The sequence below is a fragment of the Nitrosomonas sp. genome (assembly GCF_024282095.1).
Taxonomy (GTDB): domain Bacteria; phylum Pseudomonadota; class Gammaproteobacteria; order Burkholderiales; family Nitrosomonadaceae; genus Nitrosomonas.
In genome coordinates this window covers 1-186128 of the sequence record NZ_JAMWZS010000001.1, presented here as the reverse complement: position 1 = coordinate 186128, position 186128 = coordinate 1, and the positions used below count along the sequence as shown (strand labels likewise).

Genomic DNA, 186128 nt, shown 5'->3' with positions numbered 1-186128 from the left:
TAATGTTCATAAACCGAATTTCGAGTATACTGCCCCGCTGCAAGAATTATCCAGCGTAAAAATAGAAATTTACCTGGAAGCACAATGTGTTAATCAATAATACAAATTTATATATTTATAGTTAACGAATTGGCATTTGCCAGGGAGAATATATGCACAAACTATTATCCAGTTTTTTATTATTTTTGATACTCGCCATACCGTATAGTGTTTTTGCTCATGCAGGAGAAGATCACGAACACGATGAACCGGCCGCAGCTACGAACGCTTCACCTCAATTGGAAAGCGGCAATGGCTGGCGAGTAGTCCGTGCTATTGAAATGGGTACTTCTGGAAAATTTGTTCATATGGTGCTCATTGATCACAGCGTATACACAGACAAAACGATTTATAGCGCTGCTATCAACAGACTTTGCAGCGCTGATGAAGATTTTTGTAGAATCAGATTTTGGAGCCAGGAGCGTTTTATACCTGAAAAAGCATCTTTAACAATTGAACAAAATAAGCAACTCAAAGCGGAATATGTCGTGAATAAAACGGCCGGTATGCGCCAATTACGTTGGTCTTGCAGTGTTGATCCCGACAAGACTCATTGTTTCTAATTGCCATACTATATCGTACTAATCGATTTAGATATGTAAAGCACGCTTATCCACCCCAAGGGCAGCTTCGTGGAATACTTCCGATAAAGATGGATGAGCATGAACAATGCAGGCAATATCTTGGCTACTGGCCGAGAATTTCATTGCCATAACGGCTTCTGAAATAAGCTCTGAAACATGCGGACCGATCATATGCACACCTAGCACACGATCGGTTTTCTCATCTGCCAGTATTTTAACAAATCCACTCGTTTCCCCCATTGCACGTGCACGACCGTTAGCGATAAAAGGAAACTGTCCTACCTTATAAGCAATACCGGCAGCTCTTAATTCCTGTTCATTTTTCCCCACCCAGGCAATCTCAGGTGCAGTATAAATAACCCAAGGTATGGTATTAAAATCGACCGCCTCATTTTCACTCGCCTGGCCTTTTTCACTATGTGCAATCATTTCAGCGACGACTACTCCTTCTTCGGATGCTTTATGCGCCAGCATCGGGCCGCGCACTACATCGCCTACCGCATAAACATTCGTCAGATTGGTACGACAATATTGGTCGACGACAATAAATCCACGTTCATCCAGTGACAAACCGTTTTCGCTTACACCTAATCCCATGGTATTCGGGATGCGGCCGATAGCGACAATTAATTTATCAACCTCCAAAACCTGCTCCTGATTATTGGAATCGCTATAGTTCACAACTACATCACTGTTGGATACCTTGATCGATTTGATGTTGATACCGGTATTGATTTGCAAACCAGGTTCTTTGGCAAATATGCTTTTTGCTTCTTTGGCAATTTGTTCATCAGCCGCCATGAGAAATCCCGGCATTGCTTCGAGAATAGTGACTTCCGCACCTAATCTACGCCACACACTGCCCATTTCAAGACCGATCACCCCAGCACCGATGACACCCAACCGTTTGGGCACTTCCGTTAAAGCTAAAGCACCGGCATTATCCAGAACCAAGTCATTGTCGATCGGCGTGAAAGGCAATGATCGCGGTACTGAACCGGTTGCCACGATGACATGCTTTGCCTGGATTATTTCCGTATTGCCATTATCATCAACTTTTATCTGCCAAGCATTGGCGGATGGTTCCCGCTGTAATAGTGTTCCTCTGCCATGTATTGATTTAACTTTATTTTTTTTGAATAACGATGTGATGCCGGCAGTAAACGTAGTAACAATCTTATCTTTACGCACAATCATGACAGGAACATCCACAGACACATTTTCTGTGGCGATACCGTGCACTGATACTTTGTGTTTGATTTGAAAATAATTCTCGGAGGATTCCAATAGCGCTTTGGACGGAATGCAACCCACATTCAAACAAGTGCCACCGAGGCTTGCCTTACCCTTTGGGTTCTTCCATTCATCAATACAAACCGTATTCAAGCCAAGTTGTGCACAGCGGATCGCCGCAACATAACCTCCAGGACCTGCTCCAATGACTGCTACATCAAATGTTTCTGACATGATTAAAACCTTATAAGAAATCTTATGAATGAAGTAATTTTAAAGTAAAACAGAATGTACTGGTCGTGATTCTTTTTGATGGGTGGATCGCAGATTTACTGTAATGGTAACTCTTCACTGTCACATCCAATGACACTGATCTCACGTACAGCATGCACATAATCGCCATTCTCACGCAGCTTTGTCATTGAACTAAAGTTATTTCTAGCGTGCATACGCGCCAAGCGGGAAAGGCTGGTCGCAGGCATCTCCCATTGCAATCCCGCTAAAATTTCATCCGCACCTGCGGGATTATTGCAAACCAATATCATGTCGCAGCCTGCGGTAAGTGCAGCTTGTGCACGCAATAACATGGATTCCAGATAATCTCCTGCGCCGCGCATACTCAAATCATCACTGAAAATACATCCCTCGAATTGCAGTTCTGTACGCAGTATTTTTTGCAACCAGACAGTGGAAAAACCGGCAGGCTTGAGATCAATTTCCGGATAGATCACGTGCGCCGGCATTATTCCTGCCAATCCAGAATCGATCATGTGCTGAAATGGAACCAGATCATGCATTTCGATATCAATGTATCGGCGCTGATCAATTGATTCTTCCAAATGAGAATCGGTCTGAATATAGCCGTGTCCGGGAAAATGCTTCCCTATCGCCGGCATACCGCCTTTCTTTAAGCCAAGCATCAGATTATTCGCCAGATCGGAGACGGCATTGGGATCATGATGGAATGCACGATCACCGATGACGCAGCTTTGTCCATGGTCAAGATCCAGCACCGGCGTAAAGCTGAAATCGACACCGCAAGCATTTAATTCTGCAGCCAGTACAAAACCAACCTGCTTGGCAAGATGACGCGCACGGCTGGAGTGTTTATCCCAGATTTTACCCAGCTCACGCATGGCGGGTAATTTTGTAAAATCTTTCTGAAATCGCTGCACACGACCACCTTCATGATCGACTGCAATCAGTAAATGCGGATTGCGTAGCGCATGAATCTGTTGCGTCAATTCAGTCAATTGGCGATGGTTGGAGTAATTCCGCGTAAACAGTATGACGCCGCCTGTGAGCGGGTGCGAAAGCCTTCTTACATCGTCTTCGGTCAATTGTGTGCTGGCGATATCGAGCATCACTGGCCCAAGTGACATGGCTATTTCTCCAATACAACAAAGGCACAAACCATATTTATTTCATCACTGATAGAAAGATGATGCTGCGTGATGCCTTCGTCGCTGAGTAATTGGTTGAGTTCAGGGTGGAATTGAAAAAATGGTTTTCCCAGCTGATCATTCATAATTGTAATATAGGTTAAATTAACCGGATGACGTAAACCGGTACCCATTGCTTTAGACAGCGCTTCTTTGGCCGCAAAGCGACTGGCCAGGAACAGAATCGGCTTACTGCTTGAGCGATACTCCGACCATTCGCTATCGGTTAATATACGCCGCGCAAACCGATCTCCAAAACGCTCCAGCGATTGTTCGATACGCGATGACTGCACGATATCGGTGCCAATGCCATAGATCATCTACGTGCCTCGAGCATGAGTTGTTTCATTTCCTGCACGGCCTGTTTAAAACCGACAAAAATGGCACGGGCAACAATGGCGTGACCGATATTGAGTTCGGAAATTTCAGGCATGGCGGCAATGGGCTGCACATTTTCATAATGCAAGCCATGTCCGGCATTTACTTTTAAACCCAAATCAGTACCCAGCGCAACCGATTCTCGTACCTCATTGAATTGTTTTTCTTGTACTTCAGGTGTGGGTGCGTCGGCATAACTGCCGGTGTGGATCTCAATAACGGGCGCGCCTGCACGGACTGCTGCATTGATTTGCAACGAATCCGCATTGATGAACAATGAAACACGTATTCCGGCTTCTCCCAGCTTCTGGCACACACGCTTGATTTGATCAAAATGTTTCACAACATCAAGCCCGCCTTCGGTCGTTAATTCTTCGCGCCTTTCGGGAACCAGGCAAATATCATGGGGTTTTATTCTGAGTGCGATGGCAATCATTTCATCAGTTACCGCGCTTTCCAGATTCATTCTGGTTGTTAACCGGTCGCGTAAAATCTCCACATCGCGATCCTGAATATGCCGGCGATCCTCGCGCAAATGCAAGGTAATCGCATCAGCACCGGCGGATTCAGCAATCAGTGCTGCTTCGATTGGATCCGGATACCGGGTGCCGCGCGCCTGCCGTAATGTTGCCACATGATCAATATTGACGCCCAATTCAATCATCATTCAAAGTTTCCCGAGAGATCAATCACGAAATAATGACTTGTAAGAAATTATTCATAACCAAGATTTCTTAATACGCTTTCATCATCAGCCCAACCGCTTTTAACTTTTACCCAAACTTCAAGGTACACTTTTCCCCCAAACATCAATTCCATATCTTGGCGTGCCTGGCTGGCTATTTGCTTAAGCTTCTCACCCTTTTTCCCAATAATGATCGCTTTCTGATTCGCTTTCTCAACCAGAATCGTGGCATAAATTTTGTGTAACTGACCTTCCAGCTTAAATTGATCGATCACGACACTGGTTGAATAGGGAATTTCATCGCCGATTAAACGAAATAACTTTTCACGGATAAATTCACTGGCGATGAAACGCTCGCTACGGTCTGTTACCTCATTTTTATCATACAAGGGTTGATTAATGGGTAAATAGGTACGGATTGTATTTAGCAGTTCCGGTAGTTGAATTTTATGCGCGGCACTCACCGGTATCATGGCTGCGAACTGGAATACTTTGGCCATATCGTTTAAGAACGGCAGCAAGCGATTTTTATCGGCCAGCTTATCAATTTTGTTGACCACCAAAATAACCGGAACATTCTGTGGCAAAATTTTGAGTGCGGCAAGGTCACGTTGATCAAAATGCATTGCTTCAATAACAAATAAAACAACATTCACATCTTGAATACTTTGTGTTACCACTCGATTCATTGCGGTATTTAAACGATTGGTATATTGCGTTTGGAAGCCTGGTGTATCAACAAAGATAAATTGTGTTTGTTGGTCGGTTAAAATGCCATTGATGCGGAAGCGAGTTGTTTGTGCTTTCCTGGATGTGATACTGATTTTCTGCTGAAGCAGCTTATTCAGTAATGTCGATTTACCAACATTTGGACGGCCAATAATAGCAATATAGCCAGTGCTAAAATCGGCATCAGCGGTCATGCTGATAAATCGCGAATATTAGAACATTGCCACCAGTCATATTTTTCAATTTTCTATACTTAATGATGCACACAGATTTCGTCATAGGCTAATTTTGCTGCTGCTTGTTCCGCACCGCGACGGCTTGTCCCTTCACCTAACGTCCGAATATTAAACGTCGGCAATACACATTCCACTTTAAATTTCTGTTTGTGCGCTTTCCCAGTTGTTGTCACCACAGTATATTCCGGTAACGCCAACTTCTGACTTTGCAGCAATTCCTGCAGCAAGGTTTTGGGATCTTTACCTTGTTTCTTAGTATCTATACTTTCTATTTTGGGCAAATAGAGTACTGCAATCACAGCTTCTGCCTGAGCATAACCACTATCCAGATAAATTGCACCCAATACGGCTTCGAAAGCATCGGCCAAGATAGATGGGCGATGACAACCACCGCTTTTTAGTTCTCCTTCGCCCAATCGAATGATTTTATCGATTTGCAAGCTAAGCGCTATGTCCGACAAAGCTTGCTGATTAACAAAATTGGCGCGAAGCCGGGACAAATGTCCTTCAGGTAAATCTGGAAAATACTTATAAACCAACCCAGCAATGGCACAATTCAATATGGCGTCACCTAAAAACTCAAGGCGTTCATTATGCGAGGCACTATGACTTCGATGAGTTAACGCTTCCTGCAATAATTCTGGCCGTGTAAAAGAATATTCGAGTTGTCTACAAAAAGTATCAAGTAACACTCTGTAATTGCTTTGATTGTGAATATCTCCATTGGACATGATATTACCGGGTGCTAAAGACTCGTAGATTCAAAATCGATATTCAAGGATATATTGGCGATCAGCGGTATTTTTACGGTATATTTGGCGCTCAAAACAACACGTCCGTTCTCTCGATTGACTTTAATATCCTGCCCACTAATCGATTTGATGTTATCGATCTGTGCACGCTTACTAAACGATAATCTTATTTGATTAAGGTCGCCATCCGGCGATTCAACTTCCTTGGCAATAGCTTTTAAATTCTTTGTGATTGTGGAATGCTCAATATAGACTGGCGCAAGCTTCATTCCAAGTATTGCAATCAACACTAGGACGATTGACCATATTAACAAACTAGACAGACTCAAGCCTTGTTGTTTTCGTATTGTCGTGTAATACATGATTTCCTCAAAGAGAAATTTGAATAGTTATTTAATTGCTAATCCAATACGACCAAAATCTCCAAAATTCCACCAAATCATAAATGCCTTACCCACAATATTTTCTTCCGGAACAAATCCCCAATAGCGACTATCACTGCTACTGTCACGATTGTCACCCAGCGTAAAATAATTACCTGGCGGCACTTCACACGTAAACCCTGTACGATGATATTTACAATTTTCCTTAAATTCGAATTGTCTGACATTCGAAAATTGTATGCCTTTAACATCCTGATTGATAAGAATCGAATGACTCTCTTCGGTTAAATATTCTGAAAAACGATCGGAGTAGATATATCCAAATCCTGATTCGACATATTTGAAGTCGCCTTCATACTCCGTTCTGATTGTTTCACCATTAATAATTAATTGCTTATTATGATAAGTAACCGTGTCACCGGGCAGTCCAACGACACGTTTGATGTAATCAATCGATGGATCTTCCGGATAACGGAATACCAGCACATCGCCGCGCTTTGGTTCATTGATATCGAATACTTTTTTGTTGATCACCGGGAGCCTGATGCCATAGGTATACTTATTTACCAGGATAAAATCACCAACCAGCAACGTGGGTATCATTGAACCCGATGGTATTTTAAACGGTTCAATCACAAACGAGCGCAAACTGAAAACAATCAGAATAATCGGAAAAAAACTTTTAGGGTACTCAATCCACCACGGTTCATTGTCTTCCGGTGCACGCTTATTTTTCCACAGCAGCGTGTCTAATAGCCAAATACTGCCGGTAATTACGAGCAAAACAAACAAGATCAAAGGAAAATTCATGCGATTCCCTTTGCTGACACATCACTAAAACCATTTTGTATTTCGTTATATTCACTCAGATTCAATCTATGGTTAGGTGAATGAATTTTATTTTTACTCATCATTATTTATTGTCAACCTGCAAAATCGCCAGAAATGCTTCTTGCGGAATTTCTACATTACCAACCCGCTTCATTCTCTTTTTACCTGCTTTTTGCTTCTCCAGCAACTTTCGTTTACGTGTTATATCGCCACCGTAACATTTTGCCAACACATTCTTACGTAACGCCTTAACAGTCTCACGCGCAATAATATGCGCACCAATCGCTGCCTGTACGGCAATATCAAACATCTGACGAGGAATCAATTGACGCATTTTCTGCACTAATTCGCGCCCTCGATATTGACTGCTGCTTCTATGGATAATCAATGACAAAGCATCCACTTTATCACTATTAATCAATATATCCAGCTTCACTAAATCAGAAGCACGAAATTCTTTAAATTCATAATCCAATGAAGCATAACCGCGACTGGTCGATTTCAATCGGTCAAAAAAGTCCATGACGACTTCGTTGAGCGGCATCTCATAAGTCAGCATGACTTGCTTACCCAGATATTGCATATTCGTTTGATTACCGCGCTTACTCACGCACAATGTAATCACTGCACCAACATATTCTTCCGGTACCAAGATGGTCGAAGTAATGATAGGCTCACGAATCTCTGCAATTTTAGAAAGATCAGGGATTTTTGATGGATTCTCAATTTCGATGAGTGCGCCGTCGCGCATCAATATCTGATAAACCACTGTCGGTGCAGTCGTGATCAAATCCATATCGTATTCTCGTTCCAGCCGCTCTTGGACAATATCCATATGCAGCAACCCAAGAAAACCGCAGCGGAATCCAAAACCTAGCGCTTGAGACACTTCCGGTTCGAAATGCAGTGACGAATCGTTCAATTTCAATTTTTCCAATGCTGAACGTAATGCGTCATATTGATTGGATTCGACCGGATACAAACCGGCAAATACCTGCGGTTTTATCTCCTTAAAACCCTGCAGTGGCTTTTCTGCTGGATGATTAGCTAATGTGACCGTATCGCCAACTTTCGCTGCATCCAATTCTTTAATGCCGGAAATGATGAATCCTACTTCACCTGCACTGAGAACATCACGATAAGTTGATTTCGGTACAAATACACCCACCTGTTCACACAACTGTACTGCCCTACTGGCCATCAATAAAATCTTATCACCTGGTTTGATGGTACCATCCATGACTCTTACCAATATCACGACGCCCACATAATTATCAAACCAGGAATCAATGATCAGGGCTTTTAACGGCGCATCCGGATTTCCTTTCGGCTCAGGAATTCTTGCAATCAGTGCCTCTAAAACATCTTCAACACCCTCTCCAGTTTTAGCGCTTACTCTGACCGCATCGTGCGCATCGATCCCAATCACTTCTTCAATATTGCTGATAACACGTTCGGGATCAGCAGCCGGCAAATCAATCTTGTTTAAAACCGGAATAACCTCAACGCCTTGCTCAATTGCGGTATAACAATTGGCAACGGTTTGCGCTTCAACGCCTTGCGATGCATCCACTACCAGAAGCGCACCTTCGCATGCAGCCAGCGAACGCGACACCTCATAAGAGAAATCGACATGCCCCGGTGTATCAATTAAATTCAATAAATAAGTTTCACCATTTCTTGCTTTATAGTGCAACGCCGCAGTTTGGGCTTTGATGGTAATGCCTCTTTCACGCTCCAGGTCCATGGAATCCAACACTTGCTCTTCCATTTCACGATCAGATAAGCCGCCGCACAAATGGATAATACGATCTGCCAGCGTCGATTTACCGTGATCAATATGTGCAATGATGGAAAAATTACGAATATGCCGCATCAGGATATGAGAAATAAAATATGTTTCCAGTCATGTGGAAATTAATGTCGCGCTAACGCAGAAATTAAAATAGTGGATGGACAGTTAAAAGAGGCAGCATTCTAACGAAATTTACTCAGATAATCATCTAAAGCTGCTAAATCCAGGAAGTAATGACAAATCTCTTGATTAGTAAGTGGCGACAACAGCACTGGGATTTTTGCTCCATACCGTGCCACCAGTTCAGGATTGGTATCGATATCAATAACTTGGAAATCAAATGATCCTTGCGCTTGCAAATTTTGCAGCGCAAGGATCATATCTTGGCACAGATGGCAATCTTCACGACCATATACAATCAGTGTGATTGCTTGATTCACAGCACATGGATCCGACTCAATTCTTTTTGTCATCATCGGTAAGCTTCATCGTAATAAAAGTAGTCATATCTCCTCTTTTGACCAGTAAGGCGATATTCTTACCACTTTTAACTTGACCAAGCAATTCATTAAACTGCTGAATACTTTTAACATCTTTGCTGTTAAACCCGAGAATGATATCTCCGATACGAATTCCTGAACGACTGGCAATACCGGGTTGCATGTCTTCGACCAATAGCCCGTTGGTAATCTCCAATTGTTTCTTTTGCTCGGCGGTAATTTCACTCAACGCCAATCCAAGGCGATTTGAAGTATCCGGTTTTTTACCCTGCTTGAGTTTGCGATTCTCTGCCACTTCATCGGAAGGTGTTTCCCCAACCTCAACCTTGACAGTTTTTAAAGCGCCGTCCCGCCAGACCTGAATAGTTACTTTTGCATTTGGTTTGGTATTACCGACGATACGTGGCAAATCAGCAGATGTCGTAACGTTTTTCTCATCAAACTTCAAAATGATATCCCGCGGCTTGATTCCTGCCGTATCTGCAGGGCCACCCTTTTCCACTGAAACGACTAACGCACCATTACTGTCCGCCAATCCGAAAGATTCCGCCAGCTCCTTAGTAACTTCCTGAATCATGACACCAATTCTGCCGCGGCTTATTTTGCCGTTGGCTTTTAACTGATCTGCAATTTCAGTTGCCACATTAATCGGTATGGCAAATGACAATCCCATGAACCCGCCAGTCCGGCTGTAAATTTGAGAATTAATGCCAACCACTTCCCCCTTCATATTAAATAAAGGTCCGCCTGAATTACCTGGATTAATTGCTACGTCCGTTTGTATAAATGGCACATAATTTTCTTGTGCCAAGGAACGGCCTTTAGCACTGACTATCCCCGCAGTCACACTATGTTCAAACCCGAAAGGCGATCCAATTGCAATGACCCATTCACCCACCCTGAGATTTTCTGGATTTCCTTGTGTAACTCTGGGTAAATCTGTTGCATTTATTTTGATCAATGCAATATCTGTTTTTCGATCAGTACCAATAATTTCCGCCACAAATTCACGTTTATCGTTAAGCTTCACAGTAACTTCATCAGCTGTCTCAACAACATGCGCATTGGTCAGAATGTAGCCGTCCGAGCTAATGATAAAACCAGATCCTAAAGACTTAGGCTCAGATCTTCTCGGTGCAGGAAATGGCTGCATATGCCTTTTAAAGAAATCATAAAAAGGTGAATTTTCAGGAATACCCGGTATCTCCGGAAGCACCTGACCATTAAGTGCATTTGATGTTTGCACGGCACTAATATTTACCACCGCAGCACCATGCTTTTCTACAAGTCCGGTAAAATCCGGTAACTCATTGGCTTGTGCAAAAGCCGTTGCTGCTGATAAAAACAGTGAGATAACTATGAGCTGAGAGATCATTGTTGTTCTTACCATGAAACCAGTATAACTGAGTAGTATTTTATTCATATTTTTTACCAATCAATCAGGAAATATATTTAATTATTGCAGATAGAATTGAAGAAAAGCAGTGGGCTTAAATTTAATCGACTGTGCAACCTTCTACCGACTGATATTCAATCTTGCCTAAAGACAGAATCGCCTATTAACTTTATCGTTTCCACAGGCACTTCACCAACCGTCGTAATTTTATTATCACCCAGCGTGCGAACGTAAATATTAATTGCACCACGGCTTGTAAAGACACCTGGTACTGGTGCTGGTACATCCTTAATAATAGGCTCTATAAAAATAGAAACCGTTGCAAGCCCATCCGATAACGCAATATGATCCACTAATGTGGGTTTTTCAGTCAAATTACGCTTCATCTCAACCAATTTCTTAAAACCAGTCGGCAAGTTCTTAACTTGCCATTTTAATTCACCTTCTTTTAAAATTGATGTAACCAAATCGGTTACTTTCCATTCTTGTGCAAGAATCGATTGATCAGGCCTTAACGAATCAGAATGAATTTCTCCATCGACTTCCAGCTGTACAAATGCAAATTGCTCAACAGTTTCATTCCCATCCATTACCGCAACTTTTAGCAACAGACCTGATTGGACATCAATCCAGAATTGATGTCCGTACCGTAAAGAATCTCTTGGCGTCAGAGATAAGACCTGGGATTCATGATCAGATATGCGCTCGCGCTTGGTTTCTTTGACGTAATAATTGTCATTTATACTATCAAACGATTGCGGCAGAAGATTGGGAAAGAATTTACGAAACCAACGCTTTTCAGTATAAATTTTCTTACTATCAGGCAGGTAACACTTCATCTCATCATTATTGCGGAAAACAATGCGTGGAATGCCATCTAAAACTTCAATTTTTTCACGTTCTCCAGATTGATCTGTTTTATGGATTATACGTGATGTCTCCATATGCCCATCAGCAAAATAAACAAACGTTCCTGAGTAATTATGCTGACGCGGCGCGTCGGCCATTTTTTTCAACCATCCCAGCGCACTTTCTGATGAATGGGGTAAGTTCTGCGCCAGCGCAGCATGGAAGAAACCAAACGTTAACAAAAAAAACAGCGTGATTATTTTGCGGCTAATCATCGACCATATCTTTCGCTATATTCATTGACGTTATTTACATTAGTAACTTGTCCGCGCATATTTGTCCCTGGCGAAAACTCTCTATGCACAAATAGATATTCGTTAATCTCAACCGGTGGATAATTATTTAGCAAGGTGGGCGATGAAACCATTACAGGCACAGCAGTCAGGTTACTATTGTGACTTGGATTTTCTGCAACCAGCGTTTGCTGAGGCACGTAGGAAGGGTTGTACATGATTGCCCATGCGGAAATCATCGCAACTACCGAAGCTGCCATGGAAAAAGCAAACACTTTGTGTTTTTGTTGCTTGGGTATATTCGATGCTTTTGGAAAGAGTACGGTAGGTTCGGTTTTTAATTTCTGGTTAACGCTGAAGGATACATCCGTTGATAGTCGCGACGATTGTCGTAGTGTATCACCAATTAGGTGATAAGCTTTCCATTCTTCCCGTAAATCATCATCTCCTTGTATTACTCTAATGACATTTGATGCATCTTGTTCACCAAGCTCACCATCCATTAATGCTGATATTTTGCTTTTCACATTACCACCTCTTGTCTTTACTGGTTCCTAATAAAGGGCGCAACTGTTCAGATATCGCTTCACGCGCGCGAAATATACGCGAACGTACAGTACCTATCGGGCAACTCATAATATTTGCAATTTCTTCATAACTTAATCCATCAATCTCTCTTAAAACAATCGCAGTACGTAGTTCCTCAGGTAATGAATTCAATGTCTGGTTAACTGTTTGAGCAATTTGCTTACTCATCAGTTCACTCTCCGGTGTGTTCATTTCCTTTAATATACCGCTATCTTCGAAATTTTCGGCATCCTCGTTATCAAATTCCTGTAGTGTCGGCACCTTACGTCCCTGAGACACCAAGAAATTCTTAGCAGTATTAATGCCAATTCGATATAACCACGTATAAAAGGCACTCTCCCCGCGAAATAAAGGCAGCGCTCTATAAGCTTTAATAAAAGCTTCTTGTGTCACATCTTCAACTTCAGCTGCATCACGTATAAAATGCGATAATAAACGAGCTAGCTTACGTTGATATTTGATGACTAGCAGATCGAATGCGTGCTTATCCCCACCTTGAACTCGTTCTACTAATTGCTGATCGACTTCCCGATCACCCATACTACCTGATCCCTGAGCATTTTTAATGAATTTGTGATTTTATTCTTGTCCTGCTAAATGTAGCATAATTACACAACAGAATAAGTATATCCATTCAAACAAATCTCGGAAACCAGATAATTAAAATATCGCGCTATCGCTCATCGTAGAGACAATTAACCAAGCTAATTAGTTCACACCCCATTCTCTAATACAGTTTTACCTTGTAAATCTGCGAATAAAGACATGAAGCGTATTGAGTCTGCTATTATTGGACGAATACGCAATGCTTCCATTATTGAGAGTTGAATTCAGTTTAATGTCCAACAATTATTTTGATACGCTTATTATCGGTAGTGGGTTAGCTGGATTCGCGCTTGCACTTCACTTAGCGCAACACAAAAAAATCTGCATAGTAACCAAACAAACGGCTGATTCAGGTGCCAGCTCATGGGCACAAGGTGGTATTGCAGCAGCGTTATCAACTGATGATTCACCATCTAAGCATGTTCAAGATACATTGATAGCTGGGGCCGGTTTATGTGATGAGGAAGTTACTCAATATATTGCCGAGAATGCATCCGAGGCAATACACTGGCTGATCAATCAAGGTGTTGTTTTTACCAGCGATAAAGCCAGTGAAACGGGATATCACCTCACTAAAGAAGGTGGTCATAGCATGCGACGGATTATTCATAGCGGTGATGCAACGGGTAAAGCTGTTCAACAAGCGCTCACCGAAAAAATCAGAGCTCACTCGAATATCTGTGTATTGGAACATCACATCGCTATCGATCTGATCACCAGTGATAAATTACCTAACCACGAAAATTCACAGCATAAACGATGCTTTGGCGCCTATATACTCGATAAGCGGAAAGGCAGCGTATATACATTTACAGCACAAAATACCGTGTTGGCAACGGGCGGCGCCAGCAAGGTGTATCTCTACACCACCAATCCGGACACCGCCACGGGTGATGGTATTGCGATGGGCTGGCGAGCGGGTTGCCGTATCGCCAACATGGAATTTATTCAATTCCATCCAACCTGCCTTTATCATCCTCACGCAAAATCATTCTTAATCAGTGAAGCTGTTCGTGGTGAAGGTGGATTATTAAAACTTCCCAATGGCGAGCGCTTCATGCCGTGGCATGATCAACGCGCCGAACTCGCACCCCGTGACATCGTCGCTCGCGCCATCGATTTTGAAATGAAAAAAAGAGGATTGGATTGTGTTTATCTGGACATATCGCATAAACCAGCCAGTTTTCTAAAACAGCACTTTCCCACCATACACGCTCGATGCTTAGAATTAGGCATTGATATTACGAAAGAATCGATTCCCGTCGTACCGGCCGCACATTACACTTGCGGTGGTGTTGTTACCAACAAGAATGGCAAAACTGACTTGGATAATCTCTATGCCATCGGAGAAACCGCACATACCGGATTGCATGGTGCCAATCGATTAGCAAGCAATTCCTTATTGGAATGTTTGGTGCTGGCCCAAGCTGCAGGGAGCGATATTGCCAACCGGCCCGTTAACCCATTACCCAAGCTACCTGATTGGGACGAAAGCCGTGTTACCGATGCCGATGAAGAAATTGTCATTGCGCACAATTGGGATGAATTACGTCGTTTCATGTGGAGTTATGTCGGCATTGTACGCACAACAAAACGGTTACAGCGTGCGCAACGTAGAATTGAACTCTTACGCGAAGAAATCAATGAATACTATACAAACTTTCGGGTTACCAGCGACTTATTAGAATTGCGTAATCTTGTTGATAGCGCTGACTTAATCGTGCGCAGCGCAATGTTACGTCATGAAAGCCGGGGATTACACTACAGCAAGGATTACCCGGATACATTATCAGTTGCTAGAAATACAATATTGCAAAAAGAAACCCAATAAAACACCCCGCAGCAAGCAGCGGGGAATTAAACCCGTAGAGATTCAGAGAATTATCATTCTAAGAATATCCTATAATTTTCTATACGCGATTACACAGAAATTACACAATCAATGTATGCGTCTTAATCCTGTTCGGTTTTCAAGATTTTTCCATAGGTATCCAATTCAAGTTCGAGTTTCTTTCCTGCTGTCTTGATTTCCACCTCGTAACCTGTAACCGTCCCATCAGGGTTCATCACCTTTTCTGCGTCCTCAATAGTCGCTTTCGGGTATGCCTTGGAAATGGCCTGAATTATCGGTTCAGGCAGTGCCTTGACATCAATAGCTTCTTCCTTCTGAAGAATCGCTCCGTCGGAGTCATACAGAATTTCGTATTCTCTGCCATTTTCCTTATATTCCACTTCATACACGGCCTTTCCTTCAATCATTCCCTTCTCGAATTCTACCTCTTGGGCATTGGGATAAGCTTTTTCAAAAGCTTCGAGTATCACTTTGGGCACTTGATGTTTGCTGACTTCTTTTTCACTCGCATTCGCCTGACCGAATGCTATCAAAAAAGTGATCAATATCGTTGTAATCCAAAATTGCGTTTTCATAAAACCTCCTTTGGCTGGAGCCAAATATGTACTGATTAAAGTCCGTTGATCTATTTACATTCTTTGAATGCGATCAAAGAGACCGTAACGAAAAAAATCGTTACCTTCTGTCTACTCTATAGCTAAATAATTGTCAATTAGCACAACTAAGATTGAGATCGCATTAGGACAGACGAATCGGAATCGGATATGCTAGCAGGCTCATGGGGCCTTTCAAAAGAAGCAATGAGACGATATTAAGGTGATCTTATTATGCATATAAAAAATTCTATCGAAACCAAGCTTCAATCACTGCGACCACAGTTCCTGGAAGTAACTAATGAAAGTCACATGCACAATGTACCGAAGGGGTCAGAATCTCATTTCAGAGTGACTATCGTTTCTGAGGAATTTAATGGAAAAATGCTTTTAGCTCGTCATCGAATGGTCAACAATATTCTGGCTGATGAGCTTACTCATTCTATCCATGCCCTCGTTCTGCGCACAATGACTATGGAAGAATGGTTTGAAGAGAACGGGGCATCCAATGATTTTCCACCATGTCTTGGGGGCTCAGTATTGCGATAATCCTGTAACAATAGTTCCTTAACAGGCTGTTGAATCATCAAATTAATCAGGACGCTTGTTGTTGGCTGTAATTTTCTGGGCGGGATAAACTTTTCCTCCCAGATTGCATAGATTAGGGGAGCCGCCCTTGAACTAAGCCAGGCCCGATTTTTTGAACGGGATCTCGATCATTCTTAGTCTACTATTGCGATTATCTTCCGAAGCACGAATTGAGGCTCTTTCTTATTGATATTCAATCCTTGCGTTTTTTTTAATGTGATTAAACTGTGATCTTTCTTGGAGTCATTGATAACTCTTAACTATATTTTTTAACAGAGCTCTCAATAGTCTATTGAAAAATAAAGTGTATAAGTCGCTCATTTACTTTTATCACAACGAAGGAGAAGCATTATGGCTAATTCCACATTCAAAAGTTTGATCCTAATCACTGCGCTTTTTCTGGCGACCACATCGTTGGCTTTAGCCATTTCCCTTACGCCCCAATCGCCAAATCTATTCATTTTGCAGGGTGACAATCTGCGCATAACCTACTCGACAACAAGTTTTGATGGAAAACCCCAACTTAATTATGATGACGGAATTAAGACAAGGTCTTTCAGAGGCGACGAGATCAGAACGATTGGAACGGAAATTGGCACTTTGGTTAGCATAACAACCCGAACAACTGTTAATTCAGGATCGACTATTTTTACGATCCTCATTCCGCGAATTAATCTCGATTCGACGATGGCAGCAAATATCAAGACAGAAGGTATTATCACTAGGCATAAGGGCGTTACCCCTAGCAGCCCGAACTATGGTCAACTAGATTCTTATAAGCGCATCGTGTTAAGTGGTACAGCAAGTTTAGTATATTTTTAACGTGAAATTTGCTTTGTACAAGCTTGCGCGCCATGAGCATAAATTAGACAAACGACGGCCTGTTAACACTATTTGATCGAATATGTCGATGTAAATTCACTACCAGCCAATATCAACAGAGCAAACACGGCATGCCGCGCCAGTGCGGCAATGTCAGTCATTCCAAACTACAAATCCTCAATGCTATTCTGTAAATTACCGAACGGCAGTCCGACAAGTATCGGGAACGATATTCAACCGTTGAGCCTGACGTCCATATTAATCTTGTTGGCTACACAAGCCGTGACCCGTGACCGATCAACCGCATCAGAAAGCATTGAAAGCGATTCTTTTGTAGCTGGCTGTGCAACAAACTGATGATGATTATGCTGCCGTGTTTCAACGTCGCCTTAAAAATAAGTTAGAATAGATGTTTTTAGAATTTTTATCGGGAGTTCCTGAATGTCAATGGCTGACCGTGATGGTGTAATCTGGTATGACGGGAAGATGGTTCCCTGGCGGGATGCCAATACACATGTGTTAACACATACCCTGCACTATGGTTTGGGTGTTTTTGAAGGGCTGCGTGCTTATGAAACCGCGCAAGGGCCCGCAATATTTCGTTTGCAAGAACATACCGATCGCCTATTTAACTCGGCGCATATTTTCATGATGAAAATGCCTTACGACAAGGCCACCTTGATGCAGGCGCAGTGTGATGTCGTCAAGCAAAACAAATTATCATCCGGCTACATCCGCCCTATTGCTTTCTATGGCGCCGAAGCCATGGGACTCTCCGCCAAAACGCTGTCCACACATGTTGCCATCGCCGCTTGGCCATGGGGCACTTATCTGGGCCCTGAGGCCCTTGAGAACGGCATTCGCGTCAAAACTTCATCGTTCACCCGCCATCATGTCAATATCAATATGTGCCGCGCCAAATCGGTCACCACTTACGCCAATTCCATTCTGGCCAATCAAGAAGTTGCATTGAATGGATATGACGAAGCGTTGTTGCTGGATGTGGAAGGTTATGTGGCGGAAGGATCGGGAGAAAATATTTTTATTGTTAAGCAAGGAAAAATCTTCACACCGGATTTAACCTCATGCTTGGAAGGAATTACCCGCGCCTCGGTGATTGAATTGGCGGCAGAAATCAGCATTCCAGTCATCGAGAAACGCATTACTCGCGATGAAATTTATTGTGCCGACGAGGCATTCTTCACCGGCACCGCCGCTGAAGTAACGCCGATCCGCGAACTGGATAATCGCATCATAGGACCCGGTAAACGCGGACCGATTACCACGCAAATTCAAACCATGTTCTTTGATTGTGTGAAAGGTCGGGCGAAAAATCATGCGAATTGGCTTACATTGGTTTAATACGTTATATTGGAGTTAGTTTTTATGAATCAACAAGCAGATAACAAAGCACGTGAAATCGAAGTAACAACTGATGACTTGCCATTGCACTGTCCCATGCCATCCATGCTGCTGTGGAATTTGCATCCGCGGGTTTTTCTTCCGATAGAAGCAACCGGTGAAGCGTTATGTCCTTATTGTGGTACACATTACACCCTCAAAGGCGGCGCTGTCGCAGGGCATCATTGAGATCCCTGGAAAATGCGTATTGCAGCGACAAACTCGATTATTCTTTATTTTTTATCAACGATTCCCTACTTTATAGCGATTAAATTATGCATGCAATCCCTCATGAAATCTTTAAGGCTTATGATATTCGTGGCATTGTTGGTAAAACGGTTACTGCTGAAAATGTTGAAAAAATCGGGCATGCCATTGGCTCCGAGGCACGCGCCCGAAAACTGACATCCATAGCCATCGGCCGTGACGGCAGATTGTCGGGAACCGAACTGTCCCAGGCGTTGGCGCGCGGTATCCGCAAAAGCGGAATTGATGTGGTGGATGTCGGCATGGTAGCGACACCCATGCTCTATTATGCGGCACATGAACTATGTCAGTACTCCGGCGTGATGGTCACCGGCAGTCATAACCCACCTGAATACAACGGCTTCAAAATTGTGTTGGGTGGACAGACCTTGGCGGCGGAGACTATTCAGGCACTGCGTTTGCGCATAGAAAATAACGATCTCGCCGACGGCGCGGGCAATTATTCCGAACATAATATTGTCAGCGCTTATCTGGAGCGCATCACCGGTGACATTAAACTCACCCGCCCGATCAAAATCGTAGTTGATTGCGGCAATGGCGTGGCTGGTGCCTTTGCACCGGCGCTTTATCGTAGTTTGGGCTGTGAAGTGACCGAGTTATTCTGCGATGTGGATGGTACTTTTCCCAACCACCACCCCGATCCATCGGTACCGGATAATTTGCACGATGTCATTCAAGCGCTGCAAACAACCGATGCAGAAATTGGACTCGCTTTTGATGGCGATGGCGATCGGCTCGGCATTGTGACCAAAGGCGGCAACATTATTAACGCTGACCGTCAACTGATGCTGTTTGCAGCTGATGTGCTGTCGCGCAACCCCGGCGGCAAAGTTATCTTTGACGTGAAATGCACGCGTAATCTGGCACCGTGGATCAGTCAGCATGGCGGCACACCGATCATGTGGAAGACCGGTCACTCTTTCATCAAAGCCAAGCTCATCGAGGAGAAAGCCTTGTTAGCCGGCGAAATGAGCGGACACTTGTTTTTCAAGGAACGCTGGTATGGCTTTGATGACGGCTTATATGCCGGTGCGCGGCTATTGGAACTGCTAAGCCGCGAAGCGGATATCAATGCCACGCTCAATAATCTTCCCGACAGTCTCAACACCCCGGAATTACAGGTGCGCACGGCTGAAGGCGAAAATCACACGCTGATTGCACAATTACAACAAAATGCGGTTTTTAACAATGCGCAGCAAGTCGTCACCATCGATGGCTTACGCGTTGAGTACAGCGACGGATTTGGCTTGGCGCGCGCATCGAATACTACACCGGTCATCGTATTACGCTTCGAAGCTGATAATGAATCGGCCTTAAAGCGCATTCAGGAAGATTTCCGCCACAACATCCTGCAGGCCAAACCGGGTGTGCAACTTCCTTTTTAGCTGAAAACACTACCCATACGTTCGACACATCATGCGCATTGCGATTGCTCAGATTAATTGCACCGTGGGTAATATTGCAGGGAACGCTGCAAAGATACTGGACGCTGTCGAGCAAGCGAAACAGGCCGGCGCCCAGTTGCTCATAACCCCGGAACTGGCGCTCTCCGGATATCCCCCGGTTGATTTATTACTGCGCGAAACTTTCTGCCAATCGTGCGATGCTGCGCTGGCAGCGCTGGTAAAAGCGATTGACGGCATCACACTGATCGTGGGTCATCCAAGTTTTCAGGATGGCAAACTTTATAATACCGCATCCGTGATTCGCAACGGTGAAGTCATCCATGCTTACCACAAAAGAGTCCTCAGCAAATCGCCCTTCTTTAATGAAACCTACTATTTCGACAGCGGTTCTGAACCCTGCGTATTTGAACTGGCCGGCGTTCAATTTGGCATTCATATCTGCACTGATTTCTGGCTAGGTCATTTGTGCACTGCAGAGAATTACTCCAATCCGGACATTCTATTAGTGCTGAACGCTTCGGCATATCATATCAATAAGCAGGTCTCTCGTTATCAAGCCACGCACCAATTTATCAAGCGCACCGGCATCTCCGTTATCCACACTAATCTGGTGGGTGGGCAGGATGAATTGGTTTTTGATGGCGCTTCTTTTGCAATGAATCGGCATGGAGAGCTCACGCACCAACTGGATGAATTTGTTGAAACCACTGAATTAGTCGACATTCACGACAAGCAACCCACCAAAGGCAAACTGGCCGCACCGCAAGCTCCGGTTGCCAGCGTCTATCAGGCATTATGTTTGGGCGTTAAAGACTATATCGATAAAAACGGCTTCCCCGGCGCGCTGCTGGGACTTTCCGGTGGTGTTGACTCGGCATTAACGCTGGCAATTGCCGTCGATGCACTCGGAGCGGACAAGGTTAAAACCGTCATGTTGCCGTCGCAATATACCGCCGATATCAGCCTGGAAGACGCCAATGCAATGGCTGAATTATTAGGGGTCAAACATTACGAATGCAGCATCCAACCCTTGTTTGCTCAATTTTTATCAAAAATTGAGCATGATTTCCAAATTCTTCCGGATCCCATGGGAACAAACACCATGCCGGAGAATTTACAAGCGCGTATACGCGGCACATTATTAATGGCGCTTTCCAATCACTCGGGCTCGATTGTACTGACTACCGGCAACAAATCCGAAGTGGCGGTGGGTTATTGCACGTTATATGGCGATATGGCAGGCGGCTTTGCGGTACTGAAAGATGTCAGTAAAACCATGGTGTATCAGCTGTGTGAATACCGCAATCAAATCAGCCGGATCATTCCCGAGCGCATCATCCATCGCCCGCCTTCCGCCGAACTGCGGCACAATCAGACGGACCAGGATACCTTGCCGCCCTACGAAGTTCTGGACGCAATTATCGAAGCGTATGTCGAAAAGGATTTCTCACCGGCTGAAATTATCGCGTTGAATTACAACGCCGCAGATGTCAACAGAATCATTCAATTGATTCATCAGAATGAATATAAACGTCGGCAAGCACCGCCAGGAATTCGCATCACGCATTGCGATTTCGGCACCGCGTGGTTTTATCCCATCACATCCAGCTATCAAACTTGGTCCACCTTTCAAGGATAAAAGGAAGGTAAATAGCGGGAGCTCTGGCTGAGGCCGCAAAATGGTGGATGGCGCTACGCTTATCCACCCTACTCCCCAAAAACCCACAAAACAAAACCCGCAGGGGCTGCGCCCCTGCACCCCGCAAAGGGTCAAAAACCAGAGCACAAAGAACAAAACATCAAAAAGCCCTGGCGATACGAAAACCCAGGACGACGCCGGCCTCATCGGTGATGATCCTGAAACGGAGAGCCGACCGCAGGCCCTGCGGATCGCCGAACCACGAACCGCCCCGAACCACCCGGCTATTACAATCCCCGCCATCGGCTTTTCCCCAAGCTGAGCCATCGTTAGGTTTTGATTCAGGCCGATAATTGTCATGCCAGCAATCCTCAGTCCATTCCCCGGCATTGCCTAATAAATCGAATAAACCGAAATGATTTTCTGCAAAGCTAGCAACCGGTGCGGTATACACATAAGAATCCGAACAATCCGCCAAAACCCAATCAGAACCGGCAATCGATTTTGTTTCCTGTCCCAATCCATTGGCGTAATCGCATTGCTTATCGTCTTGATAAAAACGTGCCGTTTGCGTTCCCGCTCGCGCCACGTATTCCCATTCCGCTTCCGTTGGCAGACGATACTGCGCACCGGTACGTTGTGACAACCATTTCACATACGCTTGCGCATCATCCCAGGAAACACACACCACCGGATGGTGATCGTCTTGCGTAAATCCGGGATTTTTCCAGTTATGATCTGGTAATTGTTCCGCTTGTTTTTTCTCAGCATTCCACACATAACAACCTTTACGGTTTTCTTCAACGGTAGTGCGATGATTGGTTTCTTGAACAAATTGTTTGAATTGCCCCACGGTAATTTCACAGCGGCTGATCGCAAACGGTTTGGGGATTGTGACCCAATGCTGCGGGCCTTCATTCGGCTGGCGATCTTTTTCGTTTTCCGATGATCCCATCAAGAATTGATCTGGACGAATCGCCACCATCGCAGGCGCAAGTTTCGCATTGTCGAAATAACAGGCTTGCGCTAATTGTTTTGTCCTTGCTTTTTCCTCGTCTGATCGCTCGCCTCGTGGCTTAACGATGGATTGATCGCCTAATGGTTGATCCTCAGCCAAAATCCCCGGACAAACCATCAAACCCAGCACCAGCAATAAAAAGCGGCAGCCTGATAACAAGCCGCCGCCTGCCGAATACAGCACACTCTTTGGTTGGCATGATTGCGCAACCGGGAGACGCCGCGTATGGGCACCCGCGGCACACCCGGATAATCCTTGAATGACCCGGCTCAGGCACAATTGCGGGCGTACTGGCGATACGAAAACCCAGGTTGTTGTTGGCTTCATCGGTGTTGTTCCTGTTACGGTTAGCCGACCGCAGGTTCTGTGGATTGTTGTTCCACGAACCGCCCCGAACCACCCGGCGATCGTTTAGCGGTATCCCCCTTACTGAAGTATACCTGCGCCAGAATGGCTTTGCACAAGCCACGGCTATCGGCTTGCCGGGCATGCCCCAACCAGCCGGCGACATGCGGTTTAATGTCATTCAAGGTCATGCGATTCGCATGGTAAGCTTTTGCCAAGTGTTTTAGTTTACGGCGAAATTGATAGCCACTGCCGCGACTCAATCGCGTTTTATCCGGAAAAACCCGGTACCCCAGCACATCCAACCCGGTTGCGACCGGTACCAGCATTTTCTTGCTCGGGTGGATGCCAATCCGTTCCTTGGCCAAAAAACACTCGATCTGTTCGCACCAATTCCACAATGTGGCTTTATCATCCGCCAATAAAATCATATCGTCGACATAACGCAAATAAGCTGGCACCTGCAAGATTTCCTTAATGAAATAATCCAAATCGTTCAAATACACATTGCCTAAAAACTGGCTGGTCAGATTACCCAGTGGCAGTCCAATTGCACGGTGCGCCAAATCCATCAGATCGTCATCGGGGTATTTGACAACGTATGGACTAGCAGGCCACGGGCTGGAATCGATAATCGTATTAAATAACCACAGCACATCCGGATCAGCGATCATGCGCACCAATTTTTGTTTCAGGATTTGATGATCCATGCTGTCAAAATAGCGGCTTATATCAATTTTAAGCGCATACCCATAGCGATTCGCCCAAACGCGATATTGCCGCACCGCTACATGCACCCCTTTCAACTTGCGGCTGGCGTAGCTGTCAGGAATAAATTCCCGGTCCAATACCGGCTCGACCTGATTCATCAGCGCATGCTGCACCACTCGGTCGCGGAAAGGCGCCGCCGAAATCAAGCGGATTTTTCGGTCACACACCTGGAATTGCCGGAAACCGCCCGGTTGATAGGTTTTTTGCAATAATTCCTGGCGAATGCTGCTCAGTTCGTATTCCAGATCAAACCCAAATTGCTGGATTTCCGCCTGATTGCGCTTGCCGCGCCGTGCTTTTCGGTAAGCCAGCAGCAGGTTTTTCCAGTCAAGTATTGAAGGCCAAACATTTTCCAATGGAATCATGCTGCGCTCGCAGGTGTATTGCTTTCTTTTTGCTTACGCCAGCCGCCAATCTGCCGCCCAAGTTCCGTCAAGCGCTCGGCGCCTTGTCCATAACTCTGGTGCGTAATCGATTGCAGCGTATGGCTCAAGCGCCATAAATGACGAACCACGTCCAACTGCAAATTGGCCGTTTGCAAGTAAGTCGTTTGCGATTTTTGATAGGCCGCCTGAATCAAATTCTCCAGCACCAGCAATAAGCCGTTTTCGATGCGCTCACCCAAGGTATAACGCCGGTTGCGCGGAAATTGATCCAATTTCGGGATGATCCAGGCCAATAACTCATGGCAATCTTCCACCGCTTTTGGCATGGTTTGATTGGATTGTTTCATATAGTCTCCTAAAAAATAGGGCGTGCTAAGCACAGCGCACTAAGCAGTGATACAAAAACGCAAAATGACTACAAAACCAAAACCCGCAGGGGCTTCGCCCCTGCACCCCGCAAAGGGTCAAAAGCCAAAGCACAAAGAACAAAACATCAAAAAGCCCTGGCGATACGAAAACCCAGGTCGCTGCCGGCAACACCGGTGCCGCCCCGCCACGGCCAGCCGACCGCAGGAGCTGAGGATCGCCGAACCACGAACCGCCCCGAACCACCCGGCGACCACAATCCCCGCCATTGGCTTCCTTCCACGCCGAGCCATCCGCTGGCGCACCTTGATAATTATCATGCGAGCAGTCCTCAATCCATTCCCACACATTACCTGCCGTGTTATGAAGTCCGAATGTATTGGGGTTAAATGAATCTGCCGGCGCAGTCTGTTTACCATCCCATTCACTACCGCAACCACGACAGTTTGCATTATTTTTACCGATGTCCGGTCCCCACCAGTATGCCGTTTGCGTTCTTGCGCGGGCGGCATATTCCCATTCGGCCTCAGTCGGCAGGCGGTATTTTTTACCGGTTTGTTTAGATAACCATTGCACATAATCTCGCGCATCTTTCCATGAAACATTGATCACCGGTCGTTTGCCGCGCCCCCAACCTTCATCGCTTGGCAATTGCCGCTTGGCATCCTTGGCAAACGCATCGTATTCGTCGAACGTGACTTCATATTTACTGATTTCAAAGGCGTACGCGATGGTGACTTCGTGTTGCGGGCCTTCGTCAGAATATCGCCCAGATTCATTTTCAGGCGATCCCATCAGGAATTTTCCGGGTGGAATGCGCACCATCTCCGGCTCGAACGGAAGTTTCGCCTGAGAAGACTCAGCTTGGTAAAGAAAGCGCAGTTCATCATTAAATCCAGCCGCATGCTGATAAGTTTGACTCAGTTGCACCTGGATGGCATCGGCGGGTAAGGTAGCTGATACGCTCAATTTGACGTCGGCATCATACGTCAGCCAGGCCAGACTGTGCGCAGCCCGTTCAGCCGCGGATTTGCCGCCGGCGGCATACTGAATCGTATTGATCGCTGCAGCAGGCTCGATGGTGTCTGCTTGCAGGGTGACCGGGAATTTGGCGCTCTGCAATGCGTTGCGCAGTGCTTCGGCCAGTGCTTGAGTACCCTGTTGGTAATGCAGATTTACCTGCCATTGGGCATATTCTTGTGTTTTGAGATAGTGCTGAAATTGCGTCAGCGCTTGTTGGCCATAGCTATTCCACATGGCATGCAATCCCCAGCCGCCAATAGCCGCACACAATATCACGATCAATGCCGGGCGCAAGATCAGCGATTGACTGGCGCGCGGCAATAGCCTGGCCATGGCCTGCGGCAGTCTGAAATCGAGCAACCCCAGCTTGCCGCCGAGCAGGATATTGGCAAAAATCGGGTCGTTAAAGCTATCCGCGTTTTTCATCGCGCGCAACTCGGCCAGGCGTATCCTGAGCTGGCGCTTGGATGGCGTGCGAACTTCCAGATTTAACGTGCCCAAACCACTTTTATCAGTCAATTGACCGAACAGGCGCTGCCAGACTGCTGTGATGCGCTGCCTTTCTTCGCGTTCCATGCCCAGCAACAAATATTCGCGCAGCCAGTCCGGTAAATGCACGTGTGTCAGCCACGGTAAACGGCTGATGCGCGCCAGCCGCTGCTCGCGCCGCTGTGGCGGGTCCGCCGTAACATTGGCGGTGTTGAGGTGACCAAACAACAAATAATCCAGCGCCTGCGTCAACGCCCAGTGCGGTTTAGGATACACCGCCACCGCCCGCAGCAAACGCAGGCCATAGCTCCCCAGGAAAAATTCCAACTGCCGTACCAGTTGGGAGAGATCAGCGCCATACGGTGGTTTCTCCCTCAGCCAGGCATCGGGCTCCGCCGCGATCATGTCGGGCAACAACAGAGGATACGCGGGTTGCGGAATAAATTTGGCCGGTTGCTCTGTGGTCAGGTGCTCGACCAGTTGCGGCAGGCTGTCCCGCGCCAGTGGCAGCATCAGGAAATTGCGCTGCGCCAGCAATGTGGCATGCGCCACACCCGCATCGCGCGGATGCAGCCAGACTTTATCTTGCCACGGCGCAAATTCCTTGAGCCAGGAGCGGATTTCCCCGCTGTAGGGATGGAACAGAATATCCGTTTCGCTGATGATCAATAACCGGGCATCGCCATGCCGGGCCAGCAATTGCGGCAAGCGGTAATATTCATTGTTGTTCTCATCCTTGGCATGCCAGCGCACCAGCCAGCGCGGATCATCACGAAAACGGTAAGTCCGCACTTGCAGACCGAGTGTGACAAAGCGTTTTTCCAGTTCTTCCGCCAATGCCGCCTGTTGGTCGTTGCGGTGCAGGCTGCGCACCAGCAGCAAATGCTCGGGTGCGACACGGCGATTGCGATAGATCGGATGGAAATAACCGCCACTCCTGGCGGTAGCCTGGACCGTCGCGGCCACATCCAGACGCTGCGTCAGTTCAAAACGCGCCGCGCGTAGATCGCGCAGGGCGTGTTCGGCCTTGGCGCCGCCAAAAATCGGCGTCAGTACCCGTTCAAACCGCAGCTGACTCAACAGATCATCACCCGATGCAGGCTGACTGTTAAGAATCCAATGCTGGTGATAACGTTTTGCCAGCCACAAAAATGCCAATCCCCAGGGTAACCAGAATAATACCTGCGCGATGCCAGCTAGCAGCATTTTCCAATAGTCTGACAATCTCTGTGGCTCTGGCTGGGATCGCGGCACTACTTGATCAATGATGGGAACCGTGGAAACTTCCTGAATGGGTTGATCGGTATCATTTGCTATTATCTTTTCTGGGTCTTTCGGAGGCTTTGGCCCTTGATCGAATGCCGTAGGATCAGGTTGCATGACCCAAACCATCAGCACAGCAATCAGCGTGATGATGAACGCCAGGATAGCCGCAAGCCACACCTTGCCTGTTTTTTGCACCCGTGAACGCACGGCTGCAAGCGTGGTCTGCTTGGGTGATGTCATCTGATTCACGGCAGCCAGCGTAAACTCATCGCCTTTAACCGCAGCGTGCTCATCTTGCATGGCCAGCCATTGCTCAAATAGCACCGGGAATCGCGCTTGATCTTCAGGATTGCGGCAAAACAACGGCCCCAGCACCGGCGCTAACTGACGAATATCTTTGGGTAGGCGGCTTTGTCGTTTCAGATGATCCAGCAAGCGATAAACCGACAGCCATACATCGGGTCCGCACGACATACCTTCGGCATGCAACAAAGCAGCCAGACTGTCGAGCCGTCGCAGGGAAGCGTGGATATCGTCCACGGATGCTATTAGCCTTTAAGTAGCGGCCGCGCCAGCCAGTCGTCAAGCAACTGCTTAGCGCGATCCTGGTCTTCCTGGTGCTTGAACAAGGTTACGCGCGCACTGGAGCAGAATATCTCCCGCCACGCTGCGTTTTGCAGCGTGTAAGCTTGCGAACCTTGACTACGCTTGTACAGCAGTTGCATCCAGTTCAGCAATTCCGCAGTAGAAGGCTGTTTCTGCAATTGCACCTCGTTGCGAAGATAATCAAACAATGCGATTCCTCCCGCCCACAAGCTTTTTTGCTGATTCGGCTGATCAGTTTCCGGCTGAATGACAATATTCAAGCGCTTTTCTACAATACGTTCGATCGTGACCTCATTGCTTTCAGCGTCATGGACTCTATTGCTCTGTTGCCTGCGAAAAGGCGGCAATTCCAGATGATAGTACACACAGCGGCGCAGAAAGGCTTCCGGCAACTCGCGCTCACGATTGCTGGTGATAATGACTACCGGCCGCAATGATGATGCTGATTCCGCTTTGCCGCTCTGCAAGGACACGATCGTGCGCGCTTTCCCTGTTTGGAATAACTCGGGAATATCAAAGCTCATGCGGTCAATTTCATTGAGTATGTCATTCGGGATTTCCCGCGGCGCTTTATCGATTTCATCGATCAGCACCACGGAGCGCTGCGGTTTTGCAGGCAGTTCTTCCAGACAACCTGCCAGACCCAGTTGACGAATGGCATCCGCACCCAATGCGCGCAGGATGGCGAAGCCCAGCGCTTCAAACCTTAAATAACGATAGCTATTATCAACATTGTCGTGCTCCACCCGCGCGGCACGAAAACGTCCCAATGTATCGTACTGATAAAAAAGATCACGGCTTTGGGTATCCGACTTGACCGTAAAACACAAAGGCTTCGGCCACTCATCGCCAGGATTCAGCGGGAAATCCAGTTCCCAGGCCAGGCTATAGGCAAGCTGTGACTTGCCACAACCCGGCTCACCGGTCAACAGCAGTGGCATACCCAGTTCCAGCGCCACATTAACGGCCGATATCAAGCCCGTTGGCGCCAGATAGCCGCGCGGATGCGTCAGTTCATCGGGGTCGAAACTGGGCAGGCGGCGCCATTTTTGCGCTTCTATTTGCTGCCCTGTGCCCGTGTAGAAATGATCGCCAAGGAATGTGGTCATGTTTGAACTCCGTTAATGATCTGATCAGCCATATTTTTTCAAGGCATCGATCAGTATGTTTTTTAAATCGTCATGGTGAATCTCAATATCATTACCCGACACCTGAATATGATGCAAGGGGCGTTCTATAATTTTATTTTTGCTATTCTTACGCTTGTTGAACTCATTCATGATTTCAGTTTCAACAAACATTTTAATTTCCTGCGTTCTCGAGCTATTGGAGAATTGAATATCAATCCATTCATGGATTAATCGTTTGTTGGGGGACTTGATTTCCGGCAGTAAGTATTTCTTCCGGTTCTGCTCTGGTAAGGATTGGTTGATTCTATCAATCAATGTATCGTCCTTTTTTCGCCAAAAAGACCAGGTCAACTTCGGCTGATCCGTTTGTTCATAGTATAAAACCAGGATATGGCGAGGTGCATTGTGAGCAAGTTCGAGATTTTCCCAAGCCTCTAGCATGCCGCAAACCAGTCTTTGGTTTTGAGATTCCGCGTCGGTAAGCTTCCTATACAGGAGATGGGGCACATTTTTGCTGGATAATACGCGTCCGATCTCTGCACTTGTCGGTGGGCAACCCAACTTTTTAGCCAGCAATTCCCACAGATGATCTTCCGGAAGAGTGTGGCTTCTATAAACCTTGTCATCCAATTTTACTGGTTCAGGTGAAAGAGGTTCTACTGAAGCGTTATTCCTAATACTAAGTTGCTTTTTGATATCATAATAAAGAATAAACAGCAAAGCGGACGGCCATTGCGAATCTGTACCATAAAGCAAAAAAGCCAAGGGAGAAATCTCTTTGTCAGTAAAAAATTTGTCGTCTACCCAATCGAAAATATGCTTGGCTTGCTCATCCTTATCAACCAATCCAGCTTTAAATTCTAGGTCATCTTCGAATTTCTTTTTCGGTGCGGGATGACTCGTTTCAATCTTGCTGCTTTGGATTTCTTGAGGTTGTTGGTAAGCCGTTTCAATTGCTGCTGTAAATAAACGTGGGAGAGGCGGCTCAACGGCTGGTTTGTTCCTTACACCGTCTTCGCTAGCATCAAGTTTGGCTTTTAAGCGATCTATAATCTCATCTTTTGATGTCAAACCGGTCAAATCGATATGAATAATAGGTTTGAAAAGCCCTAACGCAGATTCGTCAATCGACTCGATTTTAATGGGAAGCAGCTTGCCACTGGAAAAGGCAGCAGCCCATTCGGAACTTGCAAATTCGGCGGTGAGATAATTTCTGGATAAAACCGCAATCACTTTTCTGGCATTGCGTAAAGCGTTATGCATTTCAATAGGAAAAGACTGTCCCGGCTTGAAATCCCATACATCTATTTTTACCTTGTGGCCGATCTGCTCAATCTGCCAGGCTATCCACTCTGCCGGTTCTTTATCGACTGTGGTATAGCTAATGAAATAGTCTATGTCTGATTCCATCGCGGCAGCTAAAACAGATTATCGAAGTCGGGTTCAGCTTTTGGTTTCTTCCGGTTATTTCCAATGCTTTCCAACAGCCGCTTTCGTGCCTCATTTTTGTCGGCAATTCCGACTAGGTCAATATACACAATTGTTCTGAGAAGTCCGGTTAGTTCAACTTCCCGCGCCCGAACAGGAATCAAAAGCCGTTTTTCACCTGCCGGATCTTGCGCAAATGCGGCAGCCCATTCAGGTGCCGTAAATTGTGCTTGCAAATAATCCGGCGACAAAACTGCAATCGTTCGCTTAGCCTCGGTAGCGGCTTTTTGCATAGCCAGAACAAAATTTTCACCGGGGCCGAAATCCCAAGCTTGGATGATTGTCGTGTAGCCTGCTTCCTCCAATTGCCAGGCAATCCATTCCGCTTTATCTGTGTCGGCCTTGTTATAACTGATGAAAAAATCTTTCATAAGTTTATCCTGAGTCATAAAACAAACAAGAACACCATAACTACATTGATCACAAAGGAACCATCCATTAGCGTATCATAAAATTTTTCAGATACCGTAATTAGCCTTACTTCATACGTGAACATTCTCATAATCAGCGCAAAAAAACATACAATTTACAATCCACAAGAAACCATCGCGCAATCAGCCAATCCAATCCGGAAATTACCCGTGTTGATAAAAATTCGTTCCCGATACCCGTCATGAAATTGATCTGCCTGATCATTGCGTTATCACTCCTGTTTCCGGCAAGCGGTTTTGCGCATGAGTTACCCGATCTGGGGGACGTGTCGCAAGCGACCATTACACCGCATCAGGAACGGCAAATCGGGTTGCAGATCATGCGTCAGATTCGTGCCGATCCCAGTTATTTGGATGATCCTGAGATAGCCAGTTACTTGAGTAATCTCGGGCATAAGTTGATCGCCAATTCCGATGAAGCCAGTGCCGGTCAGTCATTTGAATTTTTTGCCGTGCAGGATCCGTCCATCAATGCATTCGCTTTGCCGGGCGGATTCATGGGATTCAATAGCGGGCTCATCGTCGCCGCACAAAGTGAATCCGAATTAGCTGCGGTGATGTCGCATGAAATCGCGCATGTGACACAAAAACACCTGGCGCGCATGATTGCTTCGCAAAAATACGACTGGGTTAAATCAATCGCTGCAGTGGCGGTGGCCATCATTGCGTCGCGCGCCAATTCGCAAGCCAGTCAAGCGGTACTCGTTGCTTCCCAGGCCAGTATGATTCAATCAAAACTGGACTTTACCCGCAAACATGAAAGGGAAGCCGACCGTATCGGTTTGAATATCTTGCTGGATGCCGGATTTGATCCGCAAGGCATGTCCGTTTTTTTTGAGCGCTTGCAACGTGCCGGGCGGTTTCATGAAAACGGCGCACCATCCTATCTGCGTACCCACCCGATTACTTATGAACGTATCGCCGACATCCAAAATCGCACCCGCGAAATGCCGTACCGCCAGGTTCCGGATAGCATCGATTTTTTACTGGTACGTGCCAAGTTGCGCACCTTACAAGGAAAACCGCATGACGCAGTCGTGCAGTTCAAAACACGTTTGGATGAGAAACGTTATAGCAATGAGGTGGTTGAACGCTATGGCTATACCCATGCGCTGTTACGTGACAAAAAAACCAAACAGGCCGGTATCGAATTGGCTCATTTATATCAATTGCTACAGGTTAATCCTTCCACACCTGTTCTGACCGACCATGTATTAGGAAAAACCGTGCGTGTCGAGTATAAAAACATCATCGCCGGCGCCATGATTGAGACACTTTCGGCCAGTGTGAAACTGGCAAATGGGCAGATCACTGAAGCGTTCAACACATATAAAAATGCATTAAAGGTCTATCCGCAACACCGTGCGTTGATGCATGGCTATGCCCAGGCTTTAATCCAGAACAAGCAAACTGAAACAGCGCTGGAATTTATCAACAAACAATTGCAACTCATTCAAAATGATGTTCAGTTGTTTAATCTACAGGCCCAATGCTACGCCTTATTAGGTGATAGAATGCTCGAGCACCGCGCACTGGCCGAATCGTACATGCTGAAAGGACACTACGCAGGCGCTATCGATCAGTTGCAAACCGCACTGAAAAGCAGCAATGGGAATTTTTATCAGTTATCGAGCGTTGAAGCACGCTTGAAACAGGTGCAGGCGCTCAAAGCGGAAGAAGAAAAAGAACAAAAATAAAGCACTTTGGAAGAATCCCGCCTGTGATGAATCCGCCATGCTCCGTGAGTATTAGTTTTTTGCTAACTGTTTATCCACAATTGAATCCAATCAAGTACCGCAAATGTTTACTGTCAGCACCAAACAAATCGTCATTGTTTTAATTATGATTGCTGCCACTGCCGCCTACTGGTACAGCGGTGGACAGAAAGAATCTAAAACCAGTCAATATAAAACCCGCAGTATTGAGCGTGGCGACATCATACAAACTATCTCTGCCAACGGCACCCTTACCCCCGTTGTACTGGTCAACGTCGGCACGCAAGTTTCGGGTACCGTAGCTAAATTGCATGCGGATTATAACGATGAGGTGAAAATCGGACAAATATTGGCGGAACTGGATCCGGCTTTACTGCGCGCGCAATTACAGCAATCCAAAGCGAATCTTCTCAATGCGCAGGTCACCTTAAGAATTGCCGAGAGCAAGCTGAAACGCCATCGGCTACTCAAAGAACAAGATTTTGTTTCGCTCGAAGCGTTACAGGCTATTGAACAGGAAACCGAAGCAGCTCGCGCGCAATTGGCTGTCAGCAAGGCCCAAGTGGATCGCGACCAGGCCAATCTGAATTACAGTGTGATCCGCTCGCCGATATCGGGCGTCGTCATTGCACGCGATGTCGATATCGGTCAAACGGTGGCGGCCAATTTCCAAACACCGATACTATTTCAAATTGCCAAGGATCTGCGGCAAATGCAAGTCAACATCAGTGTGGCGGAGGCCGATATCGGCCAGTTACACATCAGCCAGTTGATCAATTTCACGGTCGATGCCTTCCAGCAACGCAAATTTACCGGCACAGTCGGACAGATCCGCCTGAATCCGACCATTCTGGAAAATGTCGTCACGTATAATGTTGTCGCACTGGTTAATAACGATGATGGTGCATTATTACCTGGCATGACGGCGAATATCCATTTTGTGGTCACGCAAAAAAACGATGTCTTGCGTGTGCCTAACGCCGCTTTACGTTTCCAGCCCAAGAACACGGAACCCAGCGAAGGCGGCAAACCCAGCAAACCGACGAATCAATCTGTGCTGTACCTGTTGTCAGAAGATCAACCCGCACCTGTTCATGTCACTGCAGGAATCACCGACGGCAATTTCACCGAAATCATCGACGGTGAAATACAGATAGGCGATAAAGTGATCATCAGCGAAGTGGTCGATAAAAAAGAAGCCGAAAGCAAATTTAAGTTAAGAGTATTCTGATGTCGTCGATTCAGGCCACGCATTCTGCCGATCCACTCATTCACATAGAAAATCTTTGCAAGAGTTACGGTTTGCAAGATGCTGACGGCAAAACCATCACCACCCAGGTTTTATTCGACATCAATTTGACCATCAATCGGGGCGAATTCGTCGCCATTATGGGACATTCCGGCTCGGGAAAATCCACGCTGATGAATATACTGGGTTGTTTGGATACACCGACCAGCGGTTCATATTGGTTATCCGGAAGAAATGTGGCCGCACTTTCCAGTAATGAATTGGCGCACGTTCGCAATCAAAACATCGGTTTCGTATTTCAGGGATTTAATTTGCTCAAGCGCATGACGGCTTTGGATAACGTGGCAACACCACTGCTGTACGCGGGGGTCAACCGTGCCAATAGCCGTAAGCAAGCGTTAGAATTTCTGCGCCGCACCGGCTTGGAAAACTTTGCCATGCACCAGCCCAACCAGCTTTCCGGCGGTCAGCAACAACGTGTCGCCATCAGTCGCGCACTGATCAATCATCCGCAGTTGATTCTGGCCGATGAACCGACAGGCAATCTCGATACACAAACCAGCAGTGAAATTATGCTGTTGTTTGAGCAACTCAATCGTGACCAGGGCATCACCATCGTGCTGGTAACGCATGAAGACGATATCGCGGCGCACGCAAAACGCTTAATTCGCTTAAAGGACGGGCACATCATTGTTGACAAAAACAACACGGTTGCGACAACTTTGCATGAAGTCACATGATTTCAGTTGGTTTAATGATCATTCAGAATTATATTCTGTTCATGACCCGCTCCTGTTGACGCCATGAACTTGTTTGCCATTATCGGTGAAGCATTGCGCGCCCTGCGCCAAAATCGGCTACGCAGCGGATTAACCATGCTGGGCATGATCATTGGCGTAGCCGCTGTGGTGCTCATGTTATCGATTGGTCAAGGCGCGCGAACCAAAATCAATGAAACCATCGCAGCCATGGGTAGCAATCTATTTATCGTAGTCCCGGGCGCCACTTCTTCCGGTGGATTCAGTTTCGGCAGTGGCAGCGTCAGAACCTTGACCATCAATGATGCCTATGCCATTGCAGAATTATCGTCCATCAGCGCCACTGCACCGATTACTAGCGGAACCGTACAGCTCAATTACGCCGCCAAGAATTGGAGCACCATCATCACAGGCACCACACCGAATTATTTTGCAGTCGGTAACTGGAAAATCGAATCGGGCACGGTTTTTACAGAATCCGATCTGCGCTCGGCTGCCCGCCTGGCTGTTTTAGGTTCTGTCACAGCGAAAAATCTGTTCGGTGATGAAGATCCGGTTGGAAAAACCATCCGCATTACCAATCGCCCTTTTATGGTGGCCGGTGTACTGATGGCCAAAGGCCAGAGTTTGACGGGGCGTGATCAGGATGACGCGGTTTTCATACCGATCACAACCAGCGAACGGCAGATTACCGGTAATCAGTTTCCCGGTTCCATCCGATATATGCTGGTACAAGGGAAATCAGCGGATGATATGGATATCGCTGAAATAGAAATCACCCAATTACTACGCCAGCGTCACCGTATCGCAAAAGGCAAGGAAAATGATTTTACGGTGCGCAATCTAACGGCTATTGCGGATGTTGCAACCGATGCGGCAAAAATCATGTCAATTGTATTAGGCGCGATTGCCTCAGTTTCTTTATTGGTGGGCGGAATTGGCATCATGAACATCATGTTGGTTTCTGTCACTGAACGCACGCGTGAAATTGGCATCCGTATGGCCATTGGCGCCAATCAGCGTGCAATTTTGACGCAATTCCTGCTGGAAGCAATGATGATCTGCATCATGGGTGGGTTGATCGGTTTATTATTGGGTATTGGCGGTGCCTGGCTAGTCAGTCAATTCGCTGACATGCTGATTGTCATTACGCTGGGCATGATTGGCTTGGCTTTTTTGTTTTCTTCAGCGGTTGGCATATTCTTTGGCTTTTATCCCGCCAAGAAGGCCGCTTCGCTGAAACCGGTTGATGCATTACGATATGAATAGTCTGTCTACTTGGATTTTATGTATTGAGTCATATTCACGGTAGAAAAAGGAGTAACTCATGACAATCAAAGAGAAAGAACGCCCCACTTCCGATTTTCTGGCCATTGTCGTGGTAGAAAATAAAAAAGAGGCCATGTCGGTCGGTGAAATCAAGAATGCGCTGCATGAACGTGGCTTCGGCATCTTAATGGCGATTGCCGCGCTGCCGATTTGTCTGCCGGTACCTGTTCCGCCAGGCTATACCACACTGTTTTCTATCCCCTTATTCATTTTCTCGATACAAATGGTTCTCGGCATGCGGGCACCGTGGCTGCCCGCCTGGATTGAAAAAAAATGTATTCAACGCGCCCATCTGGAGAAAATAGTAGCCAAGGCAAATCCTTGGCTCAAGAAGCTTGAAAATCGCATGCAACCGCGCATGACTTATATCAGTGTGCATACGTGGGAAAGAATCATCGGTATTTTTTCCTTTGTTTTTGCGCTTTCCATATCGCTGCCGCTGCCTTTGACCAATTTTCCGCCAGGCTGCGGGATATTGATCATGTCGCTGGGGCTTCTCAACAGAGATGGCGTCACGATACTGATCGGCATGATGATTGGAACCATCGGGATAGGTATCACAATGATTGTTCTGATCATGTTGTGGATGGGAATGTCGATGCCGTCGTTTTATTAAGCCCGGATCGTCAATGCCCACTAAAGTCTATTACAACAGCGCTTGCCCGGTTTGCAATGCGGGAATCAAAGATCAGCGCCAGCGTATGGAGAAATGCGGCGTTAATGATATTGAATGGGTGGATGTGCACAGCAACCCGGCAGCGGCTGCAGAAGTAAACAATTCGCTCGAGCAGGTTCGCGAACGCTTACACGTCAAAAATGACAGCAGCGAACTCAATGTCGGTATCGATGCATTCATTGCGCTTTGGCAACGAACACCCGGTCAGCGCTGGTTGGCACAGCTATTTCAACTGCCGATTATCAGGCCGCTTGCACGTATCGCTTATAACGGATTTGCACGCCTGCTCTATCTTTGGAATCGGGCATTGAAGCACTGGTAAATTCACTTACTTGCACTGATTCAAGCGTATTTCCCGACGTCACGCCAACTTCCAAGTCAAACGGGTATTCGCATAAAGTGGTATCAGCTTTTCTCGCGCAAACTCGAAGTGTTCCGGCACAACCCAATGATCTTTTTTCAGCGTAATAACATCTTTATTGCGCGGCAGTTGATAGAAATCCGCACCATGAAAACTGGCGAAAGCTTCCAGCTTTTCCAGCGCACCGGCCTGTTCAAATGCTGTCGCATATAATTCAATCGCTGCATGCGCGGTAAAAATCCCTGCGCAACCACAGGCATTTTCTTTATTGGCTTGCGAATGCGGTGCGCTGTCGGTACCCAGAAAAAATTTGGGGTCGCCACTGGTCGCCGCTGTCAGCAAAGCCTGCCGGTGTATTTCACGCTTCAATACCGGCAGACAAAAATAATGTGGCCGGATGCCGCCTTGAAAGATTGCATTACGATTCAGCAGCAGGTGATGCGCCGTAATCGTGGCTGCTACATGATGGGATGCTTGTTTGACAAACGCCACCGCATCACGGGTAGTGACATGTTCAAATACGATGCGTAAATTTGGGAAACGCTGCGTCAGTGGCGCAAGTATCCGGTCGATGAAAACTTTCTCTTTATCAAATACATCCACATCAGGATCCGTCACTTCACCATGTACCAACAATGGCAGATTAATTTGTTCCATGGCTTCCAAGGTGGCATAACATCGAGTGATATCGGTCACCCCGGCATCTGAGTTGGTCGTCGCACCCGCCGGATATAATTTCACACCGTGCACCACCCCGCTCGCTTTAGCCCGGATGATTTCCGCGGGGGGCGTATTATCCGTCAGATAGAGCGTCATCAATGGCTCAAAGCCGGATTGCAGCGTTGCCGGCAAAGCCGCCAGTATGCGTGCGCAATACGCCAGCGCCATATCAGTTGTCACTACCGGCGGTTTAAGGTTCGGCATGATGATGGCACGCGCAAATTGCTTAGCGCTATGCGGCAACACGGCATGCAGCTGCGCGCCATCGCGCACATGCAGGTGCCAGTCGTCAGGGCGGGTGATGGTTATACTGTCCACGATTAACCCGGAATATGTTGAAATGGCGGCATTATATCTCAGTCAGCATGCTATTTCGGTTGTTTCAATGCCAGCGCAAGTTGGTACAGCGCATTCTTATTTTCACCGGTAATTTCCGTGGTCAGTTTAACTGCCTGCTTTAATGGCAATTCGGCCAGCAGACATTGCAATGTATGTCGGGCCTGCTCACCGATCTCGGCTTTATCCAGGATTTCTGCGCCCGACAACATCAAAACAAATTCACCTTTCTGCTGATTGGCATCTGCCTGTAGCCAGGCATATACCGCTTCCAATGTCCCGTTATGAATGGTCTCGAATAATTTGGTCAATTCCCGGGCAATGGTCATTTGGCGTTGTGGGCCAAAAATATCCACCATATCAGCCACACATTCCAGAATCCGATGCGGCGCTTCGTAAAATATCAACGTACATGGTTGCGATTTTAACGTTGTTAATTCACGTTTGCGCAACCCGGTTCTGTTAGGGAGAAAACCATAAAATAGAAAATGCGGATGCACGATTCCGGCCGCTGACATCGCACAAATAGCTGCGTTGGCGCCAGGAATCGGAATGACGGAAAAGCCTTGTTCCCGCACGCGCTTAACCAGAATCGCACCGGGATCAGAAATACCGGGAGTACCCGCATCCGTCACCAGTGCGACGCTTTTTCCAGCATCCAATAGTGCTAATATTTTGTCCGCGACGGCCGTTTCATTGTGCTGATGCAAGCTGATCAATTTTGCTGTGATGGCATGCATCGCCAACAAATGTTTGGAATTCTGTACATGTTCAGCTGCAACCACATCAACTTTTGCCAATATGTCTAATGCACGCAAGCTAATATCGTTTAAATTTCCTATTGGTGTAGCAACCACATATAATGCGTTTTTTTCCAGCATAATCCTCACTATGCAACGTTTTTTTATAATTGCTCTGGCAGTCATTTCGCTATCTGTCAGCCCAGTGGCAATGGCCACTGATCCAATAGTGCGTTTGCAGTGGGAGAATGTGTCAGAACCCCAACTGGTGCATCATATTGCACTACTTTTACCGCTAGAATCACCCTCATTTGGAGAAGCCGCCAATATCGTCAAAGAAGGGTTTGTTACTGCTACCATGCGCGAACAACCCTTGCCATTCGTCATCCGATTATATGCCACGACAGACGATCCACTGGATATTTTCATTACCTATCAGCAGGCAGTGGCTGCCGGCGCTGTATTCGTCGTCGGACCGCTCACCCGGGATGGTGTTTCGGCCATGGCATCCAGTAAAATTCTGGAGGTACCTACACTGGCATTAAATACCGTTGATAATTCAGTGACTTTACCGTCCAAGCTGTATTTGTTTGGCTTGCAAATGGAAACGGAAGCCAGTCAAATCGCAAAATTGGCCCTAACTAGTGGTAAAAATCGTGCCATTATCATTAGCGATGATGGCGCGTTATCCAAACGCTTACAGGCTGCTTTTACGGAACACTGGCAAAGTGAAAGTGGAAAGACCGTTGAATTATTGCGCTATATGGAAGATCCAGCCAAACTCCAACAGCTTCGTAGCCTGACAACCGGCCAGGATCACTTGATTTTCCTTGCCTTGGATGCCGCAAAATCACGCACACTACGCGCATATCTTGATCCCGATGTTCCCGTGTATGCCACCTCGCAAGTTTTCACAGGTGACGATAACTTTCTGCTGAACAATGATCTGAATGGCATTCAGTTTGTCGATATGCCATGGTTATTACAACCCGATCATCCTGCTGTCATGGCTTATCGCCACACCGACAAAACCCGCAGTACCGACATGAAACGCCTCTATGCTTTGGGCATCGATGCTTTTCGTTTGATGACCCATCTGTTGCAACCTCAGTCTGTCTATGACATCGCTTTTGACGGTGTGACCGGCTACATCCGTTTTGTACCGCCCAATCAATTTATCCGTGAACCTGTCGCTGCCCAGTTCGAACAAGGTAAAGCGCAACTCATCAACCTACAGCAAAATAACACCTCCCATGAAGGGCAGTGATGCCGAGCAAATAGCCGTATCATACCTGCAAAGCCAGCGCCTGATTCTAGTGACAAAAAACTACCGTTGCCGCTTTGGAGAAATTGATCTGATCATGCGTGACGGAGCCACGCTGGTATTCGTTGAAGTGCGCATGCGCGCAAATGAATTTTTTGGCGGTGCCGCCGCCAGTATCACGTCAGCCAAACAGGCTAAACTATTGCACACCGCGCGGCATTATCTATCCGAACTCAACAGCGAACCGCCCTGCCGTTTTGATGCGTTACTGCTGACAGGCGCAGATGGTAAGAAAATTGAATGGATCAAAAATGCATTTGGTGAATAATGAATCAGGATACCGACACATAATCATAGATGGATACTGCGTCCGCCATCCACCGCAATGATCTGTCCGGTGATATAAGGCGCATCGGCAATCAGAAACTGCACGGTTTTAGCGATATCATCCGGTTCGCCGCAACGTTTGAGCAAGGTACTGGCAATAATCTGCTGGCGCGCCGCTTCATCAGCCCATTCCCCATCTTCCGGCCATAAAATAGGCCCCGGCGAAACGCCATTGACACGCACTTCCGGCGCCATTTCCACGGCCAGCGACTTGGTCAGCGATAATAATCCGCCTTTGGCGGCATTGTAGATGACGTAATTTTTTAAGGGTCGTTCGGTATGAATATCGACAATGTTAATAATGCAACCACGTTGATGTTTCAGATAAGGTGCTGCTGCCTGGGATAAAAACAGCGGCGCCTGCAAATTACTGCCAGCCAGATCAGCCCAGTCTTCCAGCGTACATTGATCAAGTGGCGTTGGAAAAAAGCTGGAAGCATTATTGATCAATACATCCAGTTGTCCAAAACGTTTCGCTGCTTTCTCGACCAAATCAGACAGCAATTCCGTATCTAACAAATCCGCTTGCACCAATGCCACTGAATCAGGACGTTTTTGATTCAGTTCATTTTGCAAAGCACTCGCTTCATCCAATGAAGAACGATAATGCACGATCATATTTGCGCCTTGCGCGTGCAACCTGCGACAAATGGCAGCCCCCACTCGCTTTGCCCCGCCAGTAATCAAGATCACTTTCCCCTGCACATACACCTCCTTCAAAACACTGAGTGCTGCTACACTACGGCCTGACTGACAGCAGCCATTTGCAATTTACCATAAACATTCTTATTTTATGTCTTTACCTGTATCCCTACCACCCGCCAGTGAATCTGCGCTGGCACATAGTCATTCCCTACAAACACTGATCCGGGATCGGATTCACGCTGCAGGCGGTTGGATTGCATTCGAGCAGTTCATGAATTTGGCGTTGTATGCGCCAGGAATGGGGTATTACACCAGCGGAGCAACCAAATTGGGCAGTGCAGGCGATTTTGTCACCGCACCGGAAATTTCTCCGTTATTTGCCCGCACGCTGGCACAACAAGTGCTACAGATTTCCCGGCAAATTAACCGAGCGGATATTCTTGAATTTGGCGCCGGATCGGGCAAACTGGCATTAGACCTGCTGCTTGAACTGGAAAAATCAGATGCTTTGCCGAATAAATATTTCATTCTTGAAGTCAGCGCCGAACTACGCCAGCGGCAACACATGCTGTTTGCCAGCAAGGCGCCGCATCTTATATATTTGCTGGAATGGCTAGAGCAATTGCCTAGCCAATTTGATGGCGTCATTCTTGCCAATGAAGTACTCGATGCCATGCCGGTCCATATCGTGACATGGCATAACAATGCGCTGTTTGAGCGCGGCGTCATTTGGCAGAACGACCAATTCGCGTGGCAAGATCGCCCCGTCCACAATGCAGCGCTGCATGATAGCGCCAGCCAATTAATACCGCTGATAAATCCCAATAACGACTTGATTCACCCCTATGTCAGTGAAATCAATCTCGCTGCCACTTACTTCATGCGCAGTCTGGCAAGCATCTTGCGTCAAGGGATTATTTTATTGATCGATTACGGCTTTGGCCGCAGCGAATATTATCACCCGCAGCGCAATCAAGGTACGCTGATGTGCCATTACCGCCATTATGCGCATCATGATCCATTCTACTTGCCTGGCCTGCAGGATATCACCAGTCACGTTGATTTCAGTGCAATGACTCAAACTGCGCAAGATGCCGGATTGCTGTTGGCGGGTTACACTACACAGGCGCATTTCTTGATTAATTGCGGCGTCACTGAAATTCTGGCACAAACATCTGTAGATGACACGAATAACTACCTAATACAAGCCAATCAATTGCAAAAACTGGTCAGCCCGGCTGAAATGGGCGAATTATTTAAAGTAATCACCTTTGGAAAGAATTTTTCGGAATCATTGATCGGATTCAGGAGCGGGGATATAAGCCGCTTACTGTAAATAATTCAATAAAATTGAATCACCGCTCTCAACTTTAAGCCTGTGTTGGGTTAAAATAAACAAGTATGTCTAATTTTCATAATCCAGATCAAATTATCCGCCCGGAAATTCTCGCGCTCTCGGCTTATCATGTACCACCCGCTACGGGTATGATCAAGCTGGATGCCATGGAAAATCCATATCCGCTGCCACCCGTTTTGCGTGATGAAATTGCGCAATTGACGATGCATGCGCCCGTCAATCGGTATCCTGATGCCAGTGCCATTTCACTCAAGGCAACATTGCGTCAGGCGCTGGCTATTTCTGACGATATGGATATTCTGCTTGGCAATGGATCGGATGAGATTATTCAAATCATTGCTATGGCGATTGCCAAACCGAATGCAGTACTGATGAGCGTTGAGCCCGCATTTGTCATGTTCCGGATGATTGCCACATTCGCAAATATCCAATATGTCGGCGTACCGTTAAAAAAAGACTTCACGCTCGATCCGGAAGCCATGTTAGCTGCCATTGTGAAACACAAACCAGCCGTTATTTTCTTGGCTTATCCCAATAATCCGACGGGAAATTTATTTAATGCCGATGCCATTGTGCGCATCATTCAGGCGGCTTCCGGTATAGTCGTTATCGATGAAGCCTATCATGCTTTTGCTGATGCCAGTTTAATGGATAGACTAACGCAATACCCCAATCTGTTATTAATGCGCACACTATCCAAATTAGGATTAGCGGGCTTACGATTGGGTTTATTGGTGGGTCGGCGCGAATGGTTAGTGCAGTTTGAAAAGATGCGTTTACCTTATAATGTTGGCATAATGACGCAATTAATCGCAGAAAAGGTATTGCATCATACGCATGTGTTATTGGAACAAGCAGAAGCTATCAAATCAGAACGTACCAAAATGAGTGCATATCTTGGTACAATCAGCGGCATAGAAGTGTTTCCTTCAGATGCCAATTTTATTCTGTTTCGCATCCATGCGGCCAGCCAAATCTTTCAGGCACTTAAGCAACGGAAAATACTCATAAAAAATCTTGATGGTACGCACCCATTATTAGACAATTGTCTACGTGTAACAGTAGGTACACCGGATGAAAACGCACAGTTTTGCGCAACATTGCACGCCATACTTAGTGAAACAGTTTAAAACTCACTCGAAATCCCCGTATTAATCAAAAACTTTATTCTATGCGCCAAGCACAGGTAACAAGAAATACGCTGGAAACTCAAATCAGCATCAATCTGAATTTAGATGGAACAGGCAAGTCTGCCTTAAATTCAGGGGTTCCTTTTCTGGATCATATGCTCGATCAGATTGCCCGCCATGGCATGATTGATCTTGGCATTACTGCCAAGGGCGATTTGCATATTGACGCACACCACACCGTTGAAGATATCGGCATCACACTGGGGCAAGCTTTTACTCAGGCAGTGGGCGATAAGAAAGGATTACGCCGCTATGGTCATGCCTATGTGCCCCTTGATGAAGCGTTGTCACGCGTCGTCATCGATTTATCCGGGCGCCCGGGCCTGGTATTCAATGTCGACTTTATACGAGCACGCATTGGTGATTTTGATGTCGATCTTATCCATGAATTTTTCCAGGGATTTATCAATCACGCCCTGGTAACCCTGCATATTGACAACCTATCGGGAAAAAATGCACACCATCAGGCTGAAACCATATTCAAAGCATTTGGGCGGGCATTGCGTGTGGCGATTGAACATGATCCTGGCGCAGTCGGTATTATTCCATCCACCAAAGGCACTTTATAAGTAACCTTGTTCATAAACATCATCGTATGACTGATATCGCAATTGTTGATTATGGAATGGGAAATTTGCGTTCCGTACATAAAGCGCTTGAACATGTTGCACCGACCGTCTCGACTGCAGTTACCAGCGACCCGGATATCGTGCGAAAAGCGCAACGGGTCGTAGTACCCGGACAAGGTGCCATGCGTAATTGTATGCATGAGCTTGAGACCCGCGGATTACGTGAAGCCGTCATGGAGGCGGCTGCGAACAAACCATTTCTTGGCATCTGTCTCGGTCTGCAAATGTTGTTCGAAGAAAGTGAAGAAGGAAATGTCAAAGGTTTAAACATTCTGCCTGGCAAGGTTGTACACTTCCCTGCTGCAGCCATGAAAACAGCGGATGGACATAAACTTAAAGTACCCCATATGGGCTGGAATCAAGTTTATCAAGCTATTAAGCACCCTTTATGGGAAGGTATTGCAGCCGATGCACGTTTTTATTTTGTGCATAGCTATTATGTTGAGACAACTGACGCCGTATCCATTGCTGCACATAGCAATTATCCTTTTCCATTTACTTGTGCCGTTGCAAAGGATAATATTTTCGCAGTACAGTTTCATCCCGAGAAAAGCCAATTAGCAGGATTGACACTATTGAGTAATTTTGCCAAATGGACACCACATTTCTAACGCCAAGAAGTAATAAACCAACTCTATTAATCAACTATTAATTCTGATTGAGCCATGCTGATTATTCCTGCAATAGATCTTAAAGATGGACATTGTGTTCGACTCAAACAAGGCGTTATGGAAGATGCCACGGTATTTTCCAAAGCGCCTGCTGAGATGGCGGCACATTGGTTAAGTCAAGGCGCACGTAGACTTCATCTTGTCGATTTAAACGGTGCATTTGCCGGCAAACCAAGAAATGAAGCGGCGATACGTGATATTGTATCGGCCATTGATGATCAAATTCCAATTCAATTAGGTGGGGGCATTCGCGATCTCGATACCATCGAGCGTTATCTGGATGATGGCATAACCTACATCATTATTGGTACCGCAGCCATTAAAATACCTGGTTTCTTGCAAGATGCCTGTAATGCTTTTCCAGGTCAGATCATGGTTGGATTGGATGCGAGAGATGGCAAGGTAGCCGTTGATGGCTGGTCAAAAATCACCGGACATGACGTCGTTGATCTCGCCAGAAAATTTGAAGGCTACGGCGTAGAAGCCATTATCTACACGGATATTGGCAGGGATGGCATGCTCAATGGCGTCAACATCAAGGCGACCGTTGAATTGGCCAGAGAACTCACGATACCGGTCATCGCCAGCGGCGGCATCACCAATATTGATGATGTTCATAAACTGTGTGAAATTGAATCGGAAGGTATCATGGGCGCCATCACCGGACGCGCGATCTATGAAGGTTCTCTGGATTTTAAAGAGGCTCAGATATTGGCCGACAAACTCAGCAAAGAGAGCGGTCTCTCATAATACAGACGCTACGACTGCAAACTCACAATTCATTATCTTTCCTTTATTTTCACAATCGGCTTTAAAATCTGATGAGCCTCGCTAAACGAATCATTCCATGTTTGGACGTCACCAATGGACGTGTTGTTAAAGGCGTTAATTTTGTTGAGCTGCGTGACGCCGGCGATCCGGTGGAAATTTCTCGCCGTTATGATGAGCAAGGCGCGGATGAACTCACTTTCCTGGACATCACAGCCAGTTCTGATAATCGCGATCTCATTCTGCATATCATTGAAGATGTCGCTGCCCAGGTATTTATTCCCTTGACCGTAGGGGGTGGTGTGCGTCAAGTCGACGATGTTCGTCGCTTACTCAATGCCGGTGCTGACAAAGTCAGTATCAACACATCCGCAGTTCTGAATCCGCAACTGGTAGCCGATGCATCGGATCACTATGGTTCTCAATGCATTGTGGTGGCAATTGACACAAAACAGGTGAATTCACCCGATGGCCTACCGCGCTGGGAAGTTTTTACGCATGGTGGACGTAAAGCCACGGGTATTGATGCGATCGAATGGGCAAAAAAAATGCAAGCCTTAGGAGCTGGTGAAATTTTACTCACCAGTATGGACAGGGACGGTACGCGTAATGGTTTTGATATCGCCTTGACACGCGCAGTTTCCGATGCAATTGACATACCGGTTATCGCCAGTGGTGGTGTTGGCAATCTGGATCATCTGGTTGACGGCATCCTACAGGGATACGCGGATGCAGTATTAGCAGCCAGCATCTTTCACTATGGTGAATTTACCGTGCAACAAGCTAAACAGTATATGGCGCAACATGGTATTGAAGTGCGATTATAATGTTAAAATTGTTGGCAAAATTTATCACTTAAACGTTATGAACGCATTACCTAATTATGCCTCCTGATACTTGGCTTAACAAAATCAATTGGTCTGAAGATGGCTTGATACCGGTAATCGCTCAAGAAGCTGATAGTGGCAAAATCCTCATGTTTGCTTGGATGAATCGCGAAGCACTCAAGTTAACTGTGGAAAAACGTGAGGCGGTATACTGGTCGCGCTCCCGCAAAAAATTGTGGCACAAAGGTGAAGAATCCGGTCATATCCAGAAAATAAAAGATATTTACCTTGACTGTGATGAAGATGTGTTACTCCTCATCGTAGAGCAGATAGGCGGTATTGCTTGCCATACCGGCAGACATAATTGTTTTTTTCAGAAACTGGAAGGCAATGAATGGATTGTTGCGGCTCCCGTAATCAAAGACCCGGAAGAAATTTATAATAAATGACCGATTTAAACATTCTCAGCCGCTTGGCAGAAACCATTGAAGCACGTAAACTGGCCGATGCGAATAGTTCGTACGTTGCCAAATTGTTTCATGGCGGACACGACAAGATACTCAAGAAAATTGCAGAAGAATCTGCTGAAACGTTGATGGCGTCTAAAGATGGCAATGTCGAGCAAGTCGTCTACGAAACTGCTGATTTATGGTTTCATTGCTTGGTATTATTGGCCTATCATGGATTGACGCCTGACGATGTATTACAAGAACTGGCAAGGCGTGAAGGTATCTCCGGGATAGAGGAAAAAGCATCGAGAACAACAGGCTAACCTATGGATAACTGTATATTTTGCAAAATAATCAGAAAAGAAATCCCCTGCAATAAAATTTATGAAGATGAAAACATTCTTGCTTTCAACGACATTAATCCCGCCGCACCTGTGCATTTCTTGCTGATTCCCAAGTTGCATATTGATTCACTCACCGATATTCAAGATAATCATCAGAGTTTATTGGGTAAAATGCTATTATTAGCGCCTAACCTAGCAAAAGAGCAAGGCTGTGAAGATGGTTTTCGCACGATTATCAATACCGGGCGTGTAGGTGGGCAGGAAGTACTTCATTTGCACTTCCATATCATCGGTGGCAGGGAACGCCTTCCTGCAATGATTCATCAAGGCTAGGCTAGTACTCTGTTCCATTTAACAGGAGAAAGTAATGGGTACATTCAGTATTTGGCATTGGATAATCGTATTAGTCATTGTCGTTTTAGTATTTGGCACCAAGAAATTACGTAATCTGGGAGGTGACCTGGGAAACGCCATTAAAGGCTTTAAGGATGGGATGAAAGAACCGGAAACTGAAAATACCACATCCCAATCAACCCGCATCAACGACCCGATCATCGAAGTTGAAGCAAGGAAGGAAACTTCGACAAGTGCCTTTAAAGAAAGCAATCGAGAAGAGCACCGCACTCCAGCAAGTTTCTCCACGCCGCCTACGCAAGCGAATAAAACAGCAACCGAAAACAACACAGTGCAATCGACCAGCGTAAATAGTCAAACCATCGACACTGAAGCCAAGGAAAAAACACAAACTAAGATTTAGATATTTCACAGATTCTCTAAAATTAAGATCCGACACATTCGAGCTTAATAAACGTTCCATTAACAAAGTTTAATCACGACATGTTCGATATCAGTTTCATGGAAATACTGGTCATTTCAATCGTTGCGTTGATCGTCATCGGACCGGAGCGATTGCCTACCGTGGCGCGGACATTGGGGCATTTATATGGGCGCTGCCGGGGCTTCGTTTATAGCGTTAAAACTGACATTCATAACGAAATGCGCATGGAGGAACTGAAAAAAATGCAATCCTCTGTACAAGATACCGTTCAGTCGGTTGAGGATTCAATACGGCAAGGCGTCAATCAGTTGGAAACCGCGGTCACTGATGCCAAAAATATTAACGATCCATCGACGAATCCATCCGCATCGCAAGCTGGCACAGAAGCCCGTCCATCTTCGGATCCCGCTGAGTCTCCGCACCACGAAACGTTTAATAAGGAAAAGAAATAACAGCAACTTCCTGGCTGCTATTATCTTAATGACGATTGACGTTTATTCCATATCATTATCGCTATACCGATCGCCATGCTTGAAGGCTCATTCCTATCACACTTGGTAGAACTGCGCACCAGAATAATTCGTGCGTTAGGTGGACTTATGCTCGGTTTTATCCCCTGTGCTTTTTACGCGCGTGAACTCTATACGCTGCTGGCACAACCACTTCTGGAAAAACTGCCGCAAGGTGGGCAAATGATCGCCACCGATGTTGCGACACCTTTTTTTGTACCGATGAAAGTGGCCATGATGATGGCGTTTGTCATTACATTACCGCACACTTTGTATCAAATATGGGCTTTTGTAGCACCCGGACTCTACTCTCATGAAAAGCGCTTAGCGCTACCACTAGTCTTTGGCAGCAGTTTCTTATTTTTCTGTGGCATGGCATTTGCCTACTTTGCGGCACTACCGCTGGTATTTGAGTTTATTACCTATTTTGCACCGGAAGGTGTTGCTGTCATGACCGACATCGGCAAGTATCTAAGCTTTGTCTTGTCCATGTTCATGGCTTTTGGTGTCACTTTTGAAGTGCCGGTATTTGTCATCGTTCTGGTCAGAACAGGCGTCATCACGATTGAGAAGCTCAAGGAAATACGTCCTTACGTCATTGTCGGCGCATTTGTCATTGCAGCCATTTTCACGCCCCCCGATGTCATCTCACAATTCATGCTGGCAGTACCTTTATGCCTTCTATATGAACTTGGCATACTCATCGCCACTTTTATGACCAAAGAACGCGACAAGGAAACTCAATCCGATCCGTCAACACACCTCGAGAAAGATTCCCTCGAACAAAAAGATACCCCAACAAAAACAGATTGATTGCTTTCGTACCGGCAACCAACAGAAGCGCATAGAAATCGCTATAATGAAACCAACCCGTTCCTTCCAAATCTAACTCAGGCAATTCATTGATGAATATCCATGTACGAGGAAATCAGCGATGCCCAATATCCATTCAGTTATTGATCCAGCAAAACCAGTGATCGTAGTCGCTATTATTTTCAGTATAATTGCCGCCCATAGCGCATTCGCGCAATCATCGGATACCACGCAAAGCTATCAACAGCCTTCAGAACCACACAATCTGACTACCCGGCCTTTACCGGAAAATCCATCTGATTTAAGCCGACAACCCAGAAAAATTCATCGTATCGGTACAGCTATTCCCGCTCCCCGCGACAGCATCAGTATAAAAAGCACGGATGCCGGCGCCATGCGCAGGCCGTTGCCTGCACCAGGGTGCCCCAACTGCGGTATTATCGATTTTGTCAATAAACTTGGGCAAGGCCCTGGTTTAAATGCCATAGCAGGCGGTGTCGTGGCCGGGACGGTCGCGCGAGAAGTTATTCGCCAAACGCCGCACGCGCAGGGCATTATTCATCCAAACACGATGGGCGGCATCGCCGGTGGTTATGGCGGCAATGTGGGTCACCCAGGCCACGCGGGTAATCCGTATCAAGTCGGCATCACCATGAGTGATGGTAGTCAGGCAATTATTGCGCTTCCCGATGCATCCAATCTTCAGCAAGGCGACAGAATTCAGTTAATTGATGGCGTGTTGGTGCTGGATCGTCAATAAACACAGAAATTCAGCGCTTAACCTGCCAGCCACGGCAAAGTATTTGCAGATATCGCACTGATTGAGGAACACCCTATGAATACAACATCTCTCAAACACATCGAATTACCGATTGAAGGCATGACATGCGCTGCCTGCGCAATGCGTATCGAAAAGAATCTGAATAAGCTCTCCGGTGTTCAGGCTAACGTCAATTTTGCCAATGAAAAGGCCCATGTCAATTATGATGCCAGCCAGGTTAGAACTGACACGCTGATCAGTACCATCGAAAAAGCCGGTTTTCATATTGCGCCACGATCGGTACAACTGCAATTGCACAAAATGACGTGCGCGGCCTGCGCCGGACATATTGAGAAAGCGCTGAATAAATTGCCCGGTGTTACAGCCACCGTGAATGTGGCAGCCGAAACGGCTAAAGTTAATTTCATACCGGGTTTGACAACAGTCGACCAGCTAATCGAAGCGGTGATCAATGCAGGCTATGGCGCCAGTGAAATCAGCGAATCCAACCATACGGAAGAAAAAGCGCGTCGTTTGGCAGCTTATCAGGCCGAATTACGCTTGTTCTGGATTTCATCCGCCCTCACCTTGCCGCTGGTGTTGCAAATGGGCGCCATGTTCGCCGGTCATGATATGGACATGCTGCCGCGGTGGTTGCAATGGCTATTGGCAACCCCGGTACAATTCTGGATTGGTCGGCGTTTCTATATCGGGGGCTGGCATGCCCTACGTAGTGGCGGAGCGAATATGGACGTACTGGTGGCATTAGGTACCAGCATGGCCTATTTCTTCAGTGCCGTGGTCACCGCATTGGCACTGGATCAGCATGTCTATTTCGAAGCCAGTGCAGCCATTATCACCCTGGTTCTGTTGGGCAAATTGATGGAAGCGCGCGCCAAAGGAAAAACTTCTGAAGCCATTGAAGCGCTGATCAGGCTACAACCCAAAACAGCCCGCATTGAGCGTGACGGAGAAATCATCGAAGTGCCAGCCAGCAGCCTGCAAGTCAACGATATTTTCATCGTGCGCCCGGGCGAGAATCTGCCGGTCGATGGTGTCGTTGTTGAAGGTACATCCAGTGTGAATGAATCGATGTTGACCGGTGAGAGCTTACCAGTTAGCAAGCAAGCCGGCGCAAAAGTGTTCGCCGCCACGCTGAATCAGCAAGGGTTGCTCAAATGCCGCGCAACCAGTGTCGGCGCACATACTCAATTGGCTGCCATTATTCACTTGGTAGAAGAAGCACAAGGCTCCAAGGCACCGATTCAACGCATGGCAGACACTATTTCAGGTATTTTTGTCCCCATCGTTGTAGCGATCAGCGTTCTGACATTGGCAATCACTTGGTGGCTTACGAGTGACTTTGTTGCTGCACTCATCAACGCTGTCGCGGTATTGGTCATTGCCTGCCCTTGCGCATTGGGATTAGCCACACCGACCGCCATCATGGTCGGCACCGGACGCGGCGCACAGGTTGGCGTACTGGTCAAGAATGCAGCAGCACTGGAACATGCCGAGAAAATTCAAACTGTCATTGTCGACAAAACCGGCACGCTCACCGAAGGAAAACCGGAAGTCACCGACATTGTTCCCATTGGATCCATCAGCACACAGGATTTACTACAAATCGCAGCTTCCCTGGAACAAGGATCTGAACACCCGCTGGCCCGAGCAGTTCTGGATAGTGCGCAGAAAATGCAACTGTCACTTCAGCCCATTCATGATTTTTCTGCCATCACCGGCAGTGGCATTACAGCCCGCATGAATGACACGCACTATCTGCTGGGTTCACCCAAATTTTTAACCCAGCAAGGTATCGCGGTGGATGAAAAGCAAATAAGCGCCTTGCAGGCAGAAGGAAAAACCGTTATCGGGATTGGGATTGCCTCCACTGCGGATAATGCTCGCGCAATACTCGGTTATCTGGCGATTGCCGACCGCCTGCGGGATACTTCTCTCAAAGCCATTGAACGTTTGCAATCGATGGGTATTGAAATCGTCATGCTAACCGGTGACAATGCCGTGACTGCCGCAGCGATTGCCAAACAGACCGGCATCACGCAATATCACGCCGAAGTCCTACCGCAAGATAAAGCTGCTGAAGTCATGAAGCTGAAAGCCAGCGGCAAATTTACTGCCATGATTGGCGATGGCATCAACGATGCGCCGGCCCTGGCAGCCGCAGATGTCAGTTTCGCCATTGGCGCCGGTTCGGATATTGCCATTGAAGCGGCTGATATTACGCTGATACGCAATGACTTGATGAGTGTTGCCGATGCCATTTCCCTGTCGCGTGCCACTCTCAGAAAAATCCGCCAGAATCTGTTCTTTGCTTTTGTCTATAATACCTTGGGTATTCCATTGGCGGCCATGGGCATGCTTAGTCCTATCATTGCCGGTGCTGCCATGGCCATGAGCTCGGTATCTGTCGTCAGTAATTCACTATTATTGAAACGCTGGCAGGCAAACCACTAAACAATCATATCAAGGAAACAGCTACGATGCTAACAACAATCATTAAAATCAAAGGTATGACCTGCATGGGTTGTGTCAACAGCGTCAAAAACGTCCTCAAGAACGTGACCGGCGTAACCCAAGTCGATGCTTCTCTCGATCCTCCGCAAGCGACTGTGCAGTACGATCAAGCGAGTACGAGCATTGATCTACTCAAAGAAGCGATCATCGACGCAGGCTTTGAGGTGATTGATGCTTAGACATACGCTGTCTCGTCATAGGGTACGTCCGTAAGAATCCTCGAATCTCACGATATCGTCTTCGCCAAGATACGCGCCCGATTGCACCTCGATTAAATGCAGCGGAATTTTCCCGGGATTCTCGAGACGGTGAGGCTTACCCAATGGAATATAAGTCGATTGATTTTCTGCAAACAGCATTTCCTTATCTTCCACGATCACTTTGGCGGTACCACTGACGACTACCCAATGTTCCGCCCGATGATGATGCATCTGCAGTGACAGCTTTTCTCCCGGCTTTACCATGATACGCTTGACCTGAAAACGCTCTCCTTTGTCGATGCCTTCATACCAACCCCAAGGACGATGGATGCGCAGATGCTCGAGATGCTCCTTGCGGCCATTGGATCCAAGATGCTGTATCGCAGTCTTGAGTTGCTGAGTTTTGCTCTTATGCATCACCAGCACGGCATCGGCTGTTTCTACTACAATGACATCATCGAGACCGATCACGGAAACCAGGCGATTCTCCGCACGAATGTAACTTCTCTGCGTATCCATAACCAGCGTATCTCCGCTGGTAAAATTACCTTGTGCATCCTTGGGCGCAATCTGCCAGAGAGAATCCCACGATCCCACATCACTCCAGCCAAATTGCGCGGGCACGACGACCGCACGGTCAGTCACCTGCATAATGGCATAATCAATGGAATCTGATGGACAAGCCATAAAAGCATCCTTATCGGGGCGAATAAAACCCAAATCTACGGTTCTTTTTAGCCAGGCTTCCTGAACAGCAACAAAAATATTCGGTTTATGTCGCTGCAGTTCTTCCAAATAACGCTTGGCTGTAAAAACGAACATACCGCTATTCCAGGCATAACCGCCTTCCTGCAAATAAGTTTGAGCAGTTTCCAGGCTGGGTTTTTCGTAAAAAGATTGTACTTGATAGGCTGTCAGTGATGTCGCTGTGGTTGCGGCAAATGCGATGGTTTTACCCATTTTAATATAACCATAGCCAGTCTCCGGCGCATCAGGCATCACCCCAAAAGTAACCAGATAGTCTTCGCGAGCAGCAATTGTTGCAGTTTCCACCGCTTGCGAAAAAGCGATCGGATCATCAATGACATGATCAGCCGGCAGCACGAGCATGATGGCGTTTTCATCGGTCTGGGCAAGATGAAATGCCGCGAGTGCAATCGCCGGGGCGGTGTTGCGACCGGCTGATTCAAGATAGATCGCCTCAGGTTTAATGTTGATGGCTTCACATTGTTCTTGGATGAGAAAGCGATGCTCAGAATTGCATACAAGAATGGGAGCCTGCGCATTCAATAAAGTATTTGCCCGAATTAGCGTAGTTTGCAACATCGTTTCTTTACTGACAAGCGGCAGCAACTGTTTTGGGTAATTGGCGCGCGACAGTGGCCATAATCGGGTACCGCTTCCACCAGACAAAATAATGGGATGAATATTCGAATGCATTTTCTGGAATTATTCCTTAGTTTTTTGTAAAGGATCGCTGTAACTTAAAAATCCAATAATTTTTTCTGCACAGCATGTTAAGCCGATTCAAGACAGCTTTCCAGCCACAGTATAAGAAAGCACCTACGATTGTTATTTCATGTCAATTCATTTTGGTCGACTCAATGGCAAACGGCATGCTGGATTTCTACTAGGCCATTAAAAATAACAGCGCATGCTTCCAATACTGACTCGAACTGAATACTAGCAGAATAATCTTTACTTTATGTTTCAGTAAACATTAGTAATCAAGATTTCTCGCTACCACTGATCCACGAAATTCAGATGATAGCAATCAATATTGAACAATTTTTTAACTCTATTCTTGCCAATAAGTATCTAAACCCATAAATAAAAACGGCTACCAGGTTAATACTGGTAGCCGTGCTTAAAAGTGCTTCTAATCTACAACGATTATTGACCGATTGGTTTTTGCTGTGCAGCAGTCAGACCTTCTTTCCAGGCTGCAGGAAGATTTTGTACCCAGCCGTTATACACATTCGGAACAGCCAGAACCCCTTGGCCACCAAATCCCGGCAAACCGATAACGGTATCATCCTTAGCAGTATCTACACCATCGACCAGAGAAACATAGCCGGCGATGGTCGCATCACTTAAATTGCCGTCTCCGTTCGGATCTACATCAACGACAGTGAGCCGGTTACCAAATTTGGTTGTGACGTAGGCATAATACCCGCCACCTTGTTTCGCACCAAAGTTAGCGCCGTGGCAACCTGGGTCGCAATCCAACGATTTGACGATGGTGTCGGTTGCCGTGTCGATAATGACAATCTGCCCCCCGGTTGAGGCAATCACCACTGCTTTACCATCCGGAGAAACAGGTGATTGAATAGGCAGTACGCCGACAGCAAGCTCACCATTGCCGTCGTTATCTATAAGCGATCCATTAATCGGATTATAGTCGGCAATGAGATTGATGGTTTTTATCAGTGCACCGGTATTACCGTTCACGACAGTCAATGTGTGGTGCAGCAGATTGGCAGCGTAAATTTTGCTGGAATCCGGCATCATACCAATCGCAATCGGATGAGCACCAGGCGCATTTTGCCCTGTTGGTGTTCGGGCTTGTATATCGCCATTGGCGGCATAAATTCCGATATCATCGGTATTAATATTTGGCGTTACAATTTTGGAACCGTCTGCACTGACCCAATGACCATGCGGATTAGCGGAGATATGCCCATGCGCCTGCGTGGGCATCATTTTGGTAACCTTCGTTGTGCCTGCCGGAATGACAGAGATACCGTTTTCGCCATTGATCGCGATCGTAATATCATCCGTAGTCGGCAATGTCACCACGTGCGAAGGCGAATACCCCACTTGAATGTTTTTGATTAACTTACCATTCTCACGATTGATCATCGAAAATTTGTTATCAAACCACTGGGTTTGATAAATAACCGATTGATCCCGGCTGGACCACATGTTATGTGGATTATTGTTGTTGATCTGAGGCAACGCAACTTTGCGTTTAACTGTCCAGTTGGTTGCATCAACCACAGTCGTGGTGCCTGGTTTGTATTTACCGGCAGTTTTTTCAAACTGGGTATTAATCCAAACCTCTCCGACACCCGGTGTTGTCGGGGCATTACCTACTGCAAGCGACTGATTTTGGACATTCAGTGCAGATAAGGCCAGTTTATATCCATTGCCATCATCCGCAATATTGCCAAACGGTGCGCCTGAGATTCTCACCGGTAGTGTGGGGAATTTTACATTCCAAAGACCGGATGAATAATCCTGCCAGTTGGTCGGCGAAGTAGCGATAAAAAAGGTTTTCAGCAAACGTACCGCCAGATCACTGCTGGTAGGCAGACCATTGATGCCCGTTACCAGATCAATCGTATAATTGGCCGCCGGATTACCCAGATCAAGCCCGTCCGTATTAGGATCATCAACGATGACTGCACCGAACATGTACGGATGGACTTTACAAGTAAACACATAGAGTCCCGGCGTATCCAACTTCACAATTGCCCCGCCCCGGTAAGCACTGGATTGATCGAAAGGCATATGATGCGCGCCTGTAGGCCATAGCAAGGAACTGATGGTATGCACGCCATTGGTGTCGGACATGATGAAATTGACACTACTGCCCGGAGACATCACTTCCAGCGATCTGGTTTTAATATCGCCGCCTTGAAGTGGAGAACCTTCGGCACTTGGGTCACTCAACGTAACAATGGCATCACCCCGTGCGCTTCTAAACCAGCTGGCCGGTTCATCGCTCACTTCAAAAGTCACAAGTCCCGGTTCATTTTTCGTACCCAATAAAATTCTACCGTAAGGTGAAGCACCCACAACGCTGGCTCCGTCGCCACCGATGGGATCAACTTTGAAGCTGCCATGCATACCGGCTTCCATATGCGCGATCAAATGGCAATGATACTGCCAATCTCCGGCACCAACGCCAGTCCCGGCTTTGACTGTAAACGAATGCGTATCCGAGTCCTCTGCCATCAGTTTGGTATCGATGATCGCATGTGTTCCGGTCTTCAGCCAGCGATGCGCGTGTAAGTGAAACGTATGTCCTGGCCCAATCGACAAAATATGGAAGCGAACAATGTCATCGGTAACAGCGCCGGGATTAGGATTGGCCCACAGCGGTTTTTGTGTACCGTCACTGGAAATTTCAGTTCCCCAGAAAGTGGATCCGACCATGAACAAAACAAATTGTTTATCCACATCAGCTTGAGTAATGGGCACAATACTACCATCCGCATTCACATAGCTGTCGACCGGACCATGCGCTTTGTCAACGATAATAGCGCCAAACAATCCCAGCAATTCCTTGCCATCGCTATTACCATGATAAACATAGGTGCCCGCTTTACTGGCTTTCACATGATAGTTTTTTGTTTTTCCAGGCTCGACCTTAGCAGAGCTTGGCAGTGGCAGGCCAGGGGCCTTGAATCCGACTTTAATGCCGGTGTTATTGGTCAGTGTTACGTTAATAGTGTCGCCTTGTTTTACAAATAAAGCTGGTCCTGGAATTACCGCTTCATGGCCGGCCATCGCGTAGGCCACTTGCCCGTTAGGCAATGTTTCAGCCGTCAGTGAAATATTATGAACCGCGGCCAGAACGAAAGACGAAGTTAACAATGTAATAACAAAAAATATGGCTGTTATTAGCGGTTTTGTTAAGCCAGAAATATGTTGATGACTCATTTTCCTATCCTTATCATTTAAGTGCCTATCTTCTTGCTTAGTGAACATTAAATTGTCCTCTCATGCCCATTAACTGATTTGAGAAATTTTTGTCCACATAAACAGAACTGTGCCGTGCTTTGACTGTAAATACATGTTTCTCCAACGGACCAATCTCGGCCTGATTGATAAGGTTGTCAGTGCCTGGATCGAACCATCGATAGCCATTCAGCTTAAATGTGTGAAGATCGGTACCCAAAGCGATCAGATGAAATCTGACATTGGTGTTTTCCTTCGCGCTCAGTGTCGGATTGGCGCCATGTTTTGATTGTTTTTTATCAGTGCCATTGATTTCCATGCCCCAGAAAGCATCATCACCCATGTACAGCACATACTCTTTGGCATAACTGGGTGCTTCGATCGGGTTTACAATGATTGCCCCAAACAGGCCTTTATGTTCTGCACCGTTATGCGTTTCAAAATTATGATCATGATATGCCCATGTGCCCGCAGTACCTGGCGCGACATTCCATTTATATTCATAGACCACATACGTTTCCTCCAATCCTGCACCCGCTCCCTCATCATGATTCTTATTGATCACTTTGAGCGTGCCGTCACTGAGAATGTCGTAATGAACGCCATGCACATGTATGCTGACTTGCTTGCTGATTCCTGGGGTAGGAATACCATTACCAGGAATTGCATTTAAAATTGATATCTTGACCGTATCACCTTCAGTCAGCACAATCGTTGGCCCTGGAATAGTGGCAACCGCGCTATATCGGTCCGTAATGGGCACGCCATCCACCGTATGACTTTCCATCTTGTAAGCCAGCAATTTATTGCCGAATCCGTCATCCTGGGTTTCTTCCGCGGTCAATTGAATGATATGCTCTGCTGCGAAGCTTTTGTCGATCAACAGACAAGACATTGCCAGCACAAGCAAAAACATCATCAATAACTGCTTTGCGGCATTATGGGGCATCCATTGCGTAGCACGGGAGTTCTCTAGGAACTCTGCGGCACAGCAAGGTCGACTAATTTGAAACGACATTTTTAACATCCCTCCTTTAAATGTAAAAAAAATGCATCTTCTCCGGAGAAGTGTGTAAAAAAACACCTCTGTTGATCAGCAGAGGTGTTTTTTTTTAAGACTCAAAATTCTCCCGAGCTCACGATTCGATAACTAAATCACAGCCATTGACGGCTGCTATCTATCTAATTTAGCGAGGGAATAATTATATCAAAGCTAATTTCTGACAAATAGATGTCATTTATCCTAAAAATATATTCATTTTTCCGAATCTTCCGGGAAAAATATCCCGACCATATAGGAATCTTTAAAATAACCATACAGAGGTGCCTTCAGGCATAGCTCAATCTGTTTTTTTACACCGATCTTTTTATAGATTATTGATAATTGATTACGCACGGTTTTCTCAGTAACAAATAACTGCGAACTGATTTCTTTAGCCGACAGGCCTCTGCATGCAAGATAGGCAATTTGGCGCTCACTATCACTCAGTTTTAATTGATGCGTTGCTTTGGCATCGGGTTGCATTTCCAGGGTTGGATTGCCATCAAACTGTGCTTGCCACAGTAGCTTGGTAATATGACGGTCAAACCAGACTTGACCGGCATGAATCGCATGAATGGCTTTCAATAACAATTCAGAAGAATGGTGCTTGCTGATAATGCCCACCGCTCCGGCACGAAAAGTTTGCAGGTACGTATACTCACTGTTTTGATGGGAGAAAGCCAGCACCTTACTGTCTGGGCAGGCACTCAATAATTTGGCAATATGGCTGGTACAATCACCGTTGTTTAGATGTAAATCCACCAACACCACGTCCGGTTTATGCTGCACAGCCAGATTGAGCAGATCCTCTATACAAGCGGTTTCTGCAACCAAATATATCGAAGTATGACTCTCAAACAATGCGCGCAAACCGATGCGTACAAGTTCAAAACTTTCTGCTACGAGTACACGAATTTTTGTGTCAGAACGCTCAGCCATGCTTGTAAATTTACCTAGGTTTTAAAAAGCCTCAGATGCAGGACTTGAGCCGTTACCTTGAATCCTCACTGGGAGGTTATTCTCATATTTTTATTTTTCTAAGACTCACGATCAGATCATTGGACTGTCGAGATTGATTACTACTATCTATCTAATTTCATGAGGGAATAATTTTATCAAATCTACTTTTTAAGCAATAGATGTCATTTGTCCCCTCGGAACGGCTATTTATTGGAGTTTTTATGACAAAATATCCCGAAGTAGTATATGCAGGATTATTTAAAATAATTATAGTGTGGTGCTTTCAGGCAAAGTTCGATCTGTTTTTTAACACCTATTTTTCTATAAATCACTGATAGCTGATTGCGCACGGTTCTTTCCGTAATAAAAAACTGCACGCTTATTTCTTTAGCTGACAACCCCTTACAGGCAAGATAAGCGATGCGTCGCTCACTATCGCTTAGTTTTGGCTGCTGCGACATAGTAAGCTCAGTTTGTCTTTTTGCAAGCGTATTCCGACCCAGCTGCGCCTGCCGAGTCAACTGAGTAATGTGACGATCAAACCAAACTTGGCCAGCATGAATCGCATATATGGCTTTTAATAGCAATTTACAAGAATGATGCTTGCTGATAACACCTACCACCCCGGAACGATAGGTCTGCAAATAGTTATCCTCGCTATCATGTTGGGAAAAAGCCAGTACTTTACTGTGTGGGCAGATATCCAACAATTTGGCAATATGATCGGCATAGTTACCGTTGCTCAACTGCAAATCCACGAGAATCACATCCGGTTTATGTTGCGCCGTCAAATAAAATAAATCTTCTATACGATTGGTTTCCGCAACCAGACTGATCGCAGCATGATTCTCAAATAACGAACGTAAACCGATGCGAACAAGATCAAAACTTTCTGCCACCAGTACGCGTATTTTAATGTGGGTCATCATCTAAGCATTAATTATTATAATAGAAATGCCTATTGTATAAATCGGCTCCAAACCCTTAAGTAACAAAAAAATATGTTTTATTTGTGTTATTTATCATTGCGGCAATATGCCTCTGAGAAGTCGGGCAAAATATAATAAGTAGTCTCATGAATTATGCTGCGACCGGACGATTGTGAACATTGATAATTATCGCCCGGAACATTTCCTTGTTAAGTGACAATTACCACTCATCAACGAATCATCAAGAGAAATCGATAAGAACTGAGACAACAAGTGAAATATAACTTATCGTTAATTTCACTTATTGATTAAGCGCAAGAATCGGTGTTGAATACTGCAGAATATAAATACGATGTCAATCCGCCAAGCAACCGGCAGTAATTGTTAGACGCAGACTTATTCAGCCAGTTTTTTCTTCAGCATGGCATTCACCTGAGCTGGATTCGCTTTGCCCTGGGTAGCTTTCATGATCTGGCCGATCAGTGAATTGAAGGCTTTTTCCTTGCCGTTGCGATAGTCAGCGACTTGTTGTGCATTGGCAGCCAATACCTGATCGACCAGTTTCTCGATAGCACTATCGTCGGAAATCTGCTTCAGCCCTTTGGCTGCAATGATGGCATCGACATTTTTATCCAATTCGCCGTTCCACATGCTCTCAAACACCGTCTTGGCGGCTTTGCCGGAAATAGTGCCGTCACTGATGCGCGCCAACAGTGCAGCAAGTTGTTCAGGATTGATCGGACAAGCGGCGATTTCAATGCCTTCCTTGTTCAATTGCCCGCTGATCTCGCCCATAATCCAGTTGGCGCACAATTTGGCTTGCGCGGGCAATTGCGTAACCGTTGCTTCAAAATAATCGGCCGTTTCACGCGAGCTGGTGAGTGCGGAAGCATCGTAGGCGGACAGTGCAAACTCGGACACATAACGGTCCCGGCGCACCTGTGGTAATTCCGGCAGGGTGTGCTTGATCCGGTCAATCCAGTGTTGCGGAATTTCCAGCGGCAGCAAATCCGGATCGGGGAAATAGCGGTAATCATTGGCATCTTCCTTAGTGCGCATGGTGCGTGTTTCGTCTTTGTTAGCATCATACAGACGGGTTTCCTGCCGAATTGTGCCGCCGTCTTCAAGAATCTCTATCTGCCTTCGTGCCTCAAAATCGATGGCTTTTTCAAGAAAACGAAATGAATTCAGGTTCTTGATTTCACAACGCGTGCCGAGTTTTTCCATGCCGCGCGGGCGCACCGATACATTGGCATCGCAGCGAAACGAACCTTCCTGCATGTTGCCGTCGCAAATACCGATCCAGCGCACCAGTGCATGCAGTGTTTTCGCATACGCGACGGCTTCCGCGCTGCTGCGCATATCCGGTTCGGAGACGATTTCCAGTAACGGTGTGCCGGCTCGATTCAGATCGATACCGCTCATGCCATGAAAATCCTCGTGCAACGACTTACCGGCATCTTCTTCCAGATGAGCGCGCGTCAGACGAATGTTTTTTTCGACACCATCCACTTGAATCTGGATGCTGCCGCCCTGCACCACCGGTAATTCGTATTGACTGATTTGATAGCCTTTGGGCAAATCGGGATAGAAGTAATTTTTGCGGGCAAAAATGGACGGCGAGTTGATTTTTGCGCCCACTGACAAACCCAGTTTAATCGCCCGCTCAACCGCCCCCTTATTGAGCACCGGCAAAACCCCCGGCAGTGCCAGATCGATCACGCACGCCTGGGTATTCGGCGGTGCACCGTAGGCGGTGGAAGCACCCGAGAAGATTTTGGATCGCGTTGAAAGCTGAGTATGTACTTCAAGACCAATGACAATTTCCCACTGCATGATGTATTTTCCGGCTAAATGGATAGTTTCATGAATAAACGATTCGATTAAACAGGCGATTGCAGATGCCAGTCGGTTATCTGCTGATATTGATGCGCGACGTTCAACATCTGCGCTTCCATAAAATAATTACCAATGATATGCAAACCGACCGGCCGATTCTTATCACCAAAACCGACCGGAATCGACATCGCCGGTAACCCGGTCAGATTGGCCGCACTGGTATAGATATCCGACAAATACATCTGAATCGGATCGCCGCTTTTCTCGCCCAGATTAAAAGCAACCGTGGGTGTCGTAGGGCCCATGATGATATCGCACTGCTGGTAGGCTGCAGTAAAATCCTGCGCAATCAGACGACGCAGTTTTTGTGCCTTAATATAATACGCATCGTAATAGCCATGCGACAAAACATACGTACCGATCAGGATGCGCCGTTTCACTTCCGCACCGAACCCTTGCGCGCGCGTCTTGCGGTACATATCACCGAGATCGCTGTATGATTGGGCGCGATGGCCATAGCGCACGCCGTCAAAACGGGACAGATTACTCGATGCTTCCGCAGGCGCCAATACGTAATACACAGGGATCGACAACGCTGCGTTCGGTAACGAAACCTCAATCATTTCTGCGCCCAGCTTGCGATATTCATCCAGTGCGCGCTCTATGGCACTTTCGACATCCTTGCTCATGCCTTCTGCAAAATATTCCTTGGGCAAACCGATGCGCAAACCCGCCAAGGGTTTTTGCAGATCGCGCGCGTAGTCTTCGACATCCCGTTGCAGGCTGGTTGAATCGCGCGGATCAAACCCGACCATGACATTCAGCAGCAACGCCAGATCTTCTGCCGATTTGGCCATGGGGCCGCCTTGATCCAGGCTGGAGGCAAAGGCAATCATGCCGTAACGCGACACCAATCCATACGTCGGTTTAATCCCGGAAATACCGCACAATGCAGCCGGCTGACGAATGGAACCACCGGTATCGGTGCCGGTCGCCGCAGGCGCCAGTCTTGCCGCCACCGCGCAAGCCGCGCCGCCGGAGCTGCCGCCAGGCACTGCTGCGACATCCCACGGGTTTTTTACCAATCCATAAAATGATGTTTCATTACTCGATCCCATGGCGAATTCATCCATATTGGTCTTGCCAATATTGACAGTACCCGCTTGGTTGAAACGTTCGATAACACCGGCGTCATAAGGTGAAATAAAGTTCGACAGCATTTTTGAACCGCAGGTGGTCAACCAACCTTTGGCGCAGAAAATATCTTTCTGCGCGATGGGAATGCCGGTCAATGGACCTGCCTGTCCGGAAGCGAGCATTTTGTCCGCAGCCTGCGCTTGCGCGAGACTTATGTCTTCATTGACTGTAATAAACGCATTGTATTCCGGGTTGAATTTTTTGATGCGATTGAGGAATTCTGTTGTCAGCTCAGTGCTGGAAATCTTTTTCTCGGCAAGTTGGCTGGAGAGCTGCTTAAGGCTGGCATTAAACATGGGATTTACGGATAAAGGAAATATAAAATGCTACGTATGACAATTTAAGCTATTCAATAACTTGGGGAACCAGATAGAGGCCTGCTTCCACTTGTGGCGCTATCGACTGGCATAATTCGCGTTGATCGGTTTCGGTGACTTCATCTTCACGCAAACGCTGCACCACACTTTGGGCATGAGACATCGGTTCCACTGTCGACGCATCCACCGCTTGCATGGTTTCAATCAGGTTGAAAATACCGGATAACTGAATCAAAGTTTCTTTTGCTTCACTTTCATTAATCTCAATATATGCAAGATCAGCAATGCGTTTCACGTCATTCACAGTGAGAGTCATGTCAATTGGCAACCTTATATTTAAATAAGTATTAGGGTATCATGCCCGGTTTAACCGGCGTATTATTTTTTGATGGTTTTATTTTTTCACTCATTCTCATCATAATAAATCATAAATATTAATAACGGATTTTGCCACTATGTTTAATTTTTTGAACAACAGTATTCTTGGAAGCTATTTCTCAACAGATATGGCAATTGATCTGGGTACAGCAAATACGCTGATTTATGTCCATGGCCAAGGCATCGTACTGGATGAACCCTCTGTCGTCGCAATCCGCGAAGAAAGCGGTGCCAATGGCAAGAAAATGATTCAGCAGGTCGGCCTCGCGGCCAAGCAGATGTTGGGTCGTACTCCCGGCAACATCACCGCCATTCGCCCCATGAAAGATGGCGTTATTGCGGATTTCACTGTCACTGAGCAAATGCTCAAGATGTTCATCAGAAAAGTAAATCCTCCCCGCTTATTTTCAGCTAATCCACGCATTGTCATCTGCGTGCCTTATGGCTCCACACAAGTAGAACGCCGCGCCATTCGTGAAGCGGCCTATGGTGCCGGCGCACGCAAGGTTGAATTAATCGAAGAACCCATGGCAGCGGCATTGGGCGCCGACCTTCCGGTTGAATCACCGACCGGCTCGATGGTCGTGGACATTGGCGGAGGTACCACGGAAGTAGGCGTCATCTCGTTGGGCGGCATTGTTTATTCCAATTCGGTGCGCGTGGGTGGCGACAAATTCGACGAAGCAATCATTAACTACATTCGCCGCAATTATGGTATGTTGATTGGTGAAGTCACCGCGGAGATCATTAAAAAAGAAATCGGCTCAGCGTTTCCAGGTTCTGAAGTACGGGAAATTGAAGTGAAAGGCCGTAACCTCGCCGAAGGAATTCCGCGCAGCTTCACCATCTCCAGCAATGAAATTCTGGAAGCATTAACAGAACCGCTCAATAGTATTGTCAGTGCCGTAAAATCCGCACTCGAACATACTCCCCCGGAATTGGGGGCGGATATTGCTGACAAAGGCATGGTGATGACGGGTGGCGGTGCGTTATTACGCGACATTGATCGTTTATTAATGGAAGAAACCGGCTTATCTGTGATTGTTGCAGATGATCCTCTGACCTGTGTAGTGCGCGGCGCCGGTATCGCTCTGGAAAATATGGATCGTACGATTGGCATTTTTGCCCGTGATTAATCAAACGTGGCGATAAACTTTTTTCACTGACACATTGAATTAGAAATAACACCAGATTTTTAAATACTGGACGTAATGAAAACAGCTCCTCAGTTTTTCAGACATGGACCAGGTCCGCTTGCACGGCTGTTTGTATTTGTATTGCTATCCTGTTTACTCATCGCTGAAGATTTGCGTTTCAAATATTTTCCTGAGCTACGCCAAACGATTGGCGTAGTCATTTTTCCATTGCAAAAAGTCGCTTATATTCCCATCCATATTTATGATCAGATTGAAGAGCTCATCGCCAGCTTCTATCTCGTGGAAGAGAATATAAAACTCAAACAGCAATACATGGAAGATCGGGAGCAACTCTTGAAATTGCATGCATTAGCGGCTGAAAATGAACAATTACGCCAATTGCTCGGTGCTGTCCGTAAAATTGAAGCCGCCACCGAAACCAAGGCTGTTCTCGCCGAGATCCTGTATACCCCACGCGATCCGTTCAATCATAAAATCACTTTGAATAAAGGTAGTTACCATGGCATTACGCTTGGCCAGGCAGTCATCGATGATAAAGGTATCGTTGGGCAAATTACACAGCTTTATCCCTGGTCATCAGAAGTGACGCTACTTACCGACAAAAATCATTCGGTTCCTGTACAAGTTTTGCGTAATAATTTACGCTCTGTCGTCTCAGGGATGGGAAAAAATGACGAATTGGAGCTGCGCTACTTATCGGTCAATATTGATATCCAGCAAGGCGATCTGTTGGTAACTTCGGGAATCGGCGGCGTCTATCCGCCTGGGATTCCTGTCGCCACGGTACTCAGAATTGAACGTGATCCTGCCGATGATTTTGCTCAAATTATCAGTACACCGATTGCCGGCGTAGATAGAAACCGGCAAGTCTTAATTCTATCGCTAGCGCAGTCAGTTCCGGATAATCCTATCGAGATACCTAAAATTGAATCGCAAAAGAACTAGAAATAATCAGTTAGGGATAGATGATTACTTTGGGCAGGATATGTATGTACCGCCCAGCGGTGGATATATTGCCATTAGTTTGGCGATAGCCCTGATGTTCAATTTTTTACCGTTTCATCAGGATATATTGATATTTCGCCCTGATTTTGTAGCGCTCACAATCATCTACTGGAGCATCAATTACCCTCATAAAATGGGCATGAGCATCGCTTTTATCATGGGATTAATGATGGATGTCGGCAACACCGGTATACTGGGACAGCATGCCTTGGCGTATTGTATTGTGGTGTACCTTACATTAGTGCTAGGGCGGCGATTACGTATATTCAATGTCATGCAACAAGCGCCCCAGATCGGTTTCATATTATTTGTAATGCAGATAGTAACCGTTTTAGTTGCAGTATCCGGTGGCTCTGATCTACCGACTTGGTACTACTTCTTTGCCACGATAACAGGCACCTTATTATGGGCACCTATTTCACTGCTGTTAAGTACACCGCTGAAGCAAAAATCAGATCCTAATGCCTTATGAAGCATAAAGTAGAACTACGAAATCATCCGATTGAATTGCATAAATTTCATTTGCGTCTTGCGGTGAGTGCAGGATTTGTGCTGCTATTTTTTATAGTACTCTATGCGCGTTTTTATTATTTACAGGTTTCTCAGCAAGAACACTATCACACATTAGCAGAAGCCAATCGTATCTCCATTTTACCGTTGGTTCCCAATCGCGGCTTGATTTATGACCGCAACGGCAAAGCCTTGGCACAAAATTATTCCGCATATACGCTGGAAATTGTACCCAGTAAAGTTCCGGATATTGATGCCACGCTGGACGAATTGGCCACCATCATTGAAATCACACCCAATGATCGTCAGCGCTTTAAGAAACTCATGAAGGAAAGCAAGCGATTTAAAAGCCTGCCAATCCGCAATCGTCTTACTGATGTGGAAATTGCAAGCTTTGCAACCAATCGTTATCGATTTCCGGGTATTGAAATAAAGGCACGTGTATTTCGTCAATATCCGGAAAAAGAAATGGTATCGCATGTAGTCGGCTACATCAGTCGCATCAATGACCAGGATCTTGAGCAACTTGAACTGAACGGCGAACTGAATAACTATCGTGGCTCTCATCATATTGGAAAAATAGGCATTGAACAAAGCTACGAAAAACAGTTACATGGCATTACGGGTTTTGAGGAAGTGGAAACGGACGCGGCAGGGCGCTCAATCCGGGTTCTGTCGCGCACACCGCCGGTTTCCGGTAACAATTTAATTCTTTCATTGGATCTTGGCTTACAGGAAGCCGCGGAAAAGGCTTTCGGTGACCGCCGTGGCGCATTGGTTGCATTGGATCCGAATAATGGCGAGGTGCTTGCATTTGTCAGCAAGCCCGGCTATGACAACAATCTTTTTATCGGTGGCATCGATCAGGAAAACTGGAATCTGCTCAATAATTCAATTGACAGACCGCTCAACAATCGGGCATTACGCGGGGTTTATCCACCCGGATCGACATTCAAGCCTTTTATGGCGTTAGCGGCGCTGGAACTGGGAAAACGCACGGCTGAATATAGCATGAGCGACCCTGGATATTTTTCATTACCGGGTGTAGATCGCCGCTATCGTGACTGGAAACCGGGTGGTCATGGCAGAGTTAATTTGCATAAATCACTAGTCGTCTCGTGCGATACCTATTACTACAGTCTTGCCAACGATCTGGGAATAGACAATATACATAGCTTTATCAGTCAATTTGGGTTAGGAAGAAAAACCGGCATCGATATCGAAGGTGAAGTTTCCGGGCTTTTGCCTTCGTCGGCCTGGAAAATGAAACAATATAAGCAAAAATGGTATGCAGGCGACACGATCTCTGTCGCAATCGGCCAAGGTTACAATCTCGCGACCCCCTTACAACTTGCTTTTGCCACCATGGTTATTGCTAATAATGGCAAGGCGTATCTGCCACGCCTGATCAAACAAATACAAAACAGTCAAACCGGAGATATCGAAGATATTCCTGCCAAACTACTCTATAGCGTTAACCTAAAACCGCAGAATCTTGAAATCGTTAAAAGCGCATTGGTAGATGTCACGCGCCCCGGCGGAACAGCCGCAAAGGCCGGCATCAATACCGCCTATACCTTTGCCGGCAAAACGGGCACTTCACAAGTGATCGGCATCAAGCAGGGTGAACGTTACAATGAAAAATCCATCAATGAACGTCACCGCGATCACGCCATGTTCATTGCTTATGCACCTGCGGAGAATCCCAAAATTGCTTTGGCGGTACTCGTTGAAAATACCGGAACGGGTGGTTCAACAGCAGCACCGATTGCGAGGCAAGTATTTGATTATTTTCTATTGGGCCAACTCCCTGAAGCAACAATCGCGCAATTTACCGAATCTGTTGAAGACCATGCGCATGAACATCTCTAGCAGGTTGTTTACATATTCTGTCAGCCCATGATTGAACTCAGAAAAATTTGGTACTACTTCACGCGCTACATCGACGGTTTTCTGTTAGTCGGCATCCTCACATTGATGTTGGTGGGATTGATTGTTCTCTATAGCGCCACGGGTGCAAATATCAATAAAGTCAGTCACCAAGTAATCAACATATCGGTAGCTTTGGTGGTGATGTGGCTGGTTGCCAATATCCCATTACAACAAATCAGGCGGCTTGCATTACCAATGTATGTGACAGGACTTGCCTTACTCATTGGTGTTGCATTATTCGGTGAAATCAATAATGGCGCCAGGCGTTGGCTTGATGTCGGGATCACAAAAATTCAGCCGTCCGAGCTCATGAAAATCGCCATTCCGCTCATGATGGCCTGGTATTTCGACAAGCATGAAATCACGTTACGCTTGCGAGATTATGTGGGTGCCACCATACTACTGATGCTGCCGGTCTTTTTGATCCTAAAGCAACCTGATTTGGGCACGGCAATACTCATTGCGGCCAGCGGGTTTTATGTGCTGTTCCTGGCCGGATTGTCGTGGCGTATCATTGCCGGATTAGGAATAGCGGCGGCGAGCAGTTTTCCGCTTGTGTGGGCAACCATGCATGACTATCAGCGCCAACGCATTATGACATTGCTGGATCCCTCACAAGATCCGCTGGGCGCAGGTTATCACACCATTCAGTCATCCATTGCGATAGGCTCCGGTGGCGTTACCGGCAAAGGATGGCAAAACGGTACGCAAACACAATTGGATTTCTTGCCGGAACAAAGTACCGATTTTATCTTTGCAGTTTTCTCTGAAGAATTCGGATTAGTCGGCAACACGCTGTTATTACTGCTATACTTGGTGGTGATCGGACGTTGCATGGTGATTACCGCCAATGCATCCACGCAGTTTACGCGCCTCATTGCAGGTTCAATTACACTGACTTTCTTTACTTATATCTTCGTTAACATGGGAATGGTTAGTGGTATCCTTCCGGTCGTAGGTGTTCCGCTCCCGCTCATCAGTTACGGCGGCACCTCCATGGTGACAATGTTGCTCGGTTTTGGTATTTTGATGAGTATTCAAACACATCCTAAGCTCATAAAGACATGACAAACGTTTATTTAATATTCCCGCAAACCTATAAATATTTTTTGTCTGTAATCGCATCGCCGATTTCCGGATTAGCATTAGCACTGATCTTCACATTGCTGACGGCTTGCAGCAGCACACCGCAATATAGCGGCAAGCTAAAACACCAGCACTCCTCTACTGTTGCAGCAATAGACTCCGGTTCCGGTTCAGTTGCCAGAAAAGGCGGAGGCTATTATTTAGATGATGGTCCGGGTGATAACCCGCCACCTGATTTGCACTTGGTTCCGGATGCCGTTCCCAAGATTGAACCGCTGCGTCAGGCTAATATGCAGCCTTATGTTGCATTGGGTAAATATTTTAAACCGATGACCGAGCTTCGTCCTTATAGAGAACGTGGCGTCGCTTCGTGGTATGGCCGCCGCTATCATGGTAACAATACTGCATCGGGAGAAGTCTATGATATGTATGCGATGACGGCTGCACACCCTACTTTACCGTTACCCAGCTACGCCCGAGTCACCAATCTGGGAAACGGCAAATCGATTATTGTGCGTCTCAATGATCGTGGTCCATTTTTATCTGATCGCTTAATCGATCTTTCTTATACAGCGGCTTATAAATTGGGGATACTGGCAGGCGGCAGTAGCCAGGTTGAGGTAGAAAGTATAGTACTCAATAGTGATTCGACCAGACTGGCGGTCTCTGAATCACCAGTCTCGACACCGCCTATCGCCGATAGCAATGTAGCAATGGCTATGGTTTATCTGCAATTGGGAGCGTTTGGTTCACCGGATAACGCACACAATTTTCTCACACACATCCGCAAGAAAATTCCATCGCTCAACAAAACCGTCAACATCACGAAAAACAATGGCTTGTATAAAATTCACGCAGGCCCCTATCCAGATCAAATGCTTGCAAAACAAGCTGCCAGCACCATTACTCAGCACCTTGCCATTACACCTGTATTAGTCATCGATTAGCAGGGCGTTGAAAAACGTTTTCGAGATAACCGATGCCAAGCGATAAAGCGCAGTTTATGTGTGATAAATGAGTATTTTTAGCCTGTTTTTAACACCGCAGCGGCAACACAGATAGTTTTCCGGCGGCCTGTTAAACAATCAAAAAAAATCCCTATTGCTTGCAATAGGGATTAAAGGGCCTCGTCATAAAATCATTCATCACAATCAAAAGACTCAACGTAAAACATCTTCCTCAGTAAAGCATCACTCCTTTTTACATTGCGCCTTCGTCAGTAGAGGGAGGATTGCGATAATCTGACTTCACTATAATACCTACTGAGTATTTTTGAAGATGCAAACAGAGAGGGAATATATCCCTATATCGCGATTAGGACTGTGACTTTTCTCACACTAATGTCAAAACTGTTATTAATGCAATCATATCCAAACATTATCAATTGCATTCAAAGACTCCAAACAGTACACAGTGGGATTATCTTGTCATGGCTGTGAGAAGATACAGAGAGTCATATAATTATAGTGCTATACTCACAAAGGGCCTCTACCGGAAGGAAGCGAGGGAATGCTAGTTTTATGCTGATATTTTGCAAACGTATCATTAATGCCAAATCCAATAAAATGAGTATCATTATTTTCTCTCTTCATTATTAGAATCTTCAGACCCTAAATATAATCATGCTAACATCTATTGCGATAGCGCCCATTAATCATGTTTTACGTAGCGAGGGATGGCCATGCGAGCGACTACAATCGTTTACTGGCCAAACAGCTTGTATTCAGATACCTCCTTTGGTTAATTTCAGAATACTCATCAATGCGAAAGGTGAAGCGCAGCAAATTGATAGTAATTTTTGTGCAGATACAACACTCACCTTGTCTCCATTCATTCTGCCCAGAATACTTGCCGGAGAGGCCGCTGCATTTGAGCTGATCAAAATTACCGGCGATCAATCTTTTGCTGAAGAATTAATCAATATTGGCAAGCAAATTAATCTCAACATGATTATTGAGCATGACCTGAGTAAAGTCATAGGAGACATCCCTGCACATCGCATCGCCAATACAGGCGAACATCTCGTACAATGGCAAACAGAAAATTTTGACCGTATTTCTCAAGCGTTGGCTGAATATTGGACAGAAGAAAATATTTTCTTAACAAAGCGCGCCACGAGTAATCAATTTATTCAAGAAGTGAAAAATCTACAACATAATATCGAGAAACTAGAACAACGTTTAGATAGATTAACTCAGCAACATGCCTTAACCGACAAATAATTAAACACAACGCATTTATCTCTTCAAACAGCAAAACAGATGAATTTTGATTATGAATAAAAATAAACTCGTAATATGTTAGCTGCTCCTGTTAAATTCCAATGCCAGTCAACAAATCGATATAATCCATGCGCCTATTCCGCCTTCTAAAAATACAATCTGTTGCTTTCCGGTTCGGATTAGACGAATTTGTTCTGAGTCACAGTCGATTGAGATTCTTACAGGTCATTGTAAGAACACTGACTTTCTGGCGGAAGCTGGATAATCCACGCGGGGAAAGATTACGGCTCGCACTGGAAACGTTAGGCCCGATTTTTGTTAAATTCGGCCAAATGCTGTCCACCCGGCGCGATCTGTTACCACAAGATATCGCCGATGAATTAGCCAAGCTGCAGGATCAGGTACCGCCCTTTTCTTTTAAATTTGTCTTATCCACATTAGAAAAAGAATATGGCCAAAAAATCAACGAAGTATTCTTCAAGTTTGATGAAACACCGATAGCCAGCGCATCGGTCGCACAAGTCCATCTTGCCGTATTGCATGATGGCACCGAAGTGGCTGTAAAAATATTACGCCCTAATCTCGCCCCCACTATCGCGCACGATGTCGCCCTGATGGATACGGGTGCCTGGTTGGCGGAAACACTCTGGGCGGATGGCAAACGCCTGAAATTACGCCAAGTCGTTTCAGAATTTGCCCGACATTTGGATGATGAGCTTGACCTGATGCGTGAAGCGGCCAACTGCAGTCAATTGCGCCGCAACTTTCTGGACTCTCCCCTACTGCTGGTACCCGAAGTCCACTGGGATTACTGCCGCAGCAGCGTAATGGTGATGGAACGCGTCAAAGGCATACCGATCAGCCATGTCGATCAATTAAGAGAACAAGGCATTGATATTCCCCAACTGGCACGTGTCGGGGTGGAAATATTTTTTACACAAGTGTTCCGCGATGGCTATTTTCATGCCGACATGCATCCGGGCAATATTTTTGTTGGCGCAAATGGTCAGTACATTGCAGTTGACTTCGGCATTATGGGAACACTCAGCGATGAAGATAAAAATTACCTGGCGCAAAACTTTCTGGCTTTTTTCCGCCGCGATTACGGGCGGGTTGCACAAGCGCACGTTGAAGCCGGCTGGGCGCCCAAAGATACCCGCATAGATGATTTTGAATCGGCCATACGGGCTGTCTGCGAGCCGATTTTTGACAAACCGTTGAAAGAAATTTCATTTGGACGCGTGCTGTTTCAATTATTTCAAGCGTCGCGGCAATTTAATGTCGAAATCCAGCCACAATTGGTTCTACTACAAAAAACATTGCTTAATATTGAAGGTCTTGGCCGTGATCTGGATCCTGACCTGGATCTGTGGAAAACCGCCAAACCCTTTCTGGAACGCTGGATGGCTGAACAGATCGGCTTGCGCGGATTTGCCAGCCGGATACAAAAAGAAATACCTAACTGGGCGATTATCCTGCCGGAATTTCCCCGCCTGATACACCAGGCTTTTGCTGAAAATCGCAATCACGAGTTGGAAAAGAAGATGGCTGATCTGGTCATTGAAGAGAAGCGTCAAAATCGCTTGTTGGCGCTCATTGCGATCTTGCTGACCGGATTGTTGGCTTGGCAGGTATTTCATTAATCCAAATACATAGAGTAGTTGCAAAACTTTTTCTCGGTCGCATTTGGACAAAAATCAAATTGCGCTAAGCTAGCGATATATCAATCTTTTTTCTATGACACTGCGCTATGAGTTATTATCAATATCATGTTTTTTTCTGTACCAATCAGCGTGAAGGCGATGCCAAATGTTGTAACAATTTTTGCGCCCAGGAGCTACGGGATTATGCCAAGCAGCGTATTAAATCGTTAAAGCTGAATGGCAAGAAGAAAATCCGTATCAATAATGCAGGCTGCCTTGACCGCTGCGACGAAGGTCCGATCATCGTTATTTATCCCGAGGAAACTTGGTATACCTATATCGATAAGGAAGACATCGACGAAATCATCGATGAACATTTGGTCAAGGGAAACATTGTTGAGCGTCTGAAAATTTAAAATCGGATCCCACTTGACGAACTTCTCAGGTGATCACGTGAATTCTACTGTCATTCAAAAATTCTTCATTGACGGCCCCGCAGGCAAACTCGAAGTCATTCTGGGAGAACCGGAATCGGCTCCACAGGGTATCGCCATCATTGCTCATCCACACCCCCTGCACGGCGGAACCATGGAGAATAAGGTGGTGCATACACTATTCAACACCTTGCTGGAACTCGAATTTATTACGGTGAAATTTAATTTTCGTGGTGTAGGTCAGAGCGAAGGTGCGTTTGATCATGGTAGCGGCGAGATAGACGATGTGATTACAGTCACTCAGACAATTCGCAGTCAATTCAGCAATCATGTAACCGATGTACCGCTACTTCTGGCAGGATTCTCATTCGGCGGCGCAATTCAATTGCACGTTGCGGAAAAGCTTAACCCCGAATTTCTCATTCTGGTTGCACCATCGGTGGTTAATTTGAACGCACCGGCAGTGCCGAAAACCACACAATGCGCTTTGATCATACAAGGTGATGACGATGATATCGTATTGCCGGATGCAGTCCTTACATGGGCAGCACCCACATCACAACCGATCGTTTTTATACCAGGTGCCGAGCATTTCTTTCATGGCAAATTAGCGATACTCAAGCACGTGATACTCAGAGTATTTGCCAGAAAAACTTAATATTGCCGGTTGGTTACTCGACTAATCGATGCTGAATAGCATAACGAACCAATTGCGCATTATTTTTCATATTCATTTTTTCCAGAATTCGAGACCGATAAGTACTCACCGTTTTGACACTGAGTGATAATTTATTGGCGATGGCTGTCAAAGACTCTCCTGAAACAATCATTTTAAAAACATGGAGTTCTCTATCTGAGAAAGTCGTATGTGTCAATGCTGCCGAATCCAGAACTGGATTAAACAGGAGTTTTTCCGCCAGCTCAGGGTTTACGTATTTACCCCCTTTAGCGAGACGCCGAATCACATTAATCAGTTGATCCGTCGGACTATCTTTAGTTAAATAGCCTGAAGCACCTGAACGGATGGCTCTAATCGCATATTCTTCTTCGGGATACATACTCAGCACCAAAATACGCGCGGCAGTATTTACCGATAAGATTCTTTTTAGAATATCCAAGCCATTGATATCCGGTAGATTAATATCCAGCAAAATAATGTCCCACTCGCATTCTCGGGCTTTTTTTAGAATATCCTTGCCATCAACCGCTTCTGCAACAACTTCAATATCCTCTGTTTCACTAAAAATCCTTCTCAGTCCATCACGAAATAAAGCATGATCATCTGCAATCAGAACTTTAATCATTGATTGATTCCTCAAATAATCCAATAGTCGCCACAGGTATTCTCAGTGTTACCATACTTCCTTCCACAGGTGAGCCGACTATTTCAAGTTTTCCACCTAATTGTTGCATTCTCTCATTCATGCCAATTATTCCAAAAGATCCATGACTCAGCAATTGTGATTCAGTGATGCCTATACCATTATCTTTAATGGTAATCACCAAACCATCTTGATCTTCAAGAAGCTCAATATCTACTTTTGTCGCTTTGGCGTGTCGTGCTATGTTGATAAATGCTTCCTGAATAATTCTAAAAATACTGGTCTCATGATGCTTATTGATACATGATACATTTGGTATGGTTGATTCAAGCGAACATTTAATATTTGTCCGCTGCTCAAATTCACGTATCAACCATTCAATGGCACCATATAACCCTAAGTGATCCAGTACATTGGGACGCAAATTAACCGAAACCCTGCGTGCGGTTTCAATAGCTTCTCCAGTTAATTGATAAAGTGACATAATTCTTTCATGCATAGGCTCAGTATTTATTTTTTTTGAGAGCCAATCCAAATCCATTTTTAAGACGGTCAACGTTCCTCCCAGCACATCATGAATTTCACGGCCTATCCGAGTTCTTTCTTCTTCTCTAATATCTTGCAGGTGTGTTGTTAAATGACGCAGATTCTCGATCATCCTTTTCCGTTCAGTGACATCTTCAATCATACACAAATAACATACTTCCAAGTCTCCAATCATTTCAAATAGTACGATTGACATTTCAATCCAAATAACAGACATATCCGAACGCAAGATTCTTTTTACTATTTTAGAGTCATGCAACTGCTGATTGATGATGTGCGCTATGTCATCCTTGTAAGACGGTAAATCATCCGGATGAACAATATCGGATTGGTTGATACTCAAAAGCTCATTCACACCTCTACCTGCAATGGACGCATACTTTGGATTGACATCGTAATATTTTCCAGTTTGTAAATTGATCAGCGCAATACCCAGCGGTGCTTTCTCAAAAATAGTTTGAAACCGCTTTTGCGCTTTTCTATTACTTTCTTCTATGCGCTTTCTTTCAATCGAATAACGGATAACACGTGCTAAAACACCCTCCGTTAGACTTCCCTTCACCAGATAATCTTGTGCGCCCGCTTTTATTATTTTTATTGCAAGTTTCTCGTCATCCCTAAAAGACAATACTGCGATGGGTATATCCGCAGCACTTTCCCGCAATCGATTAATCGTCGTAATACCGTCGCTGTCGGGCAAAGTAAGATCTGACAAAATTAAATCAAATGAATGTTGTTGAAGTAATTCAAGTGCGGAACTTAATCGCTCTGCATGAACCAAGCTGATTTGATCACCCATGGCCCGCTGTAAGTCACTTTGCACCAGGAATGCATCAGTTTCATTATCTTCAATTAACAGAATATTAATCTTAGATGTCGTCATGGCAAATTATGGCTCATACAATATTGAAGCAGAAAACCAGAAGTCCTTAATTGATTTTGCTATCTTAATACATTCGTCAAAATCCACCGATTTTCTGACATAGCCATTCGCGTAACTATTATAAGCAATCCTGATATCTTCCTTTACCACAGACGAAGTATAGATCAAAGTAGGAATACTTCTAAAATCAGGATCTGCCTTTACTTCGGTCAACACCTCGAATCCATTCTTTCTGGGCATATTCAAATCCAATAAAATGATATCCGGGCGGGGTGCTTCATGATATTGTCCTTGTTGCTTTAGAAATTCTATGGCATGTACCCCATCTTCAGCGACATAAATCTCATAAATTCCCTCACAAAATGCAAAGGCTTCCTTGATCAACAAAACATCTGTCGGATTATCATCAATCATCAGAATCACATTCGGGCGAGTGTTTTTTTTATAACGCATGTGAATGATTAATTAAATTTGGGAATTGTAAAATAAACGGTTGAGCCAACATTCGGTTCCGATTGAATCCATATTCTTCCACCGTGATACTCCACGACTTTTTTACAAATTGCCAAGCCGATACCCGTACCGGCATATTCCCTACGGCTATGTAATCGCTGAAACACCCGAAAAATACGTTCTAGATATGCTCCTCAATACCAATCCCGTTATCAGTTACCGAGAGGATCCATTCGCCATGATCTTCTTCTACGCCGATATGAATTTTAGGTGGCTGCTCTCTTTGGAATTTAAGTGCGTTGTTGATCAAGTTAGTAAGCAATTGAATAAATTGAAAAGGAATGCCTCTAACCACAGGAAGTCGATCATGTGTAATTACCGCATTACATTCACTGACGATGACCGATAAGTCTGTTAATACATTACCTAATAATTTCTCACAATCAACTTCCGTCAAGGTTTGATTTGCATTCACTTGCGCATAGGTTAGTAAATCATCAATCAGCATCTGCATACGACTTGTTCCTGCTACCGCATGTGAGATCAGATCATTAGCACGTTCATCCAATTGGTGATCGCAGTATTTCTTCAGTAGTTGGACGAAACTGTTAATAGCTCGAAGCGGCTCCTGTAAATCATGCGTCACGACATAAGCAAATTGCTCGAGCTCATCATTAGAACGCGCCAATTCTTTGACCTGCCCTTCCATTTTTTCTTCTAATTGCTTATATCCTGTGACATCCGTCCAGAGTGCAACATATTGATAGGGAGATCCCGTACGATCGAGCAGTGGAATAATGGTCGCATCTATCCAATAAAAAGTACCTTCTCTCGTGCGATTCTTAAACCCTCCCTTCCAAATTTTTCCTGCCGTGAGAGTGTCCCATAAAGCACGCATAAATTCCTTAGAATGAAAACCGGAATTAATAATACGATGATCTTGCTCTAACAATTCTTCTGCCGAATATTTAGAGATTGCACAGAATTTTTCATTGACGTATTTTATTTTGCCACTCTTGTCGGTGATCGCTATGCTCACATGCTCATTAATTGCACTTTCAATCAACTGGATTTCATTCAAGAGTACTGCTTGCACATCATAGCGTTGCTTCTGCTCTAACCATAATCCAATATCATTTGCTATATTTTGTAGAAATATAGAATCTTCACTATCTGACCATTTGATAAGATTTGATATCTTCATAGAAAAAGCACACTTGTCCGCACGTCTTGCCATTCACAATAATCGGCGCAGAAAATTTGTGGGTTAAAGCATGCGTAAAGTTATCTGATTTAAAACACTTATCATAAATTTCGATAAAAGGAAAAATATACTCACATTGACGCCATGCCAAGCTCAGATTCTTAACAATTTGCTGACACAACTCATCGATTGATTGCGCTGTGTGTATCGCTCGGGAAATTTCATACAAATGCGCCAACTTAACCAAGTTATCCTGGCTTTCGGCCTTATTCATACTTGTAAGATTATTCTTATCAAGAAATAAATTGGGAATACATTGCGTTTTATGAGCTGTAATTTTAGGTGTTGATTTTTCTTTGAAATCGTCAAATTGATTCATCACTGAATGAAAGATTTGATCCGATAACGGTCGCTTACCATAACCAGATTCTTTACGTAAACTCATTTTGCACTAACCCAGGATCTTGTTTATGCATCTGTTTCTTATCGTTACGCTGATATCAAGGATACATTCCTAATTATCGAGCAGCTAATATAAATAACGTTCCATAGTATCTGGCTGGAAATCCAAAGACCATAGGAACATTCTTACTATTTATTACTTCTTTTGATCAACTGAGATCGGTCATTTCTGACCATGATCGATTAATCATTCAACCTCAAAACCTATTCGATTTGATTCATCAGTATCCGAAAAATATATCAATTTGTATCAAGCGTATATGCAAATAAAACTGCTGGCTCGGAAACAAATTCTTCATCTATCCGTAATCAATGAAAAGCAAGCACACATCTTAGTTTTTAGTTTAAGCAAGATACAAAAGAGCAGCATTAAGTGTTGAGAAGACTACAAATTACCATGTTATGCATTTTATACATCAATTATCAGACACTTCTTATGCTTATAATAAGCAAATACTGAATACAAAACAGGAAATTACCGACATAATATATTTATTCCTATTCCGTTAAACCTTACCTTACTGAAACAAAATCATAAAAGGATAGGATAGGATATGAGAGTAAATCTTCCGGTTACCAATATAGAATATCTCATTGATGAAGATAAGTTATTATTATCGACAACCGACCCCAAGGGAAGATTAACCTATGTTAATCAAGCATTCATAGAGGCCAGCGGATTCTCAGAAGAAGAGTTGATGGGAAAAGCGCATAATATTGTTCGCCACCCCGATATGCCGCCCGAAGCATTCGAGGATTTATGGAATACCTTAAAGCAGGGTTTGCCTTGGACAGGACTCGTCAAGAATCGCCGGAAAAATGGCGATTTCTATTGGGTAAATGCCAATGCGACTCCCTTGTTAGAAAATGGGAAAATAACAGGGTACTTATCGGTTCGGATCAAACCATCTCGTGAAAGCATAGAGCAAGCTGCTCCCATCTATCGAAAATTCTTGGAAGGCCAGGCCAAGAACTTAAAGATTGAAAAAGGCCAGGTCGTGCGCACTGACTTAATTGGCAAAATTGCGACTCTTTTTAATTTGACGATCGGAAAACGTATTGGTCTTTGCATGGGCATCCCCGCATTATTTTTATTGGCTGTGGGTAGTATTGGTTGGTGGGGCCTTACACAAACACAAGCCGCTCCATTGCTCAGCAACATCATCGCTGGAACAACCATAACGGGTATAGCACTGATGTTTTATCTTACTTTTAGTATGGTAAAAAACACACTATCCCCGCTAAAACAAGCGATCACTATTGCCAATACATTAGCTTCCGGTGATCTAACGCAGAAAATTACAATAAACCGCACCGATGAATTTGGTCAATTATTAAAATCAATCAACCAAATGGGTATCAATTTAAGAGCTACCGTACTGGATGTACAGAGAAATGCAACATCAGTGCGTCTCGCATCCGGAGAAATTGCATCAGGTAATCTGGACCTATCGCAACGTACCGAAGAGCAAGCTTCATCGCTAGAAGAAACTGCTTCAAGTATGGAAGAACTCACAACAACTGTGCGTCAAAATACTGATAATTCAATGAGTGCCAACCAGCTCGCCTTGACTGCCAGTGATATTACCGCGAAAGGAGGATCGATGATGCAGGAAGTCATCGCGACGATGTCATCAATCAGTGAAAGTTCCAGCAAGATCTCCGACATTATTAATGTCATTGACGGCATTGCCTTCCAAACCAATATCTTAGCGCTCAATGCCGCCGTTGAAGCAGCGCGTGCCGGTGAGCAAGGTCGGGGATTCGCCGTGGTAGCAACAGAAGTTCGTAATCTTGCTCAACGGAGCGCGACGGCGGCTAAAGAAATTAAAGCACTCATTGACGATTCTGTACAAAAAGTTGATGAAGGTGCCACATTGGTTAATAAAGCAGGTAAAACAATGGACGAGATAGTCAGTTCAATCAAGCATGTGACTGAAATCATGTCCGACATCACTTCAGCATCAAAAGAACAAAGTATGGGTATCGAACAAATCCATCAGGCTGTATCACAAATGGATGAAGTAACGCAACAAAATGCGGCATTAGTAGAGCAGGCGGCTGCCGCAGCGGCATCTCTTGAGCAGCAAGCCAGCGAACTGGTGGGTGCAATTTCCATATTTAATGTTCTACATGGCAATGCAAAGCATGCAACCACTGTGGTTCAGTTAGCTGACAACAAGAGAACTGCAAAGAAAATCAAATTTAATCAAGATCACGTCAATAGTAGTTTAAAAATTGCTGTCGGTGACCATTAACAATTCATCAGAGCAAAATCTGCAATGGAAATCTCTCATTGGAGATTTTGCTCTGAGCCAGTACAGTTGAACGGTTCAGAAGTAAAGCGCTCTCATTTCTTAAACTTTGCTAATTGCTCTTTCAGTGCCTTGATTTCCTCTTCTGCGCGAATGCGTGGCGTAACATCCAATTGAACACCCAGAAAATACAGCAAATTTCCTTTAGAATCAAAAAGCGGCGACATTACAAGATGGTTATAAAACAACTCACCGTTCTTACGATAGTTGCGTAATGTCACTTCAACGGATTCCTTATTCTTGATTGCTTCCCGTAATTGACTGACTGCTGCTTGATCGCGTTCCTTTCCCTGCAAAAAACGACAATTCCTACCCACTGTTTCCGCCAGCGTATAGCCGGTTATGGTTTCAAAAGCTTTGTTAACATAGACCAGTGGCATATCTTCTTGATCAGGATCAGCTAGTGACACTCCATTTACGCATGAATCAAGAATCTTGGACAATACTTGCGGAATTAATCCAGGGTCTTTCTCAACGATAAAATCCATGATTTTCTCTCCAGGTTAATCAATTGCTAGCTAAATAAAAATAAAAAAGGACCGCAGGCGCATATGATTCCATTATTTCGAGTCAACTTGCTCTGCTTCAATTAATTTCTTGATATTTCTTACTGTTCTCTCGGTACCATCCTGCACAGCGATTCGTACCAGCTTCTCAAATGGTCTCACATGTAAATCGAGGCTTAATAATTCAAAAATAAAAGTCAGGCGACTATCCGTAGAATTGATAGGCTCAATCATGTAATCACAGCGGTATGGATTCGAAACACCCTCAAAACAAATGCGCATTCCTGGGTCAAATGTCTTGATCTTAAATGTTGATTCGGACCGATTACCCTGATCGATGCGCACTTGACGACAGATCACTCCTTGTCTTATAGGGCCATCGGTGAGCTTCTCCAGATCCTTGACTTCTGGTGACCATCTCGGATAGTTAACCAGCAGATCAATTCCGATAAAATTGAAAAGCCTATCACTTGGACTTTGAATTATTGTGCTGGCCTTCCCCACTACAGGGCTGTCTTTGAACAAACCAAGCATAATCATGTCTCCTGCGTAGCGTTTGTTAAACCAGGTAAGTATCGATTCCTACCAATAATAAATCATATTGTGCTTCAACGAGTTCTTTAATTGCCAACGCCGGCATACCGGTTATTAAATTGCTTTCGGAACCCAGCCAGCCCACAGCATCCGCAGGCCCCAGGCTCACTACATAACCTAAGTCACGGTGAAGGTATGGCTCAAGCAATCCGGGAAAACCTGAATGTCGCAATATATTACGTGCGACTAATTTACCCTTACGAACAGCAGATTGCGCGGTTAATGTATTAGAACCTAAGGACTGATAATAAGAACAATCACCAGCCACAAAAATATTGGATAAAGGTGACTTATCTTCTATAACTTGCCCAAAAGCGTTAGCAGTAAAAACATTTTGTGTTTTCTTACCCAAAAACAAAATGGATAAACTGGAAGACAATTCAAATTGCTTTTCCGTTTGCTTCTCTGCCAGCAAAACTTTGTTGGATTGTTGTCCACAATAGTAGGTATTCGGATAAAAAGCAATGCCCATATCCTGCATGCGAGATTGCACATAAGTACTAAACCCATGGGGAAATTGCTCCAGCACATGTTCGCCCGAATGGATCAAACGTAACTCGGCGTTGCTTTTGATTCGCTGCAGAAATTGCTTGATCTCAAATAAGAACTGTATGCCTGTCGCCCCCCCGCCCACAACAGAGATCGATTGCTCAGATTGATTATTTTTGTTAAGTAATTTTGTCAATAAATCAGAGCCGGCTGCAATGGTGAAATCCTGCAAACCCAGCACATTGTCGGTAGGATCTGTGGCGCTACTTTCACAACCGGAAACAATTAATAGATAATCAAAACTCAAGACTTCTTTATCCAGGATCAGCTGCTTCTGTTCCTGACATTTCTGGAGTTCGTCCTGATCAAAATGTACTGAAGCTGCTATATACCGGCAACCATAGCGACTCGCTATATCGGTAAAGGGTACCAGCAGATCTGTTAAGGGATAGCGAAATGTTTCGTGCAAGTGCGTAATTTTTATATGCTGTTCCCTCGGATCAATAATGGTGATATCCGTATCAGGTGCATAGCGCAACAGGGTCGTTAATGCGGCAATACCGGCATACCCACCGCCTATTATTACTACTTTCAATCGCTTTTGTTTCGATATATAAAACGGCAAAAAAGCCACATTGACTCCTTACTCACTATGTACGAAGAATATTAGTCTCTTCTCTATAGTAGCCTAACACAACCTCGCATAGATACAGTTTCGTTTTCATCACTATATCACTGGGAATTCCATACATTACTGATGACAATTAGCGCGGAATCTGATCGACTCGCCAGTTTTTTTGGGCCCAGCGCCAGAAGGAAGCAATATCACCTTCTATCATCTCTAATGGTGGCTCCTGACCTAAAAAATGTAGCGCATCCACCAATTGCGTGAGCGCATTGGATACATCGATTGGCGCAGCATTGGTTTGTTTACTAAGCTTCTCACCCAGCGCATTGGTCACAACGGACAAATGCAGATAGCTTGGCGTCGCATAGCCTAGCAACCGCTGCAAAAATATTTGGCGTGGCGTAGAGTCCAGCAAATCCGCACCACGTACTACATGCGTTATTTGTTGCTCAGCATCGTCTACGACCACTGCCAACTGATACGCATACATGCCGTCAGCCCGGCGCAGGACAAAATCACCAATATCATGCCTCAATCGTTGAGAATACAATCCTCTCAGCCTATCATTGAATTCGATGACATCATTGCCGGTTCGCACACGAAGCGCATGTACTTTATTATCAGGAGCGGGATTTCTAAGGCAGGTTCCAGGATACACCGGCCCACTCACACCCATGATGCTGGAATCAGCAATCTCTTTACGCGAACAACTGCAGGGGTAGATGAGTCCTAGTGTATTCAAAGTATCCACTGCATTCCGGTAAACCTCGGAACGCTGGCTCTGATACATCACATCGCCATCCCATTCCATACCCAGTGCTTCAAGCGTATGTAGAATTCCACTGGCGGCACCAGGCATTTCTCGCTGCCAATCAAGATCCTCAATCCTCACCAGCCAATCACCATGGTTGAATCTAGCATCAAGATAACTACCCACTGCAGCCACTAATGAACCGAAATGCAGCGGCCCCGTAGGCGACGGCGCAAACCTGCCTCGATACCTTGGACTCACATGACGCTTATTTTCCACGAAGAATTAATGACCTAGATACAGAGCAATTTACCGGCAACACAATCTTCCAGTCTGTTCAATTACAGAAATCAATAGTGACAATCCATACGGACCCGCCTAATCAATTATAATTCTAAAATAACACCGGTCATATTTGTTATTCGATTAAGAATCCATCCAAATCTATTAGAGTAAATCATGCATATTCACATACTTGGAATTTGTGGCACCTTTATGGGCGGAATTGCAGTCATCGCACGCGAATTCGGACATAAGGTTACCGGTTGCGATCAAAGTGTTTATCCGCCCATGAGTACGCAGCTGGAGTCCCAAGGCATCGAATTGATATCAGGTTATTCAGCAGAGCAAATCCAACTGCAACCGGACATATTTGTCATCGGTAATGTTGTGACGCGCGGCAATCCATTGATGGAGGAAATATTCAATCGAAATTTACCCTATATTTCCGGGCCACAATGGCTATCAGAAAATATTCTGAGAAATCGCTGGGTACTGGCAGTATCCGGCACGCACGGCAAAACGACGACCAGTTCGATGTTGGCCTGGATTCTCGATTATGCCGGGTTAAATCCGGGATTTTTAATCGGCGGTATCCCTGAAAATTTTGGCGTATCAGCAAGAATTGGCAACACATCGTTACCCGCCCGCCATTCCGCAGCAAGCACTGATGGCACTTCGCCCTTTTTTGTCATCGAAGCTGATGAATATGACACTGCCTTCTTTGATAAACGCTCTAAGTTTGTTCATTACCATCCCCGGACAGCCATCTTAAATAATCTTGAATTTGATCATGCCGATATCTTTCCAGATCTGTCAGCGATTGAGCGTCAATTTCACCATTTTGTCCGAATCATCCCTAATCATGGTTTGATCATATCCAATGGAACAGATAAAAATTTAAAACGTGTTTTAAAACAAGGTTGCTGGACTCCCGTCGAGGAGTTTGGAGTAGAAACCGGCTGGCATTCAAAGTTGTCAGCAAACACCGAGATGGGTGTTTATTTTAATGAAATCCATCAAGGTCATTTGCGCTGGGATTTATTGGGCGAGCACAATCGCATGAATGCGTTGGCCGCACTCGGCGCTGCGCGGCATGCCGGTGTACCGATTCAGCTTGGAATTGAAGCATTGACGCAGTTTAAAAATGTCAAACGTCGCATGGAAAAACGTGGCGTAATCAACGGTATTACAGTTTATGATGATTTTGCACATCATCCGACCGCCATTCAAACCACATTAAATGGTTTGCGAACACATGTAGGCAAGGAAAGAATCATCGCGGTATTTGAACCTCGGTCGAATACCATGAAAATGGGCGTATGGAAAAATAGCCTTGCAGACAGCTTACTCGAGGCTGACTACATTTTCTGTTTTACCCACGACGCTCAGTGGGCAAAAACCGCTTTGGATAGCTTGGATAAGAAAGTCAGTTGTTATGATGATCTGGAACAACTCATCGAGAATATCTTGCTTGTCATCGAGGCCGGTGATCATATTGTAATTATGAGCAATGGCAGTTTTGGTGGCATCCATGAGAAAATACTATCGGCCCTGCATAATCATTGATTCACTGCCCCTGACAGGTCGCTAACCACCTTCAAATTCACACAGCGCAAATACTTTGCATCCCAAATTCTCCAAGCGCGCCCTCCCCCCTACATCCGGCAGATCAATCACAAAACAGCATTCCACGACCTCTCCGCCCATATCATGGATGAGCTTCACCGCCGCTTCCGCTGTTCCGCCTGTTGCAATCAAATCATCAATAAGCAGCACACGATCGCCCGGCTGAATGGCATCGACATGTATTTCAATACGATCGGTGCCATATTCCAATTGATAATCCCGGCCAATCGTCTCTGCCGGTAATTTATTCTGTTTGCGAATGGGAACAAAACCTTTGCTTAACTGATACGCTACCGGTGCGCCAATGATAAAACCGCGCGACTCAATCCCGACAACTTTACTGAACTCAGTATGTTGATACCGCTTGGAAATTTCCTGGATTGTCGTACGCAGTCCAATGGGATCCTTCAGTAAGGTCGTAATATCACGAAACATGATCCCATGATGTGGATAATGCGGGATGGTGCGAATATGGGATTTAATTGGCATAAGTTTCAGCGGGATACGTAAGTAAATACCAAAAACAAAAGGCCTCAACCCAACGGTTGAGGCCTTTTAATATCACTTCAATAGTTACACTATATAAATCTTAGTGATCCATTGCAGCTTTTGCATCAAAGCTCTTTGGTGCTTTAACTTGGGTCATGAGATCATCATCCCATTTACCTTCAACATTCATATGCAGCGCAGCGCCCAGCAATACAGCTTCAATCAGGTTATGACTGAGGTATACATACAGTCCTGGTTGTTTGAATTCATACGCTGCAGCAACTGCTGCACCGCCTGGAACCCACCAGGTTTCTTGGCTGGTTAGAGGCACATCGGTGAATGAACCACCTACCCAATACAGGTCAGCATGGCCGCCGATCAAGTGTGGGCGGGAATCACGATTGGCTTGTGAATGAATAAACAGTACTTTTTCGCCTACTTTTGCTTTCAGCGCATTGTCACCTGTAATTGCACCAACAGCACCATTAAATACTACGTGTGTTGGAACGAGTCCTTTGGCAACTTCCAGCATATCTGCCATACCTTCAGCTGGTGAGCCATAGGATTTGAATTTGCCGCTGGCATCTTTAGGCAGATAGAAATCTTGTTCGCCGATATAGAAAGCTTTATCGTATTTATATGGTTTGCCTTTGGAATCTTTCAAACCATCTTTTGGCAATACCATAATCGCGCCATTCATACCAGAAATAACATGGAATGGAATCATGGTTCCACCTGGTGCGCAATGGTAAACGAATACGCCCGGTTTAATTGCTTTCCAGCGCAAAACAACTTCTTCACCAGGTTGTACCAGCGTTAAACCGGCGCCACCCAATGCACCTGTTGCTGCGTGGAAATCCACGTTATGTGCCAGCGTACTGGTTTTTGGGTTAGATAATGTTAATTCAACATAGTCGCCTTCATTCACTACGATGAGCGGACCAGGAATACTACCATTGAAAGTCAATCCCCATACTTTTGCACCAGGAGCAACTTCCACCAGTTTTTCTTGAGTTTCCATGCGTACTTCAACAATCTTAGGTCCTTTGCTTACCTGATCATGCACAGGTACATTCGGTGGAGCCACCAATTCTTGTTTTACACGTGGTAATTTAGAAATGTCTGTAGCGGCCACAACAGCTTGAGTTGCGCCAAAACAAAGCAATCCTAATCCTACAACTGCCTGAACAGCTTTAATCATATCTCCCTCCATAAATGATGAACTTTGCGCTTCTTTTTATGCGCCATTCTATTCTGTTGTATAACCGTTAAGGCTACATCAACACCTGCCCTTTAAGAGCAAAGGGCGGAAGCGCGACTATACACTTTCTGAGAAAAACTGTCCATTCTTAATAGCCTACTATCACAATGAAATCAGGGTTATTAACCTTGTAGCAATTTCATCTCAGCAGCAGCCAAATTTTCTTGTGTACCTTTAAGTACCATCACATCACCTGCTTCCAATCTTGTCTCACTAGTCGGTAGTAAACCGCGAATATTGCGTCTTCTGACCGCAGTCACTTCAACCGCCAGACTTGCCAAATTTATATCTCCCAAAGTTCTATTGATGGCCGCCGCACCTGGAATCAGGGTAATCGTTAATAACCGCGGAAATATCTTTTCACTACCATCGTCTGCCTCATCAGTTACACCATAATAGAAACCGCGCAATAAACTGTAACGCTGCTCACGAATTTCTCTTATGCGCCGCAAAACACGCCCGGTTGATATATCAACAAACATGAGCGCGTGGGATGCCAGCATCAAGCTTCCTTCCATGATTTCTGCGACAACTTCCGTTGCGCCTGCTTCTTTCAACACATCAATATCCGTATCATCGCGCGTCCGAACCACTACGGACAATTCCGGGCGTAATTCCTGGACATGCCTGAGGATTTTTAAGGTAGAAACGGTATCGGCATAGCTCACCACCAACACTTTCGCACGCATCAAGCCTGCGGCAATGAGCACTTCGCGCCGCGCTGCATCACCATAGACAACCGATTCCCCTGCCTTGGTCGCTTCACGTATGCGCTGCGGATCAAGATCCAAAGCGATAAACGGTATGGATTCCTGCTCCAATATCCGTGAGATACTCTGGCCGCTGCGCCCATAACCGCAAATAATCACATGATCCTGCGTTGCCATGGTCTGAGTCGCGATTGATGTGATCTGCATGGCTCGATACATCCATTCAGAGCTGTAAAAGCGTTGCATTATCGGTTCGCTATACTCAATCAGGAAGGGCGCGATAAACATCGACAACACCATGGCCGCAAGCACCGGCTGCAGCACTGCATTTCCAATCAACCCACTTGCACCGGCTTGTGCCAGCAGCACAAATCCAAACTCTCCCGCTTGCGCCAGACTCATCCCGGTTCTAGCCGCCACGCTGAAATCGGTACCGAACAAACGCGACAATCCGGTAATCATGACCACTTTGGCTAGAATGAGCACTACCAGAATAACAAATACCCAGAGAAAATTTTCAACGACTACGTGTATATCCAATAGCATGCCAATCGTCACAAAAAACAAACCCAGTAAAACATCGCGAAACGGTTTGATATCATCTTCCACTTGGTAACGATATTCCGTTTCAGAAATGAGCATACCGGCGAGAAATGCACCCAGAGCCAAAGACAAGCCAGCTAATTGGGTCAGCCATGCCAACCCCAAAGTAATCAATAACACATTCAACACGAATAATTCCGATGATCTCTGACGGGCAACTAGGTGCAGCCAGGGGCGCATGAGTTTCTGCCCCACAAATAAGATGATTGTCAGCACAATCACTACCTTCAGCATAGCAATCAGAAGATCGTTGGTATCACTATCGATTTCGGTTGCTAATGCGGGAAGAATAATGAGTAATGGAATAACCGTCAGATCTTGAAACAACAATACCCCGATGATCTGTCTGCCATGCGCGGAATTAAGCTCTAGCCGTTCTGCCAGCATCTTAATGACGATGGCAGTCGAAGACATCGCCAAAGCGCCTCCCAGCACAAATCCAACGCGCCAATCCAATCCAAGCACCCAAGCGACAGCCATCACTAATAAAATACTGATGACAACTTGTGCAGTGCCAAAGCCAAACACGATACGCTTCATGGCAACAAGCTTAGGCAAACTAAACTCAAGGCCTATGCTGAACATCAGAAATACCACGCCAAATTCCGCCAGATGGCGTGTTTCATCGTTTTCAGCGATCCACCCCAAAGCATGGGGCCCGATGATGACACCTGCAAGCAAATAACCCAGCATGGGCGGCAAGCGCAACAAACGGAAAACAACGACGGCCAATACCGCGGTAGCGAGCAAAATAAGAACAGGTTGCAGCGGATTAAGCATAAATAGTAAGTTAATCTGACCCAATATAAGTAAAGTCATACGATACTTTAGGATCGGACTGACCACAATCTATTCAGCACATAATGCTATAATCGCGCTGGTTTAATACTTCATACGGAAATGCCAGTACCTCATCTTTCTACTGCCCTGCGTGGCCCCATCCTCGATCTTGAAAATCGTATCATCAATGCTATGCCAACCATTGAACACTGGTTAAGAACCAAATGGCGTGAGCATACGGTGCCTTTTTATTGCTCGGTCGATTTACGCAATAGTGGTTTTAAATTGGCGCCCGTTGACACTAACCTGTTTCCCGGCGGCTTCAACAATCTCAACCCGGAATTTATCCCGTTATGCGTGCAGGCGATGATGAACGCCATCGAAAAGATATGTCCGGATACGCACAGCCTGCTATTGATACCGGAAAATCACACCCGCAATACGTTCTACTTGCAAAACATCGCCACGTTGCAAAATATCATACTGCATGCCGGATTAAATGTGCGCATTGGTACTTTGTTACCCGAAATCACCACTGCCACCAAAATTGATTTGCCGGATGGACAAACCATCACCCTCGAACCCATCACACGCAAGAATAATAAGCTCGGTGTCAATAACTTCGATCCCTGCGCGGTACTGCTTAACAATGATCTGTCGACGGGCGTCCCGGAAATTCTGCAAAACCTGAATCAGATCGTTATTCCGCCTTTACATGCAGGATGGGCAACACGCCGAAAATCCAATCACTTTGCCGCGTATGACCGAGTCGCACAGGAATTTGCCGATCTGATCGGCATTGATCCCTGGTTGATCAATCCGCGATTCACTTCGTGTGGTGAAATCAATTTCCGCGAAAAACAGGGAGAAGATTGTGTAGTAAGCGCCGTCGATCGAATTCTCTCGGTTATCAAGAAAAAATATCAACAATACGACGTCAAGGAAGATCCTTTCGTCATCGTCAAGGCCGACTCAGGTACTTACGGTATGGGCATTATGACCGTCAAGGATGGCGCGGATATTTATAAACTCAACCGCAAGCAGCGCAATAAAATGGCCGTGGTGAAGGAAGGATTACAGGTTTCCAATGTATTGGTGCAAGAAGGTGTTTATACATTTGAAAATATCAACCAGGCTGTAGCGGAACCGGTCATCTACATGATTGATCGCTATGTCGTCGGCGGGTTTTACCGGGTACATACCGGGCGCGGCATCGATGAAAACCTGAATGCTCCCGGCATGCATTTTGTTCCGCTGGCATTTGAAACCACTTGTGTAGTACCCAAAAATGCCGCGCAACCCAACTCCATTCCCAATCGGTTTTACGCATACGGTGTGGTTGCACGCCTTGCTTTGCTGGCTGCGGCACTAGAATTAGAACAAGATAATTCTAGAATTCCTGATTGAAGCAAACATGAAGCTCGCTTTTATCATTGATCAACTGGATTCCATCAAAACCAGTAAAGACTCAAGTTTCGCAATGATCTGCGAGGCCATCGCCAGAAATCATCAGATTCACGTACTCTATCAGCATGATCTTGCATTGATGAATAATACTGTCATGGGCTTTTGCCGTGCTCTGACTTTAACGGATACGCCCCATCAGGATGGCCACTGGTATCACACCGGCGACACGTCGGCCATGCCTTTATATGAATTCGATGCGATTCTGATGCGCAAAGATCCGCCCTTTGATATGGAATATGTTTACAGCACCTATTTATTGGAGCTGGCAGAAACACAAGGCACATTGGTCATCAACAGTCCGCGCGGCATCCGCGATCACAATGAAAAATTGGCCATTACACAATTTCCACAGTTTATCGCTCCCACCCTGGTCACCAGTCAAGCGCATTTGATCAGGGAATTTCTCAGCAACCATCAGGATATCATCCTAAAACCGCTGGACGGCATGGGCGGCGCCAGCGTGTTTCGCGTTCACAGTGCCGATCACAATATCAATGTGATTCTCGAAACACTCACCCACTATGGAACACGCACCATCATGGCGCAGCGCTACATTCCCGAAATTGCACAAGGAGACAAACGCATCCTCCTGATTGCCGGCAAAGCGGTGCCTTATGCACTGGCACGCGTTCCAAAACCTGGTGAAACACGCGGCAATCTGGCCGCCGGCGGTACTGGAACAACGCAATTATTATCTGCACGCGACGAGGAAATCGCGGCATCACTCGGACCGGAATTGGCCGAACGTGGCTTAATGCTGGTTGGATTGGATGTGATCGGCGATTACCTGACGGAAATTAATGTCACCAGCCCGACCGGTATGCAGGAAATCACCAAGCAAACGGGGTTCAATGTCGCAGGCATGATGCTGGATGCCATTGAAACAGGTATCAAAAATGCCCGCAGCAATAGCTGATCGTTTATCTTAGGTTAGCAAAGTTACCGACGAAACCCGTATTCCAGAATAAAAAACTGCGGCTTGAATTGCGCCAGCGGTTCATACAGTTTTTTTAATTCTTGTTCAGGTCCATGGATTTCCAAGCGCACAAGCTCAGCAATACTGAGTGCCTTGTTCAGCAGATCACCCACATTATCCAGATGCATCAACAATCCTTCTGCATCCTCGTACCCTTCACGGCAATACGCTTCATCGCCATTAAAACTGAATCCGTAATAAAGGCATTTCTGCTCTTTACTTGCCCTGGCAACAAATTGTTCGCAAAGATTTTTGAAGCTGGCATGCTGACCATCTGCAATCTTGAAATAAGGTGCAATGGAACAACATTTATCGTGCGTTGACATGTGGGTTGAACGGATCGTGCGCGGTGTTATCAATTGGCTCCCATGACAGTTAACGCATGGCGCCGTGAGTGGTTATGTTAATTCGGCAAGTTCAGCACAGACGTAATTGATCGTTCGTGTTGAGCTTGCCGTAAGCTTTACATGCTTAGTGTACTGTCGCTGCTTCTTTTTGTTCGCAGATCAGATTGGCGCAATACGTTTCGTGGATACCATCCAGGAAACCCCACAATGCGTCACACGCTTCTTTGGTAGCAGCCAGCACTTCTGCCTGCTTTTCCGGACTGTCGGCAAAGCGCTCGATGATAGCCCACTCAGCTTGCGAATGATAAACATCGGCTTTTTCATGTACCGAGAAAAATTCATAATCTTCAGGATTTTTCATGCCGTAGAATTTGGCCAAGCCATCAATTTTTACTGCGGCAATGTCAGGCACTTGTGATTCAAACGCATGCAGTGCAGCGAGTCCAGCATAAAACGGACGGTTTAAGCAAATATCCCGGAATGTGGCAACAAGATTCTCTGTCGTCGGCAATGCGGCGGCATTCGCTAAACTTTTATCATTTGCACCCAAGGCAAACGCAAAGTTTTTCCATAATGCCGGATGATTCTTTTCACCATGTTCTTCGTCGATCAGGTTTCTCAATACTTCCTGCCGTACGCTGATATCCCCACTATTCGTTTCTGCATGGATATGCGGTGTATTGAAATGCACCGCACTTAAATAGGTGGGCTCAGCCAGTACATTGTAAAAATATTGCTCGGCGTAATGACGCAGTTGCTCTTTGGTCAGTTTGCCTTCGGTCCAAGCAACATAAAAAGGATGCTTGAGCAGATGCTTCTCACCGATAATGGCATTGATTTTTTGTTTGAGTATGGTATTAGTTGTCATGATTACTCCTGTTAAACCGAGATAGATAAAATACGCTGCATATCATCGCTAAATAACGCTAGCAAGTCAAATCTAGCCAGCCCGCGCAGCGGTTGATAAATACCGGCTGGCAGCAATCATATTGCGCAGCGCCGGCTTCACTTCATCCCAATTGCGTGTTTTCAGCCCGCAGTCCGGATTCACCCACAACCGCTCGGCCGGTATGCGTTGCGCGGCTTTTTCCATCAATTCGATGATTGAATCGATGGAAGGGATATTGGGCGAATGGATATCATACACCCCCGGGCCGATTTCGTTCGGATAATGAAATTGATCAAATGCATCGAGCAGCTCCATATCCGAGCGGGAAGTTTCGATCGTAATCACATCCGCATCCATGCGCGCGATGGCTTCCATGATGTCATTAAATTCAGAGTAACACATATGCGTATGGATCTGCGTTTCGTCGCTGACGCCATTGGCCGTCACGCGAAATGCACGAACCGCCCAGTCCAGGTAATCGTTCCATTGTGATTTTCTTAGCGGCAGGCCCTCCCGCAATGCGGCCTCGTCTATCTGGATAATTCTGATACCCGCTTTTTCCAAAGCGAGCACTTCGTCGCGTATCGCAAGCGCCAATTGCAGGCATGTATCTGCACGGGGCTGATCATCGCGTACAAAGGACCAATTCAGCATCGTCACAGGACCCGTCAGCATGCCTTTCATCGGTTTGCTGGTGAGCGACTGAGCGTATTGAATCCATTCCGTGGTGATGGCTTGTGAATGCAACACATCGCCGTAAATAATCGGTGGCTTCACGCAGCGCGATCCGTAGGATTGTACCCAACCAAACTGGGTAAAGGCATAGCCCGCCAATTGTTCGCCAAAATACTCCACCATGTCGTTACGTTCAGGCTCGCCATGCACCAGGACATCCAACCCCAATGCTTCTTGCTCACGCACGCAAGTTTCAATTTCTTCCCGCATTGCCTGACGATACGCTGACTCTGACAACCTACCCTCGCGGAAATCACGCCGTGTTTGGCGGATTTCCTGGGTCTGCGGGAAAGATCCGATGGTCGTCGTCGGAAAAAGCGGCAACTGAAATTTTTGCCGTTGCACGATGGTACGTTGATGGTACGGCGATTGGCGCGTACCCAGCGCATCATCGATTTCAAGCACACGCGCTTTTACGGCTGCCTGATGCACGCGCTTGGACTGTCTGCGGCTGGTTACCACCGCGCTATTCTCCCACAGTGCTGTCGCAACGCTGTCTCTGCCATGATCAAGCGCGTTTGCCAATAATTCAATTTCACTTAATTTCTGTACAGCAAATGCCAGCCACGACCGAATTTCCGCATCCAACTTCTGCTCGCTATCCAGATTGACCGGCACATGCAGTAATGAACATGAAGGCGCCAGCCAGAGACGATCCTGTAAGCGCGCATGGATAGGTTCCAGCCAATCCAGTGTTTTCGTCAAGTCGGTTTTCCAGATATTGCGTCCGTTGACGACACCCAAAGATAGAATTTTATGACTGGGCAACCAATCAATGACTTTGGCCACTTCGTCGTAAGCTGTGGTGGTATCCAGATGCAATCCACTCACCGGCAATTCACAGGCTAATTGCAGATTGTCCTGCAATTGTCCGAAGTAAGTCGTCAATAACAGATTGGGGGATGTGGCCTGCAACTGATAATACGCTTTTCTTAATGCATGCTTCCATTCCTGAGTCAGCTCCATGACCAATACCGGCTCATCGATCTGCACCCATTGAATGTCCGCATTCTTGAGCGCATGTAACAATTGCGCGTAGACACTCAGCAAATCATCCAGCAGCTCCAGCTTATCTGAGCCATCTTTGGATTTTCCCAACCATAGATAAGTAACCGGGCCGAGAATAACCGGCTTTATCTGATAATTCAGTTGCTTCGCTTGCTGAATTTGTTCCAGCAAATGACCGGCATGTAATGAGAATCGCGTATTCTTATCAAATTCCGGCACAATGTAATGATAGTTGGTATCAAACCACTTCGTCATTTCACCGGCGTTAACACAGGAACAAGCTGCATTGTCACTGACAGAACGCCCCCTTGCCGCACGGAAATAGCTGTCTATTTCATTGCCGGGTAAGGTACCGAAACGCGACGGAATATTACCCAACATAAAACTGGTATCCAGCACATGATCGTATAACGAGAAATCGCCTGCCGGAATCCAATCGAGCGCGGCTTGGTCTTGCCAATGCTGCGCTCGCAGCGCTGCTGCCATTTCTAATAAAGCTTGTTCAGAAAGCGCGCCTTTCCAGTATTTTTCTAAAGCGAATTTTAATTCCCGATTGCTACCGATCCTTGGAAACCCAAGATTATGTGTTGTTACCATGATTCCATCACCACTCAACGATTAATAATAGTCCGGCTATTGTACGAATAATGAGTAATGAATAATAATGATAAGTTTTGACATTCCAATAAGGATTTCTCATAGATGATTGAGCACAGTCACCTTAGAATCATTCAGGCGCTGCATGCCAATGGCACACTGACCGAAGCTGCCAATGCGCTATGCCTAAGCCAACCTGCTTTATCGCATCAAATCAGTTATCTGGAAAAGAAGTTAGGGATAACACTATGGGAACGTGAGGGCCGCAGTTTGCGTCTGACCCAGGCGGGTACATTACTATTGGAAGTAGCCAATCAGGTTCTGCCAGTTTTGTCGCAGGCGGAAAAAACGCTTGCAGCCTATAGCGAAGGCCGGCAAGGGATTTTACGCATTGGCGTTGAATGCTATCCCTGTTTTGAATGGCTCACCGGAATGATCGGACAATTCATGCAGCAACTGCCCGATATCGATATCGACATTGTGCAAAAATTCCAATTCTCAGGCCTGGAAGGATTACTCAATCATCATATCGATGTGTTGATCACGCCCGATCTGGTGAAAAAAGCACATATCGATTATGAAATTCTGGCGGAATACCAGCTGGTATTGCTCGCATCTGCCGACCATCCGCTGGCAGACATTAAACAACTTACACCAGAACATTTGAGTCAGGAAACTTTGTTGACTTTTCCTGTGCCGCTGGAAAGATTGGATATTCTGACGCATTTCTTAACACCAGCGCACTTAGCTCCGGAAAAAATCAAAAAAATTGAATCGCTCGAAATCATGCTACAAATGACCGCACTCAAACGTGGCGTTTGCGTACTACCGGAATGGCTCGCCGATATTAAAAACAAAGACCTGAGACTCAAAAGAATCCGGATTGGCAAAAAAGGATTATTTCAGAAATTGTATCTGGCACTGCGAAAGCCTGACAAAACCGCTCCCTATATCCAGCAATTTATCGTGGTTGGGCAAAAGACTGCTAAAAATTCAGCACCATAAATTCATAATATTTTAGATAATCAACTACTAAGCCGTCTAGCATGTTCCATTAATCGCTGATATCGATGATCTCTCTCCAGTTCAGGCAATGCCTGAGAAATTTCTTTTAAGCATTGCTCCAGCTCTCGTGATATCCATGGTTGACTATCGATTATCGCACCCAGTAGCCGTAGTGCCTCGTCTGGAAACCGACCGCACAAGCCGGATTCATTAAGCCGCTGCAAGATGTAGTGCGGGTGCTCAATGGGACACAACCAGTTCCACACGGCCGTCAAGGCTGAAGGAAATTCCGCTCCTGCAGCAATGCTCAATCGGGACAGGGACTCAGCGATGCCATTGGTCGCAAGATCGCGCGACTTGGGCCAGATCTGGTGCCAGAGCGGTTGAACGCGACTTCCCCAGTAGTTTTCTCGCTGCTCCCCGGCACCCTCAAGCGCTTGCGATAGCGCCTGCGCTGCCTCGTGCAATCCTTTTTGAGGTAATGCACCAATGGCCGTCTGGAAATCCCGTGCCGAATATCCTTCTACCGGATCCAATGCCGCATAGATTAGGAATGTCGCGAATTGACCGCTGTGTTCGCTCAACTCGGCGTAGTGCTGAGCGGTTTCAAGGAATTGGGTCTTGAATGCGATCAATAGTGGACGGTACAGGCGCGGAGACCAAAGGAAGCCTTCCCATGCCGCTCTCGCCTCGGCTGGATGAGTAGTCCAATCGAATAATGGCAACAAGTGTGTCTCCGTCCAGGGCCGGTCAACGCGAAACAATGCAATTAGTCGTGATGCCAGCAGCACCCTGCCGTGGCGGAATTGCTCAACAGTCGGATCGCAAAGATCAGTAAAGAACGGTTCAATGTTCGTCGGCAATTTGTCGTTGTCATTTGGCTCACGCTTGAACCATAGATTCAGCAGCACCTGCGTGACGTTACCAACCGAGTGATTAATGGCCTCTGAAACAGGCTCGTTTATTGGTTCTCCGTCGCGAAGGATTCCAGTGCCATACTTCAACGGCAACTTCAGAACTCTTCGGCACAAATCCAACAAGATTGTTTCGTGCCGATCAATACACTTTGACACCGCTTGCAGCCACCAAGTTAGGCTCTGCACAATTTCCTGAAGCTCTCCCTCAGGCATCTTTTGCATCACTGGTGCGAAACATCGCCAAGTCTTCCTAGCGCGCCCACCTTCCGACCAAGCATAGAGTGCACTACTCCATCGAGCGCGAGGCCATACCCCCTCGTTGGCGAGATCGGCCAGCGCATAACCAGCATTCGCAGGGTGCTTCTGGCAGGTCTCGTGCCACGTATCTTCGTAGTATTCGCGCTCTGACGATGGTTCCTTGAGCCACTGAACGAGATCTTGCCGTTTGCAGGGTGCGATATCGACATCGCGACTAGCTTCGTAGCCTGGATCTCCGGTGCCACTCATCCAGTGCGAAAACTCGTTGCGCTCATTTGTACGCTCGATTCTCCAGTCAGAGCGACCGGGCGGCACTTGCCGAAGCTTCGAACGGGCAATCGGGCTGAGGAACGCATCTTCATGGGTAAGTTTTGCCAAGAGTAGCCACACAGTATGGAGTACATGACGAACCCACCAGTCCGGTTCGGTGTCATCCCTGCACATGGTCTTTGGCGGGCCAGCGAGAATCACCGCTTCCAGTTTGGCTCTAGCTTCCGGCGAGAGATTTGCTGCTTGCAACACCAGTAAACGCATCGTTTCCCGTTGTGTATCCACAGACCACAACCACCAAGCATCATCGGCCACAAGCCATTCGACCCATTGATCGGAAGCAATGCAACCGTCGTGACTGGCGGCGAACAGGGCCAATCGCTTGAAGGTCGGATACGGTAAATTGAACCAATTCAACGCAATCTGCCTGGCGCGCTCCGAATCACTTTCACGTGTTGCCAACCACGAATCGCGCAGCAATTCGATCAATGTCACCCAATCGCGAAAACCTCGATTCTGCCAATGCGGGCTGATCGACGGCAAATCCCAATACGAGCGGTCGCTATGGTCATCAGCACCACCCAACTCGTGCAGCAAATCCAATGCGTCACGCAGCAGTTGTTGGAAATCATCCATTAGTATCGGCAAGGCTGTGCACCAGCGTTCATCAGTAAGATTTTGAAGAAATAAATGCGCGTGGTCAGCGGCTAGCACCAGTTCCCAGTCTACCAACTGTTTGACGCGCTCAGTCGCATCGGTCTCTTCATTGCCCAATCCCCAGCGGAACGGTTTCTTTAACGCAACTTTGGGTGCCAGCAATTCACGCAATTCTAGCCGCAAAGTGGTCGTCAATCCATCACGCTTCAATCTATCTTCCCAGCGATAGAGGTCGAAATCGCGCCGCGGCGATTTCACCCGACCCGTCAGCATTAAACGCCATAGTGTGCGCATCGGTGAACTTGGAATAGCGTTCGGGGCGTTGATGCGAATTTCCTCCAATTCGGTTGCCTTTTCTTCACGCTCCAGGCGTGCGAAGCGGTCCAGCTCATGTTCGATTAGCCATAACCAGCGGTCGTGTAACTGGCCGCCCCGTTGTGCCAACCAAATGATCAATGCCGGGTCATTGAGATGTCGCAACAGCCAACGGGCCAACTGGAACATCACGCCATCCCACTGACTGTTTTCCGTTCCACCGGAACCCAGAACCATCCACGGTGTGCGGCTGTAAGGCGCAGGGCGGCGAACCAGACTGAAACGCAGCTTATCATCCTCACCCGCGCAAGGCGGAACACCGAAACGGCTCAGGTCGCTATACCGATAGCGATCTTCAGAGAAAACCTCGAGCCATTCGAGCGGAGGCACCGGATTAAAATCAGCAAAGCATTTAGCGGGCAATCCAGATTCATGTGACAGCGCCCAGAGCATTCGGCCCACGAAATCATCCTGCCGCGTACTGGCTGAGGGGTGCGCCAAAGCGTAATCCATCACGATGCGCTCTTTTCCGAGAATACCGTCACGGTAAGTTTCAGCCCAGATCTTTAAGGTACCATGCAGTGCTAAATGATCGTAGTTACCCGACGGTACTTCGTAGAGAATGGGTGTAACACCCTTGGCTTTCCACTCGTTGGTCCTACTGCTTTCCTGTCCAGGCTCGTAGTCTCCAAGTGCGTAAGCCTGTGGGGTAACTTCACCCAACATCCGGTCGGCGGCCAGAGCGTCCATCATATAGCGTAACACCGGGTCGTTGATGCTGTAACCTATGAAGCAGACCACATAGTTGCGAAACAGCTCGCTGACGAAGCGTGCCGCCCAGCGTTCGATCAAGTAGGCCAGACCAAAGTCGCCACTGGTGAGTACCAAGCGTTGCAGCGCACTATCGTCTGGCTTTTTGGGCAACAAACCATGTAAATACACCAGTCCGTTCCAGCGGCTGTTCTTCGGAATCGGCAGCATCGGCGCTGCATAGGCAGTGAACGATCTCTTGGTTCGCCTGGCCACCTGCTCGAAAACGCGATCGAAATTTGTTGTCACCAATTGCAGTGCACCCGCACGATTGCGTGCCAGTTGCAGCAATGCAACATGCGTATCGGTTGCCCCTTGGCGACGAAGCTTGGGTTGCAGCGCCTTTGCCAACGCCTTGCGCATTTCCAATCCCTGCCGCTGCCCGGGCAAGCGTTCTTCCAGTAAATTCAGCACAGCGTCAAACTGTTTCTTTTTGTAAGTTTCCTGTTCGATTAAGTTGGGAGTCGTACCGACAAAGCAATAGATTTTGTCCACCAGCCCCCTGAAATCAGGCAATCCAGCCGGATATGAAATCCCTGCACCGCAGAAGAACACTACACGACCTTCCTCGTGTGCTTGCAATAGCGCTTCGGGAATATCCGGGCCGTTGGTTACAAATTGCATGCTAATATCTGCATTATTGAGAACTGTCCTTCCGTTAATAAAGACAATATGATATTGAATTTATATGTATTATTTTTGCATATCCATTTAGTATAGCACTCAGCGATAATTTCTTTTTCAACAGTAAATTCCAAACACTAGAAATTTAAACGCAAGATATGAAGTTTTCACTTCAGTCTCTCATGTTAATAGAACTACTTTTTTGGCGAAGTTATATATTTTGGTGCATTACCCAATGTACGAATAGAGCTTCAACACGGAACCATCAAAACGATGATGTCTGAGTTTCGCGCCGCGTTTACCTCTGCAATATCTTCATAACGTTACAGAATATCCAGTTAAACTATCGCCCTTTCTAAATTCAAATAATCTTATGGACGAGCAATCAAGCCTGTTAGCATTATTTACCAGTAGCTTCCTGGCTGCCACATTGCTTCCTGGCGGATCTGAAGCTGTGCTCGTGGGTGTTTTGCTGACATACCCTGAACTTCACTGGCAAGCGCTTATTTGGGCAACGATAGGCAATACATTGGGCGGCATGAGTTCGTATTTGATCGGCCGATTCTTGCCGGATGAAAAAACTCTGTTGAAAAAATCGAATGGGAATTCACGCGGTCTGGAGTGGGTACGTCGGCATGGCACCCCGATATTGCTGCTGTCTTGGGCACCACTCATTGGTGATTTATTATGTGTTGCTGCGGGATGGTTGCGCACCAATTGGTTATGGGCGTTATTTTTTATTGCGATCGGCAAATTTGCGCGCTATTGGGTGATTGCTACCGCCATGAATTGAAAATCATACGGCTCAGTTTACTCACATTGATGAATAAACTGAGCCGCCATTAACAGCCTGAAAAACTATCTGCATTGCCGCTACGGTGTTAAAAACAGGCTCAAAATGCTCATTTATTACAAATAAACTGCGCTTTCTCGCCTGTTTTTGCCTGGTATCGGCTGCCTCGAAAACGTTTTTCAGCCTGTTAAATTATGTAATCGAAATCAGTTTTCAAATAATTTCTGCAGTTCCCCGCTCTGGTACATTTCAGTAACAATATCCGAGCCACCGATAAATTCACCGTTGACATATAGCTGAGGAATCGTTGGCCAGTTTGAATAATCCTTAATGCCTTGCCTGATTTCCGGATCTGCCAGTACATCAACCGCATAAATACTATCAACACCACACGCTTTAAGAATATTCACCGCATTTGCAGAAAATCCACACTGAGGCTGCTCCAATGAGCCTTTCATATAGAGAACTACTGGATGGGTGGTAATTTGTTGTGCGATTAAATCTTCAACATTCATAGTGCTCATTTCTCCAAGAGGTTATTCCTAAAAAGTTTTTTGTATTTGTACAAAAACAGTGTCATTAAATTCCATGCCCAAAACACATTGTCCGCCTATGTTGAAGCATCCATCTGACCGCCACTTACGCGCATTATGCCAGCCAAATCCGGATAGGAACAAATATTACTAAAATCCATATTCTGTAACAATTGCCTGCATTCATCGGCCTGATTATAACCGTGTTCCAGCAATAACCATCCGCTGTCCACAAGATACTTAGGTGCAACTTCGATAATATGTCGGATACACGCCACACCATTGCTACCTGCAGCTAAAGCAATCTGTGGTTCAAAACGCAGGTCACCTTGCCGCAGGTGAGGATCATTTTCTGCCACATACGGCGGATTCGATACAATCAGATCAAATTTCTGCGCCGAAAGTTCATCAAACCAGCTTCCCATGACCCAGCTAAGATTGTCCACTTGCAAATTTTTGGCATTCCACCGAGAAACAGCGAGCGCATCCGCCGATACATCAACTGCAATGACTTGCGCCTGAGGGCGATGCTTGGCCAGGGTAATCGCAATCGCACCGCTTCCCGTTCCCAAATCGAGCACTTTGAGAGGTTGGTCAACAGGTATCCGCTCCAATGCCAATTCAACCAGCAATTCAGTTTCAGGACGGGGAATTAAAACCGCTTCGGTAACCTTAAAAGTCAGGTCGTAAAATACACGTTCCCCTGTCAAATAGGCAACCGGTATACCATTAATCCGCCGCTTAACCAAGCGAAAAAAATCTTCAATCTGCTGTGGCACCAGCACTTGGTCCGGATAAGTCAGTAAAAAAGCATGGTCGACATTTAATACATGCTGTAACAACATGCGCGCATCTATTCTATCGATAGCGCGATAAGCTTCTGTTAATGCTTGTGTAATGGTAACGGCAACGAGTTGCATATCAATCATGCACTGTCACATCATCAACGTCATGTGAATTATTCTTGTACTGAAGCTGCCAGCAGTTCCGCCTGATGCTCAGCCACCAGCGCCGAGCACAACTCATCAATATCACCATCCATGATCTGATCCATTTTATAAAGTGTCAGATTGATGCGGTGATCCGTCACGCGCCCTTGAGGAAAATTATACGTGCGGATTCGCTCCGACCGTTCGCCGGTGCCTACGAGTAATTTTCTAGTCGCCGCTTGCTCTGCATGATGCGCGCGCATCTGTTTGTCGTGGATACGCGCCGCCAGTACGCTCAGCGCCTGTGCCTTGTTTTTATGTTGTGAGCGTCCATCCTGACATTCCACCACGATACCGGTTGGCAGATGGGTTACGCGTACTGCCGAATCAGTTTTGTTGATATGCTGACCGCCCGCGCCGGAAGCGCGAAATGTATCGATACGCAACTCAGAGGGATTCAGTATCACTTCGCTGACTTCATCCGCTTCGGGCATAACAGCCACGGTACAGGTTGATGTATGCACCCGCCCTTGCGTTTCAGTGACCGGCACACGTTGAACACGATGACCGCCCGATTCAAATTTAAGCCGGGAATAGGCGCCTTGGCCTATAATTTTAGCGATGATCTCCTTATAACCGCCAATATCGGACAAACTTTGTGAAATGATTTCAACCTGCCAGCCTCGCCTCTCCGCATAGCGCGAATACATCCGAAACAGATTACCCGCGAATAAGGCAGATTCATCCCCTCCGGTTCCCGCACGAATTTCCAGAAAAATATTGCGCTCATCATTAGGATCTTTCGGGAGTAACTGTTTTTGTATTTCTGATGCAATTCTTACCAGTTTTTCTTTGCCAGACTGTATCTCGGTTTCGGCAAAAGCGCGCATTTCCAGATCAGCATGCATTTCCCGTGCAGTCTGCATATCCTGTTCGCTTTGCTGATAGGCGCGATAGAGTTCAACAATGGGAACGATCTCAGCGTGCTCACGTGTGAGCTTGCGATAATTATCGAGGTCTGCGGTCGCAGTTTGGCTGCTCAGTAATTGATTTAATTCTTCCAAACGCACACTCAAACGAGTGAGCCGCTCCGTGATATTTTTGTTCATTGCGGGCGATGCAATTGGTACAGTCGATTGATCAGCTCGACTAATTCCTCACGTTCATCCGCCGCTGCGTGATTCAATGCACTCGAAGGCACATGCAAGAATTTATTGGTCAGACTATTACTCATTGCTTCAATAACTTTTTTCGGATCTTCGCCCTTCTCCAGCAGTTTGTGTGCACGGGCTAGTTCGTGCCGGCGATAGCGTTCGCCCTGATCACGTAATGCACGGATGGTTGGAACCATCTCCCGCGTTGACATCCAACGCATGAAATCCACCACGTTTGAATCAATGATCGTTTCAGCTTGGGCGACTGCATTCTGACGCGAATCCAATCCTTCTTTCACGATGTCAGATAAATCATCAACATAGTAGAGAAACACATCATCCAGCTCCGCCACTTCAGATTCAACATCGCGCGGCACGGCCAAATCGACAATGAATAGTGGGCGATGCTTACGGATCTTGATGGCACGCTCTACCATGCCTTTACCCAGAATCGGTAACGGACTTGCCGTACAAGTCACAATGATATCGTGTAATGCCAACTGTTCCGGCAAATCACTCAGTGTAATGGCTTGTGCATTGAAGCGATTGGCCAAGGCTTCCGCACGCTCCGTGGTACGGTTCGCCACGGTAATTTTCTTTGGATTACGGGCGGCAAAGTGATTGGCGCATAACTCAATCATTTCCCCTGCCCCGATAAACAGCACACGCTGCTCGCCAATATCGCCAAAAATCCGCTCGGCCAAGCGTGCAGCGGCGGCGGCCATTGACACCGAATTAGCACCGATCTCGGTTGAGGTACGCACTTCCTTGGCCACGTAAAATGTGCGTTGAAACAGCTTGTGCAGCAACAAACCCAGCGTACCGGCATGTTCTGCAGATTTCACGGCGCTTTTTAGCTGCCCCAGTATTTGCGGTTCGCCCAGCACCATGGAATCCAATCCGCTGGCAACCCGGAATGCATGCTTCACGGCTTTCTCACGCGGTAATTTGTATAAATAAGGATCCAGTTCACGCGTCGGCAGATGGTGAAAATCTGCCAGCCACATCATGGCGTCTTCGGGCTTATCAGTACAGCAGTACACTTCCGTGCGATTACAAGTGGACACGATCGCAGCTTCTTTGATGGGGTTGCGTCCAACCAGATCATGCAATGCGTGTTCCATTGTATTTTCAGGAAAAGTAATCTGCTCACGCACGTCCAGCGGCGCAGTATTATGGTTGATACCAAAGGCAAATAACTGCATGGAGGATAATATTAGTCAAATTAATCAATTGGTAAAAATAGCCTGTTATTATAGTATTAGCGACTGTTAAATACCATCAATGAAAATAATTTATTTTTCCTATATTTATACTGGGTTGGTATAGGAGATCATCCTATTAATGCCATGGCGTAATCGGAATAATTGAAATGCTGTTTTTAGGCGATCCTTCAATAACCCTGTCGCTATACGCCAAATACACCAGCACATTTCTCTTGGCATCATAAAATCGCACCACCTGCAGTGATTTGAACAGCAGTGATGTGCTTTTCTTAAAAACTTCATTACCATCTTCTTTGCCGTTCTTCACATTTTCCGGTAGTGAAATGGCACCAATCTGACGACAAGCAATGGAAGCATCCGAAGTATCTTCAGCCACACCCACCATTCCTTTAACACCGCCTGTTTTTGCCCGACTTAAATAGCATGTCGCCCCTGGAATTTCAGGGTCGTCAAATGCTTCAACGACAATTTTATCATTCGCTCCCAATACCTTAAACACCGTTGAAACACTACCGATTTCCTCTGCCAACAGTATGCCGGGCGAGGATAAAATTAACGCCAATACAAAATAAATCAATCCGCTCTGTTTGTTAATTCTTGTTTGAAACTTCATCGTTTTCTCCCACTATTCATTACTAAAGTTGCTCATTTTCCATCAATCCGACAGTGCTGTGTAATATTTTTACTTGGAAGTATATTAGGCTTTAATCTCAACATGAGTTCCGACTCTTACCAAATCGAACAGTTCCAACAAATTGTTATTGTGCATACGGATGCATCCGATTGAACCCGGCTTACCCATTTCCGCACTGTCCGGGCTGCCATGAATATAAATGTAGCGGCGCATCGTGTCGACCGAGCCCAATCGATTAAAGCCTCGCTCGCAACCCGACAACCATAAAATGCGCGTCAAAATCCAATCCCTTTTCGGATATTGCTGACCTAGCTGCGGACTATAAATTTCACCGGTTGGTCGCCGCTTGATAAAAACGGTATTCACTGCCTGTCCAGCGCCAATCTTGGCACGAATGATGTGCTTTCCCAACGGCGTACAAAAACTCCCTTTTTCCTGACCAGTGCCTTTTTTTGCCGATGAAATCAAATATCGTTTGATGATTTCTCCTTGCTCATTCAATACATCAAGCTGTTGGGTAGCAATGCTAATGGTTATTTTCATCATCACCTTATCCGGCTATTTTGCGTCTTTGCACAAAAAACTGTTTTAATAGCGCGCTTGCCTCACATGCCATGACGCCTGCGGTTACTTGTACATGATGGTTAAGCCGCGCCTCTGACGGCAGATCAATGACGCTACCGCAAGCGCCGGTTTTCGGATCCGTCGCGGCATACACCAGACGCTGGATACGCGCATGAAACATAGCGCCAATGCACATGGCACAAGGCTCCAATGTCACATAGAGCGTACACCCCAGCAACCGGTAATTCGCCAGACGACTGCCGGCATCGCGTATCGCCATCACCTCGGCATGCGCGGTAGGATCGGTAGTAGTAATCGAGCAATTATATCCCCGCCCGACAATAATTCCATTCTGCACAATCACGGCGCCCACCGGCACTTCACCGTTATCTTGCGCCTGACGCGCCAACTCTAACGCGATGCGCATAAAGTTGCCATCGTCATCCGCGTTCACTTTCGATCGGGTCTCGTTCAAAATAATAGACTAAAAAGAATTCATCAAATATCCGGAGATACTTTCATCACCGGATTTTTATGCTACATTGCTGCGAATCGGTCATCAGGCATCTTTGCAAACCGCCATTCTTAACCATTTTTAGCAGGCTGTTAATATTAACACTCTATTTCTTTCAATCTTCTAATGACCACTCAAGACTCGCCTCAACTGCTCACTATCCGGGATTTCTTACGCTTCGCTGTCAGCCGGTTCAATCAAGCCGGCCTGCATTTTGGCCATGGTTCATCGAATGCTTATGATGAAGCTGCGTATCTTATTCTGAAAACCCTCCACTTACCACTGGATCAATTGGAGCCATTCCTGGATGCGCGCTTGATTGATAGCGAACGTGGCCAGGTATTGGACATCATCGACCGCCGCGCCAAGGACAAAATACCTGCGGCTTATCTTACCCATGAGGCGTGGCTGGGAGATTACAGTTTCTATGTGGATGAACGCGTGATCATACCCCGCTCCTTCATTGCCGAATTGCTGCAAACACAACTTGCACCCTGGATCACCGAACCGGATTACATCACTACGGCGCTGGATCTATGTACCGGATCGGGTTGTCTGGCCATCCTGATGGCGCACGCTTTTGAGAACGCACAGATGGATGCCGTCGATATTTCCGCTCAGGCGCTGGCCGTGGCGCATAAGAATGTACAAGATTACGGGCTGAAAGAGAGGATTGACCTGATCGAATCCGATCTGTTCTCAGCCTTGCAAGGAAAGCACTACGATCTGATCATCAGCAATCCGCCGTATGTCAATGCCGAATCCATGGAACGATTGCCGCAGGAGTACCAGCATGAACCGCAGAACGCACTGGCCAGCGGCGCGGATGGACTGGATGCCACCCGCCAAATCCTGCAGCAAGCTGCTCGGCACTTAACCGACGATGGCATCCTGGTGGTTGAGATTGGCCATAACCGGGCAGCGTTAGAGCGAGCCTACCCCAAATTACCGTTTACCTGGCTGGAAACCAGCGCCGGAGATGAATTTGTTTTTCTATTGCAGCGCGAGCAGTTACCGCACGATGAATAGGTCGTTAACTGAAACCTTCCACATAATCACTAGCTCACCTTCTAAGCACGGCGGTTGTCAATGCTGTACCCTCCTGCCCCGTAAACAGCCAACAACATAAGCCCGCCGGTTATCGCAATATTTTTCATGAACAGGATGACTTGCATCTGATCCGAGAAATTATTGTGAAAAATTGCCGCTGCAACGAGCGTGAATATGGCCAATGCGATCGCTGCCAGCTTCGCTTGCCATCCAACGATGATTGCCATGCCGCCGCCTACTTCCACCAGTATGACCAGCGGCAATAACATACCCGGTAGCCCCACCGATTCCATGTAACCTTGCGTGCCTTCATAACCGCCTATCTTTTGCAATCCGGCGATTAGAAAAATGTGACCGAGCATGATTCGTGCGATGAGTTGCGTTATTTTTTCCATTAAAATCTCCTGATTAATTGATGTTTTGTTATTCGTCTTTCAGTGATCACGCTTGACCCAGGCGCGATTGCGCACAAAATCATTGGATTGATAATCGCGCACCGCCTGATCGATCTGCTCCCGGGTATTCATCACAAACGGGCCATAACGCACGATGGCTTCATCGATCGGCTTACCGCTCGCAACTACCATGCGCGCGCCGTCAGAGCCTGCGATGAAATCGAGCGTGTTATCTTCCGCATCCGGAATTACCAATGAGTGAGTCGATATACTTTCTCCATGATTCCTTCCCCCACCCTCAAACACATAAATAAAACTGCGGCTCCCGGCCGGAAATGTATGGTGAAACCGTTTGCCGGGTTTGACAGTCACATCGAGATAAATCACCTCGGTAAGATTATCCACGATGGGCGCTGTTGCATTGCCTATGCTGCCGATCAACACTTTCATCGAGTAATCAGACGTTTCTACCACTGGAAAAGCATCCGCAGAAAATTCCTGATATTCCGGATGATCCATTTTGTGCGCTGCGGGCAAATTGATCCACAATTGAAATCCGCGCATCAAGCCATTGTCCTGCTTCGGCATTTCGGAATGAATAATACCGCTCGCGGCCTTCATCCACTGCGCAGAACCAGGACCCAAATCGCCGCTGTTGCCCATGCTGTCCTGATGTTCCATATGACCATCGATCATATAGGTAAATGTGCTGAAGCCCCGATGCGGATGAGCCGGAAAACCCGCAATATAATCATTCGGATTATCGCTGCTGATATGATCCAATAACAAAAACGGATCATAATTACGCAATGTAGGCGAACCAATCGTGCGGTACACCGTGACACCGGCGCCTTCCGGTACCGCTATTGCGGGAATTAATCGTGACGAGTTAACGAATGCATCCATCATTTTCTCCTTTCCATAAAATTGTTATGTCGTAGCTGCTGGAAGTATTATCATTGTTGTGATAATAAGAATAAACAGCAGTTATGAGAAATAGTTGTTCTTGTATAAGCAACAATGGAGTCGCTAATGGATCGCTATGAAAACATGAATGCGTTTGTGCGCGTGGTTGAAGCCGGCAGCATCAGCGCCGCGGCGGATCGCATGAATATGGCAAAATCTGTCGTCAGCCGGCGCTTAAAAGAATTGGAAGAGCACCTCGGTGTTGAATTATTTCATCGCACCACCCGGCAAATGAATTTGACCGACAGCGGGCGCACCTTTTATCAACAATGCGTCCGTATCCTCGACGATATTCTCGAAGCCGAACATGCCACCTCACAATTTCATGGCGCATTAAAAGGCAGCCTGAAAGTAGCCGTGCCGCTCAGCTTTGGTCTGATGCATCTGGGTCCTGCCATCCACGAATTTTTACAAATTCATCCAGACGTTGAATTCGACCTGGATTTTAATGACCGCCAGGTCGATCTGCTGGCAGAAGGATTTGATTTGGCCATCCGCATCGCCAATCTGCCGGATTCCAGCCTGATTGCCCGCCGTCTTGCCCCCATCCAAGCCGTCATGTGCGCCAACCCGGCTTACCTCGAACGCATGGGCACGCCACAATCACCGCAAGAACTCAGCAACCATCGCTGCCTGGCGTATAACCTGATCAGTAACTTTGAAAACTGGGATTTGTACGATGCCAAAGAACAATTGGTCAGAACGAAAATTGTTCCCTATTTGAAAGCCAGCGATGGCCAATTCCTCCGCGATGCCGCCGTGGCTGGATTGGGTATCGTGTTGTTGCCAACATTTATCGTGTACCAGGAAATAGACAATGGCACATTGCAACCACTATTGACGGAATTTCACGCTGCACCACTGACAACCTATGCCATCTACCCGCAAACACGCCATCTCTCCCAGCGCGTCAGGGCATTTGTCGATTTTCTGGTGAAGCGGTTTGAAGGATCGCCTTATTGGGATTTGTGTTTACAAAACGTAAAGAATATCTGAAACAGTTCGTTGGGCTTTCTTCGTCAGCTCAATCTATGGGCTATAGCCTCAGCGTCGATCGTGTCTGCAAGACCAAGTTGTAGCCTATCGGCGAGAGCGCGAACCAGTTTGGCTACGCTGTCAGCAGAGTAGAGTTCTACGCCTTGATACTCCCGGGCCTGCGGAGGTGAGTCGGAGAAACGCAAGCCGCGAGCGAGGCATGGGAAGAACCCCAACTCGAGCGCATGTGCCGCCCCCATCTCGTAGTACATCCAGGGGCCGCGGATGCTCTCAGGCGTCAGTAGCGACAGTACCGCTTTCGAGTCTCGGAGATGCTTTACGATCCCTTCTGTCACCATGGCCTCGACCCGGTGATCTGGCCGTGACGTGCAGATGACTTCCACCGGACTAGAAAACGCCCTTTCAAGCCAATTCGCAAAGCTCAATGCGAGGTCAGCCTCATCGTGGGCGTGGCTCAGGAACAGCTTTGTGGCCATTGAGCGCTCTCCTTTTGCCCAACGTAATTATACGACATTCTTTGTCTTATAATTCCATAGCGATGTCGTATATTCTCTACCAGCATTTACTATCCTATTGTTATTGTTACTCAAAACTTAAAATAAGTAGACAACCTGTTAAACAAAAACGGCAATTCGCGAACTATAAAGTCAGTTTCAGGCACTATAATCCAAAAAATTAGGATTGCCAATGATCAATGTTGATTGATTCTAACAGCCAAGGAGTCTTTAAATAACTGTCATTTCGAGCATGGCGAGAAATCTATCGTGTTAATTCCAAAAGATTCCTCACTGTGTTCGGAATGACAAATGCGGGTAATCCAGAGATTCCCCAGGAGTCTGTCGGACTTAAGCAATCGTAGCAAGCCAAGTGGGAGGGTGAGTGCAGATTTTCTTGATTTTGAGGCGCATAGCTGGACTATGCAACGAGAAATCAAGAAAATATGAACCACTATCCCATTGACGCAGTAGATTAACCTTAAGTCCGACAGGCTCCTAGGTCATACATTGCTGCCATGACTATAACGACTTTGATTGACAGTTCAGTTAAATTATTCCAATACCCCACCCCCTGCATGATAAAATTCACCTTAATTTTTGATTGTTCATCAGGCTAACCTGAAATATCAACCCCAGCTTTATCATCCATGATACAACTCACCATTAATGGACAACCGCAGCAATTTGAAGCGCCGATCAACGTCTCGCAGCTGATCGACCATCTCGCATTGCACGGCAAACGCATCGCCATCGAACGCAATGGCGAGATCATCCCGCGCAGCCAATTCTCGCAACAAATTCTGAGTCATGGCGATCAGTTGGAAGTTGTTGTAGCAGTGGGCGGCGGTTAAATTCCACTTTCAGTAAATATACTTTGATACAAAAAAAGAATTTCATGGATAACTTAGTCATCGCCGGTAAAACCTATGCATCGCGTTTATTGGTCGGCACAGGCAAATACAAAGATTTCAACGAAACCCGTGCAGCCGTTGAAGCCAGTGGTGCTGAAATCATTACCGTCGCGATCCGGCGCACCAATATCGGGCAAAATGCTGATGAGCCGAATCTATTGGATGCTTTGCCGCCTTCGCAGTACACCTTATTACCCAATACCGCCGGTTGTTATACCGTAGAAGACGCGGTGCGCACCTTACGTCTGGCGCGTGAATTACTGGATGGTCACAGCTTGGTCAAACTGGAAGTGCTGGGCGATCCCAAAACACTTTACCCGAACATGGTGGAAACCCTCAAAGCTGCTGAAATCCTGATCAAGGAAGATTTTCAGGTGATGGTGTACACCTCGGACGATCCGATTATTGCCAAACAATTGGAAGACATGGGCTGCGTCGCCGTCATGCCGTTGGCTTCGTTGATTGGTTCCGGCATGGGCATTCTAAATCCATGGAATCTGCAGATCATCATCGACAATGCCAAAATCCCCGTGCTGGTTGATGCAGGCGTCGGTACGGCATCGGACGCCACCATTGCGATGGAATTGGGTTGCGACGGCGTATTGATGAATACCGCCATTGCCGCAGCAAAAAATCCTGTATTGATGGCATCAGCCATGCGCAAAGCGGTTGAAGCCGGACGCGAAGCCTATCTGGCCGGACGCATGGCGAAAAAATTATACAGCGCCAGCCCCAGTTCTCCAGTGGATGGCGTAATCGCCCGCTCAGATACGGTCACAGCCAAACCGGCAACCAACAAATCCGCCTGATCGTTTCATCCACCGCTGCCATCTTATTTATCCATGCAACAAACCATACGCAGTTTCGTTCTTCGTCAAGGGCGTATATCCAATGCGCAGCGTCGCGCCTGCGAAATATTGCTGCCGCAATATGGCATTCCATTCAGCCCAAGCCTGTTGGATCTTAATCAGGTTTTTGGCCGCGAAGCGCCTAAAATCCTGGAAATCGGCTTCGGCATGGGCGATAGCACCGCCACCATCGCCCAAACGCACCCTGACAATGACTATCTGGCGATTGAAGTCCATACACCGGGAGTCGGCAGTTTACTCAATCAGATCGAGAAACTTGCATTGACCAACCTGCGCATCATTCAACATGACGCCGTCGAAGTACTGCAACATATGCTGCCTGCCGAGTCTTTGAGCGGCATTCACATCTTTTTCCCCGATCCCTGGCCTAAAGCCCGGCACCACAAACGCCGCCTGATTCAACCTGCATTGGTTACCCGCTTGTGTGAACATTTAAAACCGGGCGGTTATATTCATGTGGCCACCGACTGGGAAGAATACGCCATACAAATTCTGCAAGTTCTGAGTCATGAATCCCGATTATCCAATACTGCCACTGACTATTCGCCACGACCGAAATACCGACCGCTGACCAAATTTGAACAAAGAGGGTTGAAGCTTGGACACGGCGTATGGGATTTACTCTTTTCAAAAAATTAACAGACCTGCTAAATGTAATCTCCAATCTCTCACGGTCCATGAGAACGGGTTCCATTAAAATTTTCCTGTGATACATTGAGGTTTTGGTTTTAATGATCACACGGACAGGTAATCAAGTTGGACGACAAATCTCCGCAAGACTTTGCCGCAATCCTGGAGCAGCTGTATCGCAACGAATTCAGGCGTGTGCTGGCGACACTCATACGCTTGCTGGGTGATTTCGATCAGGCTGAGGAAGCCCTGCATGACGCATTCAAGGCTGCGTTGGAGCAGTGGCCGCAACAAGGCATACCCGGTAATCCCCGCGCGTGGTTAGTGTCGGTCGGACGTTTCAAGGCCATCGATAAAATCCGGCGCGATGCCCGCTTTGATGCGCTCGGAGAAATTCCAGAAGATTACGAGGCCTTGACCGCAAACCCGGATGAAGCAAGTGATGAAAACCTGCAAGACGATCAATTGCGGTTGATTTTTACTTGCTGCCACCCGAGTTTGTCGCCGGAAGCGCAAATTGCCTTGACCTTGCGTGAAATTTGCGGCCTGACCACCGAAGAAATCGCGCGCGCGTTCCTGATAGCGCCCAAAACGGCCGCGCAGCGCATCGTACGCGCCAAAGCAAAAATCCGTGAGGCCCGCATACCCTATGAAGTCCCGCAGCCCGAGCAGCTTACCGAACGCCTGGACGCCGTTTTGCAAGTCATTTATTTGGTTTTCAATGAAGGTTACTCAGCCTCGTCCGGCACGGAATTAACGCGGCACGATCTCTCCGCCGAAGCGATCCGTCTCGGCCGGTTGTTAATGGAATTGCTGCCGGTGGAAGCGGAAATCCGCGGATTACTGGCACTCATGCTGCTGCAAGATTCGCGGCGTGCGGCACGCACCAGCGCGCAAGGCGATTTGATCCTGCTCGATGAGCAAGATCGCGCGCTGTGGCATCGTGATCAAATCGCTGAAGGCGTGATTTTGGTGAAGCAAGCGCTGAGCATGTCCGGCTTCGGTGCCTACACGCTGCAAGCGGCGATCGCAGCCGTCCACGCCGAGGCACCCAGCGCCGATGCCACGGATTGGCGGGAAATCGTCGCTTTGTATGATGTCTTGCTGCACATTTATCCGTCGCCGGTGGTCGCATTAAACCGCGCCGTTGCCATAGCGATGCGCGATGGACCTGACGCCGGATTAACGCAGATCGCAACACTCATCGCGCAAGGTCAGCTCAAGGATTATCATTGGATCTATGCTGCGCAGGCAGATTGTTATCGCAGGCTGGGTGAGACCGCACCGGCCATCAAGGCTTATCAGCAAGCACTACAGCTCGCACAACAAGAGCCCGAACGGCGTTTTCTGCAAAAAAGACTGGCTGAATTAAGAAATAAATAAATCCAGTGTCGATTTCAGGCCATCCCAATCGACTAATCAGATTTCTCATTCAATTCAAGGAACACGCCATGAAATATCTTTGCTTGATTTGCGCCGAAAAAGTAATGGAGCAAATGCCCAAAACCGAAGCAGACCGGCAATATGAAGAATACCGGGAGTTTACCGACAGCATTCGTGCAAGCGGGCATTTTGTCGACTGTAACCGGTTGCTGCCGCCATCGACCGCGATTACGATCCGGGTACGCAAAGGAAAAATTTCCAGCACGGACGGCCCGTTTGCGGAAACCAAAGAGCAGTTTGGCGGCTATTATGTCATTGAAGCACGCGATCTGAATGAAGCCATCCAGGTCGCAGCGAAAATACCCGGCGCATCGCGCGGCTGCGTGGAAATTCGGCCGGTCGCCAATGATCCGCAAACCTTGGATGTACTGGGTCTGGGTTGATATCACCCGCGTTCAAAAAATCATCTTATCAATCGGAGTCATCGATGAAATACCTATGTTTGGTTTATTGTGAAGAAAGCATGCTGGACGCCTTGCCGGATAGCGATTGTCTCACCTATGACGAAAGAATCCGCCAATCCGGGCATTGCCTGGCTTCAGAAGCGCTGCAACCGGTACATACCGCTACGACGGTCAGGGTGCGTAATGGCAAAGTCAACATCACCGATGGGCCGTTTGCCGAGACCAAAGAACAACTGGCGGGTTTTTATCTCATTGAAGCCCAACATCTGGACGAAGCCATCCAACTGGCTGCCCAAATTCCACCGGCGCAGGTCGGCAGCATCGAAGTCAGACCGATACGACCGATCCGGGAAATGGCGCAGCAAAGTAACTAGGAGTCTGTCGGACTTAAGGCCAATCTACTGCGCCAATGGGATAGTGGTTCATATTTCTTCTATTTTTCGTTGCATAGTCTCGCTATGCGCCTAAAAATCAAGAAAATCTGCACGCACTCTCCCACTTAGTTCGCTGCGATTGCTTAAGTCAGACAGACTCCTAGAAAATTTTTCTCTGATTGTCGATTTATCCGTTTCTTGTTCGACTAATGAATGAAATCTTACTGTCATACAAGATATCGATAATAAGATTGGGTTTATTTTCAATCCTCAAAGACTAAGGAAATAGCAACATGCGTTATATGATCATTGTTAAAGCCAATAAAGATTCCGAAGCCGGTGTCATGCCCAGTGAACAGCTCATCGCAGCAATGGCAAAATTCCATGAGGAATTGGCTGCCGCCGGCGCATTGCTGGACGCAACCGGTTTGCAAGCCAGTTCAAAAGGCTGGCGTATCCGGTACAGCGGCAATCAGCGCATTTTAGTCGATGGCCCGTTCACCGAAACAAAAGAGCTGATCGCCGGTTACACTTTGATTAAGGTGGCGTCGAAAGCCGAAGCCATTGAATGGAGTAAACGCTTTCCCAATCCTGTTGGTGAAGGCTGTGATGCTGAAATTGAAGTGCGGCAATTGTTTGAGCTGGATGATTTTGAGCCGGGTGATGCTGTTGAACGGTTTCGCGAATTGGATGCCGGCAAGCATGGCTAAGAATTCCTATCCATACATTTACTTATCCCATCATTCATTAAAGGAGAGTTTCTATGTCACAAGTAAAACCTGTTCCTGACGGTATGCATACCGTCACCCCGCACTTGATTTGTGCCGATGCCGCCAAGGCCATCGAATTTTACCAGCAGGCGTTCAACGCGACTGAAATGATGCGGCTTCCAGGCCCTAACGGCAAGCTTATGCACGCCTGTATCCGAATCGGCGATTCGCTGGTAATGCTGGTCGACGAGAATCCGCAATGGGGCTGTGTCGGACCGCTTGCATTAAAGGGCTCACCGGTGACGATTCATTTGCAGGTTGAAGATGTTGACGCGGTTTTTGCTCAGGCCGTCAAAGCCGGCGCAAAAGTCGCCATGTCCGTCGAGAATATGTTCTGGGGTGACCGCTACGGCAGAATCGAAGATCCATTCGGACACCAATGGTCGATTGCCACGCATGTTCGCGATGTCAGTGCTGACGAAATTCAGCAAGCGGCTAGCGCAGGTTGTGCTTGATTTAATTATTGCAGGTTTCAGTTCTTTTATAAGGAGAAAATAATGCGTTATCAAAATCTTATTCTTACACTTTCTTGTGCATTACTATTCACCTCCACTGTCATTGCAGATGACAAGCACGCACATAAGCCGATGGATATGCAGGAAATGATGGCAATTTACGAAAAACTGGCCACGCCTGGAGAACCTCACAAGCTATTGGCAAGCCTCGCAGGTAGCTGGACGACCAAGACTAAAGAATGGATGGCCCCCCAGAAACCACCTGTAGAGTCAACCGGTTCCTCTGATGGGAAAATATTATTAGACGGACGTTTCCTGCAACAGGAAAACAGCGGCAGCATGCACGGAAAGCCTTACGCAGGCGTTTGGACAATTGGGTATGACAATCTTCTCAAACAATATGTTTCGACATGGATCGCTACGATGGGTACGGGCATTTTTATGATGGATGGCACAGCCAGTGATGATGGCAAGACCATTACCTTCATCGGGCAACATGCTGAAGTAGGCGGAGGACACATGACGCATCGCGCCATCTGGAAGATTGTGGATAATAATACTCAGGAGTTTGTGATGTATGGCACTCATCATGGTGGCAAGGAAATGAAGATGCTGGAAACCACTTATACAAGGAAACAATGAGTTAGAGTGCTCGATTAGCCGCACTCAAACAAATAGGTGCGGTTTTAACATTTTTGGTGAGGTATAACATTATGCAAAAGATTACCCCTTGTTTATGGTTCGATCACCAAGCCGAAGAAGCGGCCAATTTTTACACGGAAATTTTTAACAACGCCAGCATCAAGAAGATTTCCCGGTATGGAAAAGCAGGTTTTGAGTTTCACGGTCAGCCGGAAGGTTCCGTCATGACGGTGGAATTTGAATTGAATGGGCAAACATTTACCGCGCTCAATGGTGGGCCGACGTTTAAATTCAACGAAGCCATATCGTTTCAGGTATTCTGCAAAACACAAGACGAAGTAGATTATTATTGGAACAGGCTTTCCGAAGGTGGTGACGAGCAAGCGCAGCAATGCGGCTGGTTGAAAGATAAATTCGGTGTTTCTTGGCAAATTGTCCCTGAGGTCTTAGGCGAATTACTCGGCAGTCCTGATTCTGAAAAATCCCAAAAAACGATGCAGGCCATGCTGCAAATGAAAAAAATCGATATTACTAAGCTATGAAACAGCAATGCTTGTCAGCGCCACACGCTTAGTTAAAAACAGATGCAAGTGCAATCCATATGTTGAGCCGCCGCTTTCAAATCTTGTTCAATGAATCACCCCGCCGCAAGCGGCGGGGAATTAAAAAAGTGCGTACAAAATACACAGCATTTAACGTACTGGCGTTGCTGTCGTCAGAACAAAAGTGCCGTTAGTGAAATTGAGCACCGCATCATAAGTTTGTGCCCCCTCTACCCCAGGTACGAGAACATTCGAGAGTGTGAGTGTGGAATTCTGGAACACAGGACCTGCACTCGCTCCGTTCGGAATTAACTGTGCTCTAATCTCACCAGCGCCAAAAAGAGTACTGTGCACGTTGTAATACGTCCGGCCCGCTATCAAGTCAGCTTCAACTGCAGAGACTTGCTCAGCTGTGAGTGTTATCGAACCTGATACATTGCCTGAGTTTGTCAGGGGCAAATCAGGAAGCGAAACAGCAATACCAGCCGAAGTACCCACTTCTGCAGGCCCATGAATATGATTATTACCTGCGGCGTGCGTTCGAGGTACGGCACCATCTACCAGTTTCCAGTTAATATTGTACGTTAACACCTTGGTATTGCTGTCGTAGAACGCTGTTATCCTGCCATACCCGTTCGAATTCGGAGCGGGTGCAGGGGTGGGCAAAGTGACCGCCTCTTGACTCGCTGTCAATGGCATTTCGATAAATGAAAAAACTTCGGCCATAGCGACCCCCGAAAAACTTAACCCAGCGATTGCAGTCGCCAATAAAGTAGTCTTTTTCATACTAAAACCCTCCATAAATAAATTGATATACCCTGTACTACCACCTTCAACTTATTCCAGCTTTAGCAGGCTGTTAATGCTCCGATACATATTCGTAAAATTCAAACTTAGTCTTGCAAGGACAGAGTAGCTCGTCTGTACATAAATGTATAAAGCATCCCATTCCTGTAAGTTATATTACATGATTCGTTATCTATCGTTGTGGAAAAATTCACCGGTAGTTTTAATCGTGTGATGGACAATAAACAACAGAAGATCTCCGGTATATCCGCTAAACTTACACACATCCAATCGTTCTAACAGGCCGTAGAAAAATGTTTTTGAGGCAGCCGAGCCAGGCAAAAACAGGCGACAAAGTGCAGCTTACGCGTAATTGATGAGCATTTTGAGCCTGTTTTTAACACCGTTGCGGCAACGCGGATAGTTTTTCAACAGCCTGTTAATACGGACGACTTCATTGTTCAATGGCAGGAAATTCAATGCGTACACTTTTTGTTTCGATCATATTCAGCCTGATATTCATCACCTCCAGTTTTGCACACCAGCACATCCGGCCCGGGTTATGGGAAATCACGACCAAATCAGATTTGCTGGCGTTGGTACCGCATATTCCCGCTGAACACATGCAACAATTGAATAACTTCGCCAATCGCTATGGCCTCAAATTGCCAAAAATCGACAATGGCGCAGCCACTTCACACCTATGTATCACGCCGGAAATGGCACAACAGGAAATCCCTACTTATTTTTATGAAAATCGTTCCGGCTGTACCGTGCAAAATGCCACGCGCACTGGCAACAGCTACAAAATGGATCTGGTATGCACAAACCAACATTTCCAGGGCACTGGATCCGCACACGGTACATTTGCCAGTCCCGAAAGCTTCTCTGGCAGCACCGAATTCGACAGCACCGTAAGCGGTAATCCGATCTTTGCAACGGCTGAAACTGTTGGCCGCTGGGTGGGTGAACGCTGTGTCGCAGTTAATCCATTGCAATAGCGACAACGCCATGCATTCGTCTCAAGAAGTTACTATATAATTTGACACGTTTTATTCGTCAGGTGATAGCACGTGTCAGCGAGCAGATGAAGCATGGAAAGCATAATAAAACTTTGTGGTATCGTGATGCTGATCAACCTAAGCACTGCGTCATGCTACGCATTCAATATCACCTATCAAGGCGGCCCCAGGATCAAGAGTGATGATGGCAATTTTGAGATAGGACTCAACGGCCGCGGACATTTCGATGGGCACGTATTGTACCCGGATCAGGCCGACCCCAATTATCCGCCATTCGGCAGTCAACTGCTAAGTGGCAATGATCGCGATGGATTTAATTGGCGCAGAACCTATGCGACGGTAACCGGGAAAATTCACAGCATCAATTTTAAGTTTGAAAACGACTTTGCCGTGAATGCCATCAGCCCATTCCCCCACAGCCTGCGCGAAGCCTGGGTATCCACCAAACTAGGCCCGGGTCAACTGACACTCGGACAATTCAAGCCCTATCGCGGCTTGGAAGAAATAACCAGTTCCAATGAAATTACTCTGATGGAACGCCCGTCGACTTCATCGACCGGAATCTATAGCGGACGGCAATTCTTAACCGGCATCGGTTATCGATCCATGGTCAGAGATAATCTTGGCGTAGGCATTCATGTCATGAGTCTTTCTCATTTTGGTTTGCCGGTTGAAGGCGTCACGTATGGCGGTCGCGCTGTTTGGCTGCCAATCGATAAAGAAGGCAACATTCTTCATCTTGGATTCTCTATCAGCAGAGACACCACCCATAAAGATTCATTGTCCGCCAGGATAGTCGACATTTATGGCGGACGTCAGGGCGTCACACAATCCTTGGGCGTCGCGGGAACAGGCTTGGGTGCACCGCATAGCAATAGTCAATCGACTTTTTCTGCGGAAGCCGCCTACGCTATCGGTCCGCTCACGCTGCAAGGAGAATATGCACTGTCGCGGTTGGATAATACGCATCAAGTCAGCGGCAACTTAAGGAATTCCACCATTCATGCATATTATGTGCAGGCAAGTTGGTTTGTAACAGGAGAACATGCCGTCTATAGAAAAGATCGCGGCGCTTTTGGCAAACCCCAACCCAGCGGTAAATGGGGTGCACTGGAATTTGCCGGGCGCTATGATCTTGCTGAAAATATCGATCAAAATCTCATTGCAAATCCCTGTGGAACGGGTACTTCAAAATGCCAGGTTCAGGTCATCACACTCGGTGTCAACTGGTACCCTTATCCGGGTGTCCGTTTTATGCTGAACTATTACCTGTCGCAAGCCCAGATGGGCCATACCGGCTTGGGCACACCAGGACGGAACGATAATCTGTCAGCAATTTCCGTTCGCACACAAATAAGCTTCTGATTAATAAAATACCACGGCTCTACCGTGAGACCTTCAAAGACTGGGTGCGGCAACAATCGCCACAACGTTCTCGCCCAACTACAAACTCATTCCAAAACGGTACAGAATAAGACGTAAGAATTTGCCAAGCGTGCTTGACAAAATTGTTAAAGCGCGCAAGATTTAATGGGAGTTGAGAATTTTCAATCGTCAATTGAATACACCCAAGCGAATGAATATGGTTTCTATCAACAAATGAACGCCTTGTACTAAAGGAGATTTGTTATGGGTACAAAAAGCACACCCCCTGGTTTTCGTCAGATTACCCGTCGAGATGGTATTTTTCAGGAGCAAGTACACGATACTTACAAAATTAAAGGCAAACTTCTGGAACCGACAATTTGTCCAGAGTGCAACGCAGTATTTCATCACGGACGGTGGCAGTGGTTGAAGGCACCCGCTGATGCACATCAACACAATTGCCCAGCTTGCCAACGCATTCTCGATCACAATCCGGCCGGGTTTTTGACCTTAGAGGGTGACTTTTTGTATGTTCATCACGATGAAATCATCAATCTGATACATAACATAGAGACAAAAGAAAAAACCGAACATCCATTGAAGCGAATCATGGCGATGGAAGAAGAAAATAACACAATGTTGATAACAACCACCGATATTCATCTTGCACGTGGTATCGGTGAAGCTATCCATGATGCCTATCAAGGCAATCTGGAATTTCATTATAATCCGGCAGAAAACCTGTTGCGCGCACATTGGTCACATTAGGCCATGAATTCAGCTGGTTTTTTGTACAAAAATAAAGGAGAAGATTATGACTGTCGGTGAAATTTGCAATCGTGAAGTAATCGTGATTCAACGGGATGCAACCGTTCTGGAAGCAGCCAAGCTGATGCGTCAGTATCATGTGGGCGCTGTCATCGTTGTCGACAAGCATAATGATCGTCAAATACCGGTAGGCATTGTGACTGACCGCGATCTTGTGGTGGAAGTTTTGGCGACGGAATTGGATGAAACCGTCATCACCGTCGGTGACATCATGACGCCGGAAGTATTCACAGTAAAAGAAAGCGCCTCAACGCATGATGCGATTGAGTTGATGCGCCGCAAGACCAGCCGGCGCTTACCGGTCGTGGATGAAACCGGTGAACTGGTCGGTATACTGACTCTCGATGATGCATTACAAATAGTATCCGAAGAACTGCTTGATCTCGCCAAATTGGTGAGGTATGAACAGAAAAAGGAAATACGGCATCGCCCATAATGGGGGTTAATTCCAGGCAACCGGGAAACTTCAGTGAGATGGGGTTTCCGGGTTCACTAAGCGGGCGCGCTAAATAATATCGAAGGGTTTCACTTGAATTTCTAGCTAAGCACTCAAATATTCCATAAGAATATTAAAACCAGCTGTTAAATTCCTGGAGGAAGAGTTGCTATGGAACAATCTGCCACAACCCAATTTGAGTTGCCTGCTGATGTCATCGCATTGGTACCCATGCGTAACGTTGTGCTTTTTCCTCATGTATTAATGCCTATCACGGTTGGTCGAGTCAAGTCGATCGCCACCATTGAGCATGCACTGCAATCCAAAACACCCATCGGCATTGTTTTGCAGAAGGATGCCACCGTCGACAATCCGGGATTTGACACATTGTGCAGCATCGGCACGATCGCCAATGTCGTGCGCCACATTGCATCGGAAGACGGCACGCATCATGCCGTATGCCAAGGGATGGAGCGTTTTCAGATTGAAGAGATCATCGAAGGCTATCCATTCATTGCCGCGCGGATAAAACGCATCAAGGAATCGACGCATATCGCAACGCAAACGGAAGCACTGACATTGCAGCTACGCGAGCGCGCGATCGAAATTCTGTCGTTATTGCCGGGCGTACCGGCAGAACTTGCGCACGCATTGCAAGCGACGCGCACACCATCACACTTGGCCGACATCACTGCCAGCCTGCTCGACACCGAAATCAGTGAAAAACAAATGCTGCTTGAAACCATTGATATCGAAGAACGGTTGCAGAAGGTGCTGCAGATTCTGACTCGCCGCATTGAAGTGTTAAGGCTATCGCAGGAAATCGGTGAACGCACCAAAGAACAAATGGAAGATCGCGAACGTAAGTATTTATTACGCGAACAGCTAAAAGCGATCCAAAAAGAGCTGGGTGAAGACGGTGAAGATGATCAGGAAATTGCGCAATTGGACCAAGCAATTACCGATGCCGGCATGCCCAGCGACATCGAAACACAAGCGCGTAAGGAATTACAACGGTTGCAGCGCATGCCGAGCGCTTCAAGCGAATACTCGATGCTGCATACTTATCTGGAATGGATGACCGAATTGCCATGGCGCTTGCCTGAAGAAACACCGATCGACCTGAATGCCGCGCGTCAAATCCTGGAAGCCGATCACTTTGGGCTGGAGCGCATCAAGCAGCGCATTATCGAGTTTCTCGCCGTACAAAAATTGAAACCCCAAGGCCGCGCACCTATTTTGTGTTTTGTCGGGCCGCCGGGCGTGGGCAAGACTTCATTGGGCCAAAGCATCGCGCGTGCCTTGCAGCGGCCATTTGTCCGCGTGTCATTAGGCGGCGTGCACGATGAAGCTGAAATGCGCGGCCATCGCCGCACCTATGTCGGCGCCATGCCGGGCAATATCGTGCAAAGTTTGCGCAAGGCTGGGGCGCGCAACTGCGTCATGATGCTCGATGAAATCGACAAAATGACCGCCAGCATACAGGGCGATCCGTCTGCTGCGCTGCTGGAAATTCTTGATCCGGAGCAGAATTCGACTTTCCGCGATAATTATCTGGGGGTGCCGTTTGACTTGAGCCGGGTGATTTTCATTGCCACCGCGAATGTCATCGACAACGTACCGCCACCGGTGCGAGATCGCATGGAAATTATTGATTTACCCGGCTATACGCAAGAGGAAAAACTGCAAATTGCGCTGCGGTATCTGGTACAGCGCCAGAGCGAAGCGAATGGTTTGCGTGAAGATCAGTGCACGCTGACACCCGCAGCACTGGTCAGTATTATTGCGGATTACACCCGGGAAGCCGGCGTTCGTCAGTTCGAACGGGAAATCGGCCGGGTAATGCGGCACGCGGCCTTGCGCATTGCGGAAGACGAACAGCAACAGGTGCATATTGATGAAGCAGCACTGGATACCATTTTAGGTGCGAAGAAATTTGAGCATGAGTTGGCGCTGCATACGGATTTACCCGGGGTCGCTACGGGTCTGGCCTGGACACCGGTGGGTGGCGACATTCTGTTTATTGAAGCCACGCGGGTCAACGGCTCCGGGCGACTGATTCTGACGGGACAACTGGGCGATGTCATGAAAGAAAGTGCACAAGCGGCACTTACCTTGATCAAGGCGCGCGCCAGCGATCTCAATATTCCGGTGTCGCTGTTTGATGGCATTGATGTGCACCTGCATGTTCCGGCAGGCGCCATTCCAAAAGATGGACCGAGCGCAGGTGTTGCGATGTTCATCGCACTCGCCTCGTTGTTCACCAATCGACCGGTGCGCCACGATGTTGCCATGACCGGAGAAATCAGTCTGCGCGGATTGGTATTGCCGGTAGGCGGTATCAAGGAAAAGATATTGGCGGCACAGCGCGCCGGACTGCAAACGGTTTTGCTGCCCGCGCGCAACCAAAAGGATCTGCGTGACGTACCCGAGGCAACGCGAACGGCCATGCAATTTATTTTATTGGAAACCGCGGATGATGCCATTCAAGCTGCATTAAACAGTGCCGGCACACAATCTTCAGTGCCGGCATTTAAGCTGGTGTAAGCGTCTGCAATGCAGCGGCAATTTGCCGCATTGTAATTTCACTTTTACCAAGCTACAGTGAATTATTGGAAGCAAGTCGATGCGCTTTTGTTATATTCTTGTCATATATCCTTGCTATCCTGGAACTATTACCGTACGTGAGGAGTGAATTCACATGAGACAGTCCGAAACTCAAATCAGCCTTGATGCCGGCAGCAGTCATTCCAGTAGTAGCAATGAAAAAAATAGCGCCTGGTTTTATGAAGCCGGCCAGCTCAGGCGTGCAAAAATGCATGCAGCGCACCTCATTGAATCATTGGATGGCAAAAAAATGTTACCCCCTTCCCTGCACCGCCTACTGGAAGCAAGCCTTATTCTGGAAACCACCAATACAAAAATTCTTGCTGCTTACCTACAGCAATCACCGGCCATTATTCGCAATGAATTTCAAAGGATTTGCGCCATTCTCGGACCTACCGAGGAACTTCAGAAGGCTTCTCATATAAAAACCCCATCCATTACTAAAGCGTTTGCTTGGTCAGAAAAATGATTGGCTCGCTCACCTTCTTCTTTTGATAAATCACATCAACCTGCGTTGCCGCTACGGTGTTAAAAACAGGCTCGAAATACTCATTTATCACGCGTAAGCTACGCCTTATCGCCTATTTTGCCTGGCATCGGCTGCCTCAGAAACGACTTCCAACAGCTTATTAAATTCGGCCACGGCACTTGAAGAATTCGCGCACTTGCATGAAACGCAAATGCGGAGGGGAACAACGACTATAACCAGAAGGCCGTAATCAGCGGATCCAGGGTTGATTCATAAGCCGGTGGCAGTGTGGCCTGCCCGATGTCAGGCGGTGTAAAACCAGCCATTGCAGTCACCAGATTCTCGACTTTGCTATCTTGCAGTGTCAGACCATCGGTCGTTCTGCATTGCTCGACATGATAAGCCGAACCCAAGTACCAATCCTTGATCACCAGTCTGTCAGCGGTACCAATCACACCGACCTCCAGGTTATTGCCGATATGTTGGAACCAGATTTGATTCGCGTTGATACCCGACAGAAATTGTGCCATGTCGGCGTTGCCCGCAGTAGTATCATTCTCGACTACGGTTTCACCACCGTAACCGCGCCCTAGGATGTAAATGTCATTACCCTTGCCGTGTCAAAGGCGTCATTTCCCGCACCACCGTTCAGAATTTCGCTTTTACTGGTAGTCATCCCCGTTCCCTGCCGTAAATAAATATCGTTATTTACATGATCTTCAAGACGATGACATGGGCTCTCATTGACTAATATCAAAGAATTCATCGGTGTTTTTGGTCAGTATAGCTATCGACCAATTTAAGACCAGTTAGCTAACAAGGAGAACGATCAAATGCGCAACAAAACACTTGGGATACATACTGAGAAATCTACGCTTGAAAACCAGCTCATTCCTATCAACGATAAACACCAGTCCCAGGACATGGCTACGTATTACCGTACTGATAAACATGATTCTAAAAGCAACAAGAGAAATGCTACTGAAGATTGGTTCGAAACCGAAGTAGATAATGAATTAGAAATGTTTGATATCGACACCAGTGATTTTCAGTTGCCGGAAGATGATTTCTAATAGAAAATCAAATAATTGACGCAATATTTCCTAGTAGTTAATAGCACGAGCTTCAATGCAGATAGTTTAAGAACCAATGGGCGGCAAGCTGCGCAGCCTGCTCCAGCGTACCCGGTTCTGCAAATAAATGTGTCGCTCCAGGCACAAGCACGAGTTTCTTCTCACATTTCACCAGCGCATGAGCTTGTTCGTTCAGCTCAATCACACCATGATCCTCGCTACCAACGACGAGCAATGTCGGCGCAATCACTTGACCTAGCGCAATTTCCCCCGCCAAATCAGGGCGCCCGCCGCGTGATACCACGGCGGCAACTGCGCCCCCCATCTTAGCGGCTGCCTGTAGTGCTGCGGCGGCACCGGTGCTGGCACCGAAGTAACCAACAGGTGAAATCTTTGTTTCAGGATTAGCCTGGAGCCAGGCAGTGGCAGCAAGCAAGCGATGCGTCAGCAGATCGATGTCGAAACGCATCGCATCATTCTGGTCTTCCGCACGTGTCAGCAGATCAAACAGCAACGTGCCGATACCCTGTTGCTGTAATACATTGGCAACAAAGGTGTTGCGGGGACTGAAACGGCTGCTGCCGCTACCGTGCGCGAACAGCACGACACCGGATGCAGCAGGCGGCAATACCAATTCACCAGCCAATTCAACGGCATCGACTGGGATTTTCACGGCTGTCATGCAACTGCTCCAACCCTGACCGGGATACGCTGCCTGCCGAATTGGCCGGCAAATTGTCCAAAACGGCCTGCAATCGTAGCATTACAATTGTCACAGCGACCATCCTGAGTCAAGCGATATTGCTTGATTTCATACCAGTCGCGCACAATCAGTTCCGTTGCGCATGCCGGGCAATACGTTGTATCGCCTGCCACATGATGGACATTGCCGGTATACACATACCGTAACCCGGCATCCAGTGCGATCTTGCGCGCCTGAATCAGCGTTTTAGCCGGTGTAGCCGGTTTATCGTTGAGTTTGTAATCCGGATGAAAAGCGCTGAAATGCAATGGCACATCGGTACCCAGTGCTTTGACGATCCACTCGCTCATCGCGCTGATTTCCTGGGCTGAGTCATTCAGATCCGGAATTAGTAACGTCGTCAACTCAAACCACACATTGGTTTCATGCTTAAGATACTGTAATGTCTCCAGCACAGGTTGCAGATGCGATCCGGTCTGCCTGACATAAAATTCATCGGTAAATGCTTTGAGATCAACGTTGGCGGCATCCATCTTGGCAAAAAAATCACGTCGCGGTTGCGCGTGAATATAACCCGCCGTTACAGCGACAGTTTTGATGTTCCTGGCATGACAGGCATCGGCCACATCCATTGCATACTCGGCGAAAATCACCGGATCGTTATAAGTAAACGCCACACTCTTGCAGCCATACCGTTCCGCACACTGCGCAATAGCTTCCGGACTGGCCTGATCAAGCAACCTGTCAAAGCTGCGTGATTTGGAAATATCCCAGTTCTGGCAAAATTTGCAGGCAAGATTACAGCCTGCCGTGCCAAACGACAAAACGCTGCTACCGGGATAAAAATGATTCAATGGCTTTTTTTCGATGGGGTCGATACAAAAACCGGACGAACGCCCGTATGTCGTCAGCACCATGGCGTCACCAACACGACCACGGACGAAACAGGCGCCACGCTGCCCTTCATGTAATTTGCAATCACGCGGACACAAATCACATTGAATCCGACCGTCATCCAACGCGTGCCAGTATTTGGCTGGGTGTTGTTCAACGCCACTAATCGGCTCATCCATGCGCATGCTCCTTGCAATAATCTGCTTCACGCCACTTGCTCACGGTATACCGGGATAACTGAATATCTTCAGCCCAGAAATCTTCAGCCAACCTGGCTTTCGACTTTAACCTGGCGAGAAATTGCTGCGGTTGCGGCAGACTTTCCCATACCTGAGGCAAAAAGGTACTGCGATAAGATCCATACTCAAACACCACGCCGTCAATATTCGGACGCAATTGTGCCAGCGCATCGGCTTCACTGCTGAAATCCATCGGTTGTAATTCAGAGAGTAGTGACACTTCCACGCTGACCGTATCTAACTCATCCGCCGCCAATGGCATAAAACGAGGATCGTACAGTGCTGCTGATACCGCATTATTGCTGACATCTTCAATCAACGGATCACAAGCCTGCAACGAACCGATGCAGCCGCGCAATTCATCCCATTGCGTCAGGGTGACAAACGTGGCTCCCGGCCGGGAAAGCCATGGCATATTCTCGTTCACTGCCGCAGGCGCACAAGATACGTGCAAAGCACGGGAAATAGCGGCGCGCGCAATGTGCAACAGTATTCTTCCTTGCTCATTTTTCTCAAGTGACATGTTTGTTCCCCCTATTCGTTAAATGCAATCGCTGCATAACCCACCACTTGATTCCGCGATCCCGCCGTATCCCCGGAGTTTCTCAAATCCAGCAAATGCGGCGTGAGATGATGTTTTTGAGCTGCCATGATCAGCCCATTGATGGGGATACTGCCGCACGCATGATCATGTTCAATAGGGTGCCGCAACTGCAGTATCGACTGAACCGTTTCACTGTCCACGCGCTGCGCTGTCGCATACGGTAAATAATGCGAAAGATCGGAACTGATCACAATCAGAGTTTCCTGCCCGCCCCACACGTAATTCAACACCTCAGCCACCTCTTCCGCCGCTGCCATGCCGACCGCCAATGGCAACAAGGTAAACTCGTCCAGTATGCTTTGCAAGAACGGCAATTGCACTTCCAGTGAATGCTCCAGCGCATGCACCTCTTTATTGACAGTCACTTGCGGCAAATATGCAATCGCATGCACCAAATCCACATCCAGCTTCACGCTGCCCAGCGGCGTATCAAACACATCCACGCCAGGCAAAGCTAAACCACGTACAGCAATACGATGTGCAGGCCCAAGCAACACCACGCGCTGAATGATCGCAGCGACAGCACTCAGATTCGCATACGCCGCCGCAGCCACAGCACCCGAATAGATATACCCGGCATGCGGAACGATCAATACCTTTGGTTTTAAATCATGCACGCTCGCTTCTGCAAGCAAGTGCTGCACATCCTGTTTAAGTTGCCATGCATCAGCGGGATAAAACAAGCCTGCCACCGCCGGTGAACGAATCGTTGTCATAATGTTTCCTCCCCCTTTGTATTATTCATGTAAATATAAGACACAAAATCAAGAAAAAAATTGCAGCGATATCATTGCTGTCAGCATAGAATATTTACATATAATTCAATATATTATTTCATACACCCAGCCCTATTCATCTGATGATAAAGGTATAAATAGACATTTCGGTATTTTTACATAACCGAAGTTTCTTGCATTGAAACGAACTGATGTTATCCTGAAAATGGATTTTGCTTTTATTCATAATGCTTCTTTATACTTATTCCAGCGATTGTCACCGTTGTCCCAGTTCCACGATTGATTGTTGTGATTGTTCTGGTTAAATTATTTTCTACAGTGAGTAACTTGGGAGGTAAAAAATGCACTTCTCTACCATTCAAGGCATCGATTGCTCATCACACAGAAGAAAAAGCGTAAAACTTATTTTTAACAAGGATCCTGCATATGAAAATCAATACCTCCCCAGCACCTGTGTGTAATGATCATCACCTGAATACAGTGAAACACAAGCATGCGATATCCATCGCATTGCTGTTCGTGATAGGCATCGCTTGGATTGCCTGCGGTGTAGCATATGCCGCCGACAAGACAACCACCTCAACCGCTACTGCGGTGAAATGGCATCCAGGTCATTACTACACGTTGATGGGTAAGGGTAAGGATGATCCCAAATATATGGCGCAGGTATATCGAGAACTCAAAAAAACACCGGCGTTACGTGGTATACAAATTCGCTATGAATGGGCAGAGCTGGAACCGGAAGAGAATGTGTATGACTTTACATCCATTGAACAGCATCTTGCCGAACTTGCCGCTCAAAAAAAACGACTGATTATTCTGCTGCAAACCAAATCATTCGATCCGCAATCAGCTTTCGTACCCGACTATCTGAAAGAGAAAAAGTATGACGACGGTGTGTTTCCTTTTAGTACGTTTGGCAAAAAAACTATTCGAGGATACAACCTGAAGTTGTGGAACCCTCTCGTACAGGATCGCATAGCTGCCCTCATGAATGCATTGGGAAAACGCTTCAATGCTCACCCGTATTTCGAGGGAATCGGTTTGACAGAAACAGCCTTTGGACAACCGATGGTGGAAATATCCAATAACCAATTAGATAATTATTACAGTGGCTTGCTCAACATTAATCAACAATTGCGCAAATCCTTTCCTAATACCATGACGTATCAATTCACCAACTATCCGCGCCCGATGCTCAAATCATTCGTTGGTAAGCTAAAAGAAATGGGAACCGGGTTGGGTGGTCCGGATGTTTTTATCGACGAACCGGGATTACACCACAATCAATCCAATGCGCCAAAAGGTGTTTATCATCATTATCCTGAACTCTCCGGCATAGTACCTCTGACGCCTTCAGTTATGCAGACAAACTATGCGAATACGCGGCACGACAAAACCGGTAAAGCGCCCACTGTTGCAGAGTTATTTTCTTTCGCCCGTGATAGATTGAAAGCTAATTATATTTTCTGGACACGCGCTCCAGGATATTTTCCCAAGGTGTTGGAAATGCTCAATGGGCTTCAAACCGGCGATCCCGCTGGCGGCTTGGATGCGACTTGTCCCAAAGCCTATCCCGCTTGCATCGATTGACAAGCTCGTTGAAAAATATGTCTGAGGTGAACGCTGGGGTCCGGAAAGCAACAAAGCGGACAAATATTTCGGTTTTGTGCCAGGTAACGGTATTCATGATATTCACATGAACCAGGGCAATGTCGGAAGTTTTATCGCAGACGATGGCGTATGGCAGGATGGCGGCCTGCTGTTCCACTTTCCGCTGCAACAACAATGGACAGCTGTTTTTCTTAAATTCCAGTCACAAAGTTGGCATACTGATGATACAACAGGCCATACAATTGTTGATGACATTGAAGATGGATTGATACGCATTGTCGCAGCAATGGTCAATTCCAAGCAATCCCCTGAAAAAGAATGGGTACATTTACTGAATGCCAGCGATCGCGTTATTTCCCTCAATGGTTGGCATTTAGCAGATAAACAGAAAATAAAAATGCCGTTAAGCGGTCAGTTGGATCCAAGTGCGACACTGCGTGTTGATATTCAACCTCCTATGACTTTATCCAATAAAGGCGGGATCATCACACTTTTAAACCAGAATGGATTAAAAGTACATGGCGTTTCTTATACAAAACAACAAGCAAACCAACCGGGTTGGACCATTGTTTTTTAATCAACCCAAGTGATTGGGCAAACATGTGGAATACTTACTTGTTGAATCATCATCTCGGCCGGAATTGTTAGAAACAACACAACAATTTCCGGTCGAAATTACCCACAGATATAAATTCTCAATACTGCCACTCTATTGCTTCGATATTTCCAGCAACTTAACATCCCTTTAAACAAGGCTATCTCCGCAGTCCCTTTTGTCCGAACAAACTACATTATCTTCTTCGATATCCCCGAATTAAATAGTAAAATAAAGCGTATTACATCAACGAAAACCCTTATGGCATTTATCGCAGACTCCATTACAACTTTCTATGACAAAGAACAGGACAGACTTAGCTTAATATTCAACGGCAAAGATAAGAAACAGTTACTGGGTCTCATGACACGCCAGTTTTTTAAAGGCTTACTAATTCAACTGCCTAACTGGCTCTCTCAACAGTATACTGCTGCTATGCCCAAGACATCCGAACAGCAGTGGGAAATCAATCACCTGCATCATCAGATATCGCAACAGAACGTAGCCGTTACGTATGGAAAAATACAATCCAATCATCAGATCGAATCTTTTCTAATTCACACCATCAATTTAACCAAAGGCGAATCGACCGATAGTGATCAGAAAATCAAACTTGAATTCCTGGATTCAAGCAAAACCACCGAAATTATCTTGGTACTCAGTGCTGCACAGCTGCATAAATTAATCGGGGAAATTCTCAAGCAGGTACATGCTTGGGATATCGAGAACCCATGGCAGGAAAAAGGTATAACTTCTTTTTCATCAGACACTAAAGATAGAATCGTGCACTGACTCCGCCACATATCATTGTAGCTTGCTGCTGTTCATACGAAATTAATGGTGTCGTCTACTATTATTTTTTCCACGATCTGTGATATAAGTAAATCATGTGCTGGTCAATGGAGAAAGAGCTGTTGGGAAAGTGATATGCCTTCTCGTGTTGGATTGATCGGTACAGTTTGCAGCAAGTGTTCACATTTTTAATATATCAATATGAAAAAAGGAGTCATTGTCATGCGAGCTATATCAGCAACGATTGCAGCAGGAACATTAGTATTGTTTATGAGCACCCAAGTTTGGGCAACTGATGCCGGGCATACTTCAGAAGCGATGGAACACGCTGGGAAATCCCAAGCGCATGGCGAAATGGGGCATGCAAAAGAAGCGCTTCAGCATGCAAAAGACAGCTTGACGCATGCTAAAGAAGCAGGTAAAGGACATGCCGATGCCCATAAACATATGGATGAAGCTGTTAAGCACTTAGAAGAAGCGATTAAACATGCTGAAATGGGTCATGGTGCTGAATCAGCTAAGCATTCCGAAGAAGCCATGAAACATATGCGCGAATCTAAACATTAATCGCTCAAATCAGCAATATCCTTGACCCTTGGCTTTACCGAGGGTCAATCTAATAAATCTCTCTTAGTAAAATTGTCCTGCCCTAAAATGGCAACTTGGGATCCACTCTTGATTCCTCTTATCATCTTTGTTTTCACTTGGCTATAAAGAAGATACGCTAAACCAATTTAAATTCGGCGAGCAATGGCGTGTGATCAGACAAACGGCGCCACGGCTGACCATACAAATGAATGCAGTTGACAATATCAAGACCGCGAAAATAAATACGATCCATCGATAATATAGGCAACCAGGCAGGAAAAGTACGAGCATAAGCACCGTGGGCGTGTTTAAAAACTTCCTGAACTCCCAAGTCTTGGTGCAAATAATATTCAGCACGACCACGCCAGTCATTAAAATCCCCGGCAATAATCAACGGCTCATCCGATGGAACATGGGAGTTGATGCGCTTGGCCAGCATTGAAAGTTGACGTTCTCTTTCAAGTTCAAACAAACCCAGATGAACGCAAATAATATGGATTTTCTGGTTGGTCCCAGGAATCTGAATTGTGCCATGTAGTAAGCTGCGACTGGCCGATCGCAACATGGAAACATTGATATTCTCCCATTCAATAAAGGGATACTTGCTCAAAATTGCATTACCATGGTGTCCTGATTTATAAATCACGTTCTTTCCATATGCATGATGGTGCCAAACCTGGTCGGCCAGAAATTCAAATTGCCGGTTATTAGGCCAATCATCAAAGCGGTTTTTGGATATGTTGCGTTCACCATGTACCTCTTGTAGAAAAACAACGTCCGCATCAATATGGCGTAGTGAGTTTTTTATCTCGTGCAGAATAAAACGCAGGTTAGTCGCGCTGAATCCCTTGTGAATATTGTAAGTCAGAACTTTTATCGATGTGCCGGACATAGCGTTTCAGAATTTTTGCGTTTTTTGCAAGTCATACTACCCATGAATTCCTTATACCCTATTTCTTCTCGACTGCGCAGCAACCATTGAATTTTAGTTAGGCATGATCATGATAAACCATACTAAAGATCAAATAATTAATTTGCCCAACCTGGTAAGCCTGATACGGATATTCATGGCACCGGTATTGTTTTATTTTGCATTCACTCAGCAGCCGTATTGGTTCATGGGCGTATTAGTATTTGCAGTGTTTACCGACGTATTGGATGGTTTTCTCGCCAGAATATTGCATCAAATCACCCAGCTGGGTTCGCACCTTGACAGCTGGGGTGATTTCATCATCTATTCAACGATGGCAATCTGTGCCTGGATATTATGGCCGGACATCATACTACGGGAAAAGCTTTATTTCATTATCATTGTCTTAAGCTTCACACTGCCGGTTTGTATCGGTCTCATCAAATTTCATACTGTCAGCAGCTATCACACGTGGAGTGTAAAGCTCGCCGTCGCGGTCACTGTGGTAGGTTATATCCTGCTTTTTACCGGCCTATCCGACTGGCCGTTCCGATTCGCTGCTTTATTTTGCCTGTATGCAGCCATTGAAGAAATCACGATTACACTGTTGATCCCGCACGAACTGGTGGATGTCAGAACAGCATGGCAAGCATTGAAGTATCGACAGAAAAACGAAGCAGCCATAAACAAGCTGCCAGAAAAAACACCAAAATGTTGAAATTGACAGAAACAACGGCTTGCGGTCTTGCACTTCATTAAATCGCCCACACTATTGAATCACTATCATCTTTATAGAAACACAGTGTATGATCTGTGAAAAGTGTCGTATCGTATATTCTTTCTCTATTATTTACTCGAAAACAGTCATGAACAGCACATCCACCATTAAGATCCTGATCCTTGACGACGACACTTTTATGCTCAAGCTCTTGACTCGCATGCTTGCCAAACAGGGCTATACCGCTGTCAGTTCTTGTGACAATGGTCGCGATGCGCTCAAAAGAATTGATGATGCTGATACTCGTCCCGATTTGATTCTACTCGATCTCAACATGCCGGATATGGACGGCATCGAATTTGTGCGATATCTGGTCGACCGGCAATATCATGGCGATCTCATTCTGGTCAGCGGTGAAGATGAGCGTATGCTGAAAACTGCCGAGAAATTGGTTCATGCGCATAAAATACCGATGCTTGGCTATCTGCATAAACCCGTTAATCCCGACAAATTATCTGAAGTAATGAGTCATTGGGAACCTCATTCTTCAGAAAATAAACCGCAATCCAATAAAAAAATTTATAGTGCGGAAGAATTACAGTCTGCCATTTCCAATCATGAATTAGTGAATTATTATCAGCCGAAAGTATCTGTGGAGACCGGTGAAGTGATTGGTGTCGAAACACTGGTGCGCTGGCATCACCCAACCGATGGTCTGGTATTTCCCGATCACTTTATCGGTATTGCAGAAAAAAATCATCTGATTAATGAACTGACCACCTGTGTCCTGACCAACGCCTTGACGCAAGCCAAAATATGGCGTGAAAATGGATTGAACCTGCGCGTGGCGATTAATGTTTCCATGGATAATCTGGCATCACTGGATTTCCAGGATCTCGTAGTCAAGCTGGTCACTCAGGCAGGTCTGTCACCACAAGGCATCGTGTTGGAAGTGACCGAAAGTCAGGTGATGGGCGCCGATGCACGGGTTCCACTCGAAATTCTGACGCGGTTGCGTCTCAAAAGATTTCATTTGTCGATTGATGACTTCGGTACCGGGCACTCATCATTAGCCCAATTGCGGGATATTCCTTTTGATGAACTCAAAATTGACCAAAGTTTTGTCCACCGCGCGTGGGCGGATGACACGCTACGCGCCATATATGACGCCAGTTTATCCGTGGCAAAACAATTAGGTATGGAAACTGTAGCGGAAGGTGTGGAAGATCAGCATGATTGGGAACTCTTACGTCAAACGGGATGTGATTTAGCACAGGGAAATTTTGTTTCAAGGCCATTACAGGCTGCCAATTTTTTCGATTGGATAGCAGAATGGAAAAACAGAGTAAGCAGTGGATTAATAGCTGATTCCGTGTAGTCTTTATTGGTCGATTATTATCAAAAGATCCATACTTACCACGTTGTTGAAAAACGTTTTCGAGGCGGTCGATACCAGGCAAAAACAGGTGATAAAGTGCAGTTTATGCATGCAATCAGCATGTTGAGCCTGTTTTTAACACCGTAGCGGCACGCAAATAATTTTTCAACAGCCTGGTAAAATCTCATGCATTTTTTTCATACAATGCAGCCAAATATGTTTCAACTGTAGCCATCTCTGCATCAAAACTGGGTAACAATTCTGTCAATACCTTTGCGTCGTTACTTTTGCCTGCCTGCTCCATGCTTGCACACAATTCACCCAATGCCAGCGCACCCACTGAGCGTGATGAAGATTTGAGTTTGTGTGCGAGTGAACCAACTGTCGCCCATTGTCCTGCTTGATATGCAATTCGTAGTTCTGCAGCTGTTTTTTCCGCGCTGGTGCGATAATCCTGCAGCATGTCTTTGATCATTTCCGGATCATTGCCTACCAGTTGTTCAAGAACACGGATATCCACCGGCATCGTAACTGATTCAGTTTCGGAAGCGGTCACGGCAGGTTGGGGTGCTGACTTTGCATCTGCAGCAGCTTTATTGCCGGATAAGTATTTTTCCAAGATTGATCGTAAATCTTCAAGTTGTGCCGGTTTGCTCAGATAATCATCCATACCGGTATTCAGACAGTGTTCCCTTTCACCTTTCAGCGCATTAGCAGTCAATGCGATGATGGGAATATGTTTCTGGCCGCCGGCTTCTTGCGCACGAACATTCTTTGTCAACTCAAAACCATCCATTTCCGGCATATGCAAATCTGTCAGCAATAGACCGTAATTCTCCTTCTGCAAACGTTTTAATGCTTCACTGCCATCATTTGCAATATCTGCAGCATAACCGAGTAAGTTAAGCTGTTGTTTAATCACTTTCTGGTTAATATCGTTATCCTCAGCCACCAGAATCAGTTTGCCCTGCCGCAAAGCATCTTCGCGCGAAACGGGCGCGGGTCCGGATTTGCTGAGTGCATCGGAGGATGATGTTTTTCCCTCACTTAATCCAACCCTTCCCGCCGCAATGGCCATTGCGCGAAGCAAGGATTGACGATACATCACATCGCCATCCAGTGTGACGATATCGATATCTTCAATGCGCGCTTGCCGGCGGCGGCCGCGCTTGATAATGATAAAGTGCGGTTCTATGTCAGATTGTATCGCGGTAGACTCAGCGGCTACCGTACGCCCTAATGCATTGGAACGAGTAGCAAATATCTTACGTAATTCCTCAATGGACGGCGTTTGTTGTCCGGCATCGATCACAATGAGCCACAAACCGGGAACCAGATTTTGGATAAGTTGACGCACTGAATCCAGATTAGACACCTGTTCGGCAGTTGCACCGGCACTTTTCAGATAAACAGCCAGGTCACTGCTTAAGCCATCCATGTCACCTAATATTAAGCAATTCAAACCAGTCAGATCGTCAATCTTACTATCAGTGATCGACGTAGCCGGCAACGGTTTAAATGGCATTTGTATAATAAAGGTGGAACCTTGCTGAGGCTCACTTTGCACGGCTATTTCCGCATCCATCAATTCCGCCAGATGGTGAGAAATAGCCAATCCGAGTCCGGTTCCGCCAAAACGTCTTGTGGTCGAAGCGTCACCTTGTGAAAAGGATTTAAAAAGCTTTTCCTGCGTTTCCTTATTCATACCGATACCGTTATCACTCACCTGAAATGTAATGATGACCTGATCAGGATGAGATTCTGCCAATAGCACGCGCACCGATACTTTGCCGTTTTTTTCCGGTCTACTGGAAAACTTGATTGCATTATTGACAATATTGATGAGCACCTGGCGCAGACGTAGCGGATCCCCCAATACATTTTCCGGAATTGCAGGATCAATAAACAGGGTCAACTCCACTTTCTTAGTCAATGCCAAATGTGCCAGCATGCCACAGGCATTTTCCACGACACTAGCCAAGCGCATGGGAATTTTTTCTATTTCCAGCTTGCCTGCTTCAATCTTGGAAAAATCAAGAATATCTTCAATAATGGCGAGTAAGGCATACGCTGAATCGCGTATTAAATTAGCCATTTCCATTTGATAACCACTCAAACTGGTTTGCCTCAACACATCAACCATGCCGATCACACCATTCATGGGCGTGCGAATTTCATGACTCATGGCGGCAAGAAAAGCCGATTTGGCTTTATTGGCCTGCTCGGCTTCAATTCTGGCCTGTTTTAAATCCTTCATGATGCGCACATGCTCACGGATATCGCGCATCACACCGGTAAAATGCCGTTTTCCGCCAACAAAATATTCGCTGACAGCCAGATACAATTCAATGCGTTCTCCATCCTTACGCACGCCTTCAACTTCACGGCCAAGGCCAATACCATGCGTACCGGATAAATAGGGGCGACCGACATATTCCTGACCATGTCCGGTACGGCAATAATTTTCCATATAACCGATATGCATACTACGATCCGGTTCTGGCACGATGATTGCGATGTTTTGTCCGATCATTTCATCATGGCTATAACCGAATAGTTTTCCCATCACCAAGTTAGCGGAAAGAATCGTACCTATTTCATCGGTAGTGACCACGCAGTCCACCATATGCTCAACGACAGAGCGCATTTCTTCTTCTTTAATGGCTAAAGCTGTATTGGCGCGCTGTAAATCATCGGTACGCGCGGCAACTCTGCATTCCAGTTCCTGATTCAGTTGCAGCAGATTTTCTTCAGCTTTGTTGCGTTGCTGATTACTGGCATCCAGTCGTTCCACCATATTGTTGAACGTGTCTGCGAGTTGCCTCATCTCGTCCCAACCTTCAATCGCAGCACGTTGATGTAAATTGCCTGCCGATATTTCCAAGGCACTTTGATTCAAGTGTTTTAAAGGATCCACAACACGACGATTAAACAATACAGCACCCAATAGGGCAGCCACTAATGTCAAAACCAAAATTACCAAACCGATAAAATGCAATTTATACACCGAGGCGAATGCTTCATCGGCATCAATATGCACCACGACGCCCCATTTCATGAGCGGCAAGTAGCGCCAGGCGGCAACCACTTCCTTGCCACGATAATCCAGCGTCAGCGCACCACCGGAATTACCATTCAAAGCATTTTGCATGGCTTCAGCAGTCGGTGTACCGAGCGGAATTTTGCGTTTCAAAGCAGCATCAGGATCGTACTTTAGCGGTGCCATGACTAAAGCAGAATCACCATCTTCAAGCCGTGCCACAACGGTTTCACCGCTGCTGCTAAGCCCAACGTTATTTGCGATCACTGCGAATACGCGTTCACTGTAGATTTGCAGCGCCAATACGCCTTTAATCTCTCCGTTTATAACTACCGGCGTCGCAACAAATGCCGCGATTGCACCCTTGGACGGTTCATAGCGTTCAAAGTCGGAGATACTGCTTTTTAAATTATCCAGCGCGTACCGGGTAACTTTACCGAGCCCGGTATCGCGATAGGGGCCTGTGAGTAAGTTAGTTGCAAAATCAGATTCATGCGCTTGCGTGTAGACGATATCGCCTTTAGTGGAAATCAGAAATATATCGTAATATTTCGCTTCCTGAACAAAGCGTTTGAAATTCTCACGATAACTGGCATCCAACTGGCGATAATCATCGGATTCCACACCGCTTTGTTCAAAAATTCTGGAAAATCCTATGAGGGCTTCATGTGTTGTGCTGGAATCACGCACCAAGCTGGAATCAAGAAAGCGTTCCTTCAAGTAGCTGTCAATCTGCTCAATCTTTTTATCAGCGATCGCAGACACATTTCGAATGGCGGAATTTTTAATTTCCTTTTCGAAGGTATGTAACAAGCTATTGCCAATAACCAATATTGGCAGTAAGGAAACCAATGTAAACCAAACAGCGAAACGCTGCGTAAGCGAAGTGAATTTCATCAGTTTCTCCTCACAACAATTACAACAAAGCTTGATAGCTTATTATCGAAAAGAAAGCGTCATTTTTCCTAGATTAAGATCAATTTGTTAAAAGCATCATATCATGCCGCTCAAGCAGACGGAGAAGCGCATTTAAACCATAAGCGCCCGTCATTGCGTCGTTTGCGCCATCTGAATTACCGGTTGCGCGCCGGTTTCCGACAATAATACGGTCATCATATTGGTAACCAGTACTGCACGCTGATCAGAAGTCAACGATACGATTTTCTTGTCCTCGAGGTTTTTCAGTGCCACCTCCACCATACCGACTGCGCCATCAACCAGTTTCTGACGCGCCATCACGACCGCTTCCGCTTGTTGACGCCGCAACATGGCATTGGCAATCTCCGGTGCATAGGCAAGATGGGCGATTTTGGCTTCTTCGATCACGATACCTGCCACATCGACATGCTGCTGTATAGATTCGCGCAACAACCCGGCAATCGCGTCCAAATCAGTGCGCAAGCTTTTCTTACGCTTTCCTTCGAGCACTTCAGTATCATCGTAGGCATGGCTGCTGGCAACCTGACGTACTGCCGATTCACTTTGGATTTGCAGATAATTCAGTACACTCTCGACATCGAAAACCGCCCGCGCGGTATCCTGCACACGCCATGCAACCACTGCCGCAATTTCAATCGGACTACCGCGTTCATCGTTGACCTTAAGCACCGGGGTATTCCAATTGTTGATACGCAGTGACACTCGCGTTCTACGATAAAATGGATTGACCCAAAAAAAACCGCTTTCGCATACAGTTCCAGCATAGCTGCCAAAAAAGATCATCACGGCTGCCTGGTTAGGCTCAAGCGTAAATAAGCCTTTGCAGCAAAATAGCGTTATTACCAGTAACACTGCTCCACCAATCAACTTAATAGGACTACCTGGCATAGCAACGAGGAAAACTGCAAACGCGAGTGCCGGCAACAATATCAGCAACATGATCCAACCGTTGGTACCGGTAATGATATGTTCATTGGTGCCAATGGCATTACTACTTGATCTCTGATTCAAAATCACTCTCCTTTTAAGTTCGCAAGTTTCAATCCATCAGTTCGCGTGATTTCTAAGAATGCAAATTCAATTGTAGTTGAAAATTTACCAATTAACTTTAAAACCCTTGATGACTAACTCATTCATATAAGCAAAGCACCGCTCAATACGCTAAAATATTCCGGCTTTAGTCCGTTGATACCTGTTTTCATTTAAAACATATTAAATCGAGTACTTGATTATGCGCTCCATTATGATTGGACTATCCCTGATATTTTTTACCTTATCCGCCTTCATCGTGTTCAGGGCATCGGAACTCTCGGTTCAGACACCCTTGGCCAATATCCCTTTAGCAGATTTGCCTTTGGTCAATACACCACCAGTTTACACACCTGCTTATCCAGATCATCCCAGCGATGCACCCGTTGAATCAAGTGCTATAACCCAAAATTCAGCGGAACGTCAGGATGCCGGTAGTGCTATTGCTACAGACTTGGAAACAACCAGCACAAAGCCTGAAGACAAGCCAATAACAACAGAAAAAATTAGCGAAAGCATTAAAGCCACAGATTTCGCAAATCATCCCCGCATCCTGACAGTCTTTGGCGGCCAAACATTTCGTTCCGGTCAGGATATCATCAACGATGCTGCCGCTTCCAAGATTGAGAAATTAATCAGTGAGATATCAGTATTTCCAAACAGCATTATTATTATAGAGGGACATACCGACAATATACCGACGGGTAAGTTACACAATGGCAACATGGAGCTATCAATACGCAGGGCGAAAGCGATTGCGAATATATTGATTTCTCGTGGCATACCGCAAGAACGAATTTCCGTCATTGGGTATGGCGACACCCGCCCGATAAGCACTAACAATACAGAAGAAGGTAGAGCAGCAAACCGTAGAGTCGAAGTAAAGCTTATGCTTAAAGAAGGGGAAAATTAATGCACATGTACGCGCAACACTTTAACCTCAACATACTCCCATTCGAGAATGTACCGGATCCACTGTTTTTTTATGATCAGGGCGACCATGCACGCATCCGCAAGCAGATATCCGGGTCTTTACAAAGCGGACGAGGATTAATCGTTGTAACCGGACCAATCGGCTCCGGCAAAACGACGCTCAGTCAGATGATAAAAGCTGATTTTCCTGAAAACATCAAATTAATATGGATGGCAGAACCACCTGCAAATAGTAGCGACCTCTATTTGTTCCTGGCTCAGGAACTGGGATTGCAGCCCTCTTCATCCGAAAAAACCTTTGTGATGCGGGATATCCGCAATGCACTTTTAAAGATCAATTCCGAAGGGAAGAAATGTCTGATCATCATCGATGAATCGCATTTGATGTCAGATGATGTGATCAATGGTGTCCGTTTGCTCAACAATCTTGAAGAAGGGTCCATTAAGCTCATTCAATTGCTGCTCCTCGGTCAGGAAGAATTATTGGAAATGATCAACAGACCGACGATGGAGCCCTTTAAACAGCGGATTGCCGCACTTGAAACGCTGGGGAGGATGAATGTCGAAGCCGTCAAAAGATATATCTCGCATCGCATCAAGGTTGCTGGCGGCACCCCCGATCTCATATCGGATACCGGATGGGAGGCACTTTCCATTGCATTTCACGCGGGTGGAACACCGCGAACCATCAACTCATTGTGCGACAGATCACTGAGTGTCGCATTTGAAAGGGAAAAACCCGCAGTTGATGCACATGATGTCTATGAAGCCACACAGCGCTTAGGATTGAGAACAGACGTTTTCCATTACATTGTTTCGTTGAAGAGTCAAGAAAGAAAAACTCAGGAAATGCACGCAGCAGCACAGCAGAGTGCTCCTGCAGCAACATCAACTGAAACACCACCAGCCAAAGCGCCATCATCTGAAGCACCGCCGCCTGAAGTACCACCGCCTATCAGGGAACAACAACCTGTTTCGCCCATTAGCAGAAAAACAAAACAAACTGTCAATGCTGCAATTAATGAAGCTCCGGATGAACTCAGGAAAAGAATGGAAATAACTGAATCATCCTATGAGGACATTGCCAATGTAATTAAAACGAAATATGACCAGAAAAGTTTGAAAATGCCGGCTGTATTACTGGCCGCATCGATGCTATCACTCGTTGCAAGCCTTGTATTCTTTTGTCATCGAACCGATTCGATAGGACTCATTGGCTGCATAATGGATCTATTCAGCTTTTAGATTATCTTTTCCGGCAAATTAGATTCTGCCGCGAATATACCGGTATTTATTAAATACCGGATGTCATCGACATTAAAATCAAATTTTTCTTGTTGGATTGTAGATTGAAATTGCAAAAAATCCGATTGATTCCTAAAACTAGCGGATCATTGAGTCGACGATACGTCTGAATAGCGGTGACAGCAGCAGCAAAAGAGCGAAACCAATTGGGAAAGCAATGCTCCACGAATAAAGCCATTCGTTGATAAAAGCATCCGAGAAACCAAGGTTTACCGCGGTGACAGTTGCAGATACACAACCCGTCATTGTCGCCGACATCATTAAACAATAGATACAATGCGTCAATATCTTCTGCTGCATGCAAATCTCCCAACTTTCAAACCAAAAATATTGCAAGTTATATATTGTACGTAACGTAAACACATTAGCGCAAAAATACCTCAAATACCCTATACGGTATAAAACACTCCCCGTAACCAATGGGGTATTAATATACCGGTTAATTCATCCATTACTCTCTTGACAGTCAATAGCCGGATGCAGTCTACTATCAGCCAGCTACTTTAGTTTATTTTCCATCCTGCTGTAGCTTGTATTTATCTCCTGCCGCTTATCATGAAGGAATCTCTGTTGTGTTTTCTGCGCTTAAAAACTTTAGTTTCGTAAGAACACTTGGCTATCTGGCATTTTCTGCAAGCTGGCTGGGCTTTGCTTACTATTTTGGGCGACTGATTCCCGATCAGCAACTATGGTTTGCGTTGTCGGTAACATTTCTATTTGGATTACCCATTTATTTTGCTGCCATCTATGCGGTAACCATACAAAGAATTTATCTCTCCAGTCAGTTCAAGCAATTGGGCATTCTACATTGGCTGTTTACGCGCCGGATTCTGGCATATATCTGGTGGTTGCTATGGTCGATTATTTTTGCATTTCTGCTGTTATTTTATCTCGGCGCGGCTGAAAAACAGGAATGGGTTACCTTCTTCGCAGCCATTCCGGTATTCGCCGCCATCTATACGGTTTGTTTCTCCATCGCAGCGCACGAATACAAACCTTACATCGCTGTGCACAAATCTTTGACCTGGTCGCGTTGGATCACTGCGTTGGCAATGGCCGTGTTTTTTGTTGTGTTCGTCAATCATGCTGATATAAGCCGTCAATATACCTCGTTGGCAGAAGCCGTCGCGACGGAAAGTCAAAAGCTGAATGGCGCTTCCAGCAGCATTCTCATTCTTGAAACCAATCGGTTATTGGGTTTTATAGAAGGACTGAAACGTTACACGTTAGGTAGTTTACATTCATTCAATGATGCGCTATATCTGGGCGCTATTTTTCTAGGCAGCGTACTGTTTTTTTATAATGTAGCGCTTGGGATTTCCAGTTTCATGGTATCGCTATCCGAATACCGCCGCATATTTGGCCCCATTCAGGATAGCGATCAACCACCCGCGGTCTCACCGTGGGCTTGGGCGATTACTTCGGCGTTCACTACTTTTTTTGTCTTGTTCATTTATGTACCCTCGACGGTGTATGTAGATGCCTGGTTACGTTCTAATCCGGAAACTATCAGAGAGATTCACACTTCACAACAAGCCGTGGTCGAAACGGTGGAAATGATCGGAGATAATTACTACAAACCCGGCACAACGGAACAAATTGAGCAGGCGTATCTCGATAGCCTCGGCAAACTGGAAGCATCGCTGGGAAAACTGCGCGAAGCCACTGATACCGGGTTTAGGCAAATGACCGAGAATGTTGATGACTACCTGGATTGGTACTACAGTCTGCCGGGCGAATATGAACGGATCGTGGCACTAGCCACAGGTGTGCTGGAAAATTGGATGGCAGAAAAACTACAAAATTATCTGATGAAAGGTAATGTATTCGGTCCCGTGCAACAATCCATTGAAAACGTACTACAAAATAATCAACAATTGCGTGCCGCGCATGTGCAAAAAGTCGAACAGATATTGACCGAAAATCGTGTCCAGCCCGCCGATAACTCAAAACTGGAAATCGTCAGGCATGCATCATTGAGTGCACTCAAAGAACCGCCTGCGCACAGTGTCATCGTCAATCTGGAAAACCGTATGCTGATTTCCGGCGGTATTGGTACCGCTGGTGCCATCACCGGTGCCATCGCCGGCAAGATCACAGCCAAAGTGGCAGGTAAAGGTATCATCAAGCTCGGTGCGCAAGCTCTGATTAAAGTGACCGCGGGCAAAGCAGTGAGTGCCTTGGGCGGAGCAGCGGCAGGCGCTGCCACCGGTATGGCACTGGGTTCATTCATTCCCGGTATCGGCACAGCCATCGGCGCAGCGATTGGTGGTATTATTGGCGGCATCACCATTGGATTGACTGTTGAGAAGCTTCTGCTGATGCTCGAGGAAGCATTCTCGCGCGAAGAATTTAAGCGCCAGATTCTTGAAGCGATCGAAGAAGAACGTATCGAATTTGAGAAATTCTTACATAACCCGGTTGTCTCTGATACAGCACCGGGCAACGTCGAGCTTGAGGCACACTAACAGGCCGTCGAAAAGCATTTTCGAGGCAGCCGATACCAGGCAAAAATAGGCGAAAAGCGCAGTTTATGCGTAATCAATGAGCAGCTTGAGCTTGTTTTTAACACCGTAGCAGCAATACAGATCGTTTTTCAACACCTGCTAAGCAAAACAATAAACAAACCAGCAAATAACACACATTGGAATCCACATGGAACATAACGTTGCCCTGATTACGACGATTGCAGCCGGTTTTGGTCTGGCTTTAATTTTTGGATTCATCGCAGAGCGGCTCAAAACACCCGCATTGGTAGGCTATCTGCTGGCTGGAATCGCGATCAGCCCTTCGACACCAGGATTTGTTGCGGATATCGGCATTGCTTCTCAACTATCAGAAATCGGTGTTATGTTACTGATGTTCGGGGTTGGTCTGCACTTTTCGCTGGATGATCTACTTGCTGTCAAGCGCATCGCGTTACCTGGCGCAATCGTTCAAATGGCGGTCGCAACCGCGCTCGGCATGACGCTGGCAATGTGGTGGGGATGGAGTGCGGGTGCCGGTTTGGTGCTGGGTTTGTCATTATCCTGTGCCAGTACGGTGGTGCTGCTGAAGGCGCTGGAATCACGCGGGTTTCTGGAAACCATGAACGGCCGTATTGCTGTCGGCTGGTTGATCGTTGAAGACCTGGTGACGGTGCTGATTCTGGTATTGTTGCCTTCGTTTGCCACCATGCTGGGAGGATCCAACGCTGCTGAAAATGCAACAGATCCCTTGTGGTACACGATTGGCATCACCTTGCTGCTGGTCTCAGCTTTCATTGCCTTGATGCTCATCGTTGGCCGGCGTGTATTGCCCTGGTTGCTATGGCAGGTCGCCCGTACCGGCTCGCGCGAAATGTTTACGCTGGCTGTCGTTGCTGTCGCTATCTGTATTGCTTATGGCGCTGCGGCGCTGTTTAACGTGTCTTTCGCACTGGGCGCCTTCTTTGCCGGCATGGTCATGCGCGAATCCAAATTCAGCCAGCGTGCCGCCGAAGAATCCCTGCCGCTACGTGACGCCTTTGCGGTACTGTTTTTCGTCTCAGTCGGCATGCTGTTCGATCCGGCCGTATTAGTCGAAGAGCCTATGCGGGTTTTAGCTGTCGTGGCAATCATTGTCGTGGGAAAATCTGTCGCAGCCATGCTGCTGGTTTTGATGTTGGGTTACCCACTGAATACCGTCTTGATCGTAGCAGCCAGCCTGGGGCAAATTGGCGAGTTCTCCTTCATTCTGGCGGGATTGGGATTGTCGCTCGGATTGATGCCCGCGGAAGGCATGAGTTTGGTGCTTGCCGGTGCGTTGATTTCTATCGCCTTCAATCCCATTGCTTTCGCTGCTATCGTGCCATTCAGAAATTGGATGTTAAAACACTCAGCATTAGCGCGCAAATATGAAAATCGCGATGATCCATTTGCGGAACTACCCACGAGTACCGAACGCAAGTTTCTGCAAGGCCAAGTTGTGCTCGTGGGGTACGGTCATGTCGGCCAACGCATTGCCAATGCGCTGAACGAACAGAATATTCCCTATATTGTTGCGGAACAAAACCGTGAACTGGTGCAAGATTTGCGCAAACAAGGTATCAATGCAGTTTCCGGTGATGCCACAGAACCTTCGGTGCTGATACAGGCGCATATCAAGGATGCAGGTATGCTGGTGATTGCCACGCCTGACCCACTGAATGTGCGCCAGATGATTGATACCGCACGTACGCTGAATCCGGACATTGAAATTGTGTTACGCACCCGCAGTGAGGATGAAACAAAATTACTGCGCAAGGATAATATGGGCACGGTATTCTTTGGCGAGGAGGAGCTTGCCAAAAACATGGCGCATCATATTTTGAACCGCTTCAACACAAAATCTGAAGCATCTCATTGAAAAAGCGAATCCGGCCCGAGAGGCTCAAACTACTGATACAACCAATGCAAACCTTTATGAGATTAACGCAATGACAGAACAATTCTATGTAGGTATCGATCAGGATAACAATGAAGGGCTTACGCATTTAGGCCGTATCGTGCGGGATGCCTGGGTGTTTGGCATTCTGCCGGAAACAGAAACCTGCACAGGCTGGAGCGGTGCGCAAATGCAAACGCTGTACGAAAAGGTCCATTCCGCTTGGGAACCCTACGCGCACTTGCCAAGCCGCTTACCGGACGACTTACGTGAGCGGCATACGCGGTTATATACGCTGGCTATTGAAAATGCCAAGAAAAAAGGCTGGGATACCGAACTCAGAGATGATGATTAGCAAGCCCGCTAGCTTTTTGCCGGGAAATTGATAATCCGTGCCGGCCCCTCCAATCTTTCCTTGTTGATCAGTGCTTGCAATGCCGCCGGAAATTCGCTTTGCAAACGCGCCATTATCGCTGACATGTTGTCGCGGTAATAAACTGCCTGATACGCAACCGGTTGATCCAAAGCATCACGCACATGCGGCTTAAAATTCTGCCAGGCAATATCTATCCAGCATTTACGTTCTCCATCAATAAATACAAATTCTTCGCTGTCAATAATCGCCATGTACTGCATACTGCGGATAGGGACAAATAAATGCCTGGTAGGACACCGCGATAACAACGTGATGGCCAAATTGTAAGTACTCGCCGGCAAGTAACGCGCTTCCCGGTTGATTTCAGGATCTCGATGACAGGTAATTTCCATGATTGACTCAGCAATGTACTTTAAAATTCTAGTGTAATGATTATTTGTGCGCTTGCAATAAAATATACTGCCAATACTTGTGTTACCTTACCGCCATTGCGCGATGAACTCAAGAAGACAGCGAATAAGTATTGTGACCTCACTGGCTAGGTTACTGATTAAATGCATAATAAATTGAACACACTTTGATTCCACCCATAAGAAATAAAAATAATGTCACTCAACAAATTTTTTAATCACTTTCTGTCGCGCCTGGGTCCTGGGTTATTGTATGCAGGTGCCGCCGTCGGCGTATCTCACTTGGTGCAGTCTACGCAAGCGGGCGGAATGTTTGGATTTGATCTGATCATTGCCATCGTCATTATCCATTTAATCAAATATCCTTTCTTTGAATTCGGGCCACGCTATACCGCAGCGACAGGACAAAACATACTGCATGGTTACCTAAAACTCGGAAAATGGGCGATATGGCTGTATTTGCTCATGACGATATCCACCATGTTTATCGTGCAGGCTGCGATTACTGTGGTTACCGCCGGTTTGATCACCAACATCTTCGGACTCGAAGGACTTGGCGGACACGATCCGCAGATGGTTGCCTTCATCATCAGCAGCGCATTACTGCTATTTTCCTGCACACTACTGGTGGGTGGTCACTATGTATTGTTGGATAAATTGATGAAAATCATCATCCTGGTACTCACCGTCACCTCGGTTGCCGCGGTGATTATGCTGTTATTCGATAATCCAGGCCATCATCAAACGGCCACTGTGTTTTTCTCTTTCTCTGATACCGCACATTTAGTATTTCTGGCGACATTTCTTGGCTGGATGCCCGCCCCGTTGGATCTCTCCGTATGGCATTCCATCTGGTCACAAAGCAAGAATGAGAGCGACGGCAAGATCACCAGCATGCAAGCGGCGTTGTTCGATTTCAGGGTGGGCTATATCGGCACTGCGTTCCTGGCGATATGTTTCCTGTTATTAGGCGCACTCGTGATGTATGGCAGCGGCGAAACGTTTGCTGCCGGCGGTGCGGCATTTGCAGGTCAATTGATGAACATGTATGAACAAGCACTGGGAGGATGGGCGTATCCGATTGTTGCCATTGCCGCACTGACCACCATGTTCAGCACCACGATAACCGTGCTGGATGGATATCCGCGCACGATTGGCATCTCGCTTGAGTTATTGTTTCCACACCGCATCAAGCATCGCAACCAAGAAAAAACTTATTTAATCTGGCTATTCATTATCATCACTGGCACATTATTAATATTATTCTTTTATCTGACATCGATGCGGGACATGGTAAAAATTGCCACCGTAGTGGCTTTCGTAGCCGCGCCCATTCTCGCGATACTCAACATGCAAGCAATGTTCAGCAACAACATGCCCGAACAGCACCGCCCCGGGAAGCTCATGTGGCTCTGGTGCTGGCTGGGCGTGACTGCCTTATCCGCATGTTCCATTACTTATTTATTACTGTAGTCTGAGTTATTAGCAAATTCCGATGCGCCCTACCCGCCTTGAGAAACCTGCGGCTACACGCAGCAACCTAAAAACGATCGCCGCCCTGCTGCCCTATTTATGGGAATTCAAAGTCAGGGTTATGCTAGCACTCAGCCTGCTGGTATTGGCCAAGCTCGCCAATGTTTCGGTGCCATTGGTGCTGAAGGAAATTGTCGACGCGCTGGATCAACCGCACGCCGTGTTGGTATTACCGTTTTTTTTATTGATCAGTTATGGTGTCTTGCGACTGTGCAGTACGTTATTTGGAGAATTGCGCGACGCGATTTTTGCCAAAGTGACGCAGCGCGCCATCCGGCGAGTCGCGAACAAAGTTTTCATACACCTACACTCGCTGTCATTACGTTTTCATCTGGAACGTCAGACTGGCGGTGTTTCACGCGATATCGAGCGCGGTACGCGCGGCATTTCCTTCCTGCTGAATTTTATGTTGTTCAATATCCTGCCCACGCTATTGGAAATTGGTTTGGTGCTGGCGATATTGATCAGTAAGTACGACATCTGGTTCGCCATCATCATCTTCCTGACTTTGCTGGCCTATATTGCACTGACGCTGATCGTTACCGAATGGCGCATGATTTTTCGCCGCACCATGAATAACATGGACTCCAAAGCCAACACACAGGCGATCGACAGTCTGCTGAATTACGAAACGGTGAAGTATTTCGGCAACGAAGCCTGGGAAGCACGGCGTTACGACGAGCATTTACAGTCCTGGGAAAAAGCCGCCGTGCGCAATCAAACGTCACTGGCCACGCTGAACGCCGGACAAAGCGCCATTATCGCCGTGGGCGTCACGTTGCTGATGTTATTGGCTGCCGATAAAGTCGTCGAAGGCAGCATGACCTTGGGCGATCTGGTGCTGATCAACGCCTTTATGCTGCAACTCTATATGCCATTGCATTTTCTCGGTTTTGTTTATCGCGAAATCAAGCATTCATTGGCGGACATGGAACGTATGTTCACGTTATTGGACGAAAACAAGGAAATTCAGGACAAGCCCGATGCTCAAAGCCTCGCTGCCCAGAATGCCACCATCCGTTTCAGTCACGTCAATTTTAGCTATGAACCCAATCGTCAGATCCTGTTTGATGTCAGCTTCGATATTCCCGCCGGGCAAAACATTGCCGTGGTAGGCCACAGCGGTTCGGGGAAATCCACGCTGGCACGCTTGCTGTTTCGTTTTTATGACGTGCAATCAGGCTGTATCCTGATCAATGATCAGGATATTCGCGACGTTACGCAGCAAAGCTTGCGCAAAGCCATGGGCATCGTGCCGCAAGATACGGTGCTGTTTAACGACAGTATTTATTACAACATCGCCTACGGTCAACCGGATGCACCGCAGGAAGCGGTTTTTGCAGCCGCGCAATCGGCGCATATCCATGACTTCATCGAAAGCCTGCCGGAAAAATACGCAACCATCGTCGGTGAACGCGGTTTAAAATTATCCGGCGGTGAAAAACAGCGCGTGGCCATTGCCCGCACGATTCTGAAAAATCCCGACATTCTGATTTTTGACGAAGCGACATCGGCACTGGATTCCGAATCCGAAAAGCGCATTCAAGCGGAATTGAAACGCATCGCCAGGAACCGCACCACGCTGACCATCGCCCACCGGCTTTCCACCATTGCCGATGCCGATCAGATTCTGGTCATGGATCATGGCCGCATCATTGAACAAGGAACTCACCAGCAATTACTCGCAACCAATGGCACGTATGCGCATATGTGGGAATTACAGCAACAAGAAGAAACGGATAAGCGCCACCAAGTTTAACGGTACTGACTGGATTTATTCCTATCAGCACAGTTAAAATCAACGCTACCGATACACGAAGCATAAAACCGATGATTTTCGCAATTGATTAAAAAAACCATCCATAAAAATCAACGTGAAACCCTACTCACTACAAGCAGGATCATGTTGAGCCGACGGATGCACCCATGAAGAACTGGTTGCAGCGTTTGCATCCGTTCAAGACTGCCGAGGCGCGGCGTCTTGCCATTTTGTTTGCAATCGTCTACTTCGCCCAGGGCATGGCGGCACTACCCAACCAGGTAATTGCGATTAACTTTAAGGATCAGGGTCTTGAAGCTGATGATGTGGCAGCTTTCTTCCTGCTGGCATCGATTCCCTGGTTCATCAAGCCGCTGTACGGATTAATCTCAGACTTCGTGCCGCTGTTCGGCCAACGGCGCAAAAGCTATCTGATTATAACTTCTGCTCTGGCATGCATGGCAGGATTGGTTGCCGGGCTTTCAGCAAACTATTCCTATTGGGAACTTGCCCTCCTGTATACGATTATGGGATTCGGCCTCGCCTACAATGACGTATTAACTGATGCACTGATGGTGGAAAAAGGCAAATTAAGTGGAATGACCGGCGCCTTCCAATCGGTACAATGGACTGCGATCACCGCTGCATCGATCATTGTCGGGTTGCTGGGCGGGTATTTTGCCGAATACCGGCAGTTGCAAGCCGCTTTTATGGTTGCCGCCATGTTTCCTTTGATTGTGTTACTGATGGCTGGATTTTTCGTGCGCGAGAAGCGTATTAATCCCCGAAAGAGGGAATTCAAAGCGATTTGGACAGCATTACGGTCCGGATTTGGGGAACGTTCGGTGTGGCTGGTTGGTGCTTTCATCTTCCTGTTCAATTTCAGTCCTTCGTTTGGACCGGCATTCCTTTACTACCAAATTGACGTACTCGGTTTCAGCCAACAATACATCGGCTTCCTGAACGCAGTTGATTCGGCAGCCAGCATTCTGGGCGCGCTGATCTATGCGCCACTGGCACGCTCAACACCACTGCGGCGCCTCATTAATTTCGCCATCGGCCTATCGGTCATCACATTGCTGACTTACCTGGGTTATATGGGAGAATTTTCCGCGCTGCTGATCCATGTGATCTGGGGCATCACGGGCATGATCACCACCCTCGCATTCCTCGATCTCGCAGCACGCGCATGCCCCAGGCGGGCAGAAGCCACTTTCTTTGCGCTGCTCATGTCCATCTTCAATCTTGGCACACTGGCTTCGCAAAATGTCGGCGCACATTTGTATACCGAACTCGGTGAAGGATCATTCGCCTACATCTGGTTGGTTGTCATCTCATCGTTCGCAACCGCCGCAATCTGGCTGCTCGTTCCCATGATACACATCGAGCGCATCGAGGCGCGCGCGCAACGCCGTCGCTAGAATTCCACTTATTCACACAGCCATTTGATACAAACAGGTTCCAGCAAAAATTCTGCGTTTTCTAATTGACGGACAGAGGTGTGACATCAGCAGCATGGTATTTGTAGCCAAATCCATCCGTCTGTAATAAGCTCAAATCGTGGTACACCATGAGCGGAGGAAAACACTATGAATGGAACACTGGATGTTGTGATTATCGGGGCGGGCAGCGCCGGACTGGCCGCGTTACGCGAAGTCAGAAAACATACACAACGCTTCGTGATCATTAATGACGGCGCGTGGGGTACTGTCTGCGCCCGGGTAGGTTGCATGCCATCCAAGACATTAATCGAAGCGGCCAATGCCTTCCACCGTCGGAATACCTTTGCGGAATTCGGCATTCAGAATGCTGATTCTCTCACATGCGACATGCCTACCGTACTTCGGCGTGTACGGCGCTTACGCGATGATTTTGTCGCCAGCACCGTAAAAACCACGCAAGATTTGGGCGAACGCGCAATTTCCGGACGTGCACGCTTACTTGCGCCAGGCAGGCTGGAAGTCAACGGGCAGGAATTAAGCACACATAACATCATCATTGCGACCGGATCCAGTCCGATTGTATCCAAACCCTGGAGCACACTGGGAAAGCGGTTACTTACGACAGATATCTTATTTGAGCAGGAAATTTTGCCCTCTCGAATGGCAATACTGGGAATGGGCCCTATTGGTATTGAAATGGCACAAGCGCTGTCCCGGCTGGGCATTGAGGTGGTGGGATTTGGCAGCCGTCCAACAATTGCTGGATTAACGGATCCGCAAGTCAATGCAGTCGCAATAGAATTGCTGGGACGTGAATTCTCCCTGCATCTGGGAGAAAAAGCTGAATTGACCGCTGCCGGTGAAGGACTGAAGGTATGTACCGAAACTACGGAAGTAGTGGTCGATGGCGTTCTTGCTGCCTTGGGGCGACATCCCAATATCAGCGACTTAGGTCTCGAAACATTAGGGATTCCACTCGATGAACATGGCATGCCGCCTGTCAATCCCAACACCATGCAGGTGGCCGATCTGCGCGTATTCATGGCTGGCGATGCCAATGATCAAGCGGCGATATTGCACGAAGCGGCCGACGACGGTCACATTGCAGGCTTCAATGCCATGCGCGCCACCCCTGTTTGTTTCAGGCGCCGAACACCGCTGGCTATCGTTTTTGCTGATCCGAACATTGCGGTCGTAGGTAGCCGTTACCAGTCACTCGATCACACGAAAACATTAGTTGGAGAAGTGCGTTTTGATCGCCAGGGACGTGCGCGTACAGGCCAACGTAACAAAGGCATTCTGCGTATTTATGCGGCAATGGAAAGTGGCCGGCTGCTAGGTGCGGAAATGTGCGCACCTGCTGGAGAACATATGGCGCACTTACTTGCACTGGCGATTGATCGTTCGCTCACAGTGCAAGAATTACTACGCATGCCCTTCTATCACCCCGTTTTGGAAGAAGGTTTGCGCACAGCGTTGCGTACATTGTCGGCACAGCTTCCTGCCGGCAATGAATCCGATCTATCCACGTGCAGTGAGTTTAATATGGAAGCGCTGGATTAACAGGCTGTTAACCCGGATTTTTCTGGTTATGCCAGATTTGTTTTTTTCATTTCATAGTCGAATGAAAACCACGTGGAGGAAAGGCTAATGCATGTAAGGAGCGGAGTTGCGAAGATTACTAAATTTATCGCCATACTCTGCCTGATGCTTTTTGTAAGCTGCAGATCAATACCCACCATGGTGCCAGATATGGCAATGCGGCCATCGCATGCGGTTCAACTCGATGGTGCACATGGCCCCTTGACTGCTCAGCAGAGCAAAGTGATTCTCGCTAGACTTAAAAAGAATAGTACAGACACCCATATCTTCGATAGACATCTGGCACTGGAAGCGGAGATTGTCGGCAGTCCGCTGGTTATGGGCAACAAAGTAGAACTGCTGGTAGATGGCCCAAAAACCTATGACTCCATGTATTCAGCCATAGAAAATGCGAAGGATCATATCAACATGGAGACCTTTCTCATCGAAGATGATGAAATCGGGCGTCACTTTGCTGAACTGTTACTTAGCAAGCAAAAGAGCGGAGTGCAGGTAAACCTCATTTATGATAGCTTTGGGTCAATTTATACACCCAAAGAGTTCTTCAAGCCGTTAAAAGAAGGCGGTGTAAATGTCTTGGAATTCAATCCAATCAATCCGCTCGTTGTACAAAAAGACTGGCAAGTCACCTCGCGCGATCACCGTAAGCTTTTGATAGTCGACGGACAGATTGCTTTTGTGGGAGGTATCAATATCAGCAGCGTATATTCTAGAGGATCATTCAGCAGATCTGAGTCGACCGGAGACAATCCGCCATGGCGAGATACTCATTTACGTATGGTAGGTCCAGTTGTCAGTGAATTTCAGAAGCTATTTATGGCCACATGGAGCGAACAAAAAGGCGAACCATTGGCATCCAGGAATTATTTTCCTGAGCTTGCCAGGAAAGGAAATGAAGTAGTCCGCGCCATCGGCAGCTCACCGGAAGAGCCTTATAGTCAGATCTATGTCACTTTACTTTCCGCTATTAATAGTGCGGAAAACCAAATCTTTCTGACTAATGCCTATTTTGTCCCCGATCCGAAATTGCTCACCGCACTGAAGGAAGCGGCTCAGCGTGGCGTGGACGTAAAGTTGCTGCTACCCGAAAGAACAGATTCAACCATGGTGTTTTATGCATCGCGTTCCTATTACGATGAATTATTGAGTGCCAACGTAAAAATCTATGAGCGGCAAGATGCATTACTGCACGCCAAAACCGCACTCGTAGACGGTGTGTGGTCAACCATAGGTTCAACCAATCTCGACTGGCGCAGCTTCCTTAACAACCAAGAAATTAATGCCATCATATTGGGAGCGGATTTTGGTGTGCAAATGCAAGCGCTGTTCGAGCAAGATCTGGAGTCTTCCAAACAGGTCGTGCTCAGAGAGTGGAGAAAACGGTCAATCGGTGCTCGCATCAAGGAAAGAGCGGCACGACTGTGGGCACACTGGTTATGAATTGCTTTAACGCGTAGATGAAAATAATATTTTAATGAACTGATTTTTTAAATGAGGATAAAACATATACGTTTTTATCCAAACTCAGTAATGGAATCCGGCAGCATAAATAGTGAGATGAACAACCGCAATGATGTATAAGTGGGGGCTTTGCGCATCGGATCAGAACGGGCCACGCCTTTCTCGAAACCGTTTCAACGCCCTGTAGCTTTCCTGCATAGGTACAAATGTATCCCCTTGCTCGCTTTCGGTATTTTATTGAGTCAGATCAATGGGCTGCGCCAGCATCTGCTCGACATAACGAATGTTTTCTACGGAAAGATCCTGCGTTTGAATGGAATTTATGAAAATGCAGGCAACTATGATAAAACATAACGCGTTGGGGCACCACGAAACAGGACGTCAAGGATATGAGTGTAATATGTACTCGGTGTACACTATGAAACAATGCTTTTGCAAGTAAATACGCAAACCTGAACAAGCACAACCTTTTAACCGAGTTCTTTTTCCATGACCTCTGAGAATACAGTTGCGGCTTTTCCTATCGTTGGTATTGGAGCTTCTGCCGGTGGTTTAGAAGCCCTAGAACAATTCTTTCGCCATGTTCCTGCTAACAGCGGCATGGCTTTCGTGCTGGTACAGCACCTCGATCCCAGCCATGCCAGCTTGCTGACTGAAATTCTGCAACGTACCACTGCCATGCCGGTGACCGAAGCTTTTGATGAAATATCGGTTGAGCCCGACCACGTCTATGTCATTCCGCCCAACCGCGATATGGCGATTTTTCACGGTAAATTGCAATTGAGCGTGCCCAATGAGCCACGTGGGCAACGTTTACCCATTGATGCTTTTCTGCGGTCATTGGCTGAAGATCAACAAGAAAACGCCATCGGTATCATTTTATCCGGCACCGGATCTGATGGCACACAGGGGTTACGCGCTATCCTCGGCGCAGGCGGCGTAACGTTGGTACAGGAGCCAGTCACTGCCAAATATGACGGCATGCCTTCCAGCGCAATTCAGGCAGGTTGTGTCACCCAGGTGCTATCGGTTGACAAAATGCCGGAAGCGCTGCAATTCGGTGCCCGTCGATTTAACACCCAGAATCAAACATCCATTGACCCGGAAAGAGCCAGCGGGATGAATCGTATCCTGATGCAATTGCGGACTAAAACCGGTCACGACTTCTCACTATACAAAAAAAGTACTATCGCTCGTCGTATCGAACGCCGCATGTTGCATCATGCGATCGAAGACACGGATATTTACGCTCGATTTCTCAAGGAAAATCCGGCGGAGGTTACCGCTTTATTCAAAGAATTACTGATCAATGTCACCAGCTTTTTTCGGGATGCAGACGCGTTTGCTGTACTGCAGAAGAATATCTTGCCGGAGCTATGCAGGGACAAAGCGGAACAATCCAACTTTCGCGTCTGGGTTGCGGGCTGCGCCACCGGCGAGGAAGCTTACTCTATCGCGATACTGCTAAAAGAACTGATGGAGGAGAATCATCACGAATTCAAAGTACAAATCTACAGTACCGACCTAGATGATGAAGCCATCGCTATTGCCCGTGCCGGTATCTATCCACTCAATATCACCCAGGATATCACTCCGGAGCGATTGCGCCGATTCTTTAGCAAAGAAGACACTGGTTATCGGATAAAAAAGGAAATTCGCGAAATGGTGATATTCGCTATCCAGAATGTACTTAAAGACCCGCCCTTCACCAAGCTCGATCTGCTGAGTTGCCGCAATCTGCTGATTTATCTGGGACCGGAATTACAGAACCAATTGATTCCAACTTTTCATCATGCGCTCAAGCCCGGTGGAGTCCTGTTTCTTTCTCCCTCGGAGAGCATCGGTAACCATACCCAATTTTTCTCTCCAATCAATCGTAAATGGAAATTCTATCGTGCCATCCATTCGCTCACCTCTGCACGCGCTGTGATAACAAACGCGCTATCCTGGACTGCAGGGCCTGGTGGAAAAACACCTGAGGAAGTCATGATCAAACCTAAGGAAACCAACTTTGCCGAACTCACCCGCCGGGTACTGTTGCAATACTTTGCGCCTGCTTCGGTAGTTACCGACTGCAAAGGTGACATCCTCTACGTACACGGCGAGACCGGCAAATATCTACGTCCAGCCCCAGGGCAGGCCAGCCTTAATGTCATTGAAATGGCCCGCGAAGGACTGGAGCTGGAACTTCGAACGGCCATTCGCGCAGCAACCAATGAGGGAACGCCAACCCTGAACAGGGAAATACAGGTCAAGACGAATGGCGATTTCACAACGGTGAATCTCAGCGTCCGATCTCTTACTAGCTATGACAGCAGCCAGAATCTTCTATTAGTAAGTTTTCAGGAGACTGTCAGTCCAAAAACCGCAAAGTCGGGACAAAAGCATGCTGTCAAGCCGGCAGAGCTGGGACGTATCGAAGAACTGGAACGTGATCTGGCGTATTTAAAAGAAAATTACCAAGCCACCCTGGAGGAACAACAAGCTTCTAACGAAGAACTCAAATCGACGAATGAGGAAATGCAATCCACCAATGAGGAGCTACAGTCAACCAATGAAGAACTGGAAACTTCCAAAGAGGAACTGCAATCGGTCAATGAAGAACTCATTACCGTCAACTCAGAACTGCAGGCTAAAATTGAGCAACTTGCCGGTATGCAGAATGACATGAAGAATTTGCTCGATAATACTCATATCGGCACCGTGTTCCTCGATGAGCGATTGATGATTCGGCGCTTCACGCGTGAAGCAACCAATATCTACCGGCTAGTGCCTTCGGATGTGGGCCGGCCTTTGAGCGACATCAAGTCCAATCTCGAAGGGGAAGAATTGCTAATCCAAGCGCAATCTGTGCTCGAAACGCTCATTCCGTTTGAACAGGAGGTGCAAACCCATCATGGGACCTGGTATCTCGCACGTATTCAGCCCTACCGCACTTTAGATAACGTGATCGAAGGCGTGGTGCTGACTTTCACCGACATCAGCAAACGCATCACAGCGGAAACTGACGTGCGATTAGCGCGCGATCTGGCCGAGAGCGTTGTCGATACCATCGACGAGCCGCTATTAGTCATGGATGGTGATTTAAAGGTTATTTCCGCCAATCGCGTCTTTTTCCAGTATTTCCAAGTAACCGCTGCTGATACAATTGGACGAAAGATTTACGACTTGGGCAACGGTCAATGGAATATCCCGGCGTTGCGAGAATTACTGGAAATTATTTTGCCACGCGACCAAGCCTTTGAGGGATTCAGGGTGGAGCATGATTTTCCTGCTATCGGGCACCAAAAGATATCATTGAATGCTCGCCGCATTGTCGGGAAATCCAGCGAATTATCATTGATATTACTGATGATTGACCATATCGGCGATCAATCTCCTGCAAAATAGATCAAGGAGAATAACGTATGAACGAGAAATGGAATGGTATTGAACGGCGTAAATCGCTAAGAGCAGAAGCCGAAGCGATGGTAGAGAGTTTCTCGGTAGGCGCCAATGCAACCAATCTGACTGAGATGCTGATGCACGAACTCCTGGTGCATAAAGTTGAACTGGAAACGCAAAATGAAGAATTGCGCAGGGCTCATGTTGCCATGGAAGAAGCGCGGGATCACTATGTGGATTTCTATGAGTTTGCGCCGATCAGTTATATCACCATCAACCGGGACGGCATGATTAGCGCAATTAACCTGACCGGAGCCGCACTGCTGGGCGCTGATCGCACAAAGCTGATCAATCACCGCTTCTCGACGTTTGTCGCCCCCCCGGATAGAGATCGTTGGCACCGCCTGTTCATGAACATGATGGAACATGTGAAGGATGAACTGCAAAAATTCAGTCTGGAGATGGTGCGTGTCGATGGATCGCAGTTTTATGGCCATTTCGACTGCTTGCGCAAAGAAACATTGGATGCACCTGCGATGCTGCGAGTTGCTCTGACCGACATCACGCAACAAAAGGCCACATTTGAATAGCTGACCGTTCTATCACCCGCTCGGCTAATTTCCCCCAGTCAGCAGCTGTTGATTGAAAATTTGATGACATCCGGATGTTGATTTACTGCATCCATAACAAGAGGCAGAAGTGAGTCTCTACTGATCACTAACCCACAAAATTCAACCTGCGATCTTTTCTCTAGAAGAATATTTGACTGCCTGCTTCGAGTTCATCGATTTTTCCTGAGGCAGGGCATATTGATTTGTTTGGCGAATTTCAGGATAACGCACCGATGGAATACGAGCTACCGATGTTTCTGGCCGTATGGGAGCTGGCAGCAGGCGATCGAATTCGGTTTTGACTACTTGATAGCACTCGCAAACCCGCGCTTCCAGTCCCTCACGATCTAACACCGTGATATGGCCCCGGCTGTAGTGGATCAATCCTGCTTCCTGCAATTTGCTGGCAGCTTCTGTGACACCCTCACGGCGTACACCCAGCATATTGGCGATTAATTCCTGGGTCATGAACAACTCATTTGAAGAAAGCCGGTCAAGGCTTAACAGCAACCAGCGACAGAGTTGTTGATCCACCGTATGAAATCGATTGCAAACCGCCGTTTGTGCCGTTTGGGTAATGAGTGCCTGGGTATAATTCAGCAGCTTGTGAAGTAGCACACCGTGGCGGTTAAATTCCTGCATAAACAGATTCTGCCGTATCCGATAGGCATAGCCTGCACTTTGCACCACAGCCCGATTTATCGTGGTTTGACCACCCATAAAGAGCGCAACACCGATGACGCCTTCAAAACCGATTACCGCAATTTCCGCTGACGCACCATTTTCCATCACATAAAGCAACGATACGATGCAGTCCATGGGAAAATAGGCGTATTGTAACTTCTCTCCTGATTCGTAAAGAACTTTGCCCAAGGGCATTTCGATTAGCTCAAGATGAGGAAGAATATGTTCATACTCTTCTCTGGGCAACACATTGAGGAGGTGGTTTCGCTTAGGATCATAATATGTGCCTTTCATACTTAACACTCCTTATTGATACCATCAACCACTATGATGTGATTAGAATCTATTTCTAACCATAAGAATTGGGTTCCATAGCATATAGTGGGTTTAAGAAATGCACCATCTCGCTGCACAGAACTACGTATCGGAAGTTATAGTTAGGCTAAAATCCATTTTCATACTAATCAAATTCTTTGCAGATTTTAATAAGAAGAAACCGGGAATCATGTAGGAATTTTCCCTGAAACAAAGAATCCGAACTGAGTAGTAAGCGTTGCATTTGGTAGTAAAATATCGCCCAATCTGCATGTTCTGGTCAAATTCAATGAGGAAATAAGATAAATGCATGTAACCATCGTCTATGCTTCTGTCAAACCGGAAAAAATCGAAGCATTCAAGGAAGCCTGCCGGTTGAATCACGAAAACTCCATCCGCGAACCCGGCAATGTCCGTTTTGATATTTTGCAATCTGCGGATGATCCGGCAAAATTTGTATTTTACGAAGCCTACAAAACCCGGCAGGATGCCGCGGCTCATAAAGAAACCGCGCATTACCTGGCATGGCGGGATACCGTGGTGGATTGGATGGCCGAACCCCGGCACGGTGTTGCATACCATGGACTGCTTCCGAAAGTTGACAGCTGATGTTTAATTTTTCCATCGCGCGATTACCGCGCATCGAATTTGGCGCGGGTACCTTAAAAAAATTGCCGGATATTATTGCGGGCTACGGCTCTCGCGTTTTACTAGTAACAGGCGTCCGCTCATTCACCAATACCGATAACTGGCAGCCATTCATTGAGCAACTCAAGCAACGCACGATCAGTTGGCAACATTGCACGATTGCCGAAGAACCCTCCCCCGCTCTGGTGGATGATCTCGTCAAGACCTACGCAGATCATTCCTTCGATGTCGTGGTCGGCATCGGTGGCGGCAGTGCACTGGACGCCGCCAAAGCAATTGCGGGATTATTGAAAGTACAGCGTTCCGTGATGGATTACCTGGAAGGCGTCGGACCGGAATTGCCCTACGCAGGCCCTGCCCTTCCGTTTATCGCGGTGCCCACAACCGCCGGTACCGGCAGCGAAGCAACCAAGAATGCGGTACTGAGCACACAAGGGGAACACGGTTTTAAAAAATCTTTCCGCCACGACAAACTGGTTGCCGAATACGCCATTGTCGATCCGGATTTATTGCGCAGTTGCCCGCCCGAGGTAATCGCCGCCAATGGCATGGATGCATTGACGCAACTGTTGGAATCGTATGTGTCCACCAAATCCAATGCATTCATCGACGCATTGGCGATCAGCGGCTTGCAAGCCGCCCGGGATGCATTGATTCCGCTCTATCGCCAGGACGGACAACTGCAGGAACACCGCGAAAAAATGGCCTACGCCGCGCTGCTGTCCGGTATCACACTGGCACAAGTGGGCTTGGGCTCGGTGCACGGTCTGGCATCTCCATTAGGCGCTTTTTACCCGATTCCACACGGCGCAGTATGCGGTACCTTAGTCGCATCGGCCACCCGCATCAACATTCGCAGCATGTTGGCGCGGGAACCTAACAACCAAGCATTGGCAAAATACTTGCATGTTGCGGAAATTCTCTGCCAGAAACGCTTTATTGATCCGGAAACCGCTTTCACTGCATTGATCGATCTGCTGGCACAATGGACAGCCGAATTGGCCCTGCCGCGCCTATCGCATTACGGATTGCAGGAAACCGCATTGGATAAAGTCATCGCCAATTGCCGTGGCAGCAGCATGAAAACTAATCCCATCGTACTGAACGATGAGGAAATCAGACAGATCTTGCTTGAGCGTTTGTAGCATAATCTATGATTGGCATCACTCATTCTTTTATGTTCTTGCTGCCTACATCTTCCAAAGCGGGAAATTCCAGCCCCTCAATCTGTTGCAGCGATTTCCCCGCAATTCCCTGTAAATCGCCATACATGCCGACGGTCGCCGTCATCACGCGCTCAATTTGCTCTTCGCGTTTGGCCCATTGTTTCATGATGGCTTTGCGCTCTTTATCCAGATCTTCCTGCATGGTGGAAAACGCTTCGACAATCGCCTCGACGCGTTGGCGGAAGCGCGGGCCGGTGAGGTATTGGTAGACCATTTCAGTCTTGGTTTGCTGGCCTTCCGAGGATTGGCGCGCCACAGCGATTTCCAGCAAGGATTGGCGCAGAATCATGGCCACCGGCAAAGCAGCCCGGGGATGAGTAACCCAGACGCCCTCGATCAGCTCAAAGGTTTCGACGCCTTTTGGCAACACTTGACTCACGATCACGGCGATTTCCGCTTTTGCAGTGCGCTGATCATCGCGCAGTTTTACCAGCCAAGGATCGCTCCAGTTCTTGGTGCGTTTGAATTCCCACAAAATAGTGCCTCCGGCCTGACCACCTGCGCCGACCACCCGGTGCAGCACATCTCCGCCGTATTCACCTTTGGGCACCGGTTCGATCGCATCATAAGGAAATTTCATGCGCAGCAGGTTTTCCAGTTCCAGTTCCTGCACTTCCCCTTGCAGTTGCTGTGAACCCTGCTCGGCCCTGCGCTTGAGGTCTTCGATCTGTTTCTGCATCGCGGCAATGGTTTGCTCTTTTTCCATCACCTTGAGTTTCTGTTCACCCTCGGCTTCTTTCCTGGCAAGCACACGCACTTCGGTCAATCCATCCTGCACTCGCTTTTCCACCGTGAGTTCCAATTCACGCCTGGCATCGTCGAGTTCGCGCTGTTTCTTGATGAGCTCGGCTTGCGCCTTTTGCGCTTCAGCCAATTTTTCGTCGCGAGATTTCAGCACTTCGTGCAATTCGGTCAGTTCACGCGCCTTGTTTTCCAGTTCGGCAGCACTGGCCAATTTGGCTTTGCGCGATTCCTCCGCAATCACCCGCGCACGTTCCGCTTTCAACTGCTCCGCTACCTGACTGGCGACGTGATCGTCGAGCTTGCGCTTATCTTCCGTTAATTGCTTTTCCTTGTCGCGCATGGCCTGTTCGCGCTGAATGATCTCGCTGTCTTTCTGCGCCAGCCGCTGCTCAAACTGTCTGCGCGTGGATTCAATCAGCGGCGCCGCCAATGATTCGGTCAGTTTGATTTCCGTTTTGCAGTTCGGGCAAGTAATCGTTGGTTCTGTCATCACAATTTTTTCCATTCAATTAATGCGGCAATATTTGCCAACATGGCCGCTTCTCCGTAATAAAAAAATCAAGTAAAGAAAGCACCAACACAGTCAGCACAAGCCTTGCCATCAGTTGGCATGATCATTGCTGTTGCCATTGTTAGTAATTTATTATAAACCGGCAGTACTCAACATTCAGGAATCCCTATGCAAAATAAATTCGAGAGTTTGGAGCTCGGCCAATTCATTCCGTTGCATTATCACCACAATATGTTGAACGACACTATCCGCATGCAAGGCTTTAAGGCGGCAATTGATTGGGTGGTCAAACCCGGTGCGAAGGTTCTGGAGCTTGGTGGTGGTACCGGCGTGCAATCGTTTTTTGCCGCACAAAAAGCGCACAAGGTTTATTGTGTCGAGCGCAATCCGGAACTAGTCAATGCTGCACGCAGTCTTCTCGCACAAAACACCAACGGAGATAAAGTTGAAGTGATCCAGGCAGATGCGCTGCATTACCTGCCGCCGGAACCGGTCGATGTGGTGATCTGCGAAATGTTGCACACCGGTTTGTTACGTGAAAAACAAATGCCTGTTATCGATTCATTTAAAAAACGTTACTTGGAAAAGTTTGGCGGCCCGCTGCCTATCTTTGTGCCGGAAGCCAGTATTCAGGCAATTCAGCCGATACAACAAGACTTCCATTTTGAAGGGTTTTACGCGCCGACGATTTTATTTCAAGATCCCTGCGCCATTCAGGAAAGAAGTAAAAACCTCGGCGATCCTGAAGTATTTCAATTGCTGTCTTATGCTGAACCGTTTGACCAAACCTGCCAATGGGACGGAGAAATCCTCATTACCGAGCATGGTCAGCTCAATGCATTACGGCTCATCACCAAAAATATACTAGCCATTAATATGCATACTTGCAGCACCGTCGATTGGCATACGCAATACATCATTGTTCCACTATCCACGCCACTTGCGGTTTCCAAAGGCGACCACATTTCCATACGCTTTAGTTACCAAGGCGGCGCACCGCTTAGCGCACTGTCGGATTCACTGGAAGTTTGCCTTGTCAATAAACAAGTTCCGGTCTTGGAATTGGCGCTCGAAGCTTTAAATCGCGCAGCGGAATCTCAGTCAAACACCCCTCAAATGCACCATTACTGATCCATGCAGCACGGATAGTGTACACCGTAGTCGTGTACACTAGGGAAACTCTGAATAACTGTCATTTCGAGCACAGCGAGAAATCTATAACATTGATTCACAAAGATTCCTCACTTTGTTCGGAATGACAAACATGAATTATTCAGAGTTTCCCTAGCATATAAACTGCATCCAGCAACTTAGGTGCGATACGTTTCGCTTTTTGATACTTTGCTTATTTGTTTCAAATTCATGTAAAGCACCCCCTGTTTAATTTCACATGGCTCTAGCAGAGCTACAAGGATTCCTTTTGATTGATCGGTTTTCCAACTTTCAAGATGGCACATATCGTTGGGAGGAGAGTCCATTTCATTCGTTGAAAAACGTTTTCGAGACAGCCGTACACAGCATCAGCGCCGAACACATGCGCAAGGCGCATCTTCTTCCGGGAGCCGGCAGGAAGTAAAGTTCTGGCGATTTCAACATCATGTAGAATAGCGCTCGATTGTATAAATTACAGAGTTACCGCAGACCTGAATTGTCACATCATGCCAACCCATCCTGCTTTTATCCATTTACGACTGCATAGCGAATATTCCATTCTGGATAGCACGATCCGCATTCCGGAAGTCGTTGCAAAAGCAGTGGCGGATCAAATGCCCGCACTCGCGTTAACCGATCTTGCCAATTTGTTTGGTTTGGTCAAGTTTTATCAAACTGCCAATAAAAACGGTGTCAAACCGATTCTCGGGTGCGATGTCTGGATCACCAATGAATCCGACCGCAACAAGCCGATCCGACTGCTGCTGCTATGCCAATCCCACGCCGGTTATTTACTGCTGTCGCGTCTGTTATCACGCGCCTATCGCGAAAATCAACATCATGGCAGAGCCGAAATCAAGTCATCCTGGTTACATTCCACTGAATGGGGATCGCAAGGACTCATCGCGCTATCAGGTGCCCGCTTGGGCGACATCGGGTCAGCCATTTTACAAAACAATTTGCAGCAAGCTGAAATTCAGGCACAAAAATGGGCTGACCTGTTTCCCGATCGTTTTTATATTGAAATCCAGCGCGATGGTCATGCACATGAAGCCATGCTGGTGCAACAATCGCTGATACTCGCCCAAAAACTTGATCTGCCCGTTGTCGCCACGCAAGCGGTGCAATATCTAAATGCTGACGATTACCGGGCGCATGAAGCGCGTGTTTGTATTGCTGAAGGGTATATTCTGGGAGACAAGCGCCGTCCCAAAAGTTTTACCGAACAGCAATACTTCAAAACCCAAGCCGAAATGGCGCAATTATTTGCGGATATCCCCAGCGCATTAACAAACACCATAGAAATTGCCAAACGCTGCAACCTAACGCTGGAATTGGGTGTGAACCGGCTTCCGCTATTTCCCACGCCCAATAACGAGAGTCTGGAGCAATACTTACGCGATCAGGCCGCAACAGGTCTGGAGCAGCGTATGTTGCAACTATTTCCGGATGCCGAAATACGCGCTGGCAAAATGCTCCAATACCAATCCCGCCTTGAGTTTGAAGTGAACACCATCATCCAGATGGGATTTGCCGGGTATTTTTTGATCGTCGCTGATTTTATCAACTGGGCCAAGCACAACAATGTGCCGGTGGGGCCTGGGCGCGGCTCCGGTGCTGGCTCATTGGTGGCGTATTCCTTGGGAATCACCGACCTCGACCCGCTGCGTTACGATTTATTGTTTGAACGCTTTCTGAATCCCGAACGCATATCCATGCCCGATTTTGACATCGATTTCTGCCAGGATCGGCGCGAATTGGTGATCGAATACGTCAAGCAACGTTACGGCACGGGAAAAGTCTCGCAAATCGCCACCTTCGGCACGATGGCGGCCAAGGCGGTGATCCGCGATATCGGCCGGGTGCTGGATTTGCCGTACAACTTTGTCGACCAGCTCGCCAAACTGGTGCCGTTTGAACTCGGCATGACGTTAAAAAAAGCGCGCCAGCTCGAACCGCAACTCAATCAGCGCGCGGAAGCTGAAGAAGATGTACGCAATTTGCTGGAACTGGCGGAAAGCCTCGAAGGCATCACGCGCAATATCGGCATGCACGCCGGCGGTGTGCTTATCGCCTCCAGCGAAATCACCGATTTTTGTCCGATCTATTGCACCGAATCGGCGGACTCGGTCGTCAGCCAACTGGATAAAGATGATGTCGAGAAAATCGGCTTGGTGAAATTCGACTTTCTGGGCTTGCGCACGCTGACTACCTTGGATCGCGCTGTCGGCTATATCCGCCAATCGCGTCAGAACGCCGAGCCTGCTACTAAAACCGATCCGACTGCGCAACTTTTCTCACTGGAGACACTGCCGCTTGACGATGCACTGACCTACGCACTGATGCGCAAGGGCAACGCAGTCGGCATCTTTCAGTTTGAATCACGCGGCATGATCGATTTATTGCAGAAAGCAAAACCCGATTGTTTTGAGGACATCATCGCCTTGGTAGCGCTGTATCGCCCCGGCCCGATGGATCTGATCCCGGAATTCATCGACCGCAAGCATGGCAAGAAAACGATTGAATATCTGGATCCCCGTCTGGAGCCGATTTTGGGTCCAACGTACGGCATCATGATTTATCAGGAACAAGTCATGCAGATCGCGCAGGTGATCGGTGGCTACAGCCTCGGCAGTGCCGATTTATTGCGCCGCGCCATGGGTAAGAAAAAAGTCGAAGAAATGGCGCAACAACGCGATATCTTCGTTGCCGGCGCAATCAATAATGGCTTGAACAAAGATCAAGCCACCGAACTGTTCGGCCTGATGGAAAAATTTGCGGGTTACGGCTTCAACAAATCGCACGCCGCCGCATATGCGCTGATCGCTTTCCAGACCGCTTATCTGAAAGCGCACTACCCGGCTGAATTTATGGCCGCGTGTTTGTCCGCCGACATGGACGACACCGACAAAGTGCATATTTTTGTTGAGGACACCATCGCCAACGGATTGACGATACTACCTCCCGATATTAATCATTCTAGTTACCGCTTCATCCCGGTTGACAACAAAACCATCCGCTTCGGCCTCGGCGCGGTGAAAGGCACCGGGGAATCCGCAATCAGCTCGATCATTGCCGTGCGCGAACAAACGGGGCTTTTTACTGATTTATTCGATTTCTGCAACCGTGTCGACCGACGCATCGCCAATCGCCGCGTTATGGAATCATTAATCCGCGTCGGTGCATTCGACGCCATCAACCCTAACCGCGCCAGCTTGTTGGCTTCTGTCGGTTTGGCGATAGAATCGGCCGAACAAATCAGCCAATCCGTCAGTCAGGCCAATTTATTCGGCGAAGCTGAGGATCAGCCGCACATGCAACCGCAACTGATTCCTGCGAATGTGTGGTCCGATCGGGAAAAACTGCGCCATGAGAAAATCAGCCTGGGCTACTATTTCAGCGGACACCCTTTCGATACCTACGCTGCGGAACTCAAACGCTTCATCCGCACCCGCTTGGATCAGTTGTACCCAAACCGCGAACCACAACTGCTCGCCGGAATCATTCACTCCATCCGGGTGCAAATGACGCGCCGCGGCCGAATGGGCATCATCAATCTGGACGACGGCAAAGCACGCGTTGAGCTGGTCATTTTCAGTGAATTGTTCGATGCCAATCGCGCATGGTTAAAAGAAGATCAACTTCTGATCGCGGAAGCGAAAGTCAGTAACCGTGGATACAATGGCGAAGAAAGCGACGAATTAAGAATCACCGCCGAGCAGCTCTATGATTTCGCCGGAATCCGCTCGCGCTTTGCCAAGCAAATCAGGATTCATTGCGACCCGTCCACACTCGACCAGGTTTCCAGCCTCAAAACATTGCTGGCACCCTTCACCAATCAAACGCAAAAACCCGGTAATAATCTCCCAGCCTGCCCGGTCATGATTATCTATCACAATGACTTTGCCAGCGGTGAACTGGAATTGGGGAGTGATTGGCGGGTGAATCTGCATGATGATTTGTTGCAATCGTTAGCTGGGCATTTTAATACTGAGAATGTTGAGATCATTTATTAAATATTAAAAAAACCATAGAGATTAAATTACAATTATCGCTCTAATAAGAAGGGAGAAGTTTTTATGTCGGCAATTTCTGACAATCTTATTCATTTTCTCGCCAGAAACGACAAAGACAGTCCGAATCGGCAATTCAGTATTTTTAAGTTAATTATTGAAAGTGGACTTCGCACGAGTAGAGTACAAATCAAATTTGCGGAAGGTGCGAGCATTCTTAATCAAATAATTTGCTTTACTGATATTCCTCTTCGTGAGTGCAATGAACACACTTCAATATATGGAAAATTTGGTATCGGCTTTAAGAAAGCCTATGTCAAAAATGCTGGCGGAAATCCTGCACGTTATTTTCTCGATTATATGCCCGGCCAAACTGGAACCGAAAATATTGTCGAAAGCCGCGGAGGGCTTTACTTCAGCTTATGTGAACAATATAAATTTATGAATGTACTAAATGAGCATATAAAAACAAACCCTGACCTTGTTCTCTTTGATCACGAAGGAAATATCGTAATAACCAACGAGCAACTTAAAACACAAATTGAAAATTGGATATTCAATTTCTCTTTCGAGAAGGAAATGGGAGATCTCGGACCAGCTCGTGATGAAACGAATGAGATTGACCTCTATTATAAAGAGCGGGAATGGCGGCTTGTACCGTCCCAAATGACTATACTATCAAATGCCGCAATGTTGTCTTCCGACAATAATTCCTTTTATTACAAATTTAATCGAAAAGATGTGAACATGGTTGTTGTGCCAAATGAAGAGATGCGATCTACTGTACTTGATTATTTTTTGAGCCTACGCTCATCCGATGACTCAAGACTACAAGATTTTGGAGCAAATGTACTACCAATAATCAATTATGATGACTTACAAAAATGGTAACTAACCATCGAAACGACAATCAATACTGCATCAAATAAAAATATCTATCAGCAGTGCCATTTTAATAGTCTTCTTACTTTTCAAACAGCGGATTCATCAGGTATTCTAATCAATTAACGCCACAAGAAATTGATAGCGCCAAATCACAAAACCCAAGCGTGACTTTGTTTGCCCAAAAATATATATTAGCGGCAAAGCAATGTATTTATCCGCTAATCCGCACTTTTCTTCAGGAACATTATCATGAACCACAATCTATTCAATAGCCTGCATGAATTATCGATTGCGCCGGGCAGCAGCGCGAAATACTATTCACTTCCGGCGTTGGAAAAAAGTGGAGTTGGGAAGGTTTCCTGTCTGCCGGTTTCGATTCGTATCATACTGGAATCCGTATTACGCAATTACGACAATAAAAAAATCACCGAAGCGCATATCCGGCAACTGGCAAACTGGCAACCCAACGCCGACCGGATCGACGAAATACCGTTTGTCGTTTCGCGCATTGTTTTGCAAGACTTTACCGGTGTGCCGCTGCTGGTGGATCTGGCTGCCATGCGCAGTGCGGCGGTAAAACTGGGGAAAGATCCCAAGCGGATAGAACCGTTGGTACCGGTTGATCTGGTCGTTGATCATTCCATTCAGATTGATTATTACGGCACCAAAGATGCGTTGGATCACAACATGGAAATCGAATTTTCCCGTAATAACGAGCGTTATCAATTCATCAAATGGGGAATGCAGGCTTTTGACACGTTCAAAGTGATACCGCCCGGAATTGGTATCGTACATCAGGTCAACCTCGAATATCTGGCTCGTGGCGTGCATCACAAGGATGGACTCGTTTTTCCCGATACTTTGGTAGGCACCGACTCGCATACCACGATGATTAACGGTATCGGTGTCGTCGGTTGGGGTGTTGGCGGCATTGAAGCTGAAGCCGGCATGCTGGGACAACCAGTTTATTTTCTGACGCCCGATGTAGTGGGTGTCAATTTGACAGGTCATCTGCGCGAGGGTGTCACCGCAACGGATCTGGTTTTAACGATCACTGAAATGCTGCGTAAAGCCAATGTAGTCGGCAAGTTTGTAGAGTTCTTCGGGGAGGGAACGGCTTCTCTGACATTACCCGATCGTGCCACGATTGCCAATATGGCGCCTGAATATGGCGCAACCATGGGGTTCTTCCCGGTTGATGACGTCACCATCGAATATTTCAGAGGCACGGGGCGCAGTCAGGAAGAAATTACCGCATTCCAGGCCTATTTCAAAGCACAGGAAATGTACGGCATCCCACGCCAGGGGGATATTAATTACACGCGTGAGCTAACGCTTGATTTAGGTTCAGTCACGACTTCATTGGCAGGCCCCAAACGCCCGCAGGACCGCATTGAACTAGCTGCAATCCAATCCAAATTCACTGAACTCTTTAATAAGCCTGTCACGGAAAGCGGCTATGGAAAACAGGATGATGATATCAATCAACGCTATCTGACGCGTGATATCCATACCGAGGATCCTGATGTTTGTACGCACATCAGCCCTGACAATATCGATGAAAATCGACGATCACCGTCCGGTCCGCGCAGTGCTGCACCTGCGACCGACAGTACTCGTCCAGCGCAAAAAAATGGGCCGGCAGAGCGCCGCATGGTCTCGCGTAACATCACGGAAATGACCAGTAACCGCCCGACACCTCACGCCATCGATTTACCCGCTGATGAAAGCAGTTCCCTCATTAATTTGGGTCATGGCGATGTATTGATTGCCGCCATTACTTCCTGCACGAATACATCCAATCCGAGTGTTCTGCTCGCGGCAGGATTATTGGCCAAAAAAGCGGTTGAGCAAGGATTGTCGGTGAAGCACTATATCAAAACATCGCTGGCGCCCGGTTCGCGTGTGGTCACCGATTATCTGACCGTCACGGGACTGCTGCCCTATCTTGAACAGCTCGGCTTTAATGTGGCCGGTTATGGATGCACGACCTGCATCGGCAATGCAGGACCATTGGCTGATCCGATTGAGGAAGCCATTGTGAAGAATGACTTGGTTTGTGCGGCTGTGCTGTCAGGAAATCGCAATTTCGAAGCCCGCATCCACCCGAATATTCGCGCCAATTTCCTAGCCTCGCCACCACTGGTTGTCGCCTATGCCATTGCGGGCAGTGTTTTGACAGATCTTACCAACGAGCCTTTAGGTATCGGTAAAAATAATCAGCCTGTGTGGCTTAAAGACATCTGGCCCAGCAGCGCAGAAATTCATGCACTGCTGAAATTTGCCGCCAACGCAGACACTTTCCGGCAACTCTACAGCAACCTCACCAAGGATCATCAGCTGTGGAACAATGTCACCTCCGTCACCGGACAAACGTATAATTGGCCGCAATCCACGTATATCGCCGAACCGCCCTTTTTCCAGGATTTCTCACTACAACCGGTGGTCTCCAATGGTACGAATAGCATTCGGAATGCCTACGCACTAGGCATTTTTGGTGATTCTGTTACAACCGATCATATCAGCCCGGCAGGCTCCATCAAGGATACTTCGCCGGCTGGACGTTATCTGCTGAATAACGATGTCGCCAAAACCGATTTTAATAGCTACGGTGCCCGTCGCGGCAACCATGAAGTGATGATGCGCGGTACATTTGCCAATGTGCGCATCAAGAATCTCATGATCCCCGGCAGTGAAGGCGGTGTTACGCTATATCAAGGTGCCACCGGCGCTGAGCCTGTGCAAATGAGCATTTATGATGCCGCCATGCAATACCAATCACAAGGTATCCCCACAGTCGTTTTTGGCGGCAAGGAATACGGCACCGGTTCCAGCCGCGATTGGGCTGCTAAGGGCACACAGTTATTGGGCGTCAAGGCGGTCATTGCAACCAGCTTTGAACGCATACATCGCAGCAACCTGCTCGGCATGGGCGTGCTGCCATTGCAATTTAAAGATAACGACAGCGTGAATTCACTGGGTATTCAAGGTAATGAGCAATTTGACATTGTGGATCTGGATAACATCCAACCACAAAAAGATGTCACCCTGATCATTCGAAGGAAAGACGGCACCAGCAAATCGGTTCAACTACTCTGCCGTATTGATACCGCCATCGAGGTCGATTATTATCGGTGCGGCGGTATTTTGCCTTATGTGCTTAGGGAGCTCATGAATCATTAACAAGCCGTTTAAAAACGATCTGCGTTGCCGCTACGGTGTTAAGAACAGGCTCAAGTGGGTCAATTAGCGCATCAGTAATCTGTAACAAATGACAACAGCCATTTAGAAAAATAGCTGTTGTCTTATTCATCCAATCCTTCCGGATTTATTTCGTTACATTTCCCAGCACGTCTAATTTTTTATTAAATCATGCAAGTACTCTTCAAATTCTTGCTTTAGATCGGGGTGTTGCAAAGCAAATTCTACAGTCGCTTTTAAATAACCGGACTTACTGCCACAATCGAAACGTTTGCCCTCAAACTCATAGCCTAGTACTGTTTCTTCTTTTAACAGTTTTGCAATTCCATCGGTAAGTTGAATTTCATTGCCGGCGCCGCGTTCTGTTTGTTCCAGAAGCTTGAAAATACGCGGTGTCAAGATATAGCGACCGACCACAGCCAGATTGGAAGGCGCCTTATCAATGGCAGGTTTCTCAACAATTGCATTGACCTTGGACAAACGCTCAGCCGTCGGTGAACTATCGATAATGCCGTACCGATTGACTGTCTCGTGAGGCACTTGTTCGATTCCCAGCACCGAGCAATGATGGTGACTATAGACATCGACCATCTGGTTCAAACAAGTTCTTTCACCGGCATCGATCAAATCGTCCGCCAGCAATACCGCAAAAGGCTCATCGCCCACAACGGATTGTGCACATAAAACGGCATGCCCCAATCCCAGTGCCTCAGCTTGCCGGATATACACGCAATCAATATGTGATGGCAGAATATTACGAACAATGTCGAGCATTTCCTGTTTACCACCTGCCTCCAGATTTGCTTCCAGTTCGAAGGCCTTATCAAAGTGATCGGGAATTGAACTCTTGTTACGCCCTATGATGAAAATTAACACATCAATTCCTGCGGCCACGGCTTCTTCCGCGGCAAACTGAATCAGCGGTTTATCAACGATGGGTAGCATTTCCTTTGGATTGGCCTTGGTCGCCGGCAAAAAACGCGTTCCCAATCCAGCAACAGGAAAAACAGCTTTTCGTATCGCTTTCATTTAGAGCTCTCCTTAATAGTGAGTGTATTATTATCAGACTTCATGCAGTTACTGATAAATCAGGAAGAATAATCCCGATCAACTTTGATAACCCTTGGGATTGGTACTCTGCCAATGCCAGCTACTCGCACACATTTCTTCCAATCCAAGTTTTGCTTGCCACCCCATCAACTCGAAAGCGCGCCTTGGATCGGCATAAAAGCACGCAATATCACCGGAACGCCTGGGTGCAATCTGGCATGGAATAGGCCGCTTGCTCGCTTGTTCATAGGCATGTACAACATCCAAAACACTGTAGCCCCGGCCAGTACCCAGATTTACAGTCAGGCAACCTGCATATTTGTTAGCTTGTGCGTCCTGTGAAGCTTCCAATGCTTCCAATGCCTTGAGATGTCCGAGTGCTAAGTCGATCACATGAATATAATCCCGCACGCCGGTACCATCCGGGGTAGGATAATCGTTACCCCATACGTTCAGCGCTTCTCGTCGCCCTACCGCAACCTGTGCTACAAAAGGCATTAAATTATTCGGTACCCCTTGTGGATCTTCGCCGATCAATCCACTGGGGTGCGCACCTACCGGGTTGAAGTAACGCAGTATGCTGATGCGAAATGAGTGATCGCTATGTTGCAGATCGCGCAGTATCTCCTCGATCATCAACTTGCTACGTCCGTACGGATTGGTAGGTGACAGTGGATGATTTTCTGTCAATGGCAGCTGCACCGGATCACCATAAACAGTCGCTGAGGAACTGAATACCAGCGTTTTGACATCGCATTCCTGCATGGCTTCCAGTAGGCGCAACGTACCAACCACATTATTATCGTAGTACCAAAGCGGCCGCTCAACCGATTCGCCAACCGCTTTAAGGCCGGCAAAGTGAATGACAGCAGTGGCCTGGCTCTGTTTAAGCGCAGCTACCAGGGCGGCACGATCACGGCAATCGCCTTGTATCAGTTCCAGTTTCTTGCCGGTAATTTGCTCCACGCGCGCCAGCGCCTCAGGATTACTGTTACAGAAATTATCAAAGACTGTGACATCAAAGCCCGCATTCAGTAATTCAACGCACGTATGCGATCCAATATAGCCGGCACCACCAGTAACAAGAATCATCGTTATAAGCCTCGACAAGAGATGGTAGATTGATTCAACCGCATTGAAACTCGCTTAAACTTCTCAGGATTCTGCCCAATTAATTGTGAAAATGTTGCTTAAAATTTGTCACAAAATAATCAAGAGAGTCGATGGGTAAATGATTGATGCCCGCCGCAGCCTTGCGACCTCCACCGGTATCAAATCGCAGGCACAGCACATCAGCACCCTGCGGGTTTACCAGTGAAGCTCGTACACTCACCGTGTAGTTTCCACTCTGATTGCGTGTAATCACTGCATGTGCGCGTCTTGGATTGTCGTTTGCCAATTTATTGGCAAAAATACCACTGACACGTCTTGCCCAAGGTGCATCCGGCAATAAATAAGCGGCACCATGATCGTCACTTGCCAATGGTTGTAATGAGTTCGCCCGGCTCATATCATCTTTAAACCCCGCAGCAAGCTTGGCAAAAGCAGCCGATTGAGCGATGAAATCAAAGGGACTGGCATAAGGTTTTATTTCTTCGTACAAATCTGCCGGATGAAAATGCAAATCCGTCAAGTTATCGCCATAACCGTTATAGTTCAGATATTCACCCAAACACGCAAGCTGCTCTGTTTCCACTTCCGTGAGTCCTGCCGTACTTGCAAGCTGCCGGGCTTTTTGTATGAGATTATCGCCAAAGGCAGCCGTAATTGCCCATAAATGAAACCGTCCCTTCAGGTGCTGATCAACCAGAAGGCTGGTGCATACGTCTGCCGCCAAATCGATATGCGTGGTCAGATTGTGATGCTGCGGTATTTCTCCGGCATGATGATGGTCAAAATATTCAACGATGACACCGGCTTCCAGCAAGCGCATTAATCCCTTGCGATTACTGTCCAAAGAAATATCCAATACCGTTACCCGGTCTCCCGCATTAGCTTCTACCCGATCCAACAGCTTGATATCGCGCTTGACGCCGGTAACCAGACTAGCAGTTATCGGATCTGCCAACCTTAACTGATGCAACGCACATAATCCATCTGCATCGCCATTAAATACATAATAATGATTCATATTGATATGATGAGTGATTTGTTCACGTGAATATTGGTTAATCGAGATCCCTCAAGCCATTGGAGCAATCAACATCAAGGCTGGCTCAATGCGCCGGCATTTGTGAGATGGTTGATAATCTGCTCAACAGCCTGTTCTGGAGTTTGCGTCATGGTATTAATGCGAACTTCTGCATTCTCTGGCGTCTCATACGGTGAATCAATGCCGGTAAAGTTTTTCAACTCCCCGCGGCGCATTTTTTTGTATAACCCTTTGGGATCGCGTTCTTCCGCCACGTGAATTGGTGTGTCGATGAATATTTCAAAGAACTCACCCTGCTCCACCAGTTCCCTTGCCATTCTTCGTTCAGAACGGAACGGTGAAATAAACGATACCAGAACGATTTGTCCCGCATCAACCATCAATTTGGCAACTTCGGCAATGCGGCGAATATTTTCAACCCGATCAGCATCGGTAAAGCCGAGGTCCTTATTGAGGCCATGGCGCACATTATCGCCATCCAGCAAATAAGTATGTTTACCCAGCGAATAGAGTTTTTTCTCAACCAGATTGGCAATGGTCGATTTACCACTACCGGATAATCCGGTAAACCAGAGTATGAAAGGTTTCTGTCTTTTAATGGCGGCATGTGCCTGTTTATTGATGTTGATGGCCTGCCAATGAATATTTTGCGATCGGCGTAAAGCAAAATGCAGCATACCGGCACCAACCGTATTATTGGTCAGACGATCAATCATGATGAAACCGCCGGTATCACGATCTTCTTTGTAGGGATCAAACGCAAGCAACTGATCGGAACTTAGATTACAAATCCCGATTTCATTGAGTTCCAGTTTCGTGACAGCAACATGTTCGAGTGTATTGACGTTCACTTTATATTTCAGCACCGAAACATTGGCTGTTACCGTTCTCGTTCCAATCTTCATTAAATAAGGTCTGCCGGGAAGCATCGGCTCGTCGGACATCCACACGATGGTTGCCTCGAATTGATCGGCCACGCTCGGCGGTGAATCGGTCGCTGCAAGAATATCCCCCCGGCTGATATCGATTTCATCAGTTAGCGTCAGTGTGATTGATTGCCCTGAAACGGCTTGTTCCAAATCTCCGTCACTGGTCACGATGCGTGCCACACGACTTTCCTTGCCAGCAGGCAGAACTCGAACAGGATCGCCAGGTTTGATGTTGCCACGAACAACGATGCCGGAATAACCGCGGAAATCCAGATTGGGACGATTGACCCATTGCACAGGCATACGAAAAACCCCGGGTTCCTCCCCTACATCCTCGACTTGTATGTTCTCCAGATGCCCCATCAACGTTTCCCCGTGATACCAGGGTGTGTTCGCACTCAGTGCGGTGATATTATCGCCTTTCAGAGCGGACATCGGGATTGTCACAATATTCTGCAGACCCACTTCTTTAGCAAAGGCGCGATAATCTTGATCAATCTGGTTATAAATCTCCTCAGAATATTCCACCATATCCAGCTTATTGATTGCCAATACCACATGGCGAATTCCAATCAATGAAACCAAATAGCTATGTCGCCGAGTCTGCGTCAATACACCTTTACGCGCATCGATCAGAATAATCGCAACATCGGCAGTTGAAGCGCCGGTGATCATATTACGCGTATACTGTTCATGCCCTGGCGTATCCGCTACGATAAATTTTCGCTTATCCGTCGAAAAGAAACGATAGGCTACATCAATGGTAATACCTTGCTCGCGCTCTGCCGACAGCCCATCCACCAAAAGCGCAAAATCGAGATCACCTGCTTGTGTACCCACTTTCTTCGAATCCACTTCCAATTGAGCCAATTGGTCCTCAAATAACATTTTTGACTCATACAGCATGCGCCCGATCAGTGTACTTTTTCCGTCATCCACACTGCCGCAGGTGATAAAACGCAATAAGCTCTTGTTCTCATGAGTCTTCAAGTACAACTCAATATCCTCGGCGATCAAATCAGATACATGTGCCATTAGAAGTATCCCTCCTGTTTCTTTTTCTCCATCGAACCTGCGGAATCATGATCGATCAGTCGACCTTGCCGCTCGGATGTTTTTGTCAGCAGCATTTCTTGAATGATTGCCGTCAAAGAATTTGCTTCACTCTCAATCGCCCCGGTTAATGGATAACAGCCCAGCGTACGAAAGCGCACTTTCTTCATCATCGGGACCTCGCCTTTATGCATCGGCAAACGATCGTCATCCACCATAATCAATGTACCATCGCGTTCTACAACAGGTCGCTCCTTGGCAAAATACAGTGGCACGATGGGAATATTATTCAAATAGATATATTGCCAAATATCGAGTTCAGTCCAATTGGACAAAGGAAACACCCGAATACTTTCACCTTTATTTTTACGCGTGTTATACAAGCGCCACAGTTCAGGGCGCTGCAATTTGGGATCCCATCGATGCTGCGCCGATCGAATTGAGAAAATGCGCTCCTTGGCACGCGACTTCTCTTCATCCCGGCGAGCTCCTCCGAATGCCACATCAAAACCATACTTATCCAATGCCTGTTTCAGGCCTTCTGTCTTCCAGATATCCGTATGAACTGCGGAGCCATGTGTAAATGGATTAATCCCCTTTTCAACCCCCTGAGGATTAATGTGCACAATGAGATCCAACCCAAGTTTTTTCGCCATCACATCACGAAATTCAATCATCTCTCTGAATTTCCATGTTGTGTCAACGTGCAGTAGTGGGAAAGGCGGTTTCGAAGGATAAAATGCCTTGACTGCAAGATGCAGCATCACTGCACTATCTTTGCCGATGGAATAGAGCATCACCGGATGCTCGCACTCCGCAACAACCTCCCGCATGATTTGAATACTTTCCGCTTCAAGGCGTTGTAAATGTGTCAACATTGTCAATAATTTCCTTAATTATTAGAACGTAGCAGGGTTATGTTAATACAGTTTTAGATTTTTATAATTGCGAAATAAACTATTTTATCCCTGCAATTTTTAATCTTTATTACATCGAGGAAAAAACTTGTAATCCGTTAGGGTCGCACAACTTCAGTAGATTAAATATATAAATTAGGACTTGATTCTTATCCCATTATAGATTACTTCCATGTCTCCTGTAACATACCGCATGCATTCAATTCGCCAGCAACTACCACTGCATACAGAATATATTGATTTATAATTACAAAAGACTAATCAACACCTCAAAGTATAAAAAATCCGTATTGCCCGAACGTTGGTCAACATGGGTAGGTTGTGCCGCTATCCGGTTTTTTACGAATTCTCCAGCAAAGAAATGGGTATAGCCTAATATCGTGCTAATTCTGGGTGTGACTTGATAGCGGATGCGCCCCTCAAATGCACTACCGGCATAATCGCCGCTCCGACCCGTTCTATCTCGATTAAATCCGGGATCCGGGAGAGTGTTACTGATGTTACCGTTGAGAATATCGAACATGCGATCGGTACTGCTGGCCAACCAGAACCAAGCGTATGTGGCTTCAAATCCCAGCTTCTGCGTCGGCTGAAGGTCAAATCTGATTTTTGGGGTGCTGAGATTCTCATAAATCACATAATGATCCGCCGACCAAGGCCGCGCAAAACCAAAAAAACGATCAAAGCGATTATCGACATTGTCATTAGGATTTCGGTCACCGGTGGCATAACCATAAAAACCCATAACCCGAGGTTTCCACGGATGGTTAAAAGTCCGACCTACTTCGGCAGTATAACCATAAGCATCTTGACGCTGGGTACCGCTATAACCGAGCTGGTAATTGAAACTGGCATCAAAATCCAGAATATTTCCAACTTTGCCGTAGGCGCGAAACCCCGGCATATGAATTTCCCGATCCAGTTTGTTGGTTGCCGTAAAACCATTGGGGTCGGCAGTTTGCTTCTGACCCATGTAGTACGGCTGTATCGTGATGATATCAGACCATTTGCGCCAATAACCGATTGCACCAAAAACCCATAGATGATCGTTAGCTTCATCGAATCTGGTTTGCAAGCGCCGAACCGGCTGCATACCAAACATTTCAACTTCCCAATCATTGGCTTCACGACCTATATTTAGACGAAAGCCTTCAAATGAATTAGTGGTATTGCGCCATTCGTTACGCGCAATAAAACGCCGATCTGTTGTTTCATAAGCCATACGTCCTACGCGAAAACGAATCGGACGATTCTGATTGCGGTCATCCGCGCCCAGTGCATTCTTGAAATATAACTCGCCATACGCATTAATCAGATCGTATTCATTTCTTTCCTGATCAGTGATTACATGCCGATTGTTATATACACGTGAATCTTGAAATTCGACAGCAAAACGGAAAGGATCCAGGATATCTCTTATCCCCAGCCAGGCACGCGAACGCAGAAAAAAGGGATCATTATTTCCACCTTCGACATACCGTATATCATTATGACGATGCTCGTACCGTGTACGCCACTCAAAACCGACATCTAACCAGGTAATATCCTTAAATGCCTTCACACCGATATCGCTTAACCGGCGTACATACCTTGGTGGATCTGATTCCGGATTTGTGGCATAGCTATCAGAACGTCGATAATAACTAGTCGATTGCTTGTTTGCTTCCGGCACGATGGCGGGTAACGATTTGGCGGAGTCTGATGGCGCACCTCCTGTCGCTTTTTTTGCATCCATTGTTTCTGTTTGTGTTGCTCGAGTAACACCTGATTCAATTATTTGAGACCTGACAGGACTAGCAGTGAACGCACTCAATATCACAATGTGTAACAAGAACCATAGAAACCTCACGTTATTCTCCTAAGCAAACTCTCCGGTATTCCGGTTGAATCATTCAAGCAATTTTTAGCTGATTTATTGCGCACTTAATTTTAAAACATATCAAAAATCTCCCCTAAATAGGATCCTGACACATAGGAGGTTTTCTATCGATGTGCTATCTAACGATTGGGTAATTCGATTCTTGATAGCAGCGCTTTATTTTATTTGCCGATGAAATGGTAATGCACTGTGAACCCATCGAAAATCTGAAATCAGGCAGAGAATGCCCCGATTCTCAAATCCCTCGTCTAACGGTAGGTTGGTTTGCTAAGAATTTAGTGATATCCGACAGTTTTAACAAAGCACACTCCGTTTTGATATTTTTCATTTCGCCGAAACGATTTCTTTCTGAGGTCTGTGAATATTCCTATCGCACTGACGCGAGAGGCTTTGTTGCTACTTTCCAGTCCAGTTCTATTTATTAGACCAGTGCTTAAGCGTCCCATTACTATCGAAGAACAGATAAATGCCATTTCCAATACCGATAATATCGGATCCATTAATCACAAGATCAGATCCAAAAAGGCTGTATTCCCATGTATCTCCACTTGGACTTCGGCGTGTCCCATAACACCATTTACAAGGAAGTCCCCAGGAAGCGATTACTTGCTCTTTTGTCATGCCAACAACCAATTCTTTCTGATCGATGGCTCTGCGCATTTCTGCCGACATGTTGGTATCCGCCAGCACATCCTGCCTGATTCGGTTTTCTCGCACCGCTCCACATCCATGCAGCAGTAAGATTGCTGCTATCACTATTAAGGTAATAAATAATCTGTTATTCATAAGGAAAGTCATTTGCAGAGTAGCCAGTTCCGATACATCTACTTTATATATAATGGGTTGCTCGTGCTTCAATAATACTTTATCTTCCATATCAATAACAATGAATTATGCTGCGCTGTGCCAAAGCCTGCGCATAAACATCTGCCCCGTGGACAAAAGCCCGTGAATATTAGCGATTTTTATCATAAGTTGACGATGCTCAGATCTCTAACGCACAAGGATGAGGCGATTCCTTAGTTAGTGTCAGATTTCAACGACTTTCTTCAATAGGTTGTCAAACTGACTGCAATGCCATCAGCAGCGAATCTTTACTGATTGAAACCAAGGTCGTGCCATTTTTTCTGATCTTTTATACAAAAATCTTGTCCAATTTCTCGCATCGCGTAATTACACTCCCCGATTTGTTTACATAACGAGAAGGAGAAACAATGTCTACACTCGTCACTCGACCCGCTCCCGATTTTACTAAACCTGCCGTTTTGCCGGGCGGTAATTTCGATGAGAATTTCAATTTTCATAACCATATTCGTGACAAATACGCAGTTTTGTTTTTCTATCCGCTGGATTTTACTTTCGTCTGTCCATCGGAAATCATTGCGCACTCGCACCGGGCAAAAGATTTTCAGCAACGTAACGTGGAAGTCATCGGAGTATCCGTAGATTCTCACTTCACACATTATGCTTGGCGTAATACACCCATCACTCAGGGCGGTATCGGTCCGATCGATATTACTCTGGTATCCGACCTGGGAGGTGAAGTGATGAATGCTTATGGAGTAAGCCACCCAAATCACGTTGCGCTACGCGGCTCATTCCTGATCGACCGGCAAGGTATCGTGCGCCACCAGGTAGTCAATGATCTGCCGCTCGGGCGCGATGTCGACGAAATGTTGCGCATGGTGGATGCATTGCGATTCTTCGAAGAACAGGGCGAACTCTGCCCGGCTGGCTGGAAAAGCGGGGAACCCGGTATGAAGGCAAGCCCTGAAGGAGTCGCGGAATATCTTAGCCATCATGCCGATAAATTATAAATCCGCAACAAGTATTTTACTGTAGTCCTTTAATAAAGTTGACAGGAGGAACATATGGGCCTAGATAAAGATAAAGCTGTGGCATTACTGAATCGGATCATGGAACTCGAGCTTGCCGGGGTAGTGCGGTATACGCACTACGCTTTGATGGTATACGGGTATAACCGCATTCCCATCGTGGAGTGGTTAAACAAACAAGCCCAGGAAGGATTGATGCATGCGCAAAAAGCCGGTGAGCTGGTTACCTTATTGGAAGGGCACCCTTCGCTTGCCATCGGTCCACTGCTGGAAACACATCAGCACGATACCAGTGCGATCTGCTCGATCCCGGTCGGTGATATCCTCAAGGGGTCACTTGCACATGAAAACGAGGCGCTGAAGGCCTATTATCAATTGTTGGAAGTGGTTCAGGGAAAATCGGTATTGCTGGAGGAATATACACGAGGCTTGATCGTTGAAGAGGAAATGCATGCCGATGCAATCAGAAAGATGCTGCGTCAGCCAGGCGGAGCGGGGAAATAACACAATTGTTAGCCTGAAGTGCACTATCACCGAACCGCAACTAATCAACCAACCCGTCCCTGTGGCGGGTTTTTATTGCTGATATTCCCCCCGTCTGCCGCAGAACTGCCGGCAGGATAAGGTGCGCTTGATATTTCTGAGACTGCGAAATAATACTATTATTTATTAACGACTTCGCTTCTAATCCACACTGTTTTGATATTCACAAACTCACGAATGCCATGATAGGACAATTCCCTGCCATACCCTGAATCTTTAATTCCCCCAAACGGCAAGCGTGGATCACTTTTCACGATGCCATTGACGAACGTGCATCCTGCATGAATTTGTCGCGCCAATGCTTCGCCGCGTACCGGATCGCGCGTCCACACACTGCCCCCCAGGCCAAACTGAGTACAATTGGCCAATTCAATCGCTTCCTGCGCATTGTTTACCCGCACTATTGCAGCCACAGGACCAAACAATTCTTCATCAAAGGCCGGCATACCCGGTTGCACATGATCCAGAATCGTGGGCGCGTAATAAGCGCCTTGCGTTCCCATGAAGGCGCCTCCAATCACAAGCTCCGCCCCCAGTGCCACACTTCGCTCAACCTGGGCATGCAGCTCAGTGCGCAAATCCGTGCGTGCCATAGGCGCAATACCGGTAGAGTCGCTTTTGGCGTCGCCGTCGCGTAGCTCGCTTACCAAGGCTTTAAAGCATTCCACAAATGCGTCGGCGATAGTATTCACGAGAATGAAGCGTTTCGCGGCAATACAACTTTGTCCCATATTTTGAAATCGAGCGAATAACGCTTGCCTGGCTGTCAATTCGATGTCGGCGTCGTCAAGTACGATAAAAGGATCCGATCCACCCAACTCGAGCACACATTTTTTCAAGTGCTGTCCGGCGATAGCAGCCACTTTCCGCCCCGCAGCGCTACTACCGGTCAAAGTAACGGCGACAATCCGTCTATCAGCGATGACAGCTTCAGTCTGGTCAGCGCTGATCATCAGGGTACGAAATGTATTCACCGGAAATCCTGCCTGACGAAATGCATCCTCCAATGCCAAGGCACAACGCGGCACATTGGATGCATGCTTCAGTACCACGGTATTGCCCGCCATCATCGCCGGCGCGGCAGCACGAATTAACTGCCAAAAAGGAAAATTCCACGGCATGATGCACAGCACTGTGCCCAAAGGTTGATAAACAACCAGGCTGCGACTGGCATCGGATGCGATGACTTCATCGCCAAGATAC

The 186128-nt window shown here is 46.8% G+C and carries 172 protein-coding genes and 3 pseudogenes; 93 read left to right on the top strand and 82 right to left on the bottom strand.

Annotated features, from left to right (window positions below; translation table 11 throughout):
- The first annotated feature begins 152 nt into the window (after positions 1 to 152).
- Positions 153 to 602, top strand: a complete 450-nt coding sequence (locus Q0K92_RS00870; protein WP_297323908.1) for a hypothetical protein — start codon at positions 153 to 155, stop codon at positions 600 to 602.
- A gap of 27 nt (positions 603 to 629) precedes the next feature.
- Here Q0K92_RS00870 and lpdA read toward each other — a convergent pair whose 3' ends face one another.
- The 14 genes from lpdA to rpoE form a co-directional block, all read right to left on the bottom strand.
- Positions 630 to 2090 carry a dihydrolipoyl dehydrogenase gene (gene lpdA / locus Q0K92_RS00865; RefSeq protein WP_297323907.1) on the bottom strand — a complete coding sequence of 487 codons (1461 nt, stop codon included), beginning with the start codon at positions 2088 to 2090 and terminating at the stop codon, positions 630 to 632.
- A 95-nt stretch (positions 2091 to 2185) separates the two neighbouring features.
- The gene (gene nagZ / locus Q0K92_RS00860; protein WP_297323906.1) at positions 2186 to 3238 is read right to left on the bottom strand and encodes a beta-N-acetylhexosaminidase; all 1053 of its coding nucleotides are present in this window, start codon (positions 3236 to 3238) and stop codon (positions 2186 to 2188) included.
- A gap of 2 nt (positions 3239 to 3240) precedes the next feature.
- A complete protein-coding gene (gene acpS, locus Q0K92_RS00855; RefSeq protein ID WP_297323905.1) occupies positions 3241 to 3618 on the bottom strand; it encodes a holo-ACP synthase in 378 nt (125 codons plus the stop codon).
- The gene (pdxJ, locus tag Q0K92_RS00850; RefSeq protein ID WP_297323914.1) at positions 3615 to 4340 is read right to left on the bottom strand and encodes a pyridoxine 5'-phosphate synthase; all 726 of its coding nucleotides are present in this window, start codon (positions 4338 to 4340) and stop codon (positions 3615 to 3617) included. Before pdxJ ends, acpS begins: the two co-directional genes overlap by 4 nt.
- Before the next feature lie 50 nt (positions 4341 to 4390).
- Complete coding sequence (era, locus tag Q0K92_RS00845) at positions 4391 to 5284, bottom strand: GTPase Era (RefSeq protein WP_297323904.1); 894 nt, start codon at positions 5282 to 5284, stop codon at positions 4391 to 4393.
- Between the two features lie 59 nt (positions 5285 to 5343).
- Complete coding sequence (gene rnc / locus Q0K92_RS00840) at positions 5344 to 6057, bottom strand: ribonuclease III (RefSeq protein WP_297323903.1); 714 nt, start codon at positions 6055 to 6057, stop codon at positions 5344 to 5346.
- A gap of 14 nt (positions 6058 to 6071) precedes the next feature.
- The gene (locus Q0K92_RS00835) at positions 6072 to 6440 is read right to left on the bottom strand and encodes a DUF4845 domain-containing protein (protein ID WP_297323902.1); all 369 of its coding nucleotides are present in this window, start codon (positions 6438 to 6440) and stop codon (positions 6072 to 6074) included.
- Positions 6441 to 6467: 27 nt separating this feature from the next.
- Positions 6468 to 7271 carry a signal peptidase I gene (lepB, locus tag Q0K92_RS00830; RefSeq protein ID WP_297323901.1) on the bottom strand — a complete coding sequence of 268 codons (804 nt, stop codon included), beginning with the start codon at positions 7269 to 7271 and terminating at the stop codon, positions 6468 to 6470.
- Between the two features lie 103 nt (positions 7272 to 7374).
- On the bottom strand, positions 7375 to 9171 hold the full coding sequence (gene lepA / locus Q0K92_RS00825) for a translation elongation factor 4 (protein ID WP_297323913.1): 1797 nt from the start codon (positions 9169 to 9171) through the stop codon (positions 7375 to 7377).
- Between the two features lie 98 nt (positions 9172 to 9269).
- The gene (locus Q0K92_RS00820) at positions 9270 to 9527 is read right to left on the bottom strand and encodes a glutaredoxin family protein (protein WP_297323900.1); all 258 of its coding nucleotides are present in this window, start codon (positions 9525 to 9527) and stop codon (positions 9270 to 9272) included.
- Between the two features lie 16 nt (positions 9528 to 9543).
- Positions 9544 to 10962 (bottom strand): DegQ family serine endoprotease, encoded by a 1419-nt coding sequence (locus tag Q0K92_RS00815; RefSeq protein WP_297323912.1) that lies wholly within the window; start codon positions 10960 to 10962, stop codon positions 9544 to 9546.
- 155 nt (positions 10963 to 11117) lie between these two features.
- Positions 11118 to 12107, bottom strand: coding sequence for a MucB/RseB C-terminal domain-containing protein (locus Q0K92_RS00810; protein ID WP_297323899.1), 990 nt, complete (start codon positions 12105 to 12107; stop codon positions 11118 to 11120).
- Entirely contained in the window at positions 12104 to 12652 is a 549-nt protein-coding gene (locus tag Q0K92_RS00805; protein ID WP_297323898.1) for a sigma-E factor negative regulatory protein, read from the bottom strand. Before Q0K92_RS00805 ends, Q0K92_RS00810 begins: the two co-directional genes overlap by 4 nt.
- A 1-nt stretch (position 12653) precedes the next feature.
- Positions 12654 to 13253: an RNA polymerase sigma factor RpoE gene (gene rpoE / locus Q0K92_RS00800; protein ID WP_297323897.1), complete on the bottom strand. Its 600-nt coding sequence runs from the start codon at positions 13251 to 13253 to the stop codon at positions 12654 to 12656.
- 298 nt (positions 13254 to 13551) lie between these two features.
- Between rpoE and nadB the strand changes: the two genes are divergently transcribed.
- Positions 13552 to 15150, top strand: coding sequence for an L-aspartate oxidase (gene nadB / locus Q0K92_RS00795; protein WP_297323896.1), 1599 nt, complete (start codon positions 13552 to 13554; stop codon positions 15148 to 15150).
- 122 nt (positions 15151 to 15272) lie between these two features.
- Here nadB and Q0K92_RS00790 read toward each other — a convergent pair whose 3' ends face one another.
- Entirely contained in the window at positions 15273 to 15746 is a 474-nt protein-coding gene (locus tag Q0K92_RS00790; protein ID WP_297323895.1) for a PepSY domain-containing protein, read from the bottom strand.
- 252 nt (positions 15747 to 15998) lie between these two features.
- Here Q0K92_RS00790 and Q0K92_RS00785 point away from each other — a divergent pair, with 252 nt between their 5' ends.
- The 6 genes from Q0K92_RS00785 (at position 15999) to Q0K92_RS00760 (ending at position 21887) form a co-directional block, all read left to right on the top strand.
- Positions 15999 to 16313, top strand: a complete 315-nt coding sequence (locus Q0K92_RS00785) for a BolA/IbaG family iron-sulfur metabolism protein (protein ID WP_297323894.1) — start codon at positions 15999 to 16001, stop codon at positions 16311 to 16313.
- 390 nt (positions 16314 to 16703) lie between these two features.
- Complete coding sequence (locus Q0K92_RS00780; protein WP_297323893.1) at positions 16704 to 17174, top strand: hypothetical protein; 471 nt, start codon at positions 16704 to 16706, stop codon at positions 17172 to 17174.
- Between the two features lie 441 nt (positions 17175 to 17615).
- Entirely contained in the window at positions 17616 to 18536 is a 921-nt protein-coding gene (locus Q0K92_RS00775; RefSeq protein WP_297323892.1) for a branched-chain amino acid transaminase, read from the top strand.
- Between the two features lie 24 nt (positions 18537 to 18560).
- Complete coding sequence (locus Q0K92_RS00770) at positions 18561 to 18764, top strand: zinc-finger domain-containing protein (RefSeq protein ID WP_297323891.1); 204 nt, start codon at positions 18561 to 18563, stop codon at positions 18762 to 18764.
- An 86-nt stretch (positions 18765 to 18850) separates the two neighbouring features.
- Positions 18851 to 20227, top strand: coding sequence for a phosphomannomutase/phosphoglucomutase (locus Q0K92_RS00765; RefSeq protein WP_297323890.1), 1377 nt, complete (start codon positions 18851 to 18853; stop codon positions 20225 to 20227).
- A 31-nt stretch (positions 20228 to 20258) separates the two neighbouring features.
- Entirely contained in the window at positions 20259 to 21887 is a 1629-nt protein-coding gene (locus tag Q0K92_RS00760) for an NAD+ synthase (protein ID WP_297323889.1), read from the top strand.
- A 160-nt stretch (positions 21888 to 22047) separates the two neighbouring features.
- Here the strand turns inward: Q0K92_RS00760 and Q0K92_RS00755 are convergent, their stop codons facing one another.
- The 8 genes from Q0K92_RS00755 to Q0K92_RS00725 all read right to left on the bottom strand — a co-directional run bounded on the left by Q0K92_RS00755 (position 22048) and on the right by Q0K92_RS00725 (position 31146).
- Positions 22048 to 22872 (bottom strand): formylglycine-generating enzyme family protein, encoded by an 825-nt coding sequence (locus Q0K92_RS00755; protein ID WP_366083857.1) that lies wholly within the window; start codon positions 22870 to 22872, stop codon positions 22048 to 22050.
- A gap of 124 nt (positions 22873 to 22996) precedes the next feature.
- Positions 22997 to 23305: a hypothetical protein gene (locus Q0K92_RS13000; RefSeq protein WP_366083851.1), complete on the bottom strand. Its 309-nt coding sequence runs from the start codon at positions 23303 to 23305 to the stop codon at positions 22997 to 22999.
- Positions 23253 to 24386, bottom strand: coding sequence for an RNA-directed DNA polymerase (locus tag Q0K92_RS00750; protein ID WP_297323887.1), 1134 nt, complete (start codon positions 24384 to 24386; stop codon positions 23253 to 23255). Before Q0K92_RS00750 ends, Q0K92_RS13000 begins: the two co-directional genes overlap by 53 nt.
- The gene (gene avd, locus Q0K92_RS00745) at positions 24383 to 24754 is read right to left on the bottom strand and encodes a diversity-generating retroelement protein Avd (protein ID WP_297323886.1); all 372 of its coding nucleotides are present in this window, start codon (positions 24752 to 24754) and stop codon (positions 24383 to 24385) included. The genes Q0K92_RS00750 and avd overlap by 4 nt, the downstream gene beginning before the upstream one ends.
- Before the next feature lie 25 nt (positions 24755 to 24779).
- Positions 24780 to 28091 (bottom strand): formylglycine-generating enzyme family protein, encoded by a 3312-nt coding sequence (locus Q0K92_RS00740; RefSeq protein ID WP_297323885.1) that lies wholly within the window; start codon positions 28089 to 28091, stop codon positions 24780 to 24782.
- Positions 28092 to 28099: 8 nt separating this feature from the next.
- Complete coding sequence (locus tag Q0K92_RS00735) at positions 28100 to 29266, bottom strand: MoxR family ATPase (RefSeq protein WP_297323884.1); 1167 nt, start codon at positions 29264 to 29266, stop codon at positions 28100 to 28102.
- Positions 29267 to 29290: 24 nt separating this feature from the next.
- Positions 29291 to 30697 (bottom strand): toll/interleukin-1 receptor domain-containing protein, encoded by a 1407-nt coding sequence (locus Q0K92_RS00730; protein WP_297323883.1) that lies wholly within the window; start codon positions 30695 to 30697, stop codon positions 29291 to 29293.
- A gap of 8 nt (positions 30698 to 30705) precedes the next feature.
- Positions 30706 to 31146, bottom strand: coding sequence for a toll/interleukin-1 receptor domain-containing protein (locus Q0K92_RS00725; RefSeq protein ID WP_297323882.1), 441 nt, complete (start codon positions 31144 to 31146; stop codon positions 30706 to 30708).
- A 242-nt stretch (positions 31147 to 31388) separates the two neighbouring features.
- Between Q0K92_RS00725 and Q0K92_RS00720 the strand changes: the two genes are divergently transcribed.
- The 6 genes from Q0K92_RS00720 (at position 31389) to Q0K92_RS00695 (ending at position 37255) form a co-directional block, all read left to right on the top strand.
- Positions 31389 to 32903: a M48 family metalloprotease gene (locus tag Q0K92_RS00720; protein WP_297323881.1), complete on the top strand. Its 1515-nt coding sequence runs from the start codon at positions 31389 to 31391 to the stop codon at positions 32901 to 32903.
- A gap of 103 nt (positions 32904 to 33006) precedes the next feature.
- Positions 33007 to 34152, top strand: a complete 1146-nt coding sequence (locus Q0K92_RS00715) for an efflux RND transporter periplasmic adaptor subunit (RefSeq protein ID WP_297323880.1) — start codon at positions 33007 to 33009, stop codon at positions 34150 to 34152.
- A complete protein-coding gene (locus tag Q0K92_RS00710; protein WP_297323879.1) occupies positions 34152 to 34910 on the top strand; it encodes an ABC transporter ATP-binding protein in 759 nt (252 codons plus the stop codon). The genes Q0K92_RS00715 and Q0K92_RS00710 overlap by 1 nt, the downstream gene beginning before the upstream one ends.
- A gap of 63 nt (positions 34911 to 34973) precedes the next feature.
- Positions 34974 to 36197 carry an ABC transporter permease gene (locus Q0K92_RS00705; RefSeq protein WP_297323878.1) on the top strand — a complete coding sequence of 408 codons (1224 nt, stop codon included), beginning with the start codon at positions 34974 to 34976 and terminating at the stop codon, positions 36195 to 36197.
- 58 nt (positions 36198 to 36255) lie between these two features.
- A complete protein-coding gene (locus Q0K92_RS00700) occupies positions 36256 to 36873 on the top strand; it encodes an exopolysaccharide biosynthesis protein (RefSeq protein WP_297323877.1) in 618 nt (205 codons plus the stop codon).
- Between the two features lie 13 nt (positions 36874 to 36886).
- Positions 36887 to 37255, top strand: a complete 369-nt coding sequence (locus tag Q0K92_RS00695) for a DUF393 domain-containing protein (protein ID WP_297323876.1) — start codon at positions 36887 to 36889, stop codon at positions 37253 to 37255.
- Between the two features lie 39 nt (positions 37256 to 37294).
- Here the strand turns inward: Q0K92_RS00695 and pyrC are convergent, their stop codons facing one another.
- Both pyrC and rsmI read right to left on the bottom strand, forming a co-directional pair.
- Positions 37295 to 38332: a dihydroorotase gene (pyrC, locus tag Q0K92_RS00690; RefSeq protein ID WP_297323875.1), complete on the bottom strand. Its 1038-nt coding sequence runs from the start codon at positions 38330 to 38332 to the stop codon at positions 37295 to 37297.
- 50 nt (positions 38333 to 38382) lie between these two features.
- Positions 38383 to 39231, bottom strand: a complete 849-nt coding sequence (rsmI, locus tag Q0K92_RS00685) for a 16S rRNA (cytidine(1402)-2'-O)-methyltransferase (RefSeq protein ID WP_297323874.1) — start codon at positions 39229 to 39231, stop codon at positions 38383 to 38385.
- A 10-nt stretch (positions 39232 to 39241) separates the two neighbouring features.
- Here rsmI and Q0K92_RS00680 point away from each other — a divergent pair, with 10 nt between their 5' ends.
- Together Q0K92_RS00680 and Q0K92_RS00675 are read left to right on the top strand one after the other, a co-directional pair.
- A complete protein-coding gene (locus Q0K92_RS00680) occupies positions 39242 to 40357 on the top strand; it encodes a penicillin-binding protein activator (protein ID WP_297323873.1) in 1116 nt (371 codons plus the stop codon).
- A complete protein-coding gene (locus Q0K92_RS00675; RefSeq protein ID WP_297323872.1) occupies positions 40344 to 40682 on the top strand; it encodes a YraN family protein in 339 nt (112 codons plus the stop codon). The genes Q0K92_RS00680 and Q0K92_RS00675 overlap by 14 nt, the downstream gene beginning before the upstream one ends.
- Positions 40683 to 40705: 23 nt before the next feature.
- On the opposite strand, the gene Q0K92_RS00670 is transcribed toward Q0K92_RS00675, so the two are convergent.
- Positions 40706 to 41446: a pteridine reductase gene (locus Q0K92_RS00670; protein ID WP_297323871.1), complete on the bottom strand. Its 741-nt coding sequence runs from the start codon at positions 41444 to 41446 to the stop codon at positions 40706 to 40708.
- Between the two features lie 88 nt (positions 41447 to 41534).
- Between Q0K92_RS00670 and Q0K92_RS00665 the strand changes: the two genes are divergently transcribed.
- The 15 genes and pseudogenes from Q0K92_RS00665 (at position 41535) to Q0K92_RS00595 (ending at position 53195) form a co-directional block, all read left to right on the top strand.
- Positions 41535 to 42722 (top strand): SAM-dependent methyltransferase, encoded by a 1188-nt coding sequence (locus tag Q0K92_RS00665; protein ID WP_297323870.1) that lies wholly within the window; start codon positions 41535 to 41537, stop codon positions 42720 to 42722.
- 65 nt (positions 42723 to 42787) lie between these two features.
- Positions 42788 to 43873, top strand: coding sequence for a histidinol-phosphate transaminase (gene hisC, locus Q0K92_RS00660; protein WP_297323869.1), 1086 nt, complete (start codon positions 42788 to 42790; stop codon positions 43871 to 43873).
- Positions 43874 to 43914: 41 nt separating this feature from the next.
- Positions 43915 to 44502, top strand: a complete 588-nt coding sequence (hisB, locus tag Q0K92_RS00655; protein WP_297323868.1) for an imidazoleglycerol-phosphate dehydratase HisB — start codon at positions 43915 to 43917, stop codon at positions 44500 to 44502.
- Positions 44503 to 44528: 26 nt separating this feature from the next.
- Complete coding sequence (gene hisH, locus Q0K92_RS00650; RefSeq protein WP_297323867.1) at positions 44529 to 45173, top strand: imidazole glycerol phosphate synthase subunit HisH; 645 nt, start codon at positions 44529 to 44531, stop codon at positions 45171 to 45173.
- A 54-nt stretch (positions 45174 to 45227) separates the two neighbouring features.
- Positions 45228 to 45983, top strand: a complete 756-nt coding sequence (gene hisA, locus Q0K92_RS00645) for a 1-(5-phosphoribosyl)-5-[(5-phosphoribosylamino)methylideneamino]imidazole-4-carboxamide isomerase (RefSeq protein WP_297323866.1) — start codon at positions 45228 to 45230, stop codon at positions 45981 to 45983.
- 71 nt (positions 45984 to 46054) lie between these two features.
- Positions 46055 to 46828 carry an imidazole glycerol phosphate synthase subunit HisF gene (gene hisF / locus Q0K92_RS00640; RefSeq protein ID WP_297323865.1) on the top strand — a complete coding sequence of 258 codons (774 nt, stop codon included), beginning with the start codon at positions 46055 to 46057 and terminating at the stop codon, positions 46826 to 46828.
- A 56-nt stretch (positions 46829 to 46884) separates the two neighbouring features.
- On the top strand, positions 46885 to 47277 hold the full coding sequence (gene hisI, locus Q0K92_RS00635) for a phosphoribosyl-AMP cyclohydrolase (protein WP_297323864.1): 393 nt from the start codon (positions 46885 to 46887) through the stop codon (positions 47275 to 47277).
- Positions 47274 to 47600 (top strand): phosphoribosyl-ATP diphosphatase, encoded by a 327-nt coding sequence (locus Q0K92_RS00630; protein ID WP_297323863.1) that lies wholly within the window; start codon positions 47274 to 47276, stop codon positions 47598 to 47600. The genes hisI and Q0K92_RS00630 overlap by 4 nt, the downstream gene beginning before the upstream one ends.
- 3 nt (positions 47601 to 47603) lie before the next feature.
- Positions 47604 to 47954 carry a histidine triad nucleotide-binding protein gene (locus Q0K92_RS00625; RefSeq protein WP_297323862.1) on the top strand — a complete coding sequence of 117 codons (351 nt, stop codon included), beginning with the start codon at positions 47604 to 47606 and terminating at the stop codon, positions 47952 to 47954.
- 34 nt (positions 47955 to 47988) lie between these two features.
- Positions 47989 to 48201: pseudogene (gene tatA, locus Q0K92_RS00620) on the top strand (Sec-independent protein translocase subunit TatA); the annotation flags it as partial.
- A 257-nt stretch (positions 48202 to 48458) separates the two neighbouring features.
- Positions 48459 to 48851 (top strand): Sec-independent protein translocase protein TatB, encoded by a 393-nt coding sequence (gene tatB / locus Q0K92_RS00615; protein WP_297323861.1) that lies wholly within the window; start codon positions 48459 to 48461, stop codon positions 48849 to 48851.
- A gap of 75 nt (positions 48852 to 48926) precedes the next feature.
- A complete protein-coding gene (gene tatC, locus Q0K92_RS00610; protein ID WP_297323860.1) occupies positions 48927 to 49721 on the top strand; it encodes a twin-arginine translocase subunit TatC in 795 nt (264 codons plus the stop codon).
- A 121-nt stretch (positions 49722 to 49842) separates the two neighbouring features.
- Positions 49843 to 50481, top strand: a complete 639-nt coding sequence (locus Q0K92_RS00605) for a hypothetical protein (RefSeq protein ID WP_297323859.1) — start codon at positions 49843 to 49845, stop codon at positions 50479 to 50481.
- Positions 50482 to 50556: 75 nt separating this feature from the next.
- Positions 50557 to 52956: a heavy metal translocating P-type ATPase gene (locus tag Q0K92_RS00600; protein ID WP_297323858.1), complete on the top strand. Its 2400-nt coding sequence runs from the start codon at positions 50557 to 50559 to the stop codon at positions 52954 to 52956.
- A gap of 26 nt (positions 52957 to 52982) precedes the next feature.
- Positions 52983 to 53195, top strand: coding sequence for a heavy-metal-associated domain-containing protein (locus Q0K92_RS00595; RefSeq protein ID WP_297323857.1), 213 nt, complete (start codon positions 52983 to 52985; stop codon positions 53193 to 53195).
- Positions 53196 to 53210: 15 nt separating this feature from the next.
- Here the strand turns inward: Q0K92_RS00595 and Q0K92_RS00590 are convergent, their stop codons facing one another.
- From Q0K92_RS00590 to gatC, 8 genes are all read right to left on the bottom strand, one after another.
- Complete coding sequence (locus tag Q0K92_RS00590) at positions 53211 to 54656, bottom strand: mannose-1-phosphate guanylyltransferase/mannose-6-phosphate isomerase (RefSeq protein WP_297323856.1); 1446 nt, start codon at positions 54654 to 54656, stop codon at positions 53211 to 53213.
- 453 nt (positions 54657 to 55109) lie between these two features.
- A complete protein-coding gene (locus tag Q0K92_RS00585; RefSeq protein ID WP_297323855.1) occupies positions 55110 to 57884 on the bottom strand; it encodes a multicopper oxidase domain-containing protein in 2775 nt (924 codons plus the stop codon).
- A gap of 37 nt (positions 57885 to 57921) precedes the next feature.
- Positions 57922 to 58821 (bottom strand): multicopper oxidase domain-containing protein, encoded by a 900-nt coding sequence (locus tag Q0K92_RS00580; RefSeq protein WP_297323854.1) that lies wholly within the window; start codon positions 58819 to 58821, stop codon positions 57922 to 57924.
- A 336-nt stretch (positions 58822 to 59157) separates the two neighbouring features.
- Positions 59158 to 59883 (bottom strand): response regulator transcription factor, encoded by a 726-nt coding sequence (locus Q0K92_RS00575; protein WP_297323853.1) that lies wholly within the window; start codon positions 59881 to 59883, stop codon positions 59158 to 59160.
- A 275-nt stretch (positions 59884 to 60158) separates the two neighbouring features.
- Positions 60159 to 60830 (bottom strand): response regulator transcription factor, encoded by a 672-nt coding sequence (locus tag Q0K92_RS00570; RefSeq protein WP_297323852.1) that lies wholly within the window; start codon positions 60828 to 60830, stop codon positions 60159 to 60161.
- A 399-nt stretch (positions 60831 to 61229) separates the two neighbouring features.
- A complete protein-coding gene (gene gatB / locus Q0K92_RS00565) occupies positions 61230 to 62669 on the bottom strand; it encodes an Asp-tRNA(Asn)/Glu-tRNA(Gln) amidotransferase subunit GatB (protein ID WP_297323851.1) in 1440 nt (479 codons plus the stop codon).
- A gap of 47 nt (positions 62670 to 62716) precedes the next feature.
- A complete protein-coding gene (gene gatA / locus Q0K92_RS00560; protein WP_297323850.1) occupies positions 62717 to 64165 on the bottom strand; it encodes an Asp-tRNA(Asn)/Glu-tRNA(Gln) amidotransferase subunit GatA in 1449 nt (482 codons plus the stop codon).
- Between the two features lie 49 nt (positions 64166 to 64214).
- Complete coding sequence (gatC, locus tag Q0K92_RS00555) at positions 64215 to 64502, bottom strand: Asp-tRNA(Asn)/Glu-tRNA(Gln) amidotransferase subunit GatC (RefSeq protein ID WP_297323849.1); 288 nt, start codon at positions 64500 to 64502, stop codon at positions 64215 to 64217.
- A 139-nt stretch (positions 64503 to 64641) separates the two neighbouring features.
- Between gatC and Q0K92_RS00550 the strand changes: the two genes are divergently transcribed.
- The 10 genes from Q0K92_RS00550 to Q0K92_RS00505 all read left to right on the top strand — a co-directional run bounded on the left by Q0K92_RS00550 (position 64642) and on the right by Q0K92_RS00505 (position 75211).
- Positions 64642 to 65700 carry a rod shape-determining protein gene (locus Q0K92_RS00550; RefSeq protein ID WP_297323848.1) on the top strand — a complete coding sequence of 353 codons (1059 nt, stop codon included), beginning with the start codon at positions 64642 to 64644 and terminating at the stop codon, positions 65698 to 65700.
- Positions 65701 to 65775: 75 nt separating this feature from the next.
- Complete coding sequence (gene mreC / locus Q0K92_RS00545) at positions 65776 to 66666, top strand: rod shape-determining protein MreC (protein WP_297323847.1); 891 nt, start codon at positions 65776 to 65778, stop codon at positions 66664 to 66666.
- Entirely contained in the window at positions 66647 to 67198 is a 552-nt protein-coding gene (gene mreD / locus Q0K92_RS00540; RefSeq protein ID WP_297323846.1) for a rod shape-determining protein MreD, read from the top strand. The genes mreC and mreD overlap by 20 nt, the downstream gene beginning before the upstream one ends.
- The gene (gene mrdA, locus Q0K92_RS00535; RefSeq protein ID WP_297323845.1) at positions 67195 to 69108 is read left to right on the top strand and encodes a penicillin-binding protein 2; all 1914 of its coding nucleotides are present in this window, start codon (positions 67195 to 67197) and stop codon (positions 69106 to 69108) included. Before mreD ends, mrdA begins: the two co-directional genes overlap by 4 nt.
- Positions 69109 to 69135: 27 nt before the next feature.
- On the top strand, positions 69136 to 70236 hold the full coding sequence (gene rodA, locus Q0K92_RS00530; RefSeq protein ID WP_297323844.1) for a rod shape-determining protein RodA: 1101 nt from the start codon (positions 69136 to 69138) through the stop codon (positions 70234 to 70236).
- Positions 70233 to 71201, top strand: a complete 969-nt coding sequence (locus tag Q0K92_RS00525) for a septal ring lytic transglycosylase RlpA family protein (protein ID WP_297323843.1) — start codon at positions 70233 to 70235, stop codon at positions 71199 to 71201. Before rodA ends, Q0K92_RS00525 begins: the two co-directional genes overlap by 4 nt.
- 789 nt (positions 71202 to 71990) lie before the next feature.
- Complete coding sequence (locus Q0K92_RS00520; protein ID WP_297323842.1) at positions 71991 to 72476, top strand: hypothetical protein; 486 nt, start codon at positions 71991 to 71993, stop codon at positions 72474 to 72476.
- Between the two features lie 128 nt (positions 72477 to 72604).
- Positions 72605 to 74119 carry a ubiquinone biosynthesis regulatory protein kinase UbiB gene (ubiB, locus tag Q0K92_RS00515; protein ID WP_297323841.1) on the top strand — a complete coding sequence of 505 codons (1515 nt, stop codon included), beginning with the start codon at positions 72605 to 72607 and terminating at the stop codon, positions 74117 to 74119.
- A 107-nt stretch (positions 74120 to 74226) separates the two neighbouring features.
- The gene (locus Q0K92_RS00510) at positions 74227 to 74535 is read left to right on the top strand and encodes a (2Fe-2S) ferredoxin domain-containing protein (RefSeq protein WP_297323840.1); all 309 of its coding nucleotides are present in this window, start codon (positions 74227 to 74229) and stop codon (positions 74533 to 74535) included.
- A 13-nt stretch (positions 74536 to 74548) separates the two neighbouring features.
- The gene (locus Q0K92_RS00505; RefSeq protein WP_297323839.1) at positions 74549 to 75211 is read left to right on the top strand and encodes an alpha/beta hydrolase; all 663 of its coding nucleotides are present in this window, start codon (positions 74549 to 74551) and stop codon (positions 75209 to 75211) included.
- 13 nt (positions 75212 to 75224) lie between these two features.
- On the opposite strand, the gene Q0K92_RS00500 is transcribed toward Q0K92_RS00505, so the two are convergent.
- The 6 genes from Q0K92_RS00500 to Q0K92_RS00475 are packed head-to-tail and all read right to left on the bottom strand — an operon-like array spanning position 75225 to position 79340.
- Complete coding sequence (locus tag Q0K92_RS00500) at positions 75225 to 75857, bottom strand: response regulator transcription factor (RefSeq protein WP_297323838.1); 633 nt, start codon at positions 75855 to 75857, stop codon at positions 75225 to 75227.
- On the bottom strand, positions 75850 to 77304 hold the full coding sequence (locus Q0K92_RS00495; protein ID WP_297323837.1) for a response regulator: 1455 nt from the start codon (positions 77302 to 77304) through the stop codon (positions 75850 to 75852). The genes Q0K92_RS00500 and Q0K92_RS00495 overlap by 8 nt, the downstream gene beginning before the upstream one ends.
- A gap of 6 nt (positions 77305 to 77310) precedes the next feature.
- The gene (locus Q0K92_RS00490; RefSeq protein ID WP_297323836.1) at positions 77311 to 77757 is read right to left on the bottom strand and encodes a response regulator; all 447 of its coding nucleotides are present in this window, start codon (positions 77755 to 77757) and stop codon (positions 77311 to 77313) included.
- A gap of 8 nt (positions 77758 to 77765) precedes the next feature.
- On the bottom strand, positions 77766 to 77924 hold the full coding sequence (locus Q0K92_RS00485) for an ATP-binding protein (RefSeq protein ID WP_297323835.1): 159 nt from the start codon (positions 77922 to 77924) through the stop codon (positions 77766 to 77768).
- A 14-nt stretch (positions 77925 to 77938) separates the two neighbouring features.
- A complete protein-coding gene (locus Q0K92_RS00480; protein ID WP_297323834.1) occupies positions 77939 to 78961 on the bottom strand; it encodes a PAS domain-containing protein in 1023 nt (340 codons plus the stop codon).
- The gene (locus tag Q0K92_RS00475; protein ID WP_297323833.1) at positions 78927 to 79340 is read right to left on the bottom strand and encodes a hypothetical protein; all 414 of its coding nucleotides are present in this window, start codon (positions 79338 to 79340) and stop codon (positions 78927 to 78929) included. The genes Q0K92_RS00480 and Q0K92_RS00475 overlap by 35 nt, the downstream gene beginning before the upstream one ends.
- Before the next feature lie 637 nt (positions 79341 to 79977).
- Between Q0K92_RS00475 and Q0K92_RS00470 the strand changes: the two genes are divergently transcribed.
- The gene (locus Q0K92_RS00470) at positions 79978 to 81681 is read left to right on the top strand and encodes a PAS domain-containing methyl-accepting chemotaxis protein (RefSeq protein ID WP_297323832.1); all 1704 of its coding nucleotides are present in this window, start codon (positions 79978 to 79980) and stop codon (positions 81679 to 81681) included.
- 92 nt (positions 81682 to 81773) lie between these two features.
- Here the strand turns inward: Q0K92_RS00470 and Q0K92_RS00465 are convergent, their stop codons facing one another.
- From Q0K92_RS00465 to gluQRS, 4 genes are all read right to left on the bottom strand, one after another.
- Positions 81774 to 82226, bottom strand: coding sequence for a PAS domain-containing protein (locus Q0K92_RS00465; RefSeq protein WP_297323831.1), 453 nt, complete (start codon positions 82224 to 82226; stop codon positions 81774 to 81776).
- A 72-nt stretch (positions 82227 to 82298) separates the two neighbouring features.
- The gene (locus tag Q0K92_RS00460; protein WP_297323830.1) at positions 82299 to 82778 is read right to left on the bottom strand and encodes a polyketide cyclase; all 480 of its coding nucleotides are present in this window, start codon (positions 82776 to 82778) and stop codon (positions 82299 to 82301) included.
- 25 nt (positions 82779 to 82803) lie between these two features.
- Positions 82804 to 83961, bottom strand: a complete 1158-nt coding sequence (locus tag Q0K92_RS00455; RefSeq protein WP_297323829.1) for an FAD-dependent oxidoreductase — start codon at positions 83959 to 83961, stop codon at positions 82804 to 82806.
- Between the two features lie 130 nt (positions 83962 to 84091).
- Positions 84092 to 84985 (bottom strand): tRNA glutamyl-Q(34) synthetase GluQRS, encoded by an 894-nt coding sequence (gluQRS, locus tag Q0K92_RS00450; protein WP_297323828.1) that lies wholly within the window; start codon positions 84983 to 84985, stop codon positions 84092 to 84094.
- Positions 84986 to 85165: 180 nt separating this feature from the next.
- On the opposite strand from gluQRS, the gene mpl reads away from it, so the two are divergent.
- Positions 85166 to 86554 (top strand): UDP-N-acetylmuramate:L-alanyl-gamma-D-glutamyl-meso-diaminopimelate ligase, encoded by a 1389-nt coding sequence (gene mpl / locus Q0K92_RS00445; RefSeq protein WP_297323827.1) that lies wholly within the window; start codon positions 85166 to 85168, stop codon positions 86552 to 86554.
- A 21-nt stretch (positions 86555 to 86575) separates the two neighbouring features.
- Here the strand turns inward: mpl and Q0K92_RS00440 are convergent, their stop codons facing one another.
- The 3 genes from Q0K92_RS00440 to Q0K92_RS00430 form a co-directional block, all read right to left on the bottom strand.
- Positions 86576 to 87103 (bottom strand): adenine phosphoribosyltransferase, encoded by a 528-nt coding sequence (locus Q0K92_RS00440; RefSeq protein WP_297323826.1) that lies wholly within the window; start codon positions 87101 to 87103, stop codon positions 86576 to 86578.
- Positions 87104 to 87203: 100 nt separating this feature from the next.
- Positions 87204 to 88304, bottom strand: coding sequence for a copper-containing nitrite reductase (nirK, locus tag Q0K92_RS00435; RefSeq protein ID WP_297323825.1), 1101 nt, complete (start codon positions 88302 to 88304; stop codon positions 87204 to 87206).
- 182 nt (positions 88305 to 88486) lie between these two features.
- Entirely contained in the window at positions 88487 to 90457 is a 1971-nt protein-coding gene (locus Q0K92_RS00430; protein WP_297323911.1) for a monovalent cation:proton antiporter family protein, read from the bottom strand.
- 120 nt (positions 90458 to 90577) lie between these two features.
- Here Q0K92_RS00430 and gshA point away from each other — a divergent pair, with 120 nt between their 5' ends.
- Together gshA and gshB are read left to right on the top strand one after the other, a co-directional pair.
- Positions 90578 to 91864, top strand: coding sequence for a glutamate--cysteine ligase (gene gshA, locus Q0K92_RS00425; RefSeq protein WP_297323824.1), 1287 nt, complete (start codon positions 90578 to 90580; stop codon positions 91862 to 91864).
- A 7-nt stretch (positions 91865 to 91871) separates the two neighbouring features.
- Positions 91872 to 92840 carry a glutathione synthase gene (gshB, locus tag Q0K92_RS00420; protein ID WP_297323823.1) on the top strand — a complete coding sequence of 323 codons (969 nt, stop codon included), beginning with the start codon at positions 91872 to 91874 and terminating at the stop codon, positions 92838 to 92840.
- A gap of 23 nt (positions 92841 to 92863) precedes the next feature.
- On the opposite strand, the gene Q0K92_RS00415 is transcribed toward gshB, so the two are convergent.
- The 3 genes from Q0K92_RS00415 to metE form a co-directional block, all read right to left on the bottom strand.
- Positions 92864 to 93226: a hypothetical protein gene (locus Q0K92_RS00415; RefSeq protein ID WP_297323822.1), complete on the bottom strand. Its 363-nt coding sequence runs from the start codon at positions 93224 to 93226 to the stop codon at positions 92864 to 92866.
- 145 nt (positions 93227 to 93371) lie between these two features.
- Positions 93372 to 94115, bottom strand: coding sequence for a CADD family putative folate metabolism protein (locus Q0K92_RS00410; RefSeq protein WP_297323821.1), 744 nt, complete (start codon positions 94113 to 94115; stop codon positions 93372 to 93374).
- Positions 94116 to 94187: 72 nt separating this feature from the next.
- Entirely contained in the window at positions 94188 to 96476 is a 2289-nt protein-coding gene (metE, locus tag Q0K92_RS00405; protein ID WP_297323820.1) for a 5-methyltetrahydropteroyltriglutamate--homocysteine S-methyltransferase, read from the bottom strand.
- 105 nt (positions 96477 to 96581) lie between these two features.
- Here metE and Q0K92_RS00400 point away from each other — a divergent pair, with 105 nt between their 5' ends.
- Complete coding sequence (locus tag Q0K92_RS00400) at positions 96582 to 97481, top strand: LysR family transcriptional regulator (RefSeq protein ID WP_297323819.1); 900 nt, start codon at positions 96582 to 96584, stop codon at positions 97479 to 97481.
- 20 nt (positions 97482 to 97501) lie between these two features.
- On the opposite strand, the gene dsr1 is transcribed toward Q0K92_RS00400, so the two are convergent.
- Positions 97502 to 101332 carry an anti-phage defense-associated sirtuin Dsr1 gene (gene dsr1, locus Q0K92_RS00395; protein WP_297323818.1) on the bottom strand — a complete coding sequence of 1277 codons (3831 nt, stop codon included), beginning with the start codon at positions 101330 to 101332 and terminating at the stop codon, positions 97502 to 97504.
- Between the two features lie 373 nt (positions 101333 to 101705).
- Here dsr1 and Q0K92_RS00390 point away from each other — a divergent pair, with 373 nt between their 5' ends.
- Positions 101706 to 102125, top strand: a complete 420-nt coding sequence (locus Q0K92_RS00390) for a YqaA family protein (RefSeq protein WP_297323817.1) — start codon at positions 101706 to 101708, stop codon at positions 102123 to 102125.
- A gap of 206 nt (positions 102126 to 102331) precedes the next feature.
- Here the strand turns inward: Q0K92_RS00390 and grxD are convergent, their stop codons facing one another.
- From grxD to tadA, 7 genes are all read right to left on the bottom strand, one after another.
- The gene (gene grxD, locus Q0K92_RS00385) at positions 102332 to 102640 is read right to left on the bottom strand and encodes a Grx4 family monothiol glutaredoxin (protein ID WP_110340351.1); all 309 of its coding nucleotides are present in this window, start codon (positions 102638 to 102640) and stop codon (positions 102332 to 102334) included.
- Positions 102641 to 102735: 95 nt separating this feature from the next.
- Positions 102736 to 103587, bottom strand: coding sequence for a peptide chain release factor N(5)-glutamine methyltransferase (gene prmC, locus Q0K92_RS00380; protein WP_366083831.1), 852 nt, complete (start codon positions 103585 to 103587; stop codon positions 102736 to 102738).
- A 29-nt stretch (positions 103588 to 103616) separates the two neighbouring features.
- Complete coding sequence (prfA, locus tag Q0K92_RS00375; protein WP_297323816.1) at positions 103617 to 104696, bottom strand: peptide chain release factor 1; 1080 nt, start codon at positions 104694 to 104696, stop codon at positions 103617 to 103619.
- A complete protein-coding gene (gene hemA, locus Q0K92_RS00370) occupies positions 104693 to 105946 on the bottom strand; it encodes a glutamyl-tRNA reductase (RefSeq protein ID WP_297323815.1) in 1254 nt (417 codons plus the stop codon). The genes prfA and hemA overlap by 4 nt, the downstream gene beginning before the upstream one ends.
- A gap of 136 nt (positions 105947 to 106082) precedes the next feature.
- Positions 106083 to 106580 carry a CreA family protein gene (locus Q0K92_RS00365; RefSeq protein ID WP_297323814.1) on the bottom strand — a complete coding sequence of 166 codons (498 nt, stop codon included), beginning with the start codon at positions 106578 to 106580 and terminating at the stop codon, positions 106083 to 106085.
- A gap of 84 nt (positions 106581 to 106664) precedes the next feature.
- On the bottom strand, positions 106665 to 107144 hold the full coding sequence (locus Q0K92_RS00360) for a L,D-transpeptidase (RefSeq protein WP_297323813.1): 480 nt from the start codon (positions 107142 to 107144) through the stop codon (positions 106665 to 106667).
- Between the two features lie 7 nt (positions 107145 to 107151).
- Positions 107152 to 107619: a tRNA adenosine(34) deaminase TadA gene (gene tadA / locus Q0K92_RS00355; protein ID WP_297323812.1), complete on the bottom strand. Its 468-nt coding sequence runs from the start codon at positions 107617 to 107619 to the stop codon at positions 107152 to 107154.
- A 186-nt stretch (positions 107620 to 107805) separates the two neighbouring features.
- Here tadA and prmB point away from each other — a divergent pair, with 186 nt between their 5' ends.
- Positions 107806 to 108708: a 50S ribosomal protein L3 N(5)-glutamine methyltransferase gene (gene prmB / locus Q0K92_RS00350; protein WP_297323811.1), complete on the top strand. Its 903-nt coding sequence runs from the start codon at positions 107806 to 107808 to the stop codon at positions 108706 to 108708.
- Between the two features lie 41 nt (positions 108709 to 108749).
- Here prmB and Q0K92_RS00345 read toward each other — a convergent pair whose 3' ends face one another.
- Positions 108750 to 109124, bottom strand: coding sequence for a DoxX family protein (locus Q0K92_RS00345; RefSeq protein WP_297323810.1), 375 nt, complete (start codon positions 109122 to 109124; stop codon positions 108750 to 108752).
- Positions 109125 to 109163: 39 nt separating this feature from the next.
- Positions 109164 to 110030 carry a pirin family protein gene (locus Q0K92_RS00340; RefSeq protein WP_297323809.1) on the bottom strand — a complete coding sequence of 289 codons (867 nt, stop codon included), beginning with the start codon at positions 110028 to 110030 and terminating at the stop codon, positions 109164 to 109166.
- A gap of 126 nt (positions 110031 to 110156) precedes the next feature.
- On the opposite strand from Q0K92_RS00340, the gene Q0K92_RS00335 reads away from it, so the two are divergent.
- On the top strand, positions 110157 to 111086 hold the full coding sequence (locus Q0K92_RS00335; protein WP_297323808.1) for a LysR family transcriptional regulator: 930 nt from the start codon (positions 110157 to 110159) through the stop codon (positions 111084 to 111086).
- Between the two features lie 23 nt (positions 111087 to 111109).
- Here the strand turns inward: Q0K92_RS00335 and Q0K92_RS00330 are convergent, their stop codons facing one another.
- Complete coding sequence (locus Q0K92_RS00330; RefSeq protein WP_297323807.1) at positions 111110 to 111562, bottom strand: TIR domain-containing protein; 453 nt, start codon at positions 111560 to 111562, stop codon at positions 111110 to 111112.
- Positions 111563 to 112230: 668 nt separating this feature from the next.
- Between Q0K92_RS00330 and thiS the strand changes: the two genes are divergently transcribed.
- The 10 genes from thiS to Q0K92_RS00280 all read left to right on the top strand — a co-directional run bounded on the left by thiS (position 112231) and on the right by Q0K92_RS00280 (position 118623).
- Positions 112231 to 112434, top strand: a complete 204-nt coding sequence (gene thiS / locus Q0K92_RS00325; protein ID WP_297323806.1) for a sulfur carrier protein ThiS — start codon at positions 112231 to 112233, stop codon at positions 112432 to 112434.
- 44 nt (positions 112435 to 112478) lie between these two features.
- Positions 112479 to 113303, top strand: coding sequence for a thiazole synthase (locus Q0K92_RS00320; protein WP_297323805.1), 825 nt, complete (start codon positions 112479 to 112481; stop codon positions 113301 to 113303).
- 33 nt (positions 113304 to 113336) lie between these two features.
- Positions 113337 to 114002 carry a tRNA (guanosine(46)-N7)-methyltransferase TrmB gene (trmB, locus tag Q0K92_RS00315; RefSeq protein ID WP_297323804.1) on the top strand — a complete coding sequence of 222 codons (666 nt, stop codon included), beginning with the start codon at positions 113337 to 113339 and terminating at the stop codon, positions 114000 to 114002.
- A 117-nt stretch (positions 114003 to 114119) separates the two neighbouring features.
- Positions 114120 to 115376 carry an RNA polymerase sigma factor gene (locus Q0K92_RS00310; RefSeq protein ID WP_297323803.1) on the top strand — a complete coding sequence of 419 codons (1257 nt, stop codon included), beginning with the start codon at positions 114120 to 114122 and terminating at the stop codon, positions 115374 to 115376.
- A 68-nt stretch (positions 115377 to 115444) separates the two neighbouring features.
- Positions 115445 to 115819 (top strand): YciI family protein, encoded by a 375-nt coding sequence (locus tag Q0K92_RS00305; RefSeq protein WP_297323802.1) that lies wholly within the window; start codon positions 115445 to 115447, stop codon positions 115817 to 115819.
- Between the two features lie 44 nt (positions 115820 to 115863).
- Positions 115864 to 116214, top strand: a complete 351-nt coding sequence (locus tag Q0K92_RS00300) for a YciI family protein (RefSeq protein ID WP_297323801.1) — start codon at positions 115864 to 115866, stop codon at positions 116212 to 116214.
- Between the two features lie 293 nt (positions 116215 to 116507).
- Entirely contained in the window at positions 116508 to 116924 is a 417-nt protein-coding gene (locus Q0K92_RS00295; RefSeq protein ID WP_297323800.1) for a YciI family protein, read from the top strand.
- 53 nt (positions 116925 to 116977) lie between these two features.
- A complete protein-coding gene (locus Q0K92_RS00290; RefSeq protein WP_297323799.1) occupies positions 116978 to 117439 on the top strand; it encodes a VOC family protein in 462 nt (153 codons plus the stop codon).
- A 42-nt stretch (positions 117440 to 117481) separates the two neighbouring features.
- The gene (locus Q0K92_RS00285) at positions 117482 to 118081 is read left to right on the top strand and encodes a DUF1579 domain-containing protein (protein WP_297323798.1); all 600 of its coding nucleotides are present in this window, start codon (positions 117482 to 117484) and stop codon (positions 118079 to 118081) included.
- A gap of 71 nt (positions 118082 to 118152) precedes the next feature.
- The gene (locus Q0K92_RS00280) at positions 118153 to 118623 is read left to right on the top strand and encodes a VOC family protein (RefSeq protein WP_297323797.1); all 471 of its coding nucleotides are present in this window, start codon (positions 118153 to 118155) and stop codon (positions 118621 to 118623) included.
- A 150-nt stretch (positions 118624 to 118773) separates the two neighbouring features.
- Here Q0K92_RS00280 and Q0K92_RS00275 read toward each other — a convergent pair whose 3' ends face one another.
- Complete coding sequence (locus tag Q0K92_RS00275) at positions 118774 to 119409, bottom strand: CHRD domain-containing protein (protein ID WP_297323796.1); 636 nt, start codon at positions 119407 to 119409, stop codon at positions 118774 to 118776.
- A gap of 479 nt (positions 119410 to 119888) precedes the next feature.
- Here Q0K92_RS00275 and Q0K92_RS00270 point away from each other — a divergent pair, with 479 nt between their 5' ends.
- From Q0K92_RS00270 to Q0K92_RS00245, 6 genes are all read left to right on the top strand, one after another.
- Positions 119889 to 120410, top strand: a complete 522-nt coding sequence (locus Q0K92_RS00270; RefSeq protein WP_297323795.1) for a DUF3617 domain-containing protein — start codon at positions 119889 to 119891, stop codon at positions 120408 to 120410.
- A gap of 93 nt (positions 120411 to 120503) precedes the next feature.
- Positions 120504 to 121796, top strand: a complete 1293-nt coding sequence (locus Q0K92_RS00265; protein ID WP_297323794.1) for a porin — start codon at positions 120504 to 120506, stop codon at positions 121794 to 121796.
- Positions 121797 to 122060: 264 nt separating this feature from the next.
- The gene (locus tag Q0K92_RS00260; RefSeq protein WP_297323793.1) at positions 122061 to 122564 is read left to right on the top strand and encodes a BCAM0308 family protein; all 504 of its coding nucleotides are present in this window, start codon (positions 122061 to 122063) and stop codon (positions 122562 to 122564) included.
- Positions 122565 to 122610: 46 nt separating this feature from the next.
- The gene (locus tag Q0K92_RS00255; RefSeq protein WP_297323792.1) at positions 122611 to 123060 is read left to right on the top strand and encodes a CBS domain-containing protein; all 450 of its coding nucleotides are present in this window, start codon (positions 122611 to 122613) and stop codon (positions 123058 to 123060) included.
- A gap of 171 nt (positions 123061 to 123231) precedes the next feature.
- On the top strand, positions 123232 to 125607 hold the full coding sequence (lon, locus tag Q0K92_RS00250; protein WP_297323791.1) for an endopeptidase La: 2376 nt from the start codon (positions 123232 to 123234) through the stop codon (positions 125605 to 125607).
- A 154-nt stretch (positions 125608 to 125761) separates the two neighbouring features.
- Entirely contained in the window at positions 125762 to 126136 is a 375-nt protein-coding gene (locus tag Q0K92_RS00245) for a hypothetical protein (RefSeq protein WP_297323790.1), read from the top strand.
- A 230-nt stretch (positions 126137 to 126366) separates the two neighbouring features.
- Here Q0K92_RS00245 and Q0K92_RS00240 read toward each other — a convergent pair whose 3' ends face one another.
- Positions 126367 to 126666, bottom strand: coding sequence for a calcium-binding protein (locus tag Q0K92_RS00240; RefSeq protein WP_297323789.1), 300 nt, complete (start codon positions 126664 to 126666; stop codon positions 126367 to 126369).
- A 303-nt stretch (positions 126667 to 126969) separates the two neighbouring features.
- Here Q0K92_RS00240 and Q0K92_RS00235 point away from each other — a divergent pair, with 303 nt between their 5' ends.
- Entirely contained in the window at positions 126970 to 127209 is a 240-nt protein-coding gene (locus Q0K92_RS00235; RefSeq protein WP_297323788.1) for a hypothetical protein, read from the top strand.
- A gap of 52 nt (positions 127210 to 127261) precedes the next feature.
- Here the strand turns inward: Q0K92_RS00235 and Q0K92_RS00230 are convergent, their stop codons facing one another.
- From Q0K92_RS00230 to amrB, 4 genes are read right to left on the bottom strand one after another with little or no spacing between them, the layout of a single operon-like run.
- Positions 127262 to 127891 (bottom strand): dienelactone hydrolase family protein, encoded by a 630-nt coding sequence (locus tag Q0K92_RS00230; RefSeq protein ID WP_297323787.1) that lies wholly within the window; start codon positions 127889 to 127891, stop codon positions 127262 to 127264.
- The gene (gene amrS, locus Q0K92_RS00225; RefSeq protein ID WP_297323786.1) at positions 127888 to 128985 is read right to left on the bottom strand and encodes an AmmeMemoRadiSam system radical SAM enzyme; all 1098 of its coding nucleotides are present in this window, start codon (positions 128983 to 128985) and stop codon (positions 127888 to 127890) included. The genes Q0K92_RS00230 and amrS overlap by 4 nt, the downstream gene beginning before the upstream one ends.
- Positions 128978 to 129568, bottom strand: a complete 591-nt coding sequence (gene amrA / locus Q0K92_RS00220) for an AmmeMemoRadiSam system protein A (RefSeq protein WP_297323785.1) — start codon at positions 129566 to 129568, stop codon at positions 128978 to 128980. The genes amrS and amrA overlap by 8 nt, the downstream gene beginning before the upstream one ends.
- Before the next feature lie 11 nt (positions 129569 to 129579).
- Complete coding sequence (gene amrB / locus Q0K92_RS00215; RefSeq protein WP_297323784.1) at positions 129580 to 130365, bottom strand: AmmeMemoRadiSam system protein B; 786 nt, start codon at positions 130363 to 130365, stop codon at positions 129580 to 129582.
- Between the two features lie 447 nt (positions 130366 to 130812).
- Between amrB and Q0K92_RS00210 the strand changes: the two genes are divergently transcribed.
- The 4 genes and pseudogenes from Q0K92_RS00210 (at position 130813) to smbP (ending at position 133954) form a co-directional block, all read left to right on the top strand.
- Positions 130813 to 131979 carry a beta-galactosidase gene (locus Q0K92_RS00210; RefSeq protein WP_297323783.1) on the top strand — a complete coding sequence of 389 codons (1167 nt, stop codon included), beginning with the start codon at positions 130813 to 130815 and terminating at the stop codon, positions 131977 to 131979.
- 37 nt (positions 131980 to 132016) lie between these two features.
- Positions 132017 to 132577 (top strand): annotated as a pseudogene (locus Q0K92_RS00205) (DUF2278 family protein); the annotation flags it as partial.
- 279 nt (positions 132578 to 132856) lie between these two features.
- A complete protein-coding gene (locus Q0K92_RS00200) occupies positions 132857 to 133387 on the top strand; it encodes a hypothetical protein (RefSeq protein WP_297323782.1) in 531 nt (176 codons plus the stop codon).
- A 201-nt stretch (positions 133388 to 133588) separates the two neighbouring features.
- Positions 133589 to 133954, top strand: a complete 366-nt coding sequence (gene smbP / locus Q0K92_RS00195; RefSeq protein WP_297323781.1) for a small metal-binding protein SmbP — start codon at positions 133589 to 133591, stop codon at positions 133952 to 133954.
- A gap of 157 nt (positions 133955 to 134111) precedes the next feature.
- Here smbP and Q0K92_RS00190 read toward each other — a convergent pair whose 3' ends face one another.
- Positions 134112 to 134867, bottom strand: a complete 756-nt coding sequence (locus Q0K92_RS00190; protein ID WP_297323780.1) for an endonuclease/exonuclease/phosphatase family protein — start codon at positions 134865 to 134867, stop codon at positions 134112 to 134114.
- Positions 134868 to 134976: 109 nt separating this feature from the next.
- Here Q0K92_RS00190 and Q0K92_RS00185 point away from each other — a divergent pair, with 109 nt between their 5' ends.
- Together Q0K92_RS00185 and Q0K92_RS00180 are read left to right on the top strand one after the other, a co-directional pair.
- Positions 134977 to 135603 (top strand): CDP-alcohol phosphatidyltransferase family protein, encoded by a 627-nt coding sequence (locus Q0K92_RS00185; protein WP_297323779.1) that lies wholly within the window; start codon positions 134977 to 134979, stop codon positions 135601 to 135603.
- Between the two features lie 148 nt (positions 135604 to 135751).
- The gene (locus Q0K92_RS00180) at positions 135752 to 136981 is read left to right on the top strand and encodes an EAL domain-containing protein (RefSeq protein ID WP_297323778.1); all 1230 of its coding nucleotides are present in this window, start codon (positions 135752 to 135754) and stop codon (positions 136979 to 136981) included.
- A 184-nt stretch (positions 136982 to 137165) separates the two neighbouring features.
- On the opposite strand, the gene Q0K92_RS00175 is transcribed toward Q0K92_RS00180, so the two are convergent.
- Both Q0K92_RS00175 and Q0K92_RS00170 read right to left on the bottom strand, forming a co-directional pair.
- A complete protein-coding gene (locus Q0K92_RS00175) occupies positions 137166 to 140918 on the bottom strand; it encodes an ATP-binding protein (protein ID WP_297323777.1) in 3753 nt (1250 codons plus the stop codon).
- Positions 140919 to 141068: 150 nt separating this feature from the next.
- Positions 141069 to 141971, bottom strand: coding sequence for an SPFH domain-containing protein (locus tag Q0K92_RS00170; RefSeq protein ID WP_297323776.1), 903 nt, complete (start codon positions 141969 to 141971; stop codon positions 141069 to 141071).
- Positions 141972 to 142191: 220 nt separating this feature from the next.
- Between Q0K92_RS00170 and Q0K92_RS00165 the strand changes: the two genes are divergently transcribed.
- Both Q0K92_RS00165 and Q0K92_RS00160 read left to right on the top strand, forming a co-directional pair.
- On the top strand, positions 142192 to 142902 hold the full coding sequence (locus Q0K92_RS00165) for an OmpA family protein (RefSeq protein WP_297323775.1): 711 nt from the start codon (positions 142192 to 142194) through the stop codon (positions 142900 to 142902).
- Positions 142902 to 144167, top strand: a complete 1266-nt coding sequence (locus tag Q0K92_RS00160) for an AAA family ATPase (RefSeq protein WP_297323774.1) — start codon at positions 142902 to 142904, stop codon at positions 144165 to 144167. Before Q0K92_RS00165 ends, Q0K92_RS00160 begins: the two co-directional genes overlap by 1 nt.
- A gap of 138 nt (positions 144168 to 144305) precedes the next feature.
- Here Q0K92_RS00160 and Q0K92_RS00155 read toward each other — a convergent pair whose 3' ends face one another.
- The gene (locus tag Q0K92_RS00155) at positions 144306 to 144527 is read right to left on the bottom strand and encodes a DUF2798 domain-containing protein (RefSeq protein WP_297323773.1); all 222 of its coding nucleotides are present in this window, start codon (positions 144525 to 144527) and stop codon (positions 144306 to 144308) included.
- A 230-nt stretch (positions 144528 to 144757) separates the two neighbouring features.
- Between Q0K92_RS00155 and Q0K92_RS00150 the strand changes: the two genes are divergently transcribed.
- From Q0K92_RS00150 to Q0K92_RS00140, 3 genes are all read left to right on the top strand, one after another.
- Complete coding sequence (locus Q0K92_RS00150; RefSeq protein ID WP_297323772.1) at positions 144758 to 146695, top strand: hypothetical protein; 1938 nt, start codon at positions 144758 to 144760, stop codon at positions 146693 to 146695.
- A gap of 187 nt (positions 146696 to 146882) precedes the next feature.
- Positions 146883 to 148592 (top strand): YbaL family putative K(+) efflux transporter, encoded by a 1710-nt coding sequence (gene ybaL, locus Q0K92_RS00145; protein ID WP_297323771.1) that lies wholly within the window; start codon positions 146883 to 146885, stop codon positions 148590 to 148592.
- Between the two features lie 70 nt (positions 148593 to 148662).
- Positions 148663 to 148965, top strand: a complete 303-nt coding sequence (locus tag Q0K92_RS00140) for a hypothetical protein (RefSeq protein ID WP_297323770.1) — start codon at positions 148663 to 148665, stop codon at positions 148963 to 148965.
- An 8-nt stretch (positions 148966 to 148973) separates the two neighbouring features.
- Here Q0K92_RS00140 and Q0K92_RS00135 read toward each other — a convergent pair whose 3' ends face one another.
- On the bottom strand, positions 148974 to 149378 hold the full coding sequence (locus tag Q0K92_RS00135; protein ID WP_297323769.1) for a hypothetical protein: 405 nt from the start codon (positions 149376 to 149378) through the stop codon (positions 148974 to 148976).
- A 213-nt stretch (positions 149379 to 149591) separates the two neighbouring features.
- Between Q0K92_RS00135 and Q0K92_RS00130 the strand changes: the two genes are divergently transcribed.
- The 8 genes from Q0K92_RS00130 (at position 149592) to Q0K92_RS00095 (ending at position 161167) form a co-directional block, all read left to right on the top strand.
- Positions 149592 to 150869, top strand: coding sequence for a divalent metal cation transporter (locus tag Q0K92_RS00130; protein ID WP_297323768.1), 1278 nt, complete (start codon positions 149592 to 149594; stop codon positions 150867 to 150869).
- Between the two features lie 22 nt (positions 150870 to 150891).
- Positions 150892 to 152688: an ABC transporter ATP-binding protein/permease gene (locus tag Q0K92_RS00125; RefSeq protein ID WP_297323767.1), complete on the top strand. Its 1797-nt coding sequence runs from the start codon at positions 150892 to 150894 to the stop codon at positions 152686 to 152688.
- Between the two features lie 167 nt (positions 152689 to 152855).
- Positions 152856 to 154109, top strand: coding sequence for a folate/biopterin family MFS transporter (locus Q0K92_RS00120; RefSeq protein WP_297323766.1), 1254 nt, complete (start codon positions 152856 to 152858; stop codon positions 154107 to 154109).
- Between the two features lie 168 nt (positions 154110 to 154277).
- Complete coding sequence (locus tag Q0K92_RS00115) at positions 154278 to 155693, top strand: dihydrolipoyl dehydrogenase (RefSeq protein ID WP_297323765.1); 1416 nt, start codon at positions 154278 to 154280, stop codon at positions 155691 to 155693.
- Between the two features lie 189 nt (positions 155694 to 155882).
- Positions 155883 to 157172 carry a cardiolipin synthase gene (cls, locus tag Q0K92_RS00110; protein WP_297323764.1) on the top strand — a complete coding sequence of 430 codons (1290 nt, stop codon included), beginning with the start codon at positions 155883 to 155885 and terminating at the stop codon, positions 157170 to 157172.
- Positions 157173 to 157313: 141 nt separating this feature from the next.
- The gene (locus Q0K92_RS00105) at positions 157314 to 157547 is read left to right on the top strand and encodes a hypothetical protein (RefSeq protein WP_297323763.1); all 234 of its coding nucleotides are present in this window, start codon (positions 157314 to 157316) and stop codon (positions 157545 to 157547) included.
- Between the two features lie 135 nt (positions 157548 to 157682).
- Positions 157683 to 160583 carry a chemotaxis protein CheB gene (locus Q0K92_RS00100; protein WP_297323762.1) on the top strand — a complete coding sequence of 967 codons (2901 nt, stop codon included), beginning with the start codon at positions 157683 to 157685 and terminating at the stop codon, positions 160581 to 160583.
- Between the two features lie 17 nt (positions 160584 to 160600).
- Positions 160601 to 161167 carry a PAS domain-containing protein gene (locus Q0K92_RS00095; protein WP_297323761.1) on the top strand — a complete coding sequence of 189 codons (567 nt, stop codon included), beginning with the start codon at positions 160601 to 160603 and terminating at the stop codon, positions 161165 to 161167.
- A gap of 294 nt (positions 161168 to 161461) precedes the next feature.
- On the opposite strand, the pseudogene Q0K92_RS00090 reads toward Q0K92_RS00095, so the two are convergent.
- Positions 161462 to 162166, bottom strand: a pseudogene (locus Q0K92_RS00090) (Crp/Fnr family transcriptional regulator); the annotation flags it as partial.
- 327 nt (positions 162167 to 162493) lie between these two features.
- Between Q0K92_RS00090 and Q0K92_RS00085 the strand changes: the two are divergent.
- A complete protein-coding gene (locus tag Q0K92_RS00085; RefSeq protein WP_297323760.1) occupies positions 162494 to 162796 on the top strand; it encodes an antibiotic biosynthesis monooxygenase in 303 nt (100 codons plus the stop codon).
- Positions 162796 to 163980 carry an iron-containing alcohol dehydrogenase gene (locus tag Q0K92_RS00080; RefSeq protein ID WP_297323759.1) on the top strand — a complete coding sequence of 395 codons (1185 nt, stop codon included), beginning with the start codon at positions 162796 to 162798 and terminating at the stop codon, positions 163978 to 163980. The genes Q0K92_RS00085 and Q0K92_RS00080 overlap by 1 nt, the downstream gene beginning before the upstream one ends.
- Before the next feature lie 22 nt (positions 163981 to 164002).
- On the opposite strand, the gene Q0K92_RS00075 is transcribed toward Q0K92_RS00080, so the two are convergent.
- Positions 164003 to 165295: a DUF2130 domain-containing protein gene (locus tag Q0K92_RS00075; protein ID WP_297323909.1), complete on the bottom strand. Its 1293-nt coding sequence runs from the start codon at positions 165293 to 165295 to the stop codon at positions 164003 to 164005.
- A 189-nt stretch (positions 165296 to 165484) separates the two neighbouring features.
- On the opposite strand from Q0K92_RS00075, the gene Q0K92_RS00070 reads away from it, so the two are divergent.
- The 4 genes from Q0K92_RS00070 to Q0K92_RS00055 all read left to right on the top strand — a co-directional run bounded on the left by Q0K92_RS00070 (position 165485) and on the right by Q0K92_RS00055 (position 174549).
- Positions 165485 to 166447 (top strand): methyltransferase domain-containing protein, encoded by a 963-nt coding sequence (locus tag Q0K92_RS00070; protein ID WP_297323758.1) that lies wholly within the window; start codon positions 165485 to 165487, stop codon positions 166445 to 166447.
- 527 nt (positions 166448 to 166974) lie between these two features.
- Positions 166975 to 170484, top strand: a complete 3510-nt coding sequence (gene dnaE / locus Q0K92_RS00065; RefSeq protein ID WP_297323757.1) for a DNA polymerase III subunit alpha — start codon at positions 166975 to 166977, stop codon at positions 170482 to 170484.
- A 63-nt stretch (positions 170485 to 170547) separates the two neighbouring features.
- Positions 170548 to 171372 carry an abortive infection system antitoxin AbiGi family protein gene (locus tag Q0K92_RS00060; protein ID WP_297323756.1) on the top strand — a complete coding sequence of 275 codons (825 nt, stop codon included), beginning with the start codon at positions 170548 to 170550 and terminating at the stop codon, positions 171370 to 171372.
- Between the two features lie 243 nt (positions 171373 to 171615).
- Positions 171616 to 174549 carry an aconitate hydratase gene (locus Q0K92_RS00055; RefSeq protein WP_297323755.1) on the top strand — a complete coding sequence of 978 codons (2934 nt, stop codon included), beginning with the start codon at positions 171616 to 171618 and terminating at the stop codon, positions 174547 to 174549.
- A 171-nt stretch (positions 174550 to 174720) separates the two neighbouring features.
- Here Q0K92_RS00055 and galU read toward each other — a convergent pair whose 3' ends face one another.
- The 7 genes from galU to Q0K92_RS00020 form a co-directional block, all read right to left on the bottom strand.
- Positions 174721 to 175596 (bottom strand): UTP--glucose-1-phosphate uridylyltransferase GalU, encoded by an 876-nt coding sequence (gene galU, locus Q0K92_RS00050; RefSeq protein WP_297323754.1) that lies wholly within the window; start codon positions 175594 to 175596, stop codon positions 174721 to 174723.
- A gap of 78 nt (positions 175597 to 175674) precedes the next feature.
- Positions 175675 to 176709 (bottom strand): UDP-glucose 4-epimerase GalE, encoded by a 1035-nt coding sequence (galE, locus tag Q0K92_RS00045; protein WP_297323753.1) that lies wholly within the window; start codon positions 176707 to 176709, stop codon positions 175675 to 175677.
- A 79-nt stretch (positions 176710 to 176788) separates the two neighbouring features.
- The gene (locus tag Q0K92_RS00040; RefSeq protein ID WP_297323752.1) at positions 176789 to 177748 is read right to left on the bottom strand and encodes an acetyltransferase; all 960 of its coding nucleotides are present in this window, start codon (positions 177746 to 177748) and stop codon (positions 176789 to 176791) included.
- A gap of 74 nt (positions 177749 to 177822) precedes the next feature.
- A complete protein-coding gene (gene cysN / locus Q0K92_RS00035; protein WP_297323751.1) occupies positions 177823 to 179733 on the bottom strand; it encodes a sulfate adenylyltransferase subunit CysN in 1911 nt (636 codons plus the stop codon).
- Positions 179733 to 180629, bottom strand: a complete 897-nt coding sequence (gene cysD, locus Q0K92_RS00030; protein ID WP_297323750.1) for a sulfate adenylyltransferase subunit CysD — start codon at positions 180627 to 180629, stop codon at positions 179733 to 179735. The genes cysN and cysD overlap by 1 nt, the downstream gene beginning before the upstream one ends.
- Positions 180630 to 180915: 286 nt before the next feature.
- Complete coding sequence (locus Q0K92_RS00025) at positions 180916 to 182403, bottom strand: alginate export family protein (protein ID WP_297323749.1); 1488 nt, start codon at positions 182401 to 182403, stop codon at positions 180916 to 180918.
- Between the two features lie 558 nt (positions 182404 to 182961).
- A complete protein-coding gene (locus Q0K92_RS00020) occupies positions 182962 to 183423 on the bottom strand; it encodes a hypothetical protein (protein WP_297323748.1) in 462 nt (153 codons plus the stop codon).
- Positions 183424 to 183761: 338 nt separating this feature from the next.
- On the opposite strand from Q0K92_RS00020, the gene Q0K92_RS00015 reads away from it, so the two are divergent.
- Both Q0K92_RS00015 and Q0K92_RS00010 read left to right on the top strand, forming a co-directional pair.
- The gene (locus tag Q0K92_RS00015) at positions 183762 to 184364 is read left to right on the top strand and encodes a peroxiredoxin (protein ID WP_297323747.1); all 603 of its coding nucleotides are present in this window, start codon (positions 183762 to 183764) and stop codon (positions 184362 to 184364) included.
- Positions 184365 to 184418: 54 nt separating this feature from the next.
- Entirely contained in the window at positions 184419 to 184886 is a 468-nt protein-coding gene (locus Q0K92_RS00010) for a ferritin-like domain-containing protein (RefSeq protein ID WP_297323746.1), read from the top strand.
- 158 nt (positions 184887 to 185044) lie between these two features.
- On the opposite strand, the gene Q0K92_RS00005 is transcribed toward Q0K92_RS00010, so the two are convergent.
- On the bottom strand, positions 185045 to 186128 hold a 1084-nt coding region (locus Q0K92_RS00005), incomplete at its 5' end, for an NAD-dependent succinate-semialdehyde dehydrogenase (protein ID WP_297323745.1).

What these genes read in the sequence shown, in the direction of transcription:
- Q0K92_RS00585 (WP_297323855.1), bottom strand. Translation starts at nt 57,884, where the DNA reads ATGAGTCATCAACATATTTCTGGCTTAACAAAACCGCTAATAACAGCC.
- hisB (WP_297323868.1), top strand. Translation starts at nt 43,915, where the DNA reads ATGCGCCAAGCACAGGTAACAAGAAATACGCTGGAAACTCAAATCAGC.
- Q0K92_RS00010 (WP_297323746.1), top strand. Translation starts at nt 184,419, where the DNA reads ATGGGCCTAGATAAAGATAAAGCTGTGGCATTACTGAATCGGATCATG.
- grxD (WP_110340351.1), bottom strand. Translation starts at nt 102,640, where the DNA reads ATGAATGTTGAAGATTTAATCGCACAACAAATTACCACCCATCCAGTA.
- amrB (WP_297323784.1), bottom strand. Translation starts at nt 130,365, where the DNA reads ATGACAACGATTCGTTCACCGGCGGTGGCAGGCTTGTTTTATCCCGCT.
- Q0K92_RS00130 (WP_297323768.1), top strand. Translation starts at nt 149,592, where the DNA reads ATGTCACTCAACAAATTTTTTAATCACTTTCTGTCGCGCCTGGGTCCT.
- Q0K92_RS00480 (WP_297323834.1), bottom strand. Translation starts at nt 78,961, where the DNA reads ATGAAGATATCAAATCTTATCAAATGGTCAGATAGTGAAGATTCTATA.
- Q0K92_RS00415 (WP_297323822.1), bottom strand. Translation starts at nt 93,226, where the DNA reads ATGTCAACGCACGATAAATGTTGTTCCATTGCACCTTATTTCAAGATT.
- Q0K92_RS00240 (WP_297323789.1), bottom strand. Translation starts at nt 126,666, where the DNA reads ATGGCACAATTTCTGTCGGGTATCAACGCGAATCAAATCTGGTTCCAA.
- galE (WP_297323753.1), bottom strand. Translation starts at nt 176,709, where the DNA reads ATGATTCTTGTTACTGGTGGTGCCGGCTATATTGGATCGCATACGTGC.
- Q0K92_RS00345 (WP_297323810.1), bottom strand. Translation starts at nt 109,124, where the DNA reads ATGGAAAAAATAACGCAACTCATCGCACGAATCATGCTCGGTCACATT.
- Q0K92_RS00210 (WP_297323783.1), top strand. Translation starts at nt 130,813, where the DNA reads ATGAAAATCAATACCTCCCCAGCACCTGTGTGTAATGATCATCACCTG.
- Q0K92_RS00460 (WP_297323830.1), bottom strand. Translation starts at nt 82,778, where the DNA reads ATGCTTGGTTTGTTCAAAGACAGCCCTGTAGTGGGGAAGGCCAGCACA.
- Q0K92_RS00550 (WP_297323848.1), top strand. Translation starts at nt 64,642, where the DNA reads ATGTTTAATTTTTTGAACAACAGTATTCTTGGAAGCTATTTCTCAACA.
- Q0K92_RS00340 (WP_297323809.1), bottom strand. Translation starts at nt 110,030, where the DNA reads ATGGATGCATTCGTTAACTCGTCACGATTAATTCCCGCAATAGCGGTA.
- Q0K92_RS00625 (WP_297323862.1), top strand. Translation starts at nt 47,604, where the DNA reads ATGGATAACTGTATATTTTGCAAAATAATCAGAAAAGAAATCCCCTGC.
- Q0K92_RS00180 (WP_297323778.1), top strand. Translation starts at nt 135,752, where the DNA reads ATGAACAGCACATCCACCATTAAGATCCTGATCCTTGACGACGACACT.
- era (WP_297323904.1), bottom strand. Translation starts at nt 5,284, where the DNA reads ATGACCGCTGATGCCGATTTTAGCACTGGCTATATTGCTATTATTGGC.
- Q0K92_RS00235 (WP_297323788.1), top strand. Translation starts at nt 126,970, where the DNA reads ATGCGCAACAAAACACTTGGGATACATACTGAGAAATCTACGCTTGAA.
- Q0K92_RS00320 (WP_297323805.1), top strand. Translation starts at nt 112,479, where the DNA reads ATGGATAACTTAGTCATCGCCGGTAAAACCTATGCATCGCGTTTATTG.
- Q0K92_RS00680 (WP_297323873.1), top strand. Translation starts at nt 39,242, where the DNA reads ATGCAACGTTTTTTTATAATTGCTCTGGCAGTCATTTCGCTATCTGTC.
- Q0K92_RS00275 (WP_297323796.1), bottom strand. Translation starts at nt 119,409, where the DNA reads ATGAAAAAGACTACTTTATTGGCGACTGCAATCGCTGGGTTAAGTTTT.
- Q0K92_RS00135 (WP_297323769.1), bottom strand. Translation starts at nt 149,378, where the DNA reads ATGGAAATTACCTGTCATCGAGATCCTGAAATCAACCGGGAAGCGCGT.
- Q0K92_RS00775 (WP_297323892.1), top strand. Translation starts at nt 17,616, where the DNA reads ATGTCAATGGCTGACCGTGATGGTGTAATCTGGTATGACGGGAAGATG.
- Q0K92_RS00595 (WP_297323857.1), top strand. Translation starts at nt 52,983, where the DNA reads ATGCTAACAACAATCATTAAAATCAAAGGTATGACCTGCATGGGTTGT.
- amrS (WP_297323786.1), bottom strand. Translation starts at nt 128,985, where the DNA reads ATGGATGAGCCGATTAGTGGCGTTGAACAACACCCAGCCAAATACTGG.
- Q0K92_RS00580 (WP_297323854.1), bottom strand. Translation starts at nt 58,821, where the DNA reads ATGATGTTTTTGCTTGTGCTGGCAATGTCTTGTCTGTTGATCGACAAA.
- Q0K92_RS00470 (WP_297323832.1), top strand. Translation starts at nt 79,978, where the DNA reads ATGAGAGTAAATCTTCCGGTTACCAATATAGAATATCTCATTGATGAA.
- Q0K92_RS00735 (WP_297323884.1), bottom strand. Translation starts at nt 29,266, where the DNA reads ATGACCACATTCCTTGGCGATCATTTCTACACGGGCACAGGGCAGCAA.
- gatA (WP_297323850.1), bottom strand. Translation starts at nt 64,165, where the DNA reads ATGTTTAATGCCAGCCTTAAGCAGCTCTCCAGCCAACTTGCCGAGAAA.
- galU (WP_297323754.1), bottom strand. Translation starts at nt 175,596, where the DNA reads ATGAAAGCGATACGAAAAGCTGTTTTTCCTGTTGCTGGATTGGGAACG.
- Q0K92_RS00590 (WP_297323856.1), bottom strand. Translation starts at nt 54,656, where the DNA reads ATGCATTCGAATATTCATCCCATTATTTTGTCTGGTGGAAGCGGTACC.
- Q0K92_RS00060 (WP_297323756.1), top strand. Translation starts at nt 170,548, where the DNA reads ATGTCGGCAATTTCTGACAATCTTATTCATTTTCTCGCCAGAAACGAC.
- lon (WP_297323791.1), top strand. Translation starts at nt 123,232, where the DNA reads ATGGAACAATCTGCCACAACCCAATTTGAGTTGCCTGCTGATGTCATC.
- Q0K92_RS00185 (WP_297323779.1), top strand. Translation starts at nt 134,977, where the DNA reads ATGATAAACCATACTAAAGATCAAATAATTAATTTGCCCAACCTGGTA.
- Q0K92_RS00025 (WP_297323749.1), bottom strand. Translation starts at nt 182,403, where the DNA reads ATGGATGCAAAAAAAGCGACAGGAGGTGCGCCATCAGACTCCGCCAAA.
- Q0K92_RS00365 (WP_297323814.1), bottom strand. Translation starts at nt 106,580, where the DNA reads ATGAAGTTTCAAACAAGAATTAACAAACAGAGCGGATTGATTTATTTT.
- lepB (WP_297323901.1), bottom strand. Translation starts at nt 7,271, where the DNA reads ATGAATTTTCCTTTGATCTTGTTTGTTTTGCTCGTAATTACCGGCAGT.
- gatC (WP_297323849.1), bottom strand. Translation starts at nt 64,502, where the DNA reads ATGACTCTCACTGTGAATGACGTGAAACGCATTGCTGATCTTGCATAT.
- nirK (WP_297323825.1), bottom strand. Translation starts at nt 88,304, where the DNA reads ATGATTAAAGCTGTTCAGGCAGTTGTAGGATTAGGATTGCTTTGTTTT.
- hisI (WP_297323864.1), top strand. Translation starts at nt 46,885, where the DNA reads ATGCCTCCTGATACTTGGCTTAACAAAATCAATTGGTCTGAAGATGGC.
- Q0K92_RS00115 (WP_297323765.1), top strand. Translation starts at nt 154,278, where the DNA reads ATGAATGGAACACTGGATGTTGTGATTATCGGGGCGGGCAGCGCCGGA.
- amrA (WP_297323785.1), bottom strand. Translation starts at nt 129,568, where the DNA reads ATGTCACTTGAGAAAAATGAGCAAGGAAGAATACTGTTGCACATTGCG.
- Q0K92_RS00475 (WP_297323833.1), bottom strand. Translation starts at nt 79,340, where the DNA reads ATGAATCAATTTGACGATTTCAAAGAAAAATCAACACCTAAAATTACA.
- tatB (WP_297323861.1), top strand. Translation starts at nt 48,459, where the DNA reads ATGTTCGATATCAGTTTCATGGAAATACTGGTCATTTCAATCGTTGCG.
- Q0K92_RS00070 (WP_297323758.1), top strand. Translation starts at nt 165,485, where the DNA reads ATGCAAAATAAATTCGAGAGTTTGGAGCTCGGCCAATTCATTCCGTTG.
- Q0K92_RS00750 (WP_297323887.1), bottom strand. Translation starts at nt 24,386, where the DNA reads ATGATTCCATTGGAAAATGTTTGGCCTTCAATACTTGACTGGAAAAAC.
- prmC (WP_366083831.1), bottom strand. Translation starts at nt 103,587, where the DNA reads ATGATTGATATGCAACTCGTTGCCGTTACCATTACACAAGCATTAACA.
- rodA (WP_297323844.1), top strand. Translation starts at nt 69,136, where the DNA reads ATGATTGAACTCAGAAAAATTTGGTACTACTTCACGCGCTACATCGAC.
- Q0K92_RS00570 (WP_297323852.1), bottom strand. Translation starts at nt 60,830, where the DNA reads ATGACCCACATTAAAATACGCGTACTGGTGGCAGAAAGTTTTGATCTT.
- Q0K92_RS00665 (WP_297323870.1), top strand. Translation starts at nt 41,535, where the DNA reads ATGTCTTTACCTGTATCCCTACCACCCGCCAGTGAATCTGCGCTGGCA.
- Q0K92_RS00725 (WP_297323882.1), bottom strand. Translation starts at nt 31,146, where the DNA reads ATGAAAGATTTTTTCATCAGTTATAACAAGGCCGACACAGATAAAGCG.
- mpl (WP_297323827.1), top strand. Translation starts at nt 85,166, where the DNA reads ATGCATATTCACATACTTGGAATTTGTGGCACCTTTATGGGCGGAATT.
- Q0K92_RS00095 (WP_297323761.1), top strand. Translation starts at nt 160,601, where the DNA reads ATGAACGAGAAATGGAATGGTATTGAACGGCGTAAATCGCTAAGAGCA.
- dnaE (WP_297323757.1), top strand. Translation starts at nt 166,975, where the DNA reads ATGCCAACCCATCCTGCTTTTATCCATTTACGACTGCATAGCGAATAT.
- Q0K92_RS00675 (WP_297323872.1), top strand. Translation starts at nt 40,344, where the DNA reads ATGAAGGGCAGTGATGCCGAGCAAATAGCCGTATCATACCTGCAAAGC.
- Q0K92_RS00360 (WP_297323813.1), bottom strand. Translation starts at nt 107,144, where the DNA reads ATGAAAATAACCATTAGCATTGCTACCCAACAGCTTGATGTATTGAAT.
- Q0K92_RS00765 (WP_297323890.1), top strand. Translation starts at nt 18,851, where the DNA reads ATGCATGCAATCCCTCATGAAATCTTTAAGGCTTATGATATTCGTGGC.
- Q0K92_RS00015 (WP_297323747.1), top strand. Translation starts at nt 183,762, where the DNA reads ATGTCTACACTCGTCACTCGACCCGCTCCCGATTTTACTAAACCTGCC.
- Q0K92_RS00160 (WP_297323774.1), top strand. Translation starts at nt 142,902, where the DNA reads ATGCACATGTACGCGCAACACTTTAACCTCAACATACTCCCATTCGAG.
- Q0K92_RS00780 (WP_297323893.1), top strand. Translation starts at nt 16,704, where the DNA reads ATGGCTAATTCCACATTCAAAAGTTTGATCCTAATCACTGCGCTTTTT.
- hisA (WP_297323866.1), top strand. Translation starts at nt 45,228, where the DNA reads ATGCTGATTATTCCTGCAATAGATCTTAAAGATGGACATTGTGTTCGA.
- rpoE (WP_297323897.1), bottom strand. Translation starts at nt 13,253, where the DNA reads ATGGGTGATCGGGAAGTCGATCAGCAATTAGTAGAACGAGTTCAAGGT.
- hemA (WP_297323815.1), bottom strand. Translation starts at nt 105,946, where the DNA reads ATGCAGTTATTTGCCTTTGGTATCAACCATAATACTGCGCCGCTGGAC.
- gatB (WP_297323851.1), bottom strand. Translation starts at nt 62,669, where the DNA reads ATGCAGTGGGAAATTGTCATTGGTCTTGAAGTACATACTCAGCTTTCA.
- cysD (WP_297323750.1), bottom strand. Translation starts at nt 180,629, where the DNA reads ATGTTGACACATTTACAACGCCTTGAAGCGGAAAGTATTCAAATCATG.
- mreC (WP_297323847.1), top strand. Translation starts at nt 65,776, where the DNA reads ATGAAAACAGCTCCTCAGTTTTTCAGACATGGACCAGGTCCGCTTGCA.
- Q0K92_RS00330 (WP_297323807.1), bottom strand. Translation starts at nt 111,562, where the DNA reads ATGGCCACAAAGCTGTTCCTGAGCCACGCCCACGATGAGGCTGACCTC.
- Q0K92_RS00040 (WP_297323752.1), bottom strand. Translation starts at nt 177,748, where the DNA reads ATGAATCATTATTATGTATTTAATGGCGATGCAGATGGATTATGTGCG.
- Q0K92_RS00255 (WP_297323792.1), top strand. Translation starts at nt 122,611, where the DNA reads ATGACTGTCGGTGAAATTTGCAATCGTGAAGTAATCGTGATTCAACGG.
- Q0K92_RS00810 (WP_297323899.1), bottom strand. Translation starts at nt 12,107, where the DNA reads ATGATTAGCCGCAAAATAATCACGCTGTTTTTTTTGTTAACGTTTGGT.
- Q0K92_RS00335 (WP_297323808.1), top strand. Translation starts at nt 110,157, where the DNA reads ATGGATCGCTATGAAAACATGAATGCGTTTGTGCGCGTGGTTGAAGCC.
- Q0K92_RS00600 (WP_297323858.1), top strand. Translation starts at nt 50,557, where the DNA reads ATGAATACAACATCTCTCAAACACATCGAATTACCGATTGAAGGCATG.
- gshB (WP_297323823.1), top strand. Translation starts at nt 91,872, where the DNA reads ATGAAGCTCGCTTTTATCATTGATCAACTGGATTCCATCAAAACCAGT.
- Q0K92_RS00165 (WP_297323775.1), top strand. Translation starts at nt 142,192, where the DNA reads ATGCGCTCCATTATGATTGGACTATCCCTGATATTTTTTACCTTATCC.
- Q0K92_RS00510 (WP_297323840.1), top strand. Translation starts at nt 74,227, where the DNA reads ATGAGTTATTATCAATATCATGTTTTTTTCTGTACCAATCAGCGTGAA.
- Q0K92_RS00125 (WP_297323767.1), top strand. Translation starts at nt 150,892, where the DNA reads ATGCGCCCTACCCGCCTTGAGAAACCTGCGGCTACACGCAGCAACCTA.
- thiS (WP_297323806.1), top strand. Translation starts at nt 112,231, where the DNA reads ATGATACAACTCACCATTAATGGACAACCGCAGCAATTTGAAGCGCCG.
- Q0K92_RS00835 (WP_297323902.1), bottom strand. Translation starts at nt 6,440, where the DNA reads ATGTATTACACGACAATACGAAAACAACAAGGCTTGAGTCTGTCTAGT.
- Q0K92_RS00100 (WP_297323762.1), top strand. Translation starts at nt 157,683, where the DNA reads ATGACCTCTGAGAATACAGTTGCGGCTTTTCCTATCGTTGGTATTGGA.
- mrdA (WP_297323845.1), top strand. Translation starts at nt 67,195, where the DNA reads ATGAAGCATAAAGTAGAACTACGAAATCATCCGATTGAATTGCATAAA.
- Q0K92_RS00710 (WP_297323879.1), top strand. Translation starts at nt 34,152, where the DNA reads ATGTCGTCGATTCAGGCCACGCATTCTGCCGATCCACTCATTCACATA.
- Q0K92_RS00295 (WP_297323800.1), top strand. Translation starts at nt 116,508, where the DNA reads ATGCGTTATATGATCATTGTTAAAGCCAATAAAGATTCCGAAGCCGGT.
- prfA (WP_297323816.1), bottom strand. Translation starts at nt 104,696, where the DNA reads ATGAACAAAAATATCACGGAGCGGCTCACTCGTTTGAGTGTGCGTTTG.
- Q0K92_RS00755 (WP_366083857.1), bottom strand. Translation starts at nt 22,872, where the DNA reads ATGGTGGCGATTCGTCCAGATCAATTCTTGATGGGATCATCGGAAAAC.
- Q0K92_RS00390 (WP_297323817.1), top strand. Translation starts at nt 101,706, where the DNA reads ATGGACGAGCAATCAAGCCTGTTAGCATTATTTACCAGTAGCTTCCTG.
- Q0K92_RS00305 (WP_297323802.1), top strand. Translation starts at nt 115,445, where the DNA reads ATGAAATATCTTTGCTTGATTTGCGCCGAAAAAGTAATGGAGCAAATG.
- Q0K92_RS00400 (WP_297323819.1), top strand. Translation starts at nt 96,582, where the DNA reads ATGATTGAGCACAGTCACCTTAGAATCATTCAGGCGCTGCATGCCAAT.
- Q0K92_RS00815 (WP_297323912.1), bottom strand. Translation starts at nt 10,962, where the DNA reads ATGATCTCTCAGCTCATAGTTATCTCACTGTTTTTATCAGCAGCAACG.
- Q0K92_RS00410 (WP_297323821.1), bottom strand. Translation starts at nt 94,115, where the DNA reads ATGACAACTAATACCATACTCAAACAAAAAATCAATGCCATTATCGGT.
- Q0K92_RS00270 (WP_297323795.1), top strand. Translation starts at nt 119,889, where the DNA reads ATGCGTACACTTTTTGTTTCGATCATATTCAGCCTGATATTCATCACC.
- Q0K92_RS00055 (WP_297323755.1), top strand. Translation starts at nt 171,616, where the DNA reads ATGAACCACAATCTATTCAATAGCCTGCATGAATTATCGATTGCGCCG.
- Q0K92_RS00190 (WP_297323780.1), bottom strand. Translation starts at nt 134,867, where the DNA reads ATGTCCGGCACATCGATAAAAGTTCTGACTTACAATATTCACAAGGGA.
- rnc (WP_297323903.1), bottom strand. Translation starts at nt 6,057, where the DNA reads ATGTCCAATGGAGATATTCACAATCAAAGCAATTACAGAGTGTTACTT.
- ybaL (WP_297323771.1), top strand. Translation starts at nt 146,883, where the DNA reads ATGGAACATAACGTTGCCCTGATTACGACGATTGCAGCCGGTTTTGGT.
- avd (WP_297323886.1), bottom strand. Translation starts at nt 24,754, where the DNA reads ATGAAACAATCCAATCAAACCATGCCAAAAGCGGTGGAAGATTGCCAT.
- pdxJ (WP_297323914.1), bottom strand. Translation starts at nt 4,340, where the DNA reads ATGATTGAATTGGGCGTCAATATTGATCATGTGGCAACATTACGGCAG.
- ubiB (WP_297323841.1), top strand. Translation starts at nt 72,605, where the DNA reads ATGCGCCTATTCCGCCTTCTAAAAATACAATCTGTTGCTTTCCGGTTC.
- Q0K92_RS00430 (WP_297323911.1), bottom strand. Translation starts at nt 90,457, where the DNA reads ATGCTTAATCCGCTGCAACCTGTTCTTATTTTGCTCGCTACCGCGGTA.
- nagZ (WP_297323906.1), bottom strand. Translation starts at nt 3,238, where the DNA reads ATGTCACTTGGGCCAGTGATGCTCGATATCGCCAGCACACAATTGACC.
- lpdA (WP_297323907.1), bottom strand. Translation starts at nt 2,090, where the DNA reads ATGTCAGAAACATTTGATGTAGCAGTCATTGGAGCAGGTCCTGGAGGT.
- Q0K92_RS00120 (WP_297323766.1), top strand. Translation starts at nt 152,856, where the DNA reads ATGAAGAACTGGTTGCAGCGTTTGCATCCGTTCAAGACTGCCGAGGCG.
- nadB (WP_297323896.1), top strand. Translation starts at nt 13,552, where the DNA reads ATGTCCAACAATTATTTTGATACGCTTATTATCGGTAGTGGGTTAGCT.
- Q0K92_RS00440 (WP_297323826.1), bottom strand. Translation starts at nt 87,103, where the DNA reads ATGCCAATTAAATCCCATATTCGCACCATCCCGCATTATCCACATCAT.
- smbP (WP_297323781.1), top strand. Translation starts at nt 133,589, where the DNA reads ATGAAAAAAGGAGTCATTGTCATGCGAGCTATATCAGCAACGATTGCA.
- Q0K92_RS00490 (WP_297323836.1), bottom strand. Translation starts at nt 77,757, where the DNA reads ATGCGTTATAAAAAAAACACTCGCCCGAATGTGATTCTGATGATTGAT.
- rsmI (WP_297323874.1), bottom strand. Translation starts at nt 39,231, where the DNA reads ATGCTGGAAAAAAACGCATTATATGTGGTTGCTACACCAATAGGAAAT.
- acpS (WP_297323905.1), bottom strand. Translation starts at nt 3,618, where the DNA reads ATGATCTATGGCATTGGCACCGATATCGTGCAGTCATCGCGTATCGAA.
- Q0K92_RS00525 (WP_297323843.1), top strand. Translation starts at nt 70,233, where the DNA reads ATGACAAACGTTTATTTAATATTCCCGCAAACCTATAAATATTTTTTG.
- gshA (WP_297323824.1), top strand. Translation starts at nt 90,578, where the DNA reads ATGCCAGTACCTCATCTTTCTACTGCCCTGCGTGGCCCCATCCTCGAT.
- Q0K92_RS00300 (WP_297323801.1), top strand. Translation starts at nt 115,864, where the DNA reads ATGAAATACCTATGTTTGGTTTATTGTGAAGAAAGCATGCTGGACGCC.
- Q0K92_RS00605 (WP_297323859.1), top strand. Translation starts at nt 49,843, where the DNA reads ATGCCCAATATCCATTCAGTTATTGATCCAGCAAAACCAGTGATCGTA.
- Q0K92_RS00700 (WP_297323877.1), top strand. Translation starts at nt 36,256, where the DNA reads ATGACAATCAAAGAGAAAGAACGCCCCACTTCCGATTTTCTGGCCATT.
- Q0K92_RS00155 (WP_297323773.1), bottom strand. Translation starts at nt 144,527, where the DNA reads ATGCAGCAGAAGATATTGACGCATTGTATCTATTGTTTAATGATGTCG.
- Q0K92_RS00085 (WP_297323760.1), top strand. Translation starts at nt 162,494, where the DNA reads ATGCATGTAACCATCGTCTATGCTTCTGTCAAACCGGAAAAAATCGAA.
- Q0K92_RS00265 (WP_297323794.1), top strand. Translation starts at nt 120,504, where the DNA reads ATGGAAAGCATAATAAAACTTTGTGGTATCGTGATGCTGATCAACCTA.
- cls (WP_297323764.1), top strand. Translation starts at nt 155,883, where the DNA reads ATGGCAATGCGGCCATCGCATGCGGTTCAACTCGATGGTGCACATGGC.
- Q0K92_RS00790 (WP_297323895.1), bottom strand. Translation starts at nt 15,746, where the DNA reads ATGAAAACGCAATTTTGGATTACAACGATATTGATCACTTTTTTGATA.
- Q0K92_RS00075 (WP_297323909.1), bottom strand. Translation starts at nt 165,295, where the DNA reads ATGACAGAACCAACGATTACTTGCCCGAACTGCAAAACGGAAATCAAA.
- cysN (WP_297323751.1), bottom strand. Translation starts at nt 179,733, where the DNA reads ATGGCACATGTATCTGATTTGATCGCCGAGGATATTGAGTTGTACTTG.
- Q0K92_RS00260 (WP_297323793.1), top strand. Translation starts at nt 122,061, where the DNA reads ATGGGTACAAAAAGCACACCCCCTGGTTTTCGTCAGATTACCCGTCGA.
- prmB (WP_297323811.1), top strand. Translation starts at nt 107,806, where the DNA reads ATGACCACTCAAGACTCGCCTCAACTGCTCACTATCCGGGATTTCTTA.
- Q0K92_RS00200 (WP_297323782.1), top strand. Translation starts at nt 132,857, where the DNA reads ATGGCATTTATCGCAGACTCCATTACAACTTTCTATGACAAAGAACAG.
- Q0K92_RS00770 (WP_297323891.1), top strand. Translation starts at nt 18,561, where the DNA reads ATGAATCAACAAGCAGATAACAAAGCACGTGAAATCGAAGTAACAACT.
- Q0K92_RS00720 (WP_297323881.1), top strand. Translation starts at nt 31,389, where the DNA reads ATGAAATTGATCTGCCTGATCATTGCGTTATCACTCCTGTTTCCGGCA.
- Q0K92_RS00785 (WP_297323894.1), top strand. Translation starts at nt 15,999, where the DNA reads ATGCATATAAAAAATTCTATCGAAACCAAGCTTCAATCACTGCGACCA.
- metE (WP_297323820.1), bottom strand. Translation starts at nt 96,476, where the DNA reads ATGGTAACAACACATAATCTTGGGTTTCCAAGGATCGGTAGCAATCGG.
- Q0K92_RS00465 (WP_297323831.1), bottom strand. Translation starts at nt 82,226, where the DNA reads ATGGATTTTATCGTTGAGAAAGACCCTGGATTAATTCCGCAAGTATTG.
- Q0K92_RS00705 (WP_297323878.1), top strand. Translation starts at nt 34,974, where the DNA reads ATGAACTTGTTTGCCATTATCGGTGAAGCATTGCGCGCCCTGCGCCAA.
- Q0K92_RS00230 (WP_297323787.1), bottom strand. Translation starts at nt 127,891, where the DNA reads ATGACAGCCGTGAAAATCCCAGTCGATGCCGTTGAATTGGCTGGTGAA.
- Q0K92_RS00280 (WP_297323797.1), top strand. Translation starts at nt 118,153, where the DNA reads ATGCAAAAGATTACCCCTTGTTTATGGTTCGATCACCAAGCCGAAGAA.
- Q0K92_RS00760 (WP_297323889.1), top strand. Translation starts at nt 20,259, where the DNA reads ATGCGCATTGCGATTGCTCAGATTAATTGCACCGTGGGTAATATTGCA.
- Q0K92_RS00695 (WP_297323876.1), top strand. Translation starts at nt 36,887, where the DNA reads ATGCCCACTAAAGTCTATTACAACAGCGCTTGCCCGGTTTGCAATGCG.
- Q0K92_RS00730 (WP_297323883.1), bottom strand. Translation starts at nt 30,697, where the DNA reads ATGGAATCAGACATAGACTATTTCATTAGCTATACCACAGTCGATAAA.
- Q0K92_RS00630 (WP_297323863.1), top strand. Translation starts at nt 47,274, where the DNA reads ATGACCGATTTAAACATTCTCAGCCGCTTGGCAGAAACCATTGAAGCA.
- Q0K92_RS00175 (WP_297323777.1), bottom strand. Translation starts at nt 140,918, where the DNA reads ATGAAATTCACTTCGCTTACGCAGCGTTTCGCTGTTTGGTTTACATTG.
- Q0K92_RS00575 (WP_297323853.1), bottom strand. Translation starts at nt 59,883, where the DNA reads ATGGCTGAGCGTTCTGACACAAAAATTCGTGTACTCGTAGCAGAAAGT.
- Q0K92_RS00285 (WP_297323798.1), top strand. Translation starts at nt 117,482, where the DNA reads ATGCGTTATCAAAATCTTATTCTTACACTTTCTTGTGCATTACTATTC.
- hisF (WP_297323865.1), top strand. Translation starts at nt 46,055, where the DNA reads ATGAGCCTCGCTAAACGAATCATTCCATGTTTGGACGTCACCAATGGA.
- hisC (WP_297323869.1), top strand. Translation starts at nt 42,788, where the DNA reads ATGTCTAATTTTCATAATCCAGATCAAATTATCCGCCCGGAAATTCTC.
- dsr1 (WP_297323818.1), bottom strand. Translation starts at nt 101,332, where the DNA reads ATGCAATTTGTAACCAACGGCCCGGATATTCCCGAAGCGCTATTGCAA.
- Q0K92_RS00870 (WP_297323908.1), top strand. Translation starts at nt 153, where the DNA reads ATGCACAAACTATTATCCAGTTTTTTATTATTTTTGATACTCGCCATA.
- trmB (WP_297323804.1), top strand. Translation starts at nt 113,337, where the DNA reads ATGCAACAAACCATACGCAGTTTCGTTCTTCGTCAAGGGCGTATATCC.
- Q0K92_RS00020 (WP_297323748.1), bottom strand. Translation starts at nt 183,423, where the DNA reads ATGGAAGATAAAGTATTATTGAAGCACGAGCAACCCATTATATATAAA.
- tatC (WP_297323860.1), top strand. Translation starts at nt 48,927, where the DNA reads ATGCTTGAAGGCTCATTCCTATCACACTTGGTAGAACTGCGCACCAGA.
- Q0K92_RS00290 (WP_297323799.1), top strand. Translation starts at nt 116,978, where the DNA reads ATGTCACAAGTAAAACCTGTTCCTGACGGTATGCATACCGTCACCCCG.
- Q0K92_RS00495 (WP_297323837.1), bottom strand. Translation starts at nt 77,304, where the DNA reads ATGACGACATCTAAGATTAATATTCTGTTAATTGAAGATAATGAAACT.
- hisH (WP_297323867.1), top strand. Translation starts at nt 44,529, where the DNA reads ATGACTGATATCGCAATTGTTGATTATGGAATGGGAAATTTGCGTTCC.
- Q0K92_RS00245 (WP_297323790.1), top strand. Translation starts at nt 125,762, where the DNA reads ATGAGACAGTCCGAAACTCAAATCAGCCTTGATGCCGGCAGCAGTCAT.
- Q0K92_RS00715 (WP_297323880.1), top strand. Translation starts at nt 33,007, where the DNA reads ATGTTTACTGTCAGCACCAAACAAATCGTCATTGTTTTAATTATGATT.
- Q0K92_RS00500 (WP_297323838.1), bottom strand. Translation starts at nt 75,857, where the DNA reads ATGATTAAAGTTCTGATTGCAGATGATCATGCTTTATTTCGTGATGGA.
- Q0K92_RS00080 (WP_297323759.1), top strand. Translation starts at nt 162,796, where the DNA reads ATGTTTAATTTTTCCATCGCGCGATTACCGCGCATCGAATTTGGCGCG.
- Q0K92_RS00140 (WP_297323770.1), top strand. Translation starts at nt 148,663, where the DNA reads ATGACAGAACAATTCTATGTAGGTATCGATCAGGATAACAATGAAGGG.